This is a genomic window from Serratia sp. D1N4 (genome assembly GCF_054552755.1).
In genome coordinates this window covers 1,614,543-1,845,228 of the sequence record NZ_CM137274.1, presented here as the reverse complement: position 1 = coordinate 1,845,228, position 230,686 = coordinate 1,614,543, and the positions used below count along the sequence as shown (strand labels likewise).

Genomic DNA, 230,686 nt, shown 5'->3' with positions numbered 1-230,686 from the left:
GAACCGTTCAGGTTGGAGAAAATCTGTAAATCGGGCTGATAGTGAGAGCTGACCTTATCGAAATCCTCATCAATCACCACCAGCGTTTTGGTGCCATGCAGTTTGGGATCCCAATTCAGGCTATCGCGCTGGCTGAGATCGCAGCCCAGCACCAGCAAGACATCCACGCTGTCACCATTGATGGTTTCCACCGCGCGGGTATGGCCAGCAAAACCATACAGGCCCAACGCCAGTTCATGATCCTCAGGGAAAGCCCCTTTGCCCGACAGCGTAGTGGCAACCGGTAGGCGATACTTTTCGGCCACACGTAACAGCAGTTCGGCATCCAACGGATTATTGATGCGGCTCCCCACCAGACAAGCCACATTCAGCCCGCGCAGCAGATAGTCGTCTAGCAGCATCTCCAGCGCGGGCTGATCTACCGCGACTTCACGGCACAGCGGCATCCGAATTGGCTCTGGCTGGTTTGTTCTGGCTACAACCGTCTTCTGCATATCAACCGGTACGCTCAGATAGGCACGCCCTTTGCGCTGAGTATTTAAACAGGACAAACTGCGGCGCAGTTCATGCTGTAGCGTGAGGTTGTTTTTGACTTCAATGGCCGTGGATAGCAGTGGCTTAACGATGGTCAGCTCATCAATGCCGCTGTTGCTGCCATCCTGAAATGCGCCCTGCGCTTCATGATAGGTGGCAATCCCCCCCGCCAGATAGAGTACCGGGATCTTATCGGCCTGTGCGGCCGCCATCGCCGGCAAAAAGTTCATGGTGCCAGGGCCGGAAATGCCTAAGCAAACACCGAACCTGCGGCTGGCACGAGCATAGCCATCAGCCATAAAACCACAGGCGGTTTCATGGGCCCCAACGATGCCGGTAATCGTCGAATGATCAATGGATTTAATCAGCGGGTAAACAAGCTTGCCCGGCACCAGAAAAATATGCTGAATTCCGCGGGATGCCAATCCTTCGATAATCACATCTGCATTATTTTTCTCTGCCGCTTTAGCACCTGGTGATGTGATCACCCTGACACCATCCGCAGTTGCCAATGCTACGGGGGCGTACATGCTCTCTACTTGAGACTCCATTTTTTATATCCAGTCTTGGTAAGACAATCTGATTCAGCGCGGATCCCATCAAGCAATTACGCCCACCAAGACCGGCTCTCATACGCATTTGCTAATGCCGGAAAGGCCACTCCAAAACACAACCTGCGCCATATCGCAACATGAGCGCCGATCAGCATAAAGATTGTTTGATAAAAATAAAGATGCAAACCTGCTTCACAAGGATGCATTTATTCATATTCTGAAACATAATAGATAATGATGATACAGCAGCCTCATTTTTTGCAAACGCCTTTTCTAACAAGGCATTCATAGTGAAAACAGGCTGAAAACCCATAAGATTCCAAGAAGGAAACGGCACAATGAATTGGGATGATGCGCGCTTCTTCCTGGCTGTAGCACGCTGCGGCACTTTACGAAAAGCGGCCAATGAACTACGCGTCGATCAGGCTACCGTTGGGCGGCGGGTCAGCGCGTTTGAAGAGACCTTAGGTTCAAAACTGTTTATCCGTACGCCAAAGTCGTTCTCTCTCAGTCCGCTGGGGGAAGAAATGCTGTCAGATGTGATGAACATGGAAAACGCAGTGCAGGCTATCGGCCGCAAAGCCACCAGCGGCGATGAAAGCCTGTGTGGTAGTGTCCGCATCGCCACCACCGATACCATGGCGGAAGCCTTTGTGATACCGGCATTGAAAAACCTGCGCGAGAAATACCCGCGCATCACCGTAACCTTACTGACCGCGGTCAACATTTCTGACATTTCTTATCGCGGGGCCGATCTGGCGATCCGCGGTGCCCGCCCGGAGTCCGATGAGCTTGTCATTAAACGCCTGGCTACCATTGAAATGGGCCTTTACGCCACGCAGGATTATCTTGACAGGCAGGGAGTGCCGACCAAAGGCGGCCATCTGCGTGGCCACGATCTGCTGATGTTCCCGCGCGAATTGGTACCACGTCACTGGAGTAATTTCTGTGGCGAGACGTTGGTCGATCCTAATGTGGTATTGCAATGTAATTCCCAATTGCTGCTGCGTTCCGCAACGCGTAACGGCTTGGGTATTGGCCTGCTCTCTTGCTTCCTGGCCGATAACGATCCCGATCTGGTACGCATTTTCCCCGAGAATAAAGATTGGGTGGATATCTGGCTGGTACTTCATCCCGATTTGCAGCGCGCAGCACGCGTTCGTGCGGTAGTGCAGGCATTGGAAGCCTCGTTCCAGACTTACCCTGAATAGCCGCCATTAAAAAAGGTCGCCGAAGCGACCTTTTTTAATGCCTGAGTTCCGATCAGAACATCGGCTGTGCCATCTGCACCAGCGTAATCAGTGGCTGCGGGTAAATACCCAGCAACAGCACCAGTACGGCAGAGATCAGCACCACTACCCCACCGGCAGTCAACGCCCAGTTGTCTGGCGTATCACGAACCAGCTTTTCCGGCGCGCTGAGGAACAGGCTGACGGTCACACGCAGGTAGTAGTACAAACCAATTGCACTCCCCACCACCACGGCACCGGTCAACCACCACAGATGAGCACTCACACCCATCGCAATCACGAAGAACTTACCGATAAAGCCCAACGTCATCGGGATCCCGGCCAGCGACAGCATCATCACCGTCATCACCGCCGACAGGATCGGCTTGTGCCAGAACAGGCCACGGTAGGAGAACAGTGAATCAACATCCGGGCCACGGTACGGGCTGGACATCAGGCTGATCACACCGAAAGCCCCCAAGCTGCTGAACAGGTAACCGGCCAGATAAACACCGGCGGTTTCCAGCGACAGTTGGTGAGTTTGCACCGCAATCAGCGCCACCAGCAGATAACCCAGGTGAGCGATCGAGGAGTAACCCAGCAAGCGTTTGATGTTGGTCTGGCTGATCGCCATCAGGTTGCCGAACAGAATCGAGCAGAAGGCAATAATCGACAGCACCATACGCAGCGCTTCACTGTCGGCAGCCGGTGCGTACAGGAACAGACGCATCACTACCGCGAAGATCGCAATCTTGCTGGCGGTGGCCAAGAAGGTTGAAACCGGCGCAGGCGCCCCCTGATACACATCGGGAGTCCACAGTTGGAACGGCACCAAAGAGAGTTTGAAGCCCAAGCCCACGATCATCATGCCCATACCGGCCAGAATCAGTGGGCGGTGCACCATGTGCTCCTGCAGGCTCTTACCCAGCCCCGCCAGTGACAGATCGCCAGATTCTGCGTACAGCAGCGCCATGCCAAACAGCAGGAAGCTGGATGCCGCCGCAGACAGCAGCATATATTTGATCGCCGCTTCCAGAGAGCGTTTCTGACGATAGGCGTAGCCCACCAGCCCAAACAACGGCAACGAGATCAGTTCAATACCGAGGAACAGCGAAGCCAGGTGATTGGCACTCGCCAGCAGAATCCCACCCATGGCAGCAATCAGCACCAGCAGATAGAACTCTTCACGGTTGTCCGGGTAACCCACCAGCCATGGATAGGCAAAGGTACAGGTCGCCAGGCTCGCCAGCAGCACCAGCCCGGTATAGAACATCGAATAACCGTCAACCCGCATCAGCGGAGTGACGTCCATTGGGCCAACCTGGCCGACAAAATAAAGTGAAAGCAGCGCCAGGTTAAGACCGACTACTGTCAAGGTGGCGTTGATAAAATGGTCGCGTCGCCACGCAATGCACAGCATCACAACCACCACCGTCAATCCGACGATCAACAGCGGTAACAGTGCGATCAGTTGTTGAGGAGTTATTGTCATGGCGAATTACGGCCTTGTTGTTGAAATTGCTGAAACTGACTGACCAAACCAGTGTTGCACGTTGCTCATCGCCGCACTTGAGGTATCGAGGATCGGCTGAGGATAAACCCCCAACAGGACCAACAGAACCACCAGCAGCAGAATGATGAACAATTCACGCGCGGTCATGCCCGGTAAGGGTTGATCGGACTTTGGCGCACCGAAGTAGGCACGCTGCATCATGATCAAAGCATAAACCGAAGCAAACACTAGACCGAAGGTAGAAATCACGGTGATCACCGGGGCCACTTGGAAGCTGCCTATCAGGATCATGAATTCACCGACGAAGTTACCGGTACCCGGCATCCCCAACGTCGCCACGGCGAAGAACAGCGACAGTGCAGGTATGTACTTGATCCGCCCCCACAGGCCGCCCATCTGGCGCAAGTCACGGGTATGCAGACGCTCATACAGCTGACCGCAGATGATGAACATACCGGCCGCAGACAGACCGTGCGCAATCATCTGGATAACCGCCCCCTGATAAGCCAACTGGCTGCCGGTGTAGATGGCAATCAGCACAAAGCCCATGTGCGAAACGGAGGTGTAGGCAATCAAACGTTTGATATCGGTCTGCGCAAACGCCATCCAGGCACCGTAGAAGATACCGATCACACCCAGCCACATAGCGATTGGGGCAAACTCAGCGGAAGCATTCGGGAACAGCGGCAGACTGAAACGCAGCAGGCCGTAAGCGGCGGTTTTCAGCAAGATCCCCGCCAGGTCAACAGAACCTGCCGTTGGAGCCTGGCTGTGTGCGTCCGGCAACCAACCGTGCAATGGCACCACCGGCATTTTCACCGCAAATGCGATAAAGAAGCCCAACATCAGCAGGTATTCGACATTGTGCGACATCGGGGTATTCAGCAGATCCTGATAGCCGAAGGTCCATACGCCCGTTGCGTTATAGTGCACAAACACCAGGCCCAGAATCGCAATCAACATCACCAGACCGCTGGACTGGGTGTAGATGAAGAACTTGGTTGCCGCAGTAATACGGGTTTTACCGTCCGACGCCTTGTGCCCCCACAGGGCGATCAGGAAGTACATCGGCACCAACATCATTTCCCAGAAGAAGAAGAACAGGAACATGTCGATGGCAAGGAACACGCCGATCACGCCGCCCAGGATCCACAGCAGGTTCAGGTGGAAGAAGCCCTGATATTTCTGAATTTCACGCCAGGAACAGAGGATCGCCAACACGCCCAGCAGGCCGGTCAACACCACCATCAGCAGTGACAAACCGTCCAGCGCCAGGTGAATATTGATACCAAAACGTGGGATCCACGGCAGCAGGAATTCAGACTGCCACTGCGGAATGCCTAACGGTTTGATCAACGAGTATCCACCCTGCAACCACAGTTGCAGAGACAGCAATAATGTCAGCCCCATTGCAATCAACGCGATCCAGCGCGGCGCCTTAGTACCGAAACGCTCACACTGCCAACACAGCAGACCGCCGATAAAGGGGAGAAGAATTAGCCAAGGTAATAGCATGGCGTTTTGTGTCCCTTATTCTACCCGTATCTTTCAAACCGTGGCGTTGTTGGCTACGCGTACTCATCCCAGTCACTTACTAGAGTAAGCTCCTGGGAATTCATACGCTTGCCGCCTAGCCACAGCTTGAAATCCACAGGGTATAAAACATTGTACATAGCACAGAGCACTATGCCCGATAAATGCTTTAAATTATTGGTTAAACCAAAATCAACAGCGCCAATACGACCACTGCACCCACACCCATCGACGCAATATACCAGCGTATCTGACCATTCTCGCTCACCGTCAGGCCACGGTTCCCCCAGCGGGAGAAGATTGCCGGCAGATTCATCAGCGAGTTCAGCGGATCGCTTTGCAACAGCCGGGCAACGCCCAGATACGGTTTAACGAACACTTTGTCATACAGCCAGTCAAAGCCCCAAGCATGGAACCACCAGGTCGAGAAGAAACGGCCCGGAGCGCTTTTCGCGATACTGCTCACCAGGCTGCGTTTACCCAACCACAGCGCAGCAGCCAGCAGGATACCGACGATAGCCACCACGCCAGAAGCGATTTCCAGTTGCAATACGCTGCCATGCGCCATTTCGGTGGTTTCTGGCAGCACGCCCTGCAACGGTGGCACGATCATCGCACCAACGAAAGTGGACAGTACCATCAGAACCAACAGCGGCAGGTGGTGCGTGATGCCTTTGCCTGCATGGGCTTTGATTTTCTCTTCGCCGTGGAACACAATGAAGATCATACGGAAGGTGTACAGCGAGGTCATGAACGCCCCGATCAGACCGGCAATCATCAGGTTGATGTGGCCGTTCGCCATTGCGCCCGCCAGGATCTCATCCTTACTGAAGAAGCCAGCGGTAACGATCGGCAGTGCCGACAGCGCAGCGCCGCCCACCAGGAAGCACAGGTACACCAGCGGAATGCTCTTGCGCAGGCCGCCCATTTTGAAAATATTCTGCTCGTGGTGGCAGGCCAGGATCACCGAACCAGACGCCAGGAACAGCAACGCTTTGAAGAACGCGTGAGTCATCAGGTGGAAGATCGCCGCATCCCACGCCTGCACGCCCAACGCCAGGAACATATAGCCAATCTGGCTCATGGTGGAGTATGCGAGTACGCGTTTGATATCGGTCTGTACCAGCGCGGCAAAACCCGCCAGCAGGAGGGTTACCGCCCCGACGATGCCCACCAGGTGTAATACTTCCGGTGCCATCAGGAACAAGCCATGCGTACGGGCGATCAGGTAGACACCGGCGGTAACCATGGTTGCCGCATGGATCAGCGCAGATACCGGAGTTGGACCGGCCATCGCATCTGCCAGCCAGGTTTGCAATGGCAGCTGCGCCGATTTACCCACTGCACCACCCAGTAACATCAAGGTTGCCCAAGTGATAGCGGTATCGCCAATCGCCAGTTTCTCCGGTGCCAACACCATCAGTTCACGGATATTCAGCGTACCCAGCTCGCGGTACAGAATGAACAGCGCAAAGGCCAGGAATACGTCACCGACGCGGGTCACGATGAAGGCTTTCATTGCCGCCGCACCGTTGGCCGGATCTTTATAGTAGAAACCGATCAACAGATAGCTGCACAGGCCCACCCCTTCCCAACCCAAGTACAGCAACAACAGGTTGTCTGCCAACACCAATATCACCATGCTGGCGATAAACAGGTTGGTATAGGCGAAGAAGCGTGAGTAACCTTCTTCACCGCGCATGTACCAGGAAGCGAACATGTGGATCAGGAAGCCGACGCCGGTAACCACTGACAGCATAGTCAGCGATAAACCGTCCAGAACCAGAGTCACACCGATGTTAAAATCACCGACGGCCATCCAGTTCCACAGGTTTTGCTCGTACAGCTGCACGCCGGTGGCTTTCTGGCCGAGAAAATCGATCGCCGCGTACGCCGTGATCAGCGCCGCTAAACCAATAGAACCCACGCCGACGGTAGCCGCCGTGTTTTCAGACCAGCGGCCACGGGAAAATGCCAACAGCAGGAACCCGATCAGCGGTAGCAGAATAGTTAAATATAATAGGTTCATCCGCGCATCTCACTGACAGTATCAATATTCAGGGTATGACGACGACGGTAGAGCTGTAGCAGCAACGCCAGGCCGATACTGGCCTCCGCCGCCGCCAGGCTGATCGCCAGGATATACATTATCTGCCCGTCCGGTTGGGCCCAGTAGCTGCCTGCCACGATAAACGCCAACGCTGCGGCGTTGATCATCACTTCCAGGCTGATCAGCATAAACAGCAGGTTACGACGGATCAGCAACCCGGTCAGCCCCAGGACGAACAGAATCGCCGCCAGAATCAAACCATGTTGGAGAGGGATCATGCTTGCTCCTCCGATTTTCTTTTCGCCATTTCACTTGCCGGGGCATTGCTCAGCACTTCACCCGGTTTGTGCTCACGGCCAACGTGGAAGGCAACAACCAAACCTGCCAACAGCAGCATTGAAGCCAACTCAACCGCCAGAACGTAAGGACCAAACAGGCTGATCCCAACCGCTTTAGCATCCACCATCTCACCGCTGATGCCCTGATCGTCCAAGCTGCGGATCGCAATAATCAGCACCACCAGCAACGCCAGCGACAACAGGCCAGGGCCAATCCACACCGACGGTTTCAGCCAATCACGCTCCTGTTGCTGCACCGCGCTACCGAGGTTCAGCATCATCACCACGAATACGAACAGCACCATGATGGCCCCGGCGTAGACGATGATTTCCAGCGCACCGGCAAAGTAGGCACCCAGTGAGAAAAAGACTGCCGAGATCGCCAATAACGAAACGATCAGATACAGCAGCGCATGTACAGGATTGGTATGCGAAATCACGCGAATTGTCGCGACAATCGCAATCAAACCTGCCAGATAAAAGGCAATTTCCATGCTTGCTCCTACGGCAACAGACCTTTGACGTCGATCGGTTTGGCTTCATTTTCGGCTTCGCCTTTGGCTTTGCCGTCAATTGCCATACCGGCCATCCGGTAGAAGTTATATTCCGGATATTTACCCGGCCCCGAGATCAACAGATCCTCTTTTTCGTACACTAAATCCTGACGCTTGAACTCACCCATTTCGAAATCCGGCGTGAGCTGGATCGCCGTGGTTGGGCAAGCCTCTTCACACAGACCACAAAAGATGCAGCGTGAGAAGTTGATGCGGAAAAACTCTGGATACCAGCGGCCATCTTCCCGCTCTGCTTTTTGCAGCGAAATACAGCCGACGGGGCAAGCAACCGCACACAGGTTACAGGCCACGCAACGCTCTTCACCGTCAGGATCGCGCGTCAGCACGATGCGGCCACGATAGCGCGGCGGCAGGTATACCGGCTCTTCTGGATACATTTGGGTTTCGCGCTTGGCGAAGGCATGCAGGCCAATCATCCAAAGGCTGCGCACCTGGGTGCCGAAACCAACCAATAACTCTTTCAATGTCATGGTTTATTCACCCCTTATTGAGCGTTGTACAAAATGACCGCGGCAGTTGCCAGCAGGTTCAGCAGCGTCAACGGCAGGCAAACTTTCCAGCCAAATGACATCATCTGGTCATAACGCGGACGCGGCAACGACGCACGGATCAGAATGAACATCACCATGAAGAAGGCCGTTTTCAGAGCGAACCAGATGAATGGCGGCAGGAACGGGCCCTGCCAACCGCCGAAGAACAACGTCACAATCAGGGCAGACACGGTAACGATACCGATGTATTCCCCCACAAAGAACAGCCCGAACTTCATACCGGAATATTCAATGTGATAACCGTCAGCCAGTTCCTGCTCGGCTTCCGGCTGGTCAAACGGATGGCGGTGACATACCGCAACCCCGGCAATGGCGAAGGTCAGGAAACCAAAGAATTGCGGGATGATATTCCAGACATGAGCCTGTGATTCGACGATCGCCTGCATATTGAACGAGTCAGCTTGCGCCACTACCCCCAACACCGACAAACCGAGGAACACTTCATAGCTCAGGGTCTGCGCAGAAGCACGCATCGCACCCAACAGCGAGTATTTGTTGTTGCTCGACCAGCCAGCGAATAGCACGGCGTACACCGCCAGGCCAGCCATCATCAGGAAGAACAGGATACCGATATTGAGATCGGACACCGCCCAGCTAGGGCTGACCGGGACGATAGCAAAGGCCAGCAACAGAGAAGTAAAGGCGATCATCGGTGCCAGGGTAAAAATCATCCTGTCAGAGAAGGTCGGGACCCAGTCTTCTTTGAAGAACATTTTGATCATATCGGCGACCAACTGTAGCGAGCCGCCCCAGCCGACACGGTTAGGCCCGTAACGGTTCTGGAACAGCCCCAGCAGACGGCGTTCGCCGAAGCTCATGAAGGCCCCGCAGCTGACAACCACCAGCAGGATCGCCACCGCTTTCAGAATGGCGATCAGGATGTCGATCACCTCAGGCGTAAACCAGCTCATTGTGCTGCCTCCCGCAGATTTTCAACCGTTGCGCCCACCAACAGCGGCGGGATCCCTGGCAAGCCGAGCGGCAAACCAACCTGGCCTGACGCCAGAGTTTCACTCAAGCGCACCGGCAAACGCAGCGTTTGGCCAGCACAGCTAAACTCCAGCCAGGCACCGGCATTCACACCAAGCTGGGCGGCGTCAGCGCTGTTGACCATCACGTAGGCCTGCGGCATCCGCTGCTGGATCACATCGGCACGCTGTGACATTTCGTCACTGCCAAACAGGTGGTAATACGGCGCAACACGCCAACCTTCGGCTTTAAATGCCAATGGGATTGAGGTGAAGTAACCAAGGTTACCCTCCCCCGCTTCGATCAGGCGGATACCCGGATCGCCATGGCGCAGACTGCCACCCACTTCGGCCTGGAACTTGTTCCATGCCTGCGGTGAGTTCCAACCGGGCGCCCAAGCAAATGGGATTTGCTGACGATCGGCCAGCGGACTGTTGTTCCCTTCCATCGAGAAGGCAAACATAGTGTCTTTATCCTGCGGCTGACGTGGCTCATGCACGCTGATATCAGCACGCATCGCGGTACGGCCACTGTAACGATGCGGCGAACGCGCCAATTTCTGCCCACGAATACGGAAGGTGGCGTCTGGAGCGGCTTCGACAATCCCCTGCAACTGCGGCAACGCGGCCACACAGGCGGCAATCACATCATCGAGCTGCGTCCAGTCAACCTGGCGGCTGGTGTAGGTGGAGTGCAGCGAGTGCATCCAACGCCAGCTTTCCAGCATGATACTGTGGATATTCTTTTTGGCATCATCGTAATAAGCCGGGTCATATACCTGGAAGAAACGCTGTGCGCGGCCTTCCTGGTTGACCAACGTACCGTCGCTCTCAGCAAAACTGGCAGCAGACAGGATCAGGTTGGCTTTGTCCATGATGGCGGTGCGCTGATGGTCGGCAACGATCAGGTTGTTAACCTTAGCCAGTGCCGCATCCACTTTCGCTGCTGGAGCATGACGGTAGAGATCGTTCTCCATTACGATGGCGGTATCGGCGCTGCCACTTTCCAACTGCGCCAGTGCTTCATCAAGAGAACCACCGCCGATCATCGCCAGACCCATGCTGTTGGCGGCAGCGGCTACGAAGGTGATACCGACGTTGGCACCACGGCCTTTCAGCGCTTTGGCGATGTTGGCTGCGGCTTCGATGATGGCATCACTGCCCGCATTGCTGCCGGTAATGATCAACGGCTTCTGCGCACCGGCCAACGCCTGCACGATCACATCAATTTTCTTGTTAAGGCCTGCGGCCAGATCGGTCACTGCCGGTGCGGACTCATCCAGCGCATGGGCGATAGCGAAGCCTAAACGCGCTTGCTCATCAACCGGTGCACGGTAGTTCCAGGCGGCAATATCATCCAGACGGGTATCATCAACGTTGGTGACAAACAGCGGATGTTTAGCATGCTGACCAATATTCTGCACCGCAGCGATCTGCCAGTCGGCAACGCGCTGTGCCGCAGCCATGGCGCGAGCTTTACCTTTCACCGCCTGGCGAACCGACAGCGCGATACGGGCACCGGTCTGAGTCAGATCTTCACCCAGCACCAACACCGCGTCGTAGCTTTCGATTTCACGCAGATTAGGCGTCGTCACTCCGCTGTTTTTCAGCACGTTGAGCATCAGATTCAGGCGCTGTTGCTCAGCCTGATTGATGCCGGTATAGAAGTTTTCTGCCCCCACCAGTTCACGCAGCGCGAAGTTGCTTTCCAGGCTGGCACGTGGTGAGCCGATACCGATGGTTTTCTTCGCCTGACGCAGAATATCTGCCGCGCCCTGCATCGCCTGCTCGGCGTTCAGAGTGATCCAGTCGTTGCCACGCAGTTGTTGCGGCTGGCGCGGACGATCCTTCAGGTTGACATAGCCATAACCAAAGCGACCACGATCACACAGGAAGTAGTGGTTTACGCTGCCGTTGTAGCGGTTTTCGATACGGCGTAGCTCGCCATAACGCTCACCCGGGCTGGTGTTACAGCCGACGCTGCACTGTTGGCAGATGCTCGGTGCAAACTGCATGTCCCACTTACGGTTGTAACGTTCTGAGTGCGTTTTGTCGGTGAAAACGCCGGTTGGGCACACTTCTACCAGGTTGCCGGAAAACTCGCTTTCCAGCGTGCCGCTTTCTGGCCGGCCAAAGTAGATGTTGTCGTGCGCGCCATAGACACCCAAATCGGTACCGTCGGCATAATCTTTGTAGTAACGCACACAGCGATAACAGGCGATGCAGCGGTTCATCTCATGAGAGATAAACGGCCCCAGATCCTGGTTGTTGTGGGTACGCTTGGTGAAGCGGTATCTACGGAAGCTGTGGCCTGTCATTACTGTCATATCCTGCAGGTGACAGTTACCGCCCTCTTCACATACTGGACAATCGTGCGGGTGATTGGTCATCAACCATTCGACCACGCTTTCACGGAACTGCTTGGCTTCAGCATCATCGATGGAAATGAAAGTTCCATCGGATGCCGGTGTCATACAAGACATCACCAAACGGCCACGCGTATCGTCCGCGTTTTGGTATTGCTTTACCGCACATTGGCGGCAAGCGCCGACGCTTCCCAGCGCCGGATGCCAGCAAAAGTAAGGAATATCGAGCCCGAGGGAGAGACACGCCTGTAACAGGTTGTCGGCTCCATCTACGTCGTATTCTTTGCCGTCTACATGAATCGTAGCCATAGTCAGCATGCTTCCAAGTGGCCTGCTTTAAAGCAGGCGTTAATCAAAAATTCTGTATCCCCTGCGTCTCTTAACAAGGCAAAAGACGCCGGGTATAGCGGCTACCAGCGCTGTTTCAACAAGTTGTTTGGCTGAATACCACCAATCGCCTGGATATTGCCCAAATACTGCGGGGCAATGCCGGCTTCAAACTCGTCACGGAAATATTTAATCGCGCTTTGCAGTGGCTCTACGGCACCTGGCGCATGGGCGCAGAAGGTTTTACCTGGGCCGAGGGAGCGGCACAGTTGCTCAAGGGTTTCGATATCCCCCGGCTGACCTTGACCATTTTCCAACGCACGCAGGATCTTCACGCTCCACGGCAGGCCATCGCGGCACGGAGTGCACCAGCCACAGGATTCACGGGCAAAGAACTCTTCCAGATTACGCACCAGCGAAACCATGCCGATTTCGTGATCTACCGCCATCGCCAGCGCCGTACCCAAGCGGCTACCGGCTTTGCCGATATGCTCAAAGTCCATCGGCAGATCCAGATGATCGGCAGTCAGGAAGTCGGTTCCGGCACCGCCCGGCTGCCAGGCTTTGAATTTCAGGCCATCGCGCATGCCACCGGCGTAATCTTCCAGAATTTCACGCGCGGTAGTGCCAAACGGCAGCTCCCAAACGCCTGGGTTTTTCACCCGGCCGGAGAAGCCCATCAGTTTGGTACCGGCATCGTTACTCTTACCGGCGGAAATCCCTTTGTACCAGTCAACGCCGTGCTCAAGAATAGCAGGCACGTTGCACAGGGTTTCGACGTTGTTTACGCAGGTCGGCTTGCCCCACACACCGGCGGACGCCGGGAATGGTGGCTTGGAGCGCGGGTTGGCACGGCGGCCTTCCAGCGAGTTAATCAATGCAGTTTCTTCACCGCAAATATAACGGCCAGCGCCAGTGTGGACGATCAGCTCAAAATCAAAACCGCTGCCTTGGATGTTTTTACCAAGCCAGCCTGCTTCGGTTGCTTCGGCAATCGCACGGCGCAAATGCACGGCCGCTTCAATATATTCGCCACGCAGAAAGATGTAACCCCGATAGGCTTTCAGCGCGAATGCCGAGATCAGCATGCCTTCCACCAGCAGGTGTGGCAGTTGTTCCATCAGCAAACGGTCTTTGTAAGTGCCTGGCTCCATTTCATCGGCGTTACACAGCAGGTAACGGATGTTCATGGATTCGTCTTTCGGCATCAGGCTCCACTTCAAACCGGTGGAGAAACCTGCGCCGCCACGGCCTTTCAGCCCGGCGTCTTTCACCAGATTGACGATCTCGTCGGGTGCCAGGCCTTTAAGGGCTTTTTCAGCGCCCGCGTAACCGTTTTTGCTACGATATTCGTCCAGCCAGACCGGCTGTTCGTCATCACGCAGCCGCCAGGTGAGCGGGTGCATTTCGGCAGTACGTTTGATATCTATCATCATTTATACCGCTCCAGCAATTCGACCGCATTTTCCGGCGTCAGATGAGCGTGAGTATCCTCATCGATCATCATACTCGGGCCCTTGTCGCAGTTACCCAGGCAGCAGGTCGGCAGCAGCGTAAAACGGCCATCGAAGGTGGTTTGCCCCGGCTTGATGTTGAGTTTGTTCTCCAGGGCCGCCTGAATACCCTGATAACCGTTGATGTGACACACTACGCTGTCACAATAACGGATTATGTGGCGACCAACCGGCTGGCGGAAAATCTGGCTGTAGAACGTGGCCACGCCTTCTACGTCGCTGGCAGGAATGCCCAGCACTTCAGCGATGGCATAAATCGCCCCATCGGGAACCCAGCCACGCTGCTTCTGCACAATTTTCAGTGCTTCAATAGAGGCGGCACGAGGATCCTCGTAATGGTGCTTTTCGTGCTCGATCGCATCACGCTCTTGCGCGCTCAGCACAAATGCATCAGCACCGTTTTGGGGAGCGGCTGCATTAATCGGCTCAAGTGCATCGTTATGATCATGCATAGTTAGCGGTCCACATCTGACATTACAAAATCGATACTACCCAGATAGACGATCAGGTCGGAGACCAGGCTGCCACGGATAACCGCAGGGATTTGCTGCAAGTGAGCAAAGCTTGGCGTACGTACCCGGGTGCGATAGCTCATGGTGCTGCCGTCGCTGGTCAGGTAGTAGCTGTTGATCCCTTTCGTGGCTTCAATCATCTGGAATGATTCATTGGCTGGCATCACCGGGCCCCAGGAAACCTGCAGGAAGTGGGTGATCAGCGTTTCAATATGCTGCAGCGTGCGCTCTTTCGGCGGCGGCGTAGTCAGCGGGTGATCGGCCTTGAACGGGCCTTCCGGCATGTTTTTCAGGCATTGCTCAAGAATACGCAGGCTCTGGCGCAGCTCTTCCACTTTCAGCATTACGCGGGTGTAACAGTCGCTGTTGCCGTCGCCGACCGGGACTTCGAAATCGAAGTTCTCATAGCCGGAGTAAGGGCGCCATTTACGCACGTCAAACTCAACACCGGTCGCACGCAGGCCTGCGCCGGTCACGCCCCACTCCAGCGCTTCTTTGGCGTTGTAAGAGGCAACGCCGACAGAGCGGCCTTTCAGAATGCTGTTTTGCAGCGCGGCTTTGACGTAAGAATCAAGGCGCTTCGGCATCCAGTCGAGGAAGTCGCGCAGCAGACGATCCCAGCCACGCGGCAGATCATGCGCGACACCGCCAATGCGGAACCAGGCCGGGTGCATACGGAAACCGGTGATCGCTTCCACCACGTCGTACACTTTCTGACGATCGGTAAAGGCGAAGAACACCGGAGTCATCGCGCCCACGTCCTGAATAAAGGTACTGATGTACAGCAGATGACTGTTGATGCGGAACAGTTCAGAAAGCATTACGCGGATGGTGTTGACACGATCCGGCACCACGATCCCAGCCAGTTTTTCCACTGCCAGCACGTAAGGCATTTCGTTCACGCAGCCGCCGAGATACTCGATACGGTCGGTGTACGGAATGTAGCTGTGCCAAGACTGGCGCTCGCCCATTTTCTCGGCACCGCGGTGGTGATAGCCCACGTCTGGCACGCAGTCGACAATCTCTTCGCCATCCAACTGCAGAATAATACGGAATGCGCCGTGCGAAGACGGGTGGTTCGGGCCGAGGTTAAGGAACATAAAGTCCTCGTTCTCGGTGCCACGTTTCATGCCCCAATCTTCCGGCTTGAACTTCAGCGACTCCATTTCCAGATCTTCTTTCTGTTTGGTCAACACAAAGGGATCGAATTCGGTGGCGCGCGCCGGATAGTCTTTACGCAGCGGGTGGCCTTCCCAGCTCTGCGGCATCATGATGCGCGTCAGGTGCGGGTGGCCGTCGAAGGTAATACCGAACATTTCCCAGGTTTCGCGCTCATACCAGTTGGCATTCGGGAACACTTTGGTCGCTGTGGGCACGTGCAGGTCTTTTTCAGACAGCGCCACTTTCAGCATGATGTCACGGTTACGTTCGATCGAAATCAGATGATAGAAAACGGAGAAATCTGCAGCAGGCAGGCCCTGGCGGTGAGTACGAAGACGTTCGTCAACACCATGCAGATCGAACAGCATCACATAAGGCTTCGGCTGTTTCTTCAGGAATGTCATGACTTCCAGTAACTGGCCAGGCTTGACCCATACCACGGGCATTCCGGTACGGGTGGGCTGAACAGTAAAGGCTTCCGGCCCAAAACGGTTGCGCAGTTCGCCAATCACCGGATCGTCAAGATGGTCACGGGTGTGCCAAGCAGGCTGGGCGTCGGGCGTCGTTAAATCTGTCATAATTTTTTCACCACATTAAATGGTCATTTTTACCGCAAGCTTAACTACTCTTTGTTACCACACCTATGCAGCAAGATTAGCGCTTATCAGCAATCTTAAATCTCGTCAGGCGATCGCAGGTTGGTCACCGCGATACGCTCTGCGTGCTTACGCTCTTTTTCAGACTGCATATTGGCGCGGTAAACGCCCTGATCGCCAACGACCCACGACAGCGGGCGGCGTTCTTTACCAATGGATTCCTGCAGCAGCAATAACGCCTGCATGTAGGCTTCCGGGCGTGGTGGACAGCCTGGGATATACACATCAACCGGCAGGAATTTATCGACGCCCTGCACTACGGAATAGATATCGTACATACCGCCGGAGTTGGCACAGGCGCCCATCGAGATCACCCACTTAGGCTCCAGCATCTGTTCGTACAGGCGCTGAATAACCGGGGCCATCTTGGTGAAGCAGGTACCGGCAACCACCATGAAATCCGCCTGGCGAGGAGAAGCACGTAAGACCTCTGCACCAAAGCGCGCCACGTCATGCACGGCGGTAAACGAGGTCACCATTTCCACATAACAGCATGAAAGACCGAAGTTGTACGGCCAAAGAGAGTTTTTACGCCCCCAGTTCACCATGTCATGCAAAGCATGTTCAAGTTTACCCATGTAAACCGTCCGGTGAACCTGCTGCTCAAGGGGATCGCCAACGATCTCCTGTTTTTGCAGGGGATAACGGTCATTCTCACCGTTCGGGTCTATGCGGGTGAGCGTATAGTCCATCTTAATGCCTCGCTGTTACTGCGGATGACTGTTGCTAGCGTTCTTGATTGTGCTTGGCTTGCTCAGGCGCTTGGAACGCACCGGAGTCCAATCCAATGCGCCGATACGCACCAGATAAACCAAACCAACCAGTAACACCACAATGAAAATGGCGGCTTCGATAAAGCCTACCCAACCGCTCTCACGAATGGAGACCGACCAGGCAAACAGATACAAGGCTTCAACATCGAAAATAACGAAGAACATGGCGACCAGGTAGAACTTGGCGGAAAGACGCATACGCGCCGAGCCCACCGAGTCGATCCCGGACTCATAAGGGGTGTTTTTAGCGCGCGCCTGAGCTCTCCCGCCCAAGAAGAACGCGCCCAGCAGCATGAGGCCGCAAAGCCCGATTGCCATGACAAGAAATACGGCGAACGCCCAGTGATGAGCGATAACTTCAGTGGTTGTTGACATACTCTATGCTTACTCATCAAAAGTGGCGTCGATCGTTCTGCTCTTGTTACTGGCAGTTAGTGCACCACATCGATTTAAGGGAAGGATAAATGACCACACAAACACACTGCTTTTACAGAGAGTTAGGCAGTATTTTTACTGTGGGCTTTTTACTCCTTTCTATAACCTTTTGTCAACTTCGACAAAAGAATCTACACATTAGTTTACATACACACCATTTGATTAACATATGATGCGCTAGCTTAGGCTAAATCGTGTCAGTTAATTGCCGTGTAGAAACAGATAGATATAAACCAACATGCATATTTCAGTTTTACTATACCATTCTCTCAGGATTTCCCTGTTGTTCCACTCACTACCTAGGGGTATTTTTTTGATCCAAGACACGTTTCAGACAGAAAACTTCAAAAAAAGTGTGGCACTTTAACAATTTTTATCAATATCAGCTAAAAAATGACCGCACTAAAGTATCAAAACGCCTCCATGAACTCCAGAGTTTTACCCCCTTGTTATTTCTGTATAAAAAACAGACAAGCCGAATTTATTGCTATCCAGACCCAGTCAGCCATCCAAGGATAGTGAAAGAAATAACGCTTTCACTCAATAAACGGGGGAAACTGGATATAAATCGTTATTTCGCCCATTCCCAAGTAAAAAAAACCTCCGCCGAAGCAGAGGTTTTCTCATCAAACAACCCGCTTAATGGTTACTCCTCTTCACCGTCAGCCAGGCAGGAGTCATCTACCACAACAGACTCCCCGCTGAAATGATAAGTTTCGTTACCATTTTGCACCGCGCTGAAAATCGCCATTGCCAGCTCATTTTCACACTTCATATCTTTGCACAATGCGTATTGAGTATCAGGAAGATGCGGTAAACCTTCTGTCGCCCCCAGTACCCGCAGATCTGGGCTCATCATCTCGATAGGCCGCGCGGTAATCCCCAATCCGGCTTTGCACGCCGCACGCACCGCAGATAACGTTGACGCCACATAGGCAATGCGCCAAGGAATACCGGCAGCATCCAGATGTTTGATCGCCATTGCACGGAATGGGCTGGGTTCATCCAGCACCACCAGCGGAATGGGTTCGCCTGCCTGGAAATAGTAGTCCGCCGCGCAATACCACAGCGTAGGTGACGTACGCAGGACAATGTGAGGATGTCCTTCAGTATCCACAGTGGTGATAGCCAAATCCACTTCACCGTTTTTCAGCATGTCGATCATGAACGGGCTACGTTTTACCCGTACATCGATGGCCAGCTTGGGATAGACCGATGTCACTCGATTAAGCAGGAAAGGGAGGATGGTATCCGCAGTATCATCAGAAGCACCGATCGTCAGGGTTCCTTTGATATTGTTATACATCAATGAGGTACAGGCTTCATCGTTAAAACGCAGGATTTTCCTGGCATAACTGAGAAGCTGAATACCGTGTTCCGTTAATAACTTATTGCGCCCATGGCGAGCAAATAACTCTTTGCCGACCAATTGCTCTAACCGCTGCATTTGTTGACTGACAGCTGACTGAGTACGACAAACGGCGACAGCAGCCGCCGCAAAAGTATTCAAATCAGCAACAGCAACAAAGGTTCTTAGCAGATCGAGGTCGAGATTAAGTATCGGACGATTTGCATTTATCATAGTGTTTTCTTCACTTTTTAAATTCTAATTTACAAACTACCCTGGTGTATTTCTAAGGCACTGCTAAAAAGGGCAAGCGCCAGACATGACAGTACCCCACTCATTAGATGAGGGCAAAAAAATTACTTATATTTCGTTATCTCTATCGCTTTTTATCCACGATCTATCGCAATAGCTTATTGATACAAGGCAAAGTTACGACGAAAAGTGCTTAGGCACAGAATAATTGGTGGTTAACCACATCCAAACCATCTCACTTCCTCACCGATCGTGCAGAGCTAGACGGGCCAGACCGCAGGATCCTATTGCTACTTTTCGTTCAATAGATAAATATCTTTTTGTGTATCATTGGGTTCATTTACTCACGAATTTAATAAATTCAATCAGTAAGGATTTTTATTATTAAATTATATACAATTTTACTTAAAAAACTCTTAAGTTAATTACTGAAGTTCCTCTAATACAATTTTACTTTACTAAGAAGTGTCGTATTACTAGCCACTACCAGCCATAAGATAATTCTCTCATTATCATTTTTTTACAATTTTAGTCGTATTCTACGTCCTGTCATGTACGCGTAATGTATGCACCAAGAGAGACATGTGGCAGAGAACCTTTACATCAACACACTTTAATTCAAACAAAAACGCCTAAAAAAAGCCATAAAAAAGAATTTAATTCTTGCATATGGATTATAACAGACGCATCATCGTTTAAATCATCGATTTAGCCGATCGTTTGCACCAAAGGCGCGCACAACCCTTCAAAATCAGGAGCACCAGGAGTACATTGGGCGGGTTGCGGTGTTCCACGGTAGGATCATCCCCCATCCCAGCAAAAGGCTCAACTTTCTATGTCCCCCATTGAGAAATCCAGCAAACTGGACAACGTCTGCTATGACATTCGTGGCCCGGTGCTCAAAGAAGCTAAGCGTCTTGAAGAAGAAGGCAACAAAGTCCTTAAATTGAACATCGGCAACCCTGCGCCGTTTGGTTTTGATGCCCCTGATGAAATTCTCGTCGATGTGATCCGCAACCTCCCTACGGCACAGGGCTATTGCGACTCCAAAGGGCTCTTCTCGGCGCGTAAGGCGATCATGCAGCACTATCAGGCACGTAACATGCGTGATGTGACCGTTGAGGATATCTACATTGGTAACGGTGTCTCTGAGCTGATCGTGCAATCCATGCAGGCGCTGCTTAACATTGGTGACGAAATGCTGGTGCCAGCCCCCGACTACCCGCTGTGGACGGCGGCGGTATCGCTCTCCAGCGGCAAAGCGGTGCACTATATCTGCGACGAAGAATCCGGCTGGTTCCCGGATCTGGACGATATCCGCAGCAAAATCACCCCGCGCACCCGCGGTATTGTGATCATCAACCCCAACAACCCGACCGGCGCGGTCTACAGCAAAGAATTGCTGGAGCAGATCGTCGAGATCGCCCGTCAGCACGACCTGATCATCTTCGCCGATGAAATTTACGACAAGATCCTTTACGACGATGCCGAGCATCACTCCATTGCTGCACTGGCCCCAGATCTGCTGACGGTCACCTTTAACGGTTTATCCAAAACCTATCGCGTTGCCGGTTTCCGCCAAGGCTGGATGGTGCTTAACGGGCCGAAGAAACACGCCAAAGGCTATATCGAAGGGCTGGAGATGCTGGCATCAATGCGCCTTTGTGCCAACGTGCCAATGCAACATGCGATCCAGACTGCGCTCGGCGGTTATCAGAGCATCAGCGAATTTATTCAACCCGGCGGGCGTCTGTATGAACAGCGCAACCGCACCTGGGAATTGCTGAATGATATTCCAGGCGTTTCCTGCGTGAAGCCCCAGGGCGCGCTGTATATGTTCCCGCGTATTGATGCCAAGCGCTTCAATATCCGCGACGACCAGAAAATGGTGCTGGATCTGCTGTTGCAGGAAAAAGTCCTGTTGGTACAAGGTAGCGCATTCAACTGGCCTTACCCTGACCACGTACGTATCGTAACTTTGCCGCGAGTCGATGAGTTGGAAATGGCCGTCGGTAAACTGGGTCGTTTCCTCGAAACCTACCATCAGTGATTTTTATGGGCGCAGTTTGCTGGCTGCGCCCACACCGCACAACTGGGTTTGCATAACCTGCCGCCACTGCTCACAATAACGGCCTCACTTGCCGTTGTCTAAAGAGAGCACCATGAGCCAGAGCCATTTCTTTGCCCACCTTTCCCGTTTGAAACTGATTAGTCGCTGGCCGCTGATGCGCAACGTGCGTACCGAAAACGTTTCCGAGCACAGCCTGCAAGTCGCGTTTGTCGCCCATGCGCTGGCGGCGATCAAGAACCGCAAATTTAACGGTAACCTGAACGCCGAGCGCGTGGCGCTATTGGCGATGTACCACGATGCCAGTGAAGTGTTGACCGGCGATATGCCCACTCCCATCAAGTATTACAATCCGCAGATTGCCTACGAATACAAAAAAATCGAAAAAATCGCGCAACAAAAACTGCTTGAGATGATTCCAAAAGAACTACAGAACGATTTCCGTTCGATTCTTGATGAGCACTATTACACTGAGGATGAGAAATTACTGGTAAAACAGGCTGACGCCCTCTGTGCCTACCTGAAATGCCTGGAAGAGCTGTCTGCCGGAAATAACGAATTTACCTTAGCTAAAGCACGCTTGGAGAAAACACTGCAACTGCGTCAAAGCCCGGAAATGGATTATTTTATGGAGGTATTTATCCCGAGCTTTAGCCTGTCGCTGGATGAGATCAGTAGCGATTCTCCATTATAATCACTATCGTGGGCCCGAAATCCGGGCCTAAAACGCATACAACCACGGCACCACCACCACGCTGACGATCATCACCAACACCGTGAACGGCACGCCGATGCGCACAAAATCGCCAAACTTGTAATTCCCTGGCCCCAATACCAGGGTATTCACCGGTGATGACACCGGCGTCATAAAAGCAGCCGAAGCCGCAATGGCAATAATCATGGCAAACGGATAAGGCGAAACTCCCATCTTATGCGCCGCCGCAATGGCGATAGGTGCCATCAATACCGCCGTGGCGGTATTGGAGATAAACAGCCCGATGGAGGCGCAAAGTACAAACAGGCACACCAGCATCACACGCGGGCCTGCTTCACCGGCGATATCCATCAGCCCTTGCACGATCAAATCCACACCGCCGGTCTTCTGCAATGCTTGGGCAAAGGGCATCATACCGACGATCAAAATAATACTTGGCCAATGGATCGCTTTATAAGCGCTTTCCATATTAATGCAGCGGAAACGGCCCATCAGCAGGCAGGCAATCAGTGCGGCGATAGGGTTCGGGATCTCATCGGTCAGCATCATCGCCACCATCAATGCCAGGCAGAACAAGGCATGCGGTGCCTGGGTGATGGCAGGTGCCACCTCATCCACCTCTGCGGGCAGATTCAGCACGATAAAGTCATGGGTTTTGGCCTGTAATTGGCGGATCGCTTTCCAGTCACCGATCACCAGCAGGATATCCCCCAACGTCAGTGGCTCATCAACCAGTTTACCTTCCAGCGTTTTGCCGTTGCGGCGGATACCGACCACGTTCAGATCGTAACGGCTGCGGAAAGCCGCATCACGCACGCATTTCCCCAGCAAGGCTGAATCGGGGATAAGCGACACTTCTGCCATCCCCACGTTGCGCGCTTGTTCAGAGAAATACTCACCACGCAGGATCATCGGTTCCAATAGCTGTTCGCTGCAAAACTGACGTAAATCGATGTCGCAATCCGACATATCAATCAGCAACACATCCCCTTCACGCAGTTCCGTGCTGCCAAAAGCGCTGATCATCACACGCCGAAAGCGTTTCCAGCGCTCTATGCCGATAACGTTGGCACCATAGCGGGCACGCAGATGCAGTTCATCCAAAGAGCGGCCAATCAGAGGTGAACTACTGCGAACAGCCAAGCGACGCGCCCGCCCGGTCAATTTATAGTCACGAATCAGATCGCGAAACGTCCGACGCTGCCAGGTAACCTTGGTATTTTTCGCACCGCCGCTATTACCAAGCCAACGGCGGGCGATCAGCATATAGCCCACCCCCAGCAGTAACACGATCAGGCCGATTGGCGTCACGCCGAAGAAACTGAAACCGGCAAGCCCCTCGCGCACCAATTCGCTGTTGACCACCATATTCGGCGGCGTGGCCACCAGCGTCATCATGCCGCTGATAAGCCCTGCAAAACTTAACGGCATCATCAGTCGCCCCGGTGAGATCTTCATCCGTACCGCCACGCTGAGTACTACCGGGATGAAGATCGCCACTACCCCGGTCGAACTCATAAATGCACCCAGCCCGGCCACGGTGAACATCAACAGTGCCAGCATTTTGGTTTCACTGCTGCCTGCCACTTTCACCAACCAATCGCCGACCTGATAAGCCACACCGGTGCGCACTAAGCCTTCACCGATCACAAACAAAGCAGCGATCAAAATCACGTTAGGATCGCTAAAACCGGCCGTTGCCTCTTGCAGAGTCAGGGTGCCGCTCAGCACAAACGCGATGATCACCAACAAAGCCACCACGTCCATACGCAGCTTGTTGGTAGTAAACAGCACAATGGCTATCAACAATAAAATCAAAACCCAGAGTAATTCGCTGTTCAAAACGGCCTCATCCTACAGTGATCCAGGGCTTAAAAATTAGCATAAAAAAACCCCACAGATGCGGGGTCTAATCAATTTGAGGTAAAAAAACACAGATTAAGCAATAAGTTCGATGCTTGCACCCTGCGATGCCTTCTCAACCTTAATCTGAGTCAGCGAAGAGAGTATCAGATCCACCTGGTCAAGCTTCGGCGCTTCTGCCGGTACGTTAACCGCAATCACCTGACACCCCGCAGCCAAGCCGGAAAGGATCCCGGCGGGCGCATCCTCTACCACTACACAGGCCTGCGGAGCCAGGCCCAAACGTTCGGCTCCCAGCAGATAAGCGTCCGGCTGCGGTTTACCCTGTTTCACCAGTTCTGCGGTAATAAACACTTCCGGCTGCGGCAAACCACCCGCCTTACGCCGTGCGCTGGCGACCGGGATCGAACCCGAGGTGACTATCGCCCAGGGAATACTCAGTGCATTGAGCCGCTCCAACAGCGCCACGGCACCGGGCAGTGCGCTGACGCCATCGGTATCCTGCGCCTCCATCTGCTCCAGTAAATCAAACTCATGCTGAATCGCCGCTTCTGTCGCCCCTGGCATAAAATGGCGCAGCGAGGTAATTGCCTGTTTACCGTGAATAAACGCCAACACCTCCTGAGGGCTGATACCGTGGCGCTCAGCCCAGTGAGTCCAGGCGCGTTCCACTGCGGGCAATGAATCTACTAACGTTCCATCAAGGTCGAACAAAAAACCCTTACATTCCACAGAAAACCTCTTCTATCTCCGTTATCTTTCAAACTGCAAATCATCAGGCATTAATGATTTGCGCAATCTCAACGGCGCTCAAATGGTATTGACGTGGGCATGACAGCCAGATTGCCAACATACGCTGATACTTTTCCCACATTTTAGTTTGGGCATTAAAGCCGTGGCTGCCGGAGTCGAAATGAGTATACCGCCCTTCCGTGCTGACCAGGAAACGCACATAGCTCAGGTAACGCGCTTCAGTTGCCGCATCAAAGCCGAGGAAGGCCAAGCGACGAGCGTCAAGCCCTTGCCGATCCTTGAGATTTTCCCAGGACACCTGCAGCGCATGGTGCATTTCCATAATGTTGATGATGGTGCGGCACACTTCCTCGCTCATCTCACCAAAGTCACGATCAAGCTCACGCATCTGCAAGCCAAAACCACGTTCGATAATGGTCTGCAACCGGCGATAGCGCTCAGCATTGTCTGGATCGAGCATGGTCATCATCTTGTACTGATTCGACAGGATCAAACGTTGAGCATTAGTCATTTCCATTTCATGTTCCTCAGTTCTGCAAATTGGCGAGAGCATCGCATGACTTCGTTATGGCGTGGAACCACAACTCGCACCTTCTTTGATTTGAACCGGGGTTATCGCGGAGATGGACTTTATCCCTACCGGGCTTCAAAAGCCCGGTAGCATGAAAACAGAGGGATCAGAGATCGTCGAGGAAGGTTTTATCCAGTTGCTTGAATGCACGTTTCAGCACATCCGCCAACGCTTGATAGGTCGGCTCTCCTTCAACCGGGGCCAACGTCTGCCCGGCTTCTGCCAGTTTATTGCGCACCTCATGGAACCACTGTAACAAGGTGGGTGGCAACGGCGTGATCGAACGGCGCCCCAGCCACCACAGGCCCTGCATCGGCATACTGCAGGCAAACAGCGCCGTTGCAATGGCCGGGCCGAGTTGACCGCCAAGGGCAATTTGCCAGGTCAGGGTAAAGATCGCCAGCGGCGGCATAAAGCGAATCGCAAAGCGGGTGGCACGCGCAATGCGATGTTCTGGGAACACCGGTGCCAGCCGTTTTTCTGCAGGCCAGGTTTTCATGTAATGCTGCCCACGCTGGAATATCTGGAACCAACTCACGGAACCGGATGGCTTGCTCGTCATTGCTTACCTCAACTTCACGTATAAAAAATGAAATATTTTCACAAACACACCAACAAAAAAGTTGAAGCTTTAAATTTATTTTGTGTTTGCGACGGGCTATCGGTATCCTAAGCCGGCCTTTTGGCCGGTAGAAGATGACACCAAGTCTGTCAACTTTTCGCCCATTTAAAAGCAAGATTACTTAAACCGCGGAGAAATCATCGGTTTTTTTATCATCATGTGTTTTTTGTAACTGACATGATGCTAATCATAAATGTCAACGTCATTATGCGCTACGCTTGAGGTCTGTTTGACAATTTATTCACCACGTGTTCTGGGTTCACTAACAACACGAACTATAAGTAGGTACTTCCATGTCGAGTAAGCTAGTACTGGTTCTTAACTGCGGCAGTTCTTCCCTGAAATTCGCTATCATTGATGCAGCCAACGGTGAAGAATATCTTTCTGGTCTTGCCGAATGTTTCCACCTTCCAGAAGCCCGCATCAAATGGAAAATGGACGGCGGTAAACAAGAAGCAGCACTGGGTGCTGGTGCAGCACACAGCGAAGCGCTGAACTTCATTGTTAATACTATTCTGGCACAAAAACCAGAGCTTTCTGCACAGTTGACCGCTATCGGCCACCGTATCGTGCACGGCGGCGAGAAGTTCACTGCTTCTGCCGTGATCAACGACGAAGTCCTGCAGGGTATCAAAGATTCCGTACCCTTTGCACCACTGCATAACCCAGCTCACCTGATCGGTATCGCTGAAGCATTGAAATCCTTCCCGAATCTGGCTGATAAAAACGTGGCAGTGTTCGACACGGCGTTCCACCAGACCATGCCGGAAGAGTCTTACCTGTACGCCCTGCCGTACAGCCTGTACCGTGACCACGGCGTTCGCCGCTATGGCGCACACGGCACCAGCCACTTCTATGTAACGCAAGAAGCCGCGAAGATGCTGAACAAGCCGGTTGATGAAGTGAACGTTATTACCTGCCACCTGGGCAACGGCGGTTCCGTCAGCGCAGTACGCAACGGTAAATGTGTTGATACGTCTATGGGCCTGACCCCGCTGGAAGGTCTGGTGATGGGCACCCGCAGCGGTGACATCGATCCAGCGATCATTTTCCATCTGCATGACTCTCTGGGCATGAGCGTTGACCAGATCAACAAGATGCTGACCAAAGAATCCGGCCTGCTGGGCCTGACAGAAGTCACCAGCGACTGTCGCTACGTTGAAGACAACTACGCCACCAAAGCCGACGCCAAACGTGCCATGGACGTGTTCTGCCATCGTCTAGCCAAATACATCGGTGCCTACAGCGCGCTGATGGATGGCCGCCTGGATGCGGTGATCTTCACCGGTGGCATCGGCGAAAACGCCGCATTGGTACGTGAGCTGACCCTGGATAAACTGGGCCTGCTGGGCTTTGAGCTCGACCACGAACGTAACCTGGCCGCCCGCTTCGGCAAATCCGGCAACATCACCAAAGATGGCAGCCGCCTGGCGCTGGTGATCCCAACCAACGAAGAGTTGGTTATCGCGCAGGACGCTGCCCGTCTGACCGCTTAATGCTCCCAACACCGTCAGCCTAGGCTGACGGTGTTGTTTCAGAGCCAAGATGTGCCTGCGCGTTTACCGCAGACTGAAAAAACCGTGAAGAGGACTATTCTGTGTCACGTACAATTATGTTGATCCCCACCGGCACCAGCGTTGGTTTGACCAGCGTCAGCTTGGGTGTCATTCGCTCCATGGAGCAAAAAGGCGTTCGTTTGAGCGTGTTCAAACCTATCGCCCAGCCGCGTACCGGCGGTGATACCCTCGACCAGACCACCACCATCATTCGCAGCAACTCCACCATCCCGACCGCCGAACCGCTGCGCATGAGCTACGTTGAGGGCCTGCTGAGCTCCAACCAGCAAGACGTGCTGATGGAAGAGATCGTGGCGCGTTACCACGAAAACACCAAAGACGCGGAAGTGGTGCTGATCGAAGGTTTGGTGCCCACCCGCAAGCACCAGTTTGCCAGCGCGCTGAACTTTGAAATCGCCAAAACCCTGAACGCAGAAATCGTCTTCGTTCTGGCGCTGGGCAACGATTCCCCGGCACAGCTGAAAGAGCGTATCGAACTGGCTCGCAGCAGCTTCGGCGGCAGCAAAAACAAGAACATTACCGGTGTGATCATCAATAAACTGAATGCTCCGGTTGACGATCAGGGCCGCACCCGCCCGGATCTGTCGGAAATCTTTGATGACTCCACCAAGGCCAGCGTTGCCAACGTCGATCCTGCACATCTGTTTGCCAACAGCCCGCTGCCGGTTCTGGGTTGTATCCCGTGGAGCTTCGATCTGATCGCGACCCGAGCCATTGACATGGCCCGCCACCTGAAAGCGCGCGTGATCAACGAAGGCGATATCATGACCCGCCGGGTGAAGTCCGTGACCTTCTGCGCGCGCAGTATTCCGCATATGCTGGAACACTTCCGCCCAGGTTCGCTGCTGGTGACCTCCGCCGATCGTCCTGATGTGCTGGTCTCTGCCTGCCTGGCAGCGATGAACGGTGTAGAAATTGGTGCCCTGCTGCTGACCGGCGGCTACGAAATTGATGGTTCTATCAAAAAACTCTGCGAACGTGCCTTCCAAACCGGCCTGCCAGTATTTATGGTCGACACTAACACCTGGCAGACCTCGCTGAGCCTACAGAGCTTCAACCTTGAAGTACCTTCAGATGACCACCAGCGTATCGAACAAGTACAGAACTACGTGGCAAGCCACATCAACGCCGAGTGGATCGAGTCACTGACGGCCACGTCTGAGCGTTCACGTCGTCTGTCGCCACCGGCATTCCGCTACGAGTTGACCGAACTGGCACGTAAAGCGGGCAAACGCATTGTGCTGCCGGAAGGTGATGAGCCACGCACCGTGAAAGCGGCTGCGATCTGTGCTGAACGCGGCATTGCTGAATGCGTATTGCTGGGTAACCCGGATGAGATCAAGCGCGTAGCGGCTGCGCAAGGCGTTGAACTGGGCAAAGGCATTGAGATCGTCGATCCGGTTGCCGTACGTGAAAAATACGTGCCGCGCCTGGTTGAATTGCGTAAGAGCAAGGGTATGACCGAAGTGGTTGCCCGTGAACAGTTGGAAGACAACGTGGTTCTCGGCACCCTGATGCTGGAAAAAGGCGAAGTTGACGGCCTGGTCTCCGGTGCGGTTCACACGACTGCCAATACCATCCGCCCACCGTTGCAGTTGATCAAAACTGCACCGGGCAGTTCGCTGGTCTCTTCCGTGTTCTTCATGCTGTTGCCGGATCAGGTTCTGGTCTACGGTGACTGTGCGATCAACCCAGATCCCACCGCTGAACAACTTGCTGAAATTGCTATCCAGTCTGCCGACTCCGCAGCCGCATTTGGTATTGAACCGCGAGTGGCGATGATCTCTTACTCCACCGGTAATTCCGGTGCAGGTAGCGACGTGGAGAAAGTGCGTGAAGCGACTCGCCTGGCACAGGAAAAACGCCCAGACCTGATCATCGACGGCCCATTACAATACGATGCGGCAATTATGGCTGACGTTGCCAAGTCCAAAGCGCCTAACTCGCCAGTGGCGGGTAAAGCCACCGTGTTTATCTTCCCGGATCTGAACACCGGTAACACCACCTATAAAGCAGTACAGCGTTCTGCCGATCTGGTGTCTATCGGGCCAATGCTGCAAGGTATGCGCAAGCCGGTAAACGACCTGTCGCGTGGCGCACTGGTAGACGATATCGTCTATACCGTGGCGCTGACGGCGATTCAGTCTGCTCAGGCCGATGCTCTGGCTGAGCAAGCCTGACAGCTGTTACTGCACGCTGAAGCCTATCATCCCGATAGGCTTCCCATCTTCAGAGTAAAAAAACGGCCCGTTAATAAACGGGCCGTTTGATTTTAAAACACCATAACGCAATTAGTTATAGGTAATGTCGAAGGTCGTTACCGCATTCGCTGAGCCCGGTAACACAGTGTCCGAGATCGCCACATAGCGTGCAACAAACTTCAGGTCATTATCACCCGCGGTTAATGGGTAAGCCAGCGAGGCTGCTCGCAAAGGCAACACATTGTTTGACGCATCGGAAATTTGAACGCCAACCCCGCTCGCAACATTGGTACCTGCAGTAAGGGCTAACGAACGGTTATCGCTGGTTGCTGAAGCACCATCAAATGTTATAAAAGCATTATTGACGGTGGGTGGACAATTCTTCAGAGCCAGAACGAAGCTGGTAGCACTCGCCGTTGAGCCAACGCCATTGAACGCGGTGTATCCCACTTTACCAAGCACCACTTCAGCTGGATTACTCGTGTTGTTCACAACCTGGCAAGCCTCGGTTGTGATATTCCCTTCAAACTTTACCTGACCATTATCAGCCGATGCCCCAGTAGACAGGCCTAAACTTGCTGCAACCAAGGTAGTAACACAAAAAATCTTTTTCACTATTAGAAACTCCATATCCTATGGGTATAAATTGCCCTATATAAAATTAATGCTATTTTACTTGCAGCATCAGACAAGTTGACGAGACATCTCATTTAAGCGTTAGCTTAAAACTCGCAAGGTCCATAGATGACTATTAAGGGGGAAAGTAGGCTTTAAGATGAGCAAATAGAACAAGCTATGCATAGAAACACCAAAACGAATTACTTAACCGATAATAGCTTAACCTGATGCGGCCCATTTTAGTTAAATGCGCTTTAATGTAAAGAGTAAGAATATTTAAAAAACTTATAGCCCTACTGTTTTTTTGATTTTTTTATTTATTAAATCAAAACAAGGCACTGGTATAACAAATTGAATTTAAAGAAATTTATTTTAACGACCAGGTATTTAACAAGAAAAAAACAAGAAATAACTTAGCTACAAAATAAGAAATTATTATGTTACACCTGATTTTTAGCATTAAAAAAAACCACTTTCATACCTAAACGGCATACGCTTTAAGGCATTTTAAGATTATATCTCACCATTTTTTCCATTAATAAATACAGCGCCATTTATCAACTAATACAGGATAATTCAAATTTTCTGCTCAAGTTATACGCTAACTATCATGCTTTATTCAAATCACTGATCACTTATAGGCGTAAATGCAGGATTGCTTCACGCTCAGTAATTCTCGGTATTTTCTCGTATCATTTCGATCACCAACCCTTTCTTTCGCGATACGCTAGCAGAGGCTCCCTTCGATGAAGGCTCACAGCACAAATGGTGCGGTGAGCCCGTTAAGCGCTAGCAGTCAATTACGGCACATAACCCAACAACTGATGTGCCGCCTGCAGAATATGTTCTGCCGTCAGGCCGTATTCCTGTTGTAAAAACTCCTGAGTCCCTACTTGCCCATAACGCTCTTTCACCCCAACCCGTCGCATCGGCACCGGACACTCTTCGACCAGCACCTCCGCCACAGCTGAGCCTAACCCGTTATGAATGCTGTGGTTTTCGCAGGTTACAATTTTGCCGGTTTTTGCTGCATAGGTTTTAATGATGTCACGATCGATGGGCTTGAGCGTGAACATATCGATAACCGCTGCGCTGATCTCTTGCTGCTCCAAAACCTGTGCCGCCTTCAACGCTTCGGCCACCATAATGCCGTTGGCAATCAGCGTGATGTCACTCCCATCACGCAACAGATTGGCTTTACCGATGGTAAAGCGCGAACCGTCCTGATAAATCCGCGTTGCCTGCTTGCGGATGGTGCGTACCCAATAGAAACCTTTCAGATCCACCAACTGCTGCAAAATATTCTGGAACATCGTGGCATCGGTCACTTCCAGCACCACCGAATGCGCCAGCCCGCGCACGATGCCCATATCTTCAAATGACATATGAGTACCGCCGTTATGACAGGCGCTCACTCCCGCATCCGAAGCGATCACCTTGACGTTATTGCGCTGATAATCCAGTGACATAAACAGCTGATCGAAACAGCGGCGGCTGGCAAATGCGCTAAACGTATGCACAAAGGGTATACGCCCAGTCAGCGACAATCCGGCGGAAACGCCGATTACATTGGCCTCCATGATGCCGCAGTTGATCACCTGCTGCGGGTGATCCTTATGCACGCCATCCATCGCCATCGAACTCATCAGATCGGCTTCCACCGCAATAACCGGTTTGCCCGCCTCGATTTGCTGACGCATCATGCCAGCATACACTTTGCGCATCTCTATACCGTCTTTTTCCAGCTGTGTTACCACGTTAAACATGAGCAACCTCCAGATCGGCAATGGCTTTTTCGATTGCCTGCTGTACGTCCGGCGTCAAACGCAGGTGATGAGAGTTGTGTAAATTCTCCAGATAGGCCACGCCCTGCCCCTTAACGCTGTCCAAAATCACCACCAGCGGGCGTTGTTCACCGCTGCGCACCGGCAGCACCGCATCACGAATAGCAGCAATGTCATCCCCCAAAACGGTTTGCACGTCAAAACCAAAGGCGGTGAATTTACCCGCCAGATCGAAGGGTTTGATCACTTCATCCAACGCGCCATCCAACTGCTGCTTGTTGTAATCGATAAACAGCGTCAGGTTATGCAGATTGTGGTGAGCAATAAACTGGAAAGCCTCCCAACACTGCCCTTCGTTGAGTTCACCATCGCCCAGAATGCTGAATACCCGATTGCGCCTGCCGGCCAACCGGTGTGAAAGCGCTATCCCGGCAGCAATGGAAACCCCCTGCCCGAGCGAACCCGTGGTGGCATCGACACCACGGGTCAGCAGACGATCCGGGTGGCTTGGCAAACGGGTGCTATTCTGGTTCAGCGTTTTCAGTTCTTCTTGTGGGAAATAGCCTTTGATCGCCAGCGTGCTGTAAAGTGCCGGGCCAGCGTGGCCTTTTGACAGCACAAAGTAGTCACGTTCAGGCCAGTCGGGATCCGCCGGATCGATATGCATCACTTCGCCATACAACACCGCCAGCGTTTCCACCACCGACATGCAGCCCCCATAGTGGCCAAAGCCCAGCCCAGTGAGGGCTTTCAACGTCTCCAGGCGGATCGCCCGCGCCAGCGCGCGCAGTTCGCCAATATCAGTCACTGTATTGTTCATTAAACTGCCCTCACTTATTTCTCAACGCGATCCGCCGCCGGAGCGCCCTTGCGTTTACCCAAAAAGTTATGTGCAACCAGCAGCGCAAAGATGGCGACGATCGCGACCATAATCATTTCTTTGGTCAGGAAACGCGCCATGTTGCCGAGTACGATCCCTATTACGCCGAAATCGGCATCAGAGAAGGTAGTATTGGCAAAGCCCAGCGCCCCCAGGACCGGCAACAGCAACACAGGCAAGAAGGTAATCAGCAGGCCATTGGCAAATGCCCCCAACATCGCACCACGGCGCCCACCGGTGGCGTTACCAAACACCCCAGCGGTCGCACCGGTAAAGAAATGAGGGACTACGCCTGGCAGGATCAGCACCATTTTCATTTGCCCGAGCAGGAACAGGCCAACCAGCCCACCGAGGAAGCTGAATAGGAAACCGATGAGCACCGCATTAGGCGCATAGGGATAAACCACCGGGCAATCCAACGCTGGGCGCGCGTTGGGCACCAGTTTTTCTGAAAAGCCGGTAAAAGCCGGAACGATTTCCGCCAGGATCAGCCGCACCCCTTGCAGGATGATGAACACCCCGGCGGCAAAGGTAATCGCCTGAATAATCGAATACACCAGATAGTTCTGCCCACCGCTGAGCTGGCTTTCGACGTAGGTCTGCCCAGCACAAATCGCCAGGATCAGATAGATAATGATCATGGTCATCGAGATGGAAATGGAACTGTCGCGCAAGAAGCTGAGGTTCTTTGGCAGGTTCATCTCTTCGGTGGAACGTGAACCTTTGCCAACGCGCTCACCGATCCAACCAGCCAGTACGTAGCCCAGCGTACCGAAATGGCCGAAAGCAATATCATCATTGCCGGTGATGCGGCGCATATAGCGCTGAGCAATGGCCGGGAAGAACGCCATCACCAAGCCCAACGTCAGCGCACCGGTAAACACCAGTTGTACCCCTTCAAAACCGGCCACCGTCAGAATAATGCCGATCATACAGGCCATATAGAAGGTGTGGTGACCGGTCAAAAAGATATATTTCAGCCGGGTAAAGCGGGCGACGATAATATTAGCCACCATACCGAACGCCATAATCATCGCGGTGGCGGCACCGTATTTCTCCAAGGCGATAGATACGATGGCTTCATTATTGGGGATGATGCCCTGAATATTAAAGGCGTGTTCAAACATGCCACCCAGCGGGTTAAGTGACCCGACCAATACCGTGGCACCACCGCCAAGCACAATGAAACCGAGAATGGTTTTCACCGTGCCTTTTACCACATCAGAAAATGATTTCTTTTGCGCCAACAAACCGATTAATGCAATCACCCCTACCAATACGGCAGGCACTTTTAATATATCAACCACAAATTTAAGCGCTTCCTGGATAAACATATCCACCTCGCCGACTGGTTTGATTAAATGATGGAGTGAGCTTCGAAGTAAGCACGCAACTTGGCTTCGAGTTCATTAATATCGATGATGTTACTGATCACCACCAGTTGACTGGCCGGGACACTGGCGCTGTCGGCGATGTCTTTTGCCATCACGAAAATGTCCGCAGCGCCCGGCGTGGCGGAAGAGAGATCGGAGTGTTCAACCTCTGCTTCAATCGCCATTTTCTTCAGCACTTTCTTGATATTCATTTCCACCATAAAGCTGCTGCCCAATCCTGAACCACAAATAGCCATGATTTTCATTATGTTCACCCGCTGAATTTCGAATAAGAGATAGCATCACCAGAGAGTTATCTGATGTTACTTGCTGTAGTTAATTGGCCTAACAGTTAATAGTTGGCAATAATATCCTCGATCTGCTGTCGGTTCTCAGCGCGGAATAACCTCTCCATCGCTTCGTTGTCTGAAAATAATTCGGCCAAATGCGAGATTAATTCGATATGGCTGGTGCTATCTGGAGCAGAAAGCATCACCACCACGAACACCGGATCATTATCTTCAGAATGAAAACGCACTCCCTGGTTAATTTTTAATAGCGAAAGGCCTAACGCTTTCGCCCCCTCTTCCGGTCTGGCATGTGGCATGGCAATACCGGGAGCCAAAACAAAATACGGTCCCAACGCCTGATATTGGCGGAATATTGCCGCCAAATAGTCGTTAGTAATGATGCCGCGTTGCAACAGCGGTTGGGCACTCAGCGCTACCGCTTCCTGCCAGTCCGCGACGTGATCGCACAGTTGAATATGGTCGGCATTCAGCCAGTCGTTGAGCACGTTTCCCCCTCAGATAGCCTGGTTACGATTAGGTATTACCGGTGTATCATTCTTCGGCGACGATAAAACTTTAATCAACGACCAGGGTATCAACCGTGATCAAAGCCACAAAGATAGCGCTACCAAAAATCTATCATGCAGATCTGTGATAGCGCTATCAAATAGTCGGACGCGATAATCGCCTAGCGCAGTTTTTTTATCCCTCGCCCAGAGAACGGGTTAGAATGTCAGCCAAAGCAGGATTGCCGAACCACCGATAATCGGGTTTCGGACCATTAGCGCATTTCAGTCAGGATTACGAATGTCGATCGGTAAAAAACGACGCAGCACTGGCCGGGTTACGCTGGCCGACGTTGCCCAATTGGCGGGCGTGGGTAGCATGACCGTATCGCGAGCATTACGCACGCCAGAGCAGGTTTCAGACAAGCTGAGAGAAAAAATTGAGGCCGCAGTCAGTGAGTTGGGTTACTTACCCAACCTGGCCGCCAGTTCGTTGGCTTCGGCATCTTCTTATACCATCGCCATGGTGGTGCCAAGCTTCTCCGAGTCAGGTTGTGCAGACATGTTTGCCGGATTACAGCGCGTGCTGCAACCGGCGGGTTACCAGATCATGTTGGCCGAATCACAACACCATCTGGAGCGTGAAGAAAAGCTGCTGGAGACGCTGCTTTCCTACAACCTGGCCGCCGCCGTGTTGCTCAGCGTTGAGCATTCACCCAATACGCGTCAGGCGCTGATGGCTGCCCATATTCCCGTGGTAGAGATTGGTGCCATACGTACCGATCCGATCGATATGAATATTGGTATTGATTATGTCGCGGCAATGTATCAATTGACCCAAACGGTCATCGCCAGTGGTTACCAAAACGTGGGTTTGTTATGTGCCAATCAGGAACAGTGGATTTTTCAACAACATTTGCAGGGTTGGCACAAAGCATTATTACGCAATCACATGTCACCGCACCGGGTCATCAACGCTGCACAACCGGCCAGTTTTAGCACCGGCGCACAGCAGCTGCCAGAATTCCTGCTGGCCTGGCCTGAACTGGATGCCTTGGTGTGTGCGTCTGATGAGCTGGCCTGCGGTGCACTGTATGAATGCCAGCGGCGCAGAATCAAAGTGCCGGATCAGTTGGCGGTAGTGGGCTTTGGTAATAGCGACGTCAGCCAAGTATGCCAACCGCCGCTGACGACCATGACGGTGCCACACAAAGAGATTGGTATTCAGGCCGGTAAAGCGCTGTTGGCACGCCTGAATGATGAGGAATGGCAGCCTGAAGGTACGATCCCTTCAGCACTGTGTCGCCGCGATAGTTGCTGAGCATTAGCTCCGCAGTGCGGCAGGCAATATGAGGCAGTTGAAGCGTTTTATCCCGATGCTGCCTTAACACAACAGCATCGGGGAACCGCCTGATGTATCTCAACATCAGGCGGTAATAACGGCCCTGCGTGTATAATTAGAAGCTGTAAGAGACACCAACGCGGTAACGAGTCTGGCGGTTATCGTTCTTGCTGTCTTGTTTTACGTTGCCAACTTCAATATAAGGCTTCCAGTTTTTATCCCACTTATAAGCCAGTTTTACGTTATGCTCGTAATCTGTTTTACCATCATCAAAAATAACTTTGTTGCTACTCTTATAGACGTAGTTATATTCTGCCTGCCAATCCTTGAGGAAGGTATAGCCTAACCAGAAGTCGCCACGGTTGGTTTTTTCATCTGCATCAGAACCTTTTGAGGTGGTACGCTTGTACTCATAACGGTATCTGGTCGCAACATACAGTTCTTTGGTCAGATTATACTGCGCACGCAGGAAAGGCCGGTAACCGTTATTATTACTGTTGGACTCCAGAGAGAAACCTGGCTGTAAAGAAAACTCATCCGTCAGGCTTTGCTGATAGCTGGCGACGACTTCAGTGCCGTTACTCACCTGTTCATGGTAAAGTTTATTTGGCGTAGTATCTGAAGGATCCTGGCGCCATTTGGCTTCTAAAGATAAACCAAAACCATTGGCAAAGCGGTGTGACATCAACAAACGATCTTTATGATCACCTTTGCCGGTGTCCATAAGCTCATGTCGATAATCAATTGTTACCGCCGCGGCACTGAGACTTATTACTGATGTCATCGCCAGAGTTAATAATTTTAATTTCATTATTTCCATCCCTTATAATTTAATTATACAAGAAACTATGCCCTAGAATAAAAAGGTCCCAGAGGTATTGAAAACCACAGTGAGTAAATTATATAGATATTTAGTTTAATCTCGCCTTGAATAAAACACATCTAGCCCTTCTGATTACCAGCAAGGTAAAGCATTATGTATTTTCGCCCTTCAAAGTAGACGAAGCAATACTTCCCCCTATTAAAGACGCGTTAATTTACACAGCAAAGTATTTAAATCTCTATTGCATTACATGCATCGTCATTTGAAACAGAGAATCAATAAATAATTTCACAACCAGTTAAAATTATTTATTTTATAATAACTCCACCACGTATCATGGTGGAGTTATTATCAGCAATTTTTATCTCATTGCTCGTTTCAGGATACGGTCACCCTGTGATTGGAAATCAGCCGCCGTTTCTTTAACCGTCTTCTTACCGTAGTCGATTGATTGAATGGCATCCTGGAACAACACCACAATCTGCGGATCATCGAAGTAAGGTGAAGCATTGATTGCATGTGGTAAAGACAGAGCCAGATTCAACCCAGAAACGGCCGGATCGGTATCTTTAATCACACCGCTTTCACGTAATTGGGTAACCGCCGTTTTACTCAGTGGCACACCACGTTCCAGCCCCAGTGCTTCAACGCCCTCTTTGCTGTTTAACAAGAAGTTAATCAGCATGGCAGCCTCACGCGGATGCTTACTGCTTTTACCAATCGAGAACATTTGAGCTGGTTTAAAGAACAGACCGGCATCCGTGGCGCCTTCCAGCATCGGGTAATTACCCAATTCCAGTTTTGCTGGCGGCTTCAGGTTATCGGAATATTTTTTAATGGTGGAGTTCCACATATAGGTGCCTGCAAACTCACCCGCAATCCAAGGCTTCATTTCATACATATTGCTCTTGCCGAAAGAGGCAAAGTATTTGGATGAAGGCATCACATGGTTATCGACCATATCTTTATACATCTGGAAGAATTCGACCCACTGATCCTCGGTGTAGTTAAATTTCTTCTTACTTTCATTTACGATATCGATATTATGCTTCTGTATCATATATGAACGTAACAGGGCGAAAGAGTCCTGGTGCTCAAGCACCACCGGATAATATTTATCACCCAATACTTCTTGGAATTTCTTACCCGCAGCCAGTAATTCATCCCAGGTCTTAGGATAGGCTACCCCGGCATTTTTCCAGGTAACATCATTAAGGTAGAAAACACGCGCGGTCACTGAAATCGGGATCCCGTTCAGCTTGCCATTAACCGTGGTGGTCTTCAGTTCCTTTGGATCAAACTGGGTCAGATCCAGAGACTCACTCACTTTATTCAAATCATGGAAGCCACCGCCATCTTTTGAAAAGATCGGCAACCAGTTCCAGTTGGTCTGCATAACATCCGGCTCGGTCCCACCCGCAATCTGCGTGGTCAAGCGAGAAAGGTGGCCATCCCAACCGGTATATTCTGATTTAACTTTAATATCCGGGTTTTGTTTCTGAAACTCTTCAATCGCTTTCAGCGTCATCTGATGGCGGCTATTCCCGCCCCACCAAGACATACGCAAATCAACTTGTTCAGCAGCAAATGACTGGTGCGCAAACATAGCAATAGATGAAGCAATCAAAACTTGTAATAATCTTTTTTTCATTATCTGCAACTCCTGTTAAAGAGAGATATTCTTTTCTGTTTTCGCATCAAATATATGGCATTTATTCATGTCAAATTTAAAGTAAACAGGACGATGCAGCCCATTTTTGAGGATAGGTTTAACATCATCAGATGGGATACGACAGGTCAATTCAAAATCATTAACCTTGAGGTAAACAAAGAACTCGTGCCCCATGTTTTCAACACGAACTAACTCACCCTGAGAGTGATTCCCCTCGAATGGTGATTCTGAAATAGTAATAAATTCAGGACGAACACCGAAGAACACGTCTTCGCCCACATGGCCAGCCACTTTCTCCTGCTGATGCGGATTCAGCGTCAGCGTGTAACTCCCCACGGTCAAACCGATTTTGCCGTCTTGCTCTACCAGCTTGCTAGGCTTGATATTCATTTCTGGCGCACCGATAAAGCCAGCGACGAACATATTTTTCGGGAAGTGATAAAGGTTATCCGGTGTATCAACCTGCATGATATGACCAAGCTTCATGACACAGATACGGTCACCCATGGTCATCGCCTCTGTTTGGTCATGGGTAACATAAACAGTGGTCGCCGGTTTGCCGCTCTTTTTCAATTGCTTGTGCAGATCGGAAATACGGATACGCATCGATGCACGTAATTTGGCATCCAGGTTGGACAGTGGCTCATCGAACAAGAAAACATCGGGTTTCTTGACGATAGCGCGGCCAACGGCCACGCGCTGTGCCTGCCCGCCTGACAGCTGGCGCGGTAAACGATCCAGTAATTCTCCCAGTTCCAGAATTTTTGCCGCTTCGGTTACCTGCTCTTCGATCTGCTCTTTAGGAAGTTTGCTCAGCTTCAAGCCAAACGCCAGGTTCTCTTTCACCGTCATATGCGGATAAAGCGCATAGTTCTGGAACACCATGGCAATACCACGGGATTTAGGTGCCAGGTTGTTAACCACGCGATCGCCGATGCGAACCTCACCACCGCTGATAGTTTCCAGCCCCGCCAGCATACGCAGAGTGGTTGACTTGGCGCAGCCGGATGGCCCGACAATGACCATGAATTCACCGTCGGCAATGGTTAAATTGATACCATGAACGGCTTTATAACCGTTGGTGTACACTTTCTCTAAATTATTGAATACGACTTCAGCCATGATAAATCCTCAATTAACCTTTAATACCGCTGCTGGTAACACCCTGCACGAAATAGCGTTGGGCCAGGAAGAACACGATGATAGACGGCAGAATAGAGATACTCGCCATTGCCAGAATTTCGTTCCACGGCGCACCTTCGGTGACGTCAATGGACATTTTCAGCGCCAGGGCAATAGGGTATTTATCTACGCTGTACACGTAAATCAGTGGTCCAATAAAGTCGTTCATCGACCACATAAACTGGAACAGGGCAACAGAAATAATCGCCGGTTTCAGAATCGGTACCACCACATACCACAGCACTTGGAAAGAGTTACAACCATCAATCTGGGCGGCTTCTTCCATATCACGTGGTACACCACGTAAAAACTGGATCAACATAAAGACGAAGAAACCCTGAGTGGCAAATGCCAACGGTAAATACAGCGGCAGATAGCTGTCCAGCATCCCCATTTCACGGAACATGATGTACTGAGGGATCAGTAATACCGTGCTCGGCAGCAACATGGTGGTGATCAGCGTTGCAAACCAGAATTTCTTCCATGGAATTTCAAAACGTGCAAATCCATAGGCCACAATCGTTGAAGAGATAATGGTCAATATGACTTTAGGAATAACAAACTTAAAGGTATTAAGCATGTAGTGACCAAAGTTATATTCCGTCCCGGTTTTCCAGCCATTAACAAAACCGTCAGAGGTTGGATTATCAGGCCACAATCCCAACGTCGTGAAGATCTCATGGTTAGGCTTGAACGATGCAGAGAACATCCACACCAGTGGATAAAGCATCAGCAAGCCCACAAACAGCAGGACGATATAACGGATAAACGCGCTGACTTTCTCTTTGCGTAACGTCCGCTGTACCTCTTGCTCAGCAACTTTCTGAGCATCGCTCATGATTACGTTGTCTTGGTGCATATCAGCCATTTTTGCCTCCCTTATCCGCTGAGTAGAAGACCCAATACTTCGATGATTTAAAGGCGATTGAGGCAAACAAGGCCACGACCAGGAACAGTATCCAAGCCAGCGCAGCGCCGTAACCCATATCAAAATATTTAAATGCGGTATCGTAAATATAAAGTGAGAACAGGTAGGTATAGTGAGTTGGGCCACCACCCGTTATGACATAAGGTGCGGTAAACTCTTGGAACGCCTGCGTCGTTTGCATAATGAAGTTAAAGAAAATAACCGGCGTAATCAGTGGCACGGTGACTTTCATAAACATCTGCCATTTCGAAGCGCCATCGATCATCGCGGCTTCATACTGTGACTGCGGAACGTTCTGCAATGCTGCCAGGAAAATAACCATGGCAGAACCAAATTGCCATACGCGCAGCAAAGTCACCGACATCAACGCCAGCGAAGGCTCACCCAGCCAGTTGATTGGGTCTGCGCCAAATACGCCGATAAAGCTGTTTAACAGGCCATCGATGGCAAATAGCGCACGCCACAACACGGCAATAGCAACGCTGCTGCCAAGAATCGAAGGAATGTAATACGCCGTACGGAAAAACCCAATGCCACGCAGCTTAAAATTAAGAACGAAAGCAATACCCAGCGCAAATGCCAATTTTAAAGGAATGGTCAGAAACACATAAGCAAAGGTTACGCCCATGGATTTCCAAAAGAGGTGATCTTCCGTAAGCATATAACGGTAGTTTTCGATCCCGTTAAACACCGGCGGATTCATCAGGTCATATTCTGTAAAACTTAACAAGAATGATGACACAAAAGGAAACGCCGTAAATATGATCAACCCTATAATGTAAGGTGATATATAGGCTAACCCCAGCATTCTGTTTTCATTCATGGTTATTACCCATAGAGATAGAAAAATTAAATAAAGAAAAATTTAATTAGCGTTATAAAAAGACTCGACAGCAATCAGATACAACCCAAGGTACTGTGTTTTAACCTCCGCTCTGATAACAACATGCCGCGCTGAAGCAGTGAATCACCCTGCTTTTGTAACTGCTCATCACCAACAAAAGTGATGTGCAGCCGCAATGCATACCCTAAACAAATGAATAATAATTTTCGTATATGAAATTCTAAGGCATTTGCACCATGTGCTCCCTGTGCATGGTGTTGATACTGGTCATAGATAAAATGGAAAGACAGAACAAATCCATTCCACAAAGGCGCAAGTTGAGTTTGCCGGCCCGCTTTGGCTTGGCTAAGCCGTCGGCAAAACGCTGATGGTTGATCCATCATGACTCTGTCGATCACTTGAGTGCAGCACGTTAAGTCCATTTTCGGTCTCCACACCTCAGTCAACAAACTGAAACACTATTTCAAATTATTATATCTAAATTTTTCTCAGCGTCATTGGGCGGATGGCAAAAGTGTGACCAAAGTAGGAACGTTGTTTTATTTTTTTTGATTAGCTCGCGTGCTAATTAAAAAAAACAGCGCATACATAGATTAACGGATTGAAAATCAACAATAAAATAATGAATACCGATTGTGGCATTAACGATCTTGATTTGTGGAAAATAGGTTAGCCAATTGTGTTATGGGTAAAATCAGCAGAACGCGGTCTGCCTGGAGGACATCAGGTAGGGTAACCCGCGGTTACATTTTTTGAGTGGGGGTTAAGAAAGGATCCCGATACGGGAAATCAGGCTGTGTTATTGCAAGACAACGCAAAAACACAGCCAGTGACGTGGTTAGAGGTTCTCTTCACCCGACTCTACTTTGCTTTCGCGCGGCAGGGGTTTACCGTAATCCTGATCGTTGTTACGCGTCAGCCACAGTGACAGCGCCTTCAGCGAGTCTGGAGTAAACTCGTCGCAGCGAGCGGTGATCTCCTCCGGCATCATCCAGCTTACTTCAGCAACTTCCTCTTCCTGCAGGGCAAAAGGACCGTGTGACACGCAGCTGAATAAAGCCCCCCAAATGCGGCACTGGTGTTCTTCAAAATAGAACATGCCATGCTCGGCAAAAGGCACACCGGCAATTCCCAGCTCCTCCTCCGCTTCGCGGCGGGCGGAATCAAGCACATTCTCACCGCTTTGCACCACTCCACCAGCACACGCATCCAGCGAGCCCGGATAGAAGTCTTTGTTTTCAGTACGACGCTGCACCAAAATTCGCCCCATTCCATCATGCACCACAATATAGGTAGCACGGTGACGCAGCCGTTGAGCACGCATCTGTTGACGACTGGATTGAGCAATCACTTCGTTTTGCTCGTTGACGATATCCACCCATTCGGTATCTGCAGCCTGACCCTGTTCCGCCATCCTCTAAGACCTTCTATTTTGGCGCGATGAATGCCGCGCATTGGTTAATTAATGAATGCACTTCTAATGATTTTTAATATGCGTACACTCTTCGCCTTTAAAGTTGCAGAAGCACCGATGCCCAATCCATAACTCTGCACTCTAAAGCCATTGGATATATAAACTAGTGCGTTAATGCCAGCTCTGCAACAGCCTTGCCACCGTGCAAATCGACCACGCGCAAAATATCATGCTCCAGTATGCCATAACTGGCAGGAAAGCCCCCTTTGGGGATACTGACCGAACCTGGATTAAAGCAATAAATATCTCCCTGCCGTTCTGCCTGTGGTAGGTGCGTATGACCATACACCAACACGTCACCCTGGGATAAAGGCGGTAATAGGCCGGGATGATAAAGGTGACCATGGGTTAAAAACAGCCGTCTGTTTGGCAGCAACACATGCTGAAACGGAGCGGTAATGGGGAATGAAAGCAGCATCTGATCGACTTCGCTGTCGCAATTGCCACGAACGGCAATGATCTTATGGCGATAGAGATTTAACTGTTCGGCAACCTGGGCAGGTTGATAGGCATCTGGCAGCGCATTACGCGGCCCGTGATTGAGTAAATCACCCAAAAGAATCAGCCAGTCGGCATGATTTTGCTCAAACAGCTCAAGAATTTTTTCAGTGGCGGAAAGTGAACCATGTAAGTCAGAGGCGAACATCAGCTTCATAAGCTTCCCTTGGTACGGAATATGAAACCCATTCTAACGCAGTAACGGTAACCGATGAAGCAGGTGGCCGACGAGCGACCACCTGAATGAAAATCAAGCGCGGTTAATAATATCTTTTACGAATGCCACGATTTCGGCTTTCTTGCCATGTGAGAACAGGCATTCCTGGAAACGTGCGCCGCTGACGGCGGTTTTCACCAATTCCGGGTCGATAGCACGCAGCGTATCAAGATAGTTATCTTTGCTCACTGCACGCTTAACCTGGTTCAGAATACCGGCGTTACGTACCTGAGGTTCCTTACGATCGACGGGGTAGCCTTCACCTCTACGGCCGGTAAATGCTTTCTCAAAGATGTAACGAATGTTCAGTTCTGCACCCCAGCCAAAACCTTTGGCGAATGGCAGAGCAAGCGCGTTACCGTTGTTGACTTGGGCGAACAGGAAGGCGTCCGCAGGCTCGATGCAGTAACCGCAAACCACACCTGGGTGGGCGTTCAGTGACATCATTGCGCCCTGGCCAGTGCCGCAACCGGTAACCACGAAGTCGACCGCTTCTGCGTTCAGCAGGATGCTGGCCATGATCCCTAGGTGGATATAGGTCAGATGGTGATCTTTCTCGTCACTCATGCCGACGTTGAACACCGCATCATGATTGTCAGCCGCTACGGCCTGCAGTTGTTCGAGAACCAGCGCATTTTTACCCGCCTGGCTGTTTTCCATCATCAGTGCAATATTCATCGTTTCCTCTCTGCAAATAAAATCAATGCGTTATCTTTCAGACTTAGCGCGCCAACCAGCCGCCGTCTACCGCCAGGGTAAAGCCGTTAATGTAATCTGAAGCTGGTGAAGCCAGGAATACCGCCGGCCCCATCAGATCTTCTGGCAGGCCCCAACGCCCGGCAGGAATACGCTCAAGGATCGCTTCGCTGCGAGCCTGATCGTCGCGCAGTTGGCGGGTGTTGTTAGTTGCCATATAACCCGGTGCCAGGGCGTTCACGTTGATGCCATGGCTGGCCCATTCGTTAGCCAACAGACGAGTCACACCCATTACCGCGCTCTTCGACGCCGTATAAGAAGGCACACGAATACCACCTTGGTAAGACAGCATGGAAGCGATATTGATGATCTTGCCGCCCTTACCCTGAGCAATGAATTGACGCGCTACGGCCTGAGACATAAAGAAGACCGTTTTAATGTTCAGGTTCATCACATCGTCCCAGTCTTTTTCGCTGAACTCCAGCGCGTCCTGACGGCGGATGATACCTGCGTTGTTCACCAGAATATCGATATGGCCAAATTCAGCCACGGCACGTTCAACCAGGGAAGGCAGCACGTCCAGGTTGCTCAGGTCAGCTTTCAGGCTCAGAAAACGACGCCCAAGTTCTGCAACTTTCGCGATGGTCTCCGTTGGCTCAACCACGTTGATGCCGACGATATCACAACCCGCCTGCGCCAGCCCAAGAGCCATGCCTTGACCCAGACCGGTATCACAACCGGTCACGACAGCCACTTTACCCTGCAACGAGAAATTATCGAGAATCATGCTCTTTTCCTTAGTACTCAGGGCATCATCGGCCCTTATCAAAAAGTGGGGATAACAGTGCAATCCCGCCAGTATTCGCAGCTTGCTGCCGCACAGAGCGGGCGCTATTGCCCGTCCCTGTCATCATGATGCGGCAAGTCTAGCGCTTATCCCTATGGCAATCAATTAAATTGAAACGATGTTTTGATTTTTGTGAAAGGTATTTTTCATTTATTTGATGGCGATCGACATAATAGCAGTGAAGATTGTGGCTCCTGTCTGAGCAACGGAGCCACAGAAACGCCGGTCATAAACCCACCGGGCTCTAAAGAACCCTATTTGTTCTCTGCCAAGATAAAGGCGTTGTTCCCGGCTATCTGGCCCACAACGGCGTCAGCATATTCCGCCGGTTTAGTACGCAGGGAAACATTGCCGCTGAACACGCCCTGTTTTTCCTTGGTGGTATAGGGGCCAGGGCGAAAAATATAATTAAACCGTTGATTATCAATGGCAGTATTACTGGTAAGCCGCAGAGCCCCAGGATTAAAGTTGTCGGTAAATCCATCCATGCCGTTTTCTATAGCAATACTGCCCGAAACCTGATGAGCGACCGGTAACCCTTCGCCGCCCAGCTTGAAGCCATTGTTGACGTTGCGCAGCGCGATGCTGTTTTCAATAATCACCCGCCCGTTCGGGCCATCCTCAATCTTGTTGAACAGGTCGAAACCGTCATCCACGTTATCGTGCGAGAAACAAGCTACCAGTCGGTTACCCTCGCCCACGCGCATTTTGACGGCAAAACCATCGGCATTGATCAAACCGGGATCTTTGTTGCCATAGGATTCCGCATTGGAAATCAGATTATGGCTGGCCCACAGCGGCCGATCGGTATCAGCCGGAGAAGAGACAATGATGCCGGTATCATCGGCATGGTGTGCCACCACCCGATCGATACGGTTATGGCTACCGGCAATTCTGAAACTCTTCTCGGTCACCGTTATTCCCTGGATGTCCCAATAACTGGCATCCAGATTCAACCCATGTAGCACCACATTACGCCCCAATGGCCGCAGCTTTTTCAACTGCGTAGCGGTTCCGCTGGCGGAAGCGGGCAAGACGCTGTGCGGGTAATCGCCCTCTGCCAACCACAGCACGCCACCGGGAGCCAGCGCTTGCGCGGCCGTGATGAGATCGAGCGGATGTTGCTGGCTGCCATCGTTGCCAGCCTTACCCTGCGCAGAAACATACAGGTTACTGGCATCGGCATAGCCAACTTTGCGCACTACCAGATGGTTATCGAGGGTGCTGTCGTTTTGCGTGGTGAAGCGGTAATCCAGCCGGGTTTCCGGTTTGACCAACGGGATATTCAGCGCCAGCATTTCACCCGGCTTTACCCTACGCTCACTGGCCACGACGATGCCGTCTTTGCTGAGGGTCAGAGTGCCTTGCTCGTTGCTGCGCAGTTGGAAAACATAATCATCCGTGGCAGCTATCGCTGCTGAGGCCACTTCGATTTGTGTCGCTGGCGCTTTGGCGACAAATTTCTCCGCCGCAGGCAGATTGCTCTGACTCAGCGTCAAACTTGCCTGATTCACGGTGATACGCGCGTTGCGCGAAGCAAAAAAGCCGACGTAATAGCCTTCAGGTTCCAGCACGCTGACACGATGCGCATCTCCGATCGTCTGGCTAGCCCAGTTATCACTGCCCTCTGGCGCATAGGCCGCGACAAAACCGTCATCGGTGCGGGCCAGGCGTAAACGGAAACGAGGCGTTTTCTTGAGATCGATCTCCGGTTGGTAACCTGCGCGTTTGATCTCAATACCGGCGTTCCCCCAGGAATTGATCACGCCGTTGCGCGAAATCAGCATCATCTTCACCCGGTGATGGTCTTTCTTATCCTGCGTCATGATGGCATTCATCACCATGTTGGCCGCGGCTGGAAACTCCTCATATCCCGGCTGCACTTTTTCCAACCGGGGTTTGCCAAGAATATCGCGGATCAACAATCCCGCCCCTTCCTGCCCGGCAGGTAGCGCACCAGTTTCCGGGCCAAACTGATCGACCGTAATGTCCGCTTCCAGCAGCACATTGGCGCTGGCCGGAATACGCGTGTAATAGAACGTTAACCCATCGTGGCTGTTACCAATCTTTCCGCCACGGCTTTCAATGTGAAACGGCGTGTTCAATGGCCCGGCAGGTAATGGCTGGCCACTGACCAACGTTACCTGATTGGTGCCCACCTTGCCCGGCAACACGTTGGTAGCAAAGTTGACATCGGTTGACTGGCCAAAAGCAATCGCCTGCCATACCAATTCATTAGGAACGGGCAATGACGCGGCACCACTGCTGTTGCAGATGCTGACCAGAGCAAGGCATAACGACAGAGGAACGTTCTTCATTTCCCTTTCCTTTTATTACCCTTCCTGCGCAAATGCAGGAAGGTTTCATCAATGAATCGTGGGAACATCAGGCCTGTGAGACGGCTTCACGCACGGTGGCTTTCACTTCAGGGACAATATTCATCTTCTGGCAGATCTCGCTGTTACCCCAGCATTGCTCATAAGGCAGGCCCACCAGCTTTTCGATCACCAGGCGCACTTCGGGTTGAATATCGCCCAGTTCTCCACCGGCCTTGATGCGCGCAACCTCATCCAGCACCACACGATGGGTTTGGCGATTCAGCGTCATCTGCCCACTAAAGACGATGGCCACCAGCGCCAGCATGATCACGCCAGCAAAGAACACCCAGGAGATGGCCGTGATGGCAGTTTCCGGTTGAGTATGGGATTTCGACTGGAAACCGTAGTAACTGAGGATCGCCCCCATGGTGAAGACGATGATTGAGCGAACAATTTTGCCAGAAAAGGTCATGGCACCCGCGTAGATCCCTTCGCGGCGGCGGCCGGTAAACACTTCATCCACATCGGCCAGGAAGGTATATACCGTCCAGGGAATGTAATACACCCCGCCGGTCCCCAGGCCAAAGATCACCGTCACCCCGATGATGGCAGCGGTCGCATAATGCGCGGGCAGGTTGAAGAAGCGCAGCAGCGAGTAACAGCAGACGGCAAAAATAACGATACCTAGCGCCCAACTGTACGGCTTGCTGAAGCCTTTTTTCACGCACAGACCAATAAACAGCGCCGTGGAGAACAATTGCAGCATGGCGTTCAGGCTGTTCAGCCCGGCCAGAATCGCCGGATCGTACTGCAGCACGAAGATCACGAAATAGGTAAAGACGGAAGCAAACAGCCACTCGGCACCAAAGCCAAACAGATACATCCCCAAATGCTTGCGGAACACTCGCAAATAGAAAGTGGATTGCATATCTCTGGCCAGAGAGATCAGCGTATTCAGCAGCGACTGTTTCTGCTTCACAACCGCCACCCCTTCATCTTTTCGCTCCCAAGAGAACAGATAAAGCACGCCAATGGCAATAAACAGAATCACACCATAGGTGATACCGGTATAGAGGAAGGGCTGCGCTGATTCTTTACCGTAGATCAGGATGAATTGCCCAGGAATAAAGGCGGCCAGGAAGTTGGCCATTTTGCCGAAGATGGCTTTGTAGCCGGTCAGCTTGGAGCGCACGGCAAAATCATCGGTCATCTCGGTGGCTAATGTTTCATAAGGCACCATCACCGAAGTGTAAATCAGTTCAAAAATCACATAAGTCGCGAGGTAGTACCAGAAGCCGAAACCTTCGACCCACAGCAGAGGGTAGAAAATCATCAGCGGTGCGCCAATCAACACAAAGAAACGACGCCGACCAAAACGCTTGCCGAGCCAGGTATTGCCGAAGTTATCGGTCAGGTAGCCCATCACCGGGTTACTGATCGCATCAATAACGCTGGCCACAGAAAAGATAAACGACGCTTCCAACAGCGTCAGCCCACAAAATGTGGTGTAAAAATACAGTAACCAAGCTCCGCTGATTGCCAGAGCACCGCTGCCCAACAGGTTGCCACCACCATATGCCAACTGGTGCCCCAGCGTGACCGCCCGACCCTCTCCCAAAGGCTTAATACTCGTTGTTCTCATCTAGACATCTCATTTCGTTACTAAAAATGAACTATTATTTCATTTTTTTAGGAATGATGTTTTATACTGGTCGGAGAGCGATATTGATGTGATAGAAATCACAGAAAAAAAGTAAGGGCAATCAACTGCGGCGTTTTTAAGCATGGGCAGTATCCGGCTACAGCCAGGCCCTTGAGCAATGTGGGTTTTCCCAACCGCAACGGGGCTTGTGCCGCAGTGATGGCACAGAATGCAACGGTTATGCACCCGCAAACCATGACGAAAACGGGTATCTTGAGTAAAACTGCGATGAGAGAAGCAATTTATGCGATGCCGGTCGCATAAATCACCCGTATGGGTTGGCCTGCTGCGTCACTTTGATATCATTTTTCTAAATTTATGAAACATTGTTTTATTAATTAAGGAACTGTTCAGTATCGGCGGTTCATCAATCAGTTTAAGGGAGGCCATCGTGGCTAAAGGTTCAATCCTCGAATTCAATTTTCACCGTTCAACCGATGCGAGTACCGGCGCACAAATCACTCGCTTAACGCCGCCAGACGTACTGTGCCACCGGAATTACTTCTACCAAAAATGCTTCACCAATGACGGGCGCAAACTGTTGTTCGCTGGGGAATTTGACGGTAACCGTAACTATTACCTGTTGGATCTGGAAAAACAGCAGGCAGTTCAACTGACCGAAGGCACAGGCGACAATACGTTCGGGGGTTTCTTATCGCCAGACGATCGCTTCCTCTACTACGTGAAAAATGAACGCGAGCTGCGCCGGGTTGAACTCAGCAACTGCCATGAGCAGACGGTTTATCAGGTACCTGAAGAGTGGGTGGGTTACGGTACCTGGGTCGCCAACAGCGAATGCACCAGCCTGGTGGGCATCGAAATCGATCGCAACGACTGGGAACCGCTGACCGACTGGAAAATTTTCCACACCTTCTTCACCAAGAATCCGCGTTGCCGCCTGCTGCGTGTCGATCTCCATAGCGGCGACTCACGCGTGATCTATCAGGACAACATCTGGCTGGGCCACCCGATTTATCGCCCTTACCACGATAACTGCGTTGCTTTCTGCCATGAAGGCCCGCACGATCTGGTGGATGCTCGTATGTGGCTGATCAATGAAGACGGCACCAATATGCGCAAGGTGAAAACCCACGCCGAAGGCGAAAGCTGCACTCATGAATTCTGGGTACCAGACGGTTCTGCCCTGATGTACGTTTCCTATATGAAAGGCCAGCAGGATCGCAACATTTACCGTTTCGATCCAGAAAGCGGCGTGAATGAAATTGTAATGAGCATGCCAGCCTGTTCTCACCTGATGAGCAACCACGACGGCAGCCTGCTGGTGGGTGACGGTTCTGCATCCCCGGTAGATATCAAGGATTCCGCGGGTTATACCATCGAGAACGATCCTTGGCTTTACGTGTTTGATGCCAAGAATAAGCGCCAGGCACGCCTAGCGGCGCACAACAGTTCATGGCGCGTGTTGAAGGGCGATCGTCAGGTCACTCACCCGCATCCTTCCTTTACGCCAGACAACCGCCAAGTGCTGTTCACCTCAGACTTTGAAGGCGAACCCGCACTCTATCTGGCCAAATTGCCTGAAAATCTGTTTGCTTAATTACGGTTTATTACTGAGGAAAAGTCATGTTCATCTACAAACAAGAATGCGCGCTTGAGGACTTGGGGAACGGCATCACGCGGCGTATTCTCGCTCACGGCGGAACCATGATGGCAGTGGAAGTCAACTTCAGCAAAGACGCCGTCGGTACGTTACATAGCCACCCGCACGAGCAGCTGACTTACGTGCTGTCTGGCCGATTCAGTTTCACCATTGACGGTGTCACTAAAGAGGTAAGTGCCGGGGATACCCTGTACAAGAAACCTGACGTCGTGCACGGCTGCGTCTGCCTGGAAGCCGGAACGCTGCTGGATACCTTTACTCCGCAGCGCGCAGATTTCCTGAGCTAAGCCTTTCCCTCAATCCCTGGCACGCAAGTGCCGGGGATTTCTGCTTAACGCCCACAAATACCGCTCCCGCCTAATTCAGATCGCCCACAGCCTGCTCTTGTTAAGCGCTATTCTTTGATGAAAATCTGATATATCTTTGCCTGTAGTGCAGACCGCAGTAATGTACGTGTAATAACTTACAGATCACCTTGTCGTAGGATAAATTATGATTGACCTGTATTACGCGCCGACACCTAATGGTCACAAAATTACTCTGTTCCTTGAGGAGGTTGGCCTACCCTACCGTATCCACCGCGTAAATATCAGTGCTGGCGATCAGTTCCAACCGGCGTTTCTGGCCATCTCTCCCAACAACAAAATCCCGGCCATCGTCGATCAGCAACCGCTTGATGGCGGTGCTCCTATCAGCCTGTTTGAATCAGGTGAAATCCTGCTTTATCTGGCGGAAAAAACCGGCAAACTGCTGAGTAAAGGGCTGCGAGATCGCGCAGCAACGCTGCAGTGGCTGTTCTGGCAGGTCGCCGGATTTGGGCCAATGCTCGGCCAAAACCATCACTTCAACCACTACGCCCCACAGCCGGTACCTTACGCCATTGAGCGTTACCAACAAGAAACCAAGCGCCTGTATGGCGTGCTGGATGCCGAATTGCAAAAACATCCTTACCTGGGTGGAGACAACTACAGCATCGCCGACATCGCCACCTATCCCTGGGTCGTTTCTCACCCCCGTCAGCGCATCGATCTGGCTGATTACCCGGCGGTACGTAATTGGTTCGAACGGATCAGCAACCGCCCAGCCACCAAGCGAGCCTACAAGCTGGCAGACCAGGCTTAACTGATTTACTGTGAGCCACCTCCCTGTGGCTCTCTTTAACCGCTTGGCTGCGTTATCATTTCTCTCGTTTCCGTGTATTCTTGATGCAAACATTCAGACCTCTGGAGAATCTCTGATGCCATCTCGCCAACCCGATGCCATTATCCGTATTAAAAACCTGCGGTTACGTACTTTCATCGGTATCAAGGAAGAAGAAATCAATAACCGTCAGGATATCCTGATCAACGTGACGATCCATTACCCGGCGGATAAAGCACGTAACAGCGAAGACATTGACGATGCGCTGAACTACCGCACCATTACCAAGGCGATCATTCATCACATTGAAGGTAACCGCTTCGCTTTGCTGGAAAAATTGACTCAGGATGTGCTCGATATCGTGAAACAACATCCCTGGGTAACCTATGCTGAAGTAGAGATAGATAAATTGCTGGCTCTGCGTTACGCCGATTCGGTTTCTATGACCATGAGCTATCGTAGCGACATAGCATAATACTTATACCGCTCAGGGAGGCCGACCATGCGTATCCTGATTACCGGCGCGACAGGGCTGATTGGCAGCAGCCTGACTCGACAACTGCTGCACCTTTCACATGAGGTTACCGTGCTGTCACGTGATGTAAAACGTGCGCACGCCAAGTTTGGCGAGCAGGTCAGCTATTGGCCCTCACTCAGCGATCGACACTCTCTGGACGGCTTTGATGCCGTCATCAATCTGGCGGGTGAACCCATTGCTGACAAACGTTGGAGCAAAGCCCAGAAAGATCTCCTGTGCCGTAGCCGCTGGGAATTGACCGAACGGCTGGCGGCGCTGATCAATGCCAGCACCACACCGCCTGCGGTGCTGATATCAGGATCTGCCGTCGGCTATTACGGCGATCAGGGCCAGGCGGTGGTGACCGAAGATGAAACTCCGCACGATGAGTTTACCCATCAACTCTGCCAGCGTTGGGAAGCACTGGCGTTGCGGGCGCAAAGCAGCACGACCCGTGTCTGCCTGCTGCGTACCGGTGTGGTGCTGGCTCCCAAGGGTGGCGCGCTGGCCAAAATGCTACCGCCTTTCCGCATGGGCCTTGGCGGGCCGATCGGTAATGGCCGCCAATATCTGCCCTGGATCCATATCGACGATATGGTCAACGGCATCATTTACCTGCTGAATCACAGCAACCTGCGCGGCCCGTTCAATATGGTTGCGCCTTATCCGGTACATAATGAACAGTTCACCGCAACCTTGGCCAAAGTGTTGGATCGCCCGGCGTTTTTACGCGCACCGGCGTTCGCTATGCGGCTGCTAATGGGAGAAGCGGCGGTGCTGGTGCTGGGCGGCCAACGCGCGGTGCCCAGAAGGTTGGAAGAAGCGGGTTTCAGCTTCCGCTTCTTTGAGCTGGAACAGGCGCTGGATGATGTGATCAACCAGCAGGCCTAGAGTAATATGCGGTGCCCTTACTTAAGGGCACCCGAGAGGAATTGCTGCAAACGCGGGCTTTTCGGGTTACCGAAAACCTCGGCCGGTGGCCCCTGTTCTTCGATTAATCCCTGATGCAGAAAAATCACATGGTTCGATACGTGGCGCGCAAACTCCATCTCATGCGTTACCACCACCATGGTTTTGCCCTCTTCTGCCAGTTTTTGCATGATACGCAGTACTTCGCCCACCAATTCCGGATCCAGCGCTGAGGTCGGTTCGTCAAACAGCAACACTTCCGGCTCCATCGCCAATGCGCGCGCAATCGATACACGCTGCTGCTGACCACCGGAAAGGTGCACCGGATATTTACCCCGCGCACGCTCGTCAATACCGACCTTATCCAGATAACGCACCGCACGCTCGCGCGCCTCTGCCTTGCTCAAACCCAAGACCTGCACCGGCGCTTCCATCACGTTTTCCAGCACCGTCATGTGGCTCCACAGGTTGAAATGCTGGAAGACCATGGTCAGGCGGGTACGCAACAATTGCAGTTGTTTCTTATCGAACACCTTCAACTGGCCGTCTTTGTCGCGCACCATGCGGATATCTTCATTATTCAGGCTGATCGAACCTTCACTCGGTTTCTCGAGGAAGTTAATACAGCGCAGGAAGGTGCTTTTACCCGAGCCGGAAGAACCGATAATGCTGATCACGTCGCCCGCATTGGCTGCCAGGGAAACTCCTTTCAGCACTTCATGGTCGCCATAACGCTTGTGCAGTTCGGTGACGGCTAATTTATTTTCAGACATGGTGTTATTCCCGTCATTCATCGATGAGTTACGTGTGCCATCCAACGTTTCTCTGCCTTACGGAACAGGCTGATCAACGTATAGGAGATAATCAGATACAACACCGCTGCAATGCCGAACGCATAGAACGGCTGATAAGTTGCCGCATTAATATCACGGGCAATCTTCAGCAGGTCCGGTACGGTGGCGGTAAAGGCCAGCGCCGTCGAATGCAGCATCAGAATGACTTCGTTGCTGTACGCCGGTAATGCGGTGCGCAGCGCCGAAGGCAAAATAATGCAGCGATACATTTTAAAACGCGAAAAACCATAGGCATTGGCCGCTTCGATTTCCCCATGCGGCACAGAACGAATGGCTCCGGCGAAGATCTCGGTGGTATACGCGCAGGTATTGAGCGTCAACGCCAAAATGGTGCAATTCAACCCGCTGCGGAAAAACGCATTCAGGAATTCGGTGCCGCGCACAATTTCCAGGCTGTACATACCGGAGTAAAACACCAGCAACTGCACATACAGCGGGGTGCCACGGAAAATATAGGTATAAAACCACACCGGAAGGCGCAGCCAGGGAAGGGAAGAAACCCGCGCCACCGCCATCGGGATCGCCAGCAATCCACCCATCACCACCGATGAAATCAGCAGCCATAATGTGACCGCAACCCCGGTAAAGCGATAGCCGTCACTCCACAACAGCGACTGCCAATACTGATGCAAAATATCGATCATAATTCGGCCCTTTTGACGCCCAATGAATAACGCCGTTCAAGCCACAGCAACACGCCGTTGGAAACGGTAGTGAAAACCAGATATACCATCCCGGCAACCAAGGCATAGAAGAAAGGCTGATAGGTGCCTTTACCCGCCAACTGGGTTGCTTTTACCAGATCGTTAAGGCCAAGAATCGACACCAACGCCGTGGCTTTCAGGATAACCTGCCAGTTATTGCCAATGCCGGGTAACGCGAAACGCATCATCGCCGGGAACAGGATACGGCGGAAAATCTGGCTGCTAGATAAACCAAAAGCCGTTGCCGCCTCAACCTGGCCGCGAGGCACTGCCATATAGGCACCACGGAAGGTTTCAGTAAAATAGGCACCATAGATAAAGCCCAGGGTGATAATCCCCGCGCTCAACGGATCGATATCAATCTGCGAGAAACCGACTAATTCAGTGAGGCTGTTCAGAGCAATCTGCAGGCCGTAGAAGATCAGCAGCATCAGCACCAGATCCGGTACACCGCGGATCAGGGTGGTATAAGCGCCGAATATCGTTGAAATAATACGATTTTGTGAAAGTTTACCACCGGCGCCGATCAAACCAATCACCACCGCCAGCAAAACAGAACTGAGGGCCAACTCCAGCGTCACCAGAGCGCCCTCGAATATCAATTGGGAATAGCCTTGCAGCATCTACTTCATCCTGTCGTTATTTGATCCCGAACACTGCATGAGGCTTGAACGGGCCCGGCAAGCCGGACCCGCAGCCAGCATGATACGGGACGGGAATTAACCGCCGTAAACGTCAAAATCGAAGTATTTTTTCGCGAACTTATCGTAAGTACCGTCTTTGCGCATTTCAGCCAGCGCTTTATCCAGCGCAGCTTTCAGCTCGGTTTCATCCTTGCGTAACCCCATACCGGTACCCACGCCGAAGAACTTATCGTCTTTTACCGATTCACCGGCAAACGCGTAATTCTTGCCCGGAGGTTGTTTCAGGAAACCATCGCTACCCGCCACTTCATCCTGGAATGCCGCATCAATACGCCCAGAGGCCAGATCGGCATACACCAGATCCTGGTTCTGGTAAGGCACTACCGTGACCCCTTTTGGCTGCCATAGGGCATTGGCGTAAGCTTCCTGCGTGGTGCCTTGCAGCACGCCGACGCTCTTGCCTTTCAGGGATTCAACATCCGGCAGCAGCGTTGAACCTTTCGGGGCGATCAGGCGGGAGTTGGCTGCAAACAGTTTGTCGGTAAAGGCTATTTCCTGCTGGCGTTTTTCGGTAATGGATAAAGAAGAGATGATGGCGTCAATTTTCTTCGCCTTGAGAGAAGGGATCAGCGCATCAAAGTCGCTTTCCACAAAGATACACTGGGTATTTATACGTTTGCATAACTCTTTAGCCAGATCGATATCAAAACCTACCAACTCCCCTTGAGCGTTTTTAGACTCAAACGGCGCATAGGTTGGATCGGTGCCCACTTTCAGCGTTGACGGTATAGCCGCAAATGCACTGCCGATCGCGCTTAAAGCCAAGACTAAAGGAAGAATCAAAACCCGCTTTTTCATAAATTACCCTCAAATTGATTTTTTGATGCCGCTACAGGCTTTAGACTGCGTCCCACCAAAATCAATTTGCAGTAATCGTGCCACATTGGTTGTTACAAGACGGAGGGAACGACTCCGACCTGTTGAAAACTGTTTCCTGGGACGATAACCGCAAAAATTGATCGGCCAACACAGGCCGCGCCATGGGTAACCCGCATAAACCCTAACCCTGAAACAGTGAGCGTGGTGAAGCAGGATCATTATGGTGCATACTTCGCACTAAATCAGTGCTGGGTTGCACAAATGTATTAAATTAGATGCTGATTTGTTAATTCGCACCCTGCCAACGCGTAAATAAATCTTCTGGCAGCTCGATACCGAACTGATCGACCACGCGGTTAACCGTCTGATCGATAATATCCTCAACGCTCTGCGGATGATGGTAAAAAGCAGGCACCGGCGGCATGATCACCGCGCCCATCTCCGCCGCCTGCGTCATCAGGCGCAAATGCCCAAGATGCAGCGGTGTTTCACGCACGCACAGCACCAAGGGCCGACGTTCTTTCAACACCACATCGGCGGCTCGCGTCAGTAAACCATCGCTATAGCTATTGACAATACCGGATAAGGTTTTGATTGAGCAAGGTAAAATTACCATTCCCAGCGTTTTGAAAGAACCAGAGGAGATAGTGGCGGCAATATCGCGCACGTCATGCACCACATCGGCCAATGCCTGCACGTCACGCAGGTTCAGCGAGGTTTCCAGAGCTAATGTCTGCCGCGCTGCATGACTCATCACTAAGTGGGTTTCCACATCTTCGACGCCACGTAATACCTGTAGCAAACGTACGCCGTAGATTGCGCCGCTGGCGCCGGAAATACCGATAATGAGTCTTTTCATGAAATGGGCCTCTGCGGGGATATCTGGTTAGAATAGTCGAATCAGCGCAGACTTTGCAGCAAGCTTTATCGATAAGCAAGCCGGGGGGAAGAAAGGTGTGCACCGCGACGGACGCCACGGTGCACCTTTTTGGCGAGGAGCTCTTTTGGCAGAACCCAAATGCAACCTAGCCTTCGTTATGCATTTCCAGATTTTCAGCTTCCGCCTGCCCGCGTAATGCTTTGGCATCATCATTACGCAGCGTTTCAAGATATTCCAGATAGCTCTGGTCAACGTCTTTGGTCACGTAAATACCATTGAACACCGAGCATTCAAACTGGGTAATATCCGGATTCTCTTCACGCACGGCTTCGATCAGATCGTTCAGATCCTGGAAGATCAGGCCATCGGCACCGATTAGCTGACGGATTTCGTCCACTTCACGCCCGTGGGCGATCAGCTCGGTAGCACTCGGCATGTCGATACCATAAACGTTCGGGAAACGGATTTCTGGCGCGGCAGAAGCCAGATAAACGCGTTTTGCCCCGGCATCGCGCGCCATTTCCACAATCTGCTCAGAGGTGGTGCCACGAACGATGGAGTCATCCACCAACAGCACATTCTTGTCACGGAACTCGGCACGGTTGGCATTCAGCTTACGGCGCACCGACTGGCGGCGAGCCTGCTGGCCCGGCATGATAAAAGTGCGGCCAACGTAGCGGTTCTTCACAAAGCCCTGGCGGTAGGGTTTATCAAGAATGCGCGCGATTTGCAGCGCGATATCGCAAGAGGTTTCCGGGATCGGGATCACCACATCGATATCCAGATCTTCCCATTCGCGGGCAATCTTTTCGCCCAGCTTCTGCCCCATGCGCACGCGGGCGCTATAGACAGAAATTTTGTCCATAAAGGAGTCAGGACGGGCAAAATAGACGTATTCGAACAGGCATGGATTGTTCTTTGGATTCTCAGCGCATTGGCGCGTAAACAACTGGCCTTTTTCGGTGATGTACACCGCTTCACCCGGCGCAACGTCACGCAAGAACTCAAAGCCCAGCGTATCCAGCGCGACGCTCTCAGATGCCACCATGTATTCACAGCGGCCATCCCCCAGTTCACGCTTACCGATCACCAACGGACGGATACCGTTCGGATCGCGGAACGCAACCAGGCCGTGGCCGATAATCATCGCCACGCAGGCGTAAGCACCGCGCAGTTGCTGATGCATCGCCGCCACCGCGGTGAAAATGTTATCTGACTCCAGCGGATAATGTTGGAAACGGTCAAGCTCGGTAGCCAGCACGTTCAGCAGGATCTCGGAATCGGAGGTAGTGTTGACATGACGGCGGCCACTTTCAAACAGCTTTTGGCGCAGTTCATGGGCGTTGGTCAGGTTGCCGTTGTGAGCCAGAGTCAGGCCAAACGGCGAGTTGACATAAAAAGGTTGCGCCTCTGAAGCACTGGAGCTGCCTGCCGTCGGGTAACGCACATGGCCGATCCCCATATTGCCCTGCAAACGCTGCATATGGCGTGCTTCAAACACATCCTTCACCAGGCCGTTTGCCTTACGCAGACGGAACCCATTATGGGAATCAATGGTGACGATGCCTGCGGCATCCTGCCCACGGTGCTGAAGCACCATCAACGCATCATAAATCGACTGGTTTACCGGCATGAAACCGGCGATACCGACAATACCGCACATGTTGTCTTTTCCTCTAAGCCGCTACCGCCCCGGTAAGTGAGACGGTAAGAAACTCGACGTGCTCTGCAGATAGTCAAAAAACCATCTGATGATATAGCTGAACTGGGGGATAAGCTGTGACTGTTTCCAGTCCGCACTTTGCGACAGGGTGGTAAAGGTATCCAGGAAAAACAGTATCGCCGCCACGATCAGCACGCCGCGCAGTGCGCCGAAGCACACGCCCAACACCCGATCGGTGCCCGATAATCCGGTTTTTTCTACCAGTGAACCAATCACATAGTTAACGATAGCGCCTACAATCAGCGTCGCGATAAACAAAATGGCTATCGCGATGCCGTTCCGTACCAGTTCATCTTCAAAACGAGTGAAATAGGCTGCAAGGTAAGGGTAGAAATGGCTGGCAACAAAGAACGCACATCCCCATGTCACCAGTGACAAGGCTTCACGCACAAACCCTCGGATCAGGCTCACCAGAGCCGAAAATCCAATCAACGCTAAAATGACGTAATCAATCCAGACCATGACCATTCCAATAATGAATCGCCCCTTGCATCCCCTTTATCCTTCAGGCTGCATCAGCATTAACTGCCCTGATACTGCTCGAATGTTATCGGGTATGACCAATTCGCGGCGAATTCTAACAGAAAAAGAAAACGTTTGCGTAGGGGATTTCCCGCCACGTAACAAATAAAAAACGGCGATAAAAAATTTCTTAATCGCCGCGCCTACATAGGTTGTTTCGTCTCTGAAAAGCACAGTTTTACTGATGTTTCTCCAGCCCCCGCTCCCCGAAGAAGAGTGAGCTGGAGCAACTCAGCGTGCGCTGTAAGCCTTTACCTGCCCGCTCAAGCCACTGATACCATTCAGTGCAGGCAGTGACGCTTGCAGCTTCTGCTTCGACGCATCCGGGCCGACGAAAATCCGCGTAATCTCCCCCTGTACCGGCGTTGAAGGCACGGTGTAGGCTCGGTAGCCAGACAAACGCAGCGACGCGACGATCTCGTTAACCTTGGCGGCATTTTTCAGCGCCCCCAGTTGCACCACATAAGCCTGCCCTACCGGCGCTTTTTCTTCAGCCGCTGGTTTTGGTTCTGGCTTAGGTTCGGGTTTTGGCTCCGGCTTCACTTCCGGCTTAGGCTCAACCTTCGGCGGTGTTACCGGTTTTGGCTTCACTTCCAGCGGTTTGGTTTCTATCGGCTTGGGTTGTTGTACCGGTTTGGTTTCGATCGGCGGTGGTGCCACCAGCACAGGCTGCTGCTGTTCCTGCTGCTGCCCACGTTGATTCGCCGCCTGCCGGGTTGCGGCTTCGGTCGCGGCCTGCTGCTCGACCAACGCCCCCGCCCCTTCCGGCGGCTGGGCTGGCAACGGCTGATTCACCGGCGGTATCACGTCAGTTTCGTGGGCATCACCCGGTTTCGGCACCAGAGGAATGGCCGCAAACTCATCCTCATAATGCCTCTTTTTTCCGTCCAGCAACCCCGGCAGGATAATGACCCCCAGGGCAACCAGAATCACAGTGCCAACCAGTCGGTTCTGAAATTTACTTGCCACTCACACTCCCCGCCTCTCGTCTAGCGCCGCCATCACATGGGCAACGGTGTGGAACGATCCACAGACGATCACAATGTCTTGAATATCTGCATCCTGCATCGCCTGACGCCAGGCCGTTGGGACGTCGGCAAACTGCTGCGGCTCCGTTAAATACTGCGCCAGCAGCTCAACGCTGGCACCGCGTGGGCCTTCCAACGGGGCGCAGTACCAGGCATCCACCTGTTCGCTCAGGCAAGCCAGCGTACCGGCGATGTCTTTATCCGACAGCATACCCACCACGGCCCGCACCTTGCCGCCATTACGTGGCAATTTTGCCAGTTGCCCGGCCAGATAGCCCGCCGCATGCGGATTATGCGCAACATCCAGGATCAGCAGCGGATCCCGCTGCACAATCTGGAAACGCCCCGGCAATGCTGCCTGCTGCAACCCGGTAAAAATGGCTTTCTCATCAATCTCGAGTGCAGCATAGTGCAACGCCGCCAAGGCGGTGGCCGCATTCGCCAGCGGCACGTTCGGCATTGGCAAGTTGGTCAACCGGGTGCCACCCCCTTCCCATTGCCAACGTTCACCCTGCTCGCTGAAGTTCCAGGCATCGCCACGGCGATACAATGCGGCGCCCAAATTTTCGGCCACCTGCTGAATGCTGTGTGGCATATCCGGTTCGCCGACGATCGCCGGTTTGCCGCTGCGGAAAATCCCGGCTTTTTCGCGGCCAATGCTTTCGCGATCGCTACCCAGCCAGTCGGTGTGATCCAAAGCGATACTGGTCACTACCGCCACGCTCGGGTTGACGATATTGGTCGCATCCAAACGCCCGCCCAATCCGACTTCCAGGATCACCACGTCAAGCTTAGCCTGTTTGAACAGTTGCAACGCCGACAGCGTGCCGAATTCGAAGTACGTCAGGGAAGTTTCACCGCGCCCGGCTTCGATGGCCGCCAATGAACGGCTGTGCTCCGCTTCGCTCAGTTCCTCACCCTGAACGCGTACCCGTTCGGTGTAACGCACCAGGTGCGGCGAACTGTAGACACCAACACGCAACCCGGCGGCCAGCAAAATGGCTTCCAGCGTGCGGCAGGTGGTGCCTTTGCCGTTGGTACCGGCAACGGTGAAGACCGTGGGAGCAGGAGTGAGCAAATCAAGATGTGCCGCAACGCGCTGCACACGCTCCAGGCCGAGTTCGATCGCCTGGCTGTGCAAGCGTTCCAGATAATAAAGCCACGAGCTCAATGGCGACGTGGCTTGGGGAATTGAGTGGTTTTGCATGGAATCCATCGCTTCATATACCCGTAAGGCGACGCTTTGCGTTTTCAACCGCGCTTAGCCACAACATAGCGATTGAAATACCGCACCGGTCAGTTACCGGTGCGGCCGCTCCTTTGCGGATCAGGCATCAGCCTGATTTTCTTGTGCGGCAACCGGGGCTGCATCATCAAACTGCGGCTGCGGTTGGTTGGTCAGCTTGGAAAGAATGCTTGCCAATGTCTGACGCATCACCGGACGGCGCACGATCATATCAATCGCGCCCTTTTCGATCAGGAACTCACTGCGCTGGAAGCCCGGCGGCAGTTTTTCACGCACGGTCTGCTCGATCACGCGTGGGCCAGCAAAGCCAATCAGCGCTTTCGGTTCGGCGATATTGATATCACCCAGCATTGCCAGACTAGCGGAAACACCGCCCATGGTTGGATCGGTCAGTACAGAGATGTACGGCAGACCGCGCTCCTGCAATTTAGCCAACGCCGCGCTGGTTTTCGCCATCTGCATCAGTGACATCAACGCTTCCTGCATACGTGCGCCACCGCTGGCGGAGAAGCAGATCAGCGGGCAATTGTCTTCCAGCGCCTGCTCAACCGCACGCACAAAACGCGCGCCGACCACGGAAGACATCGAACCACCGATAAAGGCGAATTCGAAAGAGGCCGCAACGATCGGCATGCCGTACAGCGTGCCTTTCATCACCACCAGCGCGTCTTTCTCGCCGGTCGCTTTCTGCGCGGCAACCAAGCGGTCTTTATACTTTTTGGAATCCTTGAACTTCAGAACGTCTTTCGGCTCCAGTTCGCTGCCCAGCTCCACTTCACTGCCTTCGTCCAGCAGGGTATGCAAACGCATACGCGCCGACATACGCATGTGGTGATCGCACTTAGGGCAGACTTCAAGATTACGCTCCAGCTCGGCACGATAGAGAACCTGGCCACAGCTGTCGCATTTGGTCCAAACCCCTTCGGGAATGCTCACCTTACGGGTTTGTGTAATATTGCTCTTGTTAAGAATTCGTTCAATCCAGCTCATCGATGACCTTTCTGTTTGAACCTGGCAGACGCCAGTCCGCTGTTCATGCTGTAACAATCCCCCCGAAAACAGACCTAATGAAAAAGCCCCCGAACCAAGCACGACCTGCGCGCTGCCGAGGCACTGATTTCAAGGTTGTTCGCAGGAACAGACCATAAATGTCGCTCATTAAACCATATCGGCCCGGTCCTGTGGATAAAAAACTGGTCGAACCGATAGGTTAAGCGCTGTTTTTACTGTTTTTGCTGGCGGGCAGCCGCGCGTTTGTGGCGCCAAATCTCAATAATGCCCGGCAGAATTGAAACAAAGATGATCCCAACGATCAACAATTTCAAGTTTTCCTGCACGATCGGCAAGTCGCCAAAAAGGTAACCAGCATAAGTGAACAGCAGCACCCAAAGTAGCGCACCAATCACGTTATAGGCAGCGAAGTGACGATAGGACATATGCCCCATCCCGGCGACGAACGGCGCAAATGTCCGCACGATCGGCACAAATCGCGCCAGAATAATGGTTTTACCCCCATGCTTCTCATAAAACTGATGGGTTTTATCCAGATAGCTACGGCGGAAAATCTTTGAATCCGGGTTGCTGAACAACTTCTCACCAAACAACCGGCCAATCGTATAGTTGACCGCATCACCGATCACCGCGGCGATCACCATCAAAACAACCATGGTGTGTACGTTGAGATCGTTAGACGGCAGCGCTGCCAGCGCACCGGCGACAAACAACAGGGAATCACCCGGCAGGAACGGCGTCACCACCAGCCCGGTTTCACAAAACAGGATCAGGAACAGAATGGCGTAAACCCACATGCCATATTGCGCCACCAGTTCCGCCAGGTGCACGTCAATATGCAGAATGAAATCAATGATAAACTTAATGATGTCCATAAACTCTCTCGTCTAACCGAATGTCTCTCCCACTCGGCGCTTGCACCAGTGAACAACGCATTAATCTGCCATCAGGCGGCTTAATCGTCAGCTAAAAACAGCGGCCCCATCGGTGGCCGGGGTAAAGCAAACTGCTCAGGATAATCGACAGCGACCAGATACAACCCCTCTGCCCGCGCCGTTGCGGCCGCCAGATTGCGGTCCTTCAACGCCAGCAGTTCAGCCATCCAGTTTTCATCCTGATTGCCGCAGCCAATTTCCATCAGGCTGCCGACGATATTGCGCACCATATGATGCACAAACGCATTGGCTTTGATATCTACCACCAGATATTCGCCGTAGCGCGTCACTTTAACCTGCTTTACGTTGCGCCACGGAGTACGCGACTGGCACTGCACGGCGCGGAAAGAAGTGAAATCGTTCTCCCCTAACAGCGCCTGCGCCGCACGATGCATACGATCGGCATCCAGCGGGTGATAAAAATGCGTCACCCCCTGCTGCAATACCGCCGGGCGATAACGGTGATTAAAGATGATGTAACGATAACGGCGAGCGGTGGCGCTGAAACGCGCATGGAAATCACTGCTGACTTCCTTTACCCAACGCACTGCAATATCCGGCGGCAGGTGGCTGTTAACCCCCATCGTCCAGGCGGCATCCTTGCGGCGCGCAGCGGTCTCAAAATGCACCACCTGGCCGGTGGCATGCACCCCAGCGTCGGTTCGCCCGGCGCAGAATACGCCGATCGGCGCATCCGCGACCTTGCTCAGCGCCTTTTCCAGGCAAGCCTGAACGCTGGTGACTTCCTGCTGACGTTGCCAGCCATAATAACGGCTGCCGTCATACTCAATCCCCAACGCAATTTTCAGCATTGGCGGGGTTGGCAACTCCACTTCAGACATCAGTACATCTGCTCCTGCAACAGACGTTCAGCGGTTTCGATCGCCATCAGCGCGCCGCCAAAGCGCACGTTGTCGGCCACCGACCAGAACTGCAGTATTTCAGGGATGCCATAATCATTGCGCAGGCAACCGATGCACAGCACATCACTGCCGGAGGCTTCCGTCACCTGAGTCGGATAATCGTCTTCTTCACTCAGTTGAATATCTTCGGCCTGCTCCAGTTCGTGGCGCGCTTCTTCTGCGGCGATCGGGCGCAACGCTTCCAAGTGCACCACCTGCGCATGGCCGTAGAATACCGGCGATTGGACGCAGCTTACCGAGATCGGCAACCCTTCGTCCTGTAGCACTTTGCGCACCTGATCGACGATCAGGCGCTCTTCACGCACGCTGCCCTGCTCATCGGCCATCAAAGGCAAAATATTGAAGGCCAGTTGCTTGGCAAACACGCCCGGTTCGGCAGGAATACCGTTCAGCAAACGTGCGCTTTGGCCTGCCAGATCGTCCACTGCCACTTTGCCGCGTGCCGAAGCCGACATCAGCGTGGTGACATGCAAACGGGAAAGCCCGGCCTGTTCAGTTAATGGTTTAATCGCCGTCAGCAGTTGGCTCACCATGCTGTCGGCCACCGCCACGATATTGCGGTTGCGGTAATCCGCCAGCACCTGCGGGTTAACGCCGGGCACCACCAGTGGCACATCCGGTTCCAGAGCAAACAGGCCGCTGGTGTCAATCACCAGGCAGCCCATATTGCCCGCTTCGTCCGCATAGCGGGCAGCCGCTTCCGTCCCGGCGACAAAAAATGCTAACTGGGCCTGGGACCAGTCAAATTCCTCGGCGTTTTGCACCAGCAGAGATTTGCCGTTAAAACGCACCGTCGCACCGGCGCTGCGTTCACTGGCTAAAGGATAGAGCTCACCCACCGGGAACTGGCGTTCCTGTAACAATTCCAGCAACGCTTCACCTACTGCGCCCGTCGCGCCAAGCAGAGCGATATTCCAGCCGTCAGACATTGGGTTATCTCCAGAGTATTTCATTTGCAAGCGGGCGGTAAAACCACCGCCCGAGTATAAAAAAGTTGGTTTAAAGCTAATCTTTCCCCCTCTCCTTTGGGGAAAGGATTAGGGGGCACTCACTAGACGACAGCCCCTCACCCCGGCCCTCTCCCACAGGGAGAGGGGGCGATCCCTTACACCTTTACTGCATAACTATGCATTATTGCACGTCAAAGCCCAGCTTATGCAGCAGTTCCGCGCTGGCGCTATCATCACACAGCACCCTCAGGGAGGACCACTCGCGGCGTTCCTGATAATGTTTACGCAGGCGATCAAACTCACCCGGCAGCCCAGCCACTTTCCGCAGCGGCGCATCATCGCGGCGCACATCATACACCAAGTGCATCAATCGTTTTAACTTGCCTTCATCCAGCGGCCCGTTGAGGCGGACTTCGCTGAATTCCGGCACCGGCAGCAGCGAAGCGAGCGCGATCTGCTGCGGTTGCCCCAGGTGTTGAGCGAAGGCTTCAAATACTTGGGTGGTACCGCGCGCTTTGCCCTCCAGCGTATAACCAGCGATATGGGCGGTGCCAATATCCACCCAGTCTAGCAGCGGCAGGGAAAGCTCCGGCTCCGGTTCCCACACGTCCAGTACCGTGCTGAGCCGTTTGCCCTGTTCCAGCACCTTGAGCAAGGCGGCGTTATGCACCACCGCCCCACGACAGGCATTGATCAGAATACGGTCATCCGGCAAGGCGTCGAGCAGATCCGCGTTAGCCAAGTGCAGCGACTTATACGAGCCGGATTTGTTCAGTGGAGTATGGAAAGTCAACACATCCGCTTCAGCCACCAGCTTTTCCAATGGCCAGAACTCACCCGCATCGCCGCGATCGGCACGCGGCGGATCGCACAGCAGAGTACGCACCCCCATCGCTTTCAGCCGGGCATCCAAACGGGAACCCACATTACCCACGCCGACAATACCGACGGTTTTATCGCGCAGGTGGAAACCATCACGCTCGGCCAGCAGCATCAAGGCAGAAAAGACATATTCAACCACCGCAATAGCGTTACAACCGGGTGCCGCCGAGAAACCGATACCTGCCTGTTGCAGCCACGCTTCATCAACGTGGTCAGTGCCTGCGGTCGCGGTACCGACAAAGCCGATACCGGTGCCCGCCAGCAGTTCCTGGTTCACCTTGGTCACCGAGCGCACCATCAGCGCGTCAGCATCGGCCAGCGCATCACGCGGAATTGGGCGGCCGGGCACCGCCAGTGCTTCACCTAAGCGGCCAAACAGTTCCACCGCATAGGGCATATTTTCATCAACTAAAATCTTCACGTTATTCTCCGACGGGATTGGCGCTCAAGCTGCAAAATAGTGTGCCACCGAATGGCGCAGAAACCCAAACGTTGTTAAGCGCGGCGAAAACGCTCTGGAGTGGTACCGGCAACCTGCTGGAACATCACGATAAACGCGGAAGCTGAGCTGTAGCCGACATCCAGCGCCACCTCCTGCACGGTTTTCCCTTGTTCGAGCAGCGAAAGTGCGTGCAAAAAGCGCAAGCGCTGGCGCCATTCGCTGAACGACATTCCGAGCTCCTGCTGGCAGCGACGCGATAGGGTTCTTTCAGTGGTATACACCCGCCCGGCCCATACCGCCAGCGAGGTGTTGTCCGATGGGCAACGTTCCAGCGCTTGCAGCACCGGAGCCAGGAATTTGTCCTGTGAGGTTGGCAGATAGGTTTGCTGGATCGGCGAAATACGCAGTTGGTCGATCAACACCCGGCACAGACGCAAATCCTCTTCGGTCTGCGGTTCCAACATCCGCCGCGCCAGGCAATTTTCGACAATCGCACTGAACACCGGCGACACGTTGATCAAACAGGCCTGTTCCGGCAAACCAACGCACAGCGATTTAGCGATATTGATGGTACGAAACAGCGCGGGCTTACGATTATAGCTGGAATGCTCCATGCCGATCGGCAGCCAGACCGCAAACTCCGGCGGTGCCAGAAAACGCTGCCCGGCGATGTTCAAGGCGATCACGCCGGTTTTTACGCAAATCAACTGCCCCCAATCATGGCTATGTGGCAAATATTCGGTATCCGCATTGGTCTCTTCGCAGTGAAAGAACAAGGTGTGCGGTGCGGTAACCTGTGCGGTGGGATAATTGCGGGTTTCAGCCATAGTGAAGTTGTCTTGATTTCGCGAAAGAGTGTCTGATTATCACTATATATAATAAACCGGACACCGGTAGACTAGCCAGCAGGTAATCCGTTGTTGAGAATAATTATCATGAACATGCTTTTCCCCTTGCTGGCCGTCCTGATTTGGTCGATTAATGCCGTCGTCAGCAAAGTTTCCGCAACCGCCATCGATCCGGCGGCAATCTCCTTCTACCGCTGGCTGCTGGCGTTAATCGTTCTGACGCCTTTTGCACTACCGGGCGTAATCCGCAACTGGCCAGCGGTGCGCGCCAACTGGTGGAAACTGCTGATCCTCGGCCTATTGGGGATGGTGCTGTACCAAAGCCTGGCGTATTACGCCGCGCACAGCGTCAGCGCGCTGTTTATGGGCATTCTTAACTCGCTGATCCCGTTATTGACCGTGTTAATCAGCATTGTCGTGCTGCGCGTGGCGCCCACCGTCGGCATCGCGCTGGGCACTATTTTGTCGCTGGGTGGTCTGGTGTGGCTGGTGAGCGCCGGTCAACCGGGGCGGTTGCTGGAGCATGGCATCGGGCCGGGCGAACTGATGATGTTTGCCGCTTCGGCGTCTTACGCGCTGTACGGCGTGCTCACCAAACGTTGGGCGATCGCCTTGCCAAACTGGCAATCCTTGTACGTGCAGATCCTGTTCGGCGTGCTGCTGTTGCTGCCTAACTTCCTGCTGACGCCGGATGTACAGCTTAACAGCCAGAACATCCCGCTGGTGCTGTTTGCCGGTATTCCGGCATCTATCCTTGCGCCGTTCCTGTGGATCCAGGGCGTGATGCGCCTGGGGGCCAATACCGCCTCGATCTTTATGAATCTGGCACCGGTATTCACCGCCATTATCGCCGTGCTGTTCCTGCAAGAACATTTGCAGAGCTATCACCTGATTGGCGGTGGCATTACCCTGCTGGGCGTGATCCTGTCACAGCGCTTGCGCACTCCGCTGGGGCAAAAGAAAGCACAAGCCACTGGCAGCCAGTGACTCACGGGCCAAACATCAAGGTAACAACTCAAAACGCACCCGCACCAGCAGGCCACCTAACAGAGGGGAGGTCAGCAGCTCTGGGCGGGTGCGGTGGTAGTGAGTGATGTCTTTCACCAACGCCAGCCCCAATCCCGCCCCCGGCTGGGTGCCAACGCTATCCAACCGATGGAACGGCTGCAACGCCGCTTGCGTCTGTTCCGCTGCAATGCCCGGCCCGCTGTCTTCAACCTCCAGCACGCCCTGTTTTCCCTCAAGCAGAAAACGCGCGGTCACGATACCCTGAGGCGGGGTGTATTTCAGCGCGTTGTCGAGCAGGTTGGCGCAAAGCTCAGTGAGCAACAAGGCCTCTCCGGCGATCCAGCACTGTTCAGCGCCTTCATAGCCCAGATCGATGCGCTTGCTGCGCGCCTGCGGCAAACGTGAGAAACAGGCATCACGCAATACCTGCGCCAGATCGACCGGCCGCAACTGGCGATCGGCATCGCGCTCATGCGCCTTCAGGCGTGAAAGATGCAGTAAACGATCGGTCAACGCCACGGTACTGTCCAAGGTGGTGCTCATCCCCTCCAGGCTTTCCCGCCACTGTTCGGGCCGATTGCTGGCCAGTGCCACCCCCACCTGAGTTTTCAGCACCGCCAGTGGCGTTCTGAGCTGGTGAGAGGCATCGGCGCTAAAGCGCTCCTGACGCGCCACCATCACCCGCAGCCGCTCAATATAGCGGTTGAACGCCAGCAGCAACGGCTGCATTTCGGACCACGGCAGCACCATTGGCAAAGGGGTTAACTCCCCCGGATCGCGCCGCAGCATAATGCCGGAGAGCTTGCGCATCGGCTTCAGCACCTTTTTCAGCAGCACATAAGCCAGGATCAGGGTCAGTACCACCACCGTTCCCTGGCTCAGCAACGCCGCCAGCAGCATCTGCCGCGCCAGATAGCGCCGGGACTCCAGCGTTTCTGCCACTATTATGGTCGCCATCCCCACCACGCCGGATTCATTCACCGGTTGGAACAGCGCCGCAACGCGGATCGGTCGGCCACGGTAGTCACCGTCGTAAAAATGCACTAACGCCGGGTAAAGATTGGAGCGTGGAATATAATCGGGCATCTTGGGCAAATCGTGATAACCCGAGATGCTCTGCCCTTCCGGTGAGATCACCTGATAGTAAAGTTGATCGTTCATGTTGCGTTCAAAACTGTCGAGCACCACGTAAGGCACATCCACTTCCAGCCGCTGATTGCGTACTACCAGCCGTTCCGCCACCGTGCGCGCCGAAGCCAGCAGCGTGCGATCGTAAGCCAGCGTTGCGGCGTTCATCGCACTGAAATAGTGGGTGTAGATTGAGATGCCCCCCAACGCCAGCAACGGCAAGCCAAAGAACAGCAGCAACTGGTTAAACAGCGAACGTGGCGCTTTAAACCACTTCATCGCATAGCTCCAGGCTGTAGCCCAAGCCGCGCAACGTCACAATCATCACGTTACTGCCTTGCAGTTTTTTGCGTACCCGGTGCACATACAGCTCAATACTTTCCGGGTTGGCTTCATCAGCCAGGGTAAATATCTGCTCAAACAGTTGCTGCTTGGCGACCGGACGGCCACGGCGATGCATCAAGGCGGTCAACACCGCCAGCTCACGCGGCGTCAGTGCTAACGGTTTTTCCCCCAGCAGGAAATACCCTTCGTCATGATAAGTCAGCGCACCGAACTTCAGCGCCCGCTGCATACCGCCAACGCTGCGGCGCAGCAGCGCCCGGATGCGCGCTTCCAGCTCGTTCAGTTCAAACGGCTTGGTGAGGTAGTCATCGGCACCCAGGTTCAACCCTTTAACGCGATCGGCCACGTCGGCCCGCGCCGTCAGCAACAGCACTGGCAGTTCCTGCCCGCGCTTGCGTAGCCGTGCCAGCAGTTCCAGACCATTCAGCCGCGGTAACGCCACATCCAGCACCACCAGCGCATAGCTTTCGTGCAGTAACAGGTGATCGGCGATCAGCCCGTCGGCGGCAACATCCACCGCAAATCCCAAACCAGTCAGGGCCTTTTGCAGCCAATGAGATAACTCGGGGTGATCTTCTACTAACAAGAGACGCATATCACATCCTGTAAACTTTGCTGCCCGGTGAAAGGTAAATGAAAGGTTATTGTTTTAACAATTCAGCAACCCCGTGTCAGCGGGGACTCTCACAATCCAAAACAAAACTGATGGGAAAAGCAATGAAAACAATAATTACCCGTACACTGACCGCCACTGCGCTGCTGTTTGCCGCTAACCAGGCATTCGCCATTGAAGCACCGAGCCGCACTGAATGTATCGCCCCGGCCAAACCCGGCGGCGGATTCGATCTCACCTGCAAACTGATCCAGGTTTCGTTGCAAGAAACCAAAGCCATCGACAAACCGATGCGTGTCACCTACATGCCCGGCGGCGTGGGTGCGGTGGCCTATAACGCCATCGTTGCCCAGCGCCCGGCGGAATTCGGCACCGTGGTAGCCTTCTCTGGTGGTTCGCTGCTGAACCTGTCGCAAGGGAAATTTGGCCGCTACAACGTGGATGACGTGAAGTGGCTGGCCGCCGTGGGCACTGACTACGGCATGATCGCGGTTCGCGCCGACTCGCCTTATAAAACGCTGAAAGACCTGATGGATGCCTTCAAGAAAGACCCGAACAGCGTAGTGTTTGGTGCTGGGGCCTCCATCGGCAGCCAGGACTGGATGAAAACCGCGCTGCTGGCGCGCGAAGTGGGCATCGATCCGCACAAAATGCGTTACGTGGCGTTTGAAGGCGGCGGCGAGCCGATTACTGCGCTGCTGGGCAACCATATTCAGGCAGTTTCTGGCGATCTGAGCGAAATGGTGCCTCACCTGCAGGGCGACAAAATCCGCGTGCTGGCGGTGTATGCCGAAGAGCGCCTGCCAGGTGAGTTGGCCAGCGTGCCTACCGCCAAAGAACAGGGTTTCAATCTGGTCTGGCCGATCATCCGCGGTTTCTACGTTGGCCCGAAAGTCAGCGAAGAAGAGTATCAGTGGTGGATCGACACCTTCAAGAAAACCATGGCAACCGACGAGTTCAAGAAACAGCGCGATCTGCGCGGCCTGTTTGAGTTCAACATGACCGGCAAAGAGCTGGATGCCTACGTGAAGAATCAGGTAAACCAATACCGTGAACAGGCAAAAACGTTCGGTCTGGCCAAATAAACCCCGAGGCACCCTATGAGCGACCGTATTTTTGCCTGCATCTGGCTGTTGTTATGCCTCGGCGGCCTGTTTATCGGCTGGGGCATTCAAAGCGAATACAGCTATGAACCCTTGGGGCCACGCCCCTTTCCGTTGGCTATCCTCGGCCTGATGGCTCTGTGTGCGGCGCTGCTGCTGGTGCGCAGGCCACAGATTATCGAATGGCCCAATAAAAAAGTGCTGCAACGTTTGCTGGTGCTGATCGTGACGCTGGTGCTGTACGCCTGGGGATTTGAATGGCTCGGTTTCCCGCTGGCAACCGCGCTACTGACCTTCAGCATTGGCCTGCTGTTCCAGGCCACGGTAATGGCCGCGTTGATCTCTGGCGCAGTGATGGGCGTGTCGCTGTTCTTCGCCTTTGATTATTTACTCGATGTCACGCTGCCGCTCGGCGCTTGGCTGAGCTAACGGAGACGATAATGGAAACCTGGATGTATTTGTCGCAAGGGTTCGAAGTGGCGCTGCTGCCACAGAACCTGATTATCGCTCTGATCGGCTGCTTCGTTGGCACTATTGTCGGTTTGCTGCCCGGTCTGGGGCCGATCAACGGCGTGGCGATCCTGCTACCGCTGGCGTTCGCGCTGAAGTTGCCCGCAGAATCGGCGCTGATCCTGCTGGCTACGGTGTATATCGGCTGTGAGTATGGCGGGCGTATCTCGTCGATTCTGCTCAACGTGCCGGGCGATGCCGCCGCGATCATGACCGCCTTGGATGGCTACCCGATGGCACAGCAAGGGCGTGCCGGTGTGGCGCTGTCGATCTCGGCGGTCAGCTCTTTTGTCGGTTCACTGATTGCCATCATGGGGATCATTCTGTTCGCTCCGATGCTGGCGCGTTGGTCGCTGGCCTTTGGTCCGGCGGAATACTTCGCACTGATGGTGTTTGCCATCGCCTGCCTTGGCAGCATGATGAGCGAAAACCCGCTGAAATCGCTGCTGGCGGCGCTGATCGGCCTGGGGTTGGCGACGGTGGGGGTGGATGCCAATACCGGCGTTTACCGCTTCACCTTCGACAGCGTGCACCTTTCTGACGGTATTCAGTTTATCGTGGTGGTGATTGGTCTATTCTCGGTCAGTGAGATCCTGCTGATGCTGGAAAGCACCAGCTCCGGCCAGAAACTGATCCGCAAAACCGGCCGTCTGCTGTTCAATCGCAAAGAAGCGGCAGAATGCGTTGGCCCTACCCTGCGCTCCTCGTTTATCGGCTTTTTCGTCGGCATCCTGCCGGGCGCAGGGGCCACCATTGCCAGTGCGCTGACCTATATGACCGAGAAGAGGATCAGCGGCAACAGCGAGTCCTTTGGTAAAGGGGACATTCGTGGCGTAGCCGCGCCGGAAGCCGCCAACAACGCGTCGGCCTGCGGTTCGTTTATCCCGATGCTGACGCTGGGGGTGCCGGGTTCTGGCACCACGGCGGTGATGATGGGGGCATTGACGCTGTATAACATCACCCCGGGTCCAGCGATGTTCACCGAGCAACCGGACATCGTCTGGGGGCTGATCGCCGCATTGCTGATCGCCAACGTGATGTTGCTGATCATGAACATCCCGCTGATCGGCCTGTTCACCCGCATGCTGACCGTGCCGCTGTGGTTCCTGGTGCCAGCCATTGCTGCCATCTCTGCGGTCGGGGTTTATGCCGTGCACAGCACTACCTTCGATCTGCTGCTGATGGTCGGGCTTGGGGTATTTGGTTATCTGCTGCGGAAAATGCACTTCCCGATGTCGCCGCTGATCCTCGGTTTTGTGCTGGGGGAAATGCTGGAGCAGAACCTGCGCCGCGCGCTGTCGATCAGCAACGGTGAATTCGGTATCCTGTGGAGCAGCACGATTGCACAATGCCTGCTGGTGCTGGCCGTTGCCGTTTTGGTGCTGCCGCAGGTGCTGCGTAAATTCCGCAAACGCCGCAGTATTACCGTCGAGGCCGCCAAAGTAGACTGATCGCTTAAGGGGCCGCAATCGGCCCCTTTTTTATCCTTCACGCTTTCTCAACATCAGCACTCCGCCCATCACCAGCGCACTGCCGAGCAGTTGTAGCTGGTTCATGTTTTCCCCCAGCAGGAAATAGGCAATCACGGCGGTGAACACCAGTTCCAGCGACAGGATCAGGTTAGCGATCGCCAGTGGCAAGGTTTTCAGGCTGATATTGTACAGGCCGAAACCCAGCAGCGTCGGCCCGGCGGCTAAGGTGACCAACAGCAGCCAACCGTTCCACTGAATGCCTTGTTCCCCTTGCGACAGGAACCACAGATCGCCGGTCATGCCCTGAAAGGCCGACAGAGGGAAAAACGCCAGCGTGGTATTAAATAGCCACTGATAAACCGCAGAAAAACCGAACACATACAGAATGGTATTCCACACCGGGTAACGCCGCTCGCTGGCAATGCGCCCACCGAGGGTATACAGGGTATAGCCGATGCCGGACAGCAGGCCGATCACCAGCCCCAACAGATCGAAGCGACTGTTGCCCATGCTGTCACCGTTGCTCACCAGAAAGCAGCCCACCAGGCTGACAGCAATCACCAGCATTTCACGCAGGCTAAGACGCTCACTGTACAGCACCCAACCGAGAAACAGGGTGAAGCCCACCGAACAATAAGTCAGGATAGTGGCTACCGACGCACCGTTCAGGGCCACCGACAGCGTCCACAAACCGTTAAACAGTGCCAGCAGCAGGCCGTAACCGGCATAGAACAGCACCTGCTCGCGCCGCAGGCGGGCCCACTCAGGCTTGAACAGCAACAGCAGCGGCAACAGCACCACCGCTACCAGCGCCGCGCGCCAAAAGGCCAGCACAAAGGTCGGCAGGTGAAAATACTCCGTCAACGCACGAATAATGATCGCGGTAAACGCCAGCAGCATGGCGCTGATAATAGCAATCACATAGCCTTGGCTTCGGCCAGCTAAAACGCGCCCACTGGCAACTAGCGGCTCTGCGGAAATCCCCATTGGTGATGACATATCGCCCTCAAATATCTATTAGATAACTCTTCAAGCAGAGATTCTAACGCGGCCACATTTTGCCACCATAGCCACTTTACCCCGATGTTATGCAGGCCACTTTTCTTTACTTGAGGCCCTGTAACAATGGGATATATTAAGAATCATCTTCAGCCACCAGGCCAATTTGCATGCATATTCCGTTAGATCGCCAACAGGATGTTCCGCTGTATCTGCAAATCGAAGAGGCACTACGGCGCGCCATTCTGAGCGGCACCTTTGCTGATGGCGACAAGCTGCCCTCAACGCGTAGCCTAGCAGCCAAGCTTTCCGTCAGCCGCCTGACGGTGGAAAATGCCTATGCCGAGCTGACGGCCAAAGGATTGCTGCAACAGCGGCGCGGTAGTGGAGCCTATGTCCACCACCTGCAACCGATTCCTGTTCAGCAACAGCCCTCTTCAAGTGAACCATTCCCGCACGATCGCTTCACCACCGCCACTTCGCGGCTGGATGGCTACCCGGACATCCCGCTGCCGGAGCACATCATCAACTTTGCTGCCGGGGTTGGCAGCCCCAAAGTGTTTCCGCTAGAGGAGTTTCGCAAAATTCTGCTGTCGATCCTCAGCCGCCATGCGGAAGAAGCCTTCAGCTACGGTGATTACTGCGGCTACTATCCGCTGCGCGACACGCTGGGACGCATCCTGACCGCACAAGGGATCTCCACCCGTGCGGAGCAGGTATTGATCACCAACGGTTCACAGCATGCCATCAGCCTGATTTTCCAGACACTGTTGCAGCCAGGCGATACGGTGATCGTCGAAGAACCCACCTATGCCGAAGCGCTGGGCCTATTGCGCCTGCACCACATCAACATTATTGCCGTTCCCAGCGATCGGCACGGCATGTGCGTTGACCTGCTGCCAGCGCTGATCAAGCAGCATCAGCCGAAGATGATCTACACCATTCCCAACTTCAATAACCCGACCGGGTGTTGTATGAGTGAAACGCGCCGCCGCCGTTTGCTGGCCCTGGCGCAGCAGGCAGGTATCGTGATTCTGGAGGACGATTTTGTCGGCGATCTGCGTTACAACGGCAAAAGCCTGCCCTCGCTGCGCGCGTTAGCAGCGCCGGGGACAGTTATTTACGTCAGCACCTTTTCCAAGATGTTGCTGCCCAGTATGCGTATCGGTTATCTGGTGGCCGACAGCGAGCATTATCTGCGCTTGTCCAGGTTGAAACACGTCGACAGCTTCACCAGTTCCAACCTAATCCAGCGGGCTCTGGATGCTTTTGTTACCGTTGGCCGCTACGAAAAACAGCTACGCCGGGCAGGAAGGGTCTATCGCCTGCATCGCGATGCGATGGTGGCGGCATTGCAGCAACACTTGCCAGCGGGCTGCCGGTTTGAGGTGCCAGAAGGAGGATTGTTTATCTGGCTGCAACTGCCAGCCTCCATCACTACTACGGCTTTAATGCCCACCGCCTGGCAACAGGGCGTCACTTTTGCGCGCGGTGAGTGTTTTCATGCGGACGAATCGTGCGGGGCACACGGGCTGCGGCTGAATTTTGCTGCCAATACGCCAGAGTTGATCGAGGAAGGGATCGCCCGGCTAGGCCGGGCAATCGCAGAGGTGCAGAGCAATTAAACCGCGGCCCACCACAGCCGCAGTTTCATGCCCCAGTAGCTGGTCCAGCCGGTGGTGCTCTGCACCACCCTGCCCTGTGAAATCACCACAAAGGTTGGCGTCACACCCACCTGCCACTGTGCCGACAGCTCGCCGCGCCGATCGTTAACCACCGGTAGCCGTAGCTGTTTGTGAGCCAAAAACTGCTCAACCTGCCGATCATCACCGGAACGCAGCGCCACGGTCAGCACATTACCGCCGTTGGCCGCCAGTCTGGCGACGCTTGGCGTCGTAAAGCGGCAAACGCCACACCAACTGGCCCAGAAGTAAACCAACAGTGGTTTGCTTTGGCTGAGCTGTGCCAGTGATACCGGCTCACCGTCGAGCGTTTCCAGCATCTGGTTATTGAAGGCCAGCGGTGCCTGCGGCGCACGCAGCCAATCCATGGCCAACATCACAGCCCACACTATCAGCGCAAGCACCAACAGTTCACGCGCCCAACGCGTTAACTTAGCCATTTTTCACCTTTGCCAGTTGTTGCTTCACGAGTTCCTCCAGATCTTCATAGGATACCGCTCCCGGCAAGATCTGGTCGCCAATCAGGGTAGCAGGCGTGCCCTGCACCCCCAACTGTTCTGCCAGTTGCATGTTGGTACGCAACGAGGTCATGCTCTGCTCGCTGGGTGCCACCGGCGTAACGCCCGTTTTCTGCTGAGCCGCCGCAATACTGGCATTATCGTGAAAGCCTTTTTTGGCCATCAGGCGCTCATGCAGCGCCCAGAACTGTTCGGGGTGCTGCTGCCAGGTGGTTAGCGCAACGCGGGCCGAGGCGATCGAGCTTTCCCCCTTGAAGGGTACCAGTTTCATCACCAGCGCCACCTCGGGATATTGCTTGACGATCTTCTCCAGCAACGGATCAAACTGTTTGCAGTAGGGGCAGTTGTAGTCGGTAAACACTACCAGCGTCAGTTTGGCATTTTTGGCTCCCAGGCGCGGGCTGGCCGGATCGTTAAACAGGTTTTTTTCCTGTTGTTTGAGCACCTGACTGCTGGTTTGCTGCTGCCAGGCATCAGCCGCTTCCGCCAGAATCTGCGGGTTGGCAACCAGCGTTTCGCGGATCAGCACCTTAATCCGCGCCTCCTGCTCGGCAGTAAAGGGCTCTGCCGCCCAGGTTGGGGTGACTATCAACATCAGCAAAATCAGTAACGTTTTCATTGTTCGGTTCCTTTGGCGGTGGCGAGGGCTTTCAGCACGGCGTCACGGCTTAACAGCGGTGACATCACTTCCCCTTGAGGGCTGCCGGGGCCATAGATTTGGTTGAACGGGATCCCGGCGCTGCCGCGCTGTTGCAGGAAGGCGGAGATCGTCGCTGATGGGCGGCTCCAATCACCGCGCAGCGCCACCACATCCTCGGCACTGAGAGCTTGTTGCACGTCATCGCGCATCAGCACGTTGAGCTTGTTGACTTTACAGGTCACGCACCAGTCGGCGGTCACATCGACAAACACCCGCTTGTGTTGCGCCAGTGCCTGAGTGATGGCCTGCTCAGACAACGGCTGCCAAGCAATATTGTCATGCAGCGGTTGCCGCCACAGGCCAGCGCTGAACGAGCCGATAAGCAGTGCCAGTCCTGCCACTACCACCACGCTGGCCGCGGTACGCCATCCCAACCGTTGCCAGACCGCCAGCAGCAGGCCCAGCATCAATACCGCACCGGTAATCAGAGTCGCTAACATACCAATATGATTACTCAGCAGGCTGAGCAGCCACAGCGAAGACAGCAACATCAGCAGGCCAAGTACCAAGCGCATGCCGTTCATCCAACGGCCCGGACGCGGCAAGCGCAGCGCCAATGCGGGCCAGGCGGCGATGAATAACCACGGCAAACTCATGCCGATCCCCAGCGCGACAAACATGCCCCACAGCACCGGCAGCGGTGCCGCCAAGGCAAACGCCACCGCCGTTCCCAGGAAGGGGGCGGAACACGGCGTCGCCAGCAGCGTGGCAAAAGCCCCTTGCCAGAAATGCCCACTCAGGCCGTGGCCGTTATGAGTCGCCAGCCGGGTATTGAGCGAGGAGGAGAGTTGCAGATGGAACAGGCCGAACAGATTGGCGCTAAACAGCAAGGTGACTAACACCATAAAGCCGATAAACCACGGATTCTGGAACTGAATGCCCCAGCCGAGCGCCTGATTACTCAGCCGTAACAGCGTCATCAGCAACGCCAGTGCCATAAACGACGCCACAATACCGCCGGATGATGCCAGGAACTGCAAACGCACGCTGCGCCGATCGCGGTGCTCTACCTGCAAAATCGAGCCCAGCTTCATCCCTAACACCGGCAGCACGCAGGGCATCAGGTTAAGGATAAAGCCACCGGCCAGCGCCATCAGCACCGCCTGCCATAACGAGAAACGGGTCAAAGCAGACAATCCGAGCGGCTCACCGATGGTCAGCGTGGCTTCCTGCGCCACTCCGCCATCGCTGACCACCAACCTCAGCGTTTTACCGCGCAGATCGGGGGCCGCGTCACCCCAGCCATCGCTGACCGGGATCCGTGCCTGTAGGTTCTCGCCATCATGGTTCACCTTAGGTTTACCCAGAGCGGCATCCTCTAAGGTGTCGAAGAACAACTCCGGCTGTTGCCAGCCCGCCGCACGTGCGGCGCTGATTTGCAGCTCGCCGTGCTGATAACCGGCACGAATACTGTCGAGCAGCCCGCTGGCAATCGGCACCTGCCCCATCGCCTGAGCAAAGTCGTGGTTAAACTGCGCATCGTTTGGCGCGCCAAGATCCAGACTAAAAGGGTAATCGGTCAGAATACAGACGTTGTTACAGGTCGAGAGCGTCAGCGTGCCCGCGAGTTGCTGAGGGACGATCCCTTTCAGCACCATCGGCAAGGTCACCCGATCGTGATAGCCCTGGGTGGAAATCCCTGCCACATCAAAACGCTGGGGAACCGGCCAGAACCAGGTTGCCGCAGGGGGATCGCCCTGCCAGACGATCGCGGGCGCAATACCGCCTTCTCCCGGCGATCGCCAGTAGGTTTTCCAGCCCTTTTCCAGTTCCACAGACAGCAATACGCGCGTTTCAGCGCCGTTGCTGGTATCGGCACGCAGCCTGACTTTAGCGTGATGGTTTTGCGGGCTTTGCAGCCAGCCGCTGTCCGCCGCCTGTAACGCAGGCTGCCACAGTAATAGCAGGCAGGCAAAGGCCAGCCTGATGATATTCAACATGTTTTTTCTCCATAAATTAATTAATCACCGAATATGACGGGGGATTAACTCATTCATGGAACACGCATAATCGAAGATGGACCCTAAGGGTGGTGGGGGAAATAACCCGAGGCGGTGGGATACGCAAGCGCGGAGCAATGATGGGTGCCAGCAGCACCAGCAGCATGCCGAGGCCAAACAGCAGGGCTTCAAACATCACCGGCGGTGTAGCCAGCAACGATTTGGCACTCAACTCACAGGGAGTGACCGCCGTTTCAGCGTCATCACCCGTGACCGACGCGGGGCTGGCACTCGCGGAAGGAAGGCCGATCGCCAATTGCAACGCATGTAAACCCGCCATGCGCTGTGTAATGCAGGTGAGCATTACCAGGCAAGCCAGGCATAAAAACCATTTTGCAATCCGCTGACGATTAATCATAACCTTCCCAATTCCGTATCTGCGCTTATCTTAGCGGCGTAAACCAGATACGCAACGATTGGCCTGTAAAGAAATGTCTTGATGACGGTATTGATAGCGCCGAATTACAGGTATCATGGCCGATTCAACCTGTGCTTTTCGCCGGGTATACTGATTCTCTTGCCGCGAAGGACTGGTGATATGCAACCTTTGAGTGGGCCAGGTGCCCCCAACGCCCCTAATCACCCTCCGGCCCAGGGCAACGTTCCGCACTCCGATGATAATCCGCTCTCTCCGGCGCAGCGCACTCAGCTTGAAAAACTGATCGTAAAAATCATGGCGCTAAGCCCGGCCAAATCGGCAGAAATCTGGGCCACCCTGCGTCATGAGCTGAGGGCTGACAACAGTAGCGAACTGCTGGCGCGCCATTTCCAACCGGCTGAACGGCTGTTACAGAACCGCCTTACCCTAGCGCAGCAAAGCCATGCCAGCCGTCAATTGCTGCAACAATTGACCGATCTGTTGCCGCAGGGCAATAACCGCCTGGCGGTGAGTGATTTTATTCGCCAGCAATTTGGCCACACGGTGTTGAGCCAGTTAAGCACTCCGCAGTTGCAACAGGTGCTGAATCTGCTGCAAACCGGCGGCCTGACCATCCCTTATCCACAGCAAACCATCACCAGCGATCGCCCATTGCTGCCTGCGGAACACCAGCATCTGCAACAACAGGTGACCAAACTCAGCGCCGCGACCGGTGAAGCGCCGCTCAAAATATGGCAGGCACTGTTCGATTTGGTGGGGGTAAAAACCAACGATCCGCTGCCCGCGCGCCATTTCCAGCTACTCAGCCAATTCTTGCAGGTGAAAGTGTCGCTCAGCCCACAAAGCGCCCCCACGTTGCACAATCTGTTGGTGGTATTGAAGCAACCGGCAGACCAGCAAGAGCAGCAACAGCTCAGTGACTATTGCCAGACGCGTTTCAGCAGCGGCCTGAATACGCCGCTGACCCATACGCAGATCAACGATGTTATTCAGCAGTTGTTTACTCGCCGCCTGGAGAAAAGCCACGGCCAGCCGTTAACCAGTGAGACCGTGCCGCCGCAACCGTTGCTCCACTCGCTGATTGCCGCGCTGCCACAGCCGCTGCAAGCCACGTTCAGTAAACCCCTGGTGCTGATTGCCATCCTCCTGGTGCTGGCCCTGCTACTGATCTGGCTGTTTTAGCAGCCACACTCCGCAACTTTGCTCTGCCCTTGCATACTTCCTGTTGCGACACCGATGGTCAGCGGATGGCCATCGCGTTGCCAGAAGTCCAGCCCGCCGATCAACTCCTTCACCCGAAACCCCAGTTTTGCCAGTTTATAAGCGCCTTTGGTGGAGCCGTTGCAACCGATGCCGTCGCAGTAGGTGACATATACTTTGTCCCGATCCAGTGCGGCAGTGCTCTGTTCATTCATCAAGCGGTGCGGGAAGCTGACTGCCCCGGGAATATGCCCGGCGGCATACAGCGCTTCGGCGCGGGTATCGATCACCACGATGCCGCTGATGCCGTTGCGCAAATCCTCTGCCACATCCGATGAATCGGCGTAATAACTGAGCTTGGCCGTCAGATAGTCCAGGCTCTGTGCGGCGCTAGCGGGAGGGAAAGCCAGAACGAGTGATGCAGTGGTCATAGCGAAGGTTCCTGTGCAGAAAGACGAGTGACAATCATGCCCGATTTTGGTCTTATCATTGATACCCATTCTCACACCGCAATAAGACCGATTATGCCTCAGGTGTTGCTGACCCTGTTTCAACAGCCGGAAAATGCCGCCACCACGTTACGCGAACGGGTTTGTAGCACCTTGCGCAGCGCGATCCACAGTGGTGCATTAAGCGCAGGCCAACGGTTGCCCTCTTCACGCCTGTTAGCCGCAGACCTGCAAGTTTCGCGCGTTACCACCGAAGCAGCGTATGCACAACTGGAAGCCGAAGGCTATCTACAGCGCCGGGTGGGCCAAGGCACCTTTGTCGCTATCCAGATCGTCAAGCCAGTAGCGGTACGCAAAATGACAGGCCAATTGCGGCTGTCGCAGCGTGGCACATCGATTCTGCAAACCGGTGGCTGCCGCGATCCGCAGCAACCCCTGCCGTTTGCCGCCGGTTCACCGGATCTGCGGGCATTCCCGTTGAAACTGTGGAAACAGCTCACCGCCCAACAACTGCACGTGCGCGGTGAAAAGCTGCTGCGCTATGGCGACCCGCAAGGTTACCTGCCACTGCGTGAAGCCATTGCCGGTTACGTTGGTCAAACTCGCGGGGTGAATTGCGATGCGCAGCAGGTCATCGTGTTGACCAGTTCACAGCAGGCATTGCAGTTGATCGCCACCCTGTTGCTCGATCATGGCGACAAGGTATGGATGGAAGAACCCGGCTATCTCGGGGCCAGAAACGCCTTTACCAGCGCCGGAGCCCATCTGATCCCCGTCAATGTCGATGAGGCAGGCCTGCGGCCCGATAGCGCATTGCCCGTTCCGCGCCTGATCTATCTGACTCCCGCTCATCATTACCCTACCGGGGTGGCGCTCAGCTTGCAGCGACGCTTGGCCCTGCTGGAGATGGCGCGGCGTGAGCAAAGTTGGATCATTGAAGATGATTACGATAGCGAGTTTCACTACGACGGCCAGCCGATGCCCGCCATGCAGAGCCAGGATCGCCACGGCAATGTGCTGTATCTCGGCACCTTTTCCAAAACGCTGTTCCCTTCGCTGCGGTTGGCCTATCTGATTGTGCCGCCAGAGCTGGTTACCGCATTCACCACCGCACGCACGCTGTACGACGGCCACAGTGCCCAACTGATGCAGGCAGTGACGGCAGAGTTTATCCAACAGGGGCATTTTGCGGCGCATATCCGTTACATGCGCCAGCTCTATCGCAGCCGCCGCGACTGGCTGCTGACGCAGGTAGAACAGCGGCTGAAGGGCTTCGCCACACCGCAACCGGCAAGCGGTGGCTTGCAACTGGCCCTTTGGCTGCCGACCGGCCAGGAAGCCAGCTTAACCCGGCAAGCGCAGCAGTTGGGGGTGATCACCCCCGGCTTGGCGGCACAGTTTATGACGCCGCAGGTAAGGCGCGACGGTTGGCTACTGGGCTTCTCGGCCCTGACGCCGGGAGAAATCAGCGCAGCCGTTGAGCAACTGAGCAAAATTGCCCATGGCTAACCATTATTGCATTGGACAACGGACTGATTTGGCTTTAAAACCATTATCTTGCCTGCACTATACTCTAAATAATTCGAGTTGCAGGCAGGCGGCAAGAGAGTGAATCCCCAGGAGCATAGACCACTATGTGACTGGGGGGAGCAAACGCAGCCAACGCACCTGCAGCTTGAAGTATGACGAGTATATCGATTACAAGGAACCTTGATGAGTAACACTATTGCCGAACAACTTACCGAACGTTTTTTCCGTTATCTGGCAGTCACCAGCCAAAGTGATGCCGCTGCCACCACGCTGCCCACCACGGCGGGTCAACATGATATGGCGCAACTGTTAGCCACTGAGCTGCGTCAGCTTGGGCTGGAGGACGTACTGGTCGACGAACACGCCATCGTCACCGCCCGCAAGCCCGGCAATCAGCCCGGCGCGCCGCGCATCGGTTTTATCACCCATATTGATACCGTTGACGTGGGTTTGGCCGCCGAGATCCACCCACAGCGCCTGCGCTTTACCGGCGAAGATCTGTGCCTGAACGCCGAGCAGGATATCTGGCTGCGCACCGCCGAGCACCCGGAGATCCTGGCTTATCCTAATGAAGAGATTATTTTCAGCGACGGCACCAGCGTGCTCGGTGCCGACAATAAAGCGGCGGTGACCGTGGTGATGACGCTGCTGGCGAATCTGAGCGCCACCGATCGTCACGGCGATATCGTGGTGGCCTTTGTGCCGGACGAAGAAGTCGGCCTGCGCGGGGCTAAAGCGCTGGATCTGGCGCGCTTTGACGTTGATTTCGCCTATACCATCGACTGCTGCGAACTGGGCGAAGTGGTGTATGAAAACTTCAACGCCGCCGGGGCGGAAATCCGCATTGAGGGCGTGACGGCGCACCCGATGTCGGCAAAAAACGTGCTGATTAACCCAATCCGCATCGCCACCGACATCATCAACCAGTTTGATATTCAGGATACGCCAGAGCACACCGAAGGGCGCGAAGGTTATTTCTGGTTCAACGATATGGTGGCCAACGCTAATAACGCCACGTTGAAAGTGTCGATCCGCGATTTTGATCTGGCCGCCTTCAACAACCGCAAGGCGCGTTTGCAAGAAGTGGTACAGCAGGTTGCCGCCAACTATCCACGCGCCAAAGTCAGTTGCACGGTGCAGGATATTTACAGCAACATCAGCAACTCTATCGGCGAGGACAAACGCGCCATCGAACTGATTTTTGGTGCGCTGGCCGCCCATGGCATTACGCCGAAAGTGACCCCGATGCGTGGCGGTACCGACGGCGCAGCGCTTTCCAGCCGTGGCCTGATCACGCCGAACTATTTTACCGGCGCGCACAACTTCCATTCGCGCTTCGAGTTCCTGCCAATCAGCTCCTTTGTGAAGTCTTATCAGGTTACCCGCAGCATCTGCCTGCTGGCCGCACGCGGTTAACCCTCAAGCCGCGGGGCCACCCGCGGCGTCACAACAGTAACCAGCCGATCAACGCCGCCCACGCCAGAAACGGCAGCGAATAACAATGGAAGCGCAGCCAGATCCGCCGATCCCCCGCCATCCGCAGCGCAATCAGGTTGGCCAAGGAACCGATCGCCAACCCAAAGCCCCCGGCGTTCACCGCGTAGGCCACCAACGTGCTGGAAGGCACATAGTTGAGTAGCAAAATAGTGGCAGGCACATTACTGATGATCTGCGAAAGGCCAATGCCCAACGTATAGACTGCCCCCTCTGGCAGCGCGGCGATGTGGTTAAACCACGGCTGCATCACCGGCAACCCGGTGAACAACCCGACATCGATAAACATGGCGATAAACACAAAAATCAGGCTCCAGTCGATTTGCAGCAATACCCGCCGGGCTAACAGCAGGAAACCGACAAACACCGCCAACAGTCCGTAAAGCGGCAGCGCAAAATCCAGACAGGCCAGGAACACCCCATACAACACCACACAACTGAGCAACAGGTGTTTTTGGTAAGGGTAACTCTGAGCTTGGGCCTTTTTAACGATATCGCGCGCCGGGAAACTGAACCAGGTCACCACCAGCAGGCTGAGCATCATCACCGCGCCGAAAGGCGCCATCTGGCCGATAAAACCGAGGAATGACAGTGATGACTTGCTCCACAGCAGGATGTTTTGCGGATTGCCGATCGGCGTCAGTAACGAACCCGCATTCACCGCCAACGCCTGGAAGATAATCAGCCGATTAACCGGCAATGAAGAGAGCTTTTTCAGCGTGATGGTCAGGGGAATCACGATAAACAGCGCCACATCGTTGGTCAGAAATGATGACAGCAACGCAGCGGAAAACACCAGAAACAGCGCCAGCCAGCGCTCACTGCGCAGCTTGTTGACGATCTGGCGGCCAATAAAATCAAAGTAGCCGCTCACCTCCACGCCCTTGGTCAGCAGCATTAAACCCAGCAGAGTGATAATGGTGCGCCAGTCGATAAACTGCACCAGCGGCTGCGGTTTGATAGCAAACAGCAGCACGCCGATCAGCAGCAGCGCGTGCAAAAAACGGTCGTGAAGAAACGGCCTCAACAGGCGGGTTACAGCATGTGAACTCATATTTTTCGCTTATCAGAACGGCCAGAATGCAGGCCAAAGACGTTAGCCGAAGCGTGCAAATTACGCCACTTAAAAAGCTTTTCATTTGCCATGCCTTACTATATATACCCTAAATAATTCGAGTTTCAGGAAGGCGGCGACGGAGCGAATCCCCAGGAGCATAGGCCACTATGTGACTGGGGTGAGCGAGGAAAGCCAACGCACATGCAACTTGAAGTATGACGGGTATATCCATCATCTTTCGTTTACTTTTAAGGATCTTCCCATGGTTCACACCTTTGCCAAGAGGTTACTGCTGACCGCAGTACTCACTCTGATTGCCGCCTGTAATGACACCGAGACCCGCCCGCAAATCGACCTCGAAGGCAAAACCATGGGCACCTTCTACAGCGTGAAGATCAGCGGCGAAGTTGATGAGAATAAACAGCAGTTGCAGCAGGAGATCGATGCTCTGCTGGAACAGGCCAACGACGATATTTCTACCTACCGCCCGAATTCGGTGTTATCCCGTTTCAACCAGAATCACAGCAGCGAACCGCAACCCATTCCACGCGGTATGGCCGATATAATTCTGATGGCCCAACGTATCGGCCGCGATACCAATGGTGCAATGGATATCACCGTCGGCCCGCTGGTGAACCTGTGGGGATTCGGCCCGGATAAACGTACGGTGAAAGCCCCACAGCAGCAGCAAATCGACGCGGCCAAGCGCAATACGGGTCTGCAACACCTGAAACTGCTTAGCGATAACCGTGGCGAATGGCTACAGAAAGATTTGCCGCAGATGTATGTCGATCTCTCCACGCTGGGGGAAGGTTATGGCGTGGATCAGTTGGTACGCCTGATGGCGCGTAAAGGTATCACCAACTACCTGGTGTCGGTGGGCGGTGCGGTGTCCTCACGCGGCGTCAACGGTCAAGGTAAACCTTGGCGAGTGGCGATTCAGAAGCCTACCGATCGTGAGAACGCGGTGCAGGCCATGGTCGATCTGCAAGGCTACGGCATCAGCACCTCGGGCAGTTACCGCAACTATTTCGAACAGGACGGGCAGCGCTATTCTCATGTCATCGACCCCACCACCGGCCGCCCGATTAACCACCGGTTGGTTTCCGCCACGGTGATCGCCCCAACGGCGCTGGAAGCCGACGGCTGGGATACCGGGCTGATGGTCTTGGGCACGGAAAAAGCGCTGAAGCTGGCGGAAGAGCAAGGGCTGGCGGTGTATCTGATCAGCAAAACCGATGACGGTTTCAGCGCGGTAATGACGCCACAGTTTAAGGCGTTTTTGGTGCAGTAAGCCGATCAAGCATAAATAAATATCCTCCGGCATAGCCGGAGGTTTTTCATATGCGCCTATAAGGCTCTCTTACCTGCCGCGCCTAACAGGCGCATTACTACCTCACATTTGCATAACTTCTGTTACTTACTGCCCGTAAACGGGCTGCATCAATGTAAAGGTGGCACTATTCTCCCTCACATCGTTCCATACACATATCTTCATTAGCGCATATTACCGTTACCTTTGTCCTTATCCCCCCAAGACGTTGAGCAAGGTGTTGGCATTTTTGTCATCCATCGGGTATCCGCTAAGCCTTTCTCCCCCCCCCTATCAGGTGCTTGTCTATTTCCGGGGACGCTTTGTTGCCGCCTGGCCACAAGGATTACTGGGCCATTAAAAGATCCGACTCAAAGCTGAAAGCTTTACTGAACCCCCAGCCTAGCTGGGGGTTTTCTGCATACAAAAAATCGGGCACGTTTTAGCGTGCCCGATCTTTGAAACTTCGCAGCGAAAAACTTATTTTCGCAGCTTGCGCATCACCAGCGTCGCGTTGGTGCCACCAAAGCCGAAGCTGTTGGACATTACAGTGGTCAATTCACGTTGGGTTGGCTCAGTTACGATATTCATGCCCGCCGCCTTCTCATCGAGGTTATCGATGTTGATGCTTGGCGCAATAAAACTATGCTCAACCATCAGTAGGCTGTAGATCGCTTCCTGCACGCCTGCCGCACCCAGTGAGTGCCCGGTCATAGCTTTGGTGGAAGAGATCGCCGGGGTGTTATCACCGAACACTTCACGGATCGCACCCAGTTCTTTCACATCGCCAACCGGCGTAGAAGTACCGTGTACGTTCATATAATCGATAGGGGTATCAACGCCCTGCAACGCCATTCTCATGCAACGCACTGCGCCTTCACCCGATGGAGCCACCATGTCGGCACCGTCGGAGGTTGCGCCATAGCCGATGATTTCCGCATAGATGTGGGCACCGCGAGCCAGCGCATGTTCCAGCTCTTCAACTACTACCATACCGCCGCCGCCGGCGATAACGAAACCGTCACGCGCTGCGTCGTAAGTACGGGAAGCTTTTTCTGGCGTGTCGTTGTAGCTGGTAGACAGCGCGCCCATGGCGTCGAACTCACAGGCCATTTCCCAGCACAGTTCTTCACCGCCACCGGCGAAGACCACGTCCTGTTTGCCCAGTTGGATCAGTTCCATCGCGTGGCCGATACAGTGTGCAGAGGTTGCACAAGCAGAACTGATGGAGTAGTTCACACCGCGAATTTTGAATGGCGTGGCCAAGCAGGCAGAAACGCCGGAAGCCATTGCCTTGGTCACCATGTAAGGGCCGACGCCGCGCAGACCTTTGGCACGCATGCCGTCGGAACCTGCAACTTGGTTACGCGGAGAACCGCCACCGGAACCAACTACCAGGCCGGTACGATCGTTGGAAACCTGATCGGCTGCCAGACCGGAGTCTTTGATCGCCTGTTCCATGGAAAGATAGGCATAAACTGACGCATCGCTCATGAAGCGCATCACTTTACGGTCGATCAGACCGGTGGTGTCCAGTTTAACATTGCCCCAGACGTGACTACGCATGCCGGAATCTTTCAGCTCCTGAGAGAAGGTGATCCCTGAGCGTCCTTCTTGCAGGCTTGCCAGGACCTCCTGCTGGTTGTTACCAATGCTGGAGACGATTCCCAGGCCAGTAATCACTGCACGTTTCATTCAATACCTCTTCCACAATTTTACATTCGGGATTTTGCATCGCACTTTAGCGTACAGATGTACGCCGAACAAGTCCGATCAGAATGATTCTGTATTATATCTATCCGGTTTGCACCGCAAGAGCACCGCCGCTAAAATCGTGCCACCCCTTGAATTACGAGCAATAAACCGTGAGCCATACCCCCATCCAAACCGCAGCGTTAAGCTGGAATGAACAGGGTACACCTGTTTCGAAACAGTTTGATGACGTCTATTTTTCTAATCAGGATGGGCTGGAGGAAACCCGCTACGTATTTCTTAACGGCAACCGGTTACCACAGCGTTTTAATCAGCATGCGCGCCCGCTGTTTATTGTGGCAGAAACCGGCTTCGGCACCGGGCTGAATTTTCTTACCCTGTGGCAGGCTTTCGCCCGTTTTCGCGCAGAATCCCCCGACGCGGCGTTACAGCGCCTGCACTTTATCAGCTTCGAAAAATTCCCGTTACAGTTAGCCGATCTGGCTGCGGCTCACGCGCAGTGGCCAGAATTGGCCGCCTATGCCAGCGAACTGCGGGCCCAGTGGCCGCTACCCTTGCCGGGTTGCCACCGCCTGCTGCTGGCTGAAGGGCGCATCACGCTCGATATATGGTTCGGCGACGTCAACGAGCTGTTGCCGCATTTCGATGCTAGCATGGATAACCAAATCGACACCTGGTTCCTTGATGGCTTCGCGCCATCGAAAAACCCCGATATGTGGAGCGAACTCCTGTTTGCAGCAATGGCGCGTTTTGCCCGCCCAGAAGGCAGTTTTGCCACCTTCACCGCAGCAGGATTTGTGCGTCGTGGATTGCAGCAGGCCGGTTTTACCGTTGCCAAATGCAAAGGCTTTGGCCAGAAACGCGAAATGCTGACCGGCATATTGCCCGCAGAAATGCCGCCCGCCCCCCACCCGCAGCCTTGGTTTCTGCGCCCGGCGGCCCAACATACCGATGATGTGGCCATTATCGGCGGCGGCGTTGCCAGTGCGCTCACCGCGCTGGCCCTGTTGCGGCGCGGTGCCAAGATCACGCTGTATTGCGCCGATGCACAACCGGCAGAAGGAGCCTCTGGCAACCGCCAAGGTGCGCTTTATCCCCTGCTGAATGGCCGGGGCGATGCGCTGGAAAGCTTCTTCAGCGCCGCCTTCCCTTTCGCCCGCCGTCAGTACGATGCCTTGCTGCAACAAGGGGTTGAGTTCGATCATCAGTGGTGTGGCGTCAGCCAACTGGCCTATGACGAAAAAAGCGCCGGGAAAATTGCCAAGATCCTGGCCGTTAGCTGGCCACCCACGCTGGCGCAAGCGGCCGATCGCGGCACGCTAAGCGAATTATGCGGCATCGATACCGGCTTTGGCGGCATCCGTTACCCAATGGGCGGTTGGCTATGCCCTGCCGATCTGACTCGCGCCGCACTGGCGTTGGCTCAGCAACAAGGCCTGGTTTGCCATTATCAACATAGGCTCACTGACCTACAGCGTACCGGTGATCACTGGCAACTGCGGTTCGCCACGGGGCACATCAGCGAACACGCCACGGTGATCCTGGCAAACGGCCATCAGTTACCCACACTGGCACAAAGCGCAATGCTGCCGGTAACGGCGGTGCGCGGCCAGGTTTCACATATTCCTACCACACCAGTGCTGAGCAGGTTGAAACAGGTGCTGTGTTACGACGGTTATCTGACGCCGGTCAACCCTGCCAACCAACAGCACTGCATTGGTGCCAGCTATCAGCGTGGAGAAGCCAGCACGGAATATCGCGAGAGCGAACAGCAGGACAACCGCGCGCGTCTGCTGCGTTGCCTGCCGGAGCAAACCTGGCCGCAGCAGGTGGATGTCAGTAGCCAGCAGGCACGCTGTGGCGTGCGCAGCGCCACTCGTGACCATATGCCAATGGTGGGAGCGCTGCCGGATTATGCAGCCACGCTGACGCAATACGCGGATTTACAGCAGCAACGCCTGCGCGAGGCAGCCATTGCCGATGCGCCGGTCTATCCGGGGCTGTTTATTATTGGCGCATTGGGATCGCGTGGCCTGTGTTCAGCCCCATTAGCGGCAGAAATCCTGGCGGCACAGCTATTTGGCGAACCGTTGCCGGGCGATGCTGAAATGCTGGCGGCGCTGAACCCGAATCGCCTGTGGGTCAGGAAGTTGCTGAAAGGGCGTGCGGTTTAACGCTGGGGGAAAGCGGGTTCATCAGCGCGCTGAACCCGAAAAATTACGCAGTGGGGAGTGCTGCCTGATACAGCCGTTCCCACATGCCCAGCACCAATACCTGGTCTGGCGGGGAAAGCTCACCGGCGGCAATGGCTTTATCCAGGCTGCTCTGCACCCAGACTTTGAGCTGTTCGGCGCTGTGTTCGTCGTGCGCTTCGGCTTCAGCCACCGCCAGCGTGAGATGACCGCGCAGGTAGCCACCGGCAAACAGTTCATCATCGCTGGCGTGTTCTACCATGTCATCAATCAGCGCCAGAATGCGCGCTTCGAATTCTTCGATCATCAAACGTCCTCATTAAAAAACAGGCGTTGCCTCAGAGATCTTCCGGGTAAGGGAAATGCTCAGCCGCCAGCGGAGGCGTATTGTAAAACGATTGTAGCGCCTGAATAAAGCGCGCAGGTCGTGTGGGTATTCCCTGTTCTAACAGTTCCAGTACGCGGGTACGCACTTTGCGCTGGAATGTGATGCGATCCGGTTCGCAATCCCCGTTGAGATTGTCGCAACTGACGTTGAACGGGAAACCGGCGGCGACACAGAACATCCACTCCAGCGCCTGCGGATTGATCTCGACCGCTTCGAATGCGCTTTGCGTCTTGGCATCGCGCCCGTCCGGGCAATACCAGTAGCCAAAATCCACCAGTTTGCGGCGCTCAGCCCCGGCAATGCACCAATGGGAGATTTCATGCATCCCGCTGGCATAGTAACCATGGGCAAAAACAATGCGGTTGTATGGCAGCGCTTCATCGGCCGGCAGATAGATCGGCTCATCATCGCCTTTTACCAGGCGAGTATTGTAATCATCGCTGAAGCACTGGTTAAAAACTTCAATCAGTTGTGAATATTGATGTGTGTCTGGCATAAAAAACTCAAATAACCACAAAATTAAGGCGGCAATTATACCTGATATTTTGCTGCGTGCCGCCCTTTGGACTGTTAAAAATGCAACGCCAGCCACTGCTGGATTTCTGCACCGTGATTATCGTACAGCAGCTTGCAGCTCATGATCAGCGAAACTACCACGATCATCGGCCGGATCAGCTTCTGGCCCTTGGTCAGCACCATATGTGCTCCCATACGTGCACCAAGCACCTGGCCGACCAGCATCACCAAACCGATACTCCACACCACTTTACCGCCGATAATAAACAGCACTAGGCTGCCCAGATTGGAGGTGAAGTTCAGCACTTTGGCATGGGCAGTGGACTTGGCGAGGTTAAAACCACACAGCGTGACATAGGCCAATGCGTAAAATGAACCCGCCCCGGGGCCAAAAAAACCGTCGTAGAAGCCGATAGCGCCCCCGGCAATCAGCCCGAAGGGCAAAGCCCCCAAGCGGCGCTGGCGGTCATTTTCCCCCAGCCGTGGCGTTAACAGGAAATAGAGACCGATGCCGATCACCAGCACGGGCAACATCTGGCGCAGCAAATCGGCGCGCATATGCTGCACCAGAATCGCACCAATGACCGAACCGATCAGCGTCAGGAAAATCGTCAGTTTCTGATCGTTAAGATCAACCGCCCGGCGGCGAATAAAGTACAGACTGGCAGAAAACGAGCCGCCCACCGACTGTAGTTTATTGGTGGCCAGCGCCTGCGCTGGCGGAATACCCACGGCCAGCAGGGCGGGTACGGTCAGGAGCCCACCGCCACCGGCGATAGAATCAATAAACCCGGCAAACATTGCCACAAAAAACAGTATCCCGAGTAATTCGGGACCGAACACCAGCCCTTCCATAGATTGCCTGCTTGAAAATTAGGATAGAACGACAACAACCACTTTATTTACCGACAGAAAATACAACTACTTAGGATCCACAATCAGGCCCCTCACTTCATCTCTACCCGGAGTTATCATGCCAAGGCACCGGCCTGGAGCCTGAGCGCATTGGATATCAAAAACGCTCAGTCTGGTGATAATAGAGTACAAACTTACCGATGGTAACGAACTCTATCAGTTGCTCAAGCCCAACGGAGCCAAATAGGTGCCGATGAAGTATCGCATTTATGGCAAAGAGAAAAAACTGACTATCGGTGTTTATCCTGAAACCTCGTTAGCCATGGAATGGTTTACCTGCAAATCGCCGTAATCTGTGGCCTGAGTGGGTACATAATCACGGGATGTTAAATCCTGGAACTCACTTTTGTTCACAGAAAGAGACTCAACGCCTCGATGATTATCGTTGCAAGAACTAGGCATTTTTCCAAAAGTCACACTATAGTCAGTTGATTGAAGGTGCAGCCTAAATTAACTCCATTCATTAACCTTATAGATAAACGTATTATCAAGTTCAACGAGTTAAAATGATGATTGCAACCTACTGATTTTTTTATTATTAATAACGAAAAACACGTCTTTTCCCGAACACGACCGGTCATCGGGCAGCATCTACAGGTAAATAGGAGCTATTACCAATGAATACAGTCTACAAAGTCATTTGGAATAAAACGCTAAGTGCATGGGTCGTTGTCAGTGAATTGGCAAAAGGGAGGACAAAAAACAAGCGTAGCTATAATTTAATCACAGAAAGTGATTTATCCATTGTTAATAAAGAAAGTTTTATAAAAAATTTAAGAAAAAATCTAATTACTTTGTCTTTAAGCTGCTTTGCTTTATTTGGCATCAATTCAGCCTACGCGCTTGAGATTACCGTCACCACCCAGGCACAACTTTCTACTGCATTATCCAGTGGGACTTATGACAAGATTATTTTGGGTGCTGACATTCCGCTCACTCAGCTGTTAACCGTTAATATGACTAATCAAAATGTCGTAATTGACGGTAACGGATTGTATGGTTTAAGTGTTGCCAATACCACAACGAATGGGTTGGCCGTTCCTTCTGGGACAGGAACCTTGACGCTGCAGAATATGTCCAAAATTGATGCAGCCAGCTACTACAGCATGGTTTACCTGACGGGTGCCAATACAGCCGTTAATGTGATTTATGACAATATTAACTTTCTTGGTTCTTCCCAGCTTATTTTTATGGGGACAGCTGGGTCCGTTACCAACAGTATTATGACGTTTGGTAATATTGCTAACGACGTGGTGGTTAACGATAGAGGACAGGAGATCGGTGAAGTCAATAAATTGGCATTTACCGGTAGATTCCATGTCACCCACTTAGGTGCAGCAGTCTCTTTTGAAAACGGCAATGGGGCCGTTAATACGTCAACCATGGATTTCTCCAGTGGTGCCGATGTTAAGATTGATAGAACAGGTTCAACAGGTAGCATCACTAATACGGGTACCCATGCTTTTGCCTATACCCTTGCTGATGGTTCCGCCTTTGAGTTAATCGCTAACCAGGATGTTTTTAGTGGAACCAATACCAATAGAGGTTTGCAGATTGGTAGTTATGATCTGGTTACTGGCTTTGGGTCAGGAGCAAAAATTATCCTGCAGGCACGCGCGACGGGTGGTGGGATCATTTCAGGTAATGCGATTGATAACTTAACCACTAACACCACGGGCATCAACAATGGCGCGGCAGGGACTACGGATGTGATCTACAACCTGGCGACAGGTTCTATTTTACAGGCAACCGGCACCGGGATTTTAGCGACAAAAAACGCAGGTAATGCCAGCGGTATTTACATCCGCTCTGCAGGCACCATTACGGCAGTAACCGGTATTTCCGCAACCCATAACGGTACGGGTGCCGTTAACATCGCTAATAATGGTACGATCAACAGCACGACAGCTGGCATCTCCTTAAATTCCTCAGCAATTAAATCAATGACCATTGATAACACCGGAGGGGAGATTAATGCTTCTGGAGGAACGGCTATCAACGTTCTCGATAACGCCGGGTTAAATTTGACCGGTGGTACCATCAATACCAGTAATGCTGCCAACGGCATTACCATTGCTGCTGGCAATACCGATACCCATTTCGTTACCGATACGAGCATAAATATCAATGGCAACGGTAAGGCAATTTCCAAAAGTGATAACGCAGCCTTAACCCTGAGTAATACTCACATCAATCTGATCGATGGCATTGGTTTTGATAACGTGACTGGTGTCACTTTTGCGACCAGCTCCAACGGGCGTAACGGCATCAATGTTACGGGAACAGGTACCGCCATCTCAACAGCCAATACGGCTTTGGATGGTTGGAGCCCTGAAGCCTTGGACCTCAATATTACCGGGGCCGGTAAAGGGATTAATGTTACGGGGGGTGGTGTCGATTTTGGTAGCGCCAATCTGGTGGTGAATGTCATCAACAGCGGTGGTACTGGTGTGGTAGTTAATGATGGCGTGACGAACAATACCACAACGATTGGTGCTAATGCCCAGATTAATGCCTCTGGCGCGACAGCGATCAATTTTGTCGGAACCGCTGGCAAAACTCTGAACAATCAAGGGCAAATCAATGGTGCTGTCGTCTTCGCCAATAATGCAGCCAATACTATCAACAATAATGGTACGCTGGCTGGCACGCTGACAACCGGCTCCGGTAATGATGTTTTAATGTTGAGCGCCACCTCAGTCAGTGAAGGTCTGATTGACCTCGGCGCAGGCAACAATAGCGTAACGATTGATAATGGCGCTTCTGTTGCCTCCATTGTGACAGGCACCGGTGATGACGAATTTATCCTTAATAATCTTACATTCGGCAACACTTACCTGGGCTCTCTTAATGCAGGGAGCGGTAGTAACACGCTGAGTTTCAATGATTCCACCGATACACTGGCTACTGCGACACGCCTCCAGAACTTCAGCAACATCAACCTCAACACAACGGCTCTAACCTTGAGTGATACCGCCAATATTTCAGGTGGTAATGTCAATCTTGATAACAACAGTCGTTTAGCTTTTGACCAGACCTTCAACGGCTTATTTGCTGGAATATTACAAGGAACCGGTAGCGTAGCGGTTTTAGCGCAAGGTAATGTCATATTACAAAATGCCAGCGCTTTTTCAGGCATATGGAATGTCGATCAGGAGGGAACGCTGACGGCCAATAATACCAACCAGTTCGGCACAGCGGCTGTAGCGTTGGCTGGTACGCTAAACCTGAATGCCCTATCGCAGTTGGATAATGCCTTAACAGGCAACGGTTTATTGAATATCGACAACGGTAATAATGCCTTCAACTTTGGTGCGGGGGCTGGCTCCGCATTTACTGGTACGGTTGACCTCAATAATGTCTCCTTCTCCCTCACGGGTACCAATAGCAACGCATTAGCTGCGGCGACGTTAAAAACGTCCACAGGGAGTGCCACGATGGTGGGGCCTGCCAATCAAAACGTTGGCAATGTGGTCATGAATGGAGGGACAACAGAATTTGTCAGCGGTAGCTTGATTACCACAGATACGCTGGCCGTAACGAATGCCAGTACGGTAAAAGTAGATGCTACGGGTATCACCTCGGGCAATTTGCTCGATCAAGACGATGGTATTAGTACCGATTTGGTAAAGAGTTCCAATACTCTATCAACAGCAGACTTGGCACAACTCACGTTGCTGGACAGTGCGGGTAATAGCTTGGGGAACGGCACTACCAGCGATTATCTACAAGGAGGCAATGTCGTTTCTAGAAATACCTACAACTATAACCTAAACAGTAATCTTGGCTTGAGTGTGGCGACACAATTGACACAGGCTGATATCCAGTCCGGCCAAACGTTGACCTTGTCATCCGCAGGCGCAACAAATTCCATATTGACGGCTCAATTGACCGGCACAGGGAATCTGGCAATTGGCGCAGATAACCTCCTAATGACATTGAGCAATAGCTTGAACTCCTACACCGGCAGCACCCAGGTGAATGGCGGCACTTTGCTGCTTGGAGCCAACAATGCCTTGGGAGCCACCTCATTGCTGACGGTGGCCAGCGGCGCCACTTTCAATATCAATAACTTCAGCCAGACGGTGGGCGCCCTGACCAACCTGGGGACGGTGAGTCTCGATCCCGGCGTATTGAACAGCGGACTGCTGACCAACACCGGGGTGCTCGATCTGGCGGGCGGTACGCTGAACCTGTCGTCAGGGGGCACCTCGACCGCCCCTGGCGGCTTGACCGGGGCTGGTACGCTGAACGTGAACGGCGGGGATTTGGCCCTGAGCGCCGCCAACGGTGGCCTGTCAGCCACCACCCATATCGCCTCGGGGGCGTCGGTCACCGCGAGTGCGGCCAATGCACTGGGCACCAGTGCGGTGGAGGTCGGCGGCCAGCTTAATCTGAACGCGGCAGATACCCTGGCCAACGTGCTGAGCGGGGCCGGGACCATTAATACCGATGCGGCGGTGACCCTGAGCGGCAGCAACACCTTCAGCGGCATCCACGACATCAATGCGGGGGGAGCCCTGACGGTCAGCACGGTCAATAACCTGGGGACCTCGGCGGCCAGCGTCAATCTGACCGACGCCACCGCCCAACTGTTGCTCAATGGCCTCACCGGTACGCTGGCCAATACCCTGAGTGGCGTGATTGACTCCACGGTACAGCTCAGCAATGCGTCCAACACCACCCTCACCGGCACTAACAGCAGCTTTGCTGGCCTGTTTGATCTGATAGACAGCAGTACCCTGACCGTCTCGCAGAGCGCCAATCTGGGCACCGGCGGCGTCAGCATTGGCAGCGGCAGCACCCTGAACGTTAACGCCTTTGAGGGCGGCGCGTTGACCGCGCTAAACAATGCATTGAGCGGGGCGGGCAACTGGGTGCTGCGCAACAGCAACATCAACCTTTCTGGTAGCAGCAATGCGGCGGGCTTTAGCGGCCTGCTGGACATCAACACCGGCGCTTCGCTGACCTTAAACGGGACGACGGCGCTGAATGTGGACACCGTGCTGAACGTCAACGACGCCACCAGCACGCTGAACATTAACAACACCGGTGCCTTTGCCCTGAACAATGCCCTGACCGGGGCCGGGCAGGTCAATGTCGATACGGCCAATAACGCCTTCAGCTTCGGGGTCGGTGCGGGCACCGCCTTCACCGGCAATGTGACGCTGAATAACACCACCTTCTCGTTGGCCGATACCAATGCCAGCGCCCTGGCGTTGGCCGGGCTGACGCTGGGTGCTGGTAGCGATACCACCGTGGGGGGCGCTGGAACGCCGGCCACCGAAACGCTGCGCGACCTGACGCTCGACGGCGGTACGCTGAACTTTACCGGCGGTGCGCCACTGTCTATTGCTGAGAGCACTATCACCACCCAGACCCTGACCGCCAGCAGCGGGACCATCAACGTGGTGGGCGCGGGCTCCTGGGATAATGTCTTGCCGGTGGTGCCACCGAATCTGTCGATCCTGGATCAGAATCGGGGGGCGTCGGCGATGCAGTTGATCAGCGCCAATACGGCCAGCGGGGCCGGTAACCTGACGCTGATGATTAACGGTGTGGCGGTCGCGCCAGGCCAGGGCGTGGTGTCGGGGATCGATCAGAACGCGGTGCATGTGGCGGATGCGACCTATAGCTACCTATTGTCCAATACCAACAACCTGAACGCGACAGGTCTGTACCTGAACTATGGCCTGAGCATGCTCAATCTGCTCCAGGACAACCCCAATGCGCTGGTTATTGCCACCGATGCCAGCCCGGACGCCAACAAAAATCTGACCGCGCAGTTGACCGGGGTGGGCGGTATCGTGCTGGATGCCACCAACGGGGCGTTGACCGTCACCAATAGCCAGAACAGCTACACCGGCAGCACCCAAGTGACCGGCGGCAATGTGATACTGGGGAGCAATAATGCGTTGGGTGCCACCTCACAGCTGACAGTGGCCAGCGGCGCTGGCCTCAATAGCAACACCTTCAACCAGACGGTGGGGGCGCTGATCAACCTGGGCACGGTCACACTCAATACGGGCGTGCTGAGCAGCGGACTGCTGACCAACAGCGGGGCGATCGATCTGGCGGGCGGTATTCTGAACCTGTCGTTAGGGGGCACCTCGAGCGGTGTTGGCGGCCTGAGCGGGGCTGGCACGCTGAACGTCAACGGTGGGGATCTGGCCCTGAGCGCGGCCAACGGTGGCCTGTCGGCCACCACCCATATTGCCTCGGGGGCGTCGGTCACCGCGAGCGCCGCCAATGCCCTGGGCACCAGTGCGGTGGATGTCGGCGGTCGGCTTAATCTGAACGCGGCAGATACCCTGGCCAATGTGCTGAGCGGGGCTGGGACCATTAATACCGATGCAGCGGTGACCCTGAGCGGCAGCAACACCTTCAGCGGCACCCACGCTATCAATGCGGACGGTGCTTTGACGGTCAGCGCAGCCAATAATCTGGGCACGTCCGCAGCCCGCGTCGCGTTGACCGATGTGACCTCGCAACTGATATTCAGTGCGCTGAGTGGCGATGTGGCCAATACCCTGAGCGGGGTGGCGGATTCCACGGTCACCGTGAATAACGGGGCCAATATGTCCCTGTCCGGCAATAACGCTGGGTTTGCAGGCCAGTTCGGCATTACCGGCAACAGTGCGCTGAGCGTCAGCCAGAATGCGAATCTCGGTTCAGGCGCGGTGGACATTGCCAGCGGCAGCCAGTTGGTATTTAACGGGTTGACGGGCACGCTGAGCAATACGATCGGCGGGGAGGGAGCCTGGGTGCTGTCGAACGGCAGCAACGTGCTGCTGAACAATGCCAATGCGTCTGCCTTCATCGGCACGGTCAGCATCAACGGCGGCTCAGTCCTGAACCTGGACAGCATTGACTGGTTCAACCCGGCCGCCACGGTGGATATCGTGAGCGCCAGCGACACCTTGAACATCAGCAACAACGGGGATTTCACCTTGGATAACCGCCTGTTGGGCGCGGGCGTATTGAATATCAATACCAACAATAACCTGTTCAGCTTTGGCAGCAACGTGGGCTCCGGGTTTACCGGGCAGGTCAATCTGCAGAACACCCAGTTCCAGCTGTCGAACAATAACACCAGCAGTAACAGCAACACCGTGCTGAACCTGGAGGACAACAGCCGTACCTCGGTCGGTGATGGGGTACAGACTATCGGCGCGCTGGAAATGAACGGCGGCACGCTGATTTTCAGTAACATCATTGATAACAGTGGGTTATTAACTTCTGGCGGTACCGTTGCGGCCACGAGCATCAATACCACCGGGGGCGGCACGGTGAGTGTCAACCTGCCGCCGAACGTCTCTCCGAGCCTGGAAGGGATCAGTACCTTGGCATTGGACACGGGGGCCATTGTGGTCGACCTGGTGACAGGAGCCGCCACGGGCACCGGGCGTGAACTGACGCTGACGGACGGCAGCAATACGCCGATCATCCAGGACTATTTTGAGGGCATCACCAACCCGAACAGCAGCGTGGTGGCGGCGATGGGGACCTTCGGTTTTGGCCTGACCACCGGCGATCAACGCGATGGGTTGTATGTGAACTACAGCCTGAAGAGTCTGGACCTGCTGACCAGCGGCAGCGAGGCGCTGGAACTGGTGGGGACGGCGAGCTTTAACGGCACGCCGGGCAACGAACTCTTTGCGCAAATCACCGGCAGCGGGGATCTGGCGATCACCGAAGCCGACCCGGGTGCGATAGTGGTGCTCTCAGGGACCGACAACAATTACACCGGGGCCACGTGGGTCCATGCGGGGACCGTGCAACTGAATGCGGATGCCGCTCTGGGGCAGACTTCGGATCTGGTGATTGACCGCGGTGCGGCGGTGGACATCAACGGACACACGCAAACCGTGGGGGCGTTGAACAGCGCTGCCGACAGCCTGCTGGATCTGGGCGGCGGTGTGCTGACGGTGAGCAACGGCGGCGTGGCCGACGGGGCGTTGGCGGGCGCGGGCAATCTGCTGCTGAGCAGCGGCACGCTGGCCGTCAATAACAACAACACCGGCTTCAGCGGCACCACCACCATTAACAGCGGGGCGACGGCAGACGTCACGCAGGCGCAGGGGCTGGGGACCGGCGATATCGCGGTAGACGGCACGCTGCATCTGGATGGCAGCACGGGGGGACTGGCGACGGCGACCCTGGTCAACGCCTTGCAGGGCAGCGGCAATACCCGGCTGAGCGATGCGGCCAACGTCACCCTGAGCGGTAACAACAGCGCGTATGCGGGGACCTTCACCACCCAGACAGGCACCACCCTGACAGCGACCCACGGTGATAACTTTGGCTCAGCGTCTGTGCTCAACGCAGGCAGTGTGGTGCTCAACACGGCGGGCGACTGGGATCTGACCACGCCAATCAGCGGCAGTGGTAGCATTGTGAAACAGGGCAGCGGCACGGTGCACATCAACAACAGCCTGGTGAGTGCCGGTATGACGACAGTGCAGTCCGGGGCGTTGCTGGTGGGCACCCCACCGGTGAATGCGGCCGCGCCGCTGGCCTTTGCCCTGGCGTTGCCGACGGCGTTTGCTGCGGTCGGAAGCGCCACGCTGACCAGTGACGTGACGGTGCAGGCTAACGGCACCTTCGGCGGTGACGGCCAGGTTATCGGTAACCTGTCCAACGCCGGTAACCTGGTGGTGGGGCGTGCCGCCACCGGGGGCAGCTACAGCGATTTCATCATCAACGGTAACTATGTGGGCAACGGCGGTAACGTCGCCTTGAACACCGTCCTGGCCGGGGATGACGCCGCCACCGATCGACTGGTGGTGACGGGGGATACGTCTGGCACCAGCACGGTCAGCGTCAGCAATATCGGCGGGGACGGGGCGAAAAACATCAACGGCATTCAGGTGATTAACGTCGGGGGCAACTCGGCGGGCACCTTTACCCTGAATGGCCGTGCCCAGGCCGGGGTGCTGGAATACTTCCTCTATCAGGGGACGCCGACGGACACGGCAGACGGCAACTGGTACCTGCGCTCCAATTATCAGGACAAGGTGGTGACCTATAACCCGGAATCGGGGGCCTTTATCGCCAACATCGCCGCCGCCAATACGCTGTTTAACACCCGGCTGGAGGATTTGCATGCCGGGGATGCGCGTGACACCGGCGACCTGAGTGGAACGGAGGCGCGCTCCAGCCTGTGGCTGCGTCAGGTGGGCTCGCGCAACAAGTTCGAAGATGCGTCGGGTCAACTGTCCAACTCCAGCAACCGCTATGTGGCGCAGTTGGGGGGCGAGGTGCTGGATACGCAGTTTACCGGGCAGGATCGTTTTGGGTTGGGGGTGATGGCCGGTTATGGCCGCGCGACCGGGACCACCGATTCGGGGGAAACCAGCTATAAATCCGATAACAGCCTGACGGGGTATACGGTCGGGGTGTACGGCACCTGGTATGCGAATGCCAGCGAACGCCACAGCCCGTATGTGCATGGCTGGTTGCAGTATGAATGGTTCAACGCCTCGGTCAGCAGCAGTGCCTACGACAGCGGAAACTACCATCTGCGCGGCGTGAGCACCTCGCTGGAAGGCGGCTATCCGATTGAAATCTATCACGGTGAGGAGAATCAAACCTATATCACGCCGCAGGCGCAGTTGACCCTGAACGGGGCGAAGATGAGCGACCTGCAAAACAACGGCTCTCTGGTGCAGCAGAGCGGCAATAACAATCTGCAGACCCGTCTGGGGGCCAAACTGTCGAACGACACGCTGATGGGGAAAGACAAGTCACGTATTCTGACCACCTATATGGACCTGAACTGGATCCAGAACACCCGCCTGCCTGGGGTGAGTTCGGATGGTTTGGGAGTCCAGCAGACCGGCAGCCGCCATCTGGTGGAAGTGAAAGTGGGTGCGGAAGGCAAGCTGAATAACAACTTCAGCGTGTGGGGTAACCTGACCCAGCAGATAGGGCAGAAAGGGTACGATGACAAAGCGGCGATGCTGGGGGTGAAATACAGCTTCTAATCGCAGTAAGAGGGTAAGAAAACGTTGGCTGCCCGTTTGGGCAGCCAACGGCTAGGCTGTGTCCCTCAATTAAAAATGGTATGCTAATCACCTAATTTTCAGACAGTTATCGCTATGGCTCGCTACGATCTTCCTGATGCTGCATGGGCACTCATCCTGCCATTATTACCTCCAGAACGCTCTCAGCGCCCTGGGCATCCCTATATTGAACACCGTAAAGTCATCAATGGCATGTTTTGGGTTCTGTGCTCTGGGGCTCCCTGGCGTGATTTACCCGAACGCTATGGGTCATGGAAAACCGTCTACAACCGGTGGGCAAAAAAAGGTATCATTAACTCTATATTCAATAAGTTACTTTCCATCCTTGATGAGCACAAGTTGCTCGACTGGTCTGCTATCTCTCTGGATGGTAGTAATATTCGTGCAATGCGTTGTGCTGCCAGAGCCCAAAAAAACATCCCGATATCACCAGTGATCATGGCCTGGGTCGCTCACGAGGCGGTTATGGCACCAAAATCCATTTGGCAACAGACGGAAACGGGTTCCCTTTAAATATCGCGCTGAGTGCGGGTCAAGCTCATGAAAGTCAGTTTGCGCTACGACTATTAGATGGCATCGGCGTGCTTAGAAAAAATGGTTTTATGAAGCGTCGAGGCAAGGCCGTTCTCGCTGATAAAGCTTATTCAAACAAGGCATTACGTAGTGACTTAAAACTGAGTGGTATCAAGGTCGTCATTCCGCATAAGTCGAATGAAAAGACCAGTACAGATGGACGAACCCGATTTGATAAAGAGACTTATCGTAAGCGTAATGTTGTAGAAAGAAGCTTTGGTTTACTGAAAGAAAACCGCCGCATAGCGACGCGTTATGAAAAAACGGCATGGAACTACCTGTCAATGGTTCAACTGGGCTGTATCCGGCTGTTTTTACGACGAATATGTAATTGAGGGACACAGCCTAGACTGAACAATCCCGCCAACTGGCGAAATCAAGAGACTGCCCAGCATTTGTAACCATCCAGTTAACTCATCCTGATAGCAAAATTCGGCAGTGCCTGCTTTTATCAGCGAGTGGTGATTGGCGGTCAACTGTACCAGGGCGAGAAATGCTGAGTCAGCCCAGATAAATCGGCTCACCTGGTCCCTACGTCAGTTTATACTCCCCTCCCCCTCTCTCCAAGACTGTCTCTTATATACAATACGTTCGTCTATGTCAGACAGGTGTAATGGGAATTGCCGTAAACAGAGCATAATCCGATGAAACAACAAACAATGGACGTCAATTGCAGGGCCCAAGGCGGGGCCCTGCAGCCGCGCCAACGCTTAATATGACCAGCCCGCTGAGCGGGTCGTTACTCGGCCCATTCCAGGCCTCGCCCCTGCGGGGCTGCTGCAAGCGCAAATTTGTCGCTGCACCCCGGTTGCCGGGCGGGTCGGCTCAATTCTCGTCCTTGTTCATATCGCCTCAGCCTGGCAACGGTGTCTTGCTCAACAGGCCATAATGCGCTCAACGTCAACACCCGAGTCGGTGAGCACCGGTGTTGGTTAGTCTTAGCCGACAAACATCACGCCTCATAACGAGGCGTCATTATCATCTCAATCAACGGCTGGCGAAATGATTATCCAGCAACGCCTGGCAGGAAGGTGGCAACGGAGGTGGTTCTGTCTTGGTCGGGTTGGCATTCGGCTGCTGAGGCTTGAACCAGCTCATCAACTCTTCGCCACAGCCGTCACCGGCCGGTGGTGGGGCCTGATCCTCACATTCCAGGCTGCCAGCCGGGCAGCGCAAGCGGACGTGCATGTGCGCGCGATGGGCAAACCACGGGCGCACCTTGTGCAGCCAGTTGCGATCCGCTCCCGCATCCTGGCACAGGCGCAGCTTAATCGCCGGGTTGACGAAGATGCGTGTCACTTCGCTATCCTGTGCCGCCGTCTTGATTAAAGATTCAATCTGCGGCTGCCACTGGCTATCGACGACGCGTTTACCGTCGGCAGACACCAGATCGATCGGCTGCGGCTTGAGCAGTTGCTGCGCCGTCCAGCGCTGGCGCGGCAGTTGCAACCAGATATCAACATCCAGCCCAGACTGATGGCTGGCATGGCCGCTGCTGAAGCGCCCACCGGCAGGCATCCCCATATCACCAATCAGCACCGTACCCAGCGCTTTCTGGTGCGCCTTATCACTCAGGCGTTGAATAAACGCCAGCAGATCCGGGTGACCAAAATAGCGCCGCTGATCGGTACGCATCACCTGATAGCTCGGGGAGTTCAATGGCAGCGGCTGCGCCCCTACGATACAGCCATTGGAGAAACCGCCAATCGCCTGCGGGCTGCCCGCTACCGGGTGATCAATTTTCTGCCACGGCGTAAGCGCCATGGCCGCCCCTGAAGCCATCAGGGCAACGATGCCTAACATCCATTTATTCATCGAAATTACCAGCGTGGAACGTCAGAAGTCACATCACCGTTTTGCGCACGCTGGCGCAGCAAGTGATCCATCAACACAATCGCCATCATCGCTTCAGCGATCGGCACCGCGCGGATACCCACGCACGGATCGTGGCGGCCACGGGTGACCATTTCCACTGCTTCACCTTGGCGGTTAATGGTGCGACCCGGCACCATAATGCTGGAGGTCGGTTTCAGCGCCAGATGCGCAACCACCGGCTGACCACTGCTAATCCCGCCGAGAATGCCGCCCGCATGGTTGCTCTGGAAGCCTTCTGGGGTGATTTCATCGCGGTTTTCGCTGCCGCGCTTGGTTACTACGGCAAAACCATCACCGATTTCCACACCTTTTACTGCGTTGATGCTCATCAGCGCATGCGCCAGATCGGCATCCAGGCGATCAAACACCGGCTCACCCAGGCCCACCGGCACATTTTCCGCTACCACAGTGACTTTGGCACCGATCGAGTCGCCCTCTTTTTTCAGCGCGCGCATCAGTTCGTCCAACGCTTCCAGCTTATCGGGATCTGGGCAGAAGAACGGGTTCTGTTCTACCTGATCCCAATCTTTCAGCTCACAGCTCACGTCGCCAATCTGCGCCAGATAACCGCGCACCTTGACGCCAAACTTCTGTGCCAGATACTTTTTGGCAATCGCCCCAGCGGCCACGCGCATCGCGGTTTCACGTGCCGAAGAACGGCCGCCGCCACGGTAGTCGCGCACGCCATATTTCTGCTCGTAGGTGTAGTCGGCATGCCCTGGGCGGAACACATCCTTAATCGAACCGTAATCCTGCGAGCGCTGATCGGTGTTTTCAATCATCAGGCCAATGCTGGTGCCGGTGGTAACGCCTTCAAATACGCCAGAGAGGATCCGCACCTGATCCGGTTCGCGACGCTGCGTGGTATAGCGTGAAGTGCCGGGCCGACGACGATCCAGATCCTGCTGCAAATCGGCTTCGGTTAACGGAATGCCCGGTGGCACGCCGTCGACGATACATCCCAGCGCCACACCGTGAGATTCACCAAATGTAGTGACGCGGAAAAACTGCCCAATACTGTTCCCTGCCATCACGGCTCCTTACTATTATTTGTTGGATTAATCAGCTGCGATAGAGGCTGAAGTGATCTTTGCAGTCAATCAGTTGCTGTTTGGTGAGCATAAACACGCCGTCACCGCCGTTGTCAAACTCCAGCCAGGTGAACGGGATATCTGGATATTGCTCCATCAGATGCACCATGCTGTTGCCCACTTCGCAAATCAGCACGCCATCGTCGCTCAGGAAGTCTGGCGCGCAGGCCAGGATGCGGCGCACCAGCTTCAGGCCGTCGCTGCCCGCCGCCAGGCCCAGCTCCGGCTCAAAGCGGAACTCCTGCGGCAGATCAGACATGTCTTCGGCATCCACATACGGCGGATTAGTGACGATCAGATCGTATTTGATCGCCGGAACGTCGCGGAACAGATCGGAGCGGATCGGGATCACCTGATGCTCAACGCCGTGCGCCTGAATGTTGCGTTCGGTCACGGCCAGTACGTCGGCAGAGATATCTACCGCATCCACTTCCGCTTCCGGGAAAGCGTAACCGCAGGCGATGGCAATACAGCCGCTGCCGGTACACATATCCAGAATATAACGCGGCGGATGCGGGATCAGTGCGTTGAAGCGATTGTCGATCAACTCGCCAATCGGCGAACGCGGCACCAGCACACGTTCGTCAACATAGAACTCCATGCCGCAGAACCAGGCTTTGTTGGTGAGATAAGCCACCGGAATACGCTCGTTAACCCGGCGGATCACCCGCTCAACGATGCGCTGACGCTCGCTGTACGTCAGGCGTGCGGTACGCATATCTTCAGGGATATCCAACGGCAGGAACAGGCTGGGCAGAACCAATTGCACCGCTTCGTCCCACGGATTATCGGTCCCGTGACCATAGTAGATATTGGCAGCATTGAACCGGCTTACGGCCCAGCGCAGCATATCCTGAATGGTGTGCAGTTCATTCACTGCTTCTTCGACGAAAATTTTGTCCAATTTGCCCTCCAGCAGGCGCGGTAATTCATGATTTAGCGCCACAGTTTGCCATGAAGCCTGCGACAAATCAGCAGCAATAGTGGTGTTAGGCCCTTCTCGTTGGCATTCAGCCGCAGTTTTGCGTCGACAGAACCCTTCGACACGGTAAACTAGGCACGCTCCTACAAATAAACTAAGAATTTCTACCGCACCAAAGGTCGTGTAGGACAATATCCAGAAATGATATCCAGTGAGAGAATAATGAAGAATAAGCACCCACTGAGCAAAGACGAATTGCAGCTCTTCAGGGAGTCAGTAACCGGAGCAAGAAGGTTGCGGCAGGACACTATCGTCCACCCAAAGCCGAAAATGAAAACCCGGCAAATCGCCCCGCAGCGCTTGTTGCAGGAGCAGGTCGACGCCAGCTTTTATTTTTCTGACGAATTTCAGCCACAGCTGGATGATGAAGGGCCAACGCGCTATGTGCGTCCTGGCTATGATCACTATGAATTGAAAAAGCTGCGCCGTGGGGATTATGTGCCGGATCTGTTTCTCGATCTGCACGGTCTGACGCAGTTGCAGGCCAAGCAAGAGTTAGGGGCGATGATCGCCGCCTGCAAACGTGAACACGTTCATTGTGCCTGCGTGATGCACGGCCACGGCAAGCATGTCCTCAAGCAGCAGACTCCTTTGTGGCTGGCGCAACACCCGGACGTGCTGGCGTTTCATCAGGCCCCCAAAGAATGGGGTGGCAATGCGGCGGTGCTGCTGTTGATCGAACTGGAAGAGTAGCCGCGTAGAAATGACAAAGGGCGATGATTTACATCGCCCTTCTATATATTGCCAAATATTGCCAACGCTTTTAGCAGACCTTCGCCATCACCTGCGACGGGCCAACCTGCCATGCAAAGGTGCCGCTGCTACCATCCGCAGCCAGCTCGACATTGGCAATGGCCGAGGTGGCAAACATAGGCGGACATTCGCCTGGGCACAGCTCGGCCACTAAATAACCGACCAACGGCAGGTGAGAAACCACCAGCACCGCACCGACCCCTTCTTTCGCCAATACCTGCAAATAGCAGCTCACTAACCCGGCATCACCACCCGGTGTCAGTTCGGGCAAAACTTCTGCGCCTTCCGGCAGCGTTAACGCTTCGCGTACCACTTCCAGCGTCTGTTCAGCGCGCAAATATGGGCTGACCAGTACACGTTCAATATCCACAGACTTGGTGTTCAACCAGGCCGCCATCTGACGCGACTCATCACGACCGCACGCAGTAAGAGGTCTTACAGAATCACTGGCTGCATCAAGTGCCGCCTCTCCGTGACGCATAATCAAAACTTGCATATTGCACCGCTGTTGTTGACAAAATAACACCATACAGAAACGCCGAGCGTGCTGTATCGCCGAGTTGCACTCAAGAGCACAAGCCCAAAGCAAAGAGCTTTAAAACGATAATGCGCCGTCTCTCTATGGCGGCCGGGCATTTTGCCTGAAAGTTCACGTAAAGAGAACGCTGTTTTTTGCATCAACAGTGCTCTAACGCAAATTCATTACCCACATAGCAATCAATTCAACAGGTTGAATTTTAACCTGGCTATAATGAGTTCCCCGATGGTGCTGAGTGATCCGCCATCGGTACGCTACGTTACCTCTCCCCTATCTCCCTGTACAGCATCTGGGATTGCAGGTGTTGCAAGGAGTGATAACGATCACAGTGCGGCCCTGATCAAACTGTAGCGCAAACCGGGCCGCTGTGCTTACCAGACTCACTGCGGATAAAAACGCTCGCCCTGCTCAGCCATGCGCTGCAAGCGTTCGCACGGTGCAAAGTGTTCACCATACTGTTGCTGAAGATATTGCAGAGTTTTTACCACCTTCTCCGCACCAAGCTGATCCATGTAACGGAAAGGGCCACCGAGGAACGGCGGGAAACCGATACCGAATACCGCACCGATATCACCATCACGCGCACTGCGGATCACACCCTCTTCCAGGCAGCGTGCCGCCTCGTTCAGCATCAGCATGACGCAGCGTTGGGCGATCACCGCATGTTGAATATGGGCTTTGGCGGTGATCCCCAATAGCGTATAAATGCTGCTATCCTCACGTTTGCGCACCTGGCGTTTACTGCCAGCGGCGGGATACAGATAAAAACCACGGCCATTCTTACGCCCTTTACGGCCATCTTTCAGCACCGCATCAAACGCTGCCGGTGCGGCAAAACGTGGCCCCAGCTCTGCGGTCAGGATCGGGGTAATCTTGGTGCCGACGTCGATCCCTACCTCATCCAACAGCATGATTGGCCCGACCGGGAAGCCGAAGTCCACCAGCGCTTTATCCAGGGATTCGATCGGCTCACCTTGCAGCAAACAACGCGCCGCCTCATTAATATAAGGGGCCAGAATGCGGTTGACGTAAAAGCCGGCACGATCGGCCACCACAATCGCCGTTTTACCCTGTTTTTGCGCCAACGCCACGGTGGTGGCAATGGTTTCCTCACTGGTGGTAGCGTGTGGGATCACTTCCACCAGCGGCATTTTATCTACCGGGCTGAAGTAGTGCAGGCCAATAACCTGCTGTGGCCTGGCCGCTTTGGCGGCAATCTGGCTGATTGGCAGCGATGAGGTATTGGAGGCGAAAACGGTATGCGGTGCCGCATGCTGCTCAATGTCTGCCACCATCTGCTGCTTGAGGGCGATATCTTCAAACACCGCTTCAACCACGATATCAACGCGCTCGAAACCGCTGTAATCGGTTGAACCGGAGATCAGCATCATCTGCTTTTGCCGCTCAGCCGGGCGCATCCGCTTGCTGCGTACCCGTTTCCCCAGCAGATCCCAGGTATATTTCAACGCATGGTTGATCCCCTGCTCATTCACATCTTTGATGCGCACCGGCAAACCGCCGCGCGTGGCCGTCACGCAGGCAATGCCGCCGCCCATCAGGCCACCGCCAAGCACGCCAACGCGCTGTAGCTGATGCGGTTGTGCATCGCCCCCGCGCTCTTTCTTCAAGGCTGTTGACGCAAAGAACAGGCTGCGCAACGCGGCCGACTGTGGCGTCATCGCCAATTCACCGAACGCGCGAGCTTCCGCTTCATAACCGCTGGCGCTACCCTGATCCAAACCGGTACGGACCACCTGAATAATGCGTTCTGCCGCCGGATAATTACCGTGGGTTTTCTCCAGCGTTTTTTTACGCACAATGCTAAACAGCAGGTTCTTGCCCAGCGGGCCGTTGAGCAGGCGATCCTGCCACGGCAGTTCACGGCGAGATTTCCAACCTTGTTTCACGCGTTCTATGGCGGCCTGCAACAAAATCGACTGAGGAACCGCATCATCCACCAGCCCCATGCGCAGCGCCTGTCGTGCGCGAATCTGCTTGCCGGTCAGGATCATATCTAATGCCTGACGCGCGCCGATCAGGCGCGGCAAACGCTGTGTGCCACCCGAGCCCGGCAACAGGCCCAGTTGCACTTCCGGCAGGCCGAGCGCCGTTTTATCATCCAGCGAACACACGCGGCCATGGCAGGCCAATGCCAACTCCAGCCCGCCGCCCAAGCAAGCCCCGTGAATGGCGGCGATAACCGGCACCGGAAACGCGGCAATCTGTGCCAAGGTGCTCTGCCCTTTTTTGGCCAGCGCTTCGGCCTCTTTGGCACTCTTGCAGGCGGCAATCATGGTGATATCGGCACCGGCAATGAAGGAGTCAGGTTTGCCAGACAGGATCACCAGCCCTTCCAGCGCCGGAAACTGCTGAGCTTTGAGCAGCACTTCATTGACCTGCTCAACAAACTCCGCCTTCAGCGTATTCACCTTTTCCCCAGGCACATCAATGGTGATCACGCCGATATTGTCTGGGCGCAGGATCAGATGAAATGCCGACGTTTTGGCGCGCTGTTCATGCAGTGCATTCTCGAAGCTCATCACTCCACCTCCACAATCATCGCTGCACCCAATCCACCCGCCGCGCAGGCCGTCGCCAACCCCAGGCCGCCACCGCGCCGCTTAAGTTCATGTAGCATCTGGGTAATCATGCGTGCTCCGGTAGCAGCAAACGGATGGCCGTAGGCAATCGAGCCACCCAGCACGTTGAATTTTTCCATATCTACTTCACCAATCGCCTGGTCACGCCCCAGTTTTTGCTGCGCAAACTCAGCGCTGGCAAACATTTTCAGGTTAGCCAGCGTTTGTGCAGCAAAGGCTTCGTGCATATCAATCAAAGTGAGATCCGCCAGGGTAATCCCGGCACGATCCAGCGCCAGCGGTGTGGCATAAGAGGGGCCAAGCAGCATATCTTCCCATACGTCAATGGCCGCAAAGGCAAAGCTGCGTAAGTAGCCCAGCGGCTCCAGCCCAAGTTCTTTGGCGCGGGATTCGCTCATCAGCAACACGGCTGCGGCTCCGTCAGTCAATGGAGTGCTGTTGGCTGCGGTTACGCTGCCATGTTTACGGTCAAATGCCGGTTTCAGCCGGGCATAGGATTCCAGGCTGGAATCTTTGCGAACGTTGTTATCTTCAGCAATCGGTGTTTTATAGGGGGGAACGTAGGCCGTCATCACCTCATCGTGCAACAACCCCTGCTCCCAGGCTTTGGCAGCCAGCTGATGCGAGCGGTGGGCCAGCGCATCCTGCTGTTCGCGGGTGATGCCGTGGGTTTTTGCCATTTGCTCGGCGGTATCTCCCATACGCAGACCGGTAGAGTATTCGGCTACTGCCGGTGGTACCGGCATCAAATCGCGGAATTTAAGCTTGCTGAACAGCTTCAGGCGTTGCGATAGGGTACGTGCCTTGTTGACGTCCACCAGCGTGCGCGCCAGCGCTTTGCTGACGCCGATCGGCAGCACCGAAGAGGAATCAGCCCCACCGGCAATGCCGACGCTGATACTGCCAGCCATGATGCTTTCCGCCACGTTGGCAATCGCCTGGAAGCTGGTGGCGCAGGCACGCGAAACGCTATAGGCATCGGTATGCACACTCATGCCGGTACCGAGCACGATCTCCCGCGCAATGTTGGGCGCTTCGGGCATTTGTACCACTTGACCAAACACCAGTTGTTCGATCAACGCCGGATCAATCCCCGTGCGGGCCAGTAGTTCACTCACCGCCGTTTTGCCGAGATCGACCGCCGGAATACCGTGATAAGCGGTCGCCTGTTTGGCAAAAGGGGTACGTAATCCATTAACGATGGCGATACGATCGCCATTGCGGGTAACCAACGGCAGTGCCTTACTCATAAACGCTCCTGAAGATAGGCCGTCAACACAACGGGCAAAAAGAGGTCTGACCTGATGGAGTCATTGTTAACCGAATGTTTATATTTGGCAAACTAACAGAAGTAAAAACTGGGAGCGGGAGCAACTTTCCGGCTGAAGGGGATAAAACAACCTGCGCAAGCAACGTTGCGCAGGTTTGCAAGGCAATTAACGCAGGCCGAGTTGGAAGATCAGAGTTTCAGCCTGGCAGGCGAAAGTAAAATCAATATCCAACTGCACGCCGCCATTAACCGGTTTAATGCTGCTGCTGATATCACAAGGATCCGATTCAACGCCACGCGCCTTTTCGGTTAAGGCTGCCAGAGTTTGCTCTGCATCCTGCTGACTGGCAAATACCCGGCTGTAGGAAGCGGTGCAATCGGTATTATCCATAATGGTGCCAACATCCATACAGCAACAGGCTGCGGTTTCCTGCGTACTGCATTTATTAATTGCATCTGACATGTTTAAAATCTCCTCACGGGCTGCGTCAAACTCGCCCCAAAAGCCATTGATGATCTGGCGCAAGTAAATAAAATACTGTGGTTATTTTACGCTTCGGGCAGTCCAATCACTAGCCTTACTTTTTGTAAGTGCTTCAAGGGCCGAAAAACACAGAATAGAAATCGCTGTCTGCTAAGAAATAGTAAAAGTTTCATTACTCTTTCGCTTTTTTTGTAATGCAGATCTCTTTTTTGATATCATTTTCGAAATAAATGCCAAACAAACTTGCAACAACACAACAGGTCGGACCTATAATTCAGCCACTGGTCTGATTTGTCTAATTGCGAACAGACCTCTACAATTATTTTTCATTGTTACCCTGTGTAACATAGTTTAAATAAAAATATAAAATGAGGTTTTGGTCATGAGCCAGAAAAACCTGTTCACTAAATCAGCTCTTGCAGTTGCAGTGGCGATTATCTCTTCAAACGTATATGCCGCAGGATTCCAACTGAATGAGTTCTCATCAGTCGGTTTAGGGCGTGCTTATTCTGGCGAAGGCGCAATGGCGGATTCAGCAGCCTCTGCAAGCCGTAACCCAGCTACCATGATGATGTTTGACCGCCCAACGTTATCCGCTGGCGCAGTCTTCATTAATCCAAACGTTGATATCAGCGGCAAATCCCCTACCGGTGCCAGCCTGGATGCGAAAAATATCGCGCCAACTGCCTGGGTGCCGAACCTGCACTATATCCAGCCGCTGAATGAGCAATGGGCCGTAAGTGGTTCCGTGATCAGTAACTACGGTTTGGCCACAGAGTTCAGCGACAGTTACACCGCAGGCCCTTACGGGGGGAAAACCGATCTCACCACCATCAACCTGAACCTCAGTACGGCTTACCGTCTGAATCAGAACTTCAGCTTCGGGTTAGGTTTTAACGCGGTTAACGCCGATGCAAAACTTGAGCGCCGTGCTGGTGAGAGTTTGCTGAGTAAGGGCATTCCTGCGAATACGCAGATTTCCAAGCTAGAAGGCAACCGCTGGGGTTATGGCTGGAATGCCGGTCTGCTGTATGAAATCGATGAGAATAACCGCTATGGCTTCACCTATCGTTCAAAAGTGAAGATTAGCTTCGATGGCGATTACTCGAGTGACCTGCCTTCAGCCTTCAACCCAGCTCAATCGGTCACTGGTTTGCCATGGGGTACCAATGGCAACACCATCCCTGGTTCGCTGGATCTGAATCTGCCAGAAATGTGGGAAGTTTCAGGTTATAACAAAGTGGCACCGCAGTGGGCTATCCATTACAGCATGGCTTACAACACCTGGAGCCAGTTCCAGGAATTGAAAGCTACCGGTAATAATGGGCAGACGCTGTTCCAGAAGCATGAAGGCTTCCGCGATGCCTACCGCATGGCGCTGGGTACCACGTATTTCTATGACGATAACTGGACCTTCCGTACCGGTGTCGCCTTCGACCAAAGCCCGGTTCCTGCTGCCAACCGTTCTATCTCAATCCCGGATCAGAACCGTACCTGGTTCAGCCTGGGTACCACCTACGCCTTCAACAAAGATGCATCTGTTGACGTTGGTCTTGCCTATATGCACGGCCAGAAAGTGACCATTCACGAAGGCCCATATACCTTCGATTCTGAAGGTACTGCCTGGTTGTCTGGCGCCAACTTCAACTACAGTTTCTAATCGATTCAGCCATACTAAAAAGCGCCTGCAACGGCGCTTTTTTTATGTCGTTTTTATAAAAAAACCCGCAATAAAGCGGGTTTAAGTAATAGAAAAGAGGCTTATTTCGATGAGTCGATCTCGTCCAGATCGCCTTCAATCGCCTTGGCATTAGGGTTTTCTTGTGGCTTGAGTGCGCCACCGCTGGCCTTAAAATCATGACGCTGGAAGTAGGCTTCGCGCGTCAGCACGTAAGGATCGGAAGAGTTTCGCAGCAGGCCATCGGAATCCAATAACCGCGCACGGGTTTCCACCCCTTCCACCGCCCACTTACCTGCTGACATCCAGAAGGTCAGGTAACTTAACATCGGATAAACGCTATCTGCCCAGTCACCACCGTCTTCACGAATGGTAAAACTGCCATAAACCGGCAGATGGACATATGGGCCGTAACCCACACCGTAATTACCCAGCGTACCGCCAAAACGACGAGCATCTACACGCGCCAGTTTCGGGTTAGCCATGCCAGCCACATCGATCAAGCCGCCCATCCCCAGCAGGGTGTTCAGGAAGAAGCGGTTGAAGTGGATCATGCCTTGATACGGGTTACCACGCAGGAATTCGTTCACCATACTGGCGGGCTCTTCCAGGTTGGAAGTAAAGTTGCTTAAGCCATTACGTGCAGGCATCGGCACATAATCACGCCATACCACCGCTACTGGGCGAACTACATAAGGATCCATCACGTTGTAGTTAAAGTTAAACATCGCCCGGTTGAACCCTTCAAGGGGATCAGAACGCCCCTGCGGATTGTTGCCAGGTGTACTGGCACAACCCACCAAGAGTACCGTTGCGAAAGCCAGCCCAGTCAGGCGAAAGTTCATATTCTTCTCCATGAAACCCATTCAGTTTTTATCAGGGGACCTGTTTGTCTATCTGGACACTGACCTGCTCTTTGCCGCTAAACTTTTGCAACACACTTTCACCAAACCAATCCCCCGGTTGTGGGGTAACCAGGCCATCTTGTGAAAGACGAACGCGTACCTTCACCTGATGCAGTGCCGAAAGCAGGCGTTCTGGCATCATAGCGTTGCTGTCATCGACAGAAAATGACAGCGGGAAACGGCTCAAAGGCAATTGTTTAACAGCGACCGGCACTGGGCTAGCACCATCAGTAACCGACACGATCAGCGTTCCTTGTTGCGGTAATGCTTTTGTCGCTTCTGGCGACAGTGTGACATTAACAACAAGTTTAACAGTTTCTTCTCCTGCCTGTACTTTTGCTTGTTCAATGCTGCGCTTGATTACTTCGCTACGCGGATCGCCAGCCGGTAATAACTTCAGCATCACCTGCCAGGCACCGATCGCCTGCTGATAATTACCCTGCTCAAACGCATTAAACGCCAGCAGGCTGAACACCCGTAGATTGGTATGATCTTCAGCGGCCATTTTGCGCAGCATATCGGTAGCTTGCTGATTATCTTGCGGATCGTTGGAGCGCGTCAACACTTCGGCATAGCCGAGGCGCACATCCATGTTATTCGGATCCAGGCGATAGGCATGGGCGAAAGCCTGCGTCGCGGTGGTGGCATTGTTGAGCGCCATCCCGACGCGGCCAAGCATCATCCAATCGTTGATATTTCTGTCATCGTCCTGCAACGCGGTGCGTAACCCCAGCCCGAGGCGGGCAATCTCTTCCTGAGTGAGAGGTTGCGCACGCTCATCAGCCACGCGTTTACGCAGTTCAGGCATTTGGGATTCTACTTGATGCCAGACCTGAACCTGAACCAACCCGCCGGTTTTCAGATAAAGCCCAACGGCAACCACCGCCAGCACCAGCACACCGGGCACCAGCGCCCAACGGTTGATGGGCCACACCCGATCTTCCTGCTGCCCAGGGATATCATTCAGCAAATTCTGTTGCAGTTCCCTGATCATTTCAGGGCGTTCTGCCACTACGCCCTGCTGTTCATCCTGCTCCAACTCGCTGAGGCGATCCTGATACAATGCCTTGTTCAACGCGTCACGGCTGGCCGCAGAACTCTCTTTACTCTGGCGCAGCGCGGGAACCACCAGTAAAGCGGCAGCCCCAACCAACAGCACAATAACCATCAGCCAAAAAGCCATCAGGGTTTCTTCCTCTCAGTCTCTTTCAGTAACGCAGCCAAGCGCCGCTGCTCCTGTTCGGAGAAATTTTCATCACCCGTATCCGCCCGGCGATGGCGGGTACGCAATATCACGACCGCCCCACCGATTAGCACAAACAGCAACGGCCCGATCCACAGGATCAACGTCGCGGGGGTTACCGGCGGTTCATAGGTGACGAAGTTGCCGTAGCGCGCCACCATATAATCAACCACCTGCTGCTTGCTTTGCCCTTGCATCATCAACTCGTAAACCTTAGTGCGCATATCCGCCGCGATAATCGCGTTGGAATCGGCAATGCTGTTGTTCTGGCATTTGGGGCAGCGTAGCTGTTCGGTCAGTTCGCGGTATTGCTGTTCCTGCTCTACCGAATTGAACTGATAGGTGTCGATCGCCGCCGCCGCGCTCCAGCTCAGCAATGCGGCCAACATCAGCGTCATCAGCCTCATGCATCACCTCCGTACTTGCGGTACAACGGCAAAACTTCCTGCTGCCAGACACGTTCGTTCATGTCCCCGGCGTGGCGATAGCGGATAATACCGTCACCGTCGATCAGGAAAGTTTCCGGCGCGCCATAAACACCGAGATCCAGCCCCAGCATACCGTCACCATCGAACAGGCTGAGGGCGTAAGGATTACCCAACTGATTAAGCCAGGTGATCGCTTTGGCACGATCGTCTTTGTAGTTCAGCCCAACGACGCGGACGCCTTGAGCAGCCAGGGTGTTGAGGTATTGATGCTCAGCACGGCAGGTGGGGCACCAGGTCGCCCAAACGTTGAGCAGCATTGGTTTACCGTTACGCAGCACCGCCTGATCGAAGGTTTTGCCGGGCTGCTCCAGCGACTCCAGCTTAAAGGTGGGCACCGGTTTGCCAATCAATGCGGATTCCAGCATGGTCGGGTCTTCACCCCCGGCGTTACGCGTCAGTTGCACCAACAATGCCACTACCAGCAGCAGGAACAAGATTAACGGAATAAACAACAGATTACGTCTCATGCCTGTTCCCCCAATTTGGCTTCACGTTTAAGCTTTTTGCTCATGCGGTAACGCGGATCGAGAATACACAGCACGCCACCGAGCGCCATAAACACGCCACCGAACCAGATCCAGCGGACAAAAGGTTTGTAGTACAAACGCACCGCCCACGCACCATCTTCCAACTCTTCGCCCAATGCGGCATACAGATCGCGCGTCAGGCCGCCGTCGATGGCCGCTTCGGTCATCATGCTGCGCGCCACGCTGTAGTAGCGTTTTTCGGCATGCAATGTGGCCTCTGGCTTGCCGTTGCGCGTTACGTCAATAATCCCGACGCCGCCGGTATAGTTCGAACCACGAATGTCGTGAACGTCACGGAAGGTGAAGCGATAATCATGAATTTCTACGCTATCACCCGCCTTCATGCGCACATCGCGCTCCACGCTGTAGTTCTGGCTGAAAGCGATGCCAATCACCGTTACCGCCACGCCCAAATGGCCTAACACCATGCCCCAGTGGCTGCGGGAAAGCCGTGTTAAACCCTGCCAGAAACTATGGCGATGAGTGGCACGTTCGTGCAACTCCATTAACGTCAGCACGATCACCCATACTGCCATCATCAGCCCGACCACCGTCATGCCAGCAATGCTGTCTTGCAGCAGCCAAGGCAGCAAAATCGACAGCAGCAAGGTCACTACCAGCGCGACGCTCAGGCGGCGCCAGAGCTTGCTGGGTTCATCACGGCGCCAGCGCACCAGCGGGCCAATCCCCAGCAGCAGCGCCAGCGGAGCCATCAGCCAGGTGAACATGGTATTGAAGAACGGCTCACCGATGGAAATACTGCCCAAGCCCAGCTGTTTATGCACCAGCGGCAACAGCGTGCCCAGCAACACCACCAGCATGGCGGCGATCAGCAGCAGGTTATTACCCAGCAGGAAAGTTTCCCGCGAGAAGGTTTCGTGTTGCACCCGGCTGCGCACCTGCCCGCCCTTCACCGCATACAGCAGCAGTGAACCCCCGATCACCAGCACCAGATAGGCGAGGATAAACATGCCGCGAGCCGGATCGGAAGCAAACGAGTGAACGGAAACCAGCACGCCGGAGCGCACCAGGAAGGTACCTAGCAGGCACAGCGAGAAGGCGGTAATCGCCAGCAACACCGTCCAGGCTTTGAAAGTGCCGCGTTTCTCAGTCACCGCCAACGAATGGATCAGCGCGGTTCCCGCCAGCCACGGCATAAAGGAAGCGTTTTCCACCGGATCCCAGAACCACCAGCCGCCCCAACCCAGTTCGTAGTAAGCCCAGGCTGAACCCAGCACGATGCCCATGGTGAGGAATACCCAGGCCGCCATAGTCCACGGACGTGACCAGCGCGCCCAGGCGGTATCGAGCCGCCCAGCCATCAGCGAAGCAATGGCAAAGGCAAAAGCCACCGAGAAACCAACGTAGCCCATATACAGCAGCGGCGGGTGGAAGATCAGCCCGATATCCTGCAACAGCGGGTTGAGATCGCTGCCGTCAATCGGGAAGCTCGGTAACGTGCGGGTGAACGGGTTGGAAGTCATGATGATAAACAGCAGGAAACCGGCGGTAATCATCCCCATTACGGACAGCACTCGCGCCACCGCATCTTGCGGCATCGTGCGGCTAAACAGGGCTACCGCCAGCGACCAACAGCTCAGCAACAGTACCCACAGCAGTAACGATCCTTCATGCGCTCCCCAGGTGGCAGCGATGCGGTAATACACTGGCAGTTGCGTATTGGAGTTGGCAGCTACGTAGGCCACGGTAAAATCATTGGTAACAAACGCGTGCACCAGGCAGAAAAACGCCAGCGCAATGGCAGCAAACATGCCATAGCTCAACGGACGGGCCACCGCCATCATGCGTTGATCCAGGCGTGCCGCGCCCCATTGCGGGTAAATGCTCAGCAACAGCGAAATCGCCAGCGCCAGACACAGCAGAAAACTCCCGACTTCAGGCATCATGACTTGCTGCTCCCTGTCTGTGGAGTGACGTAGGCCTCTGCCGGGCGTTGGTGATTGTCTTTCATCGCCTCCGCCACTTCCGGCGGCGTGTATTTCTCATCGTGCTTAGCCAGCACCTCGCGGGCATTAACCACGTTCCCTTCGCCCAGCACACCCTGCGCCACCACGCCCTGCCCTTCGCGGAACAGATCCGGCAGAATGCCGTCATAAGTGACTTCGATCGCCCCACGGGCGTCGTACACTTTAAAACTCACCTGCAAGCTTTGCTGATCGCGCTTCACCGAGCCCGGCATCACCATGCCGCCAATACGCAATCGTTGCCCGATCTCAGGCTTTTCATGCTTCTCACCTTTACCTTGCAGGATTTCGCCTGGGGTATAGAACAGATCGATATTGGAACGCAGCGCATACAGTACCAGCGTGGAAGTCAGCACCACGCCAATCAACACCACAATGGCCAGATAAAGGCGGCTCTTACGACGTGGATTCACAGTGATTTCCCCCGCTGATCCGCAGACTGCAAGGCTGTTGGTTGTTTTGGCTGCTGTGACTGGCGAATGCGCCGTTCGCGCGCCTGCCGGCGGCCAACCTCATTGAGCAGTTGTTTACGCTGCCAGAGGGTATGCACCAGCAGCCCCAGCAGCGAAAACAACGTGGCGGCCACCGCCAGCCAGACGTAAAAAGCGTACCCGCCCATGGCAAAGAATGCCTGCCAGGAATCGAATGCAGCATTCATGATTGGCGCTCCTTATTAACCAGTTCGGCCACCCACGGGCGCTGACTTTCCTGATTCAGGATCAGGTTGCGCAAGCGCATTAACGTCAGCGTGATAAAGAACAGCAGATAACCGAGGATCGCCCAACGCAGCGGCGTGCGCATGCTGGGCGCGATGCTCTGCTGCATATTGGTCGATCCCTGATGCAGGGTGTTCCACCATTCAACAGAGAAATGGATGATCGGAATGTTGACGACGCCCACCAGCACCAGGATCCCGGCCGCTCGCCCGGCCAGGCGGCGATCGTCAAAGGCGTTATACAGCGCAATAATGCCCATATAGAGGAACAGCAGCACCAGCTCTGAGGTTAAGCGCGCATCCCATACCCACCAGGTGCCCCACATGGGTTTACCCCAGGCGGAACCGGTGACCAGCGCAATAAAGGTAAATATCGCCCCAACCGGTGCCATGGCAGCCACCACGGTATCTGACATTTTCATCTGCCAGACCAGGCCGATAAAAGCGGCGATCGCCATCGAAGCGTAGATCCCCATCGACCACATCGCCGCTGGCACATGGATATACATGATGCGGAAGCTATCACCCTGCTGATAATCTTTCGGCGCGAAGCCAAAGCCCCACACCCAGCCGATCAGCAGGCAAGCAGCCCCGGCAATCCCCAGCCAGGGAACCCAGCGGCCACAGACATGGTACAACCGTTCGGGCCGAGCAAATTGATGTAACCATTTCCACATTGTCGTTATCGCTCAAGGTCAAAGGTTCATTCGATGGCCACTCACACTAAAGGAATGACCCAAATTTGTGCGGATAGCGCGCTAATGTACGCTCACCCGCAGCGCCGCCGCAGTGGCGAAAGGTGTCAGCGTCACGCTGCCTGCCAGCATCGCCCCCAGGATCGCCAGATAGCCGTCGATAGGCATCCCCATTGATGCCGCGTCGATGGCTGCCGTGGCGAAGATCAGCACCGGAATATACAGCGGCAGCACCAGCAAGCTCAGCAGTACGCCACCTTTGCGCAACCCGACGGTCAGCGCCACGCCAATAGCGCCGATCAGGCTCAGCGTCGGCGTCCCCAGCAGCAGGGTTAACGCCATCGCGATCCAGGTCGGGACATCCAACGACAGCAGCAATGCCGCCAGCGGCGAGAGGACCAACAGCGGCAACCCGGTGACGATCCAGTGCGCGCAAACTTTGCCTAGCACCGTCATCGGCAGCGGCGTTGGCAACAGCAATAGCTGCTCCAGCGAACCGTCAAGAAAATCGTCACGGAACAGGCGTTCCAGCGCCAGCAACGAGGCCAGCAGCGCTGCAACCCAGATAATCCCCGGCGCAATGCGCGCCAGCAATTGCGGCTCGGGCCCAATGCCCAACGGGAATAGCGTGATGACGATCAGGAAGAACCACAACGGGTTAACAATCTCAGAGCCTTTACGAAAGGCGATCTTCAGTTCCCGGCGCAGTATGGTGAAAAACATCAGGCGACCTCCGCGCTATTAGCTGCCAGGCGAATCTTCCCTACCGCCCGTTTGGTACCCGTTAAATCCTGATGCGTGGTTAACAACACTAAACCACCGCTCTGCGCATGTTGTTCAAACAGCGCCGTCAGCTCAACCACGCCCTGCTTATCTATCGCCGTCAGCGGCTCATCCAGGATCCACAGTGGGCTGTTACTGAGCCATAACCGTGCCAGCGCTACGCGCCGCTGTTGGCCAGCGGAAAGTTGCGCCACCGGCAAATCTTCATAGCCCACCAACCCAACCTGCTCCAGCGCCTGCCAAATCGCCTGGCGATCGGCCGCTTGGCGCACCGCCTGATAAAACTGCAGGTTTTCAAACGGGGTCAGCATCGACTTAATCCCCGGCTGATGGCCGAGAAACAGCAAGTCCTGATGATACTGTTCGCGGTGGCGTAACGTATTTTTGCCGTGCCACAGCACTTCGCCCGACTCCGGCTGCGCCAAACCTGCCAGAATACGCAGCAAGCTGGTTTTACCCGCGCCATTCGCCCCTTCAACCTGAATGATATCGCCCGGATTGACCGAAAAGCTTAACCCGCTAAACAGGGTGCGTTCGTCGCGGACACAACTCAGGTTTTTGGCTTCCAGCATAGGGGACTCGTAATTTTCCTTGTGATACCGAATCATAACATAAGCGACAGAGGGCTCGTAGCCTGCACCTGACCACGAATCTACTCCATTAGGGGTAATATCGCGCACCAGATCAAGATTGCGTAGGAAAAGTTGGCAGCGTGAAGGTTTTGCTATTTTTTGAACAGGGAAAACGGGCGGTGAAGAGGGCTATTGAGCCAAGAAGCTCCGCTCTGATATGGGCAACCGAGACAAAACCGGCCGCTAGATGCACGGAAAAAGGCGGGTAAACGGCAAAAAATGTGATGTAAAACCGCTCATCAGATGAAATTCACCGCATATTGGTGAGGGAATAAGCAAACGCACCGCTAAGCGCTTATTCTGCGGGAAAAAAAAGGTATAATGCCCAGCGTTAAGGCTGAAGCCCTTGCCGCAAGGTCCCCGTAGTTAAACGGATATAACAAGCCCCTCCTAAGGGCTAGTTACTGGTTCGATTCCAGTCGGGGACACCAAACACTTGTTAGTCAACATCTGCTATCACATGCCGATCACCTGAAAAATAATAAGCCTGCACCCGACACGTTTACCCTAAAAATTCAGGCAAAACCTCATGGATGAATTCGAAGTCGCGTGGCACTGGCTTTTACAACAATTGACCAACGCAACCGGGCAGGAAGTACTCAAACTTGGGGATTCGATGTGGCGTTGTGAAGATCTGCTGCGTCTGGTAGAAAGCACGGCCGCCTCATCGAAGAACAACAACATCTCCTTGCAGAAGTGGTGTGAAAGCCTACGCCTTCTCAATCTGGGGTGGTATCCCGTGTGGCAGGAGTCAGGGCTCAGTTTCAGTATCACCTTCAAGGCCCTTAGCCAGTCAGCTAACCTGACACCGCTCTGGTGGCTACTACAAATCTGGTATTTGAGCCTGAGCCGTATCTATCCTTCTCTGGAATGGAGATTGGCCTGGCCTCAGTCCCAAAAAACAACGATACCACTGCACTTCAGGCTGCTTCCTTCTCATTATGCTATCCACCCCACCCTCCATGTGGGCACTAAACAGCAACAAAACCCGCAATCCCACCTTAACGACATACTGAGCAAACTCCTGCATCACCTGTCCCAGCAGGAATCTCAACCGCAAGGGCTGTTGGAGCAAGTCAAGCAACAGCTCACGCAAGCCTTGCCGACTCCCCCTCAATTGAGTGAATTGGCCGCCTTGCACAGTACACCGCCACGCACGCTCCAGCGCAAGTTTCAAACACTGGGGACCAGCTATAACCAACTGTTGGAGGAGGTACGTCGCAATAATGCAATTAGCTTACTTTCTGTTAAACACTTCACCACCCAGCAGGTAGGGCAGCAATTAGGTTACAGAGATACACCGAGCTTTCAACGAGCATTTCGCAAATGGTTTTCCATGTCCCCCGGTCAGTATCGCCAGCAATACTATGAGGCTACATCCCGCCATGATGATGAGTTGCCCGCTGTCAGTCTCTACTACGCGATCCGTCAGGAAGGACATAAGGAACAGTATCACTGTGATGGAGCCAGAATCTGGATTGCCTTGCGCAACCTGTCATTCGTCAAGTCCGTTACCGTCGTGGGTGAAGATAAGGACGGGCTATGGCGACCTTATAGCGCCACCTTTGAGCGTGCATTAAGTAAGGAGCTTGAGTTATGGTCAACCTCAAATCTGCCTGTACATGCGCCATTTCGCTTTCATATTAAATATCAAGTCGGCGGAAAGACCCATATTGATAACGACCGGGGCCATGATTACTGTCTCAATGGTCCTGTGCTGTTAGGCCCGCAACCCGCAGTTTGCCATCAGTTAATCACCGTCATAGGCGCTAAAGGGAAAAATGCCGTACTGGTTCGTCTCTTCAGCCGCGATGAGTGGTCCCACGTCAATGTGGTTTGCCACGACAATACCCCTCCTCAGCCACTGCATGGCCGTCAACACTCTGGGGCTTGGGAATGGCAAGGGATAATAGATTATCCAGACACCAACTTGCCTCTGATATTCCATTTCCACCAGGTTGGCGGGGCTCAACTGATACTCGATAATAATGGCGTTGGATATTCCCCACAGTGTTTATAAGTTGAGGGAGATCACACTCCAGCAAACTGGCATGAAATGCTATTTTTTTGGCGTTGCATGCTAGTCACATTCTTTTTTACTGCTATTAATATATTGTGCTGAGCTAAGCCAATAACACATAAGTGCACTATTATATTCGAGCTACCTATACTCTGGCTGCAACTCGCGATATTAGGGCCTATGAATATTACTGTAAGAAGAAAGCAAAGAGAGTTCGGATGAATACAAACACTTCAAAGTACGTTTCTGTCTTATTTTTAGCACCTTTTATAATAACCGCCTGTGATAATAAAAGTGAGCATTCACCAGCATCTGTCACCTCCCCTAATACAGTGACGTTTTGCGTGGATAATATACCTGCCGGAGCTACAGAAGGAGAAAATATCTATCTGGCAGGAACCATGAATGGCTGGAACGGGGGCAATGACCTCAGCGATCTCGAAAAAAAACCGCCACTCCCTTTACAACCAGGCGGCGATCAGTGCCAATATAAAATTGACGTGCCATTTAACAAAATTGGCGACGTACATCAATTCAAGTTTACGCGCGGCAGTTGGGGCTCAGAAGAGCTGGATGAAAATGGATATGCTATTCATAATCACCGTGTCACTTATGATGGTAAAAATAATATTCTGCATTTCTCGATAAAAAAATGGAAGGACCAAGAGGGTGGAGTAAAGGAAAAACCCTCAACATTAGTGGGTAAAGTTGAAACGCAGGTATTTAGCACCCCACAGCTCACTACAGCGCAACGTACCGTCAGAATCTATCTTCCAGCAGGCTATGATCAGAATAATGAATCTTACCCCGTACTCTATATGTTTGATGGGCAGAATATTTTTGATGAAGTTACAGCAGGATATGGCATGGAATGGCAGATTGATGAAACGCTTGAAAGACTCGTCAGTGAAGGAAAAACTAAAGGAGCTATTGTGGTCGGCATCGACTCACCGAATAAAAATGATGATACCGAGCTGAACTCTGAAGTTAATGGTGAATATAAAAAGGCACGCTATCGTGAATATACGGCCTGGGAATGGGATCTTCCTGGTACGGGGCATATTGATCCTCTTGGCGAAGAGACCAGTGATTTTATTGCTGAGGTCATCATGCCCTACATAGAGAATAATTATCGGGTTAATATCAGCCGGGAAACTACCGCTTTGGCAGGTAGTTCTATGGGAGGATATATGACCCTGTACGTAGGCACTCGCCTGAAAGAGCGCTTTTCTAAACTCATGGCATTTTCGGTTGTAGCACAAGACGATCCTATGCACGGCTATGAATTACGCAATTATATAGAGCAGAATTCAGATTCCATTAACTATCCGACCCGGATTTATATGGATATGGGAACTCAAGAGCGTTTAGCTTATGCACCAGAACCAGAAATGCTGATCGAAGGCATGCAAGCCATGTGCAGCAGCGTGAAAAAGGCAGGGCATTCTGATGTTTCCTGCCCGTTAATCAGCGGGGGGTTGCATGATGAAATATCGTGGTCAGAGCGTTTTGCCGATGTTTATATGGCGACAATGGAGAGATAACCCTCGGGGAAAAGCTTTTTAATGCGCGTTATTGTTTGATGTGTTTTATACATTGATAACGAGCGTAATGTGAAGATTATCACAGAGTCGCAGACTGGCATTATAAGTCACTATTATGGCGTAAAATGCTAATTTAATTTCGCTGTTCTCTCGCAAGAATGCTTGATAGTTATTCATAGAGAACTGGGAAAAACCATGAGCATAATAAGAAAGGCGCGTTTGGGCTTACTGGCTACGGCGGTGTCATTCGTCTTAGCCGGTTGCTTCGATAGTAATGACAACGGTGAGCAATCTTCTTCCTACCGCCATGTCGCCTCACCTGATTGGCGCGATCAGATCATCTACTTCCTGATGATTGATCGCTTCAACGATGGGGATAACTCCAATAACGATCAGGGGGCAGGAGAATACGACCCCACCAGTGACAAGAAGTTTAGCGGTGGTGATATCGCTGGCGTACAGCAGAAACTGGATTACATAGCCGGGCTTGGTGCGACCACCGTCTGGATGACACCGCCCGTAGCCAACCAATGGTGGGATCCAGCCCAAAATTATGGCGGCTACCACGGTTATTGGGCGCGTGATATGCAAAAGATCGACGAACATTTTGGCGATCTTGGTCACTATCAAGCGCTGGCTACTGAGCTACACCAACGGGGTATGTATCTGATCCAGGATATCGTCGTGAACCATGTGGGTAACTACTTTACCTACTCGGGTACCTATGACCCGGCCCAACCTTGCCATGGCTTTGAACCGATCCCAAATTCCTTGGCGGCAGGTCAGAGCCTGCCCTCCCCTCTGAACCTCAACCAGTGCAACAGCCCTGAAGCTCAGCAGGCTGCCATTTACCACTGGACGCCCCAAATAGCCGACCACAACGATCTGAACCAGCAGCTAACCTATCAGTTGTCCGATCTTGACGATCTCAATACCGCCACCCCGGCAGTACGCGATTACCTTAAACAAAGCTACCGTTACTGGATTGAGCAGGTCGGTGTGGATGCGTTCCGGGTTGATACCGTCAAATTTGTCGAGCATGATTTTTACCACGACTTCTTCCATGGCCAGAATGGCATCCTGGATAAAGCCAAGGAGACAGGACGCAACGACTTTTTGAGCCTTGGCGAAATCTTTGAAGCTTCCACCCCCTACAACACTGAAGGTGAGGAGAAACTCATCGCTTATCTGGGTACCAAGGAAAAGCCCGAACTCGAGTCCATGCTTAATTTCCCTCTTCAAGCGACCATGTCGCAGGTGTTCGGTGGCGGGCGTCCAACCGCAGAGTTGGGCTTTAGACTACGCAAGATGATGGAAATGTATCCCGATCCCTATCGGCTGGGTAACTTCATCGAAAACCATGACATGGCACGTTTCCTCGCTCAGGCGAATCTGAACGATCTCAAACAGGCCCTGTTCACCATGCTGACGCTGCCGGGAATACCTGTTCTCTACCAAGGCACGGAGCAGGCTTTTACCGGCCATCGTGATGCCATGTTCGGGAATGGCTACCGGGAAGATGGCCAACAGATTGATTCTTTTGATAGCGACTCAGAGATGTATCACTTTATTCAAAAGTTGACCACTCTGCGTCATCAGCACAAGGTGTTGTCACGGGGCAATTTAACCATTCTGGCTGAAGAAAAAAACGGGGCCGGTGTTTTTGCCTATCGCCGTCACATTGATGGTAATGACCTTTTAGTGATCCTCAACACCGCACAGGAGACAATACTGCTAAACCGCATGGAAACAGGGTTAGGTGGGAATACTCGCCTGCGCATCCTAAATACTCTCAACATGGACGAGAGTCAGGAGATAGTGATCACAGAGGACGGAACCTTGACGCTTCCCCTGCAACCCAAGTCGGCGCTGATGGTGATTGCAGACGGTAGTGGGCAACTTCCCCAACAGGATCACACAATGACCCTGTTGACAGACCTGCAAGGCAAGATCCTAGATACGGATTTCACTCTCACCGGTACGGGCACGCCGGGCAGCCAGATAAGATTGGTCATTGATGGCCGCCTGGGAACGGCTGACAGGATTACCGTGGACGAAAACGGCAACTGGCAGGGGCTGCTCAACTTGCGTCATTTCCAGGTAGGTTTACAATCCCACCGCCTGGCGCTCTACGAGGAGGCCAGCGGCAGTTCAACTGCGGATGTGCACTTCCAGAGCCGTGTTATTTTCCCTGATTTACCAAGCATCACACTCGATGACAGCGGCGATGCTGGAAATGGCACGGGTGGCCCAATGGGCAACTACAACCTGCCTGAGGATACCAGCTACGATAAAGCAAACCCGCAATTGGCAATAGAGCAGGCCCAGGTATTCCAGATTGGCAGTAACGTGCGCCTGAGCTTACAAATGGCCAGCGTCTCGGACACCTGGTTACCCACCTTGGGGTTCGATCATGTGGGCTTCAGCATCTTTATCCATTTGCCCGGCCAAGAGGGGGGGCTAAGTATGCTGCCTAAGCTTAACGCGACTATGCCAGGTGGCCAGACATGGCATCGGCAGGTGCTGGCGTTTGGATGGCAAAACAGTCTTTACAGCAGCCAAGGTGCCACTTCAGATCAACTTGGAGAGTCTATCACTCCGGCCCCAACAATCACGGTGGACAAAGCCAGTCGGACAATTAACTTCGATTTTGCAAGCGCAGCCCTTGGGGAGCCAATGAGCCTAAACGGCATCCAATTCTATGTCACAACCTGGGATCTTGATGGCCTTTCAAGTACCTATCGCCCACTGCAGAGAGAACCCGCTCTCTGGAGTTTTTCAGGGGGCACAGAGCAGGATCCATTGATTTGGGACGATCTCCCTCTGATTAAGATCAACGATTAAACAACAGCCACGTGATTTGGTCGCCTGAAAGGGCGACCAAACAGACTCAGGCTTTATACTTAACCTATTAACTCCTTAATAAAACCCGGATAAATAGCGAGTAAATTGTGAACAACTCTGCGGCAAAAAACATTCTTTCCATCTACCAACGCCATGCTGACGCTTTTGCTTGCCAGCGCTCACGCGCACTGTTTGAAAAAAGCTGGCTGGATAAGTTTATCGATACGATCGGCAAGAAGGGGCGCATTCTCGATATCGGTTGCGATAATGGTCAGCCGATTGCCGGATATTTCATTCAGCAGGGTTTTCAACTCACGGGTATCGATGGTGCAACCGCAATGCTGGATCGTGCTCGCGAGCGTTTTCCCGAGCAGCGTTGGCTAGAGCAGGATATGCGCGAGTTAGCGCTGAGCGAAACCTTTGATGGCCTGATTGCGTGGGACAGTTTCTTCCATTTAACCCAGCAGGACCAACAGAAGATGTTCCCGATATTTGCGCAGCACAGCCATCCGGGCAGCGCGCTGATCTTTACCAGCGGCCCCACTAATGGCGTCGCCATCGGGCAATTTGAAGGTGAGCCGCTGTTCCATGCCAGCCTGGCACCGGAGGAGTACCGCGCACTACTGAATGCGAGTGGCTTTGAGGTTATCGATATGGTGATGGAAGATCCCCAATGCTCAGGGCATACGGTTTGGCTGGCGAAAAGAAGATAAGGCAGAGCCTGCATTCTGCCAACCAATAGCTCTGAATTGATAAAAAAATCTTTATAATCAAAATACTACCCCTCTCTTTCTACCAGTAAAGAACCCATTGACAACTCCTGCCTTCTAGCGTTTATTGCACAAAGCCGACATCTCAACACCCCACTACAACCCCCGTCGGCATAAAACCAAACATCAGTGAAGTCTAAAAAACTGATTCAGTCCCAGGGAGTTACCTTTTATTTTGCTAAGGAGTTAGCATGTCACTGCATTTACGTCATTTAGCGTTAATACCTCTGCTGGTCATCACCGCCTGCCATCAACCAGCCAACGTCACGGCTACCAGTCCATTATCCATTACGGCCAAAAGCCAACCGGCGGTGGTGGATAACGCCAGGATTGAGATTTCGCGCAGCGCGCTGGAATACAACACGCAAAAAATTCAGCAGTTGCTGGGGAATAAATCCACCCTCTGCGCCATTCTGAAAGGGGATGCCTACGGGCACGATCTCTCGCTGGTGACCCCGGTGATGCTGAAAAACAACGTTCAGTGCATCGGTGTGGCCAGCAATCAGGAGTTGAAAACCGTGCGCGAACTCGGTTTTACCGGGCGCTTAATGCGCGTTCGCAATGCCACCGAGCAGGAGATGCGCCAGGCAACGGATTACGATGCTGAAGAGCTGATCGGTAATCTGGAGATGGCCAAACGCTTGGATGCCATTGCCGCCCAACAGGGGAAAACGCTGCGCATCCATTTAGCGCTCAACTCTGGCGGTATGTCCCGCAACGGGTTAGAAGTCAGCAATGCGGCCGGTCTGCAAGAGGCCAAGGCGATCTCTGAATTAAGCCACCTGAAAATTGTCGGCATCATGTCGCATTATCCTGAAGAAGATGCCGATGCGGTCAGGAAAGACCTCGCCCGTTTCAAAGTGCAATCACAGCAGGTGCTGGATGTTACCGGGCTCAAGCGTAGTGAGGTGACGCTGCACGTCGCCAACACCTTCGCCACGCTCACCGTGCCGGAATCCTGGCTCGATATGGTGCGCGTCGGTGGGGTATTTTATGGCGACACCATCGCCAGTACGGAATATCGGCGCGTCATGACCTTCAAATCCTCGATTGCCGCGCTGAATCATTATCCGAAGGGCAATACCGTGGGCTACGATCGCACCTACCAGCTAAAACGCGACTCGGTGCTGGCAAATATCCCGGTAGGCTATGCCGATGGCTATCGCCGGGTATTCAGCAACGCCGGCCATGTGCTGATTCAGGGGCAGCGGGTGCCAATTGTGGGCAAAACCTCAATGAACACCGTGATGGTCGATGTCACCGATCTGAAGAATATCAACCCTGGCGATGAAGTGGTGTTCTTTGGTAAGCAGGGCAAGGCAGAAGTGACCGCCGAAGAAGTCGAAGAGATTAGCGGGGCGCTGTTTACGGAAATGTCGATCCTCTGGGGGGCAACCAACAAACGCGTTCTGGTGGATTAACCTGAGCAATCTGGCAGCGGCGTTAGCCGTTGCCAAAAAAATCCCCTAATCAATGCATTAGCCCGCAGGTGCTCTTATTAATGCAATGAATAATATGTGATTTTCATTCTTCCTGCCGCCTTGCGCATCCCTTACTGTCAACTAGACTCTTTTAAGAAAAACAACATTGCCTCTTGCCCGTAACAGGAATGTATGGTGCATTTTTATTCATCCCTATGATGAACCCTATGTCGATCACTTGGGTCAAAAGCTCCACGCAGGTGAAGGATAGCCTTCATTGGCCAAATCATTACCTGCCGCAGGAAAGAGCACGCCTCCCCGAGGTTCAAGGAAAATGATATGAGCACAAATTATGAAGTGTTATTCAATGACAGCTACGACCGAATTACCTCGGCAGATCAAGGAGATGCCTTTTTCTCCCATTTCTATGCGCTGTTTATTGAAAGCACTCAGGCACTTAATGTTCTGCCGAACCCGCAAGCTCACCAGGAACAGCAGAAAATAATCTACAAATCATTTTTCTACATGCTGTCTGTTGCCACCAGCTACATCGTCTCCGATTATCTGGAACACGTTACCCGGGAACAAAGCGAACACGGCCTCAACCTGCCCGCCTCGGTGTTTGCCTACTGGCGCCGTGCGGTACTGCAAACCGTGCGCGATCTGGATCCACACTGTAATGAAGACGTGCTCACTGCCTGGGCAATTTTTATGGCCCCAGGGCTAGAATTTATGCGCCGCCAGGCGGAATTGCATCATGATGCCAGTAAAGAGGCGCAGGATGAAAAATAACCTTTTACTCCCCGCATTAGATACCCTCCAGGCGGCGTTACTGGTTTATGACCAGGAAGAACGCCTGTGTTACTGGAATAGTAAGGTGGAGGAATATTATCCTGGGCTACAGGGGCTGCTTCAGCCAGGGATTTCTCTGCAAGAAGTGATCGAAAGCGTTCTCAATACCAGCATGACCCCTTCACACCTGCTGAAAAAACCACAGCTGGCTGAAGCGGTGCTCAGCAACTACCGGCAGGATGGTCATTACGAAATCCGTAACCTGCCAGGCCGCACGCTATACGTGCAGCACCACCGGATCCCGACTGGTGGCATTGTCAGCCTGCATACCGATATCACGCATTATGCCGAAATCACCCATTCCGGGCAGATATTGCACAGTAATTTCATTCTGGCGGCAGAAACCTCTCATATCGGGATTTGGGATTGGGAGTGCACCCAAGATCGGTTGCAGGTTAACGATGCGCTGTTATTGCTGCTCGGGGTTGGCCGTGAAAGCAATCAATTTACCTCTGCGCTGTGGCAACAGGTCCTGCATCCCGAGGATTTACCGCTGTTGCTCGATAGTCTGCATCAGGCCAATAACGCAGTTTTGCCGGTGTTTGACTGTGAGGTCCGCATTAAACATAGGGGTGGCGACTACCGCTGGGTATTGATTCAGGGGCAAATCATCAGCCTGGGCATAAAAGGTGAAGTGCAGCGGGCCATCGGCACGTTGCAGGATATTACGGAGCGCAAAGAGGCTGAGTTCTCCTCCCGCCAGTCAGTCGAACTTGCCCGGGCGGCCAATCAGGCCAAGAGTGAGTTCCTTGCCAACATGAGCCATGAGATCCGCACGCCGATGAACGGGATCCTGGGGATGACTCAGCTGTGCCTGGAGACCAACCTCAACAAAGAGCAACGGGACTACATCAACATGGTGTACTCATCCGCACGCGCTTTGTTGAAGATCATCGATGACATCTTGGATTTTTCAAAAATCGAGGCGGGGAAAATCGTTCTGGAGCCGGAGAACTTCACGCTGCGCAGCTTGGTCCATGAGATCACCCGGCCGCTGATGTCCAAGTTCGCCGAAAAAGGCCCTGAGCTGATCGTCGATATCCATCCCGATGTCCCGACCACGCTCTACAGCGATGCGCTGCGCCTGCGGCAGATCCTGACCAATCTGATTGGCAATGCGCTTAAATTCACCCAAGACGGCGAAGTGGTGCTGCGTATCACCCCGTCCATGTCGCCACCGGGCATGCTGACATTCAGTATTACCGATACCGGCATTGGGATTGCCGAAGATAAGCAGGCAATTATTTTCGAATCGTTCAGCCAGGCAGACAGCTCGACGACGCGTAAATACGGCGGAACCGGGCTGGGGCTGACCATTTCTGCCCGCCTGGTGGCGATGATGGGGGGCAAACTCCAGGTTTCCAGCCAGCCAGGGCATGGCAGCTGTTTCTACTTTTCCCTGCCCGCCAAGGCCAATGTTGACGCAAGCCCTGCACGCATAACCATCGCATTACCCAAGGCGCTGGTGGGTATGCCGGTGTTGGTGGTGGATGATAATGAAACCAACCTGCGGTTGCTGTTCGATATGCTGCGTAACATGGGGTTCAAACCGCACACCGTGAATTCGGGCAAGGCGGCGTTGGACGTGTTGAACAGCGGCCAGCGCTTCCCGTTGATTCTGCTGGATTCACAAATGCCAGAGATGGACGGTATGGCGCTGTCGCTGGAGATTATGTCTACGCCCAGCCTGCGCCAGTGCAAATTGATCATGCTCAGCTCCATGGGTAACCGGATAGACACCGCCGTACTGAAAAAAGTCGGTGTGTCGGGCTTCCTGACCAAACCCATCGATACCACTGAACTACAAGAAACCATCATACGTACACTGATCCCCGAAGATGCCAACAAAACTCTGCCCGTCATCAGCGAATTAGTGCAGGAAGTGAATAACGGTTATCGCATTCTGGTGGCCGAAGATAATCTGATCAATCAGCAGTTGGCGATCAACTTCATCCGTAAACTGGGCCATACCTCTGAAGTAGTGGGTAACGGTAAACTGGCGTTGCAAAAATTAGAACAGGATCAATACGATGTGGTTCTGATGGATCTGCAAATGCCGGAAATGGACGGGATTGAGGCCGTGCAACATGTTCGTGCCCAGGAAAAGCAGCAGCCGGGTAAACATCAGCCAATCATCGCCATGACCGCACACGCCATGAAAGGCGACCGGGAAATGTGTTTAACCCACGGATTCGACGGTTACATCAGTAAGCCTATTTTGCTGGAAAACCTGGGGGCAGAGATTCAGCGCGTTTATCACCTCAGCCAAGCGGAGCCAGAAGCGCCCATTTTCGATTACCCGCAAGCCTTGGCCCAGTTGAGTGACGATAAAACGTTATTTAACGAATTGGTGACGATATTTATCGAAGAGCTCCCTGCGTTGTTGGCCTCACTGCATACCGCTGTGGAGAAACGGGATTTTGATGCGATCCGGCGCAGCGCTCATCAACTAAAAGGTGAATGCCTGCACTTTGCTTGTACCACGCTGGAAAACAGACTCATCCAGATAGAACAGGCCGCCATGGCAGGCAACCTGCCCGACATTATGGCGCAAAACGATGGCCTGGAGGCACTGTGCAAACAGTTACAAGCCGCGCTGGCCGCAGCCAGAGAGGCACTCTAAGGCACAGTACAGATCCTGCCCCGGATGTGGATTGAAACCAGAATCAATCCACATCCGGGCATGACGCCAGCATGCCATCCTGTTCCGCATCAATCAGAGCAATCAGCTTCTCGAGCACCATCGGTGGAGAATAGAAATACCCCTGAATAACATCGCACTGGTATTGTTCCAGGTAATTCAGCGTCTCGTGATCTTCAACCCCTTCCGCCAGGACGACATAATTCAGCTTATGCAGCATTTCGATAAGGCTTTCGACAATGACACGGCTGTCATTATCCGACTTTAGGTTTTCAATCAATGAACGATCTATTTTAATCAGGTCGGCGGGAATATTGCGGAGATAATTAAGATTACTGTAGCCAGTGCCAAAATCATCCAACGCAATGGCATAGCCTTTCTGACGCAACGCCCTCACGCAGGCCAAGGCTTCGCTGCTTTCCAAAATACGCTGCGTTTCCAGACATTCAATTTCAATATCTTGTGGCAGCAGGCCGCCGCCGCGAACCTGGTGATCTAACTTTTCCGCAAAACCCTGTTCAGAAAAATTGTTGGCGCTGATATTAATCGAAATTGGAATGTGGATCCCCGCCTCACGTAATCGCTTGGCCTCAATAACCGAGCGGGCAATAACAAATTCAGTCAGCAATTTAATCAACGACGTACTTTCCGCCATGGGGATAAAGGCATCAGGTTGGATCTCGCCCAATGTCGGATGCTGCCAACGGAGTAATGCTTCTGCACCAATAATTTTTCGCGTGGCTAAAATAACCTTTGGCTGAAATACCAGATACAGCCCGCGCTGCTGGTTCAGGCTTTCGGCCAGATCGTTAAGTATATTGAGATTAAATTTACGCGTTGCGTCTTTAGATTCACTGTAGGCAGAAATAGTGGCCCGTCCATCAATAGCATCATGCAACGCACTGGTGGCCATACGTAATAGCTCAGGCGGGTTGGTGCAGGGTGGAGAAAACCAGACGTAGCCTGCGTAAAAATCCAGTTTCAGCGGCACAATGCTGCGGACTTCACGTTGCATTCTGCCGGCAAAATTCTCCATATGCCCCATGTAACGGTTTAACTTTTCCGCGTGCAGAATAATAGCAAACCGCCCCAGCGAAATAGCATAGATCATCTGCTCGTTCATAAAGGTGGTTTTTAGAAAGTGACCAATGTCATGCAAAACACTTTCTACTTCCGCCATGCCAAATGAACGGGCCATTTCGTAGACATATTTGATATCCAGGGTATCAATCAGGATCAGGACAAACTCGCCATGCTCCGATGAGAGCTGTTTGATATCCCCCATCAGGCGTTGCCGGTTAGGGAAACGCGTCACCACATCAATCAGGCCAATCTCACTTTGTGCCTCTAGCAACTCGATGGCAATCGTTGCCATATTGCTCAGCAGATCCGTTTCGATATTGGAAAAGCCCCCTGGTTTTCGGTTAGTGGCACAGACAGCACCAATAATATGGCCTTCACGCGTGCGCAACGGGGTAGCAATAAACTGACGAATGGCCGCTTTTCCTGTAACCATAGGGTCGTCCGCAAAACGCGCGTCTTTATGCGTATCTTCACAAATCAGGGTATCGCCACTGTAACGCACAAAATTGAACAACGGGCTGTCGTAGTCTATCTCTCCAAGCTCAATATTCTTCTTGGCCTTTATCCATATTCTTTTTGAGCCGAAAAGATAGATAAAGCATCCCGGCAGGTTGAGAAGCATGCAGGTAATATCCAGAATATTATAAAAAGCATCATCATTCAGACCGCCCAAAGCCTCAAGCGCATCCAGAGATGCCAGCCTAGCCTCTTCATCTTTGCCAAGATTTTTCAACATACCTCCCGCTCCTTTATATGCTATATGAACACAGCAAGCCTTTGCTCAATAGATAGAATATTTACCCTTGCCCGCCAATTTTGCACGGTACATCGCGGTATCCGCCTGCCCTAATAGGTTTTTGGCCGTTGTGTTATCACCAAAGTAAATAGCGGCACCAATGCTGGCAGATAAAGTCACTTGCCGATCGCCAATGCTGTTCAACTTCGCCAGTTGCACCAGTATCTCTTCACACGCCTGCTCCACTGCTGCGCGAGGGTCTGATAAGTGCCAAAGCACGGCGGTAAACTCATCACCGGCCAGTCTGGCGACGAAGCCCACGCGGTAGAGGCAACCATTGAGCAATTTGGCGAAGGTTTTTAAAACGGCATCACCAAAATCATGCCCAAAGGCATCGTTGATCTGTTTGAAACCATCCAGATCGATAAATAACACCGCCATAGGCTGCTGGTTAGCAACAGACTCCGTCATGCTCTGTGCCAACTGATTGAGGAACGCCCGCCGGTTAGGTAAGCCTGTCAACAGGTCATGCGTCACATCGTATTCCAGCCGTCGCTGTAAGCGTTTAAGCTCGCTGATATCCATCGACAGAATATAGAACCCCTGAGTTTCACAAGGCACCAACGTGGTGTGAATCATCAGTTCGCCGGTCCGGGTCTGCAATTCATTCTCAAAGCTGACCGTTTGCCCCTGTAATGCCTTTTCGATCATCGGTTTGGCATCAAAATAAGCACTTTCACCCATCAACTGCCGTAAGGTCATTTTCTTCAGCGAGGCTTCATCAAGGCCAAACCAGCGCATATAGGCACTGTTGGCAAACTGATACACCTCATCAGGGCCGACCTGGCTGATCAGGGCTGGCATGTTGTCGGTAATGGCACGCAGGCGTTCTTTCTCTGCATTGAGCTGGTGCTGGGCATACACCCGGTCCTCAATCTCCAGGTTCAGCTTGCTTACCACCACATTTAACTCTGTTGTCCGCTGGATGACCCGATCTTCCAGTTCATGTTGTAGCGTACGCAGATTGTTTTCCGCCACTTTGCGTTCGGTGATATCCACAATGGCGGAAATAAAATGGTGTGGGGAGCCATCGGGCAAGCGGTTTAATGAAACGGTTAATTGCACCCACACTATTGCGCCATCGCAGCGGAAATAACGTTTCTCCATGGAGTAGGTGGTTATTTCATCCGCCAATAACTGCCGTAACAGCGCCAAATCATTGCCCAGATCCTCAGGATGCGTAATATCCTGAAAAGTACGCGCCAGCAGTTCCCGCTCGCTATAGCCTAATATTTCACAAATACGTGGATTGACCCGCAGCCAGTAACCGTCCAATGATACCAACGCCATGCCGACGGCAGCCTGGGAAAAGGTCTGCTCAAACAGCGCTTCGGTGCGCTCCAGGTCAGATTTAAGGCTTTCGGTGTAGACATCACGCTCAATACCGTGCAGATGCTCTTCAACGATCGCGGCAAAATCATGCAGATCGGCCGCCTGCTGCGGGGAAAAGGTGCGCGGTTGTCGATCGATAATGCACAAGGTGCCCAACGGCAGACCGTTAAGTGACAACAGCGGCTGCCCCGCATAAAAACCAATCTTCGGCCCACCGGTGACCAGTGGGTTATCAAAGAAACGCTCATCGGTAGCCGTGTTGTGCACGATAAAGGTCTCTTTCTGCAAGATGGCATGCGCGCAGAATGAGATATTTCTGGGGGTTTCTCTGACCTCTAGGCCAAAACGCGATAAGAACCACTGGCGTTCGCGATCGATCAGCGAAACCAGCGCAATGGGGATATTAAAGTAGCTGGCCGCAAGCCGGGTGATCCTGTCCAGTTTTTCCACTGCGTTGCTGTCAAGCACGTGGAGCGTATCCAGTGCCAGCTGACGCAACGGTTCATTGACAGGACTGCAAGGCTCAATCATATAAACTCCGGGCCACTTCACCGTAGAAAGCGTGAAACACTCATGAATGCTCGCTGGATAACCGCTTGGTTAATGTCAGAATATTACGCCCATTTTCCGTTTCATACCTGACGTTATCCATCATGGACTGAATTAATATCAGCCCCATACCGCCTTCTGGCCAGCTGGAGTGAACAAGTGGATCGGGAGAAAGGCTCGGAGCATGCCCCAGCTCACGCCGGATCTCATCTGGCATCGCCATACCCGCATCAGACAGCGTTAACGTCAGATGATGGCCATCATTGGTCAGGCTAATAATGACCTCCTGACTATCATCATAGTTCACCGCGTGCTTGACGATGTTGGTAAATGCTTCACAGGAAGCCAGGTCAACCTGATAAACCACTGCCGAATCAAGCGCAAAAGGCGCAACGAAGTCATACAACGCATTGCTCAGCTCAGCCAGGCTGCCCAGCGATGCCGGTAAACATAGTGTGGTGCTAACACTTGCCATACGGCCTCTCTAATGGATCGTGTCCTGTTTTAACGGATCATTGCTTTCAGCGTCGCTGCCCGATCGTCACCAATAGTGAAAATCCTGTCCATGCGCGTCAGTTTGAACATGTGCTGGATATTATTATTCAAGGAGCAGAGTGCCAGTTCGCCACGGCCATTGAGCGTCTTGAGTATCGACACCAAAGCACCGAGACAGCTACTGTCAATAAAATCGATATGGCTAAAATCCAGCAGGATGTAGTGTTTACCTTGCTGAATGAAAGACTGTAACTCCTGCTTGAACACCGCTGCCACCGAAGCATCCAGACGACGTACCAGCGGAACAATAATTTCGATCCCATCTTCAGACTGAATATCAAAATTCATAATGACTCCTTAAGTGTTTAATATGCCCATACGTTCAATGGCCATCAGCGAAATATCGTCGGCAAAAGGCCGAGACTGTTTTTTATCCTGTTGCTGCCGGTTTTCTGGTTCACCGCTGTGCCAGGTGCGCAACGCCTTCTCCACCCGTTCAAACACCTGGCTTTTGGCTAGCGCCCGGTATTCGCACAACAGCTGTTGCAAACGTTCCTCGCCATAAAGCTCCTGCCGATCGCTTTCACACTCGGTAATCCCGTCGCTGTACAGATACAGGCGATCGCCAACGTCGAGAGTGAAGTCGCTGTCCTGATACTCTGCGTCAGGAAACAGCCCCACCGGCATCCCCCCCTGGCCCACGGCCAACAACTCCCCGCCGGTACGAATAATGAAAGGCGTCGGATGCCCGGCCTGGCACAGCGTGCCCTGCCCACTGGTGCTATCTATCACGCCATAAATCAGCGTGTAATAACTGAATACCTCGTCATTATCCAGGCAGAAACGCTGGTTCAGCTCCGCCACCACCTGATGCGGCGCAACCGGGGAACTTTCCCCTGCGGCATTTTGGCTGATCAGCAGTTGGCTGCTGATGCGGCCAGTCATAAATTCTCGCGCTACGGCCAAAGAAAGCATGGCAGCGCTGACGCCATGACCGGCAACGTCCACGCTGAAAAACGCGATATGCCGCTCATCCAGCGAGAAGTAATTCAGCAGATCGCCGGAAACATATGCCGAAGGCAGAAACATCCAATCCGCCTCAAACCCGGCTAGCGACAGATTATGGGCAGGCAAAACGCTGTGTTGGATCTTCGCGGCGGCCTGTAGATCAGATTCAATTTGCCGATAAGCCGAGGAGATTTTTTCGTTACGCGCAGCCAGGGTGTTCTCAAGCAACAGAACACGCTCCGCCGCGTGCAACCGGGCGCGCAGCTGGCTCTGGTTGACCGGTTTGGAGAGAAAATCGTCGGCCCCTGCCTCCATCCCCGTCAGCAGATCGTCAAGCGACTGCCGGGCCGTCACCAGAATAACGTAGATGTAATGACCAAAATCACTCCTGCGGATCGCCTGACACAGCTCGACACCGTCCATCACCGGCATTTCCCAGTCGCTGATGACGATATGCACCGGCTGCTGTTCCAACAGGCGCAACGCACACTCACCGTCTTCCGCCTCAAAGACGCGGAATCCCCATTTCGCCAACATCGTCGCCATCAGATGACGATAACTTTTTGAATCATCGACAATCAGTACGGTTACCTCCATCGTTTCGGAGGAGTCACCATGAATAAGTTGTTCCATAAGAAATCCTTTGCCTCAGAAGGCACGGTAACGGTTTACGTTCCATGCCATCGATGTTCTGTCGACAATCCCCCCAGCCTTATGGAGAAACAATCAATACTCTCAAGAATCTATCCCCCAAATTTCCGTAGCGTAACCTTTGATAGTGCGATCGCTGGAGAAGCTGCCCATGTTGGCAATGTTCAGCAGTGCCCGCTGGTGCCATTGCAGCTGTTGTGCAAAGTCAGTCTGCGCCTGATTCTGAGCGATGCGGTAACTGTCAAAGTCCAGCAGATGGCAATAATGGTCATATTCGGTCAGCATCTGGTAAATCGGCCGGAAAACCGAGGTATCCGCATTAAAGCGGCCAGAGATCAGCGCCTCTACCGCCGCGCGAATAGCAGGATCATTATTTTGATAAATCCGATTATGCGAGCCATCCTGCCGGTGCCTATTGATCTCATCCGCATTGGCACCAAACAGGTAAAAGTTCTCTGCGCCAACGGCGTCACGGATCTCAATATTAGCCCCGTCCAGCGTACCGATGGTCAAGGCCCCATTCATGGCAAACTTCATGTTACTGGTGCCGGAAGCCTCGGTACCCGCCGTGGAAATCTGCTCAGAAAGGTCAGTGGCAGGAATAATATGTTCCGCCAGTGAGACTTTGTAATCCTCCAGGAACAGCACGCTAAGCTGACCCTTGGTGCGCGGATCGCTATTGATCGTCCTCGCCACTTCATTAATCAGTTGGATAATCAATTTTGCCATCGCATAACCCGGCGCAGCCTTGCCGGAGAACAGATGCACTTTGGGCGTTTGAATGCGACCAGACTCGGTGATCTCCAAATACAAATGGATAACGTGCAAAATATTCAGCAATTGCCGTTTGTATTCGTGAATGCGTTTCACCTGGCAGTCAAACATGGCCGATGGATCAAGCTGAATCCCCTGCTGGAAGGCAATCTGGCGGCAAAGCGCCTGCTTGTTCTTGAGCTTGATCGCCTGGATCTCTTCCACTGCACCGCTGTCTTTGGCCAACTTTTTCAGCTTCTGCAACTTATCGAGATCGGTGACCCAGCCATCACCCAACTGGCGGGTTAGAAACGCCGCCAGGCTAGGGTTGGCCTGCTGGATCCAGCGCCGAGGCGTAACCCCATTGGTTTGGTTAGTGAATTTTTCAGGCGTAATGAAATAGAAATCGGGCACCAGCGTTTGCGTGATCAACTCAGAGTGCAGCTTGGCCACCCCATTGACCTTATGGCTACCCACGATGGCAAGATGCGCCATGCGGATCTTTTTCTCCCCCCCTTCTTCAAACAGCGACAGTGAAGCCAGCAGATGCGGCTTATCGGGCCATTTCTCTGCCACCTCCGCCAGGAATCGGTGGTTGATCTCACAAATAATTTGCAGATGGCGCGGCAGCAGTTTCTCGAATAACGAGACTGACCAGGTTTCCAGCGCTTCTGGCATTAAGGTATGGTTGGTGAAAGAGCAGGTTTTTTGCGTAATCGCCCAGGCAGTGTCCCAATCCAAACGATGCTCATCCACCAGGATGCGCATCATCTCGACAACCGCTAACGCCGGATGGGTGTCGTTAAGCTGGATAGCGACAAAATCGGGCAACGCCGTAATATCGGAGGAAAGCTGGGCATAATCGTGGAAAATATCACGCAATGTACAGGCCACCAGAAAATACTCTTGCGTCAGCCGCAGTTCTTTACCTGCATGAATCTCATCCGCCGGATAAAGTATTTTTGAGATATTCTCCGAGGCGATCTTCTGACTGACGGCTTGCAGATAATCACCGCCATTAAAGATATGAACATCAAATGAATCGGAGGCACCCGCGCTGTATAACCGCAGGGTATTTACCGTTTTCCCACCGTAGCCGGTCACCAGATAATCGTGTGGGATACCGACAATCACCTTCCAATCCATCCACATAGGATTGTAATTCCCCTCACTGTCCTCACTTTCTTCAATGTGGCCACCGATGGGAATCAACATCAACTGAGAATGGTGTTCAATTAACCAGGGAGAGTGCGTCGAGTGCCAATCATCTGGCTGTTCCACCTGCTTATTGTGCTGTATGGCCTGTTTAAACAAACCATACTCATATTTGATCCCATGCCCTGAAGCCGCAATATCCAGCGTCGCCATCGAATCAATAAAACACGCCGCCAAACGGCCCAGGCCACCATTACCCAACGCGGCATCCGGCTCTTCTGCCGTAATATGCTCAAAATCAAATCCCAGCTCACTGACCGCCTGTTTGGCCTGTTGCAGTAACCCGACGTTCATCAGGTTATTACGCAGAGACTGCCCAATCAGGAATTCCATAGAGAGGTAATAGAGACGCTTGGATTTGGCTTTTTTCTGTAATTTCCGCGTGTTGAAGAAACCATCAAGCTGGTAATCCCGCAGGGTTAATGCCAGCGCATTGAAAATGTCGACATTGGTTGCACTTTCCAGCTCCAAGCACAAACTGTACCTCAGCTTACTTATGACGCTGGTCTTTATCTCTTCAACACTGGGCATCTTGACGTTGGTTAATTCTGTGTTCATTTCAGCTCCTAATGCGTTCCTGCATCTGATTTTTTCTGATGAATATCAGAAGATAAATAGCGAGCAAAGGTCTCTGCCAAGTGTAGACTGCTTTTTGCCATCGGGAGCTAAATAACAAAATCTTCAGTGCATAGCGTTAACGTCATTAACGTTAAGCCAATTATGGATTGCGTGCAGCTTCAATATGCCGATGAGTAGACTCTCGTCTTAAATGATAATCGACCTGATATTCACTGGCATTGCGGAACATCACCGAGTAGTTCAAAAATTGACCATCATCGCTGTAAGAGAGTGACGTAATTCGCAAAATGGGCGTTTGCTGTTCAATATTCAATAATGTCGCCATTCTTTTATCGGCCAATACCGGTGTCAGGCTTTCATAGTTACCGCAGATGGTGATATGGCACTCATCTTCAATATAGGTAAACTTGGATCCTTCCAGATGGGCTACCGATAAATTGCGGTATAACTTCAGCGGCATATAGCTGTCTTCCACCATTAATGGCTTGCCGTCCACCGAGCGCACCCGGCGTGAGTAATAGATCCGCTCATCGATTTTTATCCGTAGCTGGCTGGCGATCGCCGGTGGGGCTGGCATCACCACAAACTCCAGCACTTCACTCACCACCTGCTTGCCCTGGTTTTTCATCACCTCAATAAAGCCGGTTAAATTAGTGGTTTCGTGATGGACATCTTTGTTAGCCACATAAGTTCCGCTGCCATGGCGGCGGACAACCAGCCCCCATTCAATCAACAGATCCACCGCTTTACGCAGGGTCATACGCGAAACGCAAAACTCCTCCGCCAATCTTTTTTCACTGGGTAACGGGCTACCAATGTTGTAGTCGGCAGAATTCAGCCGAATGCGTAGCTGGTCAGCAATAGATTTGTAGATCACCTGTAGACCTCTTTAGCGCCCCGCGCTTTATTTAATTAATCACCCATTAATCTATTAATAGCATGATTCTTAAAAAATAATTAAAAGATAAAAACATGATCGACCAACAACAAAATTATCGTGTCTATCAATGTCATTAAAAATAGACCACTTCACCCAAATAAAAACCATGAAAGCGATCACGAATCGGTATGCCCGACCAAGCTAAGCCAACCACAGGTTCTTACTCTCCACCCAGACCAATATAAAAAACCAGACTGCTGACAAAGCCAGATATTTGGGAGAGCGTTCCGAAGGGGTCGTAGCGGCGTAAGCCGTCGGAGCGCTCCTCGGTACGCTAGGCCCGGGTATCTCGGGCTTAAAGACCACTTTGTCATCAACCTCAAAAAACCTTCCAGTTGTTATATGAGGATTTAAAAATGCTCAGTCAAATACAACGCTTCGGTGGAGCCATGTTCACCCCGGTACTGCTGTTCCCATTTGCCGGTATTGTGGTCGGTATTGCTATCATGCTGCGCAACCCGATGTTTGTGGGTGAAGCCTTAGCCGCGCCAGATCATTTATTTGCCCAGATTGTCCATATTATTGAAGAAGGTGGCTGGACGGTTTTCCGTAATATGCCGCTGGTGTTTGCCGTCGGCTTGCCTATTGGCCTGGCGAAACAGGCGCAAGGGCGAGCCTGCCTGGCGGTTTTAGTCAGCTTTCTAACCTGGAACTATTTTATTAATGCCATGGGCATGACCTGGGGCGATTTCTTTGGCGTGGATTTCAGCGCCGATCCTAGCGCGGGCAGCGGTTTAACCCTGATTGCGGGCATAAAAACCCTCGATACCAGCATTATTGGTGCCATCGTGATTTCCGGGTTGGTCACCGCCATTCATAACCGTTATTTCGACAAACCGTTACCGGTGTTTCTGGGGATTTTTCAGGGCAGCTCTTTCGTGGTGATCGTCGCCTTTCTGGTGATGATCCCCTGCGCCTGGCTGACCCTGCTAGGCTGGCCAAAAGTGCAGTTGGGCATTGAGTCACTGCAAGGATTCCTGCGCGGCGCGGGGGCAATTGGCGTCTGGGTGTATACCTTCCTCGAACGGATCCTGATCCCAACCGGCTTACATCACTTCGTTTACGGCCCCTTTATCTACGGCCCTGCCGCCGTAGAAGGTGGGATCCAGGTTTACTGGGCGCAGCATTTGCAAGAGTTCAGCCAAAGCACTGAACCGCTGAAAACCCTGTTCCCAGAAGGCGGATTTGCGTTGCATGGTAATTCAAAAATCTTCGGTTCGGTGGGGATCGCGTTGGCGCTCTACTTCACCGCTGCACCGGAAAACCGCATCAAAGTGGCAGGTTTACTGATCCCCGCCACCCTGACGGCAATGCTGGTGGGCATCACCGAGCCACTGGAGTTCACCTTCCTGTTCATCTCGCCGTTGTTATTTGCCGTGCATGCCGTGCTGGCCGCCACCATGGCTACGGTGATGTACCTCTGCGGCGTAGTGGGCAATATGGGCGGCGGTCTGCTCGATCAATTCCTGCCGCAAAACTGGATCCCGATGTTCCATAACCATGCCGGGATGATGGTCACCCAGATTGGTATCGGCATTGTCTTCACCGCGCTCTATTTTGTCATCTTCCGCACGCTGATCTTGCGCTTCAATCTGAAAACCCCTGGCCGCGAAGAGAGTGAAATCAAACTCTACAGCAAGGCGGATTATCAGGCGGCACGCCAGCAAACCACGGCAGCAGCCAGCCAGAGCAGCAAAACCGGCCAGGCCGCCGGTTTCCTCCAGGCTCTGGGGGGCAGCAGCAATATTCTCAGCATCAATAACTGTGCCACGCGCCTGCGGATTACGCTGGCCGATATGACACTCACGCAAAGCGACGACGTTTTCAAAACGCTAGGCGCCCATGGCGTTGTGCGACGCGGTAATGGCATTCAGGTGATTGTTGGCCTGCACGTTCCCCAGGTCAGGGATCAGCTCGAAAGCCTGATGAAAGATCTCTCATACCTTGAAAAAACATCCATGACGGAGGCTGTATCATGAAAAAATTCTCAATCGTTGTTGCCGGTGGTGGTAGCACCTTTACCCCAGGCATCGTCTTAATGTTGCTGGCCAACCAGCACCGCTTGCCGCTGCGCGCCATTAAGTTTTACGACAACGACGGCGCACGCCAGGAAACCATCGCCGAAGCCTGCAAAATCCTGCTGCAAGAGCAGGCACCGGAGATTGAATTCAGCTACACCACGCATCCGCAAACGGCGTTCAGCGACGTTGATTTTGTGATGGCGCATATCCGGGTGGGTAAGTACCCGATGCGTGAACAGGACGAGAAAATCCCGCTGCGCCACGGCGTGGTGGGCCAGGAAACCTGCGGCCCGGGTGGGATCGCTTACAGTATGCGTTCGATCGGCGGCGTACTGGAGATCGTCGATTATATGACGAAATATTCACCCAACGCGTGGATGCTCAACTACTCCAACCCGGCAGCCATTGTCGCCGAGGCCACCCGCCGCCTGCGGCCACAGGCCAAAATCCTCAACATCTGCGATATGCCGATTGGCATCGAAGGGCGTATGGCGCAAATTGCCGGGCTGAAAGATCGCAAAGAGATGCGCACGCGCTATTACGGCCTAAATCACTTCGGCTGGTGGACAGCGGTTGAAGATCTGGCGGGTAACGATTTAATGCCGAAAATCCGTGAACATGTAGCCAAATTCGGCTATGTACCGCCAAGCGATGAGCATGCCACCGAAGCCAGTTGGAACGACACCTTTGCCAAGGCGAAAGATGTCTGGGCGCTCGATCCCGATACTTTCCCCAATACTTACCTCAAGTATTACCTGTTCCCGGATTACGTGGTTCAGCACGCCAACCCGCAGCACACCCGCGCCAACGAGGTGATGGAGCACCGCGAGAAACACGTGTTTGGCTCCTGCAACGCCATCATTCAGGCGGGCAAATCCTCGGCCGGTGAACTGGAGATTGATGAGCATGCTTCTTATATTGTCGATCTGGCAGCCGCCATCGCCTTTAACACTCAGGAACGCATGCTGTTGATTGTGCAGAATAATGGCGCTATCAATAATTTCGATCCGGAAGCGATGGTAGAGATCCCTTGCCTGGTGGGCAAAAACGGGCCAGAACCGCTGGTGGTGGGGAATATCCCACAGTTCCAGAAAGGGCTGATGAGCCAGCAGGTGGCAGTTGAGAAACTGGTGGTCGATGCGTGGGAACAACGTTCGTATCAAAAGCTCTGGCAGGCGATTACGCTGTCCAAAACGGTGCCGAGCGCCTCGGTGGCCAAAGCCATTCTCGACGACTTGATTGCGGCCAATAAAGAGTACTGGCCACCACTGCAATAAACTTGCAATAAGATGAAAAAGCCCCGAATAATCGGGGCTTTAATTAACATTTTACGACAGCTGTGTCTGCTTTTTGTAAATCGCACGATAGTGATTCAATCGTGCAAAAAAGCTGTCACTTTGCTCACGAGACATATTACCAGCCACATCCTGGGCATTGATTTGCCGTCCCTGGAACTCCAAGAATGCCACTGTAGACGCGAGAAAATCCACGTTGCTCGTATTTTTCGCATACAGATAGCATCTTTCTAAGGTTTCCATCTGACCTCCTGAATCTTCCACGCTATACCCTTCAGGTACGTAGCGACCAGCCAGCATCGCAAATCTATCGGGTATAAAAGTGACGTGCCAAAATCAAGATACCAACGCGCTCGTCAAATGAGCTGCACTATTGAAGATACACCCTACGGTCACAAAATGTACTCCACTTGTGCGATAAGGTATAAAAAACCGCAAAAATGAGATCTCGATCGTTTAAACCGCCGTTTGTTTGGGGTCAGCAGGCATAGCCAGGATTAGCAACCGTCAGCGCACTGTGGATCCGGGTTGGTAAACAGGATGCGTACCAGCAAACCACGCGCTTCACGCAGCGGATCATCGCCAATCGCCAATACCTTGCCGTCGTGCGTTGCGGTGTATTCACGGATCACGTCACCAAAGGCATTACGCTGCACCGCCACTTTCTGCCCTTTGGTCACCATGTCGCCAACCTTGACCATAATCTCGGCAAAGCCGCCCACTTCAGCACGGATCGAACTCATTTCGTTGCCAACATAGGTCTTCTGCTGTTGCGCCGTTGCCCCTAACTGCCCGGCGATCATCCCTTGCTGGATCATCAGGTTATGCACGCCTGTTACGCTACGCGCGATAAGTTCTGGCTGATACAGTTTCGGCTTGCCCACTTCGAGCGTAATGGCCGGGATCTTGTTTTCAACGAACGTGGTTTCCACGGAGCCTTTTTCGCCTGGATCGGCCTTAATCTGGTCTGCCGGGAACAGCTCAGCCATTTGCTTCACCTGTGGATTGCGGTAATCCGCATAGATAAACAGCGGGTATTCAGTACCACGGCTCTGCGTATGCATATCAACAAACATGCCCGCATTGCCCGCCCACAAATTGTTCCACAGCAGCCAGGCGTGTTGTTCTGCGGTATTGCCTTTCTCTTTGCCCGGCCAGATACGGTTGAAATCGACCATATCACCGCCGTCATTGACCAACTGCCAGTTACGGTTATTGGCCAACATACCGGAAGGGTTGGCACCGATCGCACCGACAACGCTGCCTTTCAACTCGGCAGGATTCAGTTTTTCAAACACCTGCTGGATAACCCGAACCCCGTTCAGTTCATCACCGTGGATCGCTGCTTGCAGACCCAGCTTAGGACCAGGCTGCGCGCCTTTGGCAACCATGATCGGCACATACCAATGCTGGCTGATGCCATTGCTGGCCCCCTGGAACATAAAGCGGTAAACCTTGCCTGCTTCCAGATCCTCAACGTCCAGCTTGCTGATCACCGGGTTGCCATCGATCTTATCGCCGGTATAAACCGTTGCCGCCTGGGCGTTAAGCGCCCCCATCAACAACGCTGCCAACATCGTCACTTTATACATACACATCCCCATAGGTATCATTAAAAAACCGCTTCCCTGAATCACAGGTAGGCGGCAGACAATAGGTGCTTCCCATCGTTTAAACGGTCAGAGGTATCAACATATTGGTGGCCCCCGCCAAAGCCAGCCAAGGGCCGAAAGCTAACGGTTGATTAAGATCCTGTCGCGCAAGCATTCGCTGCACCAGCGTAAACAGTAGCCCACAGCCCGCAGCCACCAAAATCACCTGCGGCAACGCCTGCCAGCCTAGCCAGGCCCCCAGCGCCGCCAGCAATTTAAAATCACCGTAGCCGAGCGCATCTTTGCCGGTCGCTAGCTTGAACAACCAGAACAGGCTCCACAAACAGAGATACCCCGCCATTGCGCCGATCATCGCCTGTTCCAGCTCGACAAAATACCCTTGCAGGTTGAACAGCAGCCCGAGCCACAACAGCGGCAACGTCAGCACATCCGGCAGCAGTTGCGTGTGATGATCGATCACCGCCAGCGCCAGTAAAACTGACAAAAATATCCAAACTCCCAACAGTGGTATGCCCAGCGGCCAGAGCAGCGCAGCCAGCACAAACAGCCCAGCGGTCGCCACTTCCACCAGCGGATAACGCCAAGAGATAGGTTCACCACAGCAGCGGGCTTTGCCCTTTAACCATAGGAAACTCAGCAACGGAATATTGTCCCTGGCTGCCACCGGGTGCTGACAATGCGGGCAGCAGGAGTGTGGCAACAGCAGGTTAAAGCGCGGCGCAGATTCAGGTAACGGCTGTGCCAGTTGCAACAGAGATTCACGTTGCCAGCGCATCTCCAGCATTACGGGCAGGCGGTAAATCACCACGTTGAGAAAGCTGCCAACGATCGCCCCCAGCAGCCCTACAGAGCACAACCAAAGAAGGGGAAATGCAACGGTAAAATCCAATAACAAATTCACACAGTCTCCCTGTTGTCAGCCATATTCTTGCCGGTCAAAGCAGCCTTCCCTGAACCTGCCAGGGGATCTGCCCCTGAGCATCGGCTTTGCCTAGCTGGCCCAGCATTGATTTCATCACCGTGGGTAACTCCGGCCCACTGCGCAGTTGACCGCTGAACTGATAGCGCCCATCGAATCCCACGGAGCCACGCCCCGTCAGGCTCAGTTGAGAAGAGTCCTGTTTGAGCACCAGCGCCAACGCTCCTTTGCCATCGCAGCTTAATTGGCCCTGCACATTGGCCAGCAGCAATTCCCCCAGTGGCGATGCGAGCTGCGCATTCTGCCAGTTAACGCTGCCGCCGCTGAGGCTTGTGCAGCCACGCGGGCTGAACTCCCCCTGCTGCAAACGCAGTTGCAGTTTGCCCTGCGCGGCAATGGGTAAAGGCAGCGGCAACTGCTGTTGGACAAAATCCGCCGGAGCGGAAAGCTGCCACTCATGCAGTTGCAGGCTCAGCCAACCGCGTAAAGTGCCCGAGCCCTGAATACCTTGCGGATCCCGTAGCTCAAGCCGCAATGCTGGCCGCCATGAGGACCAGGTAAATTGCCACTTCACCTCTGGCAACACAAAATTACGCCAGTTGAACTGGTGCACACTGCCCTGCCATAAAGAACCAGAAAAGCTGCCAACGCGCATATCTGCGGGCAGAACAGCCCGCAGCAACTGTGCTGGCGCGTTCCATCCCAACAGCAGCAGATAGCACACCAGCAACAGCGCGGCTTTTTTCGCTTTAGCGCCCATCGCTGCGTTCCAACGTCAGTTTGTTAACCGTGACCCAACCCGGTTTATTGACCAGTGCCGTCACCTCAAGCGCCACGATGCGCACCTGATATTGCTGCTCCAACTGTGTGAGCCACTGCATCAGCGGGTTAAAATCGCTCGGTTCTAAAGTGACCGCCAGCCGCTCGCCCTGCGGTTGTAGGCGAGTGATATTCATGCCTTTAACGGCGGCACTGCGTGTTACCGTGGCTGACAGGCTGAGGGGTTCCCCCTGCACCTGACGCACACCTTGTTCACGCAAGCGCGGTGCCTGCTGCGTCATCCATTCCACCGTGCTCTTTTCACGGGCGATGGTGCGCTGCCATTGTTCGGCCTGTTGTTGCCAAGGCTGCCACAGCGCGTAGTAGCACAGGCTGAGGATAATCAATACGCCACAGCCTACGACCAACCCACGCTCCCGTGGGCTGACCTGCTGCCAGCGGCGCTTAAGTTCATTCATGCTGTACCCCCAGAATCAAGCGGCTCTCTACGCCATTTGGGTTTTGCTTGACCTCGCCGGGCTGCACCCGGTAGCGCTGCCCGGCGCGCTGCTGGAACTGCTCCAGCGCCTGGAAAGAAGCCGCATGCAGATCGACTCTCAGTTCTTTACGGCTGGCGTCATAGGCCAATGCCTGCAAGCGGATCGTCGATGTTTCCGTCAGTAGTTGCTGCAATTGGCGCATCTGCTCGTTTAATCCGGCCTGTTCGGCGGGTTGCAACTGCTGCAAATGTTGCTGCATCTGCACGCGCGGGTTAATCACGTTTTTCTCGGTTGGAAACAGTTGCTGATAGAGCCGCACGCTTTCCTGCCGCCAATGCTCAGCCTGCTGCCAAAGACGGTAATGCGACCATCCGGCGTCCGCACCCAGCAACAGCAGATATGCCGCCAGCGCTAGCATTACCGGCCGCCAGGGGCGCAATCCGGCACGCCAGGGGCTGGAGCGGGTAAACTCGCCCTGACGCAGATCGGCACCGCGATACGGCTCACCTTCTGCCGCCAGTTGCAGCAAATCACGTTCTGGCCACACCCGCCATTCCGCCACACCCGCTGTCTGCGCAGGCGGAGCGGAGTAACTTTCAATCACCCGCGGAGCCGAGACCGCCAGTAATTCAGGCAGCCAGGATGATTCCACAATCATCCCGGCATGCGCTTCGCGGCGGAACAACCATTGGTCGTTCAGGCAGACCGCACTCCAACCATCCTCAACCAACGGCAACATCAGCACGTCGGGTAACAGTGCCTGTACCCGCACGCCCAGTTGCTCGCAACGGGCAATCCACTGCTGCATGGCGCTTTTTTCCACCACCGCCACGTCACAGACATCACCACTTTGCTGCAAAATGGCAAAGTGCAGCCACTCAACCTCGGTTGCCAACTGCTCTTCCAGCATAAACGGCAACACTTGCAAACTCTGGCGCCGGGCACGGCGCGGCAGCGTTACCTGATGGAAGGCGAATTCGCTCGCTGGCACCAGCACCCAGGCCGGATAAGCAGCCAACAAGCGCTCCAGTTCAGGATCGGTTGCCCCCGCTGCCAGGCTGCCGTGCCGGTTGCTGCCCGGCGAAGCCAATCGCCACTGCACCGGCTGCGTGTCGTCACTGGGCAAACGCAGGATTAACCGCGCCTCACCGCTGCGCTTTATGTTCTCTATCAAGGCGTCACCATCATGCTTAATCCGTATTTCCGCTGTACCACCTGAAAATTATTGCCACTTCTCTGCAATAAACTGTGCTGACTGAAATGACTATTCCCCATCAGCACGCTGAAATTGGCCAGAAAAAAGTCACTTTTCACCGCCAGCACCTGCTTGACCGCCGTACTATCGATGTCCTGTAACGACGGCTGGGCCAAAAATGCCGTCACGCTGCCCCATCCTTCACGCGGGCGCTGCTGCAACAACTGTGCTGCCTCGACAGGATCGAGCTCTGTCAGAAACAGCGCCGCCAGTAAAGGTGCCTGAGATTCACGCAAGGTATTGATATTCACCAGCAGCGTCTGCTTTGGCAATGCACAGACATAAGGCAGCAGCCGTCGATAAAGTTCAGCGTCAACGCCTGAAACGGTGCGCAACTCGCTGACATCCTGCATCGGCTGATTGGCGGGCAGATAGGGCACAGCCAGTGCCATATACACCTCATCTTCTGCGCCACCGATGCCAGGTTCGCTGTCACTGTCGATCCAGTCACGCAAAGCGGCGGTCACCTGCGCGGCTTGCAGCGGATCCACTTCCAGATTTTTCATCAACTGAAGAAAAACCTTGGCAGGATAGGGCGTGACTTGCTGCTCACCTTGCCCCGACGCCCCCTGGTTAATGGCGTTAAGATTAAAGCAGGCCTGCGCATCCACGATCTGCCCTTGCAACTGGCCCCCTTCAACCGGGAAGCGGCGCTCGTCTTGCGCCCAGTTTTGTGCCAGATGGGTTTTCTCCGGCGAATCCAGCGTATCCATCTGCAAGATTTTACTGGCCAGAGCTTCTGCTGCGCGGCCATACCATTTCGCCTGCTGGTGATCCAACTGCGCTGTGGTACGCAGATAAGTCCGCCCGTTGCGCTCGGCAATCGTGGCGGCGATCGTGACCATCAGTGCCAGGATCAGCAACACCACCAGTAGCGCCACACCTTGCTGCCGCGCCCTCATTCTGTGACCCTTTCGGTGATCAAAAACAGCCGGGTCAGTTCACCCACGCCGGTCACCGTCAGCGTCACTTCAATCCCTTGCGGTAACTTTGCCATATTCTCCCAGCTATCCTGCCAAGCCCCGTTGGCAAAAAACCGCAGGCTGAAAGCGCTGACACCGCTGAGCAACACCTTAACAACCGGCATTTCTCCCACCTGCGGATCCGCATGGGTATAGCTCAACCGTTCTAACTGTTGATTACGCAGGCGGTAGCCCACGTTCTGTAATTCGGATCGTGGCAGCATCCCCAACGGGTTTTGCCAGCTATTGCGCATAAAAGACACCGCCCAGTCGTCACTCTGCAACTGGTAGCGCGCGGCAGACAGCAGGCTTTCACTGCCCCGGCTGTGGCGTGGGATGATCTGGCCGAAATCCCCGTCCATCTGCACAAATGCCCGTTGCAGCTCTGCCAGACGCTGGACCTTGTGCAGAGAGATTTCGTCATTGCGCACCACCCCTTGCAGCACCTGAAATGCGCTGATGCTCAATGCAGCAAAAATAGCCAACGCCAGCAACATTTCCAGCAGGGTAAAACCCTGTGCATCGCGGCGGTTCATTCGCGCACCACATAGCTACGCAGGGAAACCACGGCCGACGCATCTTCTTTTTTACGCCGGACTTCAACATCCAGCGCACGCAGTTGACTGATTTCGGTATCAACCCCTCGCCAACGCAGATACCACTCCTCACCGGCAAAGGCGACGCTCTTGCCGCTCCAGCTTTTCTCGGGCCAGACTTTATCCAGGCGTAACTGCACCTGCTGATTATCTGCCAGCCAACTCGCTAATACCTTCTCTTCCATCCGGCCAATGCCGCTCGCCTGCTGGGCCGTGGTTTGCAACAGCGCCAATCCCGCCAGGGCAAACACCACCAGCGCCACCAGCACCTCCAGCAAGGTCATTCCGCGTTGCGCTTTCACGGCGCAGCCTCATGTTCTGAGGTGCTGATCACTCCGGCATCGTCAACCCGCAGCCAAGCTTCGAGATCGCTATCTGCCCGCCTGAAAACCAGAGTAAACGGCGTCACTTCACCACCCGGTAACAGCAAAATATCCGGCTCTGCCGCCTCGGCGTTTGCCGGCGGCCACTCCTGTAAACCGGGGAACTGTAGCTCAAGCCGCAGATCATCCGGCAGTTCACTGCCTAAGGCTGAACGGCGCGGCTGCCAGGTTTGCCAGAAATACCCCTGCCAGACATCAGAGCCCGGTGCCGAGGCGCTACTTTCCGGCAGTTGCCGCTGCAACAGCTTGAATTCCCAGCCGTCTGGCCGCACCTGAATCCCCAGCAGCCGGCCGTTTTGCTGGCTGTCGTCCAGGGCAAAATCCAACTGGGCCTGAAAACGTGCCAGCTGTTCTTTTGGGGTGTTTTGCTGTACGGCAGGAAATGACATCACCACCAGGCTGGCAGCGCTGCCAATCAGCAGCACCACCAACATCATCTCCAGCAGCGTGAAGCCGCGCTGACGCACTACTTCTTGTTACCGATAGTCCAGTTGCCGATATCATCTTCGGTGTCCGGCATACCATCCGGCCCATAAGAGAAAATATCGAGCTGACCATGCTGCCCAGGGCTCAGTAATTGGTAATCAGCCCCCCACGGATCCTGCGGCAGACGGCGGATATAGCCATCCTTCGGATAGTTACGCGGCTCCGGCTGGGCTGAGGGTTTGCTGACCAACGCCTGCAACCCTTGCTCGGTGGTCGGGTAGCGGCTGTTATCCAGCTTGTACATATCTAACGCGCTCTCAAGCGCCACCAGATCGCTGACCACTTTCTGGTGATCTGCCTTATCTTTGTTCCCCATCAGGTTAGGCACCACCAGGCTGGCCAGAATGCCCAGGATCACAATCACCACCATAATTTCCAGCAAGGTAAAACCGCGCTGACGCTGTTGCCGCATGTTTCTCTCCGTTGATTGCAGATTAATCATTTACATACTCATCATGTTATTCAATTGCAGGATCGGTTGCAGGATCGCCAAAACAATAAACAGCACCACGCCCGCCATACTCACCACCAGCAAGGGTTCAAACAGCCCCAGGGCCAGCTGCATCTGTGCGGAAAATTCCCGGTCCTGATTGTCCGCCGCCCGCTCCAGCATGCTGTCCAGTTCGCCGCTGCGCTCGCCGCTGGCAATCATGTGGCGCATCATCGGCGGAAACAGCGCCGTCTGTTCCAGCGCCCGATTCAGGCTCACCCCTTCACGCACCGATTCGGTGGCGGCAGCCAGTTGGCGCCGTGCGTAATCATTGCTCAACACTTCGCCGCTGATGCGCATTGCCTGCAACAGCGGCACCGCACTGGCATTAAGGATGCTCAACGTGCGGGCATAGCGCGCAGTGTTCAGGCCACGGGCAATGCGGCCAATCACTGGCAAACGCAGCAACTGGCGATGAAAAACCACGCGCCGCGACTCCTGACGCAGCAGCAAACGCATCAGCAGCACACCCAGCAGTATCAGCAGCAACAGCCAAGGGCCAAAGGCGCGCACGCCGTCGCTCAACCCCATCAGCACCCGGGTAGACAGCGGTAGCGCCTGTTTCATATGCACAAACTGCTCTACCACCTTCGGCACCACGGCGGAAAGCAGGATGGCAATCACACTGATGGCGACCACCGTCAGTACGCAGGGGTAAATCATCGCTTGCAGGATACGGGCGCGCATCTGCTGGCGCTGCTCGGTGTAATCCGCCAGCCGGTTCAGCACCAGGTCCAGGTGACCAGAGGCTTCGCCCGCCGCCACCATGGCGCAATACAAACGCTCAAAACTGGCGGGATATCCTCCCATCGCTTCTGCCAACGAATGCCCTTCCAGCACTTTAGTGCGTACCGCCGCCATCAATGCGCGCTGGCGCGGTTTTTCACTCTGTTTCGCCACCGCATCCAGCGCTTCTTCCAGCGGCAGCGAAGCGGCCACCAGCGTCGCCAGTTGCCGCGTGATCAACGCCAGATCGGCACTACTGATGCCACGCTGCCACAACGCACGCTTCTTGCCGCTACGGGCCCGCTGGCGCTCATCCTGCCCTTCTTCCAGGCTGACGGGCACCAACCCTTGCTCACGCAACAGTTGGCGGGCGTGGCGGGCAGAATCGGCCTCTTGAACTCCGCGGCGCTTTTTGCCGCCAGCATCTAATGCCTGGTAATGGAACAGTGCCATATCACTCCTCTTCCTGAACCCGGCTTTCCGTGACGCGGACCACCTCTTCCCAACTGGTTTCACCCGCCAGTACTTTTTCGCGCCCGTCGCCGCGCAGCGTCACATATTCATTACGCAACTGACGGGCAATGCTCAGTTCACTTTCCCCCTGATGGATCGCCGCTCGCACCCGATCGTCAATCAGCAGTAGTTCATGAATGCCGGTGCGCCCGCGATAGCCGGTAAAGCCGCATTTCTGACACCCTTTCGCTTGCCACAGAGGGGTTCCCGGCGGGATCTCCATCTGCCGGGCCAGTTCCAGATCGGCTTCATAGGGTTGGCGACAGTCAGGGCACAGCGTGCGCACCAGCCGCTGCGCCAGCACCGCCAGCAGTGAAGTCGACAGCAGGAAGGGTTCGATCCCCATATCTTGCAGGCGTGACAACGCCCCCAGCGCGCTGTTGGTATGCAGGGTGGAGAGCACCAGGTGGCCGGTGAGCGATGCCTGCACCGCGATCTGGGCGGTTTCGCCATCACGGATCTCCCCCACCAGCACCACATCGGGGTCCTGGCGCAAGATGGCGCGCAAACCACGGGCGAAGGTCATATCCACTTTGGGGTTAACTTGTGTCTGGCCGATACCGTCCAGTTCATATTCGATAGGGTCTTCGACCGTCATGATGTTACGTTCGCTGGCGTTCAAGCGGCTCAATGCCGCATACAGCGTGGTACTTTTACCTGAGCCGGTTGGGCCGGTGACCAGAATAATGCCGTGCGGGCGTTGGATCAGTTCATCGATCTGCCGCTGGTTGTGCGCCGACATGCCGAGCGTGGCGAGATCCAGGCTAACGCTGTTTTTATCCAGCAAACGCAGCACGATCCGCTCACCGTAGTTGGACGGCAACGTGGAGACACGCACGTCAATGGCTCGGCCACCGATGCGCAGCGCCATGCGCCCATCTTGTGGGACACGTTTCTCTGCAATATCCAGCTTGGCCATCACCTTGATGCGCGAGATCAGCAACGACGCCAAGCGCCGCTGTGGGCGCAGAATTTCACGCAGCACCCCATCCACCCGGAAACGGATCTGCAAATGGCGCTCATAGGTTTCGATATGGATATCCGATGCTTTATCTTTGATCGCCTCGGTCAGCATGGCGTTGATCAGGCGGATAATCGGCGCGTCGTCGTCCGCATCCAGCAAGTCGTCGCTGTCCGGCAGTTCTTCGGCAAGGGTATAAAAATCCATTTCATTGCCGATATCGGCCATCATCCGCCGAGCCTCTTCCGAGTCGCGCTGATAGCTGATCACCAGTTGCTTCTCAAACTCTTCTGCCGACAGGGTGTTAACGGTCAGGCTGCCCCCCGCCACCCGGCGTGCTTCAAGCAACGCCGTGGCTGGCGTATCTGCTACGCAAAACACCTGACATCCAGCCCGATCGCGCAACAGCAGAATGCGCTGCGCACGCGCATAGGCAAAAGGCAACTGAGGGCGTAGGTCGGCCAAGTCCGCCGGGGCATTGATCATTGCGCCCCTCGCTGATAGAACGCGCTGATCGCCGCATTGACCTGGCGGAAAGCAGTGCCGTTTTGATCGGCAGGCAGTTTCAGCACTTCGTTATTCAACGTCAGGCTGCGGGTTTCTTTGCCGCGTAACTGTTCCTGCTCTTTATTAAACGACGCATATTTTTCCGATGAAGCACGGCGGTATTCGTCGCGATCGCGGATGATCGACGGGCGGATAAACAGCATCAGGTTGCGTTTGGAAACCTGTTGGCTGTTGGAGCGGAACAGGTAGCCCAATACCGGAATGTCGCCAAGCAGCGGGACTTTATCGGTGCTGTCACGCACGGTTTTATCCAGCAAACCGCCCACGACGACGGTTTCCCCACTGCCCACCAGCACCGCGTTATTGACCGTACGGGTGTTGAAGGTGGCCCCCAGATTGGCACTGCTGCTGGAAGCGGCATCCGCCACGCTGGAAACTTCTTGTTCGATCTCCAGCAGCACCGAATCCCCTTCGTTAATCTGCGGTTTGACCTTCAGCTTGATACCAACGGTTTTACGTTCCACGGTGTTGAAAATGTTATCGCCGGAGGTGGTACGCGAACCCGACAGCACCGGCACTTCCTGGCCGACGTTGAAGGTGGCTTCCATGTTGTCCAGCGTGACAATGCTCGGCGTCGCCAGAATATCGTTCTTGCTGCTGCTGGAGAGCGCGGTCAGCAACATCGCCCAGTTGCCCTGATAAAACCCTGCGGCAATACCATTGAAACTGCTCAGCGCACCGGCCAAAGTGTTGTTGATGGTGCCGTCCTTGTTATATTGGTTAACCCCGGCAATCGCCGTGGTGATCGGCAGACCGGTGTTGGTAAACTGCGTCACCCCGGCATGTTTGTTGGCCCACTGGATCCCCAGGTTCAGGCCATCGGCGTCCTGAACCTCGGCAATAATCGCCTCTACCAGCACCTGCGCACGCCGGATATCCAGCTGCGCAATCACCTTTTCCAGATCGCGGATCACATCCGGTGCGCCCGTCAGGATCAGAGCATTGGTCTGTTCGTGGGCCTTGATGGTGATGTCTTTACGCAACGCCACGGCGGGTTTGGCATTCTGCTGCTCGTTCTGAATGCTGCTGCTGACGCCGGTCAGCACTTCCACCAGATCGGTCGCTTTAGCGTATTTCAGGTAAATGACCTTGGTATTGCCCTGAACCGCCTGCTCGCGATCCAGCTGTTTGATCATGGCGATAATCCGCTGGCGGGAATTGGGTTCACCGCTAACCAGCACCGAGTTGGTGCGCTCATCAGCCACCAGGGTGGCGGTCATCAGGCTAGGCATCGCCGACTTGCTGGCATCCTTGGTCAGTTCGGTCACCAGTTTGACCACTTCGGCAGCCGAGGCATAGGCGAGCGGCACCGTGACCACGCTGCGATCCCCTACTTTGTCCACCCGTTCGACAATCGTCATCAGGCGATTGATCACCGCCGCACGTCCGGTCATCAGCAGCACGTTGGAAGGCTCATAGTGCACCACGCTGCCCGCCCCGGCATTGTCGTTGAGCTGGCGCAACAGCGGTGCCAGATCCCTGGCAGCCACGTTATTGACCGGCACCACGCGGGTCACCACTTCATCACCCTGCCCCGGTTCGGCATCGCTGGCCACCGGCACTGCCGCGGTTTTGGCATCCTTCGAGCGCACCACTTTCAGCACGCCGTTCTGCATATCCACCACGGCAAAACCGTAAACGTCCAACACGCTGAGGAAGAACTGGTAATACTGCTCCTCGTTCAGCATATCGTAACTGCGCACAGTGATAGTGCCGCGCACCGCAGGGTCAATAATCACCGTTTTATTCAGGTTCTTGCTGACGGTATTAATGAACTCCTGAATATCCGTACCCTTGAAACTGGCAGAAAACTCGGCGCTCCACCCTGACTTTGTACCGAGCAGCGCGGCGGCCAGCACCAAAATGCGTAAGCTCCCGATTATCCCTTTGCTAAACAATTAATTATCTCCAAGAGCAACATAGATTTCCTGCAATTGACCGTCACGTTCGACGGTAAGATTCAGTTCACTGAGTTCTGCCAACTGATTCAGCGCCTGCTGGGCCTGTTGGGGATCACGCAGATCCATACCATTGAGCGCCACGGCCAGATCGTTTTCCCGCAGCCCAACCTGTTGGAACAACTCCCCCTGCTCGCCAGGGTTCAGGCGATACCCGGTCAGTTTGTTATCCACCATCACGGGCGAAATATTCAGGTAGTTGAGAATGTTTTGCGGCTGCTTCTGTAGCTGCTCCTTGAGCTGCGCCGTTGACTGAGGTTTCTCGCTCTGAGCCTTCACCGCCGCTGGCGGTTCGCCGAACATCAGCAACGATTCGTGGCGCCCCTGATAGCTAATCACCACCCGATCGGCAAAAATAGCCGCAATCTTGGCGTCGTATCCTGGGGTGTTATCCCCAACTCCGAGGCTGAATTGCTTGCCGTCTTTGGCGATAATGGCGATGGAACGGGCTGGTGTGGGGCTGGCAACAATGCCGGTCAGATTGATTTTGAGCGACGACGGCGGTGCATTGCGCAGAGAAGAATCCGATGCAGCCGTAGCTACGGCCGAAGACGAGGGTGCTGCGGTGCCGAACAGGTTAAATCGATAGGCTTGTGCCTTACCATTCTCCGCAGAGGTGGTTTGCGGCAAAGCGGCCTTGGCTAAGCGGATTGTCGGTAGTTCAAACGGCAACACGATGCGCCAGGTCAACATCGCCAGCTGATTGCAGATCAATAGGATAACGACGCACAGAACCCAGCGCGGCGTGAGCAACCTTAAGGTTACCTCTTTGATTGACAAAACCATCCCAGAAAATTGAATCATGCTTTCCTTTGCTGTTGTCCCTGTTGACCTGAGTAACGAACCTCAACCCCGTGGCACATCATTATGATTGGCGCAGTCTATCAAGGATATGTCTGTTTATGACCAGAACCTTGTATCACAGCGTCGCGTTCGAAACCTATGCCGGTGAGTAGATCCTCTCAGCACCGACTACTTTATACATACTCACATGACGAAAAAAATAATTATTTTTTACCAAGTGAATTATTCATCTTTCTGTTTTGCTAGTAATTTCTTTCTTTTTTAGTTCGCATCATAATAGTCGCCCTTTTGCTGTTCGTCATCCCCTCTCAGTGAGGCTTCCTCCTGCTCCCTACGCCCCACCCCCTCCTCTAGCGGGATGATGCTCCGCCCTTGCCCACCATATCTAATGCCTTGGCTTTACACATTAATACCATTTTTTACTTTCTATTACGTGAGTCTGATAGGGAATTTAGAATGCTTAAACCTACCTGTAATGCCCTACTCTTCGGCTCGCTCATCTTGCTGAGCGGCTGTGATAACAATAATTCTTCTAATATTAATAGCCCCAACACACCTGAAACACCGAGCACACCAAGTACACCAAGTACACCGAGTACACCAGAAACGCCTGAAGTACCGGGAACGCCGAGTACACCTGACCCTGAGACACCGGTACCTGAAACACCAAACAATCAGGAGCCTATTGCACGTTTACCCGATGTCGCTATACCTGGTGAAGTCATCACGGCAGACGGAAACCAAGCGGTGATCCATTTAGTCGACATTGCCGGTGTCACCAGCAGATCTGCCGTTGATTACAGCACCAAAAACCTGTTCCTGTGGAATAACGATACTTGTAACTCGTTAGAAAAAACCTCCGACGGCTGGGATGACAAGACCATCACGCCAACGGGCAGCGATAGCTACGGCCCTTACTGGGTATTGCCACTCAACAAAACCACCGGCTGTATCAACTTTATCCTGCGCGATGGCGGCAATAAGCTGATTGATGCCGACATGCGCGTAACGTTCAGCGATTTTCCCGATCGCACCGTGTCGGTCCTCGCGGGCAGCAGCGCAGTGTACGATACCCGCGCCGACGCTTTCCGTGGCGCCTTCGGGGTCGCACTGGCAGAAGCGCATTGGGTGGATAAACAGACCATCCTCTGGCCAGCCGGAAAAGATAAACCGATCGTTCGCCTTTATTACAACCACAGCAACAAGGTCGCAGCCAACAGCGAAGGGCAATTTACCGATCGTTATTTCTCGCTGACACCTACCAGCATCAGCCAGGAAACCAGCGCCCGTTTCCCACATCTGGCTGGCTATGCGGCGTTTAAGCTGCCCGATAATGCCAACGTAGATGAGTTGCTGACCGATGAAACGGTGATCCTTGCCACCGATCAGAACGGGATCCTCAGTTCGGCCACCCAGGTGCAAACGGCTGGCGTGCTGGACGATCGCTTCGCTGTCGCTGCCGAAAAACTGGAATACGGCGCTCTGGTGAGCGGTTCGGACGTGACTTTCCGCCTGTGGGCACCAACGGCGCAGCAGGTTGAGCTGGTGCTCTACAGCGCAGACAAAAAAGTGATTGGCAGCCAGCCGATGATCCGCGATACCGACTCCGGTGCCTGGTCATATCAGGGCAGCAGCGATCTCAAAGGGGCCTTCTATCGCTATGCCCTTACGGTCTACCACCCACAATCGCGCAAAGTGGAACAGTATGAAGTCACCGATCCCTACTCACACAGCCTCTCGACCAACTCCGAGTACAGCCAGGTGGTGGATCTCAATGACAATGCGTTAAAACCTGATGGCTGGGACAGCCTGACCATGCCTCATCCGCAGGCCACTCAGGCCGATATCGCCCAGATGGTGATCCACGAATCCCATATCCGCGATCTTTCTGCCTGGGATCAGACGGTTCCCGAAGGCCTGCGTGGCAAGTACCTGGCGCTCACCGCCGCCGACAGCAATATGGTGAAACACCTGAAACAACTGTCACTGTCAGGGGTAACACACGTTGAACTGCTGCCGGTGTTCGATCTGGCCACGGTCAATGAGTTCAGCGACAAAGTGGCGGATCTGCCACAGCCGTTCAGCCGCTTGTGCGAACTGAACAGCGCCGTGAAGCAAAGCCGCTTTGCTGATTACTGCAACAGCGCCTCCACCATTGGCGAAGTGCTCAACGAGCTGAAACAGGATGACAGCAAGGACAATCCGCAGGTGCAGGAGTTGAACGGCTACGTGGCACAGACCGATTCCTATAACTGGGGTTACGATCCGTTCCACTACACGGTGCCGGAAGGCTCCTATGCCACTAATCCAGAAGGCACGCTGCGTATCAAAGAGTTCCGCACCATGGTGCAGACCATCAAGCAGCAGTTAGGGATGAACGTCATCATGGACGTGGTATATAACCACACCAATGCCGCAGGCCCTAGCGATCGCACCTCGGTGCTGGATAAGATCGTGCCTTGGTATTATCAGCGTTTGAACGAATCAACCGGCAGCGTGGAATCGGCAACCTGCTGCTCAGATTCAGCACCGGAACACCGCATGTTCGCCAAGCTGATTGACGACTCTCTGGTGGTCTGGAGCAGAGACTACAAGATTGATGCTTTCCGTTTCGATCTGATGGGTTATCACCCGAAAGCTCAGATCCTGGCGGCGCGTGAGAAAGTCAAAACGGTCAATCCTAACGTTTACTTCTTTGGTGAGGGTTGGAATTCAGGGCAGGAAGATCGCTTTGAGATCGCATCACAAATCAATCTGAAAGGCACCGGGATCGGCACCTTCTCCGATCGCTTGCGTGATGCCGTGCGCGGCGGTGGCCCTTTTGATGAGAAAGAGGCTCTGCGGCAAAACCAAGGGTTAGGTAACGGAGCGGGCGTGCTGCCTAACGAAAAAAGTGGGCAAACTGCAGATGACGTACGCCATCTGGCCGATCTGACGCGTGTGGGGATGGCAGGTAACCTCACCGATTTCCTGCTGATCGACAAAGACGGTAACATGAAAAAAGGCAGCGAAATTGACTATAACGACGCTATCGGCGGCTATGCCAGCGATCCGACCGAAGTCATCAACTATGTCTCCAAGCACGACAACCAAACCCTGTGGGACATGATCAGCTACAAAGCGGCCAAAGAAGCCGATCTCGCCACCCGCGTGCGGATGCAGGCGGTCTCTTTGGCTACCACACTGCTGGGGCAAGGCTTGGCTTTCGATCAACAAGGCTCTGAACTGCTGCGCTCCAAATCTTTCACCCGCGACTCCTACGATTCCGGTGACTGGTTTAACCGTGTGGATTACAGCTATCAGGACAACAACTCCAACGTGGGTATGCCGCGTTTCAGTGATGATGGCGTAAACTACGATGAGATTAGCCTGGTAAAAGACGCTGTCGCAGCACCTGGCAACGCAGAAATCACGCAAATGACCGCGTTCTATCAGGAACTCACGCAGTTACGCCGCTCTTCTCCGCTGATCGCGCTGGGAAGTGGCAGTGAAGTGATGAAACGTGTCGATTTCCGCAACACCGGTGCCGATCAGCAGTTAGGGTTGCTGGTGATGACCATCGATGACGGCACTCAGGCTGGTAGCGATCTTGATCCACTGGCCGACGCCTTGGTCGTGGTGATTAACGCCGCACCAGAAGCCAGAACGATCAATGATTTTGCTGGGCAAAACCTCAGCCTGAGTACAATTCAGCAGTCATTGGCGGCCAACTCGCTGGCATCAGGCATCAATATCGCGGGCGATGGCAGTATCACTATCCCGGCGTGGTCCGTCGCGCTGTTGGTGAAACCTCAAGCAGCAGCACAAGGCTCGGGTATCCCCGTCAGCAGTAAGTAAAACAGTCTGTCTCGGGCCGCCTCAGGGTGGCCCTTCTCTTTCTGCCTATCGCCCACCAAAAATAGACGCGAGACGCTATTGACCCGCGCCTGCCGGACAGATAGTTTCTTTTCCTACCAGAGGATTTGCATGGCCGTGAGCTGTCGCAAACAATGCATTAACTCAAAGGTTCAGGGATGTGGACAATCAAACGGAACTAACACCGCAAGTCAAGGCTCGCACTACCAAAGGGCTGTTTATTCCCCGCTATCTGCTGCCGGTGTATGCGTTGCTGTTTATCGCGTTCGGCTGGTTTGCCGGGGAACGCTGGCACAATGATCCGGCGCTGGATCATCCAGTGGCGATGCTCGCTAAGGCCGTGCCCTCGGCCATAGCGCAACCCCATCCCGCACCGGTTAAACCCAGTGCCGCAACGGTAACCGAGAAAAATACGGCAGAACCACAGAACAGCAGCGTTCAGGTTCCTCCACCCGAGGTGTTGGCCAGTGATGAACTGCCCGCGCTGCATTACAGCGCACACGTTTACGCTTCAGAAGATGACAAACGCAGCATTACGCTGAACGGGCAGCGCTATCATGAAGGCGATAGCCCAGCCCCTAACCTGATCATTGAACAGATTCAGCAGGATGTGACGATTTTCAATTTCAACGGTGAGGTCTTCACGCTTGACGCACTGGAGGATTGGCCCGGCGGCAAAGTCGATGTGGCAAACCCCAGCGAACAATGAAACCGGCACACTCAGCACAGAAGATTCAGACGATTAAGTTAGCCTTCTGCGCGCAGTTGGTCAGTGAAAGGTGCCAACAGGCTGTTAAAGCTACTGCATTTCGTCTGTTCTGGCGTACTGTCTCTGGTCAGGCTCTGATAAATCGCTGCGCTGCGCTGAGGCAAAGCCGCATAGTCTGACGGATTCCATCCGCGCTGTTTTGCCACCTTGTTAGCCACCTTTTCGATGACCGCATCTTCCGGCAAGTCACTGCGGTTGCATTTGTATTTGAGGTATTTAGTGCCAGCGACCACCGAAGCAAGCTGTTCGACCTGATCATTTAGGGGCACCGGTTTATTCTGGCTAGCAGAGCGTGGCTGCTGACAGCCTGCCACACCCAAAAGAAACAGCATAGGTACAACGCGTACAATCAGAGATAACCGCATGATAAGAATCATCTTATTTTAATTGACCGGGTTCCATACCCAAAATAATTCGAGTTGCTTGTAGGCGGCCACTGAGTGAAGCCCTAGGAGCATAGATAAACTATGTGACTAGGGTGAACGAAGGCAGCCAACACCCAAGCAACTTGAAGTATGACGGGTATATTCTACCAAATCCCCCTTCACTGTCACTTATCTCGGGGAAAAAGTTTTCTTTTATACCTTTGTGCATCCTCATGATGTTTCATGCTGAAGCTAGCTGAACGCCTACTCAGCACTGCATTGTTTCTGCTGAATCTCTCCCAAAAAAACCACGGATGTTAACAACGCACCCAAGAAAACTGTTCAAAACTCATCGTAAAGCTGAATCGATACATTATAAATGTGTTCTACGCTCTCCATTCATTAATAAATTTCACGTTTCAAACGGCAAATAAACATTATTTCAAAGATTAATTTTGACTCACGTCACACACGTAGAACATTACCTTGTTTGTCGATGCATTTTATTGCAACTTTATTGCTCAACAGAAGATAACACATATACCAATTTGTATTTTTTTCTAAAAAAAGCTGAATCGATTCAATTTGAATAATGAACCCCTATAGGGGTTGGCACTAAAAAGGAAAAAACCAATATAAATAGAGAGTTAAATCAATACCTCTCCGGTCTCTGCCAACAGCATGGCAGCCTGAAAGACAGAGACCTCCCGCTTAAAATTATTTAAACAAGAAACAGCTAAGATAATTACAAGGAGCGTTATCATGCACTGTCATACTTTTAAAAAAACCTTTATCTCTGGTTTAATCGTCGCGGCGAGCACAACCCTTCTCTACGGCTGCGATAACGCCAGCAACAGTAGCAGTAACAGCAACGGCGGCGATAACAACTCCACTGGCGAGACTCATGTTCAATCTTCTTACCTGGAGAAGTACCGTCCCCAATTGCAGTTCACCTCCGCCAAAAACTGGCAGAACGATCCCAACGGATTAGTGTACTACGACGGTGAGTATCATCTTTTTTATCAATACAACCCTAACGGCAACGGTTGGGGATATATGTCATGGGGGCACGCCGTCAGTACCGATCTGGTGCACTGGGAAGAATTGCCTATCGCATTAGAAGCGAAAGAAGATGCTGACGGAAAAATACCCGAAATGTATTTCTCCGGTAGCGCCGTGGTTGATACCCATAATACCAGCGGTTTCGGTGAACCCGGCAAACCTGCCATGGTCGCGATGTTTACCAACTATTACCCCTCCACCACTACGCTGGCAAACGGCAAGGCCATTGAAGCGGGAACACAGGCACAATCCATTGCTTACAGCCTGGATAAAGGACGAACCTGGAAACTGTATGCCAATAATCCGGTTCTGCCTCTGCCACCTGCGGGCTACGAAGATCAATTCAAAGAGTTCCGCGATCCGAAAGTGTTCTGGTATGAGCCTGAAAAGAAATGGGTGATGGTGGCGGTACTGGCTACCCAGCATAAGGCCGTGCTGTATTCCTCACCAAACTTGCGGGACTGGACATTCATGAGCGAATTCGGGCCCGCCAATGCCAGCGCTGGCGTGTGGGAATGCCCCGATCTGTTCGAATTACCGGTCGATGGTCATCCCGAGAACAAAAAATGGGTGCTGATCATCAACCTTAACCCTGGTGGTCCGGTGGGTGGCTCGGGTTCACAATACTTTGTGGGTAATTTCAATGGCACTACGTTTGAAGCCGATCAAACCAGCCTGTTTGGCAGCGAACCGCCTGCTGGAACGGCCATTGAAAACTTTGAAGGTAACTATAGCAGCGTAGGTTGGACAGCCACTGGCGATCTGGTGGGTGCCTATTTGTCGCCGGGGAACAATCCCGGTCAGGCCGGCGTGAGCCAGTTCCAAGGGACACAGCTACTGAATACCTTTGTCAGTGGCGATGGCGCAACGGGCATCGTGACCTCCCCTCCGTTCAAGATCACCGACAAGTATATCAACCTGATGGTCGGCGGCGGGAACCACCCTCACGACCCTGCCAGTACCCTGGAAAGAGAGGTGCCAGCAGGGACATTGCTGTTCCCTGGCGCTGATTTTGAAGGGGCCGATAACGTCACTTACAGCGAACTGGGCTGGACGGCTGAAGGTGACTTTATCAATCAGCCGGTTTCCACCGGTACGATCCTCGATCAACAGGCCGTCTCCGGTTTCCTGGGTTCACAACTGGTCAACAGCTTCTTTGGCAAGTTGATCAATAAAGACGATGGCGATACGGCCATCGGTAGTCTGACCTCCCCGGCGTTTACCATTAACAAGCCTTACATCAACTTCCTGGTAGGCGGTGGCAATAACCCTTATGGCAAAGAAAACGCCACCGCCGTCGTGCTGCTGGTGAATGGCGAAGTTAAACGTAGTGCCACCGGCAATAGCAGCGAAAGCCTCAACTGGACTCACTGGGATGTCTCTGAGTTTCAAGGGCAGCAGGCCAAAATCGTCATCATTGATGAAAACAGCGGCGGCTGGGGCCATATTCTGGCAGATAACTTCATCGCGTCAGACAGCGCAGCCAAACCGATTTCCTCAGAAACCTCGGTCAATCTGGTGGTGAACGATAAAATCATCTATAGCGCGACAGGTGCCGATTCAGAAGCGCTGGGCTGGCGCAGTTGGAACGTTGCGTCGCTACAGGGAGAAACGGCACAGATCCGCGTCATCGATAATAATACCGGCGGCTGGGGGCATATTCTGCTGGATGAAATTATTCAGTCTGACCAGCCGAAGCAAACCGCCAATTGGGCAGATTTCGGTTCCGATTTCTATGCCGCCGTTTCCTGGAACGGGGTGCCTGACGGCAAACGTTACTGGCTGGCCTGGATGAGTAACTGGAGTTATGCGGGCAGCGTTCCCACCACCCTATGGCGCGGTGGCCAAACCTTCGCCAGAGAGCTGAAACTGCAGACCATAGGCGACCAAATCAGGCTCACCCAGGTCCCCGTTGAACAAATGACCCAGCTACGCGACAAACCGCTGTATGAACTTAAAGAGGCAACGCTGCTCGCCCCTGGGGAACAACCGCTGACTGACGCTGGCGTTCACGGGCAGGTCTATGAGATAGAGGCCAGCATCAAGCCTGAAAATGTCACCGAAGTCGGTTTCAAACTGCGCTCGGGCAATAACGGTGAGGTCACCCTGGTCGGTTACGATGCGCTGGCAGGGGAAGTCTATCTCGATCGTTCAAAATCCGGAGACAGTTCGTTTGACGCCAGCTTTGCCGCTAGACACCGAGCACCGTTACCGTTGCTGGATGGCAAAATGTTGAAATTACGCATTCTTGTTGATACATCATCGGTGACCGTTTTCTCCGGTGATGGCGAAGTGGTGTTGACCGATCTGATCTTCCCCGATCCTGCCAGCACAGGTATCGAAATGTATAGCCAAGGCGGAACCGCAAACGTGGCTTCCATGACGATATGGCCGTTGAAATCGATTTGGGCTGATAAGTAAACGCATCAGGCTGTATCCTTTTTCTGGATACAGCCTGATTGATGTCAGAATGTTCTATTTTTACCGGCAGCAACTTCAGCGCAGCAACAGAGTGTTATCGTTTTCCATCCCTGAACAAAACTCGACTCTGTGCTCACGTAATGTGGTGCAGCGCACGAAAAACATTCGATGGATGCCCGAAATATAGGAACGCACCTGATTGCTGCGCACCACCAGTAGGTATTCATCGCCCTGACATTGCGCCTTCCGCTGTTCCACGTAGGCCAGTAGATCTCTATTCAGACTGGGACCGGGAACACCCGACGTTGTGGATGTTGATAAAAACACCTTGCAACTGCCCGCACTGCCAAGAAAAATCTCCTGTCGAGTCAGAGAATTAGTGGTGTACATGGTGATACCGATCCCCAGCACAAAAACAAACCCGGCAAGCGCAACGACAATTCCCCAACCATAGCGCCACTTGCTGGCGGCAGATGCGGCTGCTTTGGACGTCGGTTGTTCTATCTCTGTATCATCATCAACCTCAGCGTTTACTTCCACAACCTCGTCCATATCCAGATCGTTTTCCGTTGCCGTATAAGGGACTTCTGCCAACACCGGTGGCGCATAGCTTTGAGTAAAAGTCTCATCGTCCCCTTCATTGGATTCAATCAGGATCTCCTGTCGCAGCATAAACCCCAGCTTAGGTACGGTAGCAATCACCTCATCATCAATTCCCATCACCTTGATTACCCGGCGCAATTTACTGACACACTGGTTGAGGTTGTTGTTGCTGGAGATCATGCCGTAATCGTCCCACACTTTTTTGAATATCACTTCACGGTTGACCGGCTCACCGTGGTGATCTATCAACAGCAGTAATAAACGTTTGGTTGGGTTTGATATCGGGATAGAGTCATCCGATAGATCACTGGGGCCCAGCGTTCCTGCATCCGCATCAAAAAGAACACGATCGTTAAATCTATATTTCATGTTATTTCCGATTTATCTTAGGGGGATAAATCAATTCTGGCAGGAATCGCTAATAAATCATCATTGAGTAACTAAAAAAAACAAACTCACCCAACGGCTTTCCTAACCGACTCCCAACGCCAATCACTGGCATTGTTAACGCCAACCGGTCACAATGCCGCTCAACTCACTTTCAAGCAGGAAATACGATGCCTTGCCATTACCCCGCCCACTCCATTTTCGACAGCGAAAGCGATACCTGGCAGATTACTTTTCGTGATTTCCCGCTACAGCAGGCCGCCTGCTACAAACGTGACGATGTTGAGCTGGAGGCGCAGGAAAGCCTGCTGACGGCGATCGCCATTGAGATGGAAGAAGGCCGTCAGGTGCCATCCCCTTCCACCTTACAGGCAGAAGAGATCGCCATTCATCTGCCGGTGTTGGTCAAGCTGAAGCTGGAACTGCATAACCGGATGCTGAGTGCAGGTACATCAAAAGCGATGCTAGCACGCCAGATGGGGTTTAACGGCGCGCAGGTTGACCGGTTGCTGGATGTCGCCTATGCCTCGAAAGTTGAAGCGCTCGAGCAGGCATTATTCCTGCTGGGCTATGAAGTGCATGCTTCCGTCGTGGAAATCCGCGCGCTGTAAAATATTTCCCCTGCTGGCTAAATCTTCCCCCGTTGATACCGATGTGGTTATTACTCAACCGCCGCAAGTCATTCGTGAAGGTTAAAATGGCCTACCATCGTCGTCATATCTGGGTTTGTTGTTTTGCCTTCTGGGCCATGTTTGTCGCCAGCATCAGCGCTATCGCCTGACGATAAAGGGGCGCAGATTGTGCAATCTGCGCCCCTGGGGTATTTCTGCGTTCGGCGTTATTTGCCCGGCATCATCCGGCGCAGCGTATCATCGCCACGCAGATAATGGTGATAGAGCGCCGCCAGCGCATGGGCACCAATAATGAAATAACCGGTATTAGCCAAGGTTTCGTGAATATCTTTCACCAGGCTGCGCATCCCAGGATCTGGCGTTATCCACTGCGGCACCTGCCAGCCCAGCAGCACCCACTCTTTTCCACCATAGGCCAACGTCAGCATGCCCAGGATCGGCAAGGATAAAAACAGCAGATACAGCAGCCAGTGGAAAACCTTCGACCCAAATGCCTGCCATACTTCTAACGCTGGTGTAATCGGTGGCGTAGCATGACGCTGGCGCAAACAGAGCCGGAAAAACATCAGTACAAAAACCGACAGACCAAAATTGAAGTGCAAATTTTTAACCAGATCGATGTAGTCATCAGGGACTGAATCTTTCAGTAACATGGCGCTGTAAGTCAGAATAACCATCAACAACGTCAACCAGTGCAGAATAATTTGTGATTTAGCAAAGCGCGCGCCCATAACTTCTCCCAATAGGTAAATGGTACAGGCTAAACATAGTCGGGAAATGATGAAGAAAACCTTAATAAACGAAAAAACCGGGGATTTCCCCGGTTTATAACGATTACTTGGCTTTCGGCGGGGCCATCAGACCATCAGCACGGAACATCGCTTTGATGCCACGCACCGCCTGACGAATACGATCCTGATTCTCAATCAGTGCAAAACGCACATGCGTATCACCATAATCGCCAAAGCCGATTCCTGGCGACACGCACACTTTAGCGTCAGCTAACAGGCGCTTGGCGAACTCCAGCGAGCCTAAATGCGCATAAGCTTCTGGAATTTTCGCCCAGACGTACATCGATGCCTTGGGGTTCTCTACCATCCAGCCCGCTTCATGCAGCCCTTTCACCAGCACATTACGGCGCTGGCGATACTGCTCGGCAATGTCGCGAACGCACTGCTGATCGCCTTCCAACGCAGCGATGGCCGCCACCTGCAACGGGGTGAAGGTGCCGTAGTCGTGGTAACTTTTGATGCGAGCCAGCGCGTTGACCAGTTCAGGGTTACCCACCATAAAACCGATGCGCCAGCCCGCCATATTGTAACTTTTCGACAGGGTAAAGAACTCGACCGCGATGTCTTTCGCCCCCGGCACCTGCATGATCGATGGCGCTTTCCAGCCGTCATACACGATGTCGGCATAGGCCAGATCGTGGATCACCAGAACATCGTACTGTTTTGCCAGCGCCACCACCCGCTCGAAGAAATCCAGCTCCACGCACTGCGCGGTAGGGTTGGATGGGAAGCCGAGGATCATCATTTTTGGCCGCGGAATGGTTTCACGGATAGCGCGTTCCAGTTCACCAAAGAAATCGCTGCCATCCACCAGCGGCACTGAACGCACCTGCGCACCGGCAATCACCGCGCCGTAAATGTGAATCGGATAGCTTGGGTTCGGCACCAGCACGGTATCGCCATGATCGAGCGTCGCCAACATCAGGTGCGCCAGCCCTTCTTTCGAACCGATAGTGACAATGGCTTCGCTTTCTGGGTCGATATCCACCTGATAGCGTTCCTGATACCAGTTGGCAATCGCGCGGCGCAAACGCGGAATACCGCGCGACGTGGAGTAACCATGCGTATCGTCACGCTGCGCCACGGTGCAGAGTTTTTCCACAATATGCGGCGGCGTTGGGCCATCGGGGTTGCCCATGCTGAAATCGATAATATCCTCACCGCGACGGCGGGCAGCCATCTTCAGCTCAGAAGTGATATTAAAAACGTAAGGGGGAAGACGTTCGATGCGCGTAAAACGGCGCGGACTGTTATCAGCCATAGATTCCTCGAAGAGACGTTAGCGCCCGGACCGTCCGAGCGACGCTGACCACTTTGTGGCCGGATATCGAACATAACGCAGCACTGGCAGGCTGTCGAGCCCCCCGATAACAATTTTTTTACCGACTCAGCGCTGCAAACTCCGCCGCCAACAACCCCAGTTGCCAGTCATTACACCACTGCCCTGCTAGGCGATAGTTATCCCGCAGCGTGCCTTCCAGCCTGAAACCACAGCTTTCCAGCAGACGACGCGAGGCGATATTCCCTTCGGTCACCGTGGCATTTATTTTATGAAAACCACAGGCGCTGAAGGCAAAATCCAACACTGCCAGCAGCGATTCTTTGCCATACCCTTTTCCCTGCCCTTCCGGCAGGCTGCCAAACCCCACTTCTGCCTGTTGAAAAGGCAACCACTCCGGGCGAAAACCGGTGATCCCCAGCGCTTTGCCACTCGCTTTCTCACGGATCACCAAGCATAACCAGCGTTCGCTGTGTTTATCCCATGCGGGTAAGCGCATTTCAAAACGTGCGCGGATCTCACTTTCCGCCATGGGATCGGCGATATAGCGAATCACCTGGGGTTCCTGATACAAACGCCGGAACAATGGCCAATCATCCGCCGTGATCGATTGCAGGATTAAGCGCGATGTTTCCAATTTCATTCACTATTTCTCCGATAAACGAAAAAGAGGATGTTACGAATGAAATATATCTCTTTATTTTCCTCTATTAAATCCAGATAATCATTTACGTCATTACAACAAAACAGCAACGCTGCTACCGGTATCCTACAACGATCTATCGCCGCCCGCAGGTGGCACAAGGAGAACACTATGGCTTCATTACTCATCGAAGATATTCCTGCCGCCATTAAAGCCGTCAAACAACAACTGCGCCAGGCGCTGCCAAACTACCGTGAGGTGTTTCTGGCTTTGGAAGACAATATCCGCCAGCAGGTTGAGTGCATCCGGCAAGAACTGGCTGCGGGGCAGAATCCGGTACCGCAGATCGACGCCGAGGATATTTTGCAGCAACGCGTCAGCGAACAGCAAAAAGCGCTGATCAAACAACGCGGCGCATGCGCCATTCGCGGCGTATTCCCACGCCGTAAAGCCGAAGCCTGGAACCAGGAGATCGGTAACTATCTTGATCGCAATAACTTCGTTGAGCGCCTGAAGAATGCCGCCGAAGATAACTATTTCGGCAAACTGGCCGCCAGCAAGCCGCAGATCTATGGCATTTACTGGTCGCAACCGCAGGTAGAAGCAAGGCAGGATCAACGTATGCACGCGGTACAGGTGTTTCTGAACAGCCTGTGGGAAACCGAGAGTAACGGCAAACAGCATTTTGACCCGACGCGGGTGACCACCTACGCCGATCGCACCCGCCGCCGCCCGCCGAACTCCTCTTCTCTGGGCCTGTCGCCACACGTGGACAGCGGTACCATCGAACGCTGGCTGGATGAGAACTTCCGCTACGTTTACCGCCACGTTTTTTCCGGCGACTGGCAGCGCTATGATCCCTTTGCCGCCGACGGCCGTACCGAAGTGCGCGAGATCGCGTCACCGGCAGTCTGCTCAATGTTCCGTACTTTCCAAGGGTGGACGGCGCTGACGCCGCAGCGTACCAATGCGGGCACGCTGAATCTGGTGCCGATTGCCAATGCCATGGCCTATGTGTTACTGCGCGCGTTGCAGGACGATGTGGCTGATGACGATTTATGCGATGCAGCTCCTGGCCGGGCGCTGTCGATCTCAGAGAAATGGCATCCTCTTTTGCTGCAAGGGATTTCCCCTATTCCCGATCTGGAGCCGGGGGATACGGTATTCTGGCACTGCGACGTGGTCCATGCGGTAGAAAACGAGCACAACGGTGAATTCGACAGTAACGTGATGTACATTGCCGCCGCACCGGGTTGCGACAAAAATGATGCCTATCTGCAACGCCAGTTACCGAGCTTCCTGTCGGGCAAAACGCCGCCAGACTTCGCCCCGGATGATTTTGAAGTGGATTTCACCGGCCGCGCAACCGTCGATCTGTTGACGCCGCTCGGCAAAGCGCAGCTCGGCATTAAATAATCCCCACGCGAATACGCAGATGCCACAGTGATTACTGTGACATCTGCGCAAAAATTACCAACGTTGCCCAGGAGGGCCAGGGCGATAATAGCCAGGCGGTGGCGGCGGTGGCATACGGTAATGACGCGGACGATCGCGCCATTCACGCGGTGGAGGGCCGTAATACATGACCCGTGGTGGGCCATAATAATAATCACGTGGACGATAATGTTTATGCCACTCGCGTGGTTCACGCCAGCGGCCACCGTCCCAATAGTAACCACGATTATCACGATCACCGAGTTGCAATGACAGGCCGGGAACGTTCACGCCGATGGAAATATCCGCATAGCTCACTGCCGGTAATGACAGTGGCAATAACGCTGCCAGCAACAACAGTACTTTCTTCATTTGGTAACTCCCCCAGAGCGGAACCGGTCTTTTCTCCGGTAACAGTAGAGCCACACCGGTTGCCACTCTATAGGATAATTACCCAATTACGCTGTTCAGACACATCCTTCACAATTCCCACACATTTAGAAAGAGTCTTGAACAGATATAATCAATTGATATGTATTGATAATTTAACAAGCCAATTCGGCAGCCCATACAAAAGCCCATCTCAGTACAAACCGCGAATTCTCATCGCAGCCCCATGAATGAGGCAACTTACAGGTGCATCCCCATCGTCTGACGCAAGTGGGCTCCAGCCCCCAGCAGCCCCGGTTGAGCATGGGTGATCATAAACACCGGGATTTGGTGCACGTAGTCTTTGAAACGACCCTTGTCTTCAAAGGCTGCGCGGAACCCGGAAGCTTTAAAGAACTCCATAAAGCGCGGCACGATGCCCCCGGCAATATACACGCCACCGAAGGTGCCCAGATTCAACGCCAGATTGCCGCCAAAACGCCCCATGATCACGCAGAACAGCGAAAGTGCGCGGCGGCAGTCGGTACAGCTATCCGCTAACGCACGCTCGGTAATATCTTTAGGCGCTAATTTCTCTGGCAAGCGGCTGTCCGCTTTCACAATGGCGCGATACAGGTTCACTAACCCAGGGCCAGACAGCACGCGCTCGGCGGAAACGTGTCCCACTTCGGCACGCAACACTTCCAGAATGATGTCCTCTTCTTCGCTGTTTGGCGCAAAGTCCACGTGGCCCCCTTCCCCCGGCAGGCTCACCCAACGGCGGTTAACGTGCACCAGATGCGCTACGCCCAGGCCAGTACCGGCGCCATAAACCGCGATCGGCTTATCTTTTTGCGCTTTGCCGCCGCCAAACTGCAACACATCGGCGTCGGACAGCATCGGGATAGCCATGGATACGGCGGTAAAATCGTTAATCACTTCCAGGTGGTTGAAGCCCAGATTGGCCTTCATCTCTTTGATGGAAAAAGCCCAGGTATGATTGGTCATCGCTACCCAGTCTTCCGTCACCGGGCAGGCAATGGCGATGCAGGCATCCTGAACCTCCAGCTTATGGTCGGCCAGGTATTGGCGAATCACCGCTTCCAGGCTGTCAAACTCCAGACCTGAATAGGTTTTCGCTTGGGTGATCTCACCCGTTTCAACCGTGCAGAGTGCCAGACGTGCGTTAGTGCCGCCAACGTCACCTACGAGGGCATAGGTCATCAGTGTTTTCTCCGTAAAATGAGCAATAAGAAACTGGCTACACTGTAAAATCACTCCGCTGAAACAACAATCGCCATTCTGTTACCCACTGTTCAATAGCGATCTGGATCACAAAAATCGTTTCAGCCTGCGCCGATTCCGCCTTAAGCCAGCGCATATTCCGCTGCTGCGCGCGCATGGATGGCGGTGGTGTCGAACACCGGCACGGCAGCATCCTGCGCGCCCACCAACAGACTGATTTCAGTGCAGCCAAAAATAATGCCCTGCGCCCCCTGTTGCTCGAGGTTACTGATAATCCGGCGATACTCATCGCGGGAGGCATCGCAGATTTTCCCCAGGCACAGCTCTTCATAAATGATGCGATGCACGATCTGGCGATCGGCCTCCGTTGGCGTAATCACATCAATATCAAACTTATCCTGCAAACGCCCACGGTAAAAATCCTGCTCCATGGTAAAACGCGTACCCAGCAACCCAACGCGGTGGATATTTTGCTGGCGCACCTGCAAGGCCGTGGCGTCGGCAATGTGGAGCAACGGCAAACCGCTGGCCTGTTCCACCGCGTCGGCCACCTTGTGCATGGTGTTAGTGCAAATCACGATCGCTTCGGCACCCGCAGCACGCAACGACGCGGCAGCCCCCGCCAGCAGGCGGCCAGCGCCATCCCAATCGCCCTGATGCTGTAAGCGTTCAATCTCTTGAAAATCGACGCTATAGAGCACAATTTTGGCTGAATGCAGGCCGCCGAGTTGCGCCTTCACCTGTTCGTTGATCATCCGGTAATAGGGTATGGTGGATTCCCAGCTCATACCGCCCAGTAAGCCCAGCACTTTCATCATGGTCTCCTTGTTATTTTGCCCGCGAACAGCTCGCCAAGCGTGGCTCAAACCAGCGCTGACGCAGGGTATCGTATACCCAGTTGTAACACAGGGTATAGGGCAGGAAGAACAGGAAGAAACCGATCTCCAGCATAAAGGCTTGGGCCAGTGGCATATTCATTACCCACGCAACCAGCGGCAAACCAATCACGATAAACCCGCCCTCAAAGCCCAGGGTATGAAAAATACGCACCTTCAGGTTACGCACCACGCGGCTCACCGGCCAAAACCGATCAAACAGCGTGTTATAAGCCATGTTCCACAACATGGCGACGGTTGACAGTATGATCGCCAAGGTGCCCATCTGTAGTATTGGGCGTTCAAGCAACCACGCCCCTATCGGCGCGCTGAGCAGGATCGCTATAGCCTCGAACCCTACGGCATGGACGATACGTTCAACCAACGACTTATTTTGCAACTGCATACTCACCTGCTTTCTGACTGTTTCTGGAAAAGTCGGGTGATTATCATCGTTTTTTTGCGTAGATTAAAAATAGGTTCCATCGATAAAGTAGATATATTATGCGTTATTCTCCCGAAGCCTTGCAGGCGTTTGTTGAAGCAGCCGCGCTGGGATCGTTTTCTGCCGCCGCGCGCAAGCTGCGTAAAAGCCAGTCCACCATCAGCACCGCGATCGCCAATCTGGAAGCGGATCTTGGGCTGATGCTGTTCAACCGCGAGGCGCGCCAACCGGTGCTTACCCCTGCGGGCCGCAAAGTGCTCGGCCACGTGCAGGAGATCCTAAGCGCCAGCGAGCGCCTTGAGGCACTGAGCATCCGGTTGGGCGATCGGGTTGAACCGCGTTTGACTATCGTCTTCTCCGATACCTATCAGCCTAATCATCACGATAACTTGCTGAAACACTTCGAGCAGCGCTATCAGGATATTGAACTGGAATGCATGATCGCCGAAGACGCTGACGTGCTGGATCTGTTGCAGATTGGCCGCGCACATCTGGGCATGCTGGCGGTGCAGCCCAATTATCCGCCCGATATCGCCGTCGCCAGGCTACCGGAACAAACCGAAATGGGGCTGTTTGTCGCCAACGAACACCCGCTGGCACACATCCCAGCGCTTACGCAGGCGCATCTGGCCAGCAGCCGTCAGCTCTATCTCAATACCTATACCGGCAGCGATGCCGCTAAACCGCAGGGGCCGGTCTGGTCGGCCCCCAGCTATCTGATGCTGTTGGAAATGGCGGAACAGGGATTTGGCTGGGCGATACTGCCGCACTGGCTGGTCAAACAGTATGGGCAAGAACGTCTGACAGAATTGAAAATACGCGGTTGGCCCAAGTTGATTTCGGTGGATGCGGTGTGGTCAAAACTTACCCCGCCGGGGCCGGCGGGGTTTTGGCTGTTGGATCGCCTGTTGGAAAATGCCGCAGATCAGGCCGCGGCGTTGCGCGATTGAATGGCGCGGGAGATGGTATCCAGCAATTCGGGAATATCCATCTTCGGCAGCATCACTTCAATAAACACCAGTTGTTCACGGCCATTCACTTCACCCAGTGCATGACACAGTTGTTCAGGCTCACTCACGTGCAGGCATTTCACCTGATGCCCCTGCGACAGCGCCTGCGGTAACAGCGTCCAGTCCCACTGGGCAATGTCGTTATAGCGCTGTTCCGGGCCGTGAATAGCTCGCTCAACGGTATAACCATTGTTATTGAGCAGGAAAACGACCGGCTTTTGGCCATCGCGCAGCATCGATCCCAGCTCCTGAATCGTCAGTTGGGCTGCACCATCACCAATCAGCAACAGCACCCGGCGATCCGGCTCGGCGGTTTGCACGCCAAACGCCGCTGGCAACGTAAAACCGATCGACCCCCACAGAGATTGAACGATAAACCGGCAGCCTCGCGGCAGATTCAGCGACGCTGCACCAAAGCATGAAGTCCCTTGATCGGCAATCAGGATATCCCCCGGTTGCAGGAAGTTCTGCATTTGCTGCCAAAAGCCGTGTTGATCCAAACCACTGCCGTTCGGATCCGGCAATAAAGGGCGTTTGATGGCGGGCAGCTGCCACTGCTTGGCTAACGACAGCGTTAATTGATGGAGGGCTTTGACCGCGTCGCGCATCGGGATCTGACTGAACACCTGCTGCCCCACCCGCGCTTCAAAGGGTTGGATATCGATACATTTCTCATTGGGCAAATTGTGGCTGAACCCTGCCGTGATGGTATCGGTGAAACGCACACCGACGTTAATCACCACGTCAGCACCTTCAATTAACTGTTTCACCTGTGGATCGCTGGCGGCCCCGGCATAGGTGCCAGTAAAGCAGGCATGGGTTTCATCCAGCACGCTCTTGCCTAGCAATAAGGTTGAATGGGGAATATTCACCTCATTCATCCACTGTTCCAGCACCGTTTCTGCCCCGAAGCGCTCGGCAAGGAAATCCGCCAGCAGGGAAACCCGCTGTGCCGCCTGCAGTTTTTCCTGCGCAGCGGTGATGAATGCCTGCAACGAAGCATCAGAAAGATTGGGCTGGCGCAGCATCAGCGGGGCCGGGCGCGAAGTCAGCGGTGCTTCGGCCACATCACTCGGCAATAGCAGGTACACCGGGCGACGTTCAAATAGCGCGGTGGTCAACAGACGATCGATTTCCGCTTCAGCATTGCTGGCGGTCAGGTTGGCCTGTGCGACGGTCACCTCTTTAGCCATGCGGGCAAAATGGCCGAAATCGCCATCCCCCAGCGAATGATGCAGCAGATCCCCGGCACGCTGCGCACGCAGGGCCGGTGAGCCCACCACATGGATCACCGGCAAATATTCGGCGTAGCTGCCCGCGATACCGTTGATCGCACTCAGTTCACCCACGCCAAAGGTGGTCAGCAACGCCGCCGCCGGTTTGCAACGGGCATAACCATCGGCAGCATAGGCGGCATTCAATTCGTTGGCGCACCCCACCCAGGTGATCTGCGGGTGATCGATGACATGATCGAGAAATTGCAGGTTGTAATCCCCTGGCACACCGAAGAAATGCCGGATACCAATCTGTGCTAAACGATCGAGGAGGTAATCAGCCACCGTATAGTTTTTGCTCATGATCATCACCTGCGAGAAGGTGGGAATGTTAATTTTAAGTATTAGAGATGTTGCGCAAATTTCGAACTTTAGCGCTAAAAGGCCACTGGCAACCTGGCTTTACATCGGTGCACAGGCCCCCAGATTGGCATAGGGATTAATTTGCGTGATCGGGCGCGCTGACTGTTTGCATGGAAACGCATACATTGAAACTCGTTTTCACTTTTGCCGATGAGGATCTGTATGGTTTATCAAGCTGACTCTGCGCGCTACCAAAATATGGAATACCGCCGCTGTGGCCGCAGCGGGTTAAAACTCCCCGCCGTTTCACTTGGCCTATGGCACAACTTTGGTGATAGCACGCTGTATGACAATGCGCGCAGCCTGGCGTGCCGCGCCTTCGACCTCGGCATTACCCATTTTGATCTGGCCAATAACTACGGCCCGCCGCCGGGATCTGCCGAAGAGAATTTCGGCCGTATTCTGCATAACGATCTCAAGCCTTATCGCGATGAGCTGATTATCTCTTCCAAGGCCGGTTACACCATGTGGCAAGGCCCTTACGGTGATTGGGGATCGAAAAAGTATCTGGTCGCCAGCCTGAACCAAAGCTTGAAGCGGATGGATCTCGATTACGTGGATATCTTCTATCACCACCGCCCAGACCCAGATACGCCGCTAGAAGAAACCATGGCCGCGCTGGATTTGCTGGTGCGTCAGGGTAAAGCGCTGTATGTCGGGCTGTCGAACTACCCGGCCGATCTGGCACGGCAGGCGTTTACCCTGCTACAACAGCTCGGCACGCCGTGCGTGATTCACCAGCCGAAATACTCAATGTTTGAACGTTGGGTAGAGCCGGAACTGCTGGATACGCTGGAAGAGCATGGCGTGGGTTCTATCGCCTTTTCACCGCTGGCTGGGGGTGTGCTGACCGACCGTTACCTGCACGGTATTCCGCAGGATTCGCGGGCGGCCAGCAGTAGCCGGTTCCTGAAGCCCGAACAGCTTACCGAAGAGAAACTGCAGAAAGTTCGCCGCTTGAACACGCTGGCAGAGCGGCGCGGGCAGAAGCTGTCACAAATGGCACTGGCTTGGGTACTGCGCAACGATCGTGTCACTTCCGTATTGATTGGTGCCAGTAAAACCAGCCAGCTGGAAGATGCGGTGGGTATGCTGGCCAACCGCGTATTTACCGCTGAGGAAATCGCCGAGATCGACAGCATTTTGATGTAATCGCTTACAAAAACCGGTATTACACCTGATGCCGGTTTTTATCTTTTGGGGGTTAAATGACGCTGCTAATCAATAAATAGCCGTTTAAGCTGACCACCACCAGCACAATCAATTTGCCAGTATTCTGAATCGTGCGGCTATTAACCATATCACCCATCAGTGTGCGGTTACCGGTAAACACCAGCAGCGGAACCAGCGCCAGAGCAATCCCAAAACTGAGCAATACCTGGCTCAACACCAGAATGCGCGTGGCATCCATCCCCAACATAATCACGATGAATGATGGCAGCATGGTGACAACCCGGCGTACCCACAGCGGGATATAAAAACGCACAAAACCCTGCATCACCACTTGGCCCGCCAGCGTGCCCACCACCGTTGAAGACAAACCGGCAGCCACCAGGCTCAGGCCGAAGATGGTTGCCGCAGCATTACCCAACAAAGGTTGCAGCGTCAGATAGGCCTGATCGAGATCGGCAATACCGCTATGACCATTGAAGTGGAATGCGGCGGCGGCGGTCGCCATCATCGCCAGATTGACAAACCCGGCAATGGTCATGGCGATCGCCACGTCGATTTTGGTTGAGGCATAACGTTCGGCTCGCGAATGCTCACCTGCGGTTTGAGTCAGCGAGGAGTGCAGATAAATCACGTGCGGCATGATGGTTGCCCCCAGCACACCGGCAGCCAGAAAAACCGCATCACCGTTTGGCAAATCCGGGATCGCCATCCCTCTCAACAACCCACTCAGTTGCGGTTGCGAAAACACCAGTTCAACAATGTAGGCTGCCGCCACAAATAGCAGTAAACCACCGATCACCAATTCCAGTGGCTTTTGCCCGCGTTTTTGTAGCATCAAAATGAGAAAAGTAGCTATACCGGTGAGGATCGCGCCTTCCAGCAGCGTAACCCCCAGCAGCAATTTGAAGCCGATCGCCGCACCAACAAACTCGGCCAGATCGGTTGCCATAGCGATAATCTCTGCCTGTACCCAATACGCCCAAACTACCGGGCGCGGGAAGCGATCGCGGATATGTTCAGCGAGGTTTTTACCCGTCGCGATGCCCAGCTTGGCGGAAAGCAGTTGGATTAACATCGCCATGATATTGGCCCAGACCACCACCCACAATAAGGTATAGCCGAAAGAGGCACCGGATTGGATATTGGTGGCAAAGTTGCCGGGATCGATATAGCCGATGGCGGCAATAAATGCGGGGCCCATCAGAGAAAGTTTGATCTTTCTCGATGGGCGGCTGGAAGTACTGTCAACCACGCGACTGTTCAGCATATCGTGAAACCCTTACTAATTTTACGCTTACCTTCATCTCACTTAAATGATAATGATTATCAAGTGCATTTGTGGCAGTAATACTTATTTCAGCGATAGCGGATGACGAAGGTTTTATCGAACAGATCGCATCAAATCTTGCCGTCTCTTTTTACTCGGCATCACGGCATTCGAGCGGAAAATGCTTAATAGCCAAATTAGCACAAAAATGCTACAAACGCGCAGGTTTATTAACATCCTGAGTTCTGGTTCTTTGCCGTAATAACTTAGGATTTTCCTTGCGATGATTTTCCACATTTGTAATAGATATCTCGTTTTTAAATGCAGCGTTACATAAAATGACAAACGAAATTCAGCCTGCCTCAAATTTGGAGCACACATGTCCCCTATTGCGCACTTTGCGTTAGCGTTGGTGGTGGTTGCGATCCTGGCACTGTTAGTGTGTCGCGATCGTAAAAGCATCCGCATTCGCTATGTTATTCAACTCTTGGTTATTGAAGTATTGCTGGCTTACTTTTTCCTGCATTCGGAAGCAGGTTTGGGCTTTGTAAAAGGATTCGCAGCGCTGTTTGACAAGCTGCTCGGGTTTGCAGGTCAAGGGACTGATTTTGTGTTCGGCGGTATGGGTGACAAAGGTTTAGCGTTCTTCTTCCTGAAAGTATTGTGCCCAATCGTGTTTATCTCTGCGCTGATCGGTATTCTGCAATACATTAAAGTGCTGCCGTTTATCATCCGCATTATCGGTACCGTGCTGTCGAAAGTGAACGGTATGGGTAAGCTGGAGTCTTTCAACGCCGTCAGTTCGCTGATCCTCGGCCAGTCTGAAAACTTCATCGCCTATAAAGATATTTTGGGCAAGATGTCGGAAAAACGCATGTACACAATGGCGGCTACCGCCATGTCGACGGTTTCCATGTCGATAGTTGGCGCTTACATGACCATGTTGGATGCGAAATATGTGGTGGCCGCATTGGTACTGAACATGTTCAGCACCTTTATCGTGCTTTCCTTGGTCAACCCTTATGACACCAGCAATGAAGAAGAACTGCATCTGGGCAACCTGCACGAAGGCCAGAGCTTCTTTGAAATGCTGGGTGAATACATTCTGGCAGGTTTCAAAGTGGCTATTATTGTTGCGGCTATGTTGATTGGTTTTATTGCCTTGATCGCCGCACTTAACGGCCTGTTCAGCGCCATCTTTGGCCTGAGCTTCCAGGAGATTCTCGGTTACTTCTTCTATCCATTCGCTTGGATTATGGGGATCCCGCAACACGAAGCCTTACAAGTGGGCAGTATCATGGCAACCAAGCTGGTTTCTAACGAATTTGTGGCCATGATGGAACTGCAAAAAATGTCTGGCGAGCTGTCACCACGCAGCATGGGTATTCTGTCCGTGTTCCTGGTGTCTTTCGCCAATTTCTCTTCCATCGGTATCGTCGCTGGGGCAATCAAGGGGTTGAACGAACATCAGGGCAACGTGGTGTCGCGCTTTGGCCTGAAACTGGTTTACGGCTCTACTCTGGTCAGCATTCTGTCTGCTTCCATCGCCGGGCTGGTGTTGGGTTGATGGTGTAACAACGGGTTATCAACCTTAAAACGCCCGGTGAACCTCATCGGGCGTTTTGCATTTATTACTACCCGAAATTATCGTTGCCATTCTAGGATCCGATTAAAGAGCAGGCTGGCAATATTCTGCCGTTGGGACAATACGGCATGCACGTAAATCACCTTTTCCTTATCGTTAATGCTATAGAGCACGCGATATCCATCAGTTGTATTGCATTCCCGATACTTAGCACACCCCAATGTCAGAAGCTCAGCACAAATCGGGCTTCCTTCTGGAAAAACGCCTGTTTTCTCTTCAAACTCATCCAGTATTTTGCCTATAACAGGCCTGGGTTCGATCTGATGCGAGCGCAGAAAATACGCGATGGTTTGCATCGTCATTTTCGCCGTCTCTGAATAAATAAAAACCGACGCACTTGCAACCATCAGAGTGAATCCAGAATCTGTTCACGCGAGAAGGTCCGCCCTAACTCGATATCTTTTTCTGATAACGTCATCAGCTTGAGCAGAGCGATACTTTCATCTCTACGTATGTGATCTTCATAGGATTCGATGACATAAGCAGGAAGACCGTTTTGCGTCACGATCAAAGGTTCAGATAGATCGAGTTTGGCCGCATTCTGCTTTAAATAGCTGATAGTCTCAGTTTTCATGGCATTTCCTTTAATCAATGAGCACCGTTCATCAGACTAAATATAGTCTATAAAAAAACCGATAACAATGATTGATCAGAGAAGCAAACACTAGAAAGCAAAAAGCCGACCCAAAAGGTCGGCTTTTTAAATGGTGGTGGAGCTAGACGGGATCGAACCGTCGACCTCTTGCATGCCATGCAAGCGCTCTCCCAGCTGAGCTATAGCCCCACAAAAGTGGTACGCATTGACCGGCGTTACGGTGTCTATCATCAACCTTTTTAATAATAAAAGGTTGGTGGAGCTAGACGGGATCGAACCGTCGACCTCTTGCATGCCATGCAAGCGCTCTCCCAGCTGAGCTATAGCCCCAATCCACAATCATAAAACCCTGTGAACGGGGCGCATAATATGAAACCCCTGAAACACTGTCAACGGCTAAATTGAATTCCTCGATCAAGCGCTGAAAAAGCCGCCAAATCAGCACGTTTAATGCTAAAAAATCATCATGGCGGGCAAAAATAAATCGGAAAAAAGCCCTGCGAATCACTTTGCAGGGCTTTGTCGATTTCAAGTGACTATGGGATTAATCAGCCTTGAGCTTCGCGTTCAGTTATATACGCCAACGCCTGATCGATACGCTTCAGAGAACGTGCCTGACCGATAGCATGCACGGTAACGTCCATCCCCGGCGATTGGCCAGCACCAGTGACCGCAACGCGCAGCGGCATACCCACTTTGCCCATGCCAACGCCCAGTTCGTCTGCCGTGCCCTGAATGGCATCGTGCACATTTTCCGGCGTCCAGTCAGCGACCGCAGCCAGCTTGGCACGTACCGCTTCCAACGGTTGGCGCGCCACCGGGCGCAGGTGTTTTTTCGCCGCATCGGCATCAAACTCGCTGAAATCCTGGTAGAAGTAGTGGCAGGATTCCGCCATTTCCTTCAGCGTCTTACAACGTTCGCCCAGCAGTTTAACGATATCTTTCAGCTCCGGGCCGTTACGGGTTTCAATCCCCTGCTGTTCGATATGCCACGCCAGATGCACCGCCACTTCTTCCGCTGGCATATGGTTAATATAGTGGTGGTTCAGCCACTGCAGTTTTTCGGTGTTGAATGCGCTGGCGGATTTATTGATCGCTTCCAGCGTGAACAGCGTTTTCATCTCGTCAATCGAGAAAATTTCCTGATCGCCATGGGACCAACCCAAGCGCACCAGATAGTTCAGCAACGCCTGCGGCAGGTAGCCATCATCACGATACTGCATCACCCCTACCGCACCGTGGCGTTTGGACAGTTTTTTGCCGTCATCACCCAGAATCATCGAGACGTGAGCATATTCTGGCACCGGTGCGCCCAGCGCTTTCAGGATGTTGATCTGGCGCGGCGTGTTGTTGATATGGTCTTCACCACGGATCACGTGGGTAATCTCCATATCCCAATCATCAACCACCACGCAGAAGTTATAGGTTGGCGCACCGTCAGTGCGGCGAATAATCAGATCGTCCAGTTCCTGGTTGCTGAATTCGATCGGGCCACGGATTTTATCGTCAAAGATAACCGAGCCTTCCTGCGGGTTACGGAAACGCACCACGTGTGGCTCATCAGCGGTGTGGCTGCACTGGCTATCGCGGCAATGGCCGTCATAGCGCGGTTTTTCGCCGTTTTCCATTTGCTTCTCGCGCAGTGCTTCAAGACGTTCTTTAGAGCAATAGCATTTATAAGCCGTGTCCTGTTCCAGCATTTCGTCGATCACCGCGTTATAGCGATCGAAACGCTTGGTCTGGAAATACGGGCCTTCATCCCAATCCAGGTTCAACCAGTTCATGCCATCCATAATTGCGTCGATCGCGTCCTGGGTTGAGCGTTCGAGATCGGTATCTTCAATACGCAGCACAAACTCACCACCAGCGTGGCGGGTGAATAACCAGGAATAAAGCGCAGTACGGGCACCGCCGACGTGAAGATAACCGGTCGGGCTCGGGGCGAAACGGGTTTTGATTTTCATTGGGTTCACAGCCTTATTACGCAACGCGTGTCGGCGGGGTGCCGACCATTGCTCGGAATTTAAAAAGTGGCCGACATTCTACCACTCCATGCCAATTCCTCAACGCTGACACAGCATTACCAGGCAGCATTACGCCAGCTTTGCGGGCTGTTTCGCACGGAAATGGGCAAAGAATCAGCGCTGTTGCTGATAAATATCCCATCCTGCCTAATTTTGCGGCGAACGAATAAAAACGTTTTAAAAACCGTTGACTCACTTTCAACTATCCCTATAATGCGACTCCAACAAGACGGGGCGATTAGCTCAGTTGGTAGAGCATCTCCTTTACACGGAGGGGGTCGGCGGTTCGAGCCCGTCATCGCCCACCATCTTGTTGAAATGAGAAAAATGAGGGTGATTAGCTCAGTTGGTAGAGCATCTCCTTTACACGGAGGGGGTCGGCGGTTCGAGCCCGTCATCACCCACCACTCATTTTCTTGTTTAGCAGTAACCTGGAAGTCCTGAAGTGGGTGATTAGCTCAGTTGGTAGAGCATCTCCTTTACACGGAGGGGGTCGGCGGTTCGAGCCCGTCATCACCCACCACTTCTGCGGGTCGTTAGCTCAGTTGGTAGAGCAGTTGACTTTTAATCAATTGGTCGCAGGTTCGAATCCTGCACGACCCACCAATACAGAAAAAAGCGCCTTTAGGCGCTTTTTTCGTATATATTCCACCATCAACTTCCCAAACACCCGATATAACAGAATCCCCTGTGGTCGTGTTGGATGAGAACCTGCGTTCAGGTTCGAGCCGAGCGAAGCGAGACGACAACGCGCAGCGTTGCCCGCAGGGCGAGGCCGAAGGCCGAGTCAATCCTGCACGAACTCCACAGTGCCCACAGAAATCTCCCGCCTAAATACCCGATAATGACAAAGTAGCCTTTTAGTCCGAGATACCCGGGCCTAGCGCACCGAGGGGCGCTCCGGCGGCTTACGCCGCTACGACCCCATCGGCACGCTCTCCCTAATAGCGAACTTCATCAGCCGTCTGAAGAACCAAAAAGCCCTAATATATGATATCAGCCAACCATCAAGCAGCCAGCGTCGCCCCGCCGTCAATCACAATATCCTGCATCGTAATATGGCTAGCACGTTCCGAAGCCAAGAACAGGATCGCATCGGCAATCTCCTGCGGCTGGGCAATTTTCCCCAGCGGGATCCCCAACTTAAACTGCTCGGGGAAGCCATTAATCGTCTTGCGCTCACCGCTTTCATCCAGCCACATGCCGCGCTGCATTGGCGTATTGGTGGATCCTGGAGAAACCAGATTACAGCGTACGCCATGAGGGGCCATCTCTAGCCCCACCGTCTGACACAGGCTGCGCAAAGCCGCTTTGGAGGCGCAGTAGGCAGCCATACCAACGCGCGGCACATGAGCCGCATTAGAGGCCACGCTGACGATCGCCCCACGCTGTTGGCGACGGAATACCGGCAGCGTCTGGCGGAACATATTGAATGCTCCCCCCGCATTTACCGCCATGCAGGCCAACCAGTCGGTGCTGCTGGTTTCGTCGGCCAGCCCCATGCGCAAGATCCCGGCTCCATTTACCAGCACATCCAACCCAGGTTGTTCCGCCAACAACCGCAGGCAAACGCGATCGACCGCCTCACCGTCGGCGATATCCAGCACTTCGGTGCGGAACGGATAATCCTGTTCATCAAAGCGCAAATCAAAGCCGATCACCTCAGCACCGCACTGCACAAACGCCAGCGCGGTTTGATAACCAATCCCTGCCCCGGCACCGGTTACCCAAACCCGCTTGCCGGTAAAATCGTGCCCATGATTCATCAGGATTTCCCCTCGGAAAGCAGCGCCCACCAACTATCGATGGTGGGGGATTTTGCCAAAGCGATAAAATCGATATCTTCACGGATCTTGCGCCAGCGAGTTGCCAGTTCCATGATGCGTACCGAATCCAGGCCGTAATCAATCAGGTTTTCATCATTGCCGATGTCTTCGCTGTCTTCATCAAGCAATGGAATAATTTGCTGGCGCAGGGTGTCGATGCTGATCATGCCCGGCAGCAGATCGGCGGTCATCACCACGCGGCCACAGCGCCCAGCGGTATAACGCAGCGCCATCAGGTGTTCATCCTGTGAGAAATCCGCCAAACCATCGGCCACCATAAACGGCTTGATGTCACGCATAAAAGCGTCGATGGCGGTGGTCATACAGCCGATATGCGCATAGACACCGCAGATAATCAGCTGATCGCGCCCGCTTTCCTGCAAAATCTCCTGCAACGGTGAGCGGTGAAACGCACTGTAACGCCATTTCACCAGCACGGTATCGTCGGCATCCGGTGCCAGCGCGCTGACCACCGCCTGCTGTTCCGGGTGCTTATTCAGCCCCGGCCCCCACATATCGTTCAACAGTGCCCGATCTTCATGGCTCTGTTGATTAGGCTGCGCGGTATAGAACACCGGTATGCCCTGCTCTTTGCAGTAGCGGCGCAGCTTGGCGATGTTCTCTACCACCTGCTTGATCAGCGGGCTGTCTTCTCCCCAAAAATTGAGGAAATACTGCTGCATATCGTGAATCAACAATGCGGCGCGCTGCGGTTCAAAGGCCCAGTTCACCTTGTTGGTTGGCAATTCACTCTGCGTTGGCAGCGTATAGTCGTTAAGTTTAGGAATAGCCATAGCTTATTCTCCCTGAGCCTGAGTCAAATGTTGACGCAGATGTTTTTTATCCACCTTGCCGACCGGAGTTAACGGCAGCGATTCCACCTGAATAAAGCGATCGGGTAATTTGAACTCTGCAACGCCCTGCTCGCGCAAATGACGGCGCAGAACCACCGGTTTCACGGCGTGGTGCGCCACAATAAAGGCGCAGCTTTTCTCTCCCATCAGCGTATCTGGCATCGAAACCAGCGCGGCATTGATCACTTCCTCATGGCGCAGCAGCAGGTTTTCAATCTCTTCGGCGGCAATCTTTTCACCACCGCGGTTAATCTGGTCTTTCTGCCGCCCCTGAACCTGCACGTAACCGTCCGCAGTCAGGCTGATCAAGTCGCCCGAACAGTAAAAACCATTATCGTCAAAGGCTTCGGCGTTATGCTCTGGGCTCTGGTAATAACCACGGAAGGTATAGGGGCCGCGCGTCATCAGGCGACCGGTTTCTCCAACTGGTAACGGATTACCTTGTTCATCCGCCACCCACAGTTCATCGTCCGGGCACATTGGCGTGCCTTGGGTGGCGAAAATGTGTTGGTCGTCATCATCAAGCAGGGTGTAGTTCACCAGCCCTTCGGCCATGCCAAACACCTGTTGCAGTTGGCAGCCGATCTCGGTGCGAATACGTGCCGCCAGGGTTTCTCCCAGTTTGGCACCGCCCACCTGCAACAGTTGCAGGCTAGCCAATTGATGATTGCTGCCCCACTCGTCGATCGCCTGTAGCCACAGAGTGACGGCGGGCGGCACCAGCGCGGTGACGGTAATCTGATGCTGTTCGATTAGCTTGAAGCACTGCGCTGCTGCCGGATCGGCGGCAAACACCACCTGCCCGGCAGCATAGAACACGCCTAAAACCCCAGGCGAACTCATCGGGTAATTGTGCGCTACCGGTAGCGCACACAGATAACGAGTGGCGCTATCAAAACGGCAGATCTCTACGCTGCGGCGAATGCTGTAGTAGTAGTCGTTATGGGTCCGTGGGATCAGCTTCGGCGTGCCGGTGCTGCCACCGGAAAGCTGGAAAAACGCCACCCGATCGGCGGCCGTCGGGGTGGGTATAAAGGAACTGCAATCCTCCTCCAGCCAAGTGGCCAAAGCATGATCTCCAGCAGCCTGATTGCGTAACCCCACTACCCGCAGCGAGGGATATTGTTCTCTGAACGCCGTCAGAAAATCGTCCTGCACGAACAGGTTATGTTCCCGATCGGCGATTAACAGCGCAGGCTTGATCTGGCTGGCATAGGCGTTCAGTTCGCTGCGCTGATGGCTGAACAACGCATTCACCGGCACCACACCGATTTTCAGCAGGGCAAAGAACACCACGTAAAATTCCACCACGTTGCCGAGTTGCACCAGCGCGGTATCGCCCGCTTGTAATCCCCGGCGCAACAGTGCAGCGGCCAGGCGATCGGAAAGCTGCTCCAGATCGCGATAACTCAGGCTGCGTTGCGGGTCAATCAGAGCAATGGCGTCATTGTCTGCCTGCCGGGCCAAGATCTCGGTCAGCGGCTTATCGATCCAATAGCCACGCTCACGGTAACGGCGCGCGAAATCCTCGGGCCAGGGGGTAAAAGCAATACTCATAAGATGTTTATCCTTGAAGGCCAAAGGCACGCAGCATGGTGCTGAGTTTGGTGCCGGTTTCATGCCATTCAGCCTGTGGAGATGAGTCCGGCACAATACCCGCGCCAGCAAACAGGCGCACCTGATTGGCGTTGACCGTACCGCAGCGGATAGTAACCACCCACTCACCGTTGCCTTCAGCGTCGCACCAGCCAACGATGCCGCCAAATAGCCCACGCTCAAAAGGCTCCAGTTGTGCGATCAGCTCGCGCGCAGCCAGCGTTGGCGTGCCGCAAAGTGCAGGCGTCGGGTGCAACAGGCAGGCCAGCGACAGCGCGTTCTCAGCCCGCTCGGCCACTTCGCCGTCGATCGGCGTTGAAAGATGCCACAGCGTCGTGGTGCTCAGCAGCTCCGGGGCAGCGGGAATATGCAGATGCCGGCTGCGGCCACGCAAGACCTGACGCATATCTGCGGTAACAATCTGGTGTTCATAGCGATCTTTAGCAGATGTCAGCAATTGCTCACTAACTTGACGATCGCGCTGAGGATCGCTTTCACGCCGTGCCGACCCAGCCAGCGGATTGGAATAGAACTGATTTCCGTATTTTCGCAGCAGCAGTTCTGGGCTGGCACCCACCAACGCCCCCTCTTCGAGCGGGACATGGAAATGAAAACCCTGCGGATTCTGGGCAATGATGCGCATCATCAGCGCCTGCGGGTCTATCCGTTGGCTGGTTTCAATCTCCAGCAGGCGAGAAAGCACCACTTTCTCCAGTTGTTCACCGCCGGTCACCTGCACCGCATCGGCCACCATCTGCATAAACTGCGCCTGTTCCGGCAACTCGGTCTGGCGGGTGATGGTGGGCAATGCGGCTACAGTGGGTTTCACGTCTGCCATAAAGGCTTCACGTTCAAACCATTGGGTTTGCCGGGGGATAAATAACGCCGACGGTTGACGGGTATCGAAAGGAATAGCGCCGCACAGCACCGGGTTTGGTATTCCTGCCTGCCGGGCTTGGGCAAACGCCTGCTGTACCCCACGCTGAAAGGTGCCTTGCAGATTATCGCCATCGGCAGCAGGCTGCGTAATTTTGGCAAAGCACCCTTGCGTGCTCAGGCTACGATAAGGAGAAGTAAAAAAGAAACCTGAGGTTGGGGAAACCGTGACTGACTGTAGCGCACAACTCCTGCTCTGCAGATCCTCTTGTTCGGTACCCTTAACTGCTAACACCATCGGTACTCCTTTTGCATCGTTAATAACAATCAACATAATAATGATTATCATTTGTATTTGATTGCGATAAAGTACCTTTCAGCATTTGTCATGTCAATAAATGCAAACACTTATTTGCATCAGTTTTAAACATTAATTTCCAAAATCTATTCATTGAATTGATAATTATTAGCATTCAACAGGAGATTACCGAAAATGATAACTATCTTACGGCTCGGGCTAGCGCTGTTTGCCATGCTGGCGCTGGGCGTAGCTCAGGCGGCAGCGACTGCCGAATGGCCACGCAGTATCACCACCCCACACGGAGTGATCACCCTCAAGCAGCCCCCAACGCGGATTGTTTCCACCAGCGTCACCGTCACCGGCACCCTGTTGGCCATCGACGCCCCGGTGATCGCCAGCGGAGCCACCAGCCCAAACAACCGGCTGTCAGATAAGCAGGGGTTTTTCCATCAATGGGGTGAGATCGCCGCCCAGCGCGGTGTGAAGCGCTTATACATCGGCGAACCCAATGCCGAAGCGATAGCCGGTGAGGCCCCCGACATGATTGTGATGTCTGCCACCGGCGCCGATTCCGCGCTGCGTCTGTACGAACAGTTATCGGCTATCGCCCCGGTACTGGTGGTGAATTACGACGACAAAAGCTGGCAGGAACTGGCGCTCATTCTCGGCCAGGCTACCGGGCACGAAGCGCAGGCGGAGAAAGTCGTCGGTGAGTATGCGGCACGAGAAAAGGCGCTAAAACAGCGGATGACGCTGCCCCCGCAGCCCACGTCGGCGCTGGTATTACGCAGCGACGGCAAAAATGCCAACTTGTGGACCGCCGATTCCTCCCAAGGGCAACTGCTGCAACAGTTAGGCTTTACCCTGGCGACGTTGCCGCCAAAGCTCAACGCCAGTACCAGTCAGGGGGCGCGCAAAGACATTATTCAATTAGGCGGGGAAAATCTGGCTCAGGGCCTGAATGGCCAGACCCTGCTATTGTTTGCCAATGACGAAACTGACGTGCAGCGGTTGATGAACAACAACTTTCTGGCGCATCTGCCTGCGGTAGAAAACCAACGGGTTTATGCGCTGGGCAACGACACTTTCCGCCTGGATTATTACAGCGCCAGCAACCTGCTGACGCGTCTTGAGCAGCTATTTATTTCTCAGTAGCTTCAGCGGCGGGTTGTAGCACATGGCTCTGCCCGCCACTGCCTACCTGGCGTAAACCACGCATGGCGAACGCCAGCACTACCGCCAGCAGCACGGCACCAAAACCAAAGCTGGTTGAGGTCATGGCTGGCAGCATAAATGCCCCCATCGCCCCCAGCAGCAAGGCACCGAGCGCATCGCCGACCACGTTCTGTGCGGTCCACAACCCGTTGATGCGGCCAAGAAACGCATCCGGCGTCAGGTTCTGAATCAGCCCATACTGCAACAGCGAGTTCAGCGCGCTGAGGTAACCAAAGGCCACCAGGCACAGCAGCGCCATGCCATACCACGGCATCAGGCCAAACAGCCCGATGGCAGCAAATGCGGCAATCGCCGTCAGCAGCATCACCCAACCCGGCCGGGCAACCTGCGCCACTCGCCCGCTGGTGAAAGCGCCAATCGCCGCCCCCAATGGCACGGCGGCATACATAAAGCCCAGGTGCGTGATGCTCACATTCCACATGCCGGAGATCGCCGGATACAGTACCCGCACTGCGCTGGCCATGGTCATCAGCGCGCCGATCAGCGCTACCATGCCAATCACTTTATTTTGCAACAGAAAGCTAAAGCCGCCGACCAAAGCACGCAGCGGATGCTCACGCGGCTGCGGCGGTGGTTGCAACTGCGGTAAGCGCAATAAAGGGATCAGCGTCAGCATTGTGCCCAACGCCGCCAGGCCGTAGTTCCATGCCACACCGGCGCTGGCGATCACTGCGCCGCCAATGGCCGGTGAGAGGATCGAGCCAAAACGCACGGTCAGCATGCTGATGGCCCCGGCCTGCACAATATTCTCACGCCCCACCAGCGCCGGCGTGGCGGCCAGTAAGGCGGTGACGCCAACGGCACCAAAGAAACCGTCCCACACCGCCAGCAGATAGATCGCGGTCAGCGAAGGCGCAGGCAACGCCGCATTCAGGCACAACCCGACAAAACCGACACCGCAGGTGGAACGAGCAAACAGGATCAGGCGGCGGCGCTCATAGCGATCGGCCAGCACCCCGCCCATCAGCAAACCGGCAAACATTCCGCTGCCCGCCAGCGTCACGGAAAGCCCGACCAACAAGGTGGAACCGGTCAACGCCTGGATTTGTACCGGGATAGCAATCGCCATCAGGCCCAGCGCCAGAATCGAAATAAAACGGGCGCAAAATACCGCACGAAAGGCCGCATTGGTTTTCAGCAGGCCAAAATCGAGCAAAATAGAGGGTTTATTCATCTTGTTATCACCACAACCGAACTCCGTTATGCAGCTTAAAACTCACCAGGAACAGCGCTAGTGCTGCTCAGGCTGCTATGCTACCATAGATGAATACAATCAATAATGATAATAAGTATCATTTATATTCAATTGATAATGGGCTGTCATGTTCCGGCTTACACCTAATTGCTCTCCTCCTTTATCCACCCCATTCCTGGGCTTATCGCGCTCATTCTGGCCGCGCCTGCTTGGGCTACTGTGTGCCATTGCTGTTTTGCTGTTAATGATGATGCTCAGCCTGTCTCTGGGAGCTAAATCCATCCCTTTTGCCGACGTGCTTAAAGCGCTGAACGGGCAATGTGCCGGAGCAGACTGCATCATTGTGGCCGAAGCCCGGCTACCGCGAACGCTGATCGGCGTGCTGGCCGGTATTGCCCTTGGGCTGGCCGGAGCGCTGATGCAAACCCTTACACGCAACCCGCTGGCCGATCCCGGCATTCTGGGGGTTAACTCCGGGGCCGGTTTCGCCGTGGTACTAGGGATCACCTTCTTCGGTGCGACCGATATCAGCCACTATCTGTGGTTCGCCTTTGCGGGTGCCTTTTTTGCCTCATTATTGGTGGCGCTGGTCGGTGCGCTGGGCGGCAGCCGCCTCAGCCCAATTCGCCTGACGCTGGCTGGGGTAGCGCTGGCGGCAGTGTTGGAAGGGTTGTCTTCCGGCATTGCCCTGCTTAATCCGCTGGTGTTCGATCAACTGCGTTTCTGGCAGGCCGGTTCGCTTGATATTCAAAGCATGGCGGTGGTGCGCACCGTCGCCCTGCCGATCCTATTGGGGACGTTAATTACCCTGTGGCTGACCAAGGCGCTGAATAGCCTAAGCATGGGCAGCGAACTGGCTGCTGCACTTGGCACCGGCATTGTGCGCACCCAGTTACTCGGCCTGCTGGCGATTACCTTGCTGTGCGGTAGTGCAACCGCCGCCGTTGGCCCGATCGCCTTTGTCGGGTTAATGATGCCGCATATTGCCCGGCGGTTTGCAGGGTCGGAACTGAGCTGGATGCTGCCCTGGACTCTGGTGTTAACGCCGATTCTGCTGCTGACAGCCGATCTGATTGGCCGCTTTCTGGTACCGGGCGAGTTGCAGGTTTCTATCGTGCTGTCGCTGATTGGCGCGCCGGTGCTGATTATGCTGGTACGCCAGCGCCGCATGTTCCGGCGAGGAGGATAAGATGAGCCTAATGGTTTCTCACCGAACCCTCGCCAAAAAACCACTGCGGCTGGCGCGCCCGCTGGCAACGGCCTTGCTCTTGCTGTTCGCCTGCCTGGCGTTAGCGGTTTTTGCCCTCGGTTCCGGCACGCTCAAGCTCAGTGCCATGCAAGTGATCGATGCACTGCGCGGCGAAGGCCCGGCTAATTTGGCCGTTATCGTCACCCAATGGCGCTTGCCGCGCGTCGCTCTGGCGCTGCTGCTGGGAGCAGCGCTGGGCCTCAGCGGTGCCATCTTTCAGTCGTTGCTGCGCAACCCGCTCGGCAGCCCGGACGTGATCGGCTTCAATACCGGCGCCTACAGCGGCGTACTGGTGGTGATCGTGCTGTTTAACGGCAGCATTCTTGGTATCACCTTTGGTGCTCTGGCCGGGGGCTTGATCACCGCCGGGCTGATTTACCTGTTGGCCTGGCGCAACGGCGTGGAGGCTTTCCGCCTGATTATTGTCGGTATTGCGGTACGCGCTCTGCTGTTTGCCCTAAACACCTGGATGATCGTCAGCGCGTCGCTGGAATCGGCGATGACCGCCGGTTTGTGGAGCGCGGGTTCGCTCAACGGCATCTCTTGGGCAAAAAGCCTGCCTGCCGTGCTGGTGATCCTGCTGGCGGTGATACTGCTGGCCGCCCTGGCCCGGCGCATGCGGCTGCTGGAAATGGGCGATGATACCGCCTGCGCGCTGGGGGTGGCGGTTGAGCGTTCGCGCCTGCTGCTGTTCCTGGCCGGGGTGCTGCTCACTGCCGCAGCCACCGCCGTGGCTGGCCCGATCTCATTCATTGCCCTGGTGGCACCGCAGATCGCACGCCGCCTGTGCGCCAACCAGAACGTGCTGCTGCTGACGGCCTTAACTGGCGCGTTGCTGCTGCTGGCGGCTGATGTCGTCGCCCAACGCCTGTTTATGCCCTACCAGTTACCGGTTGGTGTTTTGACCGTCAGCCTGGGGGGCATTTATCTGATCTGGTTATTAATCCGCGAGTCGCGAAAAAAATGAATGCTGAAAACCTGTTAACTGCGCCGCTGCGCGCCGAAAACCTGACGCTGAGCTACGACAAAAAGATCGTCGCACGCGATCTGTCAGTCTCCATTCCGCACGGCGAACTGACGGTGATTATCGGCCCGAACGCCTGTGGTAAATCTACGCTGTTAAAAACGCTCAGCCGCCTGATGCAGCCGCAGGCAGGTTCGGTATGGCTCAACGGCCAGCAGATCCGCGATTACGCCACCAAAGACGTCGCCCGCCAGCTTGGGTTGCTGCCGCAAAGTTCGATCGCCCCCGGCGATATTACGGTGTTCGATCTGGTGGCGCGTGGCCGCTACCCGCATCAGCGCCTGTTCAGCCGCTGGCGGGAAGAGGATCAGCAGGCAGTTGAGCAGGCCATGCATTCTACCGGCGTAGCGCAGTTAGCGGATCAACCGGTGGATACCTTATCCGGCGGGCAGCGCCAGCGGGTGTGGATTGCGATGGTCTTGGCACAGCAAACCCCGCTGCTGCTGCTGGATGAACCCACCACCTGGCTGGACATCACTCATCAGATTGATCTGCTGGAGCTGCTACGCCAGTTGAATCGGGTAAACGGTTATACCCTAGTGGTGGTACTGCACGATCTGAACCACGCTTGCCGCTATGCCACTCATCTGATCGCCATGCGCGACGGTAAAGTGGTGGCCGAAGGCGCGCCGAAAGATATCGTGACGCCCGAGTTGATCGAACAGGTGTATGGGCTGAAGTGTATGATCATCGACGATCCGGTATCGCATACGCCGCTGGTGGTGCCGTTGGGGAAATAGCTCACCGGCTCCACAGTGTCAAAGCCGTTCGTGTTTTTGGCTAGCGTTATGAAAATAAAACACTTCCTGATTAGGAACCGAATCTTACCCTCAACTCGGCGATCGGCGCGATAGTAAGCCAGACCGTTGCTTACTGCGTCGCTGCCGCTTGCCCTCGCATCACCCGCCCATTTTTAAAATTTCTTGACGCAGATCTCAATATCCAAAAAAGAATAAAATATTCCTTTTACATTTTAATATTAGAATACATTATTCCGATCGCTAAAGAACAGCGTTACATCACTTTTAAAACACCAACGGGTTGAACATGAGAAAAATCATATTAAAAACAGTACTGGCATCCATTATTGCTAGTGGGACTGCTCACGCTGCAGTGATCTATAAGGAAGACAATGGCTCGAACGTTGAGCTTTATGGTCGCTTTGGATTCAATGTCTCAGACAAAAAAACCGGAAGCACGCAAGGTGACTTTGACGGGCGTTTGGGGTTTATTGGTCGTCAGGTTGTCAATGATCAGGTTGCAATTATTGGCTTGGCACAATATCAGGTGAACGCCGCCGAATATGCCAATAATGTCGAGGGTAATAACGATAGCCTGACAGCTCGCTACGTCTGGGCCGGTTTGGATTTGGCGCAGTACGGCAAAATTACCGGTGGTCGAGTCTCTTCCGGCCTGATTATGTTTACCGACATCGGTGACGTTTTCGCCAGTTCAGATGTCGCTACAGGCCGCCAGGCTCGCTTTATTGATCCAACCGCAGTGCAGGTGTTCCGCCAAGATGGCACCGTTCAGTATCAGAATAATATCGGTAACCTTGACGTTGCTACCGCGTACATTATTGGTAACGGCACATCAGATCTGGACTATGGCTACAATGCCGCCACACGTTATACGTTCGATATGGGAACAGCGGGTAAACTCGTGCCGGTTATCGCCTTCCAGAAAACCCGTGCAGCACAAAATTTGGGTAATCGTACCAATGGGGCAGATACCTTCACCTACGGTGGTATTGGCACCCGCTATTATCTGGGCCCAGTCATGTTAGGCCTGCTGTACTCTTCAGATACCGTAAGTTACAGCAACGGCAGAGCAGACAGTAAGGATAAAGATTGGGAATTCACCGCCGTTTATAACGTGACTAATGATTGGGTATTACGTACTGGCTATCGCTATCTGAATAATACTGGCGGTGACGAATTAACTCTGCGTGATACCACGTTTGAAGTGCAATATAAACTCACTCCGCGCAGTTCAATTTACAGCGCCTATATTCTGCGTAATGGACAGAATGGAACAAACGTGGACACAGGCCGTAAGGTTTCATTTGGTGGCAGTTCAGCCGAAGATAGTTTCTATCACCTGGGTCTGCGTTACGAATTCTGACGTTATCACCGTCATATTTCAAGTTGCCTGTGCATTAACTTTCCTCGTTTATCAGAGTTGCTGACTTAAAAACAGCTTGCTCAATAAACTCAGGTCGCACTCGCTGCTTATATTATAAAAGATCGAAAGGTGGGATTATGATGAGAATTACGTTTATATCTTTATTACTGTTAGGAGCTGTGATGAACAGCCATGCGGCTGTCACGCTTAACTTTGGTGACAACGTTAATATTCTGGCTGCACAATCAGCACAAATAAATGCTTTCAGTAATTCTGTTACATTACCCGACGGTGAACAGACGTTAATTGTGCGTTTTGATGCCCCTAACGATCCTGGCTCAATGAATGAAAGCCAAGGGCGTGTCATTTCGAACGCTCAGATATTAACCTTTACCGTAAGCCCTAATAGTCATATTAATTTAAAAACAGAAATACCGCTCAATGCGAATGAAACTCAGGCAGTGGCTAAGTCGCCAACGTTTTACCTGACGGACTCGCAGGGGAAGTCCATCCCTTTCCATACTCAACCTGTTTCACCGGCATATAATAGGTTCGGAACGGATTACGCCAAATTATTACCGGCTACCATTCAACAACCTGTCGCTGAAGTGAAAACACAAGACAAGGCAGAGGATAAGACCCCACCTCTCAGCACCCTGCAAAAACTTTATTTGCAGATGAATGATGAGCAAAAGAAGGAGTTCTTACGCTGGGCAATCGGTCTTTAATTCCTTTACTACTGTTAGACATCCAGTTGCAGGTGTACCAGCTCTCCTGCGACTTGAATTAATTAAGATATAGATTTTTCCCTTGAGGTTGTAATGAAAATTAATCTATCCGGACTGACTACAGAAAGCCGTAATCACGCCAGTGAGAATATTGACCAGCTCTCTACCGTAGACATGCTGAAAGTACTCAATGATGAAGATAAGAAAGTGGCTCTTGCCGTAGAAGCTGTCTTGCCAGCGATCGCACAGTCTGTTGATTGCATTGTTACTGCCTTTCAACAAGGCGGCCGCCTGATTTATTGTGGCGCAGGCACGTCAGGGCGCCTTGGCATTCTGGATGCCAGCGAATGCCCCCCTACGTATGGTACTCCGCCGGAGCAGGTTGTCGCTCTGATAGCGGGCGGTCATGAGGCAATTCTGCATGCGGTGGAAAATGCAGAAGACAGCCAAACCCTGGGGCAAGAGGATCTTAAAAATATCGGTTTTAACGCCAATGATGTGTTAGTCGGTATTGCGGCCAGCGGGCGCACTCCTTATACCATAGCGGCATTGGAATACGCCAAGTCATTACAGGCCAAAACCATTGCCCTGACCTGCAACGCAGAGAGTGAAATGGCTCGTGTGGCAGATATCGCCATTACCCCCATCGTCGGGCCGGAGGTGGTCACTGGGTCATCACGAATGAAGGCAGGAACCGCGCAAAAGTTAGTGCTGAATATGCTGACCACGGGATCCATGATCCGTTCGGGGAAAGTGTATGGCAACCTGATGGTTGACGTCGAAGCTACCAATCTAAAGCTGGTACAGCGTCAGATTAATATTGTCATGCAAGCCAGCCACTGTGATCACGATACCGCCGCCCAGGCATTACAAGAATCAGGCGGGCATTGTAAAACCGCAATTGTCATGATCCTGGCACAACTGACAGCAGATCAAGCTCATACGGCTCTCAAACAAAACAATGGATTTATTCGCCAGGTACTGAGCGAGCAAGGGAAATAGTCATGGCAAAAATTACAGAAAAAACCATCGCAGATATTTTAAGTCTGGTTGGAAATAAAGATAACGTCAAAGTCTGTGGGCATTGTATGACCCGCTTGCGCCTGACGTTGAATGATAATCAGCATATTGATCAGGCACAGTTAAAAGCCATACCGGGTGTTTTAGGCGTTATCAACAGTGATGACCAGTTGCAGATTATTTTAGGCCCGGGTAAAGCGCAAACTGCAGCAGAAATGATGAATACCCTGTTGGGTTCGGCGAATAATGCCACGCCTGCGGCTACATCAACCTCTAACGATCTTGGCGACATAGCCAATAACAACAAGAGTAAGATGAAGGCCAAGCAAACCAGTGTGATCCATCAGTTTCTTGCAAAATTTGCCACCATTTTCACTCCGTTAATCCCGGGTTTTATTGCGGCTGGGATGTTACTCGGCTTCGCGACGCTGTTGGAACAAAGCTTTCTCGTCAATGCCACTGAAAAAAATGTCACCCTGCTGCATATTGTCGGCTATATGAAAATTTTCGGCAAAGGTATGTTTACCTTTCTGCCGATTTTAATTGGTTACAATGCACAGAAAGCCTTTGGGGGGACCGGCGTCAATGGCGCTATTATTGCCGCATTATTCGTGCTGAATTATAACCCACAGGCCACGGTAGGCTATTTTTCCGGCATCGATAATTTCTTTGGTCTTCCTATCGATCCTCGCGGAAATATTATTGGTGTATTGATCGCCTCTATTCTTGGCGCGTGGATCGAGCGGCAAATCCGTAAAATCATCCCTGACAATCTGGATATGATTTTAACCTCGACATTCACCTTGTTGATCACCGGTGCTCTAACCTTCACCATCATCATGCCACTGGGCGGTGAGCTGTTTAAAGGGATGTCTTGGCTGTTTATGCACTTGAACGGTAATCCGTTCGGTTCAGCGATCTTGGCTGGATTATTCCTAATTTCGGTCGTATTTGGTATTCACCAAGGATTTATTCCTGTCTATTTCGCGCTGATCGAAACACAAGGCTTTAACTCTCTGTTTCCAATCCTTGCCATGGCGGGCGGTGGGCAGGTGGGGGCCGCATTGGCGCTCTACTTCCGCGCTAAAAAGAATTCATTAACGCGTACTCAGGTCAAAGGAGCGATTATTCCGGGGTTGCTAGGCGTTGGTGAACCCTTGATTTATGCGGTAACTCTGCCACGGGTCAAACCATTTATCACTGCCTGTATCGGCGGTGCCTGTGGTGGGTTCTTTATCGGCCTGGTCGCTTGGCTAGGTTTACCGATCGGGCTTAATACGGTATTTGGGCCTTCAGGATTAGTCTCATTGCCGTTAATGACCTCAGCCCAAGGGATTTACGCGGGTATGGCGGTTTATGCCGTAGGAGTGGTCATTTCTTATGTCTCCGGTTTCATCGTTACCTGGTTCTTTGGCAGCAAGAATGTAGATTTAGCCTAACGGCTGGCTGGCGAACACTTCCCCCTTTCTGTTCGCCAGCTTTTTTCAAGCCATACAATAGCTAAAGCGCCCGCAACAGCCGATTCAGCAACGGCCCCAGCACCTTGAACGACGCCGGTGAAACGATATCCACATGCGCGCAATCCAGTTCATGCACCTGCAACGCCTCAACATATTCCGCCCAGGTTTGCTGCACGTTCATGCCTGCCTGCAAGGTACGTTTCGCCACAAACAACGTCGCCTGACCGTGGAAACGAGCGGTATGGGTGTGTGATAACAGCCGTACAGAATCCGCATAGTTGGCTTCGATATGATCGAACATCGCCCCCTGTGTGGCCCCCAACGCCTCCTCCGATACCGCCAGGAACTGTTCCCGCTCACGCTGCACTTCTTTCAGCACGTTATCGTCCAGCATCACATCCCAATTCTGGGTTTCCGGCGGATAGGTATCCAGCAACCCCAGGAACGCCACCTGTTCACCGCGTGCCTGCAAACGGGCGGCAATGCCCTGCGCCAAGGTACCTCCCAGCGAATAACCGATAAAGTGGTACGGGCCGTGCGGCTGCACCTGTAGCACCGTGGCCAGATGCGCGTCACACACCTGATCCATATCTTCACCCAGCGCCAACGGGCCATCAGGGCGCGGAGATTGGATCCCCACCAGCGACCAGTGCTGATCGATATAACGCGGCAACACGCTGAACTGCCAGGAGAAGCCAGAAGCCGGATGCAGGCAGAACAGCGTTGGGCCATCGGTGATGCGCAGCGGTAATACGCTGTCGAAACCGCTGCGATCGGCTTCTTCCTGCGTACGATCCTCCGCCAGCAACTCGGCCAGTTGCTCCACTCTTGAAGCGACCATCACCTGCCCCACCGAGACCGCTTTACCTAAGTCACGCCGCAACTCGGCGGCAAGCCGCATCGCCAGCAGCGAATGGCCGCCCAGAGAGAAGAAATCATCATCGGCAAACACCTGCTCGCGCTGCAACAGGCGGGCAAACACCGCTGCGATGGCGCTTTCCAACCCCGGTTCAGCCGTACGCCCGGCTTTTCTGGCTGCGGTTTGCGGCTGTGGTAACGCTTTGCGATCGAGCTTACCGTTGGCGCTCAGCGGTAGCTCAGCCATTTCCACCAAGGCGACCGGCACCATATGGGGCGGCAAACGCTCGGCCAATGCGGCGCGCAAGCTGGCGGTATCCAGTGTCACGTCAGGCTGGGCAACCAGGTAGCCCACCAACTGCCGGGCATCGCCCCCCATAGCATCGGTAACGCTATTTTCCAACACCAGCGCATGAGTAACCGCCTGGCTGACCCCTGGCAGTGATAGCAAAGCGTGATCGATTTCGCTCAGCTCAATTCGCTGACCACGGATTTTCAACTGATCGTCGCTGCGCCCCAGATACTCCACCGCTCCATCGGGTAACCAGCGGGCCACATCACCGGTGCGATACATACGCCCACCGTTGCCCTGCGGATCGGCAACAAAACGGCTGGCAGTCAGATCCGATCTCCCCAGATACCCCTGCGCTAATTGCACCCCGGTGAGATAAAGATCGCCCGCCACGCCCGGTGGCACCGGCCGCAGGCGCGCATCCAGAATGCGCAACCCGGTATTCCACACCGGCAGGCCGATCGGCACATTAGCACAGTTCACCGCTGCCAGCGATTCGCCCCAGGCCGGATGCCAGGTGACATCCACTGCCGCCTCCGTCGGCCCATAGAGATTGTGCAGCGGCACCGCCGTGCGGCTTTGCCACAGGCGGCACAGTTCGGCAGGCAACGCCTCGCCGCTACAGAATACCTGCCGCAGCGGTTGGCAATCGGCAATCGCCCTTTCGCTGTCTAACGCGCTGACAAAAGCCGCCAGCATCGACGGCACAAAGTGCATCGTCGTCACCCTGTGGCGTGCGATCAGCGCCAACAGCTGTTGCGGATCGCGATGCGCTTGCGGCGGTGCCATCACCAGTTGCGCACCCACCATCAGCGGCCAGAAGAATTCCCACACCGAGACGTCAAAGCTGCACGGCGTTTTTTGCAGCACCACATCGCCTGCCGCCAGCGGGTACTGATGCTGCATCCACAACAGCCGGTTGACGATCGCCTGATGCCCTACCAGCACGCCTTTTGGCCGCCCGGTGGAGCCCGAGGTAAAGATGATATAGGCCGGATGATGCGGCGTTGGGCCTTTGAGATCGACGGCTACCCTATCCGTTGCCAACGGCGCATCGTACAGCAACACTTCCCCCTGCCCGGCAAAACGCGGCAGTTGAGAAGCATCGGTAATAATCAGGCGTGGTGCTGCATCTTCCAGCATCATACTGAGGCGTTCATCCGGGTAGCCGGTGTCCAGCGGCAAATAGGCTGCTCCGGCTTCGACAATCGCCATCAGCGCCAGCGACAGGAATACTGAACGCGGCAGTGCCACCGCCACGATATCCCCCGGCTGTACGCCCTGTGCCACCAGCCGTTGAGCCAAGGCGCTAACCTGTGCGCGGGTTTCGCGGTAGTTGAACTGGTATCGGCTATCGGCCAACGCCGGAGCGTTCGGTGTTCTATCCGCCTGCTCAGCCAGCAAACCACTGAGGGTTCCCGGTGCAACCGGGTAGGCGGTGTCGTTCACCCGCGCCAACAAGGCGTGATCTTGCTTGCTCAGCATGTCGGCAGCACCGATCGGCAATTCAGGCTGTGCCGCAAACTGGCGCAGCAATAACGGGATGCGCTGCAAATGTTGGTTCAACTCCTCCGGCTGATAACGCTCGGCGTTGGCTAACAGCTCAATTTTCAACGTGCCCGCGTCATCGATAAACAGCGCAATTTCCAGGTCACGTACCGGCCCGGAGGCCAGATCGTGGGTAATGCCCGCAATGCCGTTAAAATTGAGCTGGTAATCGAACATCTTGAAGTTGAACACCGTGCCATACAGCGGTTGGGCATCACCCACTCGTCCTAAATCTCGCTGCACCTGTTCGGCGTCATAGCGCTGATGGCGGCGAACCACTTTAAGTTCACGGCTGATGTGTGCCGCCAGTTCAACCAGCGTTGCCTCGGGAGCGACATGCATTGCCACCGGCAGCACGTTGATCACCGGCCCGGTGGCGCACAGCGCAGCCGAACCCATGCGGCGCATAAAAATAAACCCGGCGCTGAAGCTGGGTTGGCCGCTCAGGCGCGCCACCCACAGCGCAGCCAGTGCCATCGCCATATCCGCAGCGCTAAGCTGTTGCTGCTGGCCCGCGGCCACCAAGGGGGCAAAATCTTCCGCGGCGCAAACTTGTGCCAACCGGTGAATGCGGGTAGAAGGTGCTTGCCCGGCCAACGGCTGCGGGCAAAGGGTGGCAGGCACCGGCAGTTGGCGTGCCTTGTTCAGCCAGAAATCCGCATCACGCTGATAGCCCGGCGATTGCTGATACTGCTGATATTCCGCCACCACGTTGCTGAACGGCGTAAAAGGCGTGGGTTCAGGCAACTGATGCTGGCACAGGCGGGTATAAATATTGGCAATGCGGCGCGCAATGGCGGTAAAGCTGAAGCCATCCACCACCAGATGATGGTAACGCTGATACCAGAACCAACGATCGTCAGCCAGGCGCAGCAAAATATGGCGATACAGCGGTTTGCCGCTGCTGACCCGCAGCTCGGCGGCCAGATCGATCTGCATCAGCGCATGCGCCGCCGCCTCGGCATCCGCCGCTTCGCGCAAATCCAGCCATTCGGCTGGCATAATCGGCAACGTGCTGTCGTACCACTGCATCGGCACGCCATCACGCTCGGCAAAGCGCAGCCGCAAGGTATCAACTTCCGTTAATCCCTGCGCGATCGCCTGCAACAGGCAATCTTGATCCAGCGCGCCGTTCAGCTCAATGTAATGAGCCACTGCATAGGCATTGCCGTGCGGTGAAATTTGATCGGCAACCCAAATGCCGGGCTGCGCGGCCACCAACGGCAGCTCAACCATCACCGGCTGCTCGCTGGGTAAAATAGAGGTCTCTGACACAGCACTTACTCCTGTTATCGCTCATCACGCCTTACGCTGTGATCTTGCCAATGTTGTTCCAGCCAGCTAACGCATTGCCCACGGCTATCCGGGCCAAAAACGCTGGCCCAACCCGCCGGGATCGCGCAGAAATCCGGCCACAGGCTGTATTGCCGTTGGTCGTTACGCAAAATACGGCAACGCTGATGGTCATCATCAAACGGGTTCAGGGTTTCCATAACGAGTTCCTTATGCGTGAAGGGTATTGGCAAGCGCAGCAGCCTGAAAGACGACGGGCGTAGCCCAGTGCGCCTGCAAACCATCCAGCAGGCCACCACGCCAGCACAGCGCGTCATGCCCGCCTTCCACCACCCGGTATTGCACCCGGTGCCCAGCAGCGTGCAGCAGATCGACCATGCGATCGCTCACCTGGTGGATCAGCTTTTCATGCACTCCTGCCTCGATAAACACCTGCAATTTTCCGCGCATGCCCAACCGCTGTGCCTCCAATTGGCGCATCAGCCAACAGGCGTCTTCAGGGAGAGTTGGCAACTGCAACATATCGCGGCGCGGCCACCAGAAAGAGCCAGACTGGCTGATCACCGCACCAAAACGATCGGGCCAACGCAGCCCTGCATACAGCGACGACAAACCACCAAAGCTTTGCCCGGCAACTACCGTGCTGGCGGCCTCCGCGCTGTGCGGTGCCCAATCATTCAACTGCGGCAACAGTTCTTGCTGTACCGCCAGCCAGAATTCATCGTTGCAGGTCAGTTCCTGTGCGCGGTGTTTTTGGTCAATGACATCAATCAGCAGGTATACCGCTTCCGGCAGTTTGCTTGCACGGGTCAATTGCATCAGCGGATCCCAAACCGGCATCTGCTGCGCCCAGAACTGGCCGTCCAGCAAAATGGCCAGTGGCCGGTTAGCAGGGTTGCTTTCCCCGGTGGAATATACCCAGACGTGGCGCTCCGTTCCTAACCGCTGACTGTGCCAGGTATACCGTTGCAGCTTGGCGGGTGGAGCTGGCGTGCAACGTCCGCTGGCAACGGCGTAGCGGTCAAAATCGCGCCAGGCTGGCTGAAGCGGTGCCTGCGGCATATGCAGACCAGAGAGAAAGTGCCCATCGGCATCGGGCCAGGCGCGATAAGGGTTGAGCAGATCCTGTGTGGCATTGGCAAATACCTGCTGCCACCAGTGGCGAACGCTATGCATGTTGGCATGGGCATCACTGCTGTGAAGCGGGAGCGGGCGATCGTCCATACAGGGAATAAAGCAGTAGCTGCCGCGCCAGTTGGCATTCAGCTCCAACTGCCAATACCAGACGTCCGAACCACTGAGCCGTTGCAGGCTCTGCGGTGGCGCTGGCTGATGATGATCGGTGAGGCAATTAATATGGAGCCAGACGCGCCGGTAGCCCGAGGTAAACTCGCATCCTTGAGGATCGCGCCAGAGAAACGTCACTTTCCAGCGGCCATTATCCAATGGCTCTACCAACGGTGTTCCGCGCCGGGCAATGTCCAGCCACCAACCGTGGCTCCCTGCATGCTTGCTCGCTAATAACCTACTGCTTTCTGGCAGTTGTTCAGTTTTCAAAACACCCACTCACTGTGTAGCTGGCACAGCGCACCATGCCAAAACAAACGGTAATCTGAATACTATTGATAATTATTTTCATTTGCAATAGTGTGTGGTGGTCAGTTAGCAGAGCAGGCATTCTTCAACAGGGATGGATGCCAAGCCATTGAACGGAAACCCACCGTTGGGTTCCGTTATGACTTTTGACGACACAATAAAACTACAACCGACCCTTCAGCCACGCTGCAAGAAGGGTAGCCAGGTAGGAACCTCACATGAATCGCAAGTTATCACGTTACTCTTTAGCCACACTCATCGGGTTAGGTTTAGGCACGTCTGTATTTTCCGCTGCGGTGAATGCGCAACCGGAAGAAAACCAAGCAGAAACCGCTGCGGAAGACACCATTGTGGTCACCGCTGCCAAACAAAACCTTCAGGCTCCCGGCGTCTCCACCATCACCGCCGAAGAGATCAAAAGACGTCCTCCGGCCCGTGACATCAGTGAGCTGATCCGCACCATGCCGGGGGTCAACCTGACCGGTAACTCTACCAGCGGCCAGCGCGGCAACAACCGCCAGATCGACATCCGCGGTATGGGGCCGGAAAACACGCTGATCCTGATCGACGGTACGCCAGTCAGCAGCCGCAACTCGGTGCGCCAAGGCTGGCGTGGCGAGCGTGACACCCGTGGCGATACCGCCTGGGTGCCGCCGGAGATGATCGAGCGCATTGAAGTGCTGCGCGGCCCGGCAGCCGCGCGCTATGGCAACGGCGCGGCGGGTGGCGTTGTTAATATCATCACCAAACAAGCCAGTAAGGATCTGCACGGCACGCTGAGCGGTTACTTCAACCTGCCGCAGCACAAGGAAGAGGGTGCCACCAAACGTACCAACTTCAGCCTGTCTGGCCCGCTGAGCGAGCAACTGAGCTTCCGGCTGTTTGGTGGTTACAGCAAAACCCAGGCCGATGCCTGGGATATCAACCAAGGGCACCAGTCCGAGCGTACCGGTAGCTACGCCAATACTCTGCCTGCTGGCCGTGAGGGGGTGATCGACAAAAACATCGATGCCCTGCTGCACTGGGAGTTCGCGCACCTGCAATCACTGGAATTCCAGTACGCTTATGGTCGCCAAGGCAACCTGTACGCCGGGGATACCCAGAACACCAATAGCAACGCGCTGGTCCAGAGCAACTACGGCAAAGAAACCAACCGGATTTACCGCACCACCTATGCACTCAATTATCGCGGTGCCTGGGACAGCGGGGTCAGCACCACCAACTACCTGCAATTTGAGCGCACCCGCAATACCCGTTTGGCCGAAGGGTTGGCTGGCGGCACCGAAGGGATCTTCTCCAGCGACAGCTTCAACACCACCCGTCTGGACGATGTCCTGGCGCACAGCGAAATCAGCATTCCGTTCGAGATGTGGGTACCGCAAACCGCCACTTTGGGAACCGAGTGGAACCAGCAGAAAATGAAAGATCCGTCCTCGACCAGCCAATCGCTGGCAGAAGGCGGCAGCATTCCAGGGGTGGATAGCACTAACCGCGATCCCTACTCTTCGGCCAAGATCTTCTCGCTGTTTGCCGAAAACAATGCCGAAGTCACCGACAGCACTATGCTGACGCCGGGTTTGCGCTTCGATCATCACTCTGAAGCCGGTGATAACTGGAGCCCATCGCTCAACCTGTCACAGGAGCTGGGCGATAACTTTACCCTGAAAATGGGCATCGCTCGCGCCTACAAAGCCCCTAACCTGTTCCAGAACAACGGTAACTACATTCTGTACAGCCGCGGCCAAGGCTGTGCAGCCAGCGCCGGAGCCTGTTATCTGATCGGTAATGACGATCTGAAGGCAGAGAACAGCGTCAACAAAGAGATCGGGTTGGAATTCCACCATGAAGGTTGGCTGGCAGGCGTTACCTATTTCCGTAACGACTATCGCAACAAGATCGAAGCAGGTTATGCACCATCCGGTACCACCACCAACGGCAAGACTGATATTTACCGCTGGGAGAACGTGCCAAAAGCGGTGATCCAAGGTCTGGAAGGAACGCTGAATGTGCCCGTCAGCGACACCGTGGCCTGGAATAATAATGCGACCTATATGATTGAGAACAAGAATGAAACTACCGGGGATACCCTGTCGATTATTCCTGAGTTCACCATCAACTCGACGCTGAGCTGGCAAGCCACGCAGGATCTGTCGATGCAGACCACCATGACCTGGTATGGCCGTCAGAAGCCGAAAAAATACAACTATAAAGGTGAAACGGTTAGCGGCAGTGAGAAGCGCGAAGTCAGCCCTTACGCCCTCTTTGGCCTAAGCGGCACCTATGCGTTTACCAAAAATATCAGCGTCACTACGGGTATCGATAACCTACTGGATAAACGCCAGTTCCGGGCCGGTAATGCGCAGACCACCGGGAATAGCGTCACCGGAGCCTATATGTATGGCGCAGGCGCAGCCACCTATAACGAGCCAGGCCGTACCTATTTTATGAGTGTGAATACCCGCTTCTGATTGGCCAGGCTGGATAAAACAATAACGAGGAATATACCCAAAATAATTCGAGTTGCTTGTAGGCGACAGAGCGCAGCCAACACCCAAGCAACTTGAAGTATGAAGGGTATAGATGACGGTGCTCCTTCCCTGATGGTGAAGGGGCAAGCTCAAACAACCAGCCACGGCATTTTTCACGTCAGCGCGTTCAAACTGACGATACTGTTCAGGTGATCGACATTCAGCTTACGCAGCGCATTCACTTTGTGAGCGCTGATTGTTTTCTGATTAACGGCGTATTTTTTGGATAAATAAGCCGGTTTCCGCTGTTTAATCAGCCCGATAATAATATCCCTTTCTCTAGGCGTCAGAATCAATGTGCATGACGGTAGTTCACCAAAAATATCCTTGAAACTAAGAATACGTCTTAAATCCAACGCAAGGCTCACTACCGTTTTATCGATCGAAGCACAGTGCCCCTCTTTTCTACACAAGCCTGAGATAAAGTAGCCGAGAGCAAAATGAGGTTTAGAGGCTAAAAAAATCATTTTGCTTGAAAAGTTGGCGCAGCGTAATGCTGCTTTAATTTTCAAAATACTTTGCAAGCTAATCCCATTAAAGAGATCGTCAGCACAGATAATAAAATCCATCGCAAGATTATTTTGCTCAAAAAAATCACCAGGGGCTACATTGATTTTTTTTCCAGACGATAGATGCATATCTGCCAGTACCGCATTCAGCGCAAGACGGGTGAATGCGCATTGAGTTACAATCAAGACGTTAACTGCTCCATTCGATGTCGTTTTCATATCAATTCCGTTGATAATTTTATCGGTTATCCTACATATATTAGTTAATAGCAACCGCAGATAACATAAGAAAGCATGAAAAGTATTGTAGGAAAACCCACAATTTTCAAGCGTAAAAATAAGCACATTAAAATATAGATATGCTAATAAATCCAATCAAAACATTAACTCAGCACAAAGCCTAGTTCATTATTTACAGCAGGTCATTTCGTTCCACATAGTTTGCCATTTCGATGACAGACTTCACACCAAGCTTTGCCATAATTCGGGTTTTATAAGTACTCACCGTTTTTTCACTGATAAAAAGACTCTCCGCTATCTCCTTATTTTTAAACCCCTTTACCAGATATCTCAGTACACTAATCTCTCGTGCGGTCAACGAGCGTTTAGGCTGGGTACTTTTACTCAAGGCGGCCATATCCGACACGTTACTGAGTACCTCTGCGGAAAAAAAAAGGTATCCTTTCAAGACGTGTTGTACGGCAAAGAGTATCTCTTCAACATCCTTCCCTTTACTGATGAATCCATTGGCCTTGGCCTCAAGCGCCCGTAGCGAATAGATAGATTCATTTTTAGAAGAAAAAAAAAGGGATTTGATCTTCGGAAACTCTCTTTTTATTTTTTTCAATAATAAAAAACAGTCATCACCTTGCAGTTCTACATCCGTAATAATCAAATCAATGTGATTCGCACTCACAATATTCAAACTTTGTTTGCTACTGGCAGCGATAAAGACTCTCTTAAATGAATCTGACTGCATCAAGAGTGATTTGATGGCAACCAATATTGTGGGGGATTCATCGATAACCAATACGGAATACATATAATCCTCTCTTATAATATCTTGGACTAATTTTTGAGGGTAAATTCATCAGAGATCATCAAAAAAATTCATTTTCAAAGAAAAAGTATTCATGGACGAATAAAATATATTCATCACATATTTACCTCTGTACCTCAATGGCATACAAACAGCGCTAACTTCGTCACCTTGAATTTATAGGAGAAGCCGTTTAGCTTTATCCCATTTAGGTTAAAAACCTACCTCAGTAGGCTCTTAACCTTTAAGGTCTTACGTTATTTATCGATCCAGCTCAACAACATCGCCGCACTGGCAATCACGTTAATATTCGAGATATAGCCATCATAACGATTATTGATTGCAGACAATTGATTGTTAAAGTGGTCGTTTTCCGCCGTCAGCACATCCAGCAGCGTGCGTGTACCCAGGTTGTACCACTGATCATAAAACATCTGCCTCACACGATCGGTTTCTGCTGACAACCGATCAAAATCATCCGCGCGCATAAACGAAGAATCTCGCGTCTGTACCAGATTATTGATCTGATATTCCAAATCGCGATAGGCCACTTCATATTGTTGCTGGGCACCGTTGGCTTTAGCGCGCGCCGCCATCTGCGCCGCCGTCTGCGAACCCCCGCTGAACGCATTCCATTGCACATTCAGCCCGGTATACCAACCGGTTTCATCACCATTGATATCTTTAGCCGTGTTCTTGGATACCACCCAGTTCAACTGCGGTAACCCCGACGACTTGATGCTCTCGGCTTCATACTCCGCGGCCTTGGCCTGCGCCTGTAATTTCAGCAGGTTCGGGTTCTTGGTCAACGAAGCGATCGCCACTGACGCCGGCATCACCGAATCTCGCCAGGACACCGTCTCCGGTAAATTCGGCTCGACGCCCAACAGACGCACCAATCTGATACGGCTGGTACTCACCTGGTGTTCAATATCATCCAGGTTGGCGCGGGCTGAAAGCAGCTTCGCCTTCGCCTGGGTAAACTCACTGGCTCGCCCCCCGTCCGCCGCCGCGATCTGCGACAGCATGTCGGTCAGTTCCTTCATACGCGCAACATAGGCCTGCGCCACCTGGCGGCTTTCCTGATAGCGCCCCAGGTTCATCAGCTCTGACACGGTACTGTAGGCCAACTGCTCTTTGGTGTAACTCTCCGCATTCACCGCCGCGGTGACGCCAGCTTCAGCGCTGTCCACCTGATTGCTGATCTTGCCCCAATCATAGATTGGCGTGGTGATAGATACCGACCCACTGGTATCACTGGCCTGAGCGTTATTACGTTGCAGATCGGCATTGCCTCCCTGGGTGCCTAACGGCGTGGAGACCCCAACCTGCACCTGTGGCCAGCGCTGCCCTTTGGTCTGATCAACGTAATAACCCGCAGCCAGAACGTCGGCCTCTGAAGAGCGGATCTCCGGGCTGTGCGCCAATGCCATCGACACCATTTTGCGCATAAACGCCCGTGACGGATTAGTGCTTTTTCCGCTGTAAGCCTCGTCAGACATACTCTCGAAGCTGCGTTTGCCGCTTTCTCCATCAACCTCGCCGTTCCAACGCACCTTGTCATACGCCGGATCCGGTTGATACTGCTGCTGAACCGCAGGGAGGTTATCGCTACTGTTTTTCAGCACCGCCCGGTTGCCTGCCGCAGGAGCCTCCGTGGCAATATCGGCTTTGGTGCGCAGCTCTGTGCGGTTAACCAAAGCGGGCTGATTGCCAGCAACCACCGGCGCCGCAGGCGTGCTGCTGCCTGATTGCACGGGCTGGCTCAAGCGCCCAGTGTGGGTGACTACTGGCGCTTCTGTGGTTTTAATCGGCGCTGGCGGCTCAATACGTGTAATCAGCCCTGAAGAGCGGGGGGCGTTGGCCGTGACGGGCATCGCTGGCTGGCTTGTCGGCTCTGACACGCTGACGCCTTGGCCCGGCTGAACCGGCTGAACCGGCTGAACCGGCTGAACCGGCTGAACCGGCTGAACCACTTCATTCTGCCGGGCAGTCACCGTCGGTTGCACGTTATTCACCGCCACGTTGTTGCTGAACACGGGGGCGGCTTCTGTCTTCACTTCCGGCGCAGGGGCCGCCGGGCTCTGACGGGGTACCGGTGCTTTTGGCTCCCCTATAGCCGCTAACTCCTGAAGAAAATCAGGAGCTTCTTTTGAGCCGGCCTCGCCAGCCGATGACGGGTCAGAATGGAACAGTGTCATGTACTCCTCCTCCGTCAGCATCGGCGGTAATCCGTTGATATCCTGCGCACTTCTTGACTGTGCGGCCATCAGGGGGGAGAACGGCAGGCAGATCGCGATTGCCATTGCCACATTTAACCGGCGGAATTCATTGTGCTTGCGTACCATCAGATCATCTCTCCCTGAACGCTTCACGGGCTTTTAATACAGGTTTTAGAATATAGGATAGGATCGTTTTCTCGCCGGTACGAATTTCAACGTTGGCGATCATGCCGGGAATGATCGGGAACGTTTTGTTTTTAACATGCAAGGCGGCCTGGTTAGTCCGCACATACACGCGGTAATAGGTTGAATCCCCGCGGCCAGAACGGGCTTTCTCTTCATCCACCAACGTGTCGGAACTGATATGCTCCACCACGCCGCTCAACCCACCGTAAATGGCATAGTCGTACGCGGTGATTTTGACCGTGGCAGGCAAACCCGGGTGAATAAAGGCCACGTCGGCCGGTTTAACCTGGGCTTCGACCAGCAGGTTATCTTCCAGCGGAATAATCGTCATGATTTCCGCCCCCTGCTGGATCACCCCGCCCCGGGTGGTGGTGCGGATGTTGTTGACCGTGCCGCGCACCGGGGCAACAATCGTGGTGCGCTGCATCACGTCTTCGCGACCACGCAGGATTTCCTCGGCCTGAGCGAGCTCTGACTCCAGCTTGTTCAGTTCACTGTTGGCATCCGAGCGAAAACGGTTGGTGCGTTCGGCAATCTGCAACTGGAACTCATTCGCCTGCCTGCGCAGGCGCAGGATTTCCACCTCCGACACCAGACCTTTTTTGGCCAGGGGCGCAGAAAGCTGTACCTCGTTTTCCGCCAGCGACAGGCTTTTCTTCAGCGCATCCACACTCTCATTCAGGGTTCTCAGTTGGGCGCTGTAAGCCTGGGTTTCGTCATTCACGATACTGGGCACCGCCAGCACCTCGGGCGGAAACACCAGCGGCGTATTGTAAGATTGTGCCCGCAGGCGTGCGATAGACGCCTTGAGCCCCAGGACTTTCGACAAAGATTCGCCGTAGCTGGAGCCGGCACGCGTCGGATCCATCTTCAGCAGCACCTGCCCCTTCTCGACAATATCCCCTTCGCGCACGTTCAGCTCTTCGAGAATACCGCCTTCCAGGCTCTGAATAACCTGTTCACGGCTGGCGGGAATAATCTTCCCGTCGCCACGGGTAATCTCCTCCACCCGGGCAATATGCGCCCACACCAGGGCCACCACCACCACCAACGCAATGGTGTACAGCATGATCATACTGAACGGCGTTTTTTGTGAAATTAACGCAGCCTGCAGATCGTTCATAAACCGCAGGTCTTCAGATTCTATTTTTCCGCTGGGCTGATTATCTTTTTTATGCTTATTTTTTTTCTGGGGTTCAATTCTGTCTGCCGCATTCACTGTAATTGTCTTTGCCTCGGTCTCTTTTATTCTCAAACTCTTTTTACTGCTGCTGTCAGCATCATCAGAGATGGCTAATATCACGTCATCCTTGCTCATCGATTGTTCCTTGTTGGCAGATACCCAGCACTTTCCAGGATGCAACAGCCGGAGCTACCTGCATCCTGAAACAGAGGGGGTATTGCTGATTGTTGCCGCCTGCTTGCGATTAATGTGGCTGATTCAGTTGGGTCACTTTCGCGCCATTCTTCTGGCCGTTGGCACTCAGCATGGCAATGACCTGATCTTTCGGGCCGTCGGCCATGACGTGCCCGTCATCCAGGACAATCAGACGGTCAAAAATATTCAGCACGGACATCCGGTGCGTCACAATCACCAGCGTTTGCCCTTCAATGGCTTTTTGCAGCTGGCGAATAAACAGGGTTTCCGTCATCGCATCCATGGAGCTGGTCGGTTCGTCCATCAACAGCACTTTCGGCCGCAACAGCAGACAACGTGCCAGGGCAACCAGCTGTTTCTGCCCACCGGACAGCGCGTTACCCATTTCCCCAACCGGCATGTCATAGCCCAGCGGATGTTTGGCCGCGATACGATCCAACCCGGTCATCTGGGCGACACGCAGGAACTCTTCCGTGCTGGCGCTCGGCTTGCCGATCGTCACGTTGAAGCGCAAGGTGCCGCTGAACAACCGGCAATCCTGCCCGACATACCCGACCGCCGCGCGCCAGTCCGCCGGATCGACCTGGGTTGCATCCACACCGTCAATCGAGATCTGGCCGCTGCGTTGCTGATAAATCCGCGCCATCACCCGCAACAGCGTTGACTTGCCGCTGCCGATGCTGCCGATAATCGCTACACGCTCACCGGCCTTGATGGTGATATTGATATTATCCAGGATCGACGGCGGCACCATCATGCCGGGCACCGCGTAAGCAAACGCCACCTTCTTCAAGCGCAGGTTGCCGTCAAATTTCGGGGTCGGCAGGTAGTTGATCGCCGGATCGCGTTCTGTCGGCAGATCCATCAGCTGATTCAGTGACTTCAACGCCGTTTTGGCATGTTGATAGCGTAATGCCAGCCCAACCACCGCCGCCAGTGGCGCCAGTGAACGACCGGACAGGATAACCACCCCGATCATCGACCCCATGGTAAGCTCACCCGCATGGATCAGATAGACACCAAACACCACGATCACCACGGTGCACACCTGTTGCATAAAGGTGACAAAGTTCGACGTCAGCGCCGAAAGGTAACGGGTTTTCATCGAGGAAGCGGCCGCCAGCGCGCTGATATCGTCCCAGCGTTTTTGCATCACGCCTTCCCCCTGAGCCGCCTTCAGCGCCTCCATCCCTTCAATGGACTCGATCAACATCCCCTGTTTCTGCGAGATTTCACGGATGTTTTCACCCATATAACGGCTGAGCGGCCATTGGATGATGACGCTGACCAGCAAGATAATCGGCACCGCCGCCAGCGGCACTATCGCCAGTTGCCCACCGATCATGTAGATAACGAACATGAACAAGATACAGAACGGCAGATCTGACAGCGTCGACAGCGTGGCCGAGGTGGCAAAATCACGCACGGCCTCGAAATCACGCAGTTGGTTGGCGAAGGTTCCCGTCGATTGCGGCTTGCTTTCCATGCGCATCGCCATCACCTGACGGAACAGTTTTGCCCCGACAATCAGGTCAGCCTTTTTACCCGCCACATCAATCAGATAGGTACGAACCTGGCGGGAAGTGAACTCGAACACAATGGCAATCAGCACCCCAATCGCCAATGACCACAAGGTGACGTAAGCCTGGGTCGGGATGACGCGATCGTAGACGTTCATGGTGAAAAAGGTGCTGGCCAGCGTCAGGATGTTGGCCAGCAGTGCCGCCGTGGCCGCACTGTAAAAATAGTGCCGATAGCGCCACAGCGTAGAGAACAGCCAGTGACCTTCACGATTAGCCTGCGGCAGAATGTCATCATCCAGACGCGTATCCAGTTTAGGCTTGGGGCTTGCCACCATGACATAGCCCGTGGTTGACAACTCCGCCTGCGGAATGCTGATGATACCGCCACTTTCAGGTACCACCACCTGATAGCCGTAGTGGCCTCGTTTACCGGTTCGCGCGGCGACAATGCAGTAAGTCCCGTCGGCGCGAGCAACCACTAATGGGAAGAGATAAGAGGAGATATTGGCCAGATCGCGTTTGATCCAACCGGCAGCGATACCGATCTGGTCCAGCATGCGCAGCGCCAGTTCAGGCTCTAACTTGTCGCCACGGGGTAACCCGGCATACAGCACTTCTTTACTGGCCAGCTTGTTGTAGTGTTGACACAACCATTCAACGGCCCACAGCAATGAATCTTTGCCATGGTCTTCTATATAGTCAAACTCTCGCGACTGAATCGCCGGAGCCTCAGGAATCTCCGGTAACTCTGAAGACACCGACAATTGTTCACTCATAATCTTTCCCTGGTTTTACTTAAAGACTGTGATTTAGCATCCAAGCTAAACATTAGATATATCTTAACACAGAGAATATATTGACCACTGCAAGAAAGAACATAAGTGTCTACTTAAAATACAGCCCAAGAAAATAAGAAAATGCCTAGAAAACCCTTTTTGTGTAACCAAAGGAAACAAAAAGTCAAATTGATTAAATTATTGGACGGGGATATTTAAGTGTATTTTTTAACAGCCAAAAAAAATAGAACAGCAAGGAATTCTGAGGGTAACGCTAAAAATCAAACCTCTCTATACCACCTCCACCAATAATGTCAAAAATAGAAGGGCTACTCTATTTCTATTGTAGCCCTTTGTTTAACAATGCTAAGTCAGAACTGGACTATTATCTGACAATAATATCCACACGACGGCTATTGATATTGCAACCAGCCCCCTGATGATTCGCACTGGCAACACAACCTTCAGCGCTTTGAGCTACGCCCATACCGCTGACGTTAGTGATCAGGCTCTCGCTGATGCCAGCATTGATCAATGCCTCGCGGATCGTATTGGCTCTGGCCTGTGACAAGCGCTGGTTTGACGCTGGGTTACCGATGGCATCGGTGTAACCTACCAGTTGAATGTCAGCGGCGCTATTTCCCTGCTTGAGAAACGCAATTACGTTATCCAATTTAGCCACTGAGGACGGCAAAATAGAACCGTAGTCGCTCTTGCCAAAACGGAACTGTACGCCTTCCTGAATCAGCACTGCGCCGCCACCGTTGACATACTCGCAAGGTTTGACCTGTGAAGCACGGCTGATGATACGCGTTTGCTTACGCATAGACTGCAAGTCAGCCTCTGCTGTCGCCCTTTCAACCAAGGCCGCCGTACCGCCATTTGCCCCTGGATTTACTTGCAAGAAATAGGTCTCTGAACCCTTAACACTAAGATGATGTGCTGGATTCTGTTTCCCTTGATACAACGGCTGATCCTGGAAGTAGGACTCAATCGCATGCCCACCCGGCGCCACACAAAACACGGTAAATTCGCCAGGCAGCAATGCTGATTGCAGTTCGCGATCCACATTGATAGTTGCTGGAAGATTACCTTGTGGATAATAAAAGACGACCTGAGCCAGCTCCGGTACGACTTTCGCCACAGGACGATAAGCATTTGTGGTATCAGCAGAAGATTGATTGTTGTATACCAACTCAGCAGATGCGGTAAAACAACACAATCCCGCAGCTAAAGTTAATACTGCAATATTGACGTATTTAAATCCATTACGAACAGCTTTCATTATATGCTCCAGGCTCACCTGATATATTCATCCATAAACGGCGACAACTTTCCGGGATCCGTTATCACACCTAAGATGTGATATATCCAAAAATGTTTACCAGATAATTAAATAACAACAAAATAGAACCCGCAGTTTTTACACTGCGGGTTCCGTTACCGGTTAAACAATGATTTGGTTATTCTGCAATAACGTTTCCAGATCGGTATGCACATTCGCCAACGTCACTACGCTGGTGAAGCTATGCTGCCCGCCCTGACCATCACGGTCGATGCTGATCACCGTATCGTTACCAGAAGTCTCTACCTTCAGATATTTGAGAATACCCTGGGAAGAGTAGTCCAACTCCATCTTGCCATCATCCTGGAAGAAGGAGATCGGGCCGTTGTAATCCAGCAGATCGCTCAGATCGATCAGATCCGCGTCACCGTTACTCACTACGTCGCCAACCTTGAAGCCATGGACTGTGTCGTGACCGTTACCGCCCGTCCCGTCATTATCCAGACCTGCCAACACCTTATACATCAGGGTGTCGTTACCGCCGTTAGTCAGGTAGAACGTATCGTTGCCACCCCGGCCTTCAAACAGGTTGTTCGCCGAGTTGTCGGTAAAGCTGTCGCCCTGGTTGCTACCGATCAAGCCTTCGATACTGTTCAACGTGTCGTTGCCCTGACCCGTTGCGGTCTTCATCATCAGGTTGGCAGTGATCGCGCTTGATGAACGGCTGTAATCGACGATGTCCATCCCTGCCGTAGCACTCCAGACCGACTGGCCGCTCACCACCTGGTTCCAACCGCCACCCCCGGTGTAGGTATCGTCACCCGCCGAACTGAAGAAGGTGTCGTTATACCCGGTGCCGGTAATGCCACTCGGCCCGGTGGTATTGTTGGCATCGTTGGTGTTTTCCGCCGTCAGCACATAAGCATCATGCGCCTTACCGGTAGTCAACCCACCCCAGCTTTCATTCACCGTGGTGTTGATGTTGCCCCCCTGCTCACCGGCAACTGCCCCCACGTGGTTAGCCGTGCCGTTGGTGATGCGCAGCAGCTGTACCGAGTACACTTCGTCCGGGTTCAACCCGAAGAAGCTCACCAGGCCCATGCTGTTGCTGGAGCCGGACGCCTGCGGGTTAATCAGCTGCGTCGCCACCAGGTTACCGTGCGAGTCATACAGCTTGACGGTGTTGCTGTAGAAGGTATTGATGCCGTTGCCGTCAACAATACGGATCTGCAGGCTGGTCCCGTCCGCCGCGATGTTGGTGTTTTTCACCAGCAGCGTTGGTGCAGCCGCATCACCCGATACCACTGCGGCGTCAGCGCCGGAACGGTACAACACCAGGTCCATCGAGCCATCCCAGTCATAATCCAGCGCTACCGCACCCGTCAGGTTGTTGTAGGTCCCGCTGGTCAGGCTGACCGCATTGGTCCCCCACACGTTGTTACCCTGGTTCTGATACAACACCGGGCTGCCGGTCACGCCAGAGCGTGGAACTTCGATGATGTCCATCTTGCCATCGTGGTTCCAGTCCACCGCCAGCGAGGTGCCGCCATCCAGCTTGTCACCAAACCACAGCGCCTGCGCATCGGTAGCCATCAGCTTGCCGGTACCGTCGTTCAGGTAGATACGGCTTTCGTCACTGTTCGCCCCCGCCTTCGAACCACGGCTCAGGAACAGATCCAGCCAGCCATCACCGTTATAGTCGGCATAGGTCATCGAGATCGACATATTACCGTAGTCAACATGGCCGTCATCACGGAACACGTTGGCGTAATACCCCACCTGGCCAAAATTGGTCGAGGTGGTGCCGTTGGTCTGGTTATACAGGATCCCCAGTCCACGAGAAGTATTGCCTATTGCGGTCGTGCCGTTGTAGTCAATGTGCGCGGTGATATCCACCGTGCCGTTGTTGTCGATATCGACCGCCCCCACTTCGTGCAACACGCTCAGCCCGGCCGGAATGGCCCCTCCAGGGTGTCCGGCAGCAAAACCGCTAGCCTGCTCGTAGGTCAGCGTCCCATTGACGTTCTTGATGAACGAAATGGAGTCCGCTTCTGAGTCAGCCAGCACGAAGTCCAGGTAACCATCACCCTGACGGTCATAGGCAATCGCGCCTCCCAGGTGATTCAACGTACCCTGATAAAGCGCCTTCGGCGCGTAGCTGCCGTCAGCATTCTGCATCCAGTAAGCAGTATATCCACCATTGCCGTATGAACTGACCTGCGACATCACATCGGTCAAGCCATCGCGGTTGATATCCGCAAAAGTGGCCGAGTTGATAAAGCGACCATAGCTCCCCTCACTCACGTTATAGCCGGCCCCGTTGGCAACAGTTGGCTCCGCCAGATACTTCGAGAGGTAATCCTCCTGCGACGTCATGTTGTACACACGACCGGCGTTGGCCGCCGTGGCTCCTGAAGTTCCACGCACGCTCTGGAAGAACGACCACAAACCGTCACTGCCAATCGTCACCGCTGCGGCGTTCAGGCCCCAACCATCAGCATCGGTCGTGCCGCCCCACTTCTGCTCAATCAGCGTACTGCCGCCACCCTCGGTCACCCCGATGCTGGTTGACGAGCTCATGGCTGAACGGTTACCCGCCTCATCCCACACCATAAACGCGATGTTATGCGCGCCAGATGGCAGTGTGGTGCTCAATGTCCAGGTACCATCCGCGGCAACTTTAGCAAACCCGAGAACCTGATCCAGACCTTCTTGGTAGGTCCCGTTACGGTTCACGTCGCTGACCAGCGATACAATCGCCCCGGCTTCAACCTTGCCATAAGTGCTGCTGTTGAAGACGAACGTAGTGGTGTTATCCACAATCTGCGGCACATTTGGTGCACCGAGAATGCTGTTCGGCGCTTCCAGATCGATCACCACCTGGTAATTGCTGGCAAAGTTGGTGTTGGTGCCAACGTTACCGGCAGAATCAATCACCCGCAGTTGGTAATCCACCGTGGTGCTCTGCGTAGCCGCATCCAGTGTGTAATGCCACTCGCTTCCGCTCTGTGACAGCAGCGTTTTCCAGGTTTTGCCATTATCCAGCGAAATCTGCAGATACTGGTTGGCCTGCAATGCAGCACTCAGGTTGCCGTTCACCGTTACGGTACGGTCACGGGTGACCATATCGCCGTTGGTTTGCGTTGCACTGTGGCTGAACAGATCGCCGCTCACCAGACCATTGCTGGTATCAGTAGTGATACTCGTGGTGGTGGTGAGGCCATTCAGGTTCGGCCCACCGGTCGCGATGGTCAGTGCATGCGTATCGGTGCTGCCGATATTGCCTGCCTGATCAACCACCCGTGCGTTGATAGTGTAGTTACCCGAGCTCAGCGGCTGGCTTTGCAGGTCCACCGTCCAGTTGCTGGCCGTGGTGCTGGCCGCTTTGGTCCAGGTCTTGCCACCATCCACACTGACTTCGACCCACTCATCGGCCTGAAGCGCCTTGTTCAGCGTACCGTTAATCAACAGCGTGTTATCGCTGGTGTTAAAGTCAGTATCGCTGACCCCTAGGTCATCACTGATCGACGTGATCGCGATAGTCGCATCCGAGATCGCCGTGTCAACAATGATGGTCCATGGTGCACTGACCGCCCCCGCGTTACCCGCCTTATCGGTAGCAACCGCAACCAGCGTGTAGCTGCCGTCGGTTAACGCCTTGTCATCGGTCAGTACCAACACCCACTGGCCATTGTTGTCAGCCAGCGCCGTCCCCAACAGAACACGGTTTGACGCATCGATCTGATTGTAAATCTGAACGGTGCTGTTGGCTTCAGCCGTACCTTTGATTTCAGGCGTCGTGTCGTTAGTCGCATGACCGCTGGTCACGGTACCGAGTACTGGCATTGTATTGTCCACAACGTCAGTAATATTCGGTGCCAGAGGTGCCACAGTATCAATGGTCAGGCTGAAGTTAACAGGCGTTAACGGATTACCTGAAGCATCAGTACCACTGATCACAAAGTTATGGACACCTTCGCTCAACGCCGTCTGCGGCTCGAAGCTCCAGTTACCTGATGCCTCAACCTTCACGCTGCCCAGAACCGTACTGGCACCATCTTTGATGGTAACAATGCTGCCCGCAGTCGCGGTACCCGCAAACGTTGGTGTGCTGTCGTTAGTCACATCGCCATTGTTCAACAGACGTGTACCACTATCAGGTTCAACGTTATCGATCACCTGCTGCAGTTTTAGATCGCCTGGCACCGTATCGACAGTGATAGCAATGCCATCAACTTTGCCGCTGCTGTTGCCTGCTTTATCCGTCACTTCAGTGGCGAACTGATAATTACCATCCGGCAACGCTGCCGTCGGCGTATAGACCCAACTGCCGTCTGGGCTGGTGACCGTCACGCTGCCAATTGCTTCATTGTTAGCGTAAATGGTAACCGTGCTGCCAGTTTCCGCATTGCCTTTAAAGGTTGGCGTGTTGTCATCACTCACGGCACCGTTGGCCAATGGCCCCTGTACAGACCCTTCGTCATCGCTGACGGTCAGACCGGATACCGGATTCGGTGGCGTTGCGTCGATGGTGATCGCCTGAGAGCCACTGTGCGCACTCTCTTGACCAGCACTGTTGGTTCCCGTCACGCTGAAGTTGTAAACACCATCCGGCAGTTTAGTGGTTGGCGTAAAGCTCCAACTGCCACCAGGGCCAGCCGTAGTCGTACCTACCACGGTATTACCGTTGTAAATGGTTACGGTGTCGCCTTCCGCAACCGGTGAAGTCCCGCTCAGCGTTGGCGTATTGTCCTTGGTCAAGGCACCGTCTGTCAGAGTGACCTGAGTTGCTCCGCTGTCATCGACAATGCTGCCGATAGTCGGTGCACCCGGCGTCAACGACATGGTGACATCGTAGCTGCTACCAGGCTTGGTGGTATTACCCACTTTATCGGTTTCTGCTACGGTCAGTTTGTTCACGCCATCGTACAGTGACCCGGTTGGCGTCAGTTCCCATGTGCCATCACTACCCACCGTTGTGGTGCCAAGCACCTTGGTGTTGCCATCAGCATCTGTAGTGGAAACCGTAATGGTATCCCCAGTTTCTGCCCCGGTTCCTTTAATGACAGGCTTACGATCGTCCAGAATACCGCCCTGGTTAACCGGCCCAGTCACACTACCCACATTATCCGTCACACCTGTGATGGCAATTTTACTGACATCCGGTGGTGTGAAGTCCAACGTCAGGGTAAAGGTGTTGGACGGATCGCTGACGTTACCCGCCGCATCCGTCGCCGTCACCGTAAAGCGGTGCTCGCCTTCCGCCAGCTTGCTGGTCGGGGTAAAGCTCCACTTGCCCGTGGCATCGGTCTGTACCGAGCCCAGCAACCCGTTCTGATCGGAGATCTTCACGATGCTGTTGGCTTCCGCACGGCCCGACAACGTTGGCGTCGGATCGTCCGTCGCACTGCCGCTGGTCATATTCTGTGGCTGCACGCTGCCCACATCGTCCGCTGCCGCGTCGATAAACGGTGCAGTCGGTGCCACCGAGTCGACCGTAAACGCCCAGTTGCTGCTGGTGCTGACGTTGCCCGCCGGATCCTTGGCGCTGGCGCTCAGGCTGTGTGCGCCCTGACCCAGATCGACCGCTGGCGTAAAGCTCCAGTTGCCGCTGCCGTCCGCCGTCACGCTGCCCAGCACTGTGGTGCCGTCGCTCACCGTCACCACGCTGCCAGCTTTCGCCGTGCCGTTCAGCGTCGGACGGGTGTCGTCCGTCACGCCGTTCTGCTCGATGGTACCCTGCTTGCTGCCCACGTCGTCCGTCAGACCGCCCAGTTGCACCTGACCCGGTACCACGTCCACGTTCACCACCAGATGCTCACCTTCGGCACTGGTGTTGCCCGCTTTATCGGTCACCGTGGTGGTGAAATCGTGCTCACCGTTGGTCAGCGGGGTGCTTGGCGTCAATGTCCAGTTACCGTTCACATCCGCCGTGGTGCTGCCGATCGCCTGGCCTTTGTCCAGCACGGTGACCACGCTGCCCGCTTCCGCTTTGCCGCTGAAGGTTGGCGTGTTGTCGTCGGTCGTAGCGCCCGCCGTCAATGGGCCCTGTACGGCACCAAAGTCGTCGGTGACCACCAGACCGGTGGCCGGGGCCGGTGGCAAGGTGTCAACCACGATACCGAAGTCGCCGGTGGTCGGGCTGACCTGGCCGATGCTGTCCATCACCGAAGCCGTCAGGTTATGGTTACCCTCACTCAACGGGGTGGATGGCGTAAAGCTCCATGCGCCGTTGTTATCAGCGGTGGTGCTGCCGATCGCGGTGGCGCCGTCGTACACGGTCACGATCCCGCCTGGCAACGCCGTCCCTTTCAGGGTCGGGGTGTTGTCATTGGTGACATCGCCCTTCTGCAACGCGCCGGTGTGCGGTTCAGCGTTATCTTCCACCGAGCCGATCACTGGAGCCGCCGGGGCCTGGGTGATGACCGTAAAGCCATACTCCGGTGACGCCACCGTGGTATTACCCACGCTGTCGGTTTCTTTCGCGGTCAAGGCATACAGGCCGTCTGCCAGTGGCAGGGTCGGCTTCAGTGACCAGGTGCCGTCATCTTGCACGGTCGCCGTACCAATCACGGTAGTGCCGTTGTACACCGTAATGGTGTTACCGGCTTCCGCCCCGGTCCCCTTGAGGGTCGGCTGGTTGTCGTCGGTCGTACCGCCAATGGCCACATTGCCTTTGATGGCGCCAACCGCATCATCCACCCCGGTGATCGCGACTTTGCTCGCGTCCGGTGCGCTGAAGTCCAGCGTCAGGGTAAAGGTGTTGGACGGATCGCTGACGTTACCCGCCGCATCCGTTGCCGTCACCGTAAAGCGGTGCTCGCCTTCCGCCAGCTTGCTGGTCGGGGTAAAGCTCCACTTGCCCGTGGCATCGGTCTGTGCCGAGCCCAGCAACCCGTTCTGATCGGCGATCTTCACGATGCTGTTGGCTTCCGCACGGCCCGACAACGTTGGCGTCGGATCGTCCGTTGCACTGCCGCTGGTCATAGCCTGTGGCTGCACGCTGCCCACGTCGTCCGCTGCCGCGTCGATAAACGGTGCAGTCGGTGCCACCGAGTCGACCGTAAACGCCCACTTGCCGCTCTCACTCACGTTGCCCGCCGGATCTTTGGCGCTGGCGCTCAGGCTGTGTGCCCCCTGGCCCAGATCGGTGGTTGGCGTAAAGCTCCAGTTGCCGTTGCCGTCCGCCGTCACGCTGCCCAGCACATTACTGCCGTCGCTCACCGTCACCACGCTGCCAGCTTTCGCCGTGCCGTTCAGCGTCGGACGGGTGTCGTCCGTCACGCCGTTCTGCACGATATTGCCCTGCACGCTGCCCACGTCATCTGCCAGCCCGGTCAATTGTACCTGACCCGGTACCACATCCACATTCACCACCAGATGCTCACCTTCGGCACTGGTGTTGCCCGCTTTATCGGTCACCGTGGTGGTGAAATCGTGCTCGCCGTTGGTCAGCGGGGTGCTTGGCGTCAATGTCCAGTTACCGTTCACATCCGCCGTGGTGCTGCCGATCGCCTGGCCTTTGTCCAGCACGGTGACCACACTGCCCGCTTCCGCTTTGCCGCTGAAGGTTGGCGTGTTGTCGTCGGTAATGCCACCCGCCGTCAATGGGCCCTGCACACTGCCCACATCGTCAGTGACCACCAGACCGGTAGCCGGGGCCGGTGGCAGGGTGTCAACCACGATACCGAAGTCGCCGGTGGTCGGGCTGACCTGGCCGATGCTGTCCATCACCGAAGCCGTCAGGTTGTGGTTACCCTCACTCAGCGGGGTGGATGGCGTAAAGCTCCATGCGCCGTTGTTATCGGCGGTGGTGCTGCCGATCGCGGTGGTGCCGTCGTACACGGTCACGATCCCGCCTGGCAACGCCGTCCCTTTCAGGGTCGGGGTGTTGTCATTGGTGACATCGCCCTTCTGCAACGCGCCGGTGTGCGGTTCAGCGTTATCTTCCACCGAGCCGATCACTGGAGCCGCCGGGGCCTGGGTGATGACCGTAAAGCCATACTCCGGTGACGCCACCGTGGTATTACCCACGCTGTCGGTTTCTTTCGCGGTCAAGGTCACCAGACCGTCTGCCAATGGCAGGGTCGGCTTCAGTGACCAGGTGCCGTCATCTTGCACGGTCGCCGTACCAATCACGGTAGTGCCGTTGTACACCGTAATGGTGTTACCGGCTTCCGCCCCGGTCCCCTTGAGGGTCGGCTGGTTGTCGTCGGTCGTACCGCCAATGGCCACATTGCCTTTGATGGCGCCAACCGCATCATCCACCCCGGTGATCGCGACTTTGCTCGCATCCGGTGCGCTGAAGTCCAGCGTCAGGGTAAAGGTGTTGGACGGATCGCTGACGTTACCCGCCGCATCCGTTGCCGTCACCGTAAAGCGGTGCTCGCCTTCCGCCAGCTTGCTGGTCGGGGTAAAGCTCCACTTGCCCGTGGCATCGGTCTGTGCCGAGCCCAGCAACCCGTTCTGATCGGAGATCTTCACGATGCTGTTGGCTTCCGCACGGCCCGACAACGTTGGCGTCGGATCGTCCGTCGCACTGCCGCTGGTCATAGCCTGTGGCTGCACGCTGCCCACGTCGTCCGCTGCCGCGTCGATAAACGGTGCAGTCGGTGCCACCGAGTCGACCGTAAACGCCCACTTGCCGCTCTCACTCACGTTGCCCGCCGGATCTTTGGCGCTGGCGCTCAGGCTGTGTGCGCCCTGGCCCAGATCGGTGGTTGGCGTAAAGCTCCAGTTGCCGTTGCCGTCCGCCGTCACGCTGCCCAGCACATTACTGCCGTCGCTCACCGTCACCACGCTGCCAGCTTTCGCCGTGCCGTTCAGCGTCGGACGGGTGTCGTCCGTCACGCCGTTCTGCTCGATGGCGCCCTGCTTGCTGCCCACGTCGTCGACCAGACCGCCCAGTTGCACCTGACCCGGTACCACGTCCACGTTCACCACCAGATGCTCACCTTCAGCACTGGTGTTGCCCGCTTTATCGGTCACCGTGGTGGTGAAATCGTGCTCGCCGTTGGTCAGCGGGGTACTTGGCGTCAATGTCCAGTTGCCCTTGTCATCTGCCGTGGTGCTGCCGATCGCCTGGCCTTTGTCCAGCACGGTGACCACGCTGCCCGCTTCCGCTTTGCCGCTGAAGGTTGGCGTGTTGTCGTCGGTCGTAGCGCCCGCCGTCAATGGGCCCTGTACGGCACCAAAGTCGTCGGTGACCACCAGACCGGTGGCCGGGGCCGGTGGCAAGGTGTCAACCACGATACCGAAGTCGCCGGTGGTCGGGCTGACCTGGCCGATGCTGTCCATCACCGAAGCCGTCAGGTTGTGGTTACCCTCACTCAGCGGGGTGGATGGCGTAAAGCTCCACGCGCCGTTGGTATCAGCAGTGGTGCTGCCGATCGCGGTGGTGCCGTCGTACACGGTCACGGTGCCGCCTGGCAACGCCGTCCCTTTCAGGGTCGGGGTGTTGTCATTGGTGACATCGCCCTTCTGCAACGCGCCGGTGTGCGGTTCAGCGTTATCTTCCACCGAGCCGATCACCGGGGCCGCCGGGGCCTGGGTGATAACGGTAAAGCCATACTCCGGTGACGCCACCGTGGTGTTGCCCACGCTGTCGGTTTCTTTCGCGGTCAAGGCATACAGACCGTCTGCCAGTGGCAGGGTCGGCTTCAGTGACCAGGTGCCGTCATCTTGCACGGTCGCCGTACCAATCACGGTAGTGCCGTTGTACACCGTAATGGTGTTACCGGCTTCCGCCCCGGTCCCCTTGAGGGTCGGCTGGTTGTCGTCGGTCGTACCGCCAATGGCCACATTGCCTTTGATGGCGCCAACCGCATCATCCACCCCGGTGATCGCGACTTTGCTTGCGTCCGGTGCGCTGAAGTCCAGCGTCAGAGTAAAGGTGTTGGACGGATCGCTGACGTTACCTGCCTTGTCCGTGGCCGTCACCGTAAAGCGGTGCTCGCCTTCCGCCAGCTTGCTGGTCGGGGTAAAGCTCCACTTGCCCGTGGCATCGGTCTGTGCCGAGCCCAGCAACCCGTTCTGATCGGAGATCTTCACGATGCTGTTGG

General features: G+C 53.9%; 184 protein-coding genes, 7 tRNA genes, 1 other RNA gene and 1 pseudogene (2 of these 193 only partly in view). 58 read left to right on the top strand and 135 right to left on the bottom strand.

Going from position 1 to position 230,686, the window contains the following annotated elements:
• Positions 1-1,085, bottom strand: partial view of a thiamine pyrophosphate-binding protein gene (locus tag ACX1CU_RS07905; protein WP_459402033.1) — the 5' portion only. The gene continues 745 nt to the left of window position 1, outside the view; the window shows 1,085 of its 1,830 coding nt (coding positions 1-1,085); the start codon lies at positions 1,083-1,085; its stop codon lies off the left edge, out of view.
• A gap of 341 nt (positions 1,086-1,426) precedes the next feature.
• Between ACX1CU_RS07905 and ACX1CU_RS07900 the strand changes: the two genes are divergently transcribed.
• Positions 1,427-2,299: a LysR family transcriptional regulator gene (locus ACX1CU_RS07900; protein WP_459402032.1), complete on the top strand. Its 873-nt coding sequence runs from the start codon at positions 1,427-1,429 to the stop codon at positions 2,297-2,299.
• 52 nt (positions 2,300-2,351) lie between these two features.
• Here ACX1CU_RS07900 and nuoN read toward each other — a convergent pair whose 3' ends face one another.
• The 14 genes from nuoN to lrhA all read right to left on the bottom strand — a co-directional run bounded on the left by nuoN (position 2,352) and on the right by lrhA (position 19,171).
• Positions 2,352-3,809 carry an NADH-quinone oxidoreductase subunit NuoN gene (gene nuoN, locus ACX1CU_RS07895; protein WP_459402031.1) on the bottom strand — a complete coding sequence of 486 codons (1,458 nt, stop codon included), beginning with the start codon at positions 3,807-3,809 and terminating at the stop codon, positions 2,352-2,354.
• A 6-nt stretch (positions 3,810-3,815) separates the two neighbouring features.
• Complete coding sequence (gene nuoM, locus ACX1CU_RS07890; protein WP_459402030.1) at positions 3,816-5,345, bottom strand: NADH-quinone oxidoreductase subunit M; 1,530 nt, start codon at positions 5,343-5,345, stop codon at positions 3,816-3,818.
• Positions 5,346-5,544: 199 nt separating this feature from the next.
• Complete coding sequence (gene nuoL, locus ACX1CU_RS07885) at positions 5,545-7,392, bottom strand: NADH-quinone oxidoreductase subunit L (RefSeq protein ID WP_459402029.1); 1,848 nt, start codon at positions 7,390-7,392, stop codon at positions 5,545-5,547.
• Positions 7,389-7,691, bottom strand: a complete 303-nt coding sequence (gene nuoK, locus ACX1CU_RS07880) for an NADH-quinone oxidoreductase subunit NuoK (protein ID WP_459402028.1) — start codon at positions 7,689-7,691, stop codon at positions 7,389-7,391. The genes nuoL and nuoK overlap by 4 nt, the downstream gene beginning before the upstream one ends.
• Entirely contained in the window at positions 7,688-8,245 is a 558-nt protein-coding gene (nuoJ, locus tag ACX1CU_RS07875) for an NADH-quinone oxidoreductase subunit J (RefSeq protein WP_459402027.1), read from the bottom strand. The genes nuoK and nuoJ overlap by 4 nt, the downstream gene beginning before the upstream one ends.
• 8 nt (positions 8,246-8,253) lie before the next feature.
• On the bottom strand, positions 8,254-8,796 hold the full coding sequence (gene nuoI, locus ACX1CU_RS07870) for an NADH-quinone oxidoreductase subunit NuoI (protein ID WP_459402026.1): 543 nt from the start codon (positions 8,794-8,796) through the stop codon (positions 8,254-8,256).
• Between the two features lie 14 nt (positions 8,797-8,810).
• Entirely contained in the window at positions 8,811-9,788 is a 978-nt protein-coding gene (gene nuoH / locus ACX1CU_RS07865) for an NADH-quinone oxidoreductase subunit NuoH (protein WP_459402025.1), read from the bottom strand.
• A complete protein-coding gene (nuoG, locus tag ACX1CU_RS07860) occupies positions 9,785-12,520 on the bottom strand; it encodes an NADH-quinone oxidoreductase subunit NuoG (RefSeq protein ID WP_459402024.1) in 2,736 nt (911 codons plus the stop codon). The genes nuoH and nuoG overlap by 4 nt, the downstream gene beginning before the upstream one ends.
• 101 nt (positions 12,521-12,621) lie before the next feature.
• Positions 12,622-13,974 (bottom strand): NADH-quinone oxidoreductase subunit NuoF, encoded by a 1,353-nt coding sequence (nuoF, locus tag ACX1CU_RS07855; protein WP_459402023.1) that lies wholly within the window; start codon positions 13,972-13,974, stop codon positions 12,622-12,624.
• Entirely contained in the window at positions 13,971-14,504 is a 534-nt protein-coding gene (gene nuoE, locus ACX1CU_RS07850) for an NADH-quinone oxidoreductase subunit NuoE (RefSeq protein WP_459402022.1), read from the bottom strand. The genes nuoF and nuoE overlap by 4 nt, the downstream gene beginning before the upstream one ends.
• 2 nt (positions 14,505-14,506) lie before the next feature.
• Complete coding sequence (gene nuoC / locus ACX1CU_RS07845) at positions 14,507-16,303, bottom strand: NADH-quinone oxidoreductase subunit C/D (protein WP_459402021.1); 1,797 nt, start codon at positions 16,301-16,303, stop codon at positions 14,507-14,509.
• Between the two features lie 95 nt (positions 16,304-16,398).
• Positions 16,399-17,073: a NuoB/complex I 20 kDa subunit family protein gene (locus ACX1CU_RS07840; RefSeq protein WP_380672640.1), complete on the bottom strand. Its 675-nt coding sequence runs from the start codon at positions 17,071-17,073 to the stop codon at positions 16,399-16,401.
• A 15-nt stretch (positions 17,074-17,088) separates the two neighbouring features.
• Positions 17,089-17,529: an NADH-quinone oxidoreductase subunit A gene (locus ACX1CU_RS07835; protein WP_459402020.1), complete on the bottom strand. Its 441-nt coding sequence runs from the start codon at positions 17,527-17,529 to the stop codon at positions 17,089-17,091.
• A 706-nt stretch (positions 17,530-18,235) separates the two neighbouring features.
• The gene (gene lrhA / locus ACX1CU_RS07830; protein WP_459402019.1) at positions 18,236-19,171 is read right to left on the bottom strand and encodes a transcriptional regulator LrhA; all 936 of its coding nucleotides are present in this window, start codon (positions 19,169-19,171) and stop codon (positions 18,236-18,238) included.
• A gap of 853 nt (positions 19,172-20,024) precedes the next feature.
• Here lrhA and ACX1CU_RS07825 point away from each other — a divergent pair.
• Together ACX1CU_RS07825 and yfbR are read left to right on the top strand one after the other, a co-directional pair.
• Complete coding sequence (locus tag ACX1CU_RS07825) at positions 20,025-21,239, top strand: pyridoxal phosphate-dependent aminotransferase (RefSeq protein WP_459402018.1); 1,215 nt, start codon at positions 20,025-20,027, stop codon at positions 21,237-21,239.
• A 112-nt stretch (positions 21,240-21,351) separates the two neighbouring features.
• Positions 21,352-21,951, top strand: a complete 600-nt coding sequence (yfbR, locus tag ACX1CU_RS07820) for a 5'-deoxynucleotidase (protein ID WP_459402017.1) — start codon at positions 21,352-21,354, stop codon at positions 21,949-21,951.
• 27 nt (positions 21,952-21,978) lie between these two features.
• On the opposite strand, the gene ACX1CU_RS07815 is transcribed toward yfbR, so the two are convergent.
• The 4 genes from ACX1CU_RS07815 to yfbV form a co-directional block, all read right to left on the bottom strand.
• Entirely contained in the window at positions 21,979-23,814 is a 1,836-nt protein-coding gene (locus tag ACX1CU_RS07815; RefSeq protein ID WP_459402016.1) for an SLC13 family permease, read from the bottom strand.
• 96 nt (positions 23,815-23,910) lie between these two features.
• The gene (locus tag ACX1CU_RS07810; protein WP_459402015.1) at positions 23,911-24,567 is read right to left on the bottom strand and encodes a sugar phosphatase; all 657 of its coding nucleotides are present in this window, start codon (positions 24,565-24,567) and stop codon (positions 23,911-23,913) included.
• A 43-nt stretch (positions 24,568-24,610) separates the two neighbouring features.
• Positions 24,611-25,105: a YfbU family protein gene (locus ACX1CU_RS07805; RefSeq protein ID WP_024911412.1), complete on the bottom strand. Its 495-nt coding sequence runs from the start codon at positions 25,103-25,105 to the stop codon at positions 24,611-24,613.
• A 160-nt stretch (positions 25,106-25,265) separates the two neighbouring features.
• On the bottom strand, positions 25,266-25,721 hold the full coding sequence (gene yfbV / locus ACX1CU_RS07800) for a terminus macrodomain insulation protein YfbV (RefSeq protein ID WP_459402014.1): 456 nt from the start codon (positions 25,719-25,721) through the stop codon (positions 25,266-25,268).
• Between the two features lie 353 nt (positions 25,722-26,074).
• Between yfbV and ackA the strand changes: the two genes are divergently transcribed.
• Complete coding sequence (ackA, locus tag ACX1CU_RS07795; RefSeq protein WP_459402013.1) at positions 26,075-27,277, top strand: acetate kinase; 1,203 nt, start codon at positions 26,075-26,077, stop codon at positions 27,275-27,277.
• Between the two features lie 101 nt (positions 27,278-27,378).
• Positions 27,379-29,538, top strand: a complete 2,160-nt coding sequence (gene pta, locus ACX1CU_RS07790) for a phosphate acetyltransferase (protein ID WP_459402012.1) — start codon at positions 27,379-27,381, stop codon at positions 29,536-29,538.
• Between the two features lie 111 nt (positions 29,539-29,649).
• Here pta and ACX1CU_RS07785 read toward each other — a convergent pair whose 3' ends face one another.
• The 6 genes from ACX1CU_RS07785 to ACX1CU_RS07760 form a co-directional block, all read right to left on the bottom strand.
• Positions 29,650-30,189 carry a fimbrial protein gene (locus ACX1CU_RS07785; protein WP_459402011.1) on the bottom strand — a complete coding sequence of 180 codons (540 nt, stop codon included), beginning with the start codon at positions 30,187-30,189 and terminating at the stop codon, positions 29,650-29,652.
• A 788-nt stretch (positions 30,190-30,977) separates the two neighbouring features.
• Positions 30,978-31,943, bottom strand: coding sequence for a transketolase family protein (locus ACX1CU_RS07780; RefSeq protein WP_459402010.1), 966 nt, complete (start codon positions 31,941-31,943; stop codon positions 30,978-30,980).
• Positions 31,936-32,781, bottom strand: coding sequence for a transketolase (locus ACX1CU_RS07775; RefSeq protein ID WP_459402009.1), 846 nt, complete (start codon positions 32,779-32,781; stop codon positions 31,936-31,938). Before ACX1CU_RS07775 ends, ACX1CU_RS07780 begins: the two co-directional genes overlap by 8 nt.
• Before the next feature lie 14 nt (positions 32,782-32,795).
• The gene (locus ACX1CU_RS07770) at positions 32,796-34,175 is read right to left on the bottom strand and encodes a PTS ascorbate transporter subunit IIC (protein WP_459402008.1); all 1,380 of its coding nucleotides are present in this window, start codon (positions 34,173-34,175) and stop codon (positions 32,796-32,798) included.
• A 23-nt stretch (positions 34,176-34,198) separates the two neighbouring features.
• Positions 34,199-34,480: a PTS sugar transporter subunit IIB gene (locus ACX1CU_RS07765; protein WP_076941594.1), complete on the bottom strand. Its 282-nt coding sequence runs from the start codon at positions 34,478-34,480 to the stop codon at positions 34,199-34,201.
• An 86-nt stretch (positions 34,481-34,566) separates the two neighbouring features.
• Positions 34,567-35,010, bottom strand: a complete 444-nt coding sequence (locus ACX1CU_RS07760; RefSeq protein ID WP_459402007.1) for a PTS sugar transporter subunit IIA — start codon at positions 35,008-35,010, stop codon at positions 34,567-34,569.
• A 301-nt stretch (positions 35,011-35,311) separates the two neighbouring features.
• On the opposite strand from ACX1CU_RS07760, the gene ACX1CU_RS07755 reads away from it, so the two are divergent.
• Positions 35,312-36,331: a LacI family DNA-binding transcriptional regulator gene (locus ACX1CU_RS07755; protein ID WP_459402006.1), complete on the top strand. Its 1,020-nt coding sequence runs from the start codon at positions 35,312-35,314 to the stop codon at positions 36,329-36,331.
• 136 nt (positions 36,332-36,467) lie between these two features.
• Here ACX1CU_RS07755 and ACX1CU_RS07750 read toward each other — a convergent pair whose 3' ends face one another.
• The 12 genes from ACX1CU_RS07750 to ACX1CU_RS07695 all read right to left on the bottom strand — a co-directional run bounded on the left by ACX1CU_RS07750 (position 36,468) and on the right by ACX1CU_RS07695 (position 49,493).
• A complete protein-coding gene (locus ACX1CU_RS07750; protein ID WP_459402005.1) occupies positions 36,468-37,163 on the bottom strand; it encodes an oligogalacturonate-specific porin KdgM family protein in 696 nt (231 codons plus the stop codon).
• 373 nt (positions 37,164-37,536) lie between these two features.
• Entirely contained in the window at positions 37,537-38,826 is a 1,290-nt protein-coding gene (locus ACX1CU_RS07745) for an ABC transporter substrate-binding protein (RefSeq protein ID WP_459402004.1), read from the bottom strand.
• Positions 38,827-38,841: 15 nt separating this feature from the next.
• The gene (locus tag ACX1CU_RS07740; protein WP_459402003.1) at positions 38,842-39,969 is read right to left on the bottom strand and encodes an ABC transporter ATP-binding protein; all 1,128 of its coding nucleotides are present in this window, start codon (positions 39,967-39,969) and stop codon (positions 38,842-38,844) included.
• Positions 39,970-39,982: 13 nt separating this feature from the next.
• Positions 39,983-40,897, bottom strand: a complete 915-nt coding sequence (locus ACX1CU_RS07735) for a carbohydrate ABC transporter permease (protein ID WP_459402002.1) — start codon at positions 40,895-40,897, stop codon at positions 39,983-39,985.
• On the bottom strand, positions 40,890-41,780 hold the full coding sequence (locus tag ACX1CU_RS07730; RefSeq protein WP_459402001.1) for a carbohydrate ABC transporter permease: 891 nt from the start codon (positions 41,778-41,780) through the stop codon (positions 40,890-40,892). The genes ACX1CU_RS07735 and ACX1CU_RS07730 overlap by 8 nt, the downstream gene beginning before the upstream one ends.
• A 74-nt stretch (positions 41,781-41,854) precedes the next feature.
• Complete coding sequence (locus ACX1CU_RS07725) at positions 41,855-42,184, bottom strand: hypothetical protein (protein WP_459402000.1); 330 nt, start codon at positions 42,182-42,184, stop codon at positions 41,855-41,857.
• 455 nt (positions 42,185-42,639) lie between these two features.
• Positions 42,640-43,215: an NUDIX hydrolase YfcD gene (gene yfcD, locus ACX1CU_RS07720; protein WP_459401999.1), complete on the bottom strand. Its 576-nt coding sequence runs from the start codon at positions 43,213-43,215 to the stop codon at positions 42,640-42,642.
• Positions 43,216-43,378: 163 nt separating this feature from the next.
• The gene (yfcE, locus tag ACX1CU_RS07715) at positions 43,379-43,930 is read right to left on the bottom strand and encodes a phosphodiesterase (protein ID WP_459401998.1); all 552 of its coding nucleotides are present in this window, start codon (positions 43,928-43,930) and stop codon (positions 43,379-43,381) included.
• A 93-nt stretch (positions 43,931-44,023) separates the two neighbouring features.
• Positions 44,024-44,668: an RpiB/LacA/LacB family sugar-phosphate isomerase gene (locus ACX1CU_RS07710; RefSeq protein WP_459401997.1), complete on the bottom strand. Its 645-nt coding sequence runs from the start codon at positions 44,666-44,668 to the stop codon at positions 44,024-44,026.
• A gap of 43 nt (positions 44,669-44,711) precedes the next feature.
• Positions 44,712-45,473: a 2-dehydro-3-deoxy-D-gluconate 5-dehydrogenase KduD gene (gene kduD / locus ACX1CU_RS07705; RefSeq protein WP_459401996.1), complete on the bottom strand. Its 762-nt coding sequence runs from the start codon at positions 45,471-45,473 to the stop codon at positions 44,712-44,714.
• 314 nt (positions 45,474-45,787) lie between these two features.
• Positions 45,788-47,851 carry a right-handed parallel beta-helix repeat-containing protein gene (locus ACX1CU_RS07700; protein ID WP_459401995.1) on the bottom strand — a complete coding sequence of 688 codons (2,064 nt, stop codon included), beginning with the start codon at positions 47,849-47,851 and terminating at the stop codon, positions 45,788-45,790.
• A 67-nt stretch (positions 47,852-47,918) separates the two neighbouring features.
• Positions 47,919-49,493 (bottom strand): MFS transporter, encoded by a 1,575-nt coding sequence (locus ACX1CU_RS07695; RefSeq protein WP_459401994.1) that lies wholly within the window; start codon positions 49,491-49,493, stop codon positions 47,919-47,921.
• Between the two features lie 451 nt (positions 49,494-49,944).
• Here ACX1CU_RS07695 and ACX1CU_RS07690 point away from each other — a divergent pair, with 451 nt between their 5' ends.
• The 5 genes from ACX1CU_RS07690 (at position 49,945) to ACX1CU_RS07670 (ending at position 53,722) form a co-directional block, all read left to right on the top strand.
• Positions 49,945-51,111 carry an oligogalacturonate lyase family protein gene (locus ACX1CU_RS07690; protein WP_459401993.1) on the top strand — a complete coding sequence of 389 codons (1,167 nt, stop codon included), beginning with the start codon at positions 49,945-49,947 and terminating at the stop codon, positions 51,109-51,111.
• Positions 51,112-51,137: 26 nt separating this feature from the next.
• Positions 51,138-51,461, top strand: a complete 324-nt coding sequence (locus ACX1CU_RS07685) for a cupin domain-containing protein (RefSeq protein WP_459401992.1) — start codon at positions 51,138-51,140, stop codon at positions 51,459-51,461.
• Between the two features lie 205 nt (positions 51,462-51,666).
• Positions 51,667-52,296 (top strand): GSH-dependent disulfide bond oxidoreductase, encoded by a 630-nt coding sequence (gene yfcG, locus ACX1CU_RS07680; RefSeq protein ID WP_459401991.1) that lies wholly within the window; start codon positions 51,667-51,669, stop codon positions 52,294-52,296.
• A gap of 115 nt (positions 52,297-52,411) precedes the next feature.
• A complete protein-coding gene (gene folX / locus ACX1CU_RS07675; RefSeq protein ID WP_459401990.1) occupies positions 52,412-52,789 on the top strand; it encodes a dihydroneopterin triphosphate 2'-epimerase in 378 nt (125 codons plus the stop codon).
• A gap of 27 nt (positions 52,790-52,816) precedes the next feature.
• Positions 52,817-53,722, top strand: coding sequence for a TIGR01777 family oxidoreductase (locus ACX1CU_RS07670; protein WP_459401989.1), 906 nt, complete (start codon positions 52,817-52,819; stop codon positions 53,720-53,722).
• 17 nt (positions 53,723-53,739) lie between these two features.
• On the opposite strand, the gene hisP is transcribed toward ACX1CU_RS07670, so the two are convergent.
• The 15 genes from hisP to ACX1CU_RS07595 all read right to left on the bottom strand — a co-directional run bounded on the left by hisP (position 53,740) and on the right by ACX1CU_RS07595 (position 68,190).
• The gene (gene hisP, locus ACX1CU_RS07665; protein WP_459401988.1) at positions 53,740-54,513 is read right to left on the bottom strand and encodes a histidine ABC transporter ATP-binding protein HisP; all 774 of its coding nucleotides are present in this window, start codon (positions 54,511-54,513) and stop codon (positions 53,740-53,742) included.
• 17 nt (positions 54,514-54,530) lie between these two features.
• Positions 54,531-55,238: an ABC transporter permease gene (locus ACX1CU_RS07660; RefSeq protein ID WP_459401987.1), complete on the bottom strand. Its 708-nt coding sequence runs from the start codon at positions 55,236-55,238 to the stop codon at positions 54,531-54,533.
• Positions 55,235-55,921 (bottom strand): histidine ABC transporter permease HisQ, encoded by a 687-nt coding sequence (locus ACX1CU_RS07655; protein WP_459401986.1) that lies wholly within the window; start codon positions 55,919-55,921, stop codon positions 55,235-55,237. Before ACX1CU_RS07655 ends, ACX1CU_RS07660 begins: the two co-directional genes overlap by 4 nt.
• A gap of 96 nt (positions 55,922-56,017) precedes the next feature.
• Positions 56,018-56,800 carry a lysine/arginine/ornithine ABC transporter substrate-binding protein ArgT gene (gene argT / locus ACX1CU_RS07650; RefSeq protein ID WP_459401985.1) on the bottom strand — a complete coding sequence of 261 codons (783 nt, stop codon included), beginning with the start codon at positions 56,798-56,800 and terminating at the stop codon, positions 56,018-56,020.
• Between the two features lie 307 nt (positions 56,801-57,107).
• Positions 57,108-57,680 (bottom strand): UbiX family flavin prenyltransferase, encoded by a 573-nt coding sequence (locus ACX1CU_RS07645; protein ID WP_459401984.1) that lies wholly within the window; start codon positions 57,678-57,680, stop codon positions 57,108-57,110.
• Positions 57,681-57,846: 166 nt separating this feature from the next.
• Positions 57,847-59,364, bottom strand: coding sequence for an amidophosphoribosyltransferase (gene purF, locus ACX1CU_RS07640; protein WP_459401983.1), 1,518 nt, complete (start codon positions 59,362-59,364; stop codon positions 57,847-57,849).
• Positions 59,365-59,385: 21 nt separating this feature from the next.
• Positions 59,386-59,886: a colicin V production protein gene (cvpA, locus tag ACX1CU_RS07635; protein ID WP_459401982.1), complete on the bottom strand. Its 501-nt coding sequence runs from the start codon at positions 59,884-59,886 to the stop codon at positions 59,386-59,388.
• 291 nt (positions 59,887-60,177) lie between these two features.
• Positions 60,178-60,915, bottom strand: coding sequence for a cell division protein DedD (dedD, locus tag ACX1CU_RS07630; RefSeq protein WP_459401981.1), 738 nt, complete (start codon positions 60,913-60,915; stop codon positions 60,178-60,180).
• Positions 60,916-62,181: a bifunctional tetrahydrofolate synthase/dihydrofolate synthase gene (folC, locus tag ACX1CU_RS07625; RefSeq protein ID WP_459401980.1), complete on the bottom strand. Its 1,266-nt coding sequence runs from the start codon at positions 62,179-62,181 to the stop codon at positions 60,916-60,918.
• 120 nt (positions 62,182-62,301) lie between these two features.
• Positions 62,302-63,210: an acetyl-CoA carboxylase, carboxyltransferase subunit beta gene (accD, locus tag ACX1CU_RS07620; protein ID WP_459401979.1), complete on the bottom strand. Its 909-nt coding sequence runs from the start codon at positions 63,208-63,210 to the stop codon at positions 62,302-62,304.
• Between the two features lie 233 nt (positions 63,211-63,443).
• Positions 63,444-64,106, bottom strand: coding sequence for a DedA family protein (locus tag ACX1CU_RS07615; protein ID WP_459401978.1), 663 nt, complete (start codon positions 64,104-64,106; stop codon positions 63,444-63,446).
• An 80-nt stretch (positions 64,107-64,186) separates the two neighbouring features.
• Positions 64,187-65,008 (bottom strand): tRNA pseudouridine(38-40) synthase TruA, encoded by an 822-nt coding sequence (gene truA, locus ACX1CU_RS07610; RefSeq protein ID WP_459401977.1) that lies wholly within the window; start codon positions 65,006-65,008, stop codon positions 64,187-64,189.
• Entirely contained in the window at positions 65,008-66,018 is a 1,011-nt protein-coding gene (locus tag ACX1CU_RS07605) for an aspartate-semialdehyde dehydrogenase (protein WP_459401976.1), read from the bottom strand. Before ACX1CU_RS07605 ends, truA begins: the two co-directional genes overlap by 1 nt.
• 202 nt (positions 66,019-66,220) lie before the next feature.
• On the bottom strand, positions 66,221-67,342 hold the full coding sequence (locus ACX1CU_RS07600) for a DUF3410 domain-containing protein (RefSeq protein WP_459401975.1): 1,122 nt from the start codon (positions 67,340-67,342) through the stop codon (positions 66,221-66,223).
• Positions 67,343-67,416: 74 nt separating this feature from the next.
• Positions 67,417-68,190 (bottom strand): AraC family transcriptional regulator, encoded by a 774-nt coding sequence (locus tag ACX1CU_RS07595; RefSeq protein WP_459401974.1) that lies wholly within the window; start codon positions 68,188-68,190, stop codon positions 67,417-67,419.
• Between the two features lie 108 nt (positions 68,191-68,298).
• Between ACX1CU_RS07595 and ACX1CU_RS07590 the strand changes: the two genes are divergently transcribed.
• The gene (locus ACX1CU_RS07590; protein WP_459401973.1) at positions 68,299-69,198 is read left to right on the top strand and encodes a DMT family transporter; all 900 of its coding nucleotides are present in this window, start codon (positions 68,299-68,301) and stop codon (positions 69,196-69,198) included.
• Between the two features lie 15 nt (positions 69,199-69,213).
• Here ACX1CU_RS07590 and ACX1CU_RS07585 read toward each other — a convergent pair whose 3' ends face one another.
• Together ACX1CU_RS07585 and tctD are read right to left on the bottom strand one after the other, a co-directional pair.
• Positions 69,214-70,626, bottom strand: a complete 1,413-nt coding sequence (locus ACX1CU_RS07585; RefSeq protein ID WP_459401972.1) for a sensor histidine kinase — start codon at positions 70,624-70,626, stop codon at positions 69,214-69,216.
• Positions 70,613-71,287, bottom strand: a complete 675-nt coding sequence (gene tctD / locus ACX1CU_RS07580) for a transcriptional regulator TctD (RefSeq protein ID WP_459401971.1) — start codon at positions 71,285-71,287, stop codon at positions 70,613-70,615. Before tctD ends, ACX1CU_RS07585 begins: the two co-directional genes overlap by 14 nt.
• 122 nt (positions 71,288-71,409) lie before the next feature.
• On the opposite strand from tctD, the gene ACX1CU_RS07575 reads away from it, so the two are divergent.
• Genes ACX1CU_RS07575 through ACX1CU_RS07565 form a run of 3 tightly spaced genes read left to right on the top strand, consistent with a single transcriptional unit; the run spans position 71,410 to position 74,369 of the window.
• Positions 71,410-72,390: a Bug family tripartite tricarboxylate transporter substrate binding protein gene (locus tag ACX1CU_RS07575; protein ID WP_459401970.1), complete on the top strand. Its 981-nt coding sequence runs from the start codon at positions 71,410-71,412 to the stop codon at positions 72,388-72,390.
• 15 nt (positions 72,391-72,405) lie between these two features.
• Positions 72,406-72,837 (top strand): tripartite tricarboxylate transporter TctB family protein, encoded by a 432-nt coding sequence (locus tag ACX1CU_RS07570; RefSeq protein ID WP_459401969.1) that lies wholly within the window; start codon positions 72,406-72,408, stop codon positions 72,835-72,837.
• 11 nt (positions 72,838-72,848) lie between these two features.
• Positions 72,849-74,369: a tripartite tricarboxylate transporter permease gene (locus ACX1CU_RS07565; RefSeq protein WP_459401968.1), complete on the top strand. Its 1,521-nt coding sequence runs from the start codon at positions 72,849-72,851 to the stop codon at positions 74,367-74,369.
• A gap of 30 nt (positions 74,370-74,399) precedes the next feature.
• Here ACX1CU_RS07565 and ACX1CU_RS07560 read toward each other — a convergent pair whose 3' ends face one another.
• Positions 74,400-75,389: a DMT family transporter gene (locus ACX1CU_RS07560; RefSeq protein ID WP_459401967.1), complete on the bottom strand. Its 990-nt coding sequence runs from the start codon at positions 75,387-75,389 to the stop codon at positions 74,400-74,402.
• A 170-nt stretch (positions 75,390-75,559) separates the two neighbouring features.
• On the opposite strand from ACX1CU_RS07560, the gene pdxR (ACX1CU_RS07555) reads away from it, so the two are divergent.
• On the top strand, positions 75,560-77,014 hold the full coding sequence (gene pdxR / locus ACX1CU_RS07555) for a MocR-like pyridoxine biosynthesis transcription factor PdxR (protein ID WP_459401966.1): 1,455 nt from the start codon (positions 75,560-75,562) through the stop codon (positions 77,012-77,014).
• Here pdxR (ACX1CU_RS07555) and ACX1CU_RS07550 read toward each other — a convergent pair.
• The 4 genes from ACX1CU_RS07550 to ACX1CU_RS07535 are packed head-to-tail and all read right to left on the bottom strand — an operon-like array spanning position 77,011 to position 80,647.
• Positions 77,011-77,511, bottom strand: coding sequence for a protein disulfide oxidoreductase (locus ACX1CU_RS07550; protein ID WP_459401965.1), 501 nt, complete (start codon positions 77,509-77,511; stop codon positions 77,011-77,013). The two genes, pdxR (ACX1CU_RS07555) and ACX1CU_RS07550, sit on opposite strands and share 4 nt — an antisense overlap.
• Positions 77,504-78,208: a DsbA family protein gene (locus tag ACX1CU_RS07545; protein WP_459401964.1), complete on the bottom strand. Its 705-nt coding sequence runs from the start codon at positions 78,206-78,208 to the stop codon at positions 77,504-77,506. Before ACX1CU_RS07545 ends, ACX1CU_RS07550 begins: the two co-directional genes overlap by 8 nt.
• Positions 78,205-80,229 (bottom strand): protein-disulfide reductase DsbD family protein, encoded by a 2,025-nt coding sequence (locus tag ACX1CU_RS07540; RefSeq protein ID WP_459401963.1) that lies wholly within the window; start codon positions 80,227-80,229, stop codon positions 78,205-78,207. The genes ACX1CU_RS07545 and ACX1CU_RS07540 overlap by 4 nt, the downstream gene beginning before the upstream one ends.
• 49 nt (positions 80,230-80,278) lie before the next feature.
• Positions 80,279-80,647 carry a copper resistance protein gene (locus ACX1CU_RS07535; protein WP_459401962.1) on the bottom strand — a complete coding sequence of 123 codons (369 nt, stop codon included), beginning with the start codon at positions 80,645-80,647 and terminating at the stop codon, positions 80,279-80,281.
• 180 nt (positions 80,648-80,827) lie between these two features.
• Between ACX1CU_RS07535 and flk the strand changes: the two genes are divergently transcribed.
• A complete protein-coding gene (gene flk / locus ACX1CU_RS07530; RefSeq protein WP_459401961.1) occupies positions 80,828-81,850 on the top strand; it encodes a flagella biosynthesis regulator Flk in 1,023 nt (340 codons plus the stop codon).
• On the opposite strand, the gene ACX1CU_RS07525 is transcribed toward flk, so the two are convergent.
• The gene (locus tag ACX1CU_RS07525; protein ID WP_459401960.1) at positions 81,847-82,299 is read right to left on the bottom strand and encodes a rhodanese-like domain-containing protein; all 453 of its coding nucleotides are present in this window, start codon (positions 82,297-82,299) and stop codon (positions 81,847-81,849) included. The two genes, flk and ACX1CU_RS07525, sit on opposite strands and share 4 nt — an antisense overlap.
• A gap of 93 nt (positions 82,300-82,392) precedes the next feature.
• Here ACX1CU_RS07525 and pdxR (ACX1CU_RS07520) point away from each other — a divergent pair, with 93 nt between their 5' ends.
• Both pdxR (ACX1CU_RS07520) and pepT read left to right on the top strand, forming a co-directional pair.
• Positions 82,393-83,826: a MocR-like pyridoxine biosynthesis transcription factor PdxR gene (gene pdxR / locus ACX1CU_RS07520; protein WP_459401959.1), complete on the top strand. Its 1,434-nt coding sequence runs from the start codon at positions 82,393-82,395 to the stop codon at positions 83,824-83,826.
• Between the two features lie 204 nt (positions 83,827-84,030).
• The gene (pepT, locus tag ACX1CU_RS07515; RefSeq protein WP_459401958.1) at positions 84,031-85,263 is read left to right on the top strand and encodes a peptidase T; all 1,233 of its coding nucleotides are present in this window, start codon (positions 84,031-84,033) and stop codon (positions 85,261-85,263) included.
• Positions 85,264-85,291: 28 nt separating this feature from the next.
• Here the strand turns inward: pepT and ACX1CU_RS07510 are convergent, their stop codons facing one another.
• Positions 85,292-86,395: an SLC13 family permease gene (locus ACX1CU_RS07510; protein ID WP_459401957.1), complete on the bottom strand. Its 1,104-nt coding sequence runs from the start codon at positions 86,393-86,395 to the stop codon at positions 85,292-85,294.
• A 265-nt stretch (positions 86,396-86,660) separates the two neighbouring features.
• Here ACX1CU_RS07510 and apbE point away from each other — a divergent pair, with 265 nt between their 5' ends.
• Complete coding sequence (apbE, locus tag ACX1CU_RS07505; protein WP_459401956.1) at positions 86,661-87,692, top strand: FAD:protein FMN transferase ApbE; 1,032 nt, start codon at positions 86,661-86,663, stop codon at positions 87,690-87,692.
• A 498-nt stretch (positions 87,693-88,190) separates the two neighbouring features.
• Here apbE and fabB read toward each other — a convergent pair whose 3' ends face one another.
• Positions 88,191-89,405 carry a beta-ketoacyl-ACP synthase I gene (fabB, locus tag ACX1CU_RS07500; protein WP_459401955.1) on the bottom strand — a complete coding sequence of 405 codons (1,215 nt, stop codon included), beginning with the start codon at positions 89,403-89,405 and terminating at the stop codon, positions 88,191-88,193.
• Between the two features lie 170 nt (positions 89,406-89,575).
• On the opposite strand from fabB, the gene mnmC reads away from it, so the two are divergent.
• Positions 89,576-91,597 carry a bifunctional tRNA (5-methylaminomethyl-2-thiouridine)(34)-methyltransferase MnmD/FAD-dependent 5-carboxymethylaminomethyl-2-thiouridine(34) oxidoreductase MnmC gene (gene mnmC / locus ACX1CU_RS07495; RefSeq protein WP_459401954.1) on the top strand — a complete coding sequence of 674 codons (2,022 nt, stop codon included), beginning with the start codon at positions 89,576-89,578 and terminating at the stop codon, positions 91,595-91,597.
• A 43-nt stretch (positions 91,598-91,640) separates the two neighbouring features.
• On the opposite strand, the gene ACX1CU_RS07490 is transcribed toward mnmC, so the two are convergent.
• The 3 genes from ACX1CU_RS07490 to ACX1CU_RS07480 all read right to left on the bottom strand — a co-directional run bounded on the left by ACX1CU_RS07490 (position 91,641) and on the right by ACX1CU_RS07480 (position 93,374).
• Positions 91,641-91,922, bottom strand: a complete 282-nt coding sequence (locus ACX1CU_RS07490; RefSeq protein WP_459401953.1) for a YfcL family protein — start codon at positions 91,920-91,922, stop codon at positions 91,641-91,643.
• A 31-nt stretch (positions 91,923-91,953) separates the two neighbouring features.
• Complete coding sequence (locus ACX1CU_RS07485; RefSeq protein ID WP_459401952.1) at positions 91,954-92,499, bottom strand: elongation factor P hydroxylase; 546 nt, start codon at positions 92,497-92,499, stop codon at positions 91,954-91,956.
• A gap of 74 nt (positions 92,500-92,573) precedes the next feature.
• Positions 92,574-93,374 carry a sulfite exporter TauE/SafE family protein gene (locus ACX1CU_RS07480; protein ID WP_459401951.1) on the bottom strand — a complete coding sequence of 267 codons (801 nt, stop codon included), beginning with the start codon at positions 93,372-93,374 and terminating at the stop codon, positions 92,574-92,576.
• A 154-nt stretch (positions 93,375-93,528) separates the two neighbouring features.
• Here ACX1CU_RS07480 and ACX1CU_RS07475 point away from each other — a divergent pair.
• The 3 genes and pseudogenes from ACX1CU_RS07475 to ACX1CU_RS07465 form a co-directional block, all read left to right on the top strand.
• A pseudogene (locus ACX1CU_RS07475) lies at positions 93,529-93,696 on the top strand (Arm DNA-binding domain-containing protein); the annotation flags it as partial.
• Between the two features lie 355 nt (positions 93,697-94,051).
• Positions 94,052-103,420, top strand: a complete 9,369-nt coding sequence (locus ACX1CU_RS07470) for an autotransporter outer membrane beta-barrel domain-containing protein (protein ID WP_459401950.1) — start codon at positions 94,052-94,054, stop codon at positions 103,418-103,420.
• A gap of 114 nt (positions 103,421-103,534) precedes the next feature.
• A protein-coding gene (locus ACX1CU_RS07465) for an IS5 family transposase (RefSeq protein ID WP_459401949.1) occupies positions 103,535-104,367 on the top strand; the annotation gives its coding sequence in 2 pieces (ribosomal slippage) (positions 103,535-103,868 and positions 103,868-104,367; 834 coding nt in all).
• 652 nt (positions 104,368-105,019) lie between these two features.
• Here ACX1CU_RS07465 and mepA read toward each other — a convergent pair.
• Genes mepA through prmB form a run of 3 tightly spaced genes read right to left on the bottom strand, consistent with a single transcriptional unit; the run spans position 105,020 to position 107,902 of the window.
• A complete protein-coding gene (gene mepA / locus ACX1CU_RS07460) occupies positions 105,020-105,847 on the bottom strand; it encodes a penicillin-insensitive murein endopeptidase (protein WP_459401948.1) in 828 nt (275 codons plus the stop codon).
• Positions 105,848-105,852: 5 nt separating this feature from the next.
• Positions 105,853-106,938, bottom strand: coding sequence for a chorismate synthase (gene aroC / locus ACX1CU_RS07455; RefSeq protein ID WP_459401947.1), 1,086 nt, complete (start codon positions 106,936-106,938; stop codon positions 105,853-105,855).
• Positions 106,939-106,969: 31 nt separating this feature from the next.
• A complete protein-coding gene (gene prmB / locus ACX1CU_RS07450; RefSeq protein WP_459401946.1) occupies positions 106,970-107,902 on the bottom strand; it encodes a 50S ribosomal protein L3 N(5)-glutamine methyltransferase in 933 nt (310 codons plus the stop codon).
• A gap of 240 nt (positions 107,903-108,142) precedes the next feature.
• Between prmB and smrB the strand changes: the two genes are divergently transcribed.
• The gene (smrB, locus tag ACX1CU_RS07445; protein ID WP_459401945.1) at positions 108,143-108,673 is read left to right on the top strand and encodes an endonuclease SmrB; all 531 of its coding nucleotides are present in this window, start codon (positions 108,143-108,145) and stop codon (positions 108,671-108,673) included.
• 70 nt (positions 108,674-108,743) lie between these two features.
• On the opposite strand, the gene sixA is transcribed toward smrB, so the two are convergent.
• From sixA to ACX1CU_RS07425, 4 genes are all read right to left on the bottom strand, one after another.
• Positions 108,744-109,229 (bottom strand): phosphohistidine phosphatase SixA, encoded by a 486-nt coding sequence (sixA, locus tag ACX1CU_RS07440; protein WP_459401944.1) that lies wholly within the window; start codon positions 109,227-109,229, stop codon positions 108,744-108,746.
• 422 nt (positions 109,230-109,651) lie between these two features.
• Positions 109,652-111,811 carry a fatty acid oxidation complex subunit alpha FadJ gene (gene fadJ, locus ACX1CU_RS07435; protein WP_459401943.1) on the bottom strand — a complete coding sequence of 720 codons (2,160 nt, stop codon included), beginning with the start codon at positions 111,809-111,811 and terminating at the stop codon, positions 109,652-109,654.
• Positions 111,811-113,121, bottom strand: a complete 1,311-nt coding sequence (fadI, locus tag ACX1CU_RS07430; protein WP_459401942.1) for an acetyl-CoA C-acyltransferase FadI — start codon at positions 113,119-113,121, stop codon at positions 111,811-111,813. The genes fadJ and fadI overlap by 1 nt, the downstream gene beginning before the upstream one ends.
• 186 nt (positions 113,122-113,307) lie before the next feature.
• A complete protein-coding gene (locus ACX1CU_RS07425) occupies positions 113,308-113,604 on the bottom strand; it encodes a YfcZ/YiiS family protein (RefSeq protein WP_459401941.1) in 297 nt (98 codons plus the stop codon).
• Positions 113,605-114,007: 403 nt separating this feature from the next.
• Here ACX1CU_RS07425 and fadL point away from each other — a divergent pair, with 403 nt between their 5' ends.
• Complete coding sequence (gene fadL / locus ACX1CU_RS07420) at positions 114,008-115,285, top strand: long-chain fatty acid transporter FadL (protein WP_459401940.1); 1,278 nt, start codon at positions 114,008-114,010, stop codon at positions 115,283-115,285.
• Positions 115,286-115,386: 101 nt separating this feature from the next.
• Here the strand turns inward: fadL and mlaA are convergent, their stop codons facing one another.
• The 10 genes from mlaA to ccmA all read right to left on the bottom strand — a co-directional run bounded on the left by mlaA (position 115,387) and on the right by ccmA (position 123,216).
• Positions 115,387-116,148, bottom strand: a complete 762-nt coding sequence (gene mlaA / locus ACX1CU_RS07415) for a phospholipid-binding lipoprotein MlaA (protein WP_459401939.1) — start codon at positions 116,146-116,148, stop codon at positions 115,387-115,389.
• Positions 116,149-116,179: 31 nt separating this feature from the next.
• Positions 116,180-117,391, bottom strand: a complete 1,212-nt coding sequence (gene ccmI, locus ACX1CU_RS07410) for a c-type cytochrome biogenesis protein CcmI (RefSeq protein WP_459401938.1) — start codon at positions 117,389-117,391, stop codon at positions 116,180-116,182.
• Positions 117,391-117,858, bottom strand: coding sequence for a cytochrome c-type biogenesis protein (locus tag ACX1CU_RS07405; protein WP_459401937.1), 468 nt, complete (start codon positions 117,856-117,858; stop codon positions 117,391-117,393). Before ACX1CU_RS07405 ends, ccmI begins: the two co-directional genes overlap by 1 nt.
• Positions 117,855-118,406, bottom strand: coding sequence for a DsbE family thiol:disulfide interchange protein (locus ACX1CU_RS07400; RefSeq protein ID WP_459401936.1), 552 nt, complete (start codon positions 118,404-118,406; stop codon positions 117,855-117,857). The genes ACX1CU_RS07405 and ACX1CU_RS07400 overlap by 4 nt, the downstream gene beginning before the upstream one ends.
• On the bottom strand, positions 118,403-120,373 hold the full coding sequence (locus ACX1CU_RS07395; protein ID WP_459401935.1) for a heme lyase CcmF/NrfE family subunit: 1,971 nt from the start codon (positions 120,371-120,373) through the stop codon (positions 118,403-118,405). The genes ACX1CU_RS07400 and ACX1CU_RS07395 overlap by 4 nt, the downstream gene beginning before the upstream one ends.
• Positions 120,370-120,864 (bottom strand): cytochrome c maturation protein CcmE, encoded by a 495-nt coding sequence (gene ccmE / locus ACX1CU_RS07390; protein ID WP_459401934.1) that lies wholly within the window; start codon positions 120,862-120,864, stop codon positions 120,370-120,372. The genes ACX1CU_RS07395 and ccmE overlap by 4 nt, the downstream gene beginning before the upstream one ends.
• Complete coding sequence (gene ccmD / locus ACX1CU_RS07385) at positions 120,861-121,109, bottom strand: heme exporter protein CcmD (protein WP_459401933.1); 249 nt, start codon at positions 121,107-121,109, stop codon at positions 120,861-120,863. Before ccmD ends, ccmE begins: the two co-directional genes overlap by 4 nt.
• Entirely contained in the window at positions 121,106-121,843 is a 738-nt protein-coding gene (locus ACX1CU_RS07380; RefSeq protein WP_459401932.1) for a heme ABC transporter permease, read from the bottom strand. The genes ccmD and ACX1CU_RS07380 overlap by 4 nt, the downstream gene beginning before the upstream one ends.
• Positions 121,844-121,924: 81 nt before the next feature.
• Complete coding sequence (gene ccmB, locus ACX1CU_RS07375) at positions 121,925-122,584, bottom strand: heme exporter protein CcmB (protein WP_459401931.1); 660 nt, start codon at positions 122,582-122,584, stop codon at positions 121,925-121,927.
• Positions 122,584-123,216 (bottom strand): cytochrome c biogenesis heme-transporting ATPase CcmA, encoded by a 633-nt coding sequence (ccmA, locus tag ACX1CU_RS07370; protein ID WP_459401930.1) that lies wholly within the window; start codon positions 123,214-123,216, stop codon positions 122,584-122,586. The genes ccmB and ccmA overlap by 1 nt, the downstream gene beginning before the upstream one ends.
• A gap of 416 nt (positions 123,217-123,632) precedes the next feature.
• On the opposite strand from ccmA, the gene ACX1CU_RS07365 reads away from it, so the two are divergent.
• The 8 genes from ACX1CU_RS07365 to ACX1CU_RS07330 all read left to right on the top strand — a co-directional run bounded on the left by ACX1CU_RS07365 (position 123,633) and on the right by ACX1CU_RS07330 (position 135,350).
• Positions 123,633-123,707, top strand: a tRNA-Arg gene (locus ACX1CU_RS07365).
• Between the two features lie 98 nt (positions 123,708-123,805).
• A complete protein-coding gene (locus ACX1CU_RS07360) occupies positions 123,806-125,296 on the top strand; it encodes a helix-turn-helix transcriptional regulator (protein WP_459401929.1) in 1,491 nt (496 codons plus the stop codon).
• A gap of 218 nt (positions 125,297-125,514) precedes the next feature.
• Positions 125,515-126,840 carry an alpha/beta hydrolase-fold protein gene (locus ACX1CU_RS07355; protein ID WP_459401928.1) on the top strand — a complete coding sequence of 442 codons (1,326 nt, stop codon included), beginning with the start codon at positions 125,515-125,517 and terminating at the stop codon, positions 126,838-126,840.
• Positions 126,841-127,035: 195 nt separating this feature from the next.
• Positions 127,036-129,684, top strand: a complete 2,649-nt coding sequence (locus ACX1CU_RS07350) for an alpha-amylase family glycosyl hydrolase (protein ID WP_459401927.1) — start codon at positions 127,036-127,038, stop codon at positions 129,682-129,684.
• Between the two features lie 107 nt (positions 129,685-129,791).
• Complete coding sequence (locus ACX1CU_RS07345) at positions 129,792-130,397, top strand: class I SAM-dependent DNA methyltransferase (protein WP_459401926.1); 606 nt, start codon at positions 129,792-129,794, stop codon at positions 130,395-130,397.
• Positions 130,398-130,645: 248 nt separating this feature from the next.
• Positions 130,646-131,875, top strand: coding sequence for an alanine racemase (gene alr / locus ACX1CU_RS07340; RefSeq protein ID WP_459401925.1), 1,230 nt, complete (start codon positions 130,646-130,648; stop codon positions 131,873-131,875).
• 339 nt (positions 131,876-132,214) lie between these two features.
• The gene (locus ACX1CU_RS07335) at positions 132,215-132,667 is read left to right on the top strand and encodes a Globin (protein ID WP_459401924.1); all 453 of its coding nucleotides are present in this window, start codon (positions 132,215-132,217) and stop codon (positions 132,665-132,667) included.
• The gene (locus tag ACX1CU_RS07330) at positions 132,657-135,350 is read left to right on the top strand and encodes a response regulator (RefSeq protein WP_459401923.1); all 2,694 of its coding nucleotides are present in this window, start codon (positions 132,657-132,659) and stop codon (positions 135,348-135,350) included. Before ACX1CU_RS07335 ends, ACX1CU_RS07330 begins: the two co-directional genes overlap by 11 nt.
• 43 nt (positions 135,351-135,393) lie before the next feature.
• On the opposite strand, the gene ACX1CU_RS07325 is transcribed toward ACX1CU_RS07330, so the two are convergent.
• The 7 genes from ACX1CU_RS07325 to ACX1CU_RS07295 form a co-directional block, all read right to left on the bottom strand.
• The gene (locus ACX1CU_RS07325; protein WP_459401922.1) at positions 135,394-137,187 is read right to left on the bottom strand and encodes an EAL domain-containing protein; all 1,794 of its coding nucleotides are present in this window, start codon (positions 137,185-137,187) and stop codon (positions 135,394-135,396) included.
• 45 nt (positions 137,188-137,232) lie between these two features.
• Positions 137,233-139,110 carry a diguanylate cyclase domain-containing protein gene (locus ACX1CU_RS07320; protein ID WP_459401921.1) on the bottom strand — a complete coding sequence of 626 codons (1,878 nt, stop codon included), beginning with the start codon at positions 139,108-139,110 and terminating at the stop codon, positions 137,233-137,235.
• Positions 139,111-139,150: 40 nt separating this feature from the next.
• The gene (locus ACX1CU_RS07315) at positions 139,151-139,603 is read right to left on the bottom strand and encodes an ATP-binding protein (protein WP_459401920.1); all 453 of its coding nucleotides are present in this window, start codon (positions 139,601-139,603) and stop codon (positions 139,151-139,153) included.
• Between the two features lie 29 nt (positions 139,604-139,632).
• Complete coding sequence (locus ACX1CU_RS07310) at positions 139,633-139,971, bottom strand: STAS domain-containing protein (RefSeq protein ID WP_459401919.1); 339 nt, start codon at positions 139,969-139,971, stop codon at positions 139,633-139,635.
• 9 nt (positions 139,972-139,980) lie between these two features.
• Positions 139,981-141,264 carry a PP2C family protein-serine/threonine phosphatase gene (locus tag ACX1CU_RS07305; protein WP_459401918.1) on the bottom strand — a complete coding sequence of 428 codons (1,284 nt, stop codon included), beginning with the start codon at positions 141,262-141,264 and terminating at the stop codon, positions 139,981-139,983.
• Positions 141,265-141,366: 102 nt separating this feature from the next.
• Positions 141,367-143,808, bottom strand: coding sequence for a glycogen/starch/alpha-glucan phosphorylase (locus ACX1CU_RS07300; protein WP_459401917.1), 2,442 nt, complete (start codon positions 143,806-143,808; stop codon positions 141,367-141,369).
• A 160-nt stretch (positions 143,809-143,968) separates the two neighbouring features.
• Entirely contained in the window at positions 143,969-144,706 is a 738-nt protein-coding gene (locus ACX1CU_RS07295) for a GntR family transcriptional regulator (RefSeq protein ID WP_459401916.1), read from the bottom strand.
• A 419-nt stretch (positions 144,707-145,125) separates the two neighbouring features.
• Here ACX1CU_RS07295 and ACX1CU_RS07290 point away from each other — a divergent pair, with 419 nt between their 5' ends.
• Complete coding sequence (locus ACX1CU_RS07290; protein WP_459401915.1) at positions 145,126-146,748, top strand: alpha-glucoside-specific PTS transporter subunit IIBC; 1,623 nt, start codon at positions 145,126-145,128, stop codon at positions 146,746-146,748.
• A complete protein-coding gene (locus tag ACX1CU_RS07285; RefSeq protein WP_459401914.1) occupies positions 146,745-148,067 on the top strand; it encodes a 6-phospho-alpha-glucosidase in 1,323 nt (440 codons plus the stop codon). The genes ACX1CU_RS07290 and ACX1CU_RS07285 overlap by 4 nt, the downstream gene beginning before the upstream one ends.
• 51 nt (positions 148,068-148,118) lie before the next feature.
• Here the strand turns inward: ACX1CU_RS07285 and ACX1CU_RS07280 are convergent, their stop codons facing one another.
• The 15 genes from ACX1CU_RS07280 to gspC all read right to left on the bottom strand — a co-directional run bounded on the left by ACX1CU_RS07280 (position 148,119) and on the right by gspC (position 161,577).
• Complete coding sequence (locus ACX1CU_RS07280; protein ID WP_459401913.1) at positions 148,119-148,328, bottom strand: glycogen synthesis protein; 210 nt, start codon at positions 148,326-148,328, stop codon at positions 148,119-148,121.
• Positions 148,329-148,582: 254 nt separating this feature from the next.
• Complete coding sequence (locus tag ACX1CU_RS07275; protein WP_459401912.1) at positions 148,583-149,677, bottom strand: M14 family metallopeptidase; 1,095 nt, start codon at positions 149,675-149,677, stop codon at positions 148,583-148,585.
• 79 nt (positions 149,678-149,756) lie between these two features.
• On the bottom strand, positions 149,757-150,599 hold the full coding sequence (locus ACX1CU_RS07270) for a prepilin peptidase (RefSeq protein WP_459401911.1): 843 nt from the start codon (positions 150,597-150,599) through the stop codon (positions 149,757-149,759).
• 34 nt (positions 150,600-150,633) lie between these two features.
• A complete protein-coding gene (locus ACX1CU_RS07265) occupies positions 150,634-151,377 on the bottom strand; it encodes a type II secretion system protein N (RefSeq protein WP_459401910.1) in 744 nt (247 codons plus the stop codon).
• On the bottom strand, positions 151,367-151,855 hold the full coding sequence (gspM, locus tag ACX1CU_RS07260; RefSeq protein WP_459401909.1) for a type II secretion system protein GspM: 489 nt from the start codon (positions 151,853-151,855) through the stop codon (positions 151,367-151,369). Before gspM ends, ACX1CU_RS07265 begins: the two co-directional genes overlap by 11 nt.
• Positions 151,848-153,050, bottom strand: a complete 1,203-nt coding sequence (gspL, locus tag ACX1CU_RS07255; protein WP_459401908.1) for a type II secretion system protein GspL — start codon at positions 153,048-153,050, stop codon at positions 151,848-151,850. The genes gspM and gspL overlap by 8 nt, the downstream gene beginning before the upstream one ends.
• Entirely contained in the window at positions 153,047-154,033 is a 987-nt protein-coding gene (gspK, locus tag ACX1CU_RS07250; RefSeq protein ID WP_459401907.1) for a type II secretion system minor pseudopilin GspK, read from the bottom strand. The genes gspL and gspK overlap by 4 nt, the downstream gene beginning before the upstream one ends.
• Positions 154,030-154,629 (bottom strand): type II secretion system minor pseudopilin GspJ, encoded by a 600-nt coding sequence (gene gspJ, locus ACX1CU_RS07245; protein ID WP_459401906.1) that lies wholly within the window; start codon positions 154,627-154,629, stop codon positions 154,030-154,032. Before gspJ ends, gspK begins: the two co-directional genes overlap by 4 nt.
• On the bottom strand, positions 154,626-154,991 hold the full coding sequence (gspI, locus tag ACX1CU_RS07240) for a type II secretion system minor pseudopilin GspI (protein ID WP_459401905.1): 366 nt from the start codon (positions 154,989-154,991) through the stop codon (positions 154,626-154,628). Before gspI ends, gspJ begins: the two co-directional genes overlap by 4 nt.
• The gene (gene gspH, locus ACX1CU_RS07235; protein ID WP_459401904.1) at positions 154,988-155,539 is read right to left on the bottom strand and encodes a type II secretion system minor pseudopilin GspH; all 552 of its coding nucleotides are present in this window, start codon (positions 155,537-155,539) and stop codon (positions 154,988-154,990) included. Before gspH ends, gspI begins: the two co-directional genes overlap by 4 nt.
• A complete protein-coding gene (gene gspG, locus ACX1CU_RS07230; RefSeq protein WP_459401903.1) occupies positions 155,539-155,970 on the bottom strand; it encodes a type II secretion system major pseudopilin GspG in 432 nt (143 codons plus the stop codon). Before gspG ends, gspH begins: the two co-directional genes overlap by 1 nt.
• Positions 155,971-156,000: 30 nt before the next feature.
• On the bottom strand, positions 156,001-157,227 hold the full coding sequence (gene gspF, locus ACX1CU_RS07225) for a type II secretion system inner membrane protein GspF (protein WP_459401902.1): 1,227 nt from the start codon (positions 157,225-157,227) through the stop codon (positions 156,001-156,003).
• A gap of 1 nt (position 157,228) precedes the next feature.
• Complete coding sequence (gspE, locus tag ACX1CU_RS07220) at positions 157,229-158,734, bottom strand: type II secretion system ATPase GspE (protein WP_459401901.1); 1,506 nt, start codon at positions 158,732-158,734, stop codon at positions 157,229-157,231.
• Entirely contained in the window at positions 158,731-160,680 is a 1,950-nt protein-coding gene (gene gspD, locus ACX1CU_RS07215) for a type II secretion system secretin GspD (protein WP_459402746.1), read from the bottom strand. The genes gspE and gspD overlap by 4 nt, the downstream gene beginning before the upstream one ends.
• Positions 160,681-160,713: 33 nt before the next feature.
• A complete protein-coding gene (gspC, locus tag ACX1CU_RS07210) occupies positions 160,714-161,577 on the bottom strand; it encodes a type II secretion system protein GspC (protein WP_459401900.1) in 864 nt (287 codons plus the stop codon).
• Positions 161,578-162,033: 456 nt separating this feature from the next.
• Here gspC and pulA point away from each other — a divergent pair, with 456 nt between their 5' ends.
• Together pulA and gspB are read left to right on the top strand one after the other, a co-directional pair.
• Positions 162,034-165,414: a pullulanase-type alpha-1,6-glucosidase gene (gene pulA / locus ACX1CU_RS07205; RefSeq protein WP_459401899.1), complete on the top strand. Its 3,381-nt coding sequence runs from the start codon at positions 162,034-162,036 to the stop codon at positions 165,412-165,414.
• A gap of 178 nt (positions 165,415-165,592) precedes the next feature.
• Positions 165,593-166,141 (top strand): type II secretion system assembly factor GspB, encoded by a 549-nt coding sequence (gene gspB / locus ACX1CU_RS07200; protein WP_459401898.1) that lies wholly within the window; start codon positions 165,593-165,595, stop codon positions 166,139-166,141.
• A gap of 38 nt (positions 166,142-166,179) precedes the next feature.
• Here the strand turns inward: gspB and gspS are convergent, their stop codons facing one another.
• Positions 166,180-166,533, bottom strand: coding sequence for a type II secretion system pilot lipoprotein GspS (gspS, locus tag ACX1CU_RS07195; protein ID WP_459402745.1), 354 nt, complete (start codon positions 166,531-166,533; stop codon positions 166,180-166,182).
• 795 nt (positions 166,534-167,328) lie between these two features.
• Here gspS and ACX1CU_RS07190 point away from each other — a divergent pair.
• A complete protein-coding gene (locus ACX1CU_RS07190; RefSeq protein ID WP_459401897.1) occupies positions 167,329-170,049 on the top strand; it encodes a GH32 C-terminal domain-containing protein in 2,721 nt (906 codons plus the stop codon).
• Between the two features lie 75 nt (positions 170,050-170,124).
• Here ACX1CU_RS07190 and ACX1CU_RS07185 read toward each other — a convergent pair whose 3' ends face one another.
• The gene (locus ACX1CU_RS07185; RefSeq protein WP_459401896.1) at positions 170,125-171,021 is read right to left on the bottom strand and encodes a winged helix-turn-helix domain-containing protein; all 897 of its coding nucleotides are present in this window, start codon (positions 171,019-171,021) and stop codon (positions 170,125-170,127) included.
• Between the two features lie 188 nt (positions 171,022-171,209).
• On the opposite strand from ACX1CU_RS07185, the gene ACX1CU_RS07180 reads away from it, so the two are divergent.
• On the top strand, positions 171,210-171,650 hold the full coding sequence (locus ACX1CU_RS07180; protein ID WP_459401895.1) for a type II toxin-antitoxin system HicB family antitoxin: 441 nt from the start codon (positions 171,210-171,212) through the stop codon (positions 171,648-171,650).
• Between the two features lie 227 nt (positions 171,651-171,877).
• Here ACX1CU_RS07180 and ACX1CU_RS07175 read toward each other — a convergent pair whose 3' ends face one another.
• From ACX1CU_RS07175 to ACX1CU_RS07165, 3 genes are all read right to left on the bottom strand, one after another.
• Positions 171,878-172,402 carry a cytochrome b gene (locus ACX1CU_RS07175; protein WP_459401894.1) on the bottom strand — a complete coding sequence of 175 codons (525 nt, stop codon included), beginning with the start codon at positions 172,400-172,402 and terminating at the stop codon, positions 171,878-171,880.
• Positions 172,403-172,505: 103 nt separating this feature from the next.
• Complete coding sequence (gene alaC, locus ACX1CU_RS07170) at positions 172,506-173,723, bottom strand: alanine transaminase (RefSeq protein WP_459401893.1); 1,218 nt, start codon at positions 173,721-173,723, stop codon at positions 172,506-172,508.
• A gap of 118 nt (positions 173,724-173,841) precedes the next feature.
• On the bottom strand, positions 173,842-174,384 hold the full coding sequence (locus tag ACX1CU_RS07165) for a GNAT family N-acetyltransferase (protein ID WP_459401892.1): 543 nt from the start codon (positions 174,382-174,384) through the stop codon (positions 173,842-173,844).
• Positions 174,385-174,555: 171 nt separating this feature from the next.
• On the opposite strand from ACX1CU_RS07165, the gene ACX1CU_RS07160 reads away from it, so the two are divergent.
• Complete coding sequence (locus ACX1CU_RS07160) at positions 174,556-175,800, top strand: DUF1479 domain-containing protein (protein ID WP_459401891.1); 1,245 nt, start codon at positions 174,556-174,558, stop codon at positions 175,798-175,800.
• Positions 175,801-175,854: 54 nt separating this feature from the next.
• Here ACX1CU_RS07160 and ACX1CU_RS07155 read toward each other — a convergent pair whose 3' ends face one another.
• The 4 genes from ACX1CU_RS07155 to ACX1CU_RS07140 form a co-directional block, all read right to left on the bottom strand.
• Complete coding sequence (locus ACX1CU_RS07155; protein WP_459401890.1) at positions 175,855-176,190, bottom strand: DUF2502 domain-containing protein; 336 nt, start codon at positions 176,188-176,190, stop codon at positions 175,855-175,857.
• A gap of 258 nt (positions 176,191-176,448) precedes the next feature.
• Complete coding sequence (gene glk, locus ACX1CU_RS07150) at positions 176,449-177,414, bottom strand: glucokinase (RefSeq protein ID WP_459402744.1); 966 nt, start codon at positions 177,412-177,414, stop codon at positions 176,449-176,451.
• A gap of 140 nt (positions 177,415-177,554) precedes the next feature.
• Positions 177,555-178,247, bottom strand: a complete 693-nt coding sequence (locus ACX1CU_RS07145) for an aspartate/glutamate racemase family protein (protein WP_459402743.1) — start codon at positions 178,245-178,247, stop codon at positions 177,555-177,557.
• A 13-nt stretch (positions 178,248-178,260) separates the two neighbouring features.
• Complete coding sequence (locus ACX1CU_RS07140) at positions 178,261-178,713, bottom strand: multidrug/biocide efflux PACE transporter (RefSeq protein WP_459401889.1); 453 nt, start codon at positions 178,711-178,713, stop codon at positions 178,261-178,263.
• 98 nt (positions 178,714-178,811) lie between these two features.
• Between ACX1CU_RS07140 and ACX1CU_RS07135 the strand changes: the two genes are divergently transcribed.
• Positions 178,812-179,702: a LysR family transcriptional regulator gene (locus ACX1CU_RS07135; protein WP_459401888.1), complete on the top strand. Its 891-nt coding sequence runs from the start codon at positions 178,812-178,814 to the stop codon at positions 179,700-179,702.
• Here ACX1CU_RS07135 and ACX1CU_RS07130 read toward each other — a convergent pair.
• Positions 179,678-181,339 carry an alpha-keto acid decarboxylase family protein gene (locus ACX1CU_RS07130; protein WP_459401887.1) on the bottom strand — a complete coding sequence of 554 codons (1,662 nt, stop codon included), beginning with the start codon at positions 181,337-181,339 and terminating at the stop codon, positions 179,678-179,680. The genes ACX1CU_RS07135 and ACX1CU_RS07130 overlap by 25 nt on opposite strands.
• 222 nt (positions 181,340-181,561) lie before the next feature.
• On the opposite strand from ACX1CU_RS07130, the gene mgrA reads away from it, so the two are divergent.
• A complete protein-coding gene (gene mgrA, locus ACX1CU_RS07125) occupies positions 181,562-182,551 on the top strand; it encodes an L-glyceraldehyde 3-phosphate reductase (protein ID WP_459401886.1) in 990 nt (329 codons plus the stop codon).
• Positions 182,552-182,603: 52 nt separating this feature from the next.
• Here the strand turns inward: mgrA and ACX1CU_RS07120 are convergent, their stop codons facing one another.
• Positions 182,604-183,839, bottom strand: coding sequence for an Nramp family divalent metal transporter (locus ACX1CU_RS07120; RefSeq protein WP_459401885.1), 1,236 nt, complete (start codon positions 183,837-183,839; stop codon positions 182,604-182,606).
• Positions 183,840-184,218: 379 nt separating this feature from the next.
• Here ACX1CU_RS07120 and ACX1CU_RS07115 point away from each other — a divergent pair, with 379 nt between their 5' ends.
• Positions 184,219-185,406 carry a NupC/NupG family nucleoside CNT transporter gene (locus tag ACX1CU_RS07115; RefSeq protein WP_459401884.1) on the top strand — a complete coding sequence of 396 codons (1,188 nt, stop codon included), beginning with the start codon at positions 184,219-184,221 and terminating at the stop codon, positions 185,404-185,406.
• Between the two features lie 77 nt (positions 185,407-185,483).
• Here the strand turns inward: ACX1CU_RS07115 and ACX1CU_RS07110 are convergent, their stop codons facing one another.
• From ACX1CU_RS07110 to gltX, 5 genes are all read right to left on the bottom strand, one after another.
• On the bottom strand, positions 185,484-185,831 hold the full coding sequence (locus ACX1CU_RS07110; protein ID WP_459401883.1) for a type II toxin-antitoxin system RelE/ParE family toxin: 348 nt from the start codon (positions 185,829-185,831) through the stop codon (positions 185,484-185,486).
• Positions 185,831-186,058 carry a type II toxin-antitoxin system Phd/YefM family antitoxin gene (locus tag ACX1CU_RS07105; RefSeq protein ID WP_459401882.1) on the bottom strand — a complete coding sequence of 76 codons (228 nt, stop codon included), beginning with the start codon at positions 186,056-186,058 and terminating at the stop codon, positions 185,831-185,833. Before ACX1CU_RS07105 ends, ACX1CU_RS07110 begins: the two co-directional genes overlap by 1 nt.
• Positions 186,059-186,192: 134 nt before the next feature.
• Positions 186,193-186,268, bottom strand: a tRNA-Ala gene (locus tag ACX1CU_RS07100).
• 65 nt (positions 186,269-186,333) lie between these two features.
• Positions 186,334-186,409 (bottom strand) — tRNA-Ala (locus tag ACX1CU_RS07095).
• Between the two features lie 218 nt (positions 186,410-186,627).
• On the bottom strand, positions 186,628-188,043 hold the full coding sequence (gltX, locus tag ACX1CU_RS07090) for a glutamate--tRNA ligase (RefSeq protein ID WP_459401881.1): 1,416 nt from the start codon (positions 188,041-188,043) through the stop codon (positions 186,628-186,630).
• A 292-nt stretch (positions 188,044-188,335) separates the two neighbouring features.
• Here gltX and ACX1CU_RS07085 point away from each other — a divergent pair.
• The 5 genes from ACX1CU_RS07085 (at position 188,336) to ACX1CU_RS07065 (ending at position 188,911) form a co-directional block, all read left to right on the top strand.
• A tRNA-Val gene (locus ACX1CU_RS07085) sits at positions 188,336-188,411 on the top strand.
• 23 nt (positions 188,412-188,434) lie between these two features.
• Positions 188,435-188,510: transfer RNA gene (locus ACX1CU_RS07080), tRNA-Val, on the top strand.
• Positions 188,511-188,550: 40 nt separating this feature from the next.
• A tRNA-Val gene (locus ACX1CU_RS07075) sits at positions 188,551-188,626 on the top strand.
• Between the two features lie 7 nt (positions 188,627-188,633).
• Positions 188,634-188,709, top strand: a tRNA-Lys gene (locus ACX1CU_RS07070).
• 76 nt (positions 188,710-188,785) lie between these two features.
• Positions 188,786-188,911, top strand: a non-coding RNA gene (locus ACX1CU_RS07065) — RtT sRNA.
• Positions 188,912-189,110: 199 nt separating this feature from the next.
• On the opposite strand, the gene dhbA is transcribed toward ACX1CU_RS07065, so the two are convergent.
• The 4 genes from dhbA to ACX1CU_RS07045 are packed head-to-tail and all read right to left on the bottom strand — an operon-like array spanning position 189,111 to position 193,553.
• The gene (gene dhbA, locus ACX1CU_RS07060) at positions 189,111-189,869 is read right to left on the bottom strand and encodes a 2,3-dihydro-2,3-dihydroxybenzoate dehydrogenase (RefSeq protein WP_459401880.1); all 759 of its coding nucleotides are present in this window, start codon (positions 189,867-189,869) and stop codon (positions 189,111-189,113) included.
• Positions 189,869-190,723, bottom strand: coding sequence for an isochorismatase family protein (locus ACX1CU_RS07055; protein WP_459401879.1), 855 nt, complete (start codon positions 190,721-190,723; stop codon positions 189,869-189,871). The genes dhbA and ACX1CU_RS07055 overlap by 1 nt, the downstream gene beginning before the upstream one ends.
• Positions 190,724-190,726: 3 nt before the next feature.
• Positions 190,727-192,340, bottom strand: a complete 1,614-nt coding sequence (locus ACX1CU_RS07050) for a (2,3-dihydroxybenzoyl)adenylate synthase (RefSeq protein WP_459401878.1) — start codon at positions 192,338-192,340, stop codon at positions 190,727-190,729.
• 7 nt (positions 192,341-192,347) lie between these two features.
• Positions 192,348-193,553, bottom strand: a complete 1,206-nt coding sequence (locus ACX1CU_RS07045; protein WP_459401877.1) for an isochorismate synthase — start codon at positions 193,551-193,553, stop codon at positions 192,348-192,350.
• Positions 193,554-193,748: 195 nt separating this feature from the next.
• On the opposite strand from ACX1CU_RS07045, the gene fepB reads away from it, so the two are divergent.
• A complete protein-coding gene (gene fepB, locus ACX1CU_RS07040; protein ID WP_459401876.1) occupies positions 193,749-194,711 on the top strand; it encodes a Fe2+-enterobactin ABC transporter substrate-binding protein in 963 nt (320 codons plus the stop codon).
• Here fepB and entS read toward each other — a convergent pair.
• Entirely contained in the window at positions 194,698-195,966 is a 1,269-nt protein-coding gene (gene entS / locus ACX1CU_RS07035; RefSeq protein WP_459401875.1) for an enterobactin transporter EntS, read from the bottom strand. The genes fepB and entS overlap by 14 nt on opposite strands.
• A gap of 148 nt (positions 195,967-196,114) precedes the next feature.
• Between entS and fepD the strand changes: the two genes are divergently transcribed.
• From fepD to murP, 7 genes are all read left to right on the top strand, one after another.
• Positions 196,115-197,176: a Fe(3+)-siderophore ABC transporter permease gene (fepD, locus tag ACX1CU_RS07030; RefSeq protein ID WP_459401874.1), complete on the top strand. Its 1,062-nt coding sequence runs from the start codon at positions 196,115-196,117 to the stop codon at positions 197,174-197,176.
• Between the two features lies 1 nt (position 197,177).
• Entirely contained in the window at positions 197,178-198,203 is a 1,026-nt protein-coding gene (fepG, locus tag ACX1CU_RS07025; protein WP_459401873.1) for an iron-enterobactin ABC transporter permease, read from the top strand.
• Positions 198,200-199,000, top strand: a complete 801-nt coding sequence (locus ACX1CU_RS07020; protein WP_459401872.1) for an ATP-binding cassette domain-containing protein — start codon at positions 198,200-198,202, stop codon at positions 198,998-199,000. The genes fepG and ACX1CU_RS07020 overlap by 4 nt, the downstream gene beginning before the upstream one ends.
• A gap of 307 nt (positions 199,001-199,307) precedes the next feature.
• A complete protein-coding gene (locus ACX1CU_RS07015) occupies positions 199,308-200,384 on the top strand; it encodes a porin (protein ID WP_459401871.1) in 1,077 nt (358 codons plus the stop codon).
• A 137-nt stretch (positions 200,385-200,521) separates the two neighbouring features.
• Positions 200,522-201,112 carry a DUF2057 family protein gene (locus ACX1CU_RS07010; RefSeq protein WP_459401870.1) on the top strand — a complete coding sequence of 197 codons (591 nt, stop codon included), beginning with the start codon at positions 200,522-200,524 and terminating at the stop codon, positions 201,110-201,112.
• A 93-nt stretch (positions 201,113-201,205) separates the two neighbouring features.
• Complete coding sequence (murQ, locus tag ACX1CU_RS07005) at positions 201,206-202,114, top strand: N-acetylmuramic acid 6-phosphate etherase (RefSeq protein ID WP_459401869.1); 909 nt, start codon at positions 201,206-201,208, stop codon at positions 202,112-202,114.
• A 2-nt stretch (positions 202,115-202,116) separates the two neighbouring features.
• Positions 202,117-203,571, top strand: a complete 1,455-nt coding sequence (murP, locus tag ACX1CU_RS07000) for a PTS N-acetylmuramic acid transporter subunit IIBC (RefSeq protein WP_459401868.1) — start codon at positions 202,117-202,119, stop codon at positions 203,569-203,571.
• 61 nt (positions 203,572-203,632) lie between these two features.
• Here the strand turns inward: murP and ACX1CU_RS06995 are convergent, their stop codons facing one another.
• Genes ACX1CU_RS06995 through fes form a run of 3 tightly spaced genes read right to left on the bottom strand, consistent with a single transcriptional unit; the run spans position 203,633 to position 209,140 of the window.
• Complete coding sequence (locus tag ACX1CU_RS06995; RefSeq protein ID WP_459402742.1) at positions 203,633-207,526, bottom strand: amino acid adenylation domain-containing protein; 3,894 nt, start codon at positions 207,524-207,526, stop codon at positions 203,633-203,635.
• Between the two features lie 53 nt (positions 207,527-207,579).
• The gene (locus tag ACX1CU_RS06990; RefSeq protein ID WP_459401867.1) at positions 207,580-207,783 is read right to left on the bottom strand and encodes an MbtH family protein; all 204 of its coding nucleotides are present in this window, start codon (positions 207,781-207,783) and stop codon (positions 207,580-207,582) included.
• A 10-nt stretch (positions 207,784-207,793) separates the two neighbouring features.
• On the bottom strand, positions 207,794-209,140 hold the full coding sequence (fes, locus tag ACX1CU_RS06985; RefSeq protein WP_459401866.1) for an enterochelin esterase: 1,347 nt from the start codon (positions 209,138-209,140) through the stop codon (positions 207,794-207,796).
• Positions 209,141-209,397: 257 nt separating this feature from the next.
• On the opposite strand from fes, the gene ACX1CU_RS06980 reads away from it, so the two are divergent.
• Positions 209,398-211,647, top strand: a complete 2,250-nt coding sequence (locus ACX1CU_RS06980; protein WP_459401865.1) for a TonB-dependent siderophore receptor — start codon at positions 209,398-209,400, stop codon at positions 211,645-211,647.
• Between the two features lie 173 nt (positions 211,648-211,820).
• Here the strand turns inward: ACX1CU_RS06980 and ACX1CU_RS06975 are convergent, their stop codons facing one another.
• From ACX1CU_RS06975 to ACX1CU_RS06945, 7 genes are all read right to left on the bottom strand, one after another.
• Entirely contained in the window at positions 211,821-212,435 is a 615-nt protein-coding gene (locus ACX1CU_RS06975; RefSeq protein WP_459401864.1) for a LuxR C-terminal-related transcriptional regulator, read from the bottom strand.
• Positions 212,436-212,628: 193 nt separating this feature from the next.
• A complete protein-coding gene (locus ACX1CU_RS06970; RefSeq protein ID WP_459401863.1) occupies positions 212,629-213,258 on the bottom strand; it encodes a LuxR C-terminal-related transcriptional regulator in 630 nt (209 codons plus the stop codon).
• 254 nt (positions 213,259-213,512) lie between these two features.
• Positions 213,513-215,603 (bottom strand): TolC family protein, encoded by a 2,091-nt coding sequence (locus ACX1CU_RS06965; RefSeq protein WP_459401862.1) that lies wholly within the window; start codon positions 215,601-215,603, stop codon positions 213,513-213,515.
• Between the two features lie 4 nt (positions 215,604-215,607).
• Positions 215,608-216,786: an HlyD family type I secretion periplasmic adaptor subunit gene (locus ACX1CU_RS06960; protein ID WP_459402741.1), complete on the bottom strand. Its 1,179-nt coding sequence runs from the start codon at positions 216,784-216,786 to the stop codon at positions 215,608-215,610.
• 304 nt (positions 216,787-217,090) lie between these two features.
• A complete protein-coding gene (locus tag ACX1CU_RS06955; protein WP_459401861.1) occupies positions 217,091-219,340 on the bottom strand; it encodes a type I secretion system permease/ATPase in 2,250 nt (749 codons plus the stop codon).
• Between the two features lie 385 nt (positions 219,341-219,725).
• Positions 219,726-220,625, bottom strand: coding sequence for an OmpA family protein (locus tag ACX1CU_RS06950; protein ID WP_459401860.1), 900 nt, complete (start codon positions 220,623-220,625; stop codon positions 219,726-219,728).
• Between the two features lie 162 nt (positions 220,626-220,787).
• Positions 220,788-230,686: the 3' portion of an Ig-like domain-containing protein gene (locus ACX1CU_RS06945; protein WP_459401859.1), read on the bottom strand. The gene runs 7,834 nt beyond the window's last position; only the last 9,899 of its 17,733 coding nucleotides appear in the window; its start codon lies off the right edge, out of view; the stop codon is at positions 220,788-220,790.

Coding starts and splice junctions, on each gene's coding strand:
- ACX1CU_RS07290 (WP_459401915.1), top strand. CDS start 145,126: ATGCTCAGTCAAATACAACGCTTCGGTGGAGCCATGTTCACCCCGGTA.
- ACX1CU_RS07050 (WP_459401878.1), bottom strand. CDS start 192,340: ATGAGTATTGCTTTTACCCCCTGGCCCGAGGATTTCGCGCGCCGTTAC.
- mepA (WP_459401948.1), bottom strand. CDS start 105,847: ATGAATAAATGGATGTTAGGCATCGTTGCCCTGATGGCTTCAGGGGCG.
- ACX1CU_RS07190 (WP_459401897.1), top strand. CDS start 167,329: ATGCACTGTCATACTTTTAAAAAAACCTTTATCTCTGGTTTAATCGTC.
- ACX1CU_RS07285 (WP_459401914.1), top strand. CDS start 146,745: ATGAAAAAATTCTCAATCGTTGTTGCCGGTGGTGGTAGCACCTTTACC.
- kduD (WP_459401996.1), bottom strand. CDS start 45,473: ATGATTCTCGATAATTTCTCGTTGCAGGGTAAAGTGGCTGTCGTGACC.
- gspJ (WP_459401906.1), bottom strand. CDS start 154,629: ATGAACCGCCGCGATGCACAGGGTTTTACCCTGCTGGAAATGTTGCTG.
- ACX1CU_RS07055 (WP_459401879.1), bottom strand. CDS start 190,723: ATGGCTATTCCTAAACTTAACGACTATACGCTGCCAACGCAGAGTGAA.
- yfcG (WP_459401991.1), top strand. CDS start 51,667: ATGATTGACCTGTATTACGCGCCGACACCTAATGGTCACAAAATTACT.
- ACX1CU_RS07045 (WP_459401877.1), bottom strand. CDS start 193,553: ATGGTGTTAGCAGTTAAGGGTACCGAACAAGAGGATCTGCAGAGCAGG.
- nuoN (WP_459402031.1), bottom strand. CDS start 3,809: ATGACAATAACTCCTCAACAACTGATCGCACTGTTACCGCTGTTGATC.
- ccmD (WP_459401933.1), bottom strand. CDS start 121,109: ATGAATGCTGCATTCGATTCCTGGCAGGCATTCTTTGCCATGGGCGGG.
- ACX1CU_RS07525 (WP_459401960.1), bottom strand. CDS start 82,299: ATGACCACTGCATCACTCGTTCTGGCTTTCCCTCCCGCTAGCGCCGCA.
- ACX1CU_RS07395 (WP_459401935.1), bottom strand. CDS start 120,373: ATGATGCCTGAAGTCGGGAGTTTTCTGCTGTGTCTGGCGCTGGCGATT.
- ACX1CU_RS06950 (WP_459401860.1), bottom strand. CDS start 220,625: ATGAAAGCTGTTCGTAATGGATTTAAATACGTCAATATTGCAGTATTA.
- ACX1CU_RS07185 (WP_459401896.1), bottom strand. CDS start 171,021: ATGAAATATAGATTTAACGATCGTGTTCTTTTTGATGCGGATGCAGGA.
- ACX1CU_RS07545 (WP_459401964.1), bottom strand. CDS start 78,208: ATGAAAACGTTACTGATTTTGCTGATGTTGATAGTCACCCCAACCTGG.
- ACX1CU_RS06960 (WP_459402741.1), bottom strand. CDS start 216,786: ATGAACGATCTGCAGGCTGCGTTAATTTCACAAAAAACGCCGTTCAGT.
- argT (WP_459401985.1), bottom strand. CDS start 56,800: ATGAAAAAGCGGGTTTTGATTCTTCCTTTAGTCTTGGCTTTAAGCGCG.
- ACX1CU_RS07400 (WP_459401936.1), bottom strand. CDS start 118,406: ATGAGACGTAATCTGTTGTTTATTCCGTTAATCTTGTTCCTGCTGCTG.
- ACX1CU_RS07305 (WP_459401918.1), bottom strand. CDS start 141,264: ATGGAACAACTTATTCATGGTGACTCCTCCGAAACGATGGAGGTAACC.
- nuoK (WP_459402028.1), bottom strand. CDS start 7,691: ATGATCCCTCTCCAACATGGTTTGATTCTGGCGGCGATTCTGTTCGTC.
- ACX1CU_RS07275 (WP_459401912.1), bottom strand. CDS start 149,677: ATGTATAAAGTGACGATGTTGGCAGCGTTGTTGATGGGGGCGCTTAAC.
- ACX1CU_RS07745 (WP_459402004.1), bottom strand. CDS start 38,826: ATGAAAAAAAGATTATTACAAGTTTTGATTGCTTCATCTATTGCTATG.
- ackA (WP_459402013.1), top strand. CDS start 26,075: ATGTCGAGTAAGCTAGTACTGGTTCTTAACTGCGGCAGTTCTTCCCTG.
- ACX1CU_RS07900 (WP_459402032.1), top strand. CDS start 1,427: ATGAATTGGGATGATGCGCGCTTCTTCCTGGCTGTAGCACGCTGCGGC.
- folC (WP_459401980.1), bottom strand. CDS start 62,181: ATGCAAAACCACTCAATTCCCCAAGCCACGTCGCCATTGAGCTCGTGG.
- ACX1CU_RS07710 (WP_459401997.1), bottom strand. CDS start 44,668: ATGAATATTGCACTGATGATGGAAAACAGCCAGGCGGGTAAAAATGCG.
- ACX1CU_RS07120 (WP_459401885.1), bottom strand. CDS start 183,839: ATGCTGAACAGTCGCGTGGTTGACAGTACTTCCAGCCGCCCATCGAGA.
- ACX1CU_RS07180 (WP_459401895.1), top strand. CDS start 171,210: ATGCCTTGCCATTACCCCGCCCACTCCATTTTCGACAGCGAAAGCGAT.
- ACX1CU_RS07590 (WP_459401973.1), top strand. CDS start 68,299: ATGAACATGCTTTTCCCCTTGCTGGCCGTCCTGATTTGGTCGATTAAT.
- ACX1CU_RS07670 (WP_459401989.1), top strand. CDS start 52,817: ATGCGTATCCTGATTACCGGCGCGACAGGGCTGATTGGCAGCAGCCTG.
- ACX1CU_RS07575 (WP_459401970.1), top strand. CDS start 71,410: ATGAAAACAATAATTACCCGTACACTGACCGCCACTGCGCTGCTGTTT.
- ACX1CU_RS07540 (WP_459401963.1), bottom strand. CDS start 80,229: ATGTTGAATATCATCAGGCTGGCCTTTGCCTGCCTGCTATTACTGTGG.
- pulA (WP_459401899.1), top strand. CDS start 162,034: ATGCTTAAACCTACCTGTAATGCCCTACTCTTCGGCTCGCTCATCTTG.
- yfbV (WP_459402014.1), bottom strand. CDS start 25,721: ATGACGAGCAAGCCATCCGGTTCCGTGAGTTGGTTCCAGATATTCCAG.
- ACX1CU_RS07740 (WP_459402003.1), bottom strand. CDS start 39,969: ATGGCTGAAGTCGTATTCAATAATTTAGAGAAAGTGTACACCAACGGT.
- ACX1CU_RS07560 (WP_459401967.1), bottom strand. CDS start 75,389: ATGTCATCACCAATGGGGATTTCCGCAGAGCCGCTAGTTGCCAGTGGG.
- ACX1CU_RS06995 (WP_459402742.1), bottom strand. CDS start 207,526: ATGGTTGAGCTGCCGTTGGTGGCCGCGCAGCCCGGCATTTGGGTTGCC.
- fepB (WP_459401876.1), top strand. CDS start 193,749: ATGATAACTATCTTACGGCTCGGGCTAGCGCTGTTTGCCATGCTGGCG.
- ACX1CU_RS07155 (WP_459401890.1), bottom strand. CDS start 176,190: ATGAAGAAAGTACTGTTGTTGCTGGCAGCGTTATTGCCACTGTCATTA.
- ACX1CU_RS07570 (WP_459401969.1), top strand. CDS start 72,406: ATGAGCGACCGTATTTTTGCCTGCATCTGGCTGTTGTTATGCCTCGGC.
- ACX1CU_RS07825 (WP_459402018.1), top strand. CDS start 20,025: ATGTCCCCCATTGAGAAATCCAGCAAACTGGACAACGTCTGCTATGAC.
- smrB (WP_459401945.1), top strand. CDS start 108,143: ATGAAGAATAAGCACCCACTGAGCAAAGACGAATTGCAGCTCTTCAGG.
- entS (WP_459401875.1), bottom strand. CDS start 195,966: ATGAATAAACCCTCTATTTTGCTCGATTTTGGCCTGCTGAAAACCAAT.
- lrhA (WP_459402019.1), bottom strand. CDS start 19,171: ATGATAAATGCAAATCGTCCGATACTTAATCTCGACCTCGATCTGCTA.
- ACX1CU_RS07700 (WP_459401995.1), bottom strand. CDS start 47,851: ATGAAGAACGTTCCTCTGTCGTTATGCCTTGCTCTGGTCAGCATCTGC.
- gspS (WP_459402745.1), bottom strand. CDS start 166,533: ATGCTGTTTCTTTTGGGTGTGGCAGGCTGTCAGCAGCCACGCTCTGCT.
- fadL (WP_459401940.1), top strand. CDS start 114,008: ATGAGCCAGAAAAACCTGTTCACTAAATCAGCTCTTGCAGTTGCAGTG.
- ACX1CU_RS07750 (WP_459402005.1), bottom strand. CDS start 37,163: ATGAAATTAAAATTATTAACTCTGGCGATGACATCAGTAATAAGTCTC.
- ACX1CU_RS07175 (WP_459401894.1), bottom strand. CDS start 172,402: ATGGGCGCGCGCTTTGCTAAATCACAAATTATTCTGCACTGGTTGACG.
- nuoI (WP_459402026.1), bottom strand. CDS start 8,796: ATGACATTGAAAGAGTTATTGGTTGGTTTCGGCACCCAGGTGCGCAGC.
- ACX1CU_RS07300 (WP_459401917.1), bottom strand. CDS start 143,808: ATGAACACAGAATTAACCAACGTCAAGATGCCCAGTGTTGAAGAGATA.
- ACX1CU_RS07020 (WP_459401872.1), top strand. CDS start 198,200: ATGAATGCTGAAAACCTGTTAACTGCGCCGCTGCGCGCCGAAAACCTG.
- ACX1CU_RS07265 (WP_459401910.1), bottom strand. CDS start 151,377: ATGGGCGCTAAAGCGAAAAAAGCCGCGCTGTTGCTGGTGTGCTATCTG.
- ACX1CU_RS07110 (WP_459401883.1), bottom strand. CDS start 185,831: ATGGTTGCAAGTGCGTCGGTTTTTATTTATTCAGAGACGGCGAAAATG.
- ACX1CU_RS07280 (WP_459401913.1), bottom strand. CDS start 148,328: ATGGAAACCTTAGAAAGATGCTATCTGTATGCGAAAAATACGAGCAAC.
- ACX1CU_RS07550 (WP_459401965.1), bottom strand. CDS start 77,511: ATGGCTAAGTTAACGCGTTGGGCGCGTGAACTGTTGGTGCTTGCGCTG.
- ACX1CU_RS07320 (WP_459401921.1), bottom strand. CDS start 139,110: ATGATTGAGCCTTGCAGTCCTGTCAATGAACCGTTGCGTCAGCTGGCA.
- ACX1CU_RS07735 (WP_459402002.1), bottom strand. CDS start 40,897: ATGGCTGATATGCACCAAGACAACGTAATCATGAGCGATGCTCAGAAA.
- ACX1CU_RS07355 (WP_459401928.1), top strand. CDS start 125,515: ATGAATACAAACACTTCAAAGTACGTTTCTGTCTTATTTTTAGCACCT.
- gspF (WP_459401902.1), bottom strand. CDS start 157,227: ATGGCACTGTTCCATTACCAGGCATTAGATGCTGGCGGCAAAAAGCGC.
- fadI (WP_459401942.1), bottom strand. CDS start 113,121: ATGAGTAAGGCACTGCCGTTGGTTACCCGCAATGGCGATCGTATCGCC.
- ACX1CU_RS07010 (WP_459401870.1), top strand. CDS start 200,522: ATGATGAGAATTACGTTTATATCTTTATTACTGTTAGGAGCTGTGATG.
- ACX1CU_RS07585 (WP_459401972.1), bottom strand. CDS start 70,626: ATGAAGTGGTTTAAAGCGCCACGTTCGCTGTTTAACCAGTTGCTGCTG.
- pdxR (WP_459401966.1), top strand. CDS start 75,560: ATGCATATTCCGTTAGATCGCCAACAGGATGTTCCGCTGTATCTGCAA.
- ACX1CU_RS06970 (WP_459401863.1), bottom strand. CDS start 213,258: ATGTATTCCGTATTGGTTATCGATGAATCCCCCACAATATTGGTTGCC.
- ACX1CU_RS07330 (WP_459401923.1), top strand. CDS start 132,657: ATGAAAAATAACCTTTTACTCCCCGCATTAGATACCCTCCAGGCGGCG.
- ACX1CU_RS07165 (WP_459401892.1), bottom strand. CDS start 174,384: ATGAAATTGGAAACATCGCGCTTAATCCTGCAATCGATCACGGCGGAT.
- ACX1CU_RS06980 (WP_459401865.1), top strand. CDS start 209,398: ATGAATCGCAAGTTATCACGTTACTCTTTAGCCACACTCATCGGGTTA.
- fadJ (WP_459401943.1), bottom strand. CDS start 111,811: ATGAGCTTCGAGAATGCACTGCATGAACAGCGCGCCAAAACGTCGGCA.
- gspC (WP_459401900.1), bottom strand. CDS start 161,577: ATGATTCAATTTTCTGGGATGGTTTTGTCAATCAAAGAGGTAACCTTA.
- tctD (WP_459401971.1), bottom strand. CDS start 71,287: ATGCGTCTCTTGTTAGTAGAAGATCACCCCGAGTTATCTCATTGGCTG.
- fepD (WP_459401874.1), top strand. CDS start 196,115: ATGTTCCGGCTTACACCTAATTGCTCTCCTCCTTTATCCACCCCATTC.
- ACX1CU_RS06955 (WP_459401861.1), bottom strand. CDS start 219,340: ATGAGTGAACAATTGTCGGTGTCTTCAGAGTTACCGGAGATTCCTGAG.
- ACX1CU_RS07835 (WP_459402020.1), bottom strand. CDS start 17,529: ATGTCAACAACCACTGAAGTTATCGCTCATCACTGGGCGTTCGCCGTA.
- ACX1CU_RS07310 (WP_459401919.1), bottom strand. CDS start 139,971: ATGAATTTTGATATTCAGTCTGAAGATGGGATCGAAATTATTGTTCCG.
- ACX1CU_RS07805 (WP_024911412.1), bottom strand. CDS start 25,105: ATGGAAATGACTAATGCTCAACGTTTGATCCTGTCGAATCAGTACAAG.
- ACX1CU_RS07510 (WP_459401957.1), bottom strand. CDS start 86,395: ATGAGTTCACATGCTGTAACCCGCCTGTTGAGGCCGTTTCTTCACGAC.
- ACX1CU_RS07775 (WP_459402009.1), bottom strand. CDS start 32,781: ATGAACAATACAGTGACTGATATTGGCGAACTGCGCGCGCTGGCGCGG.
- ACX1CU_RS07490 (WP_459401953.1), bottom strand. CDS start 91,922: ATGATCGAAGAATTCGAAGCGCGCATTCTGGCGCTGATTGATGACATG.
- apbE (WP_459401956.1), top strand. CDS start 86,661: ATGGTTCACACCTTTGCCAAGAGGTTACTGCTGACCGCAGTACTCACT.
- ACX1CU_RS07730 (WP_459402001.1), bottom strand. CDS start 41,780: ATGAATGAAAACAGAATGCTGGGGTTAGCCTATATATCACCTTACATT.
- ACX1CU_RS07595 (WP_459401974.1), bottom strand. CDS start 68,190: ATGGCTGAAACCCGCAATTATCCCACCGCACAGGTTACCGCACCGCAC.
- nuoL (WP_459402029.1), bottom strand. CDS start 7,392: ATGAACCTATTATATTTAACTATTCTGCTACCGCTGATCGGGTTCCTG.
- hisP (WP_459401988.1), bottom strand. CDS start 54,513: ATGTCTGAAAATAAATTAGCCGTCACCGAACTGCACAAGCGTTATGGC.
- ACX1CU_RS07645 (WP_459401984.1), bottom strand. CDS start 57,680: ATGAAAAGACTCATTATCGGTATTTCCGGCGCCAGCGGCGCAATCTAC.
- ACX1CU_RS07315 (WP_459401920.1), bottom strand. CDS start 139,603: ATGGCAAGTGTTAGCACCACACTATGTTTACCGGCATCGCTGGGCAGC.
- ACX1CU_RS07840 (WP_380672640.1), bottom strand. CDS start 17,073: ATGGACTATACGCTCACCCGCATAGACCCGAACGGTGAGAATGACCGT.
- nuoM (WP_459402030.1), bottom strand. CDS start 5,345: ATGCTATTACCTTGGCTAATTCTTCTCCCCTTTATCGGCGGTCTGCTG.
- purF (WP_459401983.1), bottom strand. CDS start 59,364: ATGTGCGGTATTGTCGGTATCGCCGGTTTCATGCCGGTAAACCAGTCG.
- cvpA (WP_459401982.1), bottom strand. CDS start 59,886: ATGGTCTGGATTGATTACGTCATTTTAGCGTTGATTGGATTTTCGGCT.
- ACX1CU_RS06990 (WP_459401867.1), bottom strand. CDS start 207,783: ATGGAAACCCTGAACCCGTTTGATGATGACCATCAGCGTTGCCGTATT.
- yfcE (WP_459401998.1), bottom strand. CDS start 43,930: ATGAAGCTGATGTTCGCCTCTGACTTACATGGTTCACTTTCCGCCACT.
- mgrA (WP_459401886.1), top strand. CDS start 181,562: ATGGTTTATCAAGCTGACTCTGCGCGCTACCAAAATATGGAATACCGC.
- alaC (WP_459401893.1), bottom strand. CDS start 173,723: ATGGCTGATAACAGTCCGCGCCGTTTTACGCGCATCGAACGTCTTCCC.
- yfcD (WP_459401999.1), bottom strand. CDS start 43,215: ATGGCGGAACAGGGTCAGGCTGCAGATACCGAATGGGTGGATATCGTC.
- ACX1CU_RS06975 (WP_459401864.1), bottom strand. CDS start 212,435: ATGAAAACGACATCGAATGGAGCAGTTAACGTCTTGATTGTAACTCAA.
- ACX1CU_RS07350 (WP_459401927.1), top strand. CDS start 127,036: ATGAGCATAATAAGAAAGGCGCGTTTGGGCTTACTGGCTACGGCGGTG.
- gspG (WP_459401903.1), bottom strand. CDS start 155,970: ATGCGGCAACAGCGTCAGCGCGGTTTTACCTTGCTGGAAATTATGGTG.
- ACX1CU_RS07425 (WP_459401941.1), bottom strand. CDS start 113,604: ATGTCAGATGCAATTAATAAATGCAGTACGCAGGAAACCGCAGCCTGT.
- ACX1CU_RS07770 (WP_459402008.1), bottom strand. CDS start 34,175: ATGTTTATCCAGGAAGCGCTTAAATTTGTGGTTGATATATTAAAAGTG.
- ACX1CU_RS07380 (WP_459401932.1), bottom strand. CDS start 121,843: ATGTGGAAATGGTTACATCAATTTGCTCGGCCCGAACGGTTGTACCAT.
- dhbA (WP_459401880.1), bottom strand. CDS start 189,869: ATGAATCATGGGCACGATTTTACCGGCAAGCGGGTTTGGGTAACCGGT.
- mlaA (WP_459401939.1), bottom strand. CDS start 116,148: ATGAACTTTCGCCTGACTGGGCTGGCTTTCGCAACGGTACTCTTGGTG.
- alr (WP_459401925.1), top strand. CDS start 130,646: ATGTCACTGCATTTACGTCATTTAGCGTTAATACCTCTGCTGGTCATC.
- truA (WP_459401977.1), bottom strand. CDS start 65,008: ATGTCTGAAGTGGAGTTGCCAACCCCGCCAATGCTGAAAATTGCGTTG.
- gspM (WP_459401909.1), bottom strand. CDS start 151,855: ATGAATGAACTTAAGCGCCGCTGGCAGCAGGTCAGCCCACGGGAGCGT.
- ACX1CU_RS07325 (WP_459401922.1), bottom strand. CDS start 137,187: ATGTTGAAAAATCTTGGCAAAGATGAAGAGGCTAGGCTGGCATCTCTG.
- nuoG (WP_459402024.1), bottom strand. CDS start 12,520: ATGGCTACGATTCATGTAGACGGCAAAGAATACGACGTAGATGGAGCC.
- ACX1CU_RS07725 (WP_459402000.1), bottom strand. CDS start 42,184: ATGATGGATCAACCATCAGCGTTTTGCCGACGGCTTAGCCAAGCCAAA.
- ACX1CU_RS07565 (WP_459401968.1), top strand. CDS start 72,849: ATGGAAACCTGGATGTATTTGTCGCAAGGGTTCGAAGTGGCGCTGCTG.
- nuoF (WP_459402023.1), bottom strand. CDS start 13,974: ATGATGATAGATATCAAACGTACTGCCGAAATGCACCCGCTCACCTGG.
- pdxR (WP_459401959.1), top strand. CDS start 82,393: ATGCCTCAGGTGTTGCTGACCCTGTTTCAACAGCCGGAAAATGCCGCC.
- nuoJ (WP_459402027.1), bottom strand. CDS start 8,245: ATGGAAATTGCCTTTTATCTGGCAGGTTTGATTGCGATTGTCGCGACA.
- ACX1CU_RS07015 (WP_459401871.1), top strand. CDS start 199,308: ATGAGAAAAATCATATTAAAAACAGTACTGGCATCCATTATTGCTAGT.
- yfbR (WP_459402017.1), top strand. CDS start 21,352: ATGAGCCAGAGCCATTTCTTTGCCCACCTTTCCCGTTTGAAACTGATT.
- ACX1CU_RS07780 (WP_459402010.1), bottom strand. CDS start 31,943: ATGTTTAACGTGGTAACACAGCTGGAAAAAGACGGTATAGAGATGCGC.
- ACX1CU_RS07605 (WP_459401976.1), bottom strand. CDS start 66,018: ATGTCTGACGGCTGGAATATCGCTCTGCTTGGCGCGACGGGCGCAGTA.
- ccmI (WP_459401938.1), bottom strand. CDS start 117,391: ATGGCTTTTTGGCTGATGGTTATTGTGCTGTTGGTTGGGGCTGCCGCT.
- ACX1CU_RS07785 (WP_459402011.1), bottom strand. CDS start 30,189: ATGGAGTTTCTAATAGTGAAAAAGATTTTTTGTGTTACTACCTTGGTT.
- ACX1CU_RS07485 (WP_459401952.1), bottom strand. CDS start 92,499: ATGCCAGACACACATCAATATTCACAACTGATTGAAGTTTTTAACCAG.
- gspK (WP_459401907.1), bottom strand. CDS start 154,033: ATGAGGGCGCGGCAGCAAGGTGTGGCGCTACTGGTGGTGTTGCTGATC.
- fepG (WP_459401873.1), top strand. CDS start 197,178: ATGAGCCTAATGGTTTCTCACCGAACCCTCGCCAAAAAACCACTGCGG.
- nuoE (WP_459402022.1), bottom strand. CDS start 14,504: ATGCATGATCATAACGATGCACTTGAGCCGATTAATGCAGCCGCTCCC.
- gltX (WP_459401881.1), bottom strand. CDS start 188,043: ATGAAAATCAAAACCCGTTTCGCCCCGAGCCCGACCGGTTATCTTCAC.
- ACX1CU_RS07160 (WP_459401891.1), top strand. CDS start 174,556: ATGGCTTCATTACTCATCGAAGATATTCCTGCCGCCATTAAAGCCGTC.
- ACX1CU_RS07660 (WP_459401987.1), bottom strand. CDS start 55,238: ATGATCGATATTTTGCATCAGTATTGGCAGTCGCTGTTGTGGAGTGAC.
- ACX1CU_RS07105 (WP_459401882.1), bottom strand. CDS start 186,058: ATGAAAACTGAGACTATCAGCTATTTAAAGCAGAATGCGGCCAAACTC.
- ACX1CU_RS07405 (WP_459401937.1), bottom strand. CDS start 117,858: ATGAGGCTGATGACGCTGATGTTGGCCGCATTGCTGAGCTGGAGCGCG.
- ACX1CU_RS07135 (WP_459401888.1), top strand. CDS start 178,812: ATGCGTTATTCTCCCGAAGCCTTGCAGGCGTTTGTTGAAGCAGCCGCG.
- flk (WP_459401961.1), top strand. CDS start 80,828: ATGCAACCTTTGAGTGGGCCAGGTGCCCCCAACGCCCCTAATCACCCT.
- ACX1CU_RS07655 (WP_459401986.1), bottom strand. CDS start 55,921: ATGCTGCAAGGCTATTCCCAATTGATATTCGAGGGCGCTCTGGTGACG.
- ACX1CU_RS07695 (WP_459401994.1), bottom strand. CDS start 49,493: ATGAGAACAACGAGTATTAAGCCTTTGGGAGAGGGTCGGGCGGTCACG.
- ACX1CU_RS07480 (WP_459401951.1), bottom strand. CDS start 93,374: ATGGAAGGGCTGGTGTTCGGTCCCGAATTACTCGGGATACTGTTTTTT.
- ACX1CU_RS07615 (WP_459401978.1), bottom strand. CDS start 64,106: ATGGACATCATTAAGTTTATCATTGATTTCATTCTGCATATTGACGTG.
- ACX1CU_RS07115 (WP_459401884.1), top strand. CDS start 184,219: ATGTCCCCTATTGCGCACTTTGCGTTAGCGTTGGTGGTGGTTGCGATC.
- gspE (WP_459401901.1), bottom strand. CDS start 158,734: ATGATCAATGCCCCGGCGGACTTGGCCGACCTACGCCCTCAGTTGCCT.
- ACX1CU_RS07360 (WP_459401929.1), top strand. CDS start 123,806: ATGGATGAATTCGAAGTCGCGTGGCACTGGCTTTTACAACAATTGACC.
- pepT (WP_459401958.1), top strand. CDS start 84,031: ATGAGTAACACTATTGCCGAACAACTTACCGAACGTTTTTTCCGTTAT.
- nuoC (WP_459402021.1), bottom strand. CDS start 16,303: ATGACAGATTTAACGACGCCCGACGCCCAGCCTGCTTGGCACACCCGT.
- ACX1CU_RS07535 (WP_459401962.1), bottom strand. CDS start 80,647: ATGATTAATCGTCAGCGGATTGCAAAATGGTTTTTATGCCTGGCTTGC.
- aroC (WP_459401947.1), bottom strand. CDS start 106,938: ATGGCAGGGAACAGTATTGGGCAGTTTTTCCGCGTCACTACATTTGGT.
- ACX1CU_RS07335 (WP_459401924.1), top strand. CDS start 132,215: ATGAGCACAAATTATGAAGTGTTATTCAATGACAGCTACGACCGAATT.
- nuoH (WP_459402025.1), bottom strand. CDS start 9,788: ATGAGCTGGTTTACGCCTGAGGTGATCGACATCCTGATCGCCATTCTG.
- ACX1CU_RS07470 (WP_459401950.1), top strand. CDS start 94,052: ATGAATACAGTCTACAAAGTCATTTGGAATAAAACGCTAAGTGCATGG.
- ccmA (WP_459401930.1), bottom strand. CDS start 123,216: ATGCTGGAAGCCAAAAACCTGAGTTGTGTCCGCGACGAACGCACCCTG.
- fabB (WP_459401955.1), bottom strand. CDS start 89,405: ATGAAACGTGCAGTGATTACTGGCCTGGGAATCGTCTCCAGCATTGGT.
- ACX1CU_RS07140 (WP_459401889.1), bottom strand. CDS start 178,713: ATGCAGTTGCAAAATAAGTCGTTGGTTGAACGTATCGTCCATGCCGTA.
- sixA (WP_459401944.1), bottom strand. CDS start 109,229: ATGCAAGTTTTGATTATGCGTCACGGAGAGGCGGCACTTGATGCAGCC.
- ACX1CU_RS07765 (WP_076941594.1), bottom strand. CDS start 34,480: ATGAAAATCATGGCTATTTGTGGTTCAGGATTGGGCAGCAGCTTTATG.
- accD (WP_459401979.1), bottom strand. CDS start 63,210: ATGAGCTGGATTGAACGAATTCTTAACAAGAGCAATATTACACAAACC.
- folX (WP_459401990.1), top strand. CDS start 52,412: ATGCCATCTCGCCAACCCGATGCCATTATCCGTATTAAAAACCTGCGG.
- ccmB (WP_459401931.1), bottom strand. CDS start 122,584: ATGTTTTTCACCATACTGCGCCGGGAACTGAAGATCGCCTTTCGTAAA.
- ACX1CU_RS07685 (WP_459401992.1), top strand. CDS start 51,138: ATGTTCATCTACAAACAAGAATGCGCGCTTGAGGACTTGGGGAACGGC.
- ACX1CU_RS06965 (WP_459401862.1), bottom strand. CDS start 215,603: ATGGTACGCAAGCACAATGAATTCCGCCGGTTAAATGTGGCAATGGCA.
- murP (WP_459401868.1), top strand. CDS start 202,117: ATGGCAAAAATTACAGAAAAAACCATCGCAGATATTTTAAGTCTGGTT.
- ACX1CU_RS07145 (WP_459402743.1), bottom strand. CDS start 178,247: ATGAAAGTGCTGGGCTTACTGGGCGGTATGAGCTGGGAATCCACCATA.
- ACX1CU_RS07130 (WP_459401887.1), bottom strand. CDS start 181,339: ATGAGCAAAAACTATACGGTGGCTGATTACCTCCTCGATCGTTTAGCA.
- murQ (WP_459401869.1), top strand. CDS start 201,206: ATGAAAATTAATCTATCCGGACTGACTACAGAAAGCCGTAATCACGCC.
- ACX1CU_RS07755 (WP_459402006.1), top strand. CDS start 35,312: ATGTCGATCGGTAAAAAACGACGCAGCACTGGCCGGGTTACGCTGGCC.